This is a genomic window from Pseudoalteromonas sp. OF7H-1, assembly GCF_022347825.1.
GTDB classification, from domain to species: Bacteria; Pseudomonadota; Gammaproteobacteria; order Enterobacterales; family Alteromonadaceae; genus Pseudoalteromonas; species Pseudoalteromonas maricaloris.
Genome location: NZ_JAKRFX010000013.1, coordinates 1 through 172,634 on the forward strand (window position 1 = coordinate 1; position 172,634 = coordinate 172,634).

Annotated in this window: 133 protein-coding genes and 2 pseudogenes; 52 read left to right on the forward strand and 83 right to left on the reverse strand. The window is 44.3% G+C overall.

The features are described from left to right. Window positions 1–326: 326 nt before the first annotated feature. Window positions 327–1,166 carry a polysaccharide deacetylase family protein gene (locus MHN30_RS15815; protein ID WP_239360318.1) on the reverse strand — a complete coding sequence of 280 codons (840 nt, stop codon included), beginning with the start codon at window positions 1,164–1,166 and terminating at the stop codon, window positions 327–329. A gap of 167 nt (window positions 1,167–1,333) precedes the next feature. On the opposite strand from MHN30_RS15815, the gene MHN30_RS15820 reads away from it, so the two are divergent. Beyond that, complete coding sequence (locus tag MHN30_RS15820; RefSeq protein ID WP_130165081.1) at window positions 1,334–3,886, forward strand: serine/threonine-protein kinase; 2,553 nt, start codon at window positions 1,334–1,336, stop codon at window positions 3,884–3,886. Here MHN30_RS15820 and MHN30_RS15825 read toward each other — a convergent pair. After that, window positions 3,883–4,347, reverse strand: a complete 465-nt coding sequence (locus tag MHN30_RS15825; RefSeq protein ID WP_130165082.1) for a hypothetical protein — start codon at window positions 4,345–4,347, stop codon at window positions 3,883–3,885. The two genes, MHN30_RS15820 and MHN30_RS15825, sit on opposite strands and share 4 nt — an antisense overlap. A gap of 239 nt (window positions 4,348–4,586) precedes the next feature. Next, window positions 4,587–6,530 (reverse strand): AsmA family protein, encoded by a 1,944-nt coding sequence (locus tag MHN30_RS15830; protein ID WP_239360320.1) that lies wholly within the window; start codon window positions 6,528–6,530, stop codon window positions 4,587–4,589. Between the two features lie 199 nt (window positions 6,531–6,729). On the opposite strand from MHN30_RS15830, the gene MHN30_RS15835 reads away from it, so the two are divergent. Both MHN30_RS15835 and MHN30_RS15840 read left to right on the forward strand, forming a co-directional pair. After that, window positions 6,730–7,896 carry a hypothetical protein gene (locus tag MHN30_RS15835; protein WP_165384119.1) on the forward strand — a complete coding sequence of 389 codons (1,167 nt, stop codon included), beginning with the start codon at window positions 6,730–6,732 and terminating at the stop codon, window positions 7,894–7,896. A 269-nt stretch (window positions 7,897–8,165) separates the two neighbouring features. Further along, a complete protein-coding gene (locus MHN30_RS15840; RefSeq protein WP_130165084.1) occupies window positions 8,166–8,837 on the forward strand; it encodes a TorF family putative porin in 672 nt (223 codons plus the stop codon). 142 nt (window positions 8,838–8,979) lie between these two features. On the opposite strand, the gene MHN30_RS15845 is transcribed toward MHN30_RS15840, so the two are convergent. Further along, on the reverse strand, window positions 8,980–9,873 hold the full coding sequence (locus MHN30_RS15845; RefSeq protein ID WP_239360322.1) for an aldo/keto reductase: 894 nt from the start codon (window positions 9,871–9,873) through the stop codon (window positions 8,980–8,982). Continuing rightward, entirely contained in the window at window positions 9,870–11,057 is a 1,188-nt protein-coding gene (gene purT, locus MHN30_RS15850; protein WP_130165086.1) for a formate-dependent phosphoribosylglycinamide formyltransferase, read from the reverse strand. The genes MHN30_RS15845 and purT overlap by 4 nt, the downstream gene beginning before the upstream one ends. A 162-nt stretch (window positions 11,058–11,219) precedes the next feature. Here purT and MHN30_RS15855 point away from each other — a divergent pair, with 162 nt between their 5' ends. From MHN30_RS15855 to MHN30_RS15870, 4 genes are read left to right on the forward strand one after another with little or no spacing between them, the layout of a single operon-like run. After that, on the forward strand, window positions 11,220–16,202 hold the full coding sequence (locus MHN30_RS15855) for a non-ribosomal peptide synthetase (RefSeq protein WP_239360324.1): 4,983 nt from the start codon (window positions 11,220–11,222) through the stop codon (window positions 16,200–16,202). 2 nt (window positions 16,203–16,204) lie between these two features. Next, window positions 16,205–22,516, forward strand: coding sequence for a non-ribosomal peptide synthetase (locus MHN30_RS15860; RefSeq protein WP_239360326.1), 6,312 nt, complete (start codon window positions 16,205–16,207; stop codon window positions 22,514–22,516). Between the two features lie 3 nt (window positions 22,517–22,519). Beyond that, entirely contained in the window at window positions 22,520–26,632 is a 4,113-nt protein-coding gene (locus tag MHN30_RS15865) for a non-ribosomal peptide synthetase (protein ID WP_130165089.1), read from the forward strand. Beyond that, window positions 26,629–27,882, forward strand: coding sequence for an MFS transporter (locus MHN30_RS15870; RefSeq protein WP_130165090.1), 1,254 nt, complete (start codon window positions 26,629–26,631; stop codon window positions 27,880–27,882). Before MHN30_RS15865 ends, MHN30_RS15870 begins: the two co-directional genes overlap by 4 nt. 34 nt (window positions 27,883–27,916) lie before the next feature. Here the strand turns inward: MHN30_RS15870 and MHN30_RS15875 are convergent, their stop codons facing one another. The 5 genes from MHN30_RS15875 to MHN30_RS15895 form a co-directional block, all read right to left on the reverse strand. Then, window positions 27,917–28,579: a fumarylacetoacetate hydrolase family protein gene (locus MHN30_RS15875; protein ID WP_130165091.1), complete on the reverse strand. Its 663-nt coding sequence runs from the start codon at window positions 28,577–28,579 to the stop codon at window positions 27,917–27,919. Window positions 28,580–28,666: 87 nt separating this feature from the next. Continuing rightward, window positions 28,667–29,863, reverse strand: coding sequence for an ABC transporter permease (locus MHN30_RS15880; protein WP_130165092.1), 1,197 nt, complete (start codon window positions 29,861–29,863; stop codon window positions 28,667–28,669). After that, the gene (locus MHN30_RS15885; protein ID WP_130165093.1) at window positions 29,853–30,809 is read right to left on the reverse strand and encodes an ATP-binding cassette domain-containing protein; all 957 of its coding nucleotides are present in this window, start codon (window positions 30,807–30,809) and stop codon (window positions 29,853–29,855) included. The genes MHN30_RS15880 and MHN30_RS15885 overlap by 11 nt, the downstream gene beginning before the upstream one ends. 59 nt (window positions 30,810–30,868) lie before the next feature. After that, window positions 30,869–34,438 carry a M1 family aminopeptidase gene (locus MHN30_RS15890; RefSeq protein ID WP_130165094.1) on the reverse strand — a complete coding sequence of 1,190 codons (3,570 nt, stop codon included), beginning with the start codon at window positions 34,436–34,438 and terminating at the stop codon, window positions 30,869–30,871. A gap of 11 nt (window positions 34,439–34,449) precedes the next feature. Next, window positions 34,450–35,331, reverse strand: coding sequence for an ABC transporter ATP-binding protein (locus MHN30_RS15895; protein ID WP_010378221.1), 882 nt, complete (start codon window positions 35,329–35,331; stop codon window positions 34,450–34,452). Window positions 35,332–35,482: 151 nt separating this feature from the next. On the opposite strand from MHN30_RS15895, the gene MHN30_RS15900 reads away from it, so the two are divergent. Further along, window positions 35,483–36,160 (forward strand): nitroreductase family protein, encoded by a 678-nt coding sequence (locus MHN30_RS15900; protein ID WP_017218372.1) that lies wholly within the window; start codon window positions 35,483–35,485, stop codon window positions 36,158–36,160. Window positions 36,161–36,177: 17 nt separating this feature from the next. Here MHN30_RS15900 and MHN30_RS15905 read toward each other — a convergent pair whose 3' ends face one another. From MHN30_RS15905 to MHN30_RS15915, 3 genes are read right to left on the reverse strand one after another with little or no spacing between them, the layout of a single operon-like run. Further along, the gene (locus tag MHN30_RS15905; RefSeq protein ID WP_130165095.1) at window positions 36,178–37,224 is read right to left on the reverse strand and encodes an efflux RND transporter periplasmic adaptor subunit; all 1,047 of its coding nucleotides are present in this window, start codon (window positions 37,222–37,224) and stop codon (window positions 36,178–36,180) included. Beyond that, window positions 37,214–40,519: an efflux RND transporter permease subunit gene (locus MHN30_RS15910; protein WP_130165096.1), complete on the reverse strand. Its 3,306-nt coding sequence runs from the start codon at window positions 40,517–40,519 to the stop codon at window positions 37,214–37,216. The genes MHN30_RS15905 and MHN30_RS15910 overlap by 11 nt, the downstream gene beginning before the upstream one ends. 15 nt (window positions 40,520–40,534) lie before the next feature. Next, on the reverse strand, window positions 40,535–40,840 hold the full coding sequence (locus MHN30_RS15915) for a metalloregulator ArsR/SmtB family transcription factor (protein WP_130165097.1): 306 nt from the start codon (window positions 40,838–40,840) through the stop codon (window positions 40,535–40,537). 330 nt (window positions 40,841–41,170) lie between these two features. On the opposite strand from MHN30_RS15915, the gene MHN30_RS15920 reads away from it, so the two are divergent. Next, window positions 41,171–41,323, forward strand: coding sequence for a DUF2892 domain-containing protein (locus tag MHN30_RS15920; RefSeq protein WP_083229929.1), 153 nt, complete (start codon window positions 41,171–41,173; stop codon window positions 41,321–41,323). Window positions 41,324–41,360: 37 nt separating this feature from the next. Further along, the gene (locus MHN30_RS15925) at window positions 41,361–41,705 is read left to right on the forward strand and encodes a rhodanese-like domain-containing protein (protein ID WP_010378206.1); all 345 of its coding nucleotides are present in this window, start codon (window positions 41,361–41,363) and stop codon (window positions 41,703–41,705) included. A gap of 35 nt (window positions 41,706–41,740) precedes the next feature. On the opposite strand, the gene MHN30_RS15930 is transcribed toward MHN30_RS15925, so the two are convergent. Together MHN30_RS15930 and MHN30_RS15935 are read right to left on the reverse strand one after the other, a co-directional pair. After that, entirely contained in the window at window positions 41,741–42,367 is a 627-nt protein-coding gene (locus MHN30_RS15930) for an OmpA family protein (RefSeq protein ID WP_039493461.1), read from the reverse strand. Window positions 42,368–42,450: 83 nt separating this feature from the next. Continuing rightward, complete coding sequence (locus MHN30_RS15935; RefSeq protein ID WP_239360328.1) at window positions 42,451–43,287, reverse strand: transporter substrate-binding domain-containing protein; 837 nt, start codon at window positions 43,285–43,287, stop codon at window positions 42,451–42,453. A 56-nt stretch (window positions 43,288–43,343) separates the two neighbouring features. Here MHN30_RS15935 and chrA point away from each other — a divergent pair, with 56 nt between their 5' ends. Then, complete coding sequence (chrA, locus tag MHN30_RS15940) at window positions 43,344–44,474, forward strand: chromate efflux transporter (protein WP_130165098.1); 1,131 nt, start codon at window positions 43,344–43,346, stop codon at window positions 44,472–44,474. Between the two features lie 24 nt (window positions 44,475–44,498). Here the strand turns inward: chrA and MHN30_RS15945 are convergent, their stop codons facing one another. From MHN30_RS15945 to speA, 4 genes are all read right to left on the reverse strand, one after another. Continuing rightward, the gene (locus MHN30_RS15945) at window positions 44,499–45,728 is read right to left on the reverse strand and encodes a mechanosensitive ion channel domain-containing protein (RefSeq protein WP_239360330.1); all 1,230 of its coding nucleotides are present in this window, start codon (window positions 45,726–45,728) and stop codon (window positions 44,499–44,501) included. After that, complete coding sequence (locus MHN30_RS15950) at window positions 45,725–46,645, reverse strand: acetyltransferase (protein WP_239360332.1); 921 nt, start codon at window positions 46,643–46,645, stop codon at window positions 45,725–45,727. The genes MHN30_RS15945 and MHN30_RS15950 overlap by 4 nt, the downstream gene beginning before the upstream one ends. A gap of 15 nt (window positions 46,646–46,660) precedes the next feature. Then, a complete protein-coding gene (locus MHN30_RS15955; RefSeq protein WP_239360334.1) occupies window positions 46,661–47,536 on the reverse strand; it encodes an acyltransferase in 876 nt (291 codons plus the stop codon). Window positions 47,537–47,646: 110 nt separating this feature from the next. After that, window positions 47,647–49,527, reverse strand: coding sequence for a biosynthetic arginine decarboxylase (speA, locus tag MHN30_RS15960; protein WP_239360336.1), 1,881 nt, complete (start codon window positions 49,525–49,527; stop codon window positions 47,647–47,649). Between the two features lie 220 nt (window positions 49,528–49,747). On the opposite strand from speA, the gene speE reads away from it, so the two are divergent. Next, window positions 49,748–50,608 (forward strand): polyamine aminopropyltransferase, encoded by an 861-nt coding sequence (speE, locus tag MHN30_RS15965; RefSeq protein WP_010378188.1) that lies wholly within the window; start codon window positions 49,748–49,750, stop codon window positions 50,606–50,608. A gap of 291 nt (window positions 50,609–50,899) precedes the next feature. On the opposite strand, the gene MHN30_RS15970 is transcribed toward speE, so the two are convergent. The 3 genes from MHN30_RS15970 to MHN30_RS15980 all read right to left on the reverse strand — a co-directional run bounded on the left by MHN30_RS15970 (window position 50,900) and on the right by MHN30_RS15980 (window position 52,695). After that, the gene (locus MHN30_RS15970) at window positions 50,900–51,598 is read right to left on the reverse strand and encodes a hypothetical protein (RefSeq protein ID WP_130165101.1); all 699 of its coding nucleotides are present in this window, start codon (window positions 51,596–51,598) and stop codon (window positions 50,900–50,902) included. Window positions 51,599–51,729: 131 nt separating this feature from the next. Then, window positions 51,730–52,116, reverse strand: coding sequence for a hypothetical protein (locus tag MHN30_RS15975; RefSeq protein ID WP_130165102.1), 387 nt, complete (start codon window positions 52,114–52,116; stop codon window positions 51,730–51,732). A gap of 132 nt (window positions 52,117–52,248) precedes the next feature. Continuing rightward, complete coding sequence (locus MHN30_RS15980; protein ID WP_130165103.1) at window positions 52,249–52,695, reverse strand: hypothetical protein; 447 nt, start codon at window positions 52,693–52,695, stop codon at window positions 52,249–52,251. 129 nt (window positions 52,696–52,824) lie between these two features. Here MHN30_RS15980 and MHN30_RS15985 point away from each other — a divergent pair. Further along, window positions 52,825–53,487 (forward strand): annotated as a pseudogene (locus tag MHN30_RS15985) (IS4 family transposase); the annotation flags it as partial. A gap of 100 nt (window positions 53,488–53,587) precedes the next feature. Next, window positions 53,588–54,559 carry a transposase gene (locus tag MHN30_RS15990; RefSeq protein ID WP_130165105.1) on the forward strand — a complete coding sequence of 324 codons (972 nt, stop codon included), beginning with the start codon at window positions 53,588–53,590 and terminating at the stop codon, window positions 54,557–54,559. A gap of 331 nt (window positions 54,560–54,890) precedes the next feature. Here the strand turns inward: MHN30_RS15990 and MHN30_RS15995 are convergent, their stop codons facing one another. From MHN30_RS15995 to MHN30_RS16035, 9 genes are all read right to left on the reverse strand, one after another. Then, window positions 54,891–55,271: a hypothetical protein gene (locus tag MHN30_RS15995; protein ID WP_130165106.1), complete on the reverse strand. Its 381-nt coding sequence runs from the start codon at window positions 55,269–55,271 to the stop codon at window positions 54,891–54,893. A gap of 126 nt (window positions 55,272–55,397) precedes the next feature. Next, a complete protein-coding gene (locus tag MHN30_RS16000; RefSeq protein ID WP_130165107.1) occupies window positions 55,398–55,970 on the reverse strand; it encodes a hypothetical protein in 573 nt (190 codons plus the stop codon). Between the two features lie 82 nt (window positions 55,971–56,052). Continuing rightward, the gene (locus MHN30_RS16005) at window positions 56,053–56,586 is read right to left on the reverse strand and encodes a hypothetical protein (RefSeq protein WP_130165108.1); all 534 of its coding nucleotides are present in this window, start codon (window positions 56,584–56,586) and stop codon (window positions 56,053–56,055) included. A gap of 112 nt (window positions 56,587–56,698) precedes the next feature. After that, a complete protein-coding gene (locus MHN30_RS16010) occupies window positions 56,699–57,397 on the reverse strand; it encodes a hypothetical protein (RefSeq protein ID WP_130165109.1) in 699 nt (232 codons plus the stop codon). Window positions 57,398–57,521: 124 nt separating this feature from the next. Further along, complete coding sequence (locus MHN30_RS16015) at window positions 57,522–57,917, reverse strand: hypothetical protein (RefSeq protein WP_130165110.1); 396 nt, start codon at window positions 57,915–57,917, stop codon at window positions 57,522–57,524. Between the two features lie 80 nt (window positions 57,918–57,997). Continuing rightward, window positions 57,998–58,474 (reverse strand): hypothetical protein, encoded by a 477-nt coding sequence (locus MHN30_RS16020; RefSeq protein WP_130165111.1) that lies wholly within the window; start codon window positions 58,472–58,474, stop codon window positions 57,998–58,000. A gap of 122 nt (window positions 58,475–58,596) precedes the next feature. Then, on the reverse strand, window positions 58,597–59,073 hold the full coding sequence (locus MHN30_RS16025; protein WP_130165112.1) for a YfbM family protein: 477 nt from the start codon (window positions 59,071–59,073) through the stop codon (window positions 58,597–58,599). A gap of 120 nt (window positions 59,074–59,193) precedes the next feature. After that, window positions 59,194–59,580 (reverse strand): energy transducer TonB, encoded by a 387-nt coding sequence (locus tag MHN30_RS16030; protein WP_130165113.1) that lies wholly within the window; start codon window positions 59,578–59,580, stop codon window positions 59,194–59,196. Window positions 59,581–59,693: 113 nt separating this feature from the next. After that, a complete protein-coding gene (locus MHN30_RS16035) occupies window positions 59,694–59,978 on the reverse strand; it encodes a hypothetical protein (protein ID WP_130165114.1) in 285 nt (94 codons plus the stop codon). Window positions 59,979–60,196: 218 nt separating this feature from the next. Between MHN30_RS16035 and MHN30_RS16040 the strand changes: the two are divergent. Then, a pseudogene (locus tag MHN30_RS16040) lies at window positions 60,197–60,687 on the forward strand (tyrosine-type recombinase/integrase). 114 nt (window positions 60,688–60,801) lie between these two features. On the opposite strand, the gene MHN30_RS16045 reads toward MHN30_RS16040, so the two are convergent. Then, the gene (locus tag MHN30_RS16045; protein WP_130165115.1) at window positions 60,802–61,410 is read right to left on the reverse strand and encodes a DUF2057 domain-containing protein; all 609 of its coding nucleotides are present in this window, start codon (window positions 61,408–61,410) and stop codon (window positions 60,802–60,804) included. A 172-nt stretch (window positions 61,411–61,582) separates the two neighbouring features. Here MHN30_RS16045 and MHN30_RS16050 point away from each other — a divergent pair, with 172 nt between their 5' ends. The 5 genes from MHN30_RS16050 to MHN30_RS16070 all read left to right on the forward strand — a co-directional run bounded on the left by MHN30_RS16050 (window position 61,583) and on the right by MHN30_RS16070 (window position 72,067). Beyond that, on the forward strand, window positions 61,583–61,954 hold the full coding sequence (locus MHN30_RS16050) for a histidine triad nucleotide-binding protein (RefSeq protein ID WP_010376435.1): 372 nt from the start codon (window positions 61,583–61,585) through the stop codon (window positions 61,952–61,954). Window positions 61,955–62,182: 228 nt separating this feature from the next. Further along, window positions 62,183–62,839 (forward strand): response regulator transcription factor, encoded by a 657-nt coding sequence (locus tag MHN30_RS16055; protein WP_010376437.1) that lies wholly within the window; start codon window positions 62,183–62,185, stop codon window positions 62,837–62,839. A 152-nt stretch (window positions 62,840–62,991) separates the two neighbouring features. Next, entirely contained in the window at window positions 62,992–65,151 is a 2,160-nt protein-coding gene (locus MHN30_RS16060; protein WP_239360382.1) for an ATP-binding protein, read from the forward strand. A gap of 132 nt (window positions 65,152–65,283) precedes the next feature. Further along, on the forward strand, window positions 65,284–68,622 hold the full coding sequence (locus tag MHN30_RS16065; protein ID WP_239360337.1) for an amidohydrolase family protein: 3,339 nt from the start codon (window positions 65,284–65,286) through the stop codon (window positions 68,620–68,622). Between the two features lie 142 nt (window positions 68,623–68,764). After that, entirely contained in the window at window positions 68,765–72,067 is a 3,303-nt protein-coding gene (locus MHN30_RS16070) for a methyl-accepting chemotaxis protein (protein ID WP_130165117.1), read from the forward strand. A gap of 76 nt (window positions 72,068–72,143) precedes the next feature. Here the strand turns inward: MHN30_RS16070 and MHN30_RS16075 are convergent, their stop codons facing one another. Further along, window positions 72,144–72,914, reverse strand: a complete 771-nt coding sequence (locus tag MHN30_RS16075; RefSeq protein WP_130165118.1) for an amidohydrolase — start codon at window positions 72,912–72,914, stop codon at window positions 72,144–72,146. Then, entirely contained in the window at window positions 72,902–74,041 is a 1,140-nt protein-coding gene (locus MHN30_RS16080; protein ID WP_130165119.1) for a methionine aminotransferase, read from the reverse strand. The genes MHN30_RS16075 and MHN30_RS16080 overlap by 13 nt, the downstream gene beginning before the upstream one ends. A 102-nt stretch (window positions 74,042–74,143) precedes the next feature. On the opposite strand from MHN30_RS16080, the gene MHN30_RS16085 reads away from it, so the two are divergent. Genes MHN30_RS16085 through MHN30_RS16095 form a run of 3 tightly spaced genes read left to right on the forward strand, consistent with a single transcriptional unit; the run spans window position 74,144 to window position 75,980 of the window. Then, complete coding sequence (locus MHN30_RS16085) at window positions 74,144–74,758, forward strand: methylthioribulose 1-phosphate dehydratase (RefSeq protein WP_130165120.1); 615 nt, start codon at window positions 74,144–74,146, stop codon at window positions 74,756–74,758. Continuing rightward, window positions 74,755–75,441 carry an acireductone synthase gene (mtnC, locus tag MHN30_RS16090; protein ID WP_130165121.1) on the forward strand — a complete coding sequence of 229 codons (687 nt, stop codon included), beginning with the start codon at window positions 74,755–74,757 and terminating at the stop codon, window positions 75,439–75,441. The genes MHN30_RS16085 and mtnC overlap by 4 nt, the downstream gene beginning before the upstream one ends. Continuing rightward, on the forward strand, window positions 75,438–75,980 hold the full coding sequence (locus tag MHN30_RS16095; RefSeq protein ID WP_130165122.1) for a cupin domain-containing protein: 543 nt from the start codon (window positions 75,438–75,440) through the stop codon (window positions 75,978–75,980). Before mtnC ends, MHN30_RS16095 begins: the two co-directional genes overlap by 4 nt. Window positions 75,981–76,003: 23 nt before the next feature. On the opposite strand, the gene MHN30_RS16100 is transcribed toward MHN30_RS16095, so the two are convergent. The 3 genes from MHN30_RS16100 to mtnA all read right to left on the reverse strand — a co-directional run bounded on the left by MHN30_RS16100 (window position 76,004) and on the right by mtnA (window position 79,758). Continuing rightward, window positions 76,004–76,399, reverse strand: coding sequence for a hypothetical protein (locus tag MHN30_RS16100; protein WP_239360338.1), 396 nt, complete (start codon window positions 76,397–76,399; stop codon window positions 76,004–76,006). A 299-nt stretch (window positions 76,400–76,698) separates the two neighbouring features. Beyond that, window positions 76,699–78,642: a S9 family peptidase gene (locus tag MHN30_RS16105; RefSeq protein ID WP_039493413.1), complete on the reverse strand. Its 1,944-nt coding sequence runs from the start codon at window positions 78,640–78,642 to the stop codon at window positions 76,699–76,701. Between the two features lie 93 nt (window positions 78,643–78,735). Continuing rightward, window positions 78,736–79,758, reverse strand: a complete 1,023-nt coding sequence (mtnA, locus tag MHN30_RS16110; RefSeq protein ID WP_239360339.1) for an S-methyl-5-thioribose-1-phosphate isomerase — start codon at window positions 79,756–79,758, stop codon at window positions 78,736–78,738. Window positions 79,759–79,878: 120 nt separating this feature from the next. Between mtnA and mtnK the strand changes: the two genes are divergently transcribed. Then, on the forward strand, window positions 79,879–81,081 hold the full coding sequence (gene mtnK, locus MHN30_RS16115; RefSeq protein WP_239360340.1) for an S-methyl-5-thioribose kinase: 1,203 nt from the start codon (window positions 79,879–79,881) through the stop codon (window positions 81,079–81,081). 74 nt (window positions 81,082–81,155) lie between these two features. On the opposite strand, the gene MHN30_RS16120 is transcribed toward mtnK, so the two are convergent. Continuing rightward, window positions 81,156–82,937 carry a DUF885 domain-containing protein gene (locus MHN30_RS16120; RefSeq protein WP_239360341.1) on the reverse strand — a complete coding sequence of 594 codons (1,782 nt, stop codon included), beginning with the start codon at window positions 82,935–82,937 and terminating at the stop codon, window positions 81,156–81,158. A gap of 384 nt (window positions 82,938–83,321) precedes the next feature. Between MHN30_RS16120 and MHN30_RS16125 the strand changes: the two genes are divergently transcribed. The 11 genes from MHN30_RS16125 (at window position 83,322) to hemB (ending at window position 93,030) form a co-directional block, all read left to right on the forward strand. Further along, window positions 83,322–84,323: a GGDEF domain-containing protein gene (locus MHN30_RS16125; protein WP_039493405.1), complete on the forward strand. Its 1,002-nt coding sequence runs from the start codon at window positions 83,322–83,324 to the stop codon at window positions 84,321–84,323. A gap of 118 nt (window positions 84,324–84,441) precedes the next feature. Next, entirely contained in the window at window positions 84,442–85,197 is a 756-nt protein-coding gene (gene ubiE / locus MHN30_RS16130; protein ID WP_010376465.1) for a bifunctional demethylmenaquinone methyltransferase/2-methoxy-6-polyprenyl-1,4-benzoquinol methylase UbiE, read from the forward strand. A gap of 8 nt (window positions 85,198–85,205) precedes the next feature. Further along, window positions 85,206–85,820 carry an SCP2 sterol-binding domain-containing protein gene (locus MHN30_RS16135; RefSeq protein ID WP_239360342.1) on the forward strand — a complete coding sequence of 205 codons (615 nt, stop codon included), beginning with the start codon at window positions 85,206–85,208 and terminating at the stop codon, window positions 85,818–85,820. A 1-nt stretch (window position 85,821) separates the two neighbouring features. Further along, complete coding sequence (ubiB, locus tag MHN30_RS16140) at window positions 85,822–87,426, forward strand: ubiquinone biosynthesis regulatory protein kinase UbiB (protein WP_130165128.1); 1,605 nt, start codon at window positions 85,822–85,824, stop codon at window positions 87,424–87,426. 60 nt (window positions 87,427–87,486) lie between these two features. Then, on the forward strand, window positions 87,487–87,723 hold the full coding sequence (gene tatA / locus MHN30_RS16145; protein WP_017218334.1) for a Sec-independent protein translocase subunit TatA: 237 nt from the start codon (window positions 87,487–87,489) through the stop codon (window positions 87,721–87,723). A 6-nt stretch (window positions 87,724–87,729) separates the two neighbouring features. Beyond that, a complete protein-coding gene (gene tatB, locus MHN30_RS16150) occupies window positions 87,730–88,041 on the forward strand; it encodes a Sec-independent protein translocase protein TatB (protein WP_010376473.1) in 312 nt (103 codons plus the stop codon). A gap of 113 nt (window positions 88,042–88,154) precedes the next feature. After that, window positions 88,155–88,895, forward strand: a complete 741-nt coding sequence (gene tatC / locus MHN30_RS16155; RefSeq protein ID WP_130165129.1) for a twin-arginine translocase subunit TatC — start codon at window positions 88,155–88,157, stop codon at window positions 88,893–88,895. Continuing rightward, window positions 88,895–89,395, forward strand: coding sequence for a hypothetical protein (locus MHN30_RS16160; protein WP_239360343.1), 501 nt, complete (start codon window positions 88,895–88,897; stop codon window positions 89,393–89,395). The genes tatC and MHN30_RS16160 overlap by 1 nt, the downstream gene beginning before the upstream one ends. Then, window positions 89,395–90,171, forward strand: a complete 777-nt coding sequence (locus MHN30_RS16165; protein ID WP_130165131.1) for a TatD family hydrolase — start codon at window positions 89,395–89,397, stop codon at window positions 90,169–90,171. Before MHN30_RS16160 ends, MHN30_RS16165 begins: the two co-directional genes overlap by 1 nt. A gap of 8 nt (window positions 90,172–90,179) precedes the next feature. Beyond that, window positions 90,180–92,018, forward strand: a complete 1,839-nt coding sequence (locus MHN30_RS16170; RefSeq protein WP_130165132.1) for a diguanylate cyclase — start codon at window positions 90,180–90,182, stop codon at window positions 92,016–92,018. Between the two features lies 1 nt (window position 92,019). Next, entirely contained in the window at window positions 92,020–93,030 is a 1,011-nt protein-coding gene (gene hemB / locus MHN30_RS16175; protein ID WP_026001016.1) for a porphobilinogen synthase, read from the forward strand. 82 nt (window positions 93,031–93,112) lie between these two features. On the opposite strand, the gene MHN30_RS16180 is transcribed toward hemB, so the two are convergent. From MHN30_RS16180 to agaR, 7 genes are all read right to left on the reverse strand, one after another. Continuing rightward, the gene (locus tag MHN30_RS16180; protein ID WP_222241779.1) at window positions 93,113–93,502 is read right to left on the reverse strand and encodes a hypothetical protein; all 390 of its coding nucleotides are present in this window, start codon (window positions 93,500–93,502) and stop codon (window positions 93,113–93,115) included. 244 nt (window positions 93,503–93,746) lie between these two features. Then, complete coding sequence (gene fusA, locus MHN30_RS16185; RefSeq protein ID WP_039493397.1) at window positions 93,747–95,834, reverse strand: elongation factor G; 2,088 nt, start codon at window positions 95,832–95,834, stop codon at window positions 93,747–93,749. A 224-nt stretch (window positions 95,835–96,058) separates the two neighbouring features. Further along, the gene (gene nagA, locus MHN30_RS16190) at window positions 96,059–97,210 is read right to left on the reverse strand and encodes an N-acetylglucosamine-6-phosphate deacetylase (protein WP_119232126.1); all 1,152 of its coding nucleotides are present in this window, start codon (window positions 97,208–97,210) and stop codon (window positions 96,059–96,061) included. Then, window positions 97,203–98,111, reverse strand: a complete 909-nt coding sequence (locus tag MHN30_RS16195; RefSeq protein ID WP_039493393.1) for an ROK family protein — start codon at window positions 98,109–98,111, stop codon at window positions 97,203–97,205. Before MHN30_RS16195 ends, nagA begins: the two co-directional genes overlap by 8 nt. Then, window positions 98,108–99,226: an SIS domain-containing protein gene (locus MHN30_RS16200; protein WP_239360344.1), complete on the reverse strand. Its 1,119-nt coding sequence runs from the start codon at window positions 99,224–99,226 to the stop codon at window positions 98,108–98,110. The genes MHN30_RS16195 and MHN30_RS16200 overlap by 4 nt, the downstream gene beginning before the upstream one ends. Next, a complete protein-coding gene (locus MHN30_RS16205) occupies window positions 99,223–100,512 on the reverse strand; it encodes a D-tagatose-bisphosphate aldolase, class II, non-catalytic subunit (protein WP_239360345.1) in 1,290 nt (429 codons plus the stop codon). Before MHN30_RS16205 ends, MHN30_RS16200 begins: the two co-directional genes overlap by 4 nt. Before the next feature lie 11 nt (window positions 100,513–100,523). Continuing rightward, complete coding sequence (gene agaR, locus MHN30_RS16210; protein ID WP_039493387.1) at window positions 100,524–101,294, reverse strand: transcriptional repressor AgaR; 771 nt, start codon at window positions 101,292–101,294, stop codon at window positions 100,524–100,526. A gap of 255 nt (window positions 101,295–101,549) precedes the next feature. Between agaR and MHN30_RS16215 the strand changes: the two genes are divergently transcribed. The 3 genes from MHN30_RS16215 to MHN30_RS16225 all read left to right on the forward strand — a co-directional run bounded on the left by MHN30_RS16215 (window position 101,550) and on the right by MHN30_RS16225 (window position 107,201). After that, a complete protein-coding gene (locus tag MHN30_RS16215; protein ID WP_239360346.1) occupies window positions 101,550–102,920 on the forward strand; it encodes a Gfo/Idh/MocA family oxidoreductase in 1,371 nt (456 codons plus the stop codon). Window positions 102,921–103,023: 103 nt separating this feature from the next. After that, window positions 103,024–105,873, forward strand: a complete 2,850-nt coding sequence (locus MHN30_RS16220) for a TonB-dependent receptor (protein WP_239360348.1) — start codon at window positions 103,024–103,026, stop codon at window positions 105,871–105,873. Window positions 105,874–105,911: 38 nt separating this feature from the next. After that, entirely contained in the window at window positions 105,912–107,201 is a 1,290-nt protein-coding gene (locus MHN30_RS16225; RefSeq protein ID WP_239360349.1) for a DUF3472 domain-containing protein, read from the forward strand. Here MHN30_RS16225 and MHN30_RS16230 read toward each other — a convergent pair. The 6 genes from MHN30_RS16230 to MHN30_RS16255 are packed head-to-tail and all read right to left on the reverse strand — an operon-like array spanning window position 107,198 to window position 113,808. After that, entirely contained in the window at window positions 107,198–107,902 is a 705-nt protein-coding gene (locus MHN30_RS16230) for a response regulator (protein ID WP_239360350.1), read from the reverse strand. The genes MHN30_RS16225 and MHN30_RS16230 overlap by 4 nt on opposite strands. A gap of 2 nt (window positions 107,903–107,904) precedes the next feature. Continuing rightward, window positions 107,905–109,533, reverse strand: coding sequence for a sensor histidine kinase (locus tag MHN30_RS16235; protein WP_069021685.1), 1,629 nt, complete (start codon window positions 109,531–109,533; stop codon window positions 107,905–107,907). Window positions 109,534–109,554: 21 nt separating this feature from the next. Continuing rightward, window positions 109,555–111,063, reverse strand: coding sequence for a tripartite tricarboxylate transporter permease (locus tag MHN30_RS16240; protein WP_010606897.1), 1,509 nt, complete (start codon window positions 111,061–111,063; stop codon window positions 109,555–109,557). Window positions 111,064–111,066: 3 nt separating this feature from the next. Beyond that, window positions 111,067–111,543 (reverse strand): tripartite tricarboxylate transporter TctB family protein, encoded by a 477-nt coding sequence (locus MHN30_RS16245; protein ID WP_130165139.1) that lies wholly within the window; start codon window positions 111,541–111,543, stop codon window positions 111,067–111,069. A gap of 60 nt (window positions 111,544–111,603) precedes the next feature. Then, on the reverse strand, window positions 111,604–112,566 hold the full coding sequence (locus MHN30_RS16250; protein ID WP_010606899.1) for a tripartite tricarboxylate transporter substrate-binding protein: 963 nt from the start codon (window positions 112,564–112,566) through the stop codon (window positions 111,604–111,606). Window positions 112,567–112,578: 12 nt separating this feature from the next. After that, the gene (locus MHN30_RS16255; RefSeq protein ID WP_130165264.1) at window positions 112,579–113,808 is read right to left on the reverse strand and encodes a porin; all 1,230 of its coding nucleotides are present in this window, start codon (window positions 113,806–113,808) and stop codon (window positions 112,579–112,581) included. Between the two features lie 1,489 nt (window positions 113,809–115,297). Between MHN30_RS16255 and MHN30_RS16260 the strand changes: the two genes are divergently transcribed. Beyond that, window positions 115,298–116,707 (forward strand): sensor domain-containing diguanylate cyclase, encoded by a 1,410-nt coding sequence (locus MHN30_RS16260; protein WP_130165140.1) that lies wholly within the window; start codon window positions 115,298–115,300, stop codon window positions 116,705–116,707. Here MHN30_RS16260 and ylqF read toward each other — a convergent pair. Next, a complete protein-coding gene (gene ylqF / locus MHN30_RS16265; RefSeq protein ID WP_039493363.1) occupies window positions 116,704–117,648 on the reverse strand; it encodes a ribosome biogenesis GTPase YlqF in 945 nt (314 codons plus the stop codon). The genes MHN30_RS16260 and ylqF overlap by 4 nt on opposite strands. A gap of 873 nt (window positions 117,649–118,521) precedes the next feature. Next, window positions 118,522–120,405, reverse strand: coding sequence for a methyl-accepting chemotaxis protein (locus tag MHN30_RS16270; protein WP_130127160.1), 1,884 nt, complete (start codon window positions 120,403–120,405; stop codon window positions 118,522–118,524). An 84-nt stretch (window positions 120,406–120,489) separates the two neighbouring features. Here MHN30_RS16270 and MHN30_RS16275 point away from each other — a divergent pair, with 84 nt between their 5' ends. Together MHN30_RS16275 and MHN30_RS16280 are read left to right on the forward strand one after the other, a co-directional pair. Further along, a complete protein-coding gene (locus MHN30_RS16275; protein ID WP_045987857.1) occupies window positions 120,490–121,650 on the forward strand; it encodes a porin in 1,161 nt (386 codons plus the stop codon). A gap of 120 nt (window positions 121,651–121,770) precedes the next feature. After that, window positions 121,771–122,412, forward strand: coding sequence for an alpha/beta fold hydrolase (locus MHN30_RS16280; protein WP_130165141.1), 642 nt, complete (start codon window positions 121,771–121,773; stop codon window positions 122,410–122,412). Here MHN30_RS16280 and MHN30_RS16285 read toward each other — a convergent pair. Next, entirely contained in the window at window positions 122,409–122,618 is a 210-nt protein-coding gene (locus tag MHN30_RS16285; protein ID WP_128727307.1) for a hypothetical protein, read from the reverse strand. The two genes, MHN30_RS16280 and MHN30_RS16285, sit on opposite strands and share 4 nt — an antisense overlap. 403 nt (window positions 122,619–123,021) lie before the next feature. Here MHN30_RS16285 and MHN30_RS16290 point away from each other — a divergent pair, with 403 nt between their 5' ends. After that, entirely contained in the window at window positions 123,022–123,495 is a 474-nt protein-coding gene (locus MHN30_RS16290) for a Dps family protein (protein WP_010376518.1), read from the forward strand. A 618-nt stretch (window positions 123,496–124,113) separates the two neighbouring features. Here the strand turns inward: MHN30_RS16290 and MHN30_RS16295 are convergent. From MHN30_RS16295 to MHN30_RS16335, 9 genes are all read right to left on the reverse strand, one after another. Beyond that, the gene (locus MHN30_RS16295; protein WP_130165142.1) at window positions 124,114–126,171 is read right to left on the reverse strand and encodes a S9 family peptidase; all 2,058 of its coding nucleotides are present in this window, start codon (window positions 126,169–126,171) and stop codon (window positions 124,114–124,116) included. A 60-nt stretch (window positions 126,172–126,231) separates the two neighbouring features. Then, window positions 126,232–126,606, reverse strand: coding sequence for a hypothetical protein (locus MHN30_RS16300; RefSeq protein ID WP_239360351.1), 375 nt, complete (start codon window positions 126,604–126,606; stop codon window positions 126,232–126,234). Between the two features lie 460 nt (window positions 126,607–127,066). Next, a complete protein-coding gene (locus MHN30_RS16305; RefSeq protein WP_239360352.1) occupies window positions 127,067–128,311 on the reverse strand; it encodes a hypothetical protein in 1,245 nt (414 codons plus the stop codon). Window positions 128,312–128,481: 170 nt separating this feature from the next. After that, the gene (locus MHN30_RS16310) at window positions 128,482–131,634 is read right to left on the reverse strand and encodes an efflux RND transporter permease subunit (protein ID WP_239360353.1); all 3,153 of its coding nucleotides are present in this window, start codon (window positions 131,632–131,634) and stop codon (window positions 128,482–128,484) included. Between the two features lie 15 nt (window positions 131,635–131,649). Continuing rightward, on the reverse strand, window positions 131,650–132,816 hold the full coding sequence (locus MHN30_RS16315; protein ID WP_045987861.1) for an efflux RND transporter periplasmic adaptor subunit: 1,167 nt from the start codon (window positions 132,814–132,816) through the stop codon (window positions 131,650–131,652). 243 nt (window positions 132,817–133,059) lie between these two features. Then, the gene (locus tag MHN30_RS16320; protein WP_130165146.1) at window positions 133,060–133,401 is read right to left on the reverse strand and encodes a hypothetical protein; all 342 of its coding nucleotides are present in this window, start codon (window positions 133,399–133,401) and stop codon (window positions 133,060–133,062) included. A 2-nt stretch (window positions 133,402–133,403) separates the two neighbouring features. Beyond that, the gene (locus MHN30_RS16325; protein ID WP_239360354.1) at window positions 133,404–135,788 is read right to left on the reverse strand and encodes an ABC transporter permease; all 2,385 of its coding nucleotides are present in this window, start codon (window positions 135,786–135,788) and stop codon (window positions 133,404–133,406) included. A 10-nt stretch (window positions 135,789–135,798) separates the two neighbouring features. Continuing rightward, the gene (locus MHN30_RS16330; RefSeq protein WP_239360355.1) at window positions 135,799–136,503 is read right to left on the reverse strand and encodes an ABC transporter ATP-binding protein; all 705 of its coding nucleotides are present in this window, start codon (window positions 136,501–136,503) and stop codon (window positions 135,799–135,801) included. A gap of 10 nt (window positions 136,504–136,513) precedes the next feature. Continuing rightward, a complete protein-coding gene (locus tag MHN30_RS16335; protein ID WP_239360356.1) occupies window positions 136,514–137,755 on the reverse strand; it encodes an HlyD family efflux transporter periplasmic adaptor subunit in 1,242 nt (413 codons plus the stop codon). A gap of 261 nt (window positions 137,756–138,016) precedes the next feature. Here MHN30_RS16335 and MHN30_RS16340 point away from each other — a divergent pair, with 261 nt between their 5' ends. Beyond that, window positions 138,017–140,521, forward strand: a complete 2,505-nt coding sequence (locus tag MHN30_RS16340) for a zinc-dependent metalloprotease (protein WP_130165150.1) — start codon at window positions 138,017–138,019, stop codon at window positions 140,519–140,521. 88 nt (window positions 140,522–140,609) lie between these two features. On the opposite strand, the gene MHN30_RS16345 is transcribed toward MHN30_RS16340, so the two are convergent. Continuing rightward, entirely contained in the window at window positions 140,610–141,224 is a 615-nt protein-coding gene (locus MHN30_RS16345; protein ID WP_045987867.1) for a PQ-loop repeat-containing protein, read from the reverse strand. A 212-nt stretch (window positions 141,225–141,436) separates the two neighbouring features. Between MHN30_RS16345 and MHN30_RS16350 the strand changes: the two genes are divergently transcribed. Beyond that, window positions 141,437–142,615: a hypothetical protein gene (locus MHN30_RS16350; protein ID WP_130165151.1), complete on the forward strand. Its 1,179-nt coding sequence runs from the start codon at window positions 141,437–141,439 to the stop codon at window positions 142,613–142,615. A 207-nt stretch (window positions 142,616–142,822) separates the two neighbouring features. Then, window positions 142,823–144,625, forward strand: a complete 1,803-nt coding sequence (locus MHN30_RS16355; protein WP_130165152.1) for a PKD domain-containing protein — start codon at window positions 142,823–142,825, stop codon at window positions 144,623–144,625. A gap of 78 nt (window positions 144,626–144,703) precedes the next feature. On the opposite strand, the gene MHN30_RS16360 is transcribed toward MHN30_RS16355, so the two are convergent. The 6 genes from MHN30_RS16360 to MHN30_RS16385 all read right to left on the reverse strand — a co-directional run bounded on the left by MHN30_RS16360 (window position 144,704) and on the right by MHN30_RS16385 (window position 153,596). Next, a complete protein-coding gene (locus MHN30_RS16360; RefSeq protein ID WP_239360357.1) occupies window positions 144,704–147,517 on the reverse strand; it encodes a hypothetical protein in 2,814 nt (937 codons plus the stop codon). Window positions 147,518–147,669: 152 nt separating this feature from the next. Further along, window positions 147,670–147,906: a hypothetical protein gene (locus MHN30_RS16365; RefSeq protein ID WP_039493327.1), complete on the reverse strand. Its 237-nt coding sequence runs from the start codon at window positions 147,904–147,906 to the stop codon at window positions 147,670–147,672. A 58-nt stretch (window positions 147,907–147,964) separates the two neighbouring features. Further along, window positions 147,965–149,236: an ATP-binding protein gene (locus tag MHN30_RS16370; protein WP_130165154.1), complete on the reverse strand. Its 1,272-nt coding sequence runs from the start codon at window positions 149,234–149,236 to the stop codon at window positions 147,965–147,967. Beyond that, window positions 149,214–150,563: a sigma-54 dependent transcriptional regulator gene (locus tag MHN30_RS16375; RefSeq protein WP_130165155.1), complete on the reverse strand. Its 1,350-nt coding sequence runs from the start codon at window positions 150,561–150,563 to the stop codon at window positions 149,214–149,216. Before MHN30_RS16375 ends, MHN30_RS16370 begins: the two co-directional genes overlap by 23 nt. A gap of 61 nt (window positions 150,564–150,624) precedes the next feature. Next, a complete protein-coding gene (locus MHN30_RS16380; protein ID WP_130165156.1) occupies window positions 150,625–151,476 on the reverse strand; it encodes a D-hexose-6-phosphate mutarotase in 852 nt (283 codons plus the stop codon). Window positions 151,477–151,637: 161 nt separating this feature from the next. Next, the gene (locus MHN30_RS16385; protein ID WP_039493319.1) at window positions 151,638–153,596 is read right to left on the reverse strand and encodes a methyl-accepting chemotaxis protein; all 1,959 of its coding nucleotides are present in this window, start codon (window positions 153,594–153,596) and stop codon (window positions 151,638–151,640) included. Between the two features lie 267 nt (window positions 153,597–153,863). Here MHN30_RS16385 and MHN30_RS16390 point away from each other — a divergent pair, with 267 nt between their 5' ends. Then, a complete protein-coding gene (locus MHN30_RS16390; protein ID WP_069021179.1) occupies window positions 153,864–155,159 on the forward strand; it encodes a porin in 1,296 nt (431 codons plus the stop codon). 101 nt (window positions 155,160–155,260) lie between these two features. Here MHN30_RS16390 and asnB read toward each other — a convergent pair whose 3' ends face one another. From asnB to MHN30_RS16415, 5 genes are all read right to left on the reverse strand, one after another. Beyond that, the gene (gene asnB, locus MHN30_RS16395; RefSeq protein WP_239360358.1) at window positions 155,261–157,276 is read right to left on the reverse strand and encodes an asparagine synthase (glutamine-hydrolyzing); all 2,016 of its coding nucleotides are present in this window, start codon (window positions 157,274–157,276) and stop codon (window positions 155,261–155,263) included. A 9-nt stretch (window positions 157,277–157,285) separates the two neighbouring features. Then, window positions 157,286–158,356: an aspartate carbamoyltransferase gene (locus tag MHN30_RS16400; protein WP_239360360.1), complete on the reverse strand. Its 1,071-nt coding sequence runs from the start codon at window positions 158,354–158,356 to the stop codon at window positions 157,286–157,288. A 109-nt stretch (window positions 158,357–158,465) separates the two neighbouring features. Next, on the reverse strand, window positions 158,466–159,887 hold the full coding sequence (locus tag MHN30_RS16405) for a sodium:solute symporter family protein (protein WP_069021176.1): 1,422 nt from the start codon (window positions 159,885–159,887) through the stop codon (window positions 158,466–158,468). Further along, window positions 159,884–160,315 (reverse strand): hypothetical protein, encoded by a 432-nt coding sequence (locus MHN30_RS16410; RefSeq protein WP_239360362.1) that lies wholly within the window; start codon window positions 160,313–160,315, stop codon window positions 159,884–159,886. Before MHN30_RS16410 ends, MHN30_RS16405 begins: the two co-directional genes overlap by 4 nt. 142 nt (window positions 160,316–160,457) lie before the next feature. Beyond that, complete coding sequence (locus MHN30_RS16415; protein ID WP_239360364.1) at window positions 160,458–161,705, reverse strand: Zn-dependent hydrolase; 1,248 nt, start codon at window positions 161,703–161,705, stop codon at window positions 160,458–160,460. Window positions 161,706–161,938: 233 nt separating this feature from the next. Between MHN30_RS16415 and MHN30_RS16420 the strand changes: the two genes are divergently transcribed. Continuing rightward, the gene (locus MHN30_RS16420) at window positions 161,939–162,349 is read left to right on the forward strand and encodes a YbaN family protein (protein WP_130165161.1); all 411 of its coding nucleotides are present in this window, start codon (window positions 161,939–161,941) and stop codon (window positions 162,347–162,349) included. Between the two features lie 23 nt (window positions 162,350–162,372). Here MHN30_RS16420 and MHN30_RS16425 read toward each other — a convergent pair whose 3' ends face one another. The 6 genes from MHN30_RS16425 to prs form a co-directional block, all read right to left on the reverse strand. Continuing rightward, a complete protein-coding gene (locus MHN30_RS16425; protein ID WP_239360366.1) occupies window positions 162,373–162,912 on the reverse strand; it encodes a carboxymuconolactone decarboxylase family protein in 540 nt (179 codons plus the stop codon). A 202-nt stretch (window positions 162,913–163,114) separates the two neighbouring features. Continuing rightward, entirely contained in the window at window positions 163,115–163,990 is an 876-nt protein-coding gene (locus tag MHN30_RS16430; protein ID WP_239360368.1) for a retropepsin-like aspartic protease, read from the reverse strand. Between the two features lie 66 nt (window positions 163,991–164,056). Further along, complete coding sequence (locus MHN30_RS16435) at window positions 164,057–165,436, reverse strand: HAMP domain-containing sensor histidine kinase (protein ID WP_239360370.1); 1,380 nt, start codon at window positions 165,434–165,436, stop codon at window positions 164,057–164,059. Further along, on the reverse strand, window positions 165,433–166,128 hold the full coding sequence (locus MHN30_RS16440; protein ID WP_239360372.1) for a response regulator transcription factor: 696 nt from the start codon (window positions 166,126–166,128) through the stop codon (window positions 165,433–165,435). Before MHN30_RS16440 ends, MHN30_RS16435 begins: the two co-directional genes overlap by 4 nt. A 114-nt stretch (window positions 166,129–166,242) precedes the next feature. After that, window positions 166,243–167,838 carry a nicotinate phosphoribosyltransferase gene (locus MHN30_RS16445; RefSeq protein ID WP_239360374.1) on the reverse strand — a complete coding sequence of 532 codons (1,596 nt, stop codon included), beginning with the start codon at window positions 167,836–167,838 and terminating at the stop codon, window positions 166,243–166,245. Window positions 167,839–167,849: 11 nt separating this feature from the next. Continuing rightward, window positions 167,850–168,704, reverse strand: coding sequence for a ribose-phosphate diphosphokinase (prs, locus tag MHN30_RS16450; RefSeq protein ID WP_130165167.1), 855 nt, complete (start codon window positions 168,702–168,704; stop codon window positions 167,850–167,852). 178 nt (window positions 168,705–168,882) lie between these two features. On the opposite strand from prs, the gene MHN30_RS16455 reads away from it, so the two are divergent. Further along, window positions 168,883–169,584 carry an NUDIX domain-containing protein gene (locus MHN30_RS16455; RefSeq protein WP_010376576.1) on the forward strand — a complete coding sequence of 234 codons (702 nt, stop codon included), beginning with the start codon at window positions 168,883–168,885 and terminating at the stop codon, window positions 169,582–169,584. A gap of 21 nt (window positions 169,585–169,605) precedes the next feature. On the opposite strand, the gene MHN30_RS16460 is transcribed toward MHN30_RS16455, so the two are convergent. After that, window positions 169,606–170,463, reverse strand: a complete 858-nt coding sequence (locus tag MHN30_RS16460; RefSeq protein WP_239360376.1) for a LysR family transcriptional regulator — start codon at window positions 170,461–170,463, stop codon at window positions 169,606–169,608. Between the two features lie 89 nt (window positions 170,464–170,552). Here MHN30_RS16460 and MHN30_RS16465 point away from each other — a divergent pair, with 89 nt between their 5' ends. The 4 genes from MHN30_RS16465 (at window position 170,553) to MHN30_RS16480 (ending at window position 172,044) form a co-directional block, all read left to right on the forward strand. Continuing rightward, complete coding sequence (locus MHN30_RS16465; protein ID WP_010606951.1) at window positions 170,553–170,783, forward strand: DUF2798 domain-containing protein; 231 nt, start codon at window positions 170,553–170,555, stop codon at window positions 170,781–170,783. Beyond that, a complete protein-coding gene (locus tag MHN30_RS16470) occupies window positions 170,764–171,063 on the forward strand; it encodes an antibiotic biosynthesis monooxygenase (protein ID WP_239360378.1) in 300 nt (99 codons plus the stop codon). Before MHN30_RS16465 ends, MHN30_RS16470 begins: the two co-directional genes overlap by 20 nt. A gap of 180 nt (window positions 171,064–171,243) precedes the next feature. Further along, window positions 171,244–171,639: a hypothetical protein gene (locus tag MHN30_RS16475; RefSeq protein WP_130165171.1), complete on the forward strand. Its 396-nt coding sequence runs from the start codon at window positions 171,244–171,246 to the stop codon at window positions 171,637–171,639. Between the two features lie 156 nt (window positions 171,640–171,795). Next, on the forward strand, window positions 171,796–172,044 hold the full coding sequence (locus tag MHN30_RS16480; RefSeq protein WP_130165172.1) for a hypothetical protein: 249 nt from the start codon (window positions 171,796–171,798) through the stop codon (window positions 172,042–172,044). A 29-nt stretch (window positions 172,045–172,073) separates the two neighbouring features. On the opposite strand, the gene MHN30_RS16485 is transcribed toward MHN30_RS16480, so the two are convergent. Beyond that, on the reverse strand, window positions 172,074–172,634 hold a 561-nt coding region (locus MHN30_RS16485; protein ID WP_239360380.1), incomplete at its 5' end, for an AAA family ATPase.

The following is a 172,634-nucleotide window of genomic DNA, read 5'->3' on the forward strand; positions in this document are numbered from 1 at the left end:
AAGTCGAGATAAATCTCGACCTACGACTCTCTTTAACTTTTGATGTAATCACCCACACTGCTTACGGTGTCTAACCAATAACCGTTTTTAGGGTCCTGTGAGAAGTCGAGATAAATCTCGACCTACGACTCTCTTTAACTTTTGATGTAATCACCCACACTGCTTACGGTGTCTAACCAATAACCGTTTTTAGGGTCCTGTGAGAAGTCGAGATAAATCTCGACCTACGACTCTCTTTAACTTTTGATGTAATCACCCACACTGCTTACGGTGTCTAACCAATAACCGTTTTTAGGGTCCTGTGAGAAGTCGAGATAAATCTCGACCTACGGCTCTCTTTTACTTTTGATGTAATTACCCACATTGCTTACGGTGTCTAACCAATAACCATTTTTTGGGTCCTGTAAGTAAGGAATAAGCTGGTCTAACATTTTGGTGTCGACGGTGTACATGCCTTTTTCGCCCACCTCATGTCCAGCAAGAATTATCCAACTGTTATTCGCCCTAAGGTGCTCTAGTAACCCTTTTAGCTCTTCAAAACTAACACCGTCCATTCTCACTCCTGTGAGCTGCGCAAAGTCAGTATAAGTTGGGTGATTAGCGGTTTCATCTAACCACGTGCGGCCACTGTCAAAATGCTTCGCAATCACCGGCACATAACTTTTTACTTCAGCGCCGCGACCAACAAAGGTATTACCACAAGGGTATGCAAAGCTTCTAGGTGTTACGCCCAAATGCTTTTCAATATATTTTGTGGTGCTTACTACATCGCGTTCTATGTAGGCCAAATCAACCTGTTCGAGTCCTTTATCCTTTTCCCTTAGCCAAGCAAAGTTACCCGTACATAAGTGTTCACTGGTGTGATTGCCTATTTCATGCCCCTGCTTCACAGCGGCTTGCCACAATGCGAGCTTTTCCTTCACCTGTGATGGCATAACATAAAATGTGCCTTTCACCTTGTGGCGATTGAGTAGCGGCACTCCCACATCAACTTGGCTTGGCCTTGCATCATCAAACGTAAGGCTTATTGCGTTACGAGCATTATTGGGGTAACTAAAGGTTTGTTTGTTATCTGCCGCTATACTAGACGTATTCACGAACAGAGCGCTTGCCATCATGGCGGCCAAACTGAAGTGAGAAACTAAATTAGAAGATAACTTTGCCATTTGCTTTTCCTTATTGTTGTTTATCCTTATAACCTACATGCGGCTGTGAGTATGACAAAGTGTTAAATTTTCAACTTGTTATTTGCGACTAAGCCCAACGCAAATGGTACTAATTTAGTATTTTTAGCGATACACTAACCCCAATAATAAAAGAGAAAGACAGCGCTGTGTTGAAGTTAGAAGAATACTATCAGGACGTGATCTTGCTCGCCGAAGGCGGAATGAGCAAAGTGTACCTTGCTACCGACAAAAAATTAGGCCGCCGAGTGGCGGTAAAGGTGATGTCACTAACTCAGCACACGCAATCAGATGCACTCAACGAAGCCCGCCTGTTAGCGCGTTTTAACCATCCAAACATAGTACAAATTTATGATGTCTTTGAAAGCGATGGGCAAATGGCTTTGGAAATGGAATATGTGCAAGGTGCAACTTTACAGCACTACACAAAAACACACGTATTAACTACCGAGCAAAAAGTCGAGCTACTAAGCCATATTGCCGATGGCCTGGCCTCAGCTCATGGCCAGAACATTCTTCATTTAGACTTAAAACCTGGCAATATACTGGTTAATGAACAGAGCATAGCCAAAATTGCCGACTTTGGTATTTCACAATTAGAAGACAACCAAGCCTCTCGTCCACATACCAGTTACGGTAGTCTCACAGCAATGTCACCAGAGCAACTTCGTGATGAAACGCTAGACAGTCGCAGTGACTTATTCTCATTTGGGCTAATAGCTTATCAACTGTTAGCAGGACATCATCCTTATTTCGAACAAGCTGACGATGGCAGTGACAAATCTATTGCTGAACAGATCAAGTTCCAACCGTTAAAAGCAAGTGCTAAACGTATTTTAGATATTCCCCCTGCACTGGCACAGCTTATTGATCGCTTATTGCAATACGACAAAAACGCTCGCCCAAGTAGCGCGAATGAAGTCAGTCAGCAGCTAAAGCAAATTTTACACGCCTTTAGCTATGATAACAGCGAAACGACAGTATCACTTGAACAAATCGAACTACGAGATAGAGCCAGAGAGAAAGCCAAAGCACGTAAAAAGCAACTAGGTATTGCAGCACTTTTCACCTTTTTAGTGTGCCTAGCCGTTGGTGGGTACTGGTACTGGCAGGAAACCAAGCCTAAGATCTATATTGCAGCGCTACCGATAAAATTCACTAACTCTTTTCAACTACTTGAAGCGCATCAACAAAACATCGAGTTAGCAATTAACGACGCACTTAAACAACATTTTTTAAGTAACAGTGATTACGTCTTCATTTCAGACAGTGAAGTAGATCAAACACAAAAATTTATTGGTGTTGACGCACCATTAAAGGCATTGGGGCGAGCGTTAAATAGTAATGAGCTTATTACGATAAAACTAGACTGTAATATTCAAAGCTGTGACATCGTTATCGACTTAGTTGATGCGTCTAATGGAGCCTTAATTAATAGTGCGCGAACGATGACGTCGAGTGAAAACTACAGCCATGTTTTTGCTATTACAGCCTCGGCCCTCACTTCATTAACCGGGCGCTCAACTGATTTAGCCACTAGTAATAAAACATTACTGAATAACTACGCCACACTGCATGATGCTAGCTTAGAAAAAAGGGCTGACCGCGCTGCGATATTAAAAGAGTTAACAACGCTGATTGATACTGCACCGGACTTCCTGCCGCTGTATTCACTTTACTCTGAACTCGCGCCGCAGTTATATAGAGATAGTTCGAATGACCAAGTACTTCAAAACTGGGAACAAGTATTACAGCAAGCCCCCAAGAGATTAAAAGGAAGTACAATTATTCAAGGGTCCTATCTCAAGTTTTATGCTCTTGTAAAAGACAAGAGCCATGCCAAAGAAACCTTTTTAGCAATTCAGAATTCAGCCAAGGACGAGTATCAAAAACATGCTTTGATCAGCATCTACTATAATTTAATAGACGATTACGCTTCGGCACTTCATTACACTGAGCTTGCCTATGAACTTAGGCCAACCTTAAAAGTCATCCGCAATGCAGCCTTGTTCAATATGAAGCTTGGCCAATATGAAGAAGCCTTGCCGTACTTACGAGCAGCCAGTCACTACGGCCCTGATAACCTGAAAACACTAAAGGCCATTGCCGATATCTCTCTTCTACTTGGCAAGCTACATGACGCAAACAAATCTTATCAAGCTCTAGTTAAGCGCTCATATACAAGTACGGCTACCTTTAATAATTATGCCATTGTATTGATGTTATTAGGTGATTTAGAGCGTGCACTCGAGTTTGCTGAACGAGCAACTCAGTTGGCGCCCAGTAATGTAGAAATCTTGCTTAACTACGCAGACATATACTCACTAATGGGCGAGAAGGCGAAAGCCAGTGAAGTGTATCTGCAAATTTTAGCCAGTGATCCAGCAAGCCAAGTTGAAGTCGTGCGCATCCAAGCTCTAGCACACCTAGGTAGGCATCAAGAGGCATTAATAGCAATTGATGAATATTTGGCTGAGTATCCCGGTTCAGCTGAGGCTTTTTACGTAAAATCGCTAATTCAAACGCTGATAGAAGAAAAGTATTCCGCGATGGCTTCACTGAAAAAAAGCATTGATTTAGGCTGGAGCCCGTCTTTTTATCGCCTGTCATGGTTCAAGACACTATGTCACTCACCATCACTTGAATTAAGAATTGGCACAGAACACTTTACCTATCTGTGCCAAGTGCAAATTACGAATTAACCTGGAATATCTGGGTCGTCAATAATCACCCTTGGATCTTGAGAAAAATAACGCACGACACCATTTGCAGAGTTATTTTGAGCAACAAGTCTGAACTCAATATTCGAGTTGTTATTCTCTACGAGTGTAACAACCCTCGCATCAGGATTAGCTGAAAGCGCTTTGATATCATCTTCACTTAGCGTATTCGCAACATTCAATGCTTCAATCTTCACCTCAACCGTAAACTCATCTTTTAATGTGCTTATAAGGTTATAATTGAAATTGTCTTGCGCTTCGGTAAAAAAAGTACCGTTTTCAGCAAAGCTCCAGCCGGCTTCATCAGTAACGAGCTTATAAGTTAGAACAGCGGTTTCACCCTGAGCTAATTTAAGTTCAACTGGTTTATCGTCATTTGAAAATATCCAGTTACCCTCAGCTTTTGGCGTCACCGTGTATTCGAGTAAAGTAGGTGTACTCATTCTTTTATCCTTCGTTTGTTTATAGAGCTATTCGCATCTATCTAAGCACATGAATAGCAGTAATTCTATTACAGTTGGTTACAACTTATAGGCATAAGTCATCATAAGCTCACTATAACTGCATATAGATAATTAACTCGCGATAAATATAGAACAAGGGCTACCATCGGCAAGCCCTTGTTAAGCTGAAATTGATTTAAAACAAACAGATGAGCTGTTTATTGAAGCGTCATAGAGATCTATCCACCAAACAAACCTTTAAGTTTGTCTTTTACCTTATCCTTAACCTTGTCTTTGGCTTTGTCTTTTGCCGCTTCTTTTAGGTCTAGGTTAGTTTCAACTTTGTGGAATGGACCTTTGATCCGCACTGGAATTTTAAAACCGGTACTGTCATCGCTGCTGGCTTGCCCTTCAATGGTATCAACAATTCCAGTCACCACACGGTAATCAACTAAAGTTTGTGGTAAATCAACGGTGCCCTTACCTGTCACTCGTAGTAACGGGCTTGCCAACGAGAAGTCATCATTTTGACCTACGCCTTTGGTAAAGATAAAGGTGCCAGTCATGGCTGAGAAGTCGGTTTTTTGATCTGGGTCGAAATTGGCATTGAGTCCTTGCGATACCGAAGAGAAATCGCCTTTGAGCATCTCTTTGCCTTTACGGATCATCTCAGCAAGGTTTGCGCCTTTTACGCCACCATCTTTGAACTCAAAACCTAATTTACCACCTAGAGCATTCACAAATTGCTTTTGACTAACGCCTTGTGTGTTTAACGTCCAATTAAGACTACCTTTACCCAATACTTTGTCAAAGCCAATGGCATCAGTCAGTAGTGGCTCGGCATTAATTGCCGTTAACGCAAAGTCAGTACTGATGGCATAAGGTTTTGCTGCTGCATTTACAACGACCTTACCTTTACCCTGACCTTCATAGGCTTGGAATTTATCTAGGCTCAGTGTTGCCTTACCTGAGTTAAGTACTAGACTGATTTGGTTTTCGCCAAGCTTAATTTCTCTCGCACGTAGCCCTGTAGAGGTGATCTTCACATTCGCATTGAGGCTATTAAGTGCTGACAAATCAATTGCAGTGTCATCCCACACGATAGGCTGTGCTGGTGCGCCTTCTGACTCAGGTTGCGTTTGTGGTTTTTCCACAGGTTCTGGCAAATAAGGGTTAAGATCTAACATGCCAAGGTCAACACTCGCGGTAATATCAGGCTTACCTGAGAGGGTGACTTTACTTTGACCTTTTATTACCAATTCGTCCAAGGTTGCCTCTAAGGCATTGAGAGTAAAGACTTGCCCTTGCATCGTCATTTTGGCGTTTAGGCCAAAGTCATTGAACGCATTTTCTTTGGCTTTTAGGTCAACGCCCTGCCACTTAGCTAGCGCTTTTACCGAGTCGCCAGTCAAGGCTAATTGACCGCGAATGGTTTTACCTTGCTCTGCAATTTCACCTTTATAGTCAAGGTTGAACAGCGCTGATTTTACTTGTTGTTCAACATTAAAGGTTTCACCTTCTACCGCCTTTGCTGGATTATCGAGTGTAGTAACTAGGTTAAAAGTTTGACCTTGAAAAGTCAGCTTGCCGTCGACTTCTAATGGTTGGTACAGTGACGATAACATCACGCTAATGTCTAAATCAGTTACCTGATATTCAGCGCCTGTCACACCATCAAGGTAAGTCACCGAACCACCATAAATCGCCACTTCGCCAAGGCTAACATCTAAGCCTTCCGGTAACTGCATATTACCTTGTGAACTGGTTTGCGCCGTTGGCGCGCTTTCTGCACTGGTGGGTAGCAACTGCCAGTTAGCATTACCTTGTTTGTCGGTTTCTAGAATAATTTTAGGATTATTGATCACAAAGCGCTCAAGCTTAGCTTCACCAGACAGCGCACTTAACCACGGAATATGCACGGCAAGTTGCTCCATGGCAAACATATCTGGGCGACTGCCCGTTGCCATGTTGGCAAATCGCACTTGGTTTAGCTCAATGTGCAGCGTTGGGAAAATACCGATGTCAGAGTCGCCATCGATCGACAGTTTTCTACCTGTCACTGACTCAACCTGTGACGTGACTTGGTCAATAATTGCCTGTTTGGGGATTAAAAACGGGGCTGCGATAACAAGAATAATAATAAGCGCGACAATGGCGCCTACGATTTTAACTAGCCGGTTCATTGCTTTTCCTTCGTAAGGCTTGGTTCTCTTTATGATAACGGCTGTAGTCGAATATACCATGAATAAAGGCAAATAATTTGTACTGAGCGATTGCAACCTTTTGACTAATCGGTATGATCCTCGCCCTTGCCAGTTTTTAGCGTCATTAGCTATATTTTACTGGTTGGTTTATTAATCAAACTTGGAGTATCTAACCCGCATGAAGAAACTGCTCATATCACCGTCAAACATGGCCTTGGGCGAACAAGAAAGTCAGATTTATCAAAATATCCTCAAACAGGCCACGGAGATCAGCCTTAATCTGATGGCGGTTAAGGTGGAAAATCACCCTGAAGATTTTCTTGGTTGGTGTTATGAACTGCTTGATGTGGCGAAAAATCGTATCAATTTTGATTTACTGGATGACCATCAATTACCCACAGTGAAAAAGCTACAAGATCTGCTCATCGCAGCGATTAGCTTTTTACAACTCAAAACGTTACGCATTGCGCCTTGGCCTATGGTGGCTGCATTTATTGCTAGTCACAAAGAAGTGATTGCACTAGATGAGCAATTAAAACTGATTGAATACCTTAAACCAATGCGCAGCACTCCACTTAAAGACATGATCAAAGAAGATCGGCTCGCCTTTAGCGGTAAGCATGCTGCAAATTTAGATACCAGCGTGTATCAGTTTGACGTAGAGTGGTTTGCCTCCACCAAAAGTGCAAAAGGCTTTCACCAGTTATTAGACGACCTTCCGGGTGCTTTTGATGAAGCGCTAGCCGCAATCCCGGCAGAAGGTGACGTGACGCTCGAGCATTACCAATCATTTATGGTCGGGTATTTAAGTGCCTTTGCTGGCAGCGAGGAAAAGCCAACGCTTGCACCAGCTACTCGCCTATTAGCAATGCGTCGCCCTGATGTGTTCACTCCAATAACCTCGAGCAAGCTTGACGCTTTGTGCCAAGCATTTGGTGTTGCTAAACTTAACAATCGCGATTTTGAGCGTTACTGGACCGATGTCGTCAGCACCATTAAAGCAATGCCATGGTATACGATGGCCGCTCCCGTGGATGAGTTTGAAACGCAACTTACTGAAATTAAAGCGCTGCTACCATGCCTGTTTTATTACGCGGATAAAGACACCGCCACTAACTCCAATTACTTTAAGCTACTGCATAAACCTCAGCGCAGCGGCACCAGTGGTGGCAAAAAAACAGTACGCCGCGGTAAAGAGTCAGCAGAAGTGTTAGTCGACCGCGCACTCGCGGATGAGTCTATTCCAGAGCATATTCGCACCAAACGTGACTCGATAGTCGCTGAAGTGGAAAAAGGCCGCAGTGTTGATGAAACCATCAGCTTAATGCGCACCATCTTTGGATAACTAACCTAAACTTCAATAACGGCTAGCGCAATCCACAGCTTGCATTAATATCGTGCAAGCTGTGGTACTTTGCACCAGCCATGTGCAACATTTATGCAAATCACTCTGCCCTACTTTCGAAACTCAGAAATTAAATTCCAATATTTTTAATAACATAGAATAAATTCTCCGCCATTTCCTGACATTGGCCTCCCCCTTGCACTTACTCTTTGCAGAAAATGCAATGACAACAACCGAATAATAACTCTGCGTTCAATGGGGAAAACAGAATGAAAAACAAACCTTTGCTTATGCTACTAGGCGGCCTGACTGCGTGCTTTTGTGTCTCTGCTCATGCGGAAGTAACAGCAAATATTGCGGCAAGCTCAAATTACTACTGGCGTGGTATCACCCAGACTGATGACGGCGCAGCGGTGTCTGGCGGCTTGGATTATAGCAATGAGTCTGGGTTTTATGCGGGCACTTGGGTCTCTAACATCGACTTTGGCGACTCCGCCAGTTACGAAATGGATCTGTACGCGGGTTACGCTGGCGAAATCAAGGGCATGAGTTTTGATTTCGGTTATATCCACTACGCCTATCCCGATGCCAGTGGAGATATTGATTTTGGCGAGATTTACGCCGCGCTTGGCTGGCAATACTTTACTTTTAAACTCAGCCACCTAGCCACAGCGCAAAGCGACTCAACCACGGAAGAAGACATGCTATATGCCGAAGTGTCGGCCAGCTTCCCCATTTTTAAAGACAGTGAATTAACTCTACATATTGGTCGCTCCAGCGGAGACACAGTGCTTGAGTGGACAGGTGAAGACGACGCTTATATGGATTACGGGGTGAGTTTATCTACGCAAGGCTTTACCTTTGGATTAGTAAAAACCGACTTAGACAGTAGCGATGATATAAAAGCATACGTAAGTTATGGATTAGATTTTAATCTGTGATGACCAAAGGTGAGCGGTCCTGTGACAGCCGCATCACCTTATTTTTTACTTGCTGCAACACGTAGGGCCGAAAGGCCCTTTTTTTGTGGCTGAATTTATAAGGCTGTCGCGTAAATTGGCTTCAATCCACGTATGTAACGTTTTATGGTACGCTATGCCCAGTAGACGCTGTCCAAATGCGATACCACTGCTCGCGACTCATGCTAAGTGACTGTGAAGCAAACGCGCTGGCAACTCGAGTGATATTTCCCGTTCCAAGCACAGTGGCGGGTTTCGATGGATGCATGGCAAGCCATGCGTAGATCACTTGATCAATTTCAGTGCAACCAATCTCTTCACCCACTTGCTGTAGCACCGCACGCAGGCGTTTGGCTTTTTCATCTTCACTGGAGAATATTCTGCCCCCTGCCAGCGGCGACCACAGCATAGGGTTTATACCTAGTTGTTGGCACTGATCAAGCGTGCCATCGTCAAGCGCTTTCATCTCATAAGGTGAAAACTCAACTTGGTTGGTCACTAAAGCGAAATCGAGTCTCGATTGCAATAAGGCAAGCTGGCTGGGTGTAAAGTTCGAGACCCCAAAATGCAGCACATCGCCGTTTTGTTTGAGGGTATGAAACGCATCGGCAACTTCATCAGCATCCATCAGATAATCCGGGCGATGGATCAATAGCACATCCAGCCTATCCGTGCCGAAATGCTTTAGTGACTGCTGCGCTTGGGCAACGATATGCGCCTTACTCGAATCATAGTGGTTCGCCTTTCCCGCTAATCCCAAGCTCGGGAATGCGGGCTTAATACCACATTTAGTGATGATCCGAATGTGCTCTCGAATGCTAGGCTCAAGCGCTAAGGCTTTGCCAAACTCCGCCTCACACTGATACTCACCGTAAATATCAGCATGATCAGTATCGCGTATTCCAAGCTCAATCGCTTGCTTTAAAAAGCGTAAATTTTCTTGCGGCGTAATTTGCCAATCTAATAGCCGCCAAAACCCCAATACTAACGGGTCAAGTACGCGGGTGTTTGAGTTCATAACGTAATTCCTACTGTTGCAGCCACTTGCTTGGCTTTCTCGACAGCACTTTCAGCCGAGTCTGAACGCGCTAACGCTACACCCATTCTGCGCTTGCCACTCACCTCTGGTTTACCAAACAAACGAATATCCGTTAGTGGCTCTGCAAGCGCTTGTGCAAGATTGTTGAACTGTAATTGTGTTGACTCCCCTTCGACAAGGATCACGCTAGATGCTGATGGCCCATTGAAGTGAATGGTGGGGATAGGCAAACCTAAAATTGCCCGAGCATGCAGCGCAAACTCACTTAAGTCTTGCGAGATAAGCGTGACCATGCCGGTATCATGTGGCCTTGGTGAGACTTCGCTGAAGTAAACTTCATCACCCTTAATAAACAGCTCAACGCCAAACAGACCCCGACCGCCCAGCGCTGCCGTGACTTTTTCAGCCATCGCTTTGCTGCGCTCTAGCGCGAGTGCTGACATCTGCTGCGGCTGCCAGCTTTGCTGATAATCACCGTCTTGTTGCACATGTCCAATTGGCTCACAAAAACTCGTACCATCGATATGGCGTACGGTTAGCAGCGTAATTTCGTAGTCAAAATCAACAAAACCTTCCACAATCACTCTGCCCTGACCTGCACGCCCACCTTCTTGAGCATAGTGCCAAGCCGCTTCGATATCCGCGGCACTTTTAATCACACTTTGCCCTTTACCTGACGAGCTCATGATAGGCTTAACCACACATGGCATGCCGATACGCGCGACAGTAGCATTAAAGTCTGCCAAGGTATCAACAAATTGGTAGGGTGAAGTAGCAAGTCCAAGCGTCTCAGCGGCAAGACGGCGGATCCCTTCACGGTTCATGGTCAGTTGAGTCGCTTTGGCGGTTGGCACCACCGTGTAACCTTTAGCCTCTAATTCCACCAACTTATCCGTCGCAATGGCTTCGATTTCCGGCACGATATAATCAGGTTGCTCTTGTTCAATAATCGCTTTGAGTTTTTCACCATCCAACATAGACAAGGTATAGCTGCGATCTGCCACTTGCATCGCTGGCGCATTGTCGTAGCGATCTAAGACAATCACTTCTGCACCTAAGCGCTTAAATTCGATAACGACTTCCTTTCCTAACTCGCCACCACCGCAGAGTAATACTTTGCAAGCAGTTGCCGAAAAGGGCGTGCCCAGAGGTTTGATTTTCATGATGATTCCTTGGTTGGTTTGATGCCCCATGGTAGCGACTTTTTGTCATATGCAAAAGCTGAGAAGACGGCAATTCAACTCGAAATCACAAAATACACATTTCAAACACATTCTTTACATATTGTACACAAAGAGCATTTTTATATTTAAAGGATTACTTCAATGACCGCCCAGTCTCCTATTGATTACAGCACTCAGCCGCAGATCTTATTAACGCAAGCATTCAGCCAATACGCCAATAAAGTTGCACTGATATTTAACGGTACGCAAGTCACCTATAAAGCACTTGAAGAGCAGGTAACACGAGTCGCCGCGAATATTCAGCAACAAGCGAATCTGAGCCAATCTCAATCGCCTTATGTGGCACTATATCTCGAGCGTGGCATTGATATGGTCGTGGGGATCTTAGCGGCAATCAAATCAGGACTGGGTTATATCCCTATTTCCACTGAGGCACCCAAAGCTCGCTGCGAGTTTATTCTTGAAGATAGCCAACCGGCGCTTATCGTCACCCATGGGCATTATCAAGCGCTGCCACAATTTGGCCATACACCTCAAGTGTTGATCGAATCTCCTGCAACGCAAGCCTTTGTTACTCCTGATTATAAAATGAGTGATATTGCCTATGTGATCTACACCTCGGGCACCACTGGCACGCCAAAAGGCGTAGAAGTACCTTACCAAAATTTACTTTATTTAGCCGAGTCACAAATTGGCCGCTTTGAACTAGACCAACTTGACCGCGTTATGATGTTTGCCTCTTATATTTTCGATGCCAGTGTATTTGAGCTGCTCGTGCATATCATGTTGGGCCAAACTGTATTTGTAACGACAGAAACCGAGCGACGTGATGCCAAAGCGCTAAGCCAATTGATCTCAAAAAATGCGATTCAATTTGGCGCTATCCCTCCTGCATTGCTGGCTTTGATGGACCCCCGTGATTTGCGCTCTATGCGCAAATTAATCGTCGCAGGAGAAACCCCAAATCTAGAAATGCTTTCTCGACTTTCAGAAGTCACGCGAGTGTTTAACGGTTATGGTCCTACCGAATATACCGTGTGCACCTGCGCCAATGAATATACCAATGCCGACTCCGAATTTAATATTGGTCAACCTTTTGTGAATACCAGACTTTATGTGCTAGATGAGCAATTGCAACAAGTAGCCAATGGCGCTATCGGTGAGCTCTATATTAGTGGTGCAGGTTTAGCAAAAGGATACTTAAACCGTCCTGAACTCACAAAATCTCGATTTATCGCCAACCCATATTATCAAGCAGAAGTCGATCCTGTGCACTTCGCTAGACTTTACAAAACTGGCGACTTAGTAAGTTTTGACGGTGATAATTATCATTTTGTTGGTCGTAATGACAACCAAATTAAGCTACGTGGATTTCGTATTGAGTTAGGTGAAATAGAAAAAGTTGTTGCCCAACATGAGGCTGTAAAACTTGCAAGCTGCCAAGTAGTACAACGAGGTAATGCTAAGTTCTTGGTAGCCTTTATCGTTCCTCATAGTGAACCTACAGCAGACCTTGGACAACACATCAGCCAGTTAGCAGAAAAGCTACTGCCAGACTATATGCTGCCTGATCACTATCAATGTTTAGACGCATTACCCATGACCGAAAACGGGAAGGTAGATAGCCGCGCACTCGCTAATTACGAATTAAGTAGCCAACAAGACCAACCGCAAGATCAGCTTAGCCAAGAACAACAAGCTTTTTTAGCGCAGTTTCAAGGTTTCTGTTTGCCAGGTCTTGGCTGGCAACAAGATTTTTTCCAACAAGGTGGAGACTCTATCTCCGCAATCAACCTTAGCAACCAGTTATTTCAGCAGCTCGGCTTAAGCGTGCCAACACATCTAATCTATCGCTATCGTAGTGCTGGACAAGTATGGCAGGCAATGCAAACTCAACACTTTGAAACCATTGCGATTCCAAAGCGCGGTGCTGATTTTGAGGAAGTCGCCCCGCTATCACTGCAACAACGCGCGATTTGGTTTTTAGCCAAAGCCGATCCAAGCGATAAAGCCTATCATGCAAAGTGTACAATCACCTTCAGTGGCGATTTAAATGTACCTGCACTACAAGGTGCATTACAAGATATCGTTGATAACCATGCGATTTTCCGTACTAGCTACGACTTACATGAGCCGCTGCAGTATATTGCAAAGCACTACCAGCAAGATGTGCCTTACTTTGACTTTAGTGAGTATCAAGAAGCACAAGCATTAGCTGAGGTCGATAAACTCGTTAATGGTCATATGAATGATATTTTTGCGATTGACCAATTACCGCTGGCACGTTGGGCAATTGTAAAAATTAGCGAATATAAACATGTACTTATTCATATTGAACATCACTTAGTACATGATGGTTGGTCTTCTAACATCTTCCTTGTTCACCTATTTAGTTGTTATAAACAGCGCTTGAATGGCGCAAGCCAAGGTACTTTGCCTGAGATCACACAATACGCCGATTACGCAGCCTATCAGCATCAATGGTTGGGAACAGAGCAAGCCGAGTTGCAACGTCAATTTTGGAAGGCACAACTTCAAGACGCACCGAGCCGTATTAACTTACCTGTTTCTCGTCTCGGCGAAACCGCAACCGAACGTGGTCGCGCACACCGAGTTAAACTGCCTCGTTCGCTATGGAACAATTTAAAAGCCTACAGCCAAGCGCATCAGATCACGCCATTCGCCGTTGCCCTTGCGGCATTAAATATTGTCCTTTCGCGCTTTAGTGGCGATCAGGATATTTGTATTGGTTCTGGCGTTGCAAACCGAGGCTACACCAATGTGGATGATACCATTGGTATGCTCGTCAGCACCGTAGTGGCGCGAGTACAGCAAACACCAGAAATGTCTGTTGAACAACTGGTACAGCATTGTTTTGAAGTCAGTAACGATATGCTGGCCAATCAAACCCTACCATTTACTGAAGTCGTCGCGGACGTAAACCCTGAGCGCATCAAAGGCGTCAACCCGTTATTCCAGATCTGTTTTAGCTTCCATGATTCACCACTCCCAGAGCTCACGCTTCCAGGGTTAGATGATATTGAGTATTTCGAGGCGATCAGCAGTCAAGCGGCTAAGTTTGAGATTAATATCGTGGTGCTCACCCGAATGGGGCAAGATCAGGATGATTCGGTCACTATGTTATGGGAATTTGACTTAAACCGCTATGACCCTTGGTTTATCGATGCCTTAAGTGACAACTTTAGTCATATTCTCGCGCAACTTATCAGCGTTGATGGGCAATTACCACTTGAGCAGTTGAGTTTACAAAGCCATGTTGAGCGCGATGTTCAAATAGCGCAGCACCAAAGCCAAGATTTACTGTCACTATTTACGTATCACGCGCAGTCTCGCAACCAGCAAACTGCACTTATCACCAGTCAAACGGAGTTAAGCTATCAGGCGTTAAGTACTCGGTCAGACAGCCTTGCTGCACATATTCTTAAGCAGTATGGTACGCTTGAGTATATCGGCCTATACCTGCAGCCCGGCATTGACACAGTGGTTGCAATGCTCGCCATCATGAAAGCTGGTGCCGCTTATGTGCCGCTATCGCCAAGAGCGCCAGCTGCCCGCAATGCTTTTATTATTGACGATGCTCAGCTCAAGTTAGTATTAACCAACACCATAAGTCAGCAAAGCTTGAGCGAAAATGAGCAATCAAATTGGCCACTGTTAAACTTGGATAATACATTCGCGCCTTGCGATATTGCACTTTGCCAACCGTCGCCTGATTCTGCAGCCTATATAATTTACACCTCAGGTACGACGGGACAACCTAAAGGCGTTATTCAAAGCCATAAAAATGTTGCGCGCTTGCTATCTGCCAGTCAACCGCTTTACCACTTTAATAGCGAAGATACTTGGGTGCTTTATCACGATACGATTTTTGACTTTAGTGTTTGGGAAATATGGGGAGCACTGTGTCATGGCGGTCGGTTGTTTATTCCAAGCTACGAAGAAGCAAGAGACAGTTTTGGTTTTGTAAAGCAGTGTGAGCAATTTGCTGTCACCGTGCTTAACCAAACTCCCAGTGCATTCTATAATTTTAGTGATGTTGCCATTTCTGCGGCGGCGTCGCTCGATAGCCTTAGCACTGTGATCTTTGGTGGTGAGCAGCTCAACTACGATAAACTGAGTCCTTGGTGGCAACGCTTTGGTCAGCGTATTCAATTGGTCAATATGTACGGTATTACTGAAACCACAGTACATGTCACCTATCAACCTTTACATCCTAACATGAATACCCAGATTGCTGACATTGGCGTGCCGCTCAATGATATGCAGGCTTGGGTGCTGGATAGTCAGTTACGTCCCGTACCTGTAGGTTGTCCTGGAGAGCTGTTTATCTCTGGTGCAGGTTTGGCGATTGGGTATTTGAACCAACCAGAGCTGAGCGCCACTCGCTTTTTCGAGCTAACGCTCAATGGCAAACTCACTCGCGTTTACAAAACCGGTGATAACGCCAGATTATTACCAAGCGGTCATTTAGAATACCTAGGTCGTTTGGATAACCAAGTGAAGATCAGGGGTCATCGTATCGAGCTTGGTGAAGTCGAATCCCAATTGCTCAGCTGTAGCGGTGTTAAAGAAGCAGCAGTGATCACCTATACACGCCAAAATCAAACGGCGCTAAGTGGCTATGCTGTGATGGAAAACCATGCTTATTTTGACGCCGAGCTGTTACTTAACCATCTACGAACGCAGCTGCCAGCATATATGGTACCGGATAGCATCACCCAACTCACGGCGATGCCACTCACCGTAAACGGAAAGCTAGATAGCAAAGCACTACCGCTACCGCAGATGTCATCATCAAACCAATACGCCGCGCCGCGCACAGCGCTTGAACAGACGCTGTGCCAAATTTGGCAAACCACATTAGAACTGGAACAAGTCGGTATCCATGATAATTTCTATCGTCTAGGTGGTAACTCCATCTTAGCAGTGCAGCTCGTGCGCAATGCCCATAAATGGCACCAGATTGCGATCCCGTTATCAGCGATCATTGCCAACCCATCGGTTGCGGCTCTGGCGCAATATCTAGACACCATAGAGCTGGGTGATATCACCCAATCTCAAGACGCACCTGCCACCACCTCTTCGCAGGTGATGGAGCTATAGTCATGGAGTTAACATCTTTACTGAACGACCTTCACGCGCAGCAGTTGCGCGTGTGGGTGTCTGAGCAAAATACCTTGGCACTGGGATATGAGGGTAACGTAGCGCCAACTTTGCTCACGGCACTCAAAGCGCATAAAGCTGAACTATTGGCGCTACTAAGCGCCCACCAGATCTGCTCCGAAGCCGCCTTTTTAAGTTGGCCATTATTAAAACCAGTGCCGCTTTCCAATGCCCAAGCAAGGTTGCTGTATGTAGACAAACGTGCACCAAAGTCCTGTGCTTATCATATTCCAATGCTGGTTGAGCTGAATGATCCAGCGCAGCAACAAGACATAATCTCGGCACTAGCACAGCTGCTTGTCCATCACCCTATCCTAACGAGTGTGATTGAAACCGATGCTGAGCATTTTAACTGCCGAGCAACCTTACAACCTCTTGCGGTCGAGTATCACCGAGCAACCACTTTGGCTCATGTACAAACACTGGTAAGAGAGCACATCCACACGCCGTTTGATCTCCATACTCAAGCTCCCTTTAGAGTCTGTATTATTGAGCTTGAGCAAAGGCGTTTTATGCTTTTCCTTTGGCATCATATCGTCTTTGATGCTTGGTCAATGCGAGTCATGTTGCGCGATCTGGTTAGCTTGCTACGAGGAGAAAGCATTAAGCCATTAAGCTATTTTGACTTTGCCAAGTGGCAACAAAGGCAAGAACAAAGCGCTGCACACAGTTATTGGCAAACGCAACTTGCAGGCGCTCATGCCACACAAATTGCACCGCTGTTTGCTACACAAGCACAAGAAACCGAATCGCTCACGCACTATTTTGCACTTTCACCACAGCAAAGTCAGGCATTGCGTGCCCTAGCAAAATCATTAAATACCACAGTGTACAGCGTGTTGCTTGCCCATTACTGTTATATTTTGGCACTTCATAGCGGTGAAACAGACATCGTGATTGGTGCGCCATCGGATAATCGAGATCACCCGCAAACGCAAGAAATGATTGGCTTTTTTGTCAACACCTTAGTGCTTAGAGTGAAGCTAGATTATCGCCAAAGTTTCGCCAGCCTCGTGCAGCAAGTTCATGAGACCGTGCGCGCCGCAAAACAATACCAAAGTTATCCTTATGATCAACAAGTTGCCTGTTTGAGTGAGGGCAAACACTCACCTCAGCCAAGCCTGATGTTTAGTGTACAGAGATTTGCCAGCGAGCTTATGGACGAGTTTGCGTTACCTTTTTCAGCGGTTGATGTTTTTACTAACGAGTCTTTATATAACCCGATTAAATGTGATTTCCGTCTGGCATTTGATGATAGCAATACAAATTTGCAAGGACAGATAAGTCTTGATCCCAATAAGTTTGATGATGCGTTTGCACAGCAATTTGCCCACACCTATCAGCAAATATTGGTACAGCAGGTAGAGCACAGCGACGTCGCCCTTAAGCAATTATCAACGTCTCACCCAAGTACAAAGCCACCAGCGACCACCGTTAAGCAAACTTCAACCCTATCACTATATCAACAATTTTTGGCCTGCGCCTCAGCAACTCCAGATGCACCAGCATTACAAATCAACGATGAGGTCATTACTTACCAAACACTCGCTGCGCGTGTTCAGCACCTGGTTTTGCAACTCCAAGCACAGTTGATCCACGAGCAAAATCCTGTTGTCGCGCTGATGTTTGAGCGCAGTCCAGAGATGATAGTCGCCATATTAGCAACGCTTGGAGCGGGTGCTGGATATCTACCGCTAAACCCAGAGCAAGGCCAAGCACGTAGTGAGTTTATGTTGCAAGACAGTGGCGCTAACCTGCTACTTTGTCATCAAGCAACCTTGAATACGGCCATGTGTTTTAGCGCAATCACAGAGGTGCAAAACATTGACGAGTTAGCACAACAACCAGCTCCTGTTTTCAATTCAGATCAAGCACACTCACCGTGTCATTCATCACTTGCATATATTATTTATACTTCTGGAAGTACCGGCAAACCAAAAGGCGTTATGGTAGAGCAGCGGCAAGTTCAGGCTTTGGTTCAAAGCGCAACTGCGGCTTACAATTTTAACTCAAGTGAAAAAACACTGAGTCTGGCTCCGTACTTTTTCGACGCGTCCGTAGAGCCACTCTTTTTAACACTGCTCAATGGTGCTTGCTGGGTGATCATGAATGAGGCAAGTGCAAAGTCGCCAGCCGTGATACGTGACGCGCTCGTTAGCCAAAAGATCAGTCACTTAGTCTCAGTTCCGGCATTTTTAAGTGCCATCGGTACGCCGCCCGACCACCATGCCCTACGGCGTGTTATCACGGGTGGCGAGCCTTGTGACCGCAATCTCATGGAGGCATGGACGCCTCTTCTTCATATTGAATATGGCCCAACCGAAACCACGGTAACGGCAACAGCAAACCATCAGCCGCTACATTCACGCTATTTCAATAATATTGGCGCACCGCTGGCTCATGTTGATATTCAAATCGTTGATGCCAACCTCAAGGCGCTGCCACCCTTTTGTCAAGGAGAGATCCTGATTGGTGGCGCAAGTGTCGCACGAGGCTATGTTAACCTTGCAGAGCAGACGGCGTCGCGCTTTATTAACTGGCACGGAACACGTATGTATCGCACGGGCGATCAGGCGCGGTATCTGGCAAACGGCGAGATCCAATTTTTAGGACGTGCCGATGAGCAGGTAAAAATTCGTGGCTATCGCATCGAGCTACAAGAAATAGAACACTTACTTAACCTGCACCCGCAAATCAACCAAGCTTGCGTCAAAGTACAGCAAAACAACCATCTCATTGCTTATTTTACTGGCGACCAAACCCTCTCTCACACCGAGATTGTGAAGTGGCTACAACCACAATTGCCAGATTATATGCTGCCAAGTGCCACGTGTTGGCTCGAACAATTGCCTGTGCTCGCCTCTGGTAAAGTGGACAGCCGCAGCTTACCAAGCGTCGCACTAGTATCACAGACACCATATCGAGCACCACGCACGCCATTAGAGCAGCAGCTTTGTGATCTATGGCAGACGCAACTTGAGGTTGAGCTAGTAGGCATTGATGATGACTTTTTTGCCTTGGGCGGCCACTCTTTAAGTGCAATGACATTGGTCGCTAAAATGCACTCTAGCTGTAACGTTGACATCAGTTTGAGTCAATTTTTGCAAAGCAAAACGATAGCGCAACTGGTATCACAACAAGCTAGCAACACCAACGAGCCTTTACCGGTCGCATCAACATCACAATCACTTGATGAAATCATCGTGCCCGCGCAGCAGCAAGCGATGCTCACCAGCGAGCAATTAGCAACACAATCTGGCGCTTTTCATATCCCCCTACAGCTAAAATGCCAAAGTGGGCTACAACAGCAAGCGTTACAACACGCAATCTATCAGCTGGTTGAGCGTCATGCTATTTTGCGCACCCGCTATACTCAACAGCAACAAGGTCGCTGGGCATATAAAGATGAGCAAGGCATGCCAACATGCGAAACTCTAATAAACACGCCGCATAGTGAATTTATCGCTCAGACATTTGACCTTGAAAATGATGCGCCGCTGCGGCTCGGACTGTATCACCAAGATGATGAATTTGGCGTGTTACTGGTATTTCATCACATAGCCTTCGACGGCTGGTCTACACAAGTATTGTTGGATGAGCTGAACACGCTGCTATCGGGACACACGCTTGCCCCAACCTCACTGCAATTTCGCGACTATGCATATTGGCAATCAACACAACAATACGATGAAGCCGCAGCATTTTGGCAGCAACACTTGATTGATATTGATGTCACCCCATGGCCAACCGATAAGCCAAGACAGGCTTTGTTTGATCATCAAGGTGAAGCATTCCCCTTGACCCTCTCAGCAACACTAACAGCTGAGTTAAGGGAGCTAGCAAAATCACATCAGGTATCTATGTACAACTTACTACTGTGTGCTTTTCAGCTCGCATTATGTGCATGGGATAGTCGTGAAAGTATTGTCGTTGGCTCCCCCACCGATAACCGCGATTCGGCATTTAAAGATACGCTAGGTTACTTTGTTAATACCTTACCGATGCCGCTGCATGTCGACTTAAATAAGAGTTTTTCTGACTATCTAAGACAAAGCCAAACGCTGTTACTTGCGGCAAAATCTCACCAACAATTGCCACTAGAGTCAATTGCCGCGCAACTTGGGTTGATCCGAGAAGTGGGTGTATCGCCACTGTTCCAAGTGTTTTTTACCTTTGATCAGTTCTCACTACCAACAGCGCAATATCAACATTTTGAAGTCGCCAGCGACACCGCCCAGCAAAACCAATATCACCCGGCCAAGTTTGACTGGAATTTGGTGATTAAAGATATGCCAGACCAACTGATTGGTCAGCTTATTGTTGCTCGCAGTCGTTATCAGTCTTCCCGCTGCCAACAATTTGTGCACTTTTTCTGCCGTTATCTTGAAAATCTCTGTCAGTACAACGAGAAGCCTTTACTACAATGCCCTTTAGTTAGCACTGAGTATCTACAGCAAGTCATCTCAGAAACTCGATTATCACAACCAAATGACGCTTTTTTAGTGCAATTTGCGAAGACAGTAGCAGCGTATCCAGAACGCACTGCATTAAGCTTCGCCGAGCAAACCGTGAGTTACCGCGAGCTAGACTTGTTTTCTGATCATTTAGCAGCGCAATTGATTGCAACCAATGACGAAGGCTCGCCAGTCGCACTTTATTTTGATAAAGGTATAGAAGCCCCCATTGCAATGCTAGCGGCGCTAAAAGCGGGCATGCCCTTTGTCTCACTCTCAGCCAACCAACCCGTTGCTCGTCGCCAAGAGATTATGGCAAAAGCGCAGGCAAAACTGCTCCTTAGTCGCACACCACTCAGCTGGAATGCATTACCAACACTGACCCTTGATGTACAGACACTACAGCAAAGTGCTCAACTACGGCCATTCTCAGCCAACAATCATGCAACAGACAAACTGGCTTACCTCATTTTTACTTCGGGGACGACGGGAGAGCCAAAAGGGGCGATGCTGTCTTACCAGGGTCTTGCTAACCTCTGCACCGAGAAGCGCAACACCCATAAATTAGAGGGAAATACTCAGGTAGTCACTAGTCAATATGCTGAATATGTTTTTGATGCCTGTATTTGCGAGATATTCCCAGCCCTAGCTGCCGGCGCCAAACTGGAAATCATTCCAGAGCCAATACGCAAAGATCCACAACAGCTGTGTCGCTATCTCAAAGCTAAGCAGGTCAACGTCGCGTTTATTCCTACGGTATTTATCAATCAGTTTCCAAAGTGGATAGCGGATATTAACTTAACCGTATTGTATTCCGGTGGTTCTCGTTTAGACCCAGTCAGCCACAAGTTGGCAGAGCATCATTTCAATGAATATGGGTTAAGTGAAACAAGTGTTACCGCAACACTTAGTGAAGTGTACCCCAATACACCTATCACTATTGGTAAACCTATTCGTAACACTCGCTGCTATGTGTTGGACTCTTTTATGCGGATTTTACCGGACGGTGCGTTGGGTGAGCTATACATCGCCGGTGATTGCGTCGGTTTGGGCTATTGGCAATCACCAAAGCAAACGGCAAAACACTATATTGACTATCGCCTTCGCGGTGACAACAACCACTTTTCTGACGAAAAGCTCTACCGCAGCGGAGACTTAGTGCGTAAAAATCAGCAAGGTGAATTCGAGTTTGTTGCCAGAGCTGACAAACAGTGGGATTTACATGGTCACCGCGTCGAGCCAGGCGAAATCGAGTATAAACTCAAAGCGCATCCAGATGTTGAGCATGCCGTTGCACACTTACATTTAAGTGAAACAGGCAAAGTGCTGTTGGGTTATGTCGTACTTAACGCCAACACTAAGTGTGATGTAAACGACCTTCGCCAATGGTTGAATCAACAACTCCCAGGCTATATGCAGCTTGCTGCGATATCACAGATTGACGCACTTCCAATGACAGTAAATGGCAAACTTGATACCACACAGCTCATCATTCCAATGCTGCAAGATAGTATTACCTATATCGCGCCAGAGACGGAACTACAACAACAACTTGCCAATGCTTGGCAGCAAGTACTTAAAATCTCAGAGATTGGCCTACAACACGACTTTTTTGCTTTGGGTGGCTCATCCATACAGGCAGCACAAGTTACCGCCCTGTGTAGTCAAGCGCTCGGCAACGAAATTGCCGTTGCAACCTTACTGACTTACCCACAACTTGACGCATTTGCCACGCAAGTAGAACAACAGCTAAACGCGCTCGCCAGTAGCGAAGACTGCGAATTTGAAATGGAGTTATAACGCATGATCGAATCATTTATTTATGAACTAAAACAAAGTGGGATAAGCGTTTGGCAGCAAGAGGATAAATTAAAAATTGCTAGCAACGTGAATTTACAAGGCCAAGCAATTGTTGAGCAGTTAAAACAGAATAAGCCACAGTTGTTACGCTACCTCACAAGGCAAGGCATAGATAGCAAAGCTCGTTTTGATGAACTATCTATCTTGCCGTTGGAAACGCGATGCGCTCCGCTTACGCTTGGGCAGCAACAACTACTGTTTACGCAAGAAGTGAGCAACGCGGCAAGTACTTATCATATTCCATGCCTACTCAAAATCGCCAAGCACTGCGATATTGAAAAACTCACAGCAGCAATAGAACAACTGGTGATCCGCCACAGTGCGCTAGATATGGTTGTGGCCTATGATCACCAAGGAAAGACGATACAGCAGCCTGCCAATGAGGCGTTTGTCGTGACGCATCATGAGCTTGGTAATCTAAACTTGCATGAGCAGTGCGAGCATTTCTTTAACGAGCCGTTTAGCTTACAGCATTCTCGACCATTTCGTGCCTATGTCATCACCTCAAAGGAACAGCAACATGTGTTTTTTGTCTGGCATCATATCGCCTTTGACGGATGGTCTTTGGGGCTGTTTTTACAAGAATTAACGTCACTCTATGAGGGAGAGAATCGACCTCTGAGTCTACAATTTAGTGATTATGCTTATTACATGGCAACACCCGGCCAACGTGAACGACAAGCAACAAGTCAACGTTATTGGCAAACTCAATTGGCTGATTACGAACCATTAAAACTTGCGCAAACTCAATCACGCCCAGCCACCTTTGATCATCGCGGCGCGATACAGAGCATTGTACTAGATGAAAGTACGACGCTAAAGTTACAACAAACAGCGAAAACGCACCGCATTAGTATTAATACACTTGGGCTTGCGGCTTGGTATCACACCCTTGCGCTACTCAGTCATCAACGTCAATTTGTTGTTGGTATTCCGAGTGAGAACCGTCCAACAGCACTGCAGCAAAACATACTTGGATATTTTGTTAACTCATTGCCGGTTAAAGCGGATATCGATATGACGATGTTACTTGAGCGCTGGTTCACTCAAGTTAATCAAGTCGTTAATCAAGCCAAGCAACATCAAGCCTTACCGTTTGAGGCCATTAAGAATAGCTTAGACGTGCCGCTCGACACTAGCATGCACCCGATATTTCAAACGTTGTTTAGCAGTAGTCAGTTTGCCCCTGAGCAACATCATACCTTATGGCAAAGCGTTGACCTTGATCTTAGCCAGCAGTGCCAAGCGAAGTTTGATTTAACATTACACTTGAGTGCAGGGAAGACCACAGAGTTAGGGTTAACTTATGCCACGGCACTTTTTTCCAGCTCATACGCGCAGCAGATCCTCGAGTTATATCAAACGGTTTTACAGGCATATCTAACAGCTGAAAACGCCCAACAGCCTCTCTATAGCCTACCTTTATTGAGTAACACGGCGCAGCAAAAACAATATCAATTAAGTGGAATGCAACACGCCTATCCGAGCGTGGCAAGTATCACCGACCAGTTTGCTGAAATAGTAGCGCGCCATCCAGATAAAGCCGCGATCAGTAATCGCCATCAAACCATGAGCTACCAAGTGCTTGATAACCAAGCCAAGCAACTTGCTAATGCAATCTTGACAGTCTGCCCTGAACCCAAAGTCGTTGCACTCTACATGCGAAACGACATTGAATTTGTGATTGCCATGTTGGCGGTACTAAAAACCGGCGCGGCATACACAACGCTATCGCTCAAAGACCCAGTAGCGCGTCATCAATATCAACTGAGTGATAGTAATGCCGACGTAATAGTCACCTTGCGAGAACATAGCCAAACATTGGCAACACTCAACCACAACAATATCGCTGAAGTTTTCTGTGATACAAGTCTGACAGATACTGATATCACGGTGGATTTTGAGCCTATGTGCATCGCACCTAGCGAAGTCGCGACGATTATTTATACCTCAGGTACGACAGGAAACCCTAAAGGCACATTACTCTCTCACGCCGCAATTAGCTCTTTGGCACTCGATAATCATAGTTACCAGCATCAGCCCCAAGATAGCTTTATTCAACTCGCAAACCCAGCTTTTGATGCCACTCTATTTGAGATATGGAGTGCATTACTCAACGGTGCCGAGGTGCACTTGGGCTATCAGGACAGCCTTAATTCTGCAGCGCAGCTCAGTGCAACATTGCAGACGCTGAATATCACTTCGATGTTTCTAACCCGCTCACTGTTCGACACTTTGTTGCTGCAAGACGAGCATATTTTCGCTTCTCTGACTCATTTACTCGTGGGTGGTGAAGCATTAACAGAGTCGATGGTAAATAAATTGCTGGCGTCCACATCTTGTCCAAAACACTTTATCAATGTTTATGGTCCGACTGAGTGCACCACATTTACCACAGTGCAAACAATGTCTAAACAGCAGTCTGAGATAGCAATCGGCAAGCCAATCCCCGGGCGAGCGGTAGCGGTGGTCGGTCGTAATAACGAATTACTGCCACTTGGTTGCCCTGGCGAGTTAGTGGTTTGTGGGCATGGCGTGGCTGCACGTTACCTCAACAACCCAACACTCAACAGCGAAAAGTTTGTATCCCTAAATCTGTTTGGCTCTATGCAAAAGTACTATCGCACGGGCGACTTAGTGTATTGGAATGCACAACAGCAACTGTGTTATATCAACCGTGGCGATCAACAAGTCAAAGTGCGAGGCTTTAGAATTGAGTTGGCAGAGATTGAGCATCACCTTAATCAGCTGGCGGATGTAGATAGCTGTGCGGTTATTGCTAAAAAGCAGCAGACTCAAACCTTGCTACATGCTTATTTGGTCATCAAACCCGCGGCCAATCAAGCTGCGGTACTCAGCCACTGTAAAACTCAGCTTACCAAGTTACTTCCAAGTTATATGATGCCACATAGCTTCACTGTACTTTCGGCGTTACCGTTAACGCTCAACGGCAAACTCGACAAAACTAAGCTGCCAGAACCGGAGCTAAAGCAGCATCAACTCGTTGTGCCACAAACCAACACAGAGAAGGAAGTGCAAGCCATTTGGCTGGATGTTTTAGGCCAGAGTCCACTTTGTTGTGCGACGGCAGTGACTGAGCAAGGTGCCGACTCCATTAGTTTATTAAGCTTTTGTGGTGCTGCAAGCAAGCGTAATTGGCAGCTAACTCCACAACTTATCCTTGAACACCTATCAGTGCAGCAACTGGCAAGATTTATTGATAATCAGACCCGACTTGATTTTGCCACCATGAGTGAAGATCAAGCAATTGACGCTGCGCTTGCCCATGAGCATTTCGCTCCTTCACGTTTTTTCAATGCACCACAGAGTGAGTTTCTGCTTCACCTCATGCCCGCAGCAGCAACCGCTGATAGCTTTGCACCTCTGTGTGAAAAACTTGCGCCCGACCTGCGCATTCACGCATTAGAAAATATCAAACTGTTCACAGGCAAACATATCAGCTTGCATACTATGGTACGTTATTATGCTCAGCGTATTACAGAGGTATCGCCAACTGGCCCACTTTACTTGGGCGGCTTTTGTGAAGGTGCGGCATTGTCACTGGAAGTGGCGCGTTACTTGGCCGAAATGGGTAGAGAAATTGTCCATTGCTTTTTGATTGACCCCGTCTTACCAAGACTTACTTCAGCAGCGCGTCAGGCCGCCGAAGAAGAGTATATCCGTTCGCAAGACGATGACGCTAAACCTATCGCCCGAGCATTTTTAGACTTTACTCAATACTTTCAAACCGCGACGGCGTTTACCTTCCCTGTGAGCTTCTTTATCGCCGATCATGTCAGTGATGAGGCCATTCCACTTCCAGCACTGAGGTTGATCCATCAAGTGGAAGACATACCTGCGCTGTATAAGCGTACGTTTGCAAGTGACAGAAATGGTTTTGAAAATTTACTTGCCAATGCAGACTATATTACGCTTGAAAGTGCACACGATGAAATCATGACCGACGCTAAAGACTTATCCATCATCGCGTCACATATTAATGCGTTAATGCAGCAAACGAATAGCGCCGCAACCACTGTGGAGCAACGCGCATGACTCGTTCACAATTTGCTACACGATACGGCATCCACCTTGGATTAACTATGTTTGCCAGTATGCTGGTGCTCCCTATTTTTACGCCCTACATGCTGAACTTAGGCCTAGCATTGCAAGATGTGGCCTTGGCTATGGTGGTCATGGCTATCACTATCGTGGTGTTTGAAGTACCAAGTGGTATTGCGGCAGATTCCATTGGTCGCCGCAAAGTATTTTTAGCTTCTTTGGTGTTTGCCGCTGTATGCAACTTACTTTTATTGTTGAGTGAAGACTTTTGGCACGTCAGCTTAGCCATGGCATGTTGGGGATTAAGTCAGGCATCGTTAACTGGCACGCTCAACGCATGGTTTGTTGAAACTTATCAAAAGCTTGAAGGAGACGAACCACTGAATAAAGGGTTCGGTAAAGTGTATGGTATTGGCTATCTTATCGGCGCCAGCGCCGCTTTATTTGCCGCCCTCTTTTTGGCGTTTGCGACTAGCCCGACACAACAGCTCAACCACTTGTATCAAGCCTTAATCTTGGTTTCGATAGTGGTATTGTGTGTGGTATTTGCATGTACTTTTGTCGTGGTGAAAGAGTCAACGAGACCTCAGCAAGAGGTGGTTGAGAAAGGCCTGATTAGCCAAGCTAAGACCATGCTGGCGACTTGTAAGCAAAGTGGTATGCAAAGGCTGCTGTTAGTGATTGTTTTTGCAATTCCTGTTGCCAGCAGCATAGAGAAGTTTTGGCCTGCCCTAGCAGAGCGCTATAGTAGTGCACCAGTTGACTCTATTGCGTGGATATTCCCAGCAATGATGGCAGCTGGATTTGTATTAAATGGCGTCGCTGCTGCGATCAGCGCTCCGATCTGTTCTCTATTTGGTCAACGCTTAGGATATGTCATGGCGTTCGCTCATTTCGCCAAATTAGCCTTTGTACTGTTACTTGCTTGGGTTACGTCACTACCATTACTGATTGTAGCCCTGCTGTGCTTTTATCTTTGTATGGGACTAGCGCAACCGGCACAACTGCAACTACAACATCAACTGAGTAGCGATAACGTGCGAGCCAGTGTGGAGTCAATAATGTCACTGACCACTCGCTTTGGTGGCTTGCTCGGCTCTGCATTAACTGCTTTACTGTTGGGCTACGTCAGCCTCACTATCAGCTGGATAATATTAGGCGCAATTTCTCTCGTTGCTATCATGCTGTGCTGCTCAAGCACAATCAATCAACCGGAAGCTGAGCTCGTTGCTGCGCAGTCGTAACAGACTGCGCAGCGATGTACATAAAAGCGAGAATCTAATCTATCGCAACTTTGCCATGCCAAGGAGTATGGCTTTTCAGCTGTAGCGTAAGTTCATCGCCATGCGCTAGGCTCCCCACCCCTTTTGGTGTTCCTGTTAAGACAATATCTCCTGGCTGAAGCGTAAAGTAGCGAGCAATGTCCTTTAGCAACTCAGTGATTGGAAAAATCATTAAGCTAGAATCGCCATGCTGTTTAAGCTCTCCATTTTGCCAAAAACGATATTCAATACACTCAGCAAAGGTGTTTTCATCACATGGTACAAAAGGCGTCATTGGGCAACTATTATCATAGGCCTTTGCCCGCTCCCATGGGTGCCCTTGTGCTTTTAGCTCACTTTGCAAGTCTCGTAATGTCAAATCGAGTGCCAGCCCAATTCCAGCGATATGCTTGAGAGGCGCAGGGGTTTTTGCATCAATTTTGGTGCCTACTAATAGTGCAAGCTCGGCCTCATAATGATGTTCGCCAAGTGCGGCGTCCAACATCATTTTATTATTAAATGGTGCTAAGCTCGTTGCTGGTTTGATAAACAACAGCAGACTGCTTGGAATGGGATTATCTAGCTCTTTGGCATGCGCTACGTAGTTTCTACCAACACAAACGATTTTTCCCGCTGGTAGACTTATTTTATTGTTTTCATTATCAATATGTTGATACATTTCACCCTCTCTGTACTGCCATAAGCTCCGGTTATGGAGCGTACCATAACCGAAGCGTTGTGCTAGCAAGTTATCATATAAACGGTATTATTCCGGTTTACAGACCCAGCGCACCATATCCTTAATTGAGGGTTCCTTGCCATACATCACCATACCCGCTTTAAACAATCGTCCCGCAGCAACACGGATAAGGTAGCAACCAAGTAATGCGCTGACCAACGCACATAACACTTGCCAAATGGGTACTTCAATTAACGCCATTTTTACTGGCATCACCACAAATGCGGTAAGCGGGAAAAGACTCAAAATATCCACGGCAAGGCTGCTTGGACTATCAACAATCATAAACGCGATAACAATTGGCAATATAGGGATCATCATAAACCCTGTCTTGCCACTATGGTTAGGATCGTCAATAGCTGCGGCTATTGCTGCCATAAAGGCTGTTGCCATATAAAGACCTACTATCGCAAACAGGGTAAACCAAGGCAACATTGCAAAGTCTATCATCGTAAAGTCCAAGGCTTCGTTTTTTACAACGACTTGTATAAAAGCCATCGCCAACAAAAATGAAAATAACGTACTTAACATAGCCTTTAGACAATGGAGCATTTGACCAAATATTTTGCCGTCAATCCAAGTTTGCGCACTCATACAAGAATATAATTGCTCGGTAACACGCTGCTGCTTTTCTCCGGTGATAGACACGAAGATCTGTCCAAATGACGTAAAAATACCGATGAGCATCAATAGCATCACGCCAAATGCGGTCATCGAAGACTGGTTGTGCGTCTCCTTAACCGCATCCTTTGTGTATTGATTGGAAACGCTCACAGGTTGCTGTAACAAGGCAAGCTGAGCCGCAGATAAATTAAAGCTCTGTGCGAGTTCGTTGCTGTAAAACTGCGTAAGCGCTACCTCAACTTCATTCTGCCAAGACATTTTACCTGTGGTAATCAGTTCAAACTGTAACGCCTCACCCGCTTGGGCTTGAAGTATCAAAATACCGTCAATTTCCTCTTGTTCTAACTGAATCAGAAGTTCAGCTTTTGAAGCATCAACTCGCTTTAGAAGCAAAGGCTCAGGTAACTGAGTTAAGTTCATGGCGGATGGTGTTGCGATAACATATTGCTCAGGTTCAAAAAACGAAGTGCTTTGCCAAAAATAGATAAGCAAACCTATCGCCAGCATAATTGCTTTACCGATCAGCTCCTGCTTGAGTTTAAAAAAGTACATAAACTCCCATTTGGTCACTTGCAGTATCTGTTGCAGCTTATGAGACATGGGCATGCTCCTGAGATTGCACTTTGCCTTGATGAGACTCGATTGCTTTAAGATAGAGTTGATGCAAGTCCATCGTTTTGGTTTCTATTCCTTGCAAAGTCGTTGATTTAGACAAATCGGCGAGCAGTAAATTAAGCTCTGAGGAGTCACTCAACTCAAACTTAATTTTACTCTGACTTAATTGAGTACATGCGACCTTGTAGTTACCTAAATTGAGCGCTGCGTAGTTCGTTGCCTCACTGAAACTCACTGTGATATCGATGCCAACACCAACGTCCTGTTTTATTTCGACTAATGTGCCATAAAGCACAGCTTGTCCGTGATTCATTAACAGCATTCTATCGGCCAGCTTTTCTACCATCGCCATTTGATGTGCGCTTAAAATAACGGTCATGCCTTGTGCTTTTAACGCTTCTAAAAACACCACCACCTTTTCTTGGTTGATGGGGTCAAGACCAGAGAAAGGCTCATCAAGCAGTACAACCTTGGGTTTGTGCAATACTGCCGATATTAACTGTACTTTTTGCTGATTGCCTTTTGACAACGATTTCAACCGCTCATGCGCTCTATCGCTTAAATCAAACTGTGTTAGCCAAGACTCAATCTGTGCTAGCGCTGCGTTTTTCTCAACACCGCGTAGCTTGGCAAAATAGAGCAAATTCTGCTGCACGGTTTTTTCAGCGTACAGCCCTCTATCTTCAGGTAGATAACCTAAACTTTGATGAGGGATTGATTGATATGCTTGCCCATCAATATTCACAGCGATTGTTCCGCTATCTGGATAGGTAAATCCAACCAACATTCTCACAAGGGATGATTTACCCGCACCATTGGGGCCCAGTAATGCAAAGACCTCACCTTGTTTAACGCTAAAACTTAAATTGTCTACTGCTTTTACCGAAACATATTGCTTCGACACCCCTGTTACTTGCAATAAATCTGGCATAACTTTCCTTTAAAAACAAATGAGGGCTTTCGAAAAAGCCCTCTCCTACCATGTATCGATTAGAGCGCCTTGATGTTATCGGCGGTTTTCTTATCAATCAGTTTTACAAACGGATCAACTCCCGCAAATTTCGGTAACTCTATTACTTTCAACTCAATCTTATTTTCACCCGATGTGATCGCGTGCTTTTGTAGATATAACAGCGTTTCGTCACTTTGAATGTTGTTAGGATCAGCAGAGAATAAGGCTATATCAATCTCTTGATTAAGCGGGATTTCTTCTTCGTTACCTTCACCATCTGCATGCTTTTTCGCCGCCTCAACCGTTAAGGTCACCGTATGTAGCTCTCCCGCTTGCGTCGCTTCTTGCACTTCAACACCCGCAAGCTTAAGCTCATACAACGTAATCGCATTGAACTGATCTTCGATAAATACTTGTTCTTGCTCTGAAGCACCCGCTTTTAGGTAAGTCAAAAAGTCGAGTGTCGTTGGGTAGATATCTGTTCTAAAACGATAGTCATTTAAGAAGCTTCTTAATGCGCTATTGAGTCGCGTTTCTCCAAGTAAATCGTGCAGCGCTAACATCACGACAGAGCCTTTATTGTAGTGAATATATTGCTGACCAATTGTTCTAGATAACGCCCGCTCTTCATACGGATCAGAACCTCGCCCACTTAAATAGGTGTCGAGTTCATACTTCAAGAATTTACGGAGATTATGCTCGCCGTACTTTTCTTTCATCACCATAATGGCAGAATATTGCGACAACATTTCCGACAGGATATTTGACCCCTCCACATTAGCACCAATCACCTGATGCGCCCACCACTGGTGTGCCAGCTCATGTGACGTCACATAGTAAGGTACATTGATATTGTCAGGGTTACGGGTGTCCGTCAAAAAGCCAATATTTTCCGAGTACGGCACTGTATTGGCAAAGCTTTGCGCAAAGTCTCGGTAACGAGGAAACTCAATAATACGCATTTGCTTATGTTGGTAAGGCCCAAACTCTCGAGTGAAATAATCAATAGAGTCTTTAGTCGACTGCAACATAGTGTCTACGTTCCAAGCATGGTCTTTATGGTAGTACACCTCGAGCGCAATGCCTTTGTACTCTTCTCGTTTCACCTCAAGATCCATCGACAAGATGTTATAGAAGTGCAGCATTGGAGCATCCATTTCATAGACATAGGTCGTGCGGCCATCTTTGCTGTGTTTTGATTGCAAATAGCCTGGCACCATCGCAACTTGCGATTCATCCGTCGTCACCGTTGCGGCAAATGTGACAAAATTTTCCGCAAACAATGGCTCATGATGATAGTGTGTTTCTTCAATCTTATTACCACGTTTTAGTGGTTCAAGGCCGCGCTGACGACGCTCACTTTTGTCTTGAATTTGCTTATAGATGCTATAACCAAATGTCGGGAACAACGTCGCGTTATCGATGAAAGTACCATTATTCACCAAGGTTTCATCATTGCCTCTATCTACAAAACCAAGTGTTTGCCGTACAACTGACATCGTAATTTCACGCTGCTCACCCGGTGTCATTGGTTGTGAAAGCTCAAGCCAAGCATGCTTAAAGGTTTTATCCTCTTCACCAAGCGTAGCGCCAGCCATTTCAACTTGCCACTCTACTGTGTGGTTAGGTTTATTCACCAAGAAGCGAGTAATCTCTTTATCTGAGCGGTTTTCAACCAACAGCTTTACCTGCGCTTCAATACGACGTGTCTTTGGAAATATCTCAGCATTGAGCTGTACATCTAACGTGACTGGTACAGGGTCATCTCGATACTGGGCAAATTGTTGCTCATATTGCTCTGCGATATCTTCAGCTTCATCTTGCGTAATAAACTCATTGACCACTTGCGTGTTGTAGTAAATGTAGCTGCCACTACCCACGAATATTAAAGCACCACAAGCCAATAATGCTTTACCTGCATTACCTAACTGATAGCCCATCAGTGCAATGCGTGCTTTCAGCGTTTGCCCCGCACCACGAGGCCAAAGTGCATAGCTTAGTGTCGCTAACATCATGCTAAAACCAAACCAGTACAAATTGTACCAATGTGCCGCACTGAGGAAATGACCATAACCATTAATATCTGAGTACGGCACTGAGGAAGTTTCACCTAAGTGGTACATATTGTGCTCAAAGCCAAAGTTGCTCAGGACTATCGAAATAATGAAGTAAACGACATATATTCCCATACCCATATATTTGCTTGGACTCATCACCTGTATCAAAAATGCTAAGGTGGTTTGGAAGGCAAAACCTAACACATATAAATATCCCAAGCGCACAACATACTGGGCGAGATCTATCTGTGTCACACCCGACAATAGTTGATAGCTAATGGTGATCAAGCTACCAAATACACATAGCAGCGTCATCACCGCAACTAAGGCTATGTATTTAGAGCCCCAAAATACCCAGTTTGCAACAGGATAAGAGTCAACAATATCTCCCATTCGCGAATCACGGTCATGCCATACCAGCTCAGCGCTGTAATACACCAACACAATGACCAACAATTGCCAGAAGCTGCCGTGGATAAGCTCCACCATTCTAAAGGTCACTGGCCATACTTCTGTGCCATACCAATTAAATGAGCCAACCAATGCAGGTATTAAGGTTGCCACCGCCAAAATTAATAACACTAAGAATGGATAGCTTTTAAGCACTTGCTTTACTTCAAAAGTGGTTCTGGTGCAAAAGTGCACCCAACTACTACCTACGCTCGCTTTAAAATCAAAACGATTCAGCAATGCCGACGCCTGGCTACCATCTTCTTTGGCTTTACTCTTGGTTTTTTGTTTTTGCGGTAAATAATGAGAAGTATTTAAGGCTAAAGCACCTAAACTGAGCAATGCAACTGACATCCAAATTAAGCGGTTATAGAGCAGTTCATCAACCAGGCTTATGACTGACGTATTGCGATCTGCAATGGTCCAATATTCTGATTGCGCCGAAATAGCTGATAGGCCAAACATGTCTACATACGCAGCAATAGTACGGTATTCAATATCTGAAAAAATACTATTTGCCACAAGATAAGTCACAAACAAACCTACAGCAACCAAGTACATTGCTATCATGGTTCTGAATTTTTGCGCCACTAGTGCAAATAGGCTCGCCATAAAAAACAGTGACGGGGCAGCAATGAAAAATAGTGGCGTTAGGTAATAGCTGAGTTTATTAGGCCCGATCAGTTCGGTATCCAGCCAACCGACTAACCCGCCGATACCAGAACCTACCCAGATCCCCACTAAACACATTGAAAATACTAACAAGGTGACAAGATATGCGCCGAAAAATCGACCCAATCGATATTGCGCTAAGTGCAAAGGCTTACTCAAAATAAGCTCACTAAACTTACTTTGATCGTCTCTTATCACCGCACTACCAACAAAGTTAACCACCAAAAAGATGGAAAAAATGGTCATGATGGCAACGGTTTGTAAGATGGCAAAGGGCGAGTTTACATTGACGTTACTGCCACCACCAATCTGTACCGAGTCCGAAACTGAGGCAAAAAAGGTGAGCAAAAATAGAATCAGAGAAGTCACATAAAAGGAAGGCTGACGGACAAAATACCGCAGCTCAAAACGCATCATTTTAAATAGCATCTGCCCACTCCTTACGCTGCTTGATTATTTCGATGAGTATGCAGAGTAGAAAAATAGACGTCCTCTAAATCGGCAGGTACCGCTTCAAAGCCTTCAGGTGCTTGATCTGCAAATACGTTAAGTAAGGTCTGTCCCGCAAATAAACGCTTAGAAATAACCGGTAAGTTTTGCTCTACTTCTTTCGCTTCTGCAAGTGTGACCGACTTACGCCAGATTTTCCCCTGTAGCTGCTCGGTGAGCGCAATTGGATTACCTTCAAGTAAAATTTGTCCGCTCGCCAGTACGGCCATATTCGGACATAGCTCAGATACATCCTCCACGATATGCGTCGATAAGATAACTACTTTACTCTCACCTAAGCCAACGAGTAGGTTGTGGAAACGATTACGTTCTTCTGGATCTAATCCCGCTGTCGGTTCATCCACAATGAGTAAATCAGGATCACCAAGTAATGCCTGGGCAATACCAAAGCGTTGACGCATACCTCCGGAAAATCCGCTTACCGCATTTTTACGGTGATCATATAAGTTAGTTTGTGCGAGCAATCCGTCTACGGCTTCTTTACGCTCTTTTTTATTATTTAACCCTTTTAGGATTGCCATATGATCCAATAAATCATACGCACTAACGCGTTGGTAAACACCAAAATCTTGCGGCAGATAGCCTAGACGTGCGCGGAGTGCCTTGGGCTCTTTTAAGACATTCACACCGTCGAACTGTATGGTGCCAGCATCCGCCGACTGTAATGTAGCAATCGTGCGCATCAACGATGATTTTCCAGCGCCATTGGGTCCGAGTAACCCAAACATTCCCTTTGGAATAGTCAGGTTTACACCTCTCAAAGCATGAACACCATTATCATAGGTTTTTGAAAGTCCTGATATTTCTAGCATTTTTATTTCCTTTCCGGATTTTTATTATTGTCCTTTTTATAACATTTACCTAGGTTAGTGACAATTAACATAAACATATCAATTGCAAATAAAAGTAAACACTGGAACACTAAGAAACGTTCTTAGTTTACAAAACCCAAGGAAAACTAACATGCAAGATCACGCCAACCACCCACTGACGGATTTTATTGAATACCCTCACGAAGAAATGCTAAGTCGTGCGGAAGCATTCTTGGAAAACAGTAAGAGACGTCATAGTATCCGTGCTTTTAGCGACCGTCCAGTACCGCAAGAAATCATTGAAACCTGTATCAAAGCAGCGGGCACAGCCCCCAGTGGTGCAAATCATCAACCATGGCATTTCGTGGCGATTGGCAGCGCAGAAAAGAAAAAACAGATCCGAGCTGCAGCCGAGGATCTCGAGCGCTCGTTTTACCAAGGCCGTGCCGGAGATGAGTGGTTGGACGCGTTAAAACCTTTGGGCACAGATGCACAAAAACCCTACTTAGAACATGCACCTTGGCTTATCGCTATTTTTAGTCAGAAAAAAGGTGGGATCCATGCGGAAGACAAAAATACCAACTACTATGTCCATGAATCGGTTGGGATAGCTACTGGGTTTCTTATCCAAGCCCTGCATAATGCAGGACTTGCCACACTGACCCATACTCCTAAACCTATGAGCTTTTTAAGCGAGTTGTGCGGTAGAGATAAAGATAACGAACGTCCTTATATGTTATTGATTGCGGGTTATCCAAGTGAAGATGCAACTATTCCAGAGCACGCAACAGTGAAAAAATCACTCGCCGAAATCGCTTCGTTTATTTAAAAGTTTGGATCAGCTAACTATCGCTGCACAGCTAGCTGATCGCCTTCGTTTAGGCCACTGATAACAATCGTTTTATTACCAGTCTCTTCGCCCAACCTGAGGTAGCGTTTGTGAAGCTGGCCACTTTCTATTACTTCAACCATCGCCAATTGACCATACTTGCTGATCATATTCGTTGGAATTTGGATAACCGCCTGCTCGCCAAGCACAAGCTCAACCAGCGCGTACATGCCAGGCACCACATTTTGCAGCAAAGGCATATCCAATTTAATAATAAAGCTGCGCGCTTGGCTGTCGGCAATTGGCACCATTTCCGACACACGCGCGGTTTGGCTTATGTCTAGCGCAGGTATGCGCACCTTAATCTCGCTTCCTAACTGAATATGCTTAACTTGGCTCTCGCGAATTGGCGCTTCAATCTGCAATTGTAATGGATTGAATAGCGATATAATGGCGCCACCGGGGCTAACCATGCTGCCTGGCTCTTGTAAGCGCGCTACCACTTTACCCGAAATAGGGGCTGTGATTTGCGTGTAACCCAGCGCGACTTCAGCGCTACGATACGCTTCTTGTAATGCCTTATCTTGCGCTTGTAACTCGTTCACTGTGGCTTGCCACTCATCCACTTGGTTAATCGCGATAAGCCCTTTTTCATTAAGAGATTTATTGCGTACTAATTGCTTAGTCGCTTGCTCTAGCTTGGCTGAATTCGCCGCTTGCTGCGCCGCCACTCTTTGCAGCTCAGCTTTAAGCTCGGCATCATCGAGTGTTGCTATCAGCTGTCCCGCAGTGACTTTATCACCGGCTCTGACGTTAAGCGTTTTAAGCTCCGCCAATAACCGACTGGACACTAACGTATTTTCTTTTGCGACTACGCTCGCAGGCACTTGTTCAATCATCGCAATCAACGACTTTTGCACGGTATAACGTGCGCCTTGATAGGCTGGAAGTTCAGACTTATTGCCCGCAGCTAGCTTATTTTGGAATCCACCTGCAAGCCACACGACCATTAATAATAGGCAAAAAATAGCAAGAACAGGAATAGCGATTTTATTACGAGACATGAGAAGACTCCTGAACTGATGAGGCATTAAGAGATTGATTAGGTGTCGATGAGTCTTTGAATACTAAGTAGTAAACGATAGGCACGACCAACAGTGAAAATAACGTTGAAGCAATGATCCCGAAGATAATAGCGAGGGCGAGGCCACTAAAAACGGGATCTAAGATAATCACCAAGTTGCCTAATAACGTCGTGCCTGCTGTAAGTAATACCGGTCGCATTCTTACACTTCCCGCCGCGATCAATGCGTCGATAAGTGCCATACCAGCCGCACGAGACTGATTAATAAACTCCACCAAAATCAGGGAATTTCTCACCACGATTCCGGCCAGCGCTATCATCCCTATCATCGCGGTCGCTGTAAATAACACAGGCTCTGGCGCACCTGCAACCACACGCTCACCAAATTGATTGAGTAACCAAAAGCCCGGCATAATCCCTATCATAGTGAGGGGAATTGCCGACATAATGATAAGTGATAAGCTACTAGATGCCGTTTGTATCCGCAGGATGATAAATATCGCCACCAGTGCAAATGCAAATGCGATCCCCATATCTCTAAACACATCAATGGTAATACGCCACTCACCTTCACCTTTAAAGGTATAATGAGTTCCCTCTAACATTGACCAAGTGACTCCTCCGCCACTGTGTAAAAAGGTGCGAGATGCCCAATTGCTTGGTGTTATCTGTTGGTTTTCATCCGCAACCACATCGGCAATCACCTCAGCTGGGGTACGGCCATTTAGCTCCGCAAACACATAAATCACTTCTTGTAGGTCTTTTCGAAGGATCACGGGAGCCGTAGGGATAGCTGTTAATTCGCCAAGTTCACCAATCGCTACAAGGGGCCTCGCGGCCTGCTCTAAGCCATATTCTTGAGTGGTTTTAGCCAACTCCTGACGACCACGAACTTGCATCGCCAATACGTTTTGCCATTGATTACGCTGCGCGTAACTCACACCTAACTCGATGGGCACCGTTGCGACTTCACCTTGAGTATATAAAAAGCCTGCTGACATGCCGCGGCTTGCAACCACTAAAGATTGATTAATATCCTCTGTGGCCATACCTGATAACGCAGCCTTTTGTTTATCAACCACAAACCGCTTTAACCATGTTGGCGAAGCCATTGAGGTGTCAACCTCAACCACATGTGGCTCCTGCCTTAAACGATGCGCTAACCTCTGGGCTGCTTGCTCTTGCGTTTCACGAGCAACAAACGGATCTGCATAAACCTCAGCAACGAGTGTACTTAATACCGGAGGTCCCGGTGGCACTTCCACCACTTTTACTTGCGTCAAAGTTTGGTTAAAAGGCTGAAGCTTTTCACGCAGTCGCATGACGATGGCGTGAGATTGATGTTCGCGTTCACGCTTATCCACCAGTAACACCCTAAGTTCGGCAAGATGCGTACCACTACGACGATAATAGCCTCGCACCATACCATTAAAATCCATACTGGAAGGCTTACCGACAAAAGCGGCGATGTCGGTCACTTCAGCTTCTGACCAAACGATTTGCTGTACTTGCCTCGTCATTGCGGCCGTTTGCTCAAGGCTGGTTCCCTCGGGCATATCTATCAGTACTTGGATTTCACTTTTATTGTCAAACGGCAGCAATTTCAGTGGTACGGCCCTAAAAATAGGGAGGCTCACACTTGCAACAAATAACCCTAACACACCCCATAATAACCACTTGGCTTTGCGTGGGTTTTGTAAAATTGGCAGCATGATTTTGCTGTAGTAGGAGTCTTGAGGCGCGACTTCACTTGTTTTTGTATCCGCTTTGAGTAACTTTTTAGACAGCCAAGGCGTCACTAAAAAAGCCACTAACGTCGAGGCAATGACACTAATGGGGACGTTAAATGCCATGGGTGCCATATATGGGCCCATCATGCCAGTAATAAACGCCAATGGAATAAACGCCATAATGATAGTTAACGTTGACATCAAAAGCGCAGATTTGATCTCGACCATAGCAGCGACAATGTTGTGATCTGTGTCAGCTGCCGCGCCGCGATGAATAAAGCGGCTAATATTATCAATCCCAGTGATTGGGTCATCGACCAACAATCCCAGCGACAAAATAAGCGCAAACAAGGTGACCCGATTAATGGTGTAACCAAACGCAAAGTCCAACCCAAGTGTAATGCCATAGCAAATTGGCACTGCAAGACCAACAACGATGGCAGGCCGCCAACCTAAAAATACACCGACAAATATCACAACGGTAAATACCGCAAAGGCCAAGCTAGAGGTAAGATTATTGACTTTGTCATTGGCCGTCTCACCATAGTTTCTTAATACTTTTACCGATACCTCAGCGGGAAGGATCTCCTGTTGTAGCTGGGTTACAAGCGCTAAACTTTGCTCTGCAACCGTTACCGCATTACTTCCCTTTTGCTTCGCCACGCCAATCGTCACTAATGGTGCATCAGCCTGACTGTCGCTGCTTGCTAACCACTGATAGCTATCGGGTTCACTAGGACCATCAATAACCTGAGCAACTTCTTTTAAAACAATGGCACGGCCATTGATTACGTTCACCGTGAGACCTTCAAGTGCCGACTTATTACGAAGAACATCACCAGATTCAAAGGCAATCGTATTACTGCCTGCCGTCACTTGCCCGACACGTGTCACTAGATTACTACTTTGGATAGCACCTAAAACATCCATTGGTGTTGTTTGATGTGCAGCAAGCGCAGCTAAGTTCAACTCAACCCTAAGTGCTCTCGTGCGCCCGGTAATAACTGAAACCTCGCTGGTGTCTGCGATGCTCTGTAACTGGATAGCTAGCTCTTGTGCAAAGCGCGTTAGCGCGTAGTCATCATATAGTTGCGGCTTGGAACTTGTCAGTCCAAGCATAAGAATCGGAACGTCATCGACTTCTATTGGACGGATCTGCCACTGAGTGACAATTCCCGGCATAGTATGCTGATTGGCATACAGCTTAGTGTAGGTGTTGAGAATGGCTTTCTCCCTGTCTTCACCCACATGAAATCTTAAAGTAACAACCGTGCCGCCGGTTTGGGTCGTAGAATAGACGTGTTCAACGCCTGGAATTTGCAGCAGTAACTTTTCAAGTGGAGTGGTGACCAATCGTGCCACTTCTGGTGAGGCAGTATTTGGTACCGACACATGAATATCCAGCATAGGCACCACTATTTGTGGCTCTTCCTCTCGTGGTGTCATTTGCAATGCAAATAATCCAAGTACCACAGCGCACAAGAAGATAATCGTTGGCAAGCTGCCTTGTAGAGCATACCGAATGACACCATCTAACTTTTGCATCTCAGTCGTTCCTAGTTACTCTGCACTTGAGGCGCAGAACAGCTGATATAAACTCTCGAGTAGTACAGCGACTCGGCTATCTTTAACCTGATAATAAATCGTCGCCCCCTCACGCCTAGTTGCTACGATTTCTGCCTTTCTCATGCTGGCTAAATGTTGTGATAAGGCAGACTGCGCCAACGGCACCATTTCATTAAGCTGGCTAACACTGAGCTCTTGCTTTTGCAATGCACACAAAATCATCAAGCGATTTTTATTCGCCATAAGCTTTAACAAGGCTTCTGCCTGTTCGGCATTTTGCGCCATTTGCTGCAGTTCCATGTTGACTCCCAAAAAAATAAATGTGCTTAAAGTATAGACACAAACATTAGCAATGTCTAATATTAGAAATTTCTAATATTAAATGTGACACTCATTATGACCTTACATCCTCGTTAACCTGAGGTTTGGATAAGAAATGGCTAATTCATTATTTTTAGTCAAAAAGGCTTTTCTTCTTGTCTAGCCAGCAAGATTTAGGGAAAACAAGGCGTATTTACGCACCAATAGCGAGCTATTGGAAGTGAATTCAACGCAGTTAGCGCTAAAACTGGCTGCTAGAAAGGCATTAATTATCCGCAGCTCAGGTTATTTAGATTAATCGCTGGTGTTATGTTTGCCATTTCTTTACTGCTCACACATTTTGTCAACCCACATTGGGTTTGGTTTAGTGTGTTTATTTGTGTCAATTTAGTGCAGTCTGCTTTTACTAACTGGTGCCCTATGATCGTTATATTGAAGAAACTTGGCATTCAGGAAAGGTGAGTCATAATGAAACCGATAACCCAATAAGGAGCTATATATGCTGATATCTGCCCAAGATGTATTAAAGACAGTAAAGCCTAATCAACGCTGCATTGACGCGGTACAAGCAAAATCAGAGATTGCACAAAACAATGGTCTGGTTATCGACGTGAGAGAGCCGGCTGAACATAGTCAAAAGGCAGCCAACGGCGCGGTAAATATCCCAAGAGGATTGCTAGAGTTTAAGCTTCCAGAGCTGGAAAAAGACGCAGACAGGCCAATTTATTTACACTGTGCTGCTGGTGGCCGTGCTATTTTTGCCGCAGAGCAACTAACACGTATCGGTTACACCAATGTCAGCGTAATTACCTGCAAAGCTGAAGTGGTGTGTGACACTTTATAAAAAAGGAGTGCTGTGCAGCACTCCTTGCACTTTTCTTATGCGCGGTTTGGAATAATTTTTATTTCTACTCGGCGGTTTTGTGCCTTACCTTGCTCAGTATCGTTGCTCGCGATTGGCTGAGACTCACCCATGCCCTCTGCGTATAATCGCGCAGGAAGTACCTGCTGTGATAATAAATACTGCTTTACGCTATTCGCGCGCTGTTCAGACAAAGTCTGATTGAAGCTCGCTGAACCAGTAGAGTCTGTATGCCCGACAATCGTTAAGAATGTCTTATCGTACTGCTGCATCACGCGCGCGATGCCTTGAAGTGTATTATAAAAACCAGGGCTGATAGCTGACTTACCTGTCGCGAAGGTAATGTTTGATGGCAACACTAAGCGCATTTGATCGCCTTCACGAACCACCTCAACCCCCGTGCCAGCAAGCTCTTGGTTAAAAGCGGCTTCCTGCTTGTCCATATAGTTACCAATTGCGGCACCTGCAATTGCACCAACCGCAGCACCAATGGCAAGACGCTTATCTTTGTGGTTACCAGTAGCCTTACCTAACACCGCACCAGTTGCAGCGCCAATCGCCGCACCTTTACCTGTGTTATTCATTTCACATCCAGACAAAGCAACCACAACGGCTGCACCAATTAACATATTTCTTGCAATCATCTTCCCACCTGAGTTCGTTTCAACTTGATTGTCTATATTGTTGCAATAAACAATTAACTCTGGCTGAAGCCTTGTTGGTTTTTTTAAGGATGAGCAGGGACTAAGTCGCTTATATGCTCAGAAACTGGTGGCAGTTTATATTTTGCAACCACAGCATCTAGCTGCTTTTTCTCAGCCAATTGCTTCATCGTTAAACGAATGGTTTGCGCAAGCTCGGTGCCGCTGAAGCGTTTGCTCATTGCCATATGGCCATAAATCGGCTGAGCGTGGTGATAGGAGACTTTTTTCAACTTTTCAATGGGCTGACCAAGCACTTCCATCGCCACCTCAGCGGTGTCTTCAACTGCGATCACAAGGTCAACACGTCCTTTAAGCAATAAATCAAATGCCACTTGCTCACTAAACACAGGGACTTTATTGAGTTGACGGTCTTCATCAAAGCGAGGGTAAAAAACGCCGCCACGCATCACCGCAATCCGCTTGGTATAAAGATCCGTATATTGCTCCACCCGAATATCGCTGTCTTGCTTAGCATAGAACACAAACGAAGATGTCAGCGCCATGTAGGCGGGTTCGACAAAGTCGATTAACTTTTCTCGTTGAGGCGTACGGATCAAGCCACCCATGATGTCTACCTCACCTTGCGCTATCATCCGCATACAGCGAGAGAAAGGACAGGGAACGGCATTTATTTGATAATCAACACCAGCCTGAGCCTGCACCGTTGCCAATATATCTAAGATTAAACCTTGCACTTCACCATTGTCTTCAATAGTGCTATACGGTGGCGCGTGATCAACAGCGACATTAATTTGCTGAGCAAAACAAGAGAAGTTCGCCAACAAATAAATAAACACGGCGATAAAAAAGTCATTCGCATAATACTTATCCAACTGAGGCGCACTCGTGCCAAAAGTCATAAATATGTCATATAAAATTGTGAAGATATAAGGTTAACAATATCACAAGGTACACTATGTTTCTGAAAATATTTTACCAGTTTTTGTTATTAGGATGTACGAGCTTTGGAGGACCCGCAGCCCACCTTGGGTTCTTTAAAAAACACTTTGTCGATAACTTAAAATGGCTGAGTAACGAGCGCTATGCCAGTATGATCAGTCTGTCACAAATACTGCCAGGACCGGGGTCTAGTCAAGTTGGATTCGCGATTGGTTTAGAAAAAGCTGGAATACTAGGAGGGATCGCCGCCTTCTTAGGGTTTACGCTACCGTCTTTTTTGCTCATGATCATGCTGGCATTAACCGCTGAGCAGCTTTCGGGCACTGCGTTGAATGTCATCGATGGGTTGAAATTGTTTGCTGTTGTCATCGTTGCCGATGCGGTAATGAGTATGGCGAAAAGCTTTTGTAAAACCACAGCACTCAAATTCGTCGCATTTTTCGCCACATTCACGCTGTTGATGCTGCCGAACTTAAGCGCACAATTGGGTGTGCTTATGGTGCTTGTCGTTGCTGGTTACTTTTACTCATTTAGCAATGCGCCAAGTAAACCGAGTCAATCAAAAAGCCAAATCAACTGGTCTGTATTTGCGCTCTTTATTGGCCTATTTGCGTTAACCTTTGCCGCGCTACCAAATCAACTATTTGCCGAGTTTTATCAGGCAGGCGCTTTAGTTTTTGGCGGCGGTCACGTCGTGCTGCCGCTACTACAAACTAGTGTTGAGGGAGTCGCGCAAGAAACCTTCTTAACAGCTTATGCTGCCGCGCAAGCCATTCCAGGGCCGATGTTTACCATCGCAAGCTTTTTAGGCGCCGTTGTCGACAATATCCATCCCATTTTGGGCGCAGCGATTGCAACGCTCGCTATTTTCTTGCCGGGCCTACTGTTAATGTGGGCGTTTAACCAACAGTGGCAATCACTTATTGCATTGCCAAGGTTTGCAAGCATCAGCGCGGCCTTAAATGCCGGTGTTGTGGGAATTTTAGCCGCTGCGTTTTATCAACCAATTTGGCTTTCTGCGGTGCATAGTTTGCTCGATATCATCGCGGTGATATTAGGTTTTGCAGCACTTAAATGGCTAAAGCCCGCGATATGGCAATTGCTTATTGCCTTTATGGTGTTTGGGGTTATCGCTGGAAGTGTGTAGGCCACCTTTCAGTGGCCTGGCTGATTATTCTGAAGTTGCGTCAGGTTTGCTACCGGCGCGTACTTTCACGCGGTGTGCGCCAAAGTAGTCACTCACACTTTGGTATGGACGTAACCCAAATGCTGGCATTACGCTTAGCATGTAGTCCAAAATATCGGCTTGTAGATGCTCATAAAACACCCAGCGTTTATCGCGACTAAAACAATAAAACTCCAGAGGCAAACCATGCTGCGTGGGGGCAAGCTCCCTGACCATACATAAACAATCTTGATTAATGGCATCATGCTGCTTCAAGTAGGCCTCTGCATAGCGTCTAAATAAGCCTAAATTGGTGATATCGCTTGGTACCTCTTCAAGTTTTTCCAGCAGTGGATATTGCTCGGTTAGCGACGCTCGCTTTTGCTCAGCCAACGGCTCAATGCTAGTAAAATCAATATGAATGGCGCGTTTGATGCGACGTCCTGCTGACTCTTGCATTGCACGCCAGTTTTTAAATGAATCAGAGATCAACATATAAGTTGGTATGGTGGTGACGGTGTTATCCCAGTTACGAACCCTAACGGTATTTAAACCCAGATCTATCACCTCGCCGTCTGCACCAAATGCGTCAACTTGGATCCAGTCGCCAGTGGTTACCAGTCGATTAGCTGCTATTTGAATACTCGCAACCAATCCCAAAATCGTATCTTTAAATACCAAAATGATGACTGCCGCAATCGCACCAAAACCGGAAAGAATATAGGTCGGTGATTTATCCACCAAGATACTGACCACCAATATAGAACAAACTATAAATATCAGTAGCTTAATTACTTGAATAATCCCTTGGATCGGCACTTCTTTGGCGAATGGAAAGAGGTTATAAACGCCATTACCTAAATTGACTAAACTGCTAAATAAAAACCCAGATGCCACCACCAACATAACGTACACCAGTGTTTCCATCACGATAAACACCCAAGCTGGCGCGACAAATAGACGCTCGTGGTAGGCGGAAAAGACCAGTAAACACAATACAAAGGCAAAGCGGCCGCTAAATTTACTTAACTGAGGGGAAAGGTGACCAATTTTACGCGGTGAAATATGGCGCGCGAGGTTTTCTACATTGGGTAGCACTAAACGGCGGATCACCCAATATAAAAGCAATAACCCAACAACCGCAACACCGTTGGTGAATAACGCACTGATCACAGTGCCCTGCGGTAACTCTTTTAACCACGGTTGAACGACATCATGAAGGTGATCAAACTTCATAGCTGTTTTAGCTCCTCATTGAGCGTGTCATTTGGCTCAGTCGAATGCAGCCAATGCGCTTCGAGTTGGCAATCTTTGCGTTGCCAAACTTCATTCATAAAAGATTGAAACTGTACACGATAGGCTTTATCGGCTTGATAGTTACCAAGTGGCACTTTTTCCATCGCGATGTAGTCTATTTTTACATCAATTGCATCCAAGCGTCCAAGCGTAAATGCACGGCAAATATGCTCACCCTCTAACTCATAAGCCAAAGTCGCGTTGAGCATGCCGTCAAGTTGCTCAGATAACACTTCAAGGGCAAACGCTGCACCACCCGCCTTTGGTTTGAGCAGATGCTTAAACGGACTATTTTGATGCGCATGTTTGGCTTTAGTATGACGAGTACCTTCCACAAAATTAATTACCGTTGTGGGATGATCACGAAAATTGCGACAACTGGCTTTGGTACGCTCTACATCCATCCCTTTAAGCTTAGGGTTTTTGGCGATCTGCGCTTTACTCGCACGTTTCATAAATGGCATGCCCATAGCCCATGCACCAGTACCAATGAAAGGCACGTATTTTAATTCATCTTTTAGGAAAAATTTAGGTGCAGGTAGTACCTCCATGGCACTAAGCACAACGATATCAAGCCAGCTAAGATGATTGGAAATTAACAAATACCACCCTTGAGCGTGTAATTCTTTTGGCAAGCTCACTTGGATTTTGTCGCACGCGATGCGCAAACCTAGGTAATTGCCTTTACACCACATACCGTAAAAAAAGTGCAGTGCTGTAGAGATAAACTTAACTGGCACAAGCAATTTTATGATGCCAAACAATAGCACCAATAAACCACACACAAAGGTATTCACCAGCAGCCACACACTGGCCGATAGCCCGAGAAACCACTTAGGTAGTATTTGTTTTAACATCACAACATCCTTCTACTACTTTTTATCGGCAAGCTCCACAAGTTGTGCGTCTTTGGCTTGCCACAAGGCGTTTAATTCGGATTGAAAACGCACTCTAAATTCGGGATCATTCGTGTAGTCGCCGACCAAGTTTGCACTGACCGGCATTACTTCCACCTGAACATCTACTGACTTAACTTTACCAGCGATAAAGTCTGCAAAAGTTGGTACACCACCGGGATAATGGATGGTGACATTCACCACTTTGCTGATTTGCTCACCCATAGCCTGCATCACAAATGCGATGCCTCCCGCTTTTGGTTTAAGCAGGTGTGTGAATGGGCTTTTCTGCTTACTATGCTTGGATTCGGTGTAACGCGTACCCTCAACGAAGTTTACAATACTCACTGGCATTGTTTTAAACTTTTCGCATGCTTTTCGCGTCGTTTCTATGTCTTTACCACGCAGTTTAGGGTTTTTCTTTAATTGCGACTTGCTGGTTCGCGTCATAAAAGGAAAATCGAGCGCCCACCAAGCAAGACCAAGGACAGGTACGTACAGCAATTCTTTTTTCAAAAAGAAATTCAAAAACGGGATTTTGCCATGAAGCACGCGCTGCAACACTAAGATATCCACCCAACTTTGGTGATTGGCGATAACCAAGTACCAGTCTTTGCGTTTTAGCTCATTCAACCCGCTAACATTGAGCGTATACGGCGCAATGAGGTTTTGGCTCACTGAATTACACGCGACCCAGTTACTTGCGCACGCTTTAGCAATATAGCTCATGGCTTTTTGCAATGGTGGGATCGGCAGTAGCTTAATCAAGCCACAAATAAAGATCGGTATAAACCAAAATATAGTGTTAACGGCATACAGCAATATGCTGATCACTTTACGAATAAACGACATTCATTCCCTCATCGTGTTTTACGGCAGAGCTGTATCATACCTTGAAAATCACACACAATTAAGCCGACCAGTTGGTCGGCTATAATTTATTCCATTTCACTATTTGAAAATCAATCTTCGAAGTAAGTATAACCTTCAAGTCCGGCGTTTAACTCTTGTAGATACTGAGCTTTAATTGACTCCGGCAACGACAACGCTGCGATCTGCTGTGCGTAATTCTCAGATAGCACCGCTTTGTCATAATGAACAAAGCGCAGTACATCTTCAACACTGTCGCCCTTGATTGCATTAGTGAGTTTATAACCCTCATCACAAAGCTCAACGTGTACTGAGTCTGTGTCACCAAATAAGTTATGTAAATCACCCAATATTTCTTGATAGGCTCCCACCAAGAACATCGCAACGTGATATTGCTCTCCCGGCACATACTCAGGAATGGGTAAACTTGACTCGATACCCGCGCCCTCAACATAACTGTTGATTTGACCGTCCGAATCACAGGTAATGTCCTGAATAATCGCTCTTTGCGTCAACGGCTGATTGAGCTTGTCGATAGGCATCACCGGAAATAGCTGGTCAATACCCCAAACATCCGGCAGTGATTGGAACAACGAGAAGTTCACAAACAGCTTATCAGCCAGCTTTTCATTGAGGTCGTCTAGTACTTCTCGGTGTGCTCTCGCATTCTCATTTAAGCACTCACGCACTTTATGAAGTGTCGTGAAGTAAAGCTGCTCAAGCTGCGCCCACTCTTGCATGCTGATCAAACCATGCACGTATTGGTCGTGTGCATCGCTGAACAAGTGCATAGCGTCATGATAAGTTTCTAAAGCCATGCGAGGGGTCAGTTGTGACAACGAATGCCATAACTCTTGCAACACCAATGGGCTGGTATCTTGCGGCTGCACCGGTTCGACTTGATTTGGCGCTTTTTCTACGTCGATCACATCCGTGATAAGCATCGCGTGATGGGCAGTTAATGCTCGGCCAGATTCAGTAATAATATCCGGATGCGGAATGTTATTGAGCTCCGCAATATCATGAAAAGCATGCACCACATTTTTCGCGTATTCCGCCACCGTATAATTCATTGAACATGAACTACGAGAACCTGAGCCTTCGTAGTCCACTCCGAGGCCACCGCCAACATCAACGATACGCAGCGGAACACCTAGTTGGTATAGCTCAGCATAGTGACGCGCACACTCTTTAAGCGCACGTTGAATATCGCGAATATTGGCAACTTGCGAGCCGATATGGAAGTGTACCAACTGCATTAAGTGCAAACGATTATGCGACTTAAGTAGCTCAACCGCTTGCAGCACTTGGCTAGCAGTAAGACCAAACTTGCCTTTTTCACCACCAGTATTTTGCCACTTGCCTTTACCAACTGAATTAAGGCGAATACGAATACCAATCGACGGTTCAATGCCTAAATCGTCGATTTCCTGTAATAAGGTATCTAGTTCAGAGAGCTTTTCAACGACTATGTTTACTTGATGACCCATCGCTTGACCAATGCAAGCTAAGCGCAAAAACTCACTGTCTTTGTAGCCGTTACAGACAATGGTAATAGGTTGGTGTGCCACACCCAAAATTGCCATCAGCTCAGGCTTAGAACCGGCTTCAAGGCCAACAAGACCGCTTGGATGAGCCAATAACTTGCTGACAACCGAGCGCTGCTGATTCACTTTTATTGGGTAAACACAAGTGTACTGGCCTTGGTAATCACGTTGAGCTCGTGCAGCAGTAAATGCTTGAGTCAAGGTATCGACACGATGTTTTAAAATGTCGGTAAAACGCACCAAAACCGGCAAAGTTAGCCCCTGCGCTTTAAATTGCTCAGTTAACTCTGGAAGAAGAATTGGTGGCTTAGTGCGATCACCATCAGGAAACGCCACTAACTGGCCCTGTTCATTGATATCAAAATAGCCGTCACTCCAGTGAGTAACGTTATAGATAGAACGTGCTGTTTGCAGACCCCAAGTCATTGCTGCTCTCAATTAATTCTTTATAAAGCTTCATTCTAATACGCGAGGCTAGTCAATGCGACCTAAAGTTGCGTTTTCATTAGCTTACAAACCTGAAAAATAGCCCATGCTTGATTAGGACTAATATGAGGCAAAGTACAAAATGTTGACTAAAATTGATTGAGCAAAGGCGCAAGCACTGGCAAAATTGCCTTAATTTTTATCAAGTGTGAACACAATCATGGCAAACTTAGAAGCAAACCGTTGGTTTACAGAAATTAGCGACCGCGATGGCAGCGCTTTTTCACTTAGAGTCAACAAAAAATTAGACGAAATCCAATCACCATTTCAAAAAGTAGAAATGTTTGAAACGACGGATTTTGGTAACCTGATGATCATTGACGGTTGCACTATGGTGAGCACGCGTGAAAACTTTTTCTATCACGAAATGATGAGTCACCCGGCGCTATTCTCGCACCCTGCACCTAAAAATGTTGTGATCATTGGCGGCGGCGACTGTGGCACATTGCGTGAAGTATTAAAGCACCCTGGCGTTGAAAAAGTAACTCAGATTGATATCGACGAAGTTGTGACGCAAATGTCTTTGAAATACTTCCCTGAGCTTTGTGAGTCTAATAACGATCCTCGCGCAACTGTGATGTTTGATGATGGCATCAAATATATGCGTGAAGCCGAAGCAGAGTCTATCGACGTTATCATCGTTGATGGCACCGATCCTGTTGGCCCTGGTGAAGGTTTATTCAACCACGCATTCTACAAGAGCTGCTTAGCAGCGCTTCGCACTGGTGGTATCATGATCCAGCAAAGTGAATCACCTCTGATGCACATGCCGTTGCTACTAGAAATGCGCGATGCAATGTTGGAAGTGGGCTTTGTTGATCTGCAAACCCTGCCTTTCCCACAACCAATCTACCCAAGCGGCCTGTGGTCAGCAACAATGGCGCGTAAAGATCAAAAGTTTGCCGGATTCCGCGAACAAGACGTTGATAACGCAACATTTGATACTGAGTACTACAACACAGGTATTCATAAAGGTGCATTAGCAACACCTAACTTTATGAAGCGTGCTTTCGAAAAGTAGGCCCAGTCAAAATATAAACTCAATTGTTAAAGTGTAGTGGCCTCATATCTGACTCTACAGCCTTGATGATTAGGTTAATATTTCACCTACCCTGAAGTTATGAGCGAACAGCAGACGTTCGCTCTAGCTCATTTTTGGACAAAAAAGTTTTAGGTCGTCGGCTGTATTAGATGACTTTCGGATAAAAATTTCTATGGGCTAACGCTTAGCTAACAGGAAAAATTAAATAAGCTAAGATCGAGCGAAGCGATGAGCTTATTTATTTTGTCCTTTTTGAGTGCATTGTTAGCTTTAATTATTACTTGATACTTTGTTTTTAGATTTAGAAAGCAACCTGAAATTATAGTCTAAAGTCTTGTTGTAATGAACTTTAACGGCTTTAAGTAATTCATCTTTGCTAAGATTATTTATATCTTCAGGCATTTTTAAAGAATAACTTTCACCAAATTTAGGGCCCGCCATACCTAGGTATTTGGCATTTTTAATATCAAACAGATTGAATGAAGACAAACTATATAGGTTAACTTGACCATAATCGGAATACTGATTAGATAACCTGATATCACACTCTATTGGTTCATTTATAAAGCGAACAAAAATATACTCAACTCCATAGGTTTCACCTAACTTCTCAAGGTAGCTTGCACCAAAAACATTTAGAGTTGGTTCACCACTCCAGGAATTAAAAGTCATTAGTTCTGAGTGTGAAACAGCCTTTTCAACAGGAATTATTATTGGAGTATTGTCAGATTCGGTAATTGCTTGACTTATAGCATTGATAGTTATGCTCTCTAAGTTAGAATCAATAGTATAACGACTACTTTCATTGTTAAAAACTGTCGCACCGTAATACTCTTGACATAGAGTATAGGGAGCGTTGTATTTAATGTGGATACCTATTTTTTTGCTAGAAATCGGTTTTTTTAATGATGTAGTACTACATCCGCTTAACAAAACAGAGATAAGTAATATAAAAGCCTTTAATTTCATTTTTATTTCCAAAATTTCCGTAAAGCTGACGCCTAAATAAGCGACGTAGAAAGGTTAGCAAAGAATGAGCGCAAACCTGCTATTTTGCGTCCTTTATTAAAGTGTTTGTTAGATGACCTTATTAGTATTGATTAGAATTCAACTCTAATTCCATACTTCTCTTCACAAGACTCAATGATTTCAACCAGGCCTCGCATGCCAGATATAACTGTTTCTGAAGACCTAGGGGGGCCATTTTTTAGCATTTCTTCCATGTTTTCCATTGCTGAATTTACTAGTTTGGCGTATCCACTTAGTGCATTACTAAATTCTGAATACTTCGCAGGCATCCATTTCTCTTGAGCTATTTTTGCGGTGCATTTACATAACTTTTCTAGCTTTCCATATTCATCTACATTGGTAGGTGCAATTAAGAACTGCAGGTTCTGTGAAACATTTTCTAACTCAGTCAAGTTAACTTCCTTAGCTTTCAAAGTTGGGGACAACAGCATAATAATTATTAACGTAATCGTTTTCATTGATATCTCATGTTCACCTAATGCTTGCCGTAAACGTCACAAAATAGCAGGCTAAAACTTGCGACGAAGGAGCACAGCCTGCGGTTTTGTACCCTTAGTTTAACGGCCTTGTTAGCAGCATATTTACTGCTACTAAAATTTATTATTTTTTAATTCTTTTAACTTCATTGAACCGGAATTTAACCCAATTAAATTACCCGCCTCTTTTTCTTTCATCCCCTGTAACCAAGTTCCGATAAGCTTCCTTGTCACTTTTGGGTCATCATGTCCTATGCCAAGTGCAAAAGAAAATACCCATTCAATATACCCAGCGCCAGAAGTAAACTTTTGTTTAGCAGTAAAATGATAAACCCCTTTAGTGTGGGTTATTTTTTCACAAGGAAATTGAAGCACTTCAGACTTATCAAGTCGCTGCATTGTAACTGAGCAAGATTTTGAGGCTACCTCAATTGTCATTTTACCCTGATGAATATGGGAACCAGAATAAAACCCCTCCCAAGAACCAGATAAGTCAAAGCTACTATTAGCCAAGCTGTCAAAAGAAGTTAGAAAAAATATTACAATTAAAAAAGTCTTCATAACCCAAGTGTTGCTAACGCTGTTGTCTGAGGAATCCCCAGATAATCATATTTAAAGTCAATGTGATGGACACGCACGGCATCGTTTTTTCTAATTTATTTCGCCAAAAACCAAATAGATAACAACACCATGCGTGATATCACTATCCTACACGATATGCTCAGAAAAAACTTCCCCCAAATTCATGCGCGGCGCCTTGATTCATTAATGCTAGCAACTGAGACTTTGCTCGATAGCAATCAACTCTCACTTACAGAGCTGGGTCGGAATATGAAGGGCCCTGTCGCTGCAAAACACAACATTAAACGTATGGACCGACTGCTTGGCAACACTGCCATGCATAACGACCGACTTGCTATTTACCGCTTTCATGCTCGCCTGACGTGTGGCGCTAATCCTATGCCTATCTTGCTGGTCGACTGGGCCGATGTGCGCGAGCAACTGCGGTTGATGACTTTACGTGCTTCCGTCAGCATTCAGGGACGCTCAATGATAGTGTATGAGCGCACCTTCACATTTGCTCAATACAACTCACCTAAGTCCCATCAGCTGTTCCTGGATGAACTTGCCAGCATCCTGCCTGATAAATGTATTCCACTCATCGTGACAGATGCTGGCTATCGAAATACCTGGTTTCGACAGGTCGATAAAAAAGGCTGGTTCTGGCTCGGGCGGGTGCGTGGTAAAGTCACTTATCAGCATAAGAACAGCGAAGATTGGCATGTAAATCAGGCCCTTTGCCCATCAGCAACTCCCCGTGGACGTTATATTGGAGAAGTAAAACATAAATCGCTGAGAAACATAAATCGCTGACACCCACCACTATTTTGCACCTTCCTAAGATACCGCCTAAGCTATAATTCTGCACTCAAAGGATTGAGGAAACCAAGCTATGGCTACTGCCCGTAAAAAGCAAATCAGTTTAACCGACACCAAATACTATCACTGCATCTCCCGTTGCGTAAGACGTGCCTTTCTATGCGGTGAAGATAAATTTACTGGCAAATCATACGAACACCGCCGGAATTGGGTTGAAGAAAAGCTCCTGATGTTGGGGGATGTGTTTTGTATTGATGTCTGTGCTTATGCCGTGATGAGTAATCATACTCACATTGTTTTATATATTGATGATAAAAAGTCTAAGCGTCTGTCGGATAAAGCGACTGTGATACGATGGCACAAGTTGTTTAAAGGCAATTGGATAAGCCAAAAGTTTATTGAAGATGAGCCACTGAGTGAGTCGGAGCAATTGATACTCGATGAGCTGGTTGATAAGTACAGAGAAAGACTCGCAGATATTAGCTGGTTTATGCGAGTGCTTAATGAAGACATCGCCCGCCGAGCAAATAAAGAAGATAATTGTACAGGTCGGTTTTGGGAAGGACGATTTAAGTCCCAAGCATTACTGGATGAGGCTGCACTGGCTGCTTGTCTCGCTTACGTAGACCTAAACCCAATTAGAGCCAGCATCGCCGCAACGCCTGAAACCTCAGACTACACCAGCATCAAAAAACGAATCGACCATGCGAAATTAGGTAAACAACCAAAAAGTCTATTACGCTTCGCTGGCAGCCCACGAAAACATATGCCAAAAGGCCTGCCTTTTGAGCTCAAATCCTATATTGAATTAGTTGAGCTCACGGGCCAATATATTCGAGTCGATAAACGCGGGTATATCAATGAAGCACAACCGATTCTTACTCGACTCAATATAGAGCCTGAAAACTGGATAAAACTCACTACGCAGTTTTCTCGGGTATTTCACGGTGCCGTTGGTCGAGAACGAACAATAACCGCTTACTGCGAAACACTGCAAAAACGACGACGGACAAACCTAACAAACTGCGAGCGCTTGTTGGCTTAGCAAAACTCAAATTCTCAACGCTAGAATTTCTTACTGTTGTATTTGCAGCGCGTTGTTGTGCGCGATAACCCAGCTTTAGTGTAGAGATACGCTTGAGTGCTAAAAATCAACTTATCTAGGAACGTTTTTGTTCCCTGTTCTTTAAGTATTTCCGTACTTTTAAATCTTACTTGCCAGCATAGATACAAATAATGGTGGGTGTCATTGATTCCTTCTAATGGTGGGTGTCATTGATTCCTTCAGCATAGATACAAATAATGGTGGGTGTCATTGATTCCTTCTAATGGTGGGTGTCATTGATTCCTTCTTGACCAGATAACGTTCATATGTGTTATAACCCCCATACCTGAGATGCTGAAAGAGCAATAGACAAAACCATAACGACAAAGGACAAGGAATTATAAAGTTTCCAGTGACCCTTTTGTTTTTTTGAAACTTTATAAAAAGTGAAAATCAAGCTTACAATAGAACCAAGCACCAAAAATGCTAATTTTTGCATCATGGGTGACCATGTAACATTTCCAGCACTTATATGATGATTGAAGAAAGCAGTAAACCACAGTAATAAGAGTGCATTGAATAGAATATAGAATTCTTTAAAACCAAACTTACTTTGAGAAGCGCCGCAGAATGGGCAAAAATAGGCTGTTGATTTACCAGCACTCACCATTTTAGGTAAAATTTTGCTTTTACACTTTTTACAAGTAGTCATAGAACACTCTAACGTCTTCGGGGTTACAACCCCCGTATAATGGGCGGATTAAGCTTGGCTAAAATTAGCGAAGAATGAGCGCAGCCAAGCTTTAGACGTCCATTCATTAATGCGTCTGTTATATGGCTATTTGCTATCTAGCCAACATTTAGAAAATATTATGTCATTAGAGTTGGAAACAATAAGCTTGTGAACATAACCCAAACCATGAACAGGGGCAAGGCCTTTACCAATCATATACACAGTATTAGATGAGGCAATTAGTTTTTCATTAATACTTACCGATGCTTCATTGTTTAACAATAAGCCTTCGAATAACCCGTGGTAACCCGCCATAACATGAATTGCTTTATTTAACTCTTGCCCTTGCAATCTTTTTGTCGTGATCCAAAGGTTTGAATGATCCACAAGTTTGTTTTTCGGTAATTCAGACAAGCTATTAATTATGTATTCTTTGGCGCTTTTCAAATAAGGTTTATGAGTTTCCATATTACCTTCAGCAAAATTTATCGCTTTTGAAACAGAGACAATAACTTTTGAGTTGTTAGTTTTATAGAAAATTGCAGGTAGCTCATAAGATACGGGATGGCTTAAATCGGATTTCCATTTGACAGGGTACTGATTTAACTCGCAAGGGTCAGAGTCGGCATAAACTAAGCTAGAAGCTAAAAATACCATCAAAACTAAAAATTTACGCATACTTTCCTTAGCCATATAACGCTTTAAACAGTGGAAAATGCGAGCGCAGCGAGCGATTTTCCGATGATTTAATTTGTTAGGTTTATCTAGCAACAATATCAACTTGATATACCCTGTTAAACTCATTTATAGCGCCACTACCAATATTACTTTCACTGTCTGAGCAAAAGTTACTATTGGTGCATTCTATTCTTGTAACGGGGCCTATATCTTGCCCCCCTCTAAATGAAAAGATACTTGTACAAGATGTTGGTTCTTTGCCAGCTGAATTTACACACAAAAAAGCCATTACTGGTTTCCAATTACAAGGTGTGTTCGGTTCTAATTCTTGTAAAGGCAATCTAACCGAATATGCAGATCCTTTTATGTCAGGGTAGTAGTCAAATTCGAACTGCTGAGCAATACGTTTTCCTAATGCCAGATGGTACGTTGTACACTGATTTAGCTCAGTGGTTGTTCGATATTCCACCTTAAATTTGTATGAAAAGCTTCTGTCGATACCACCTGTTATATCAATAAAATTTTCGTCCGGAGCACTCGATTCAACAAAACCGCCTAGTGACGAGCAACCTACCAAAAGAAGTGTAATTATCGCTAATTTTAGAATGTGGCGCATAGTAAACCTAACGCCGCAAATAAACGGCGAAAAATAGCAGGCTAAACTAAGCGAAGATTGAGCGCAAGCCTGCTGTTTTGCGTCCACTGTTTAATTAATTTGTTATACCCCGTTACGGTAAATCATTTCTTTTTGAATAGCAGCAATCACCATCTAGAAGCCTAAAAACATCATCTTCAAGCTCAACATAGAGCTTCTCAGATAGTCTAGCCTTGTCAGTAATAGTGGGAGCAGCCTTATCTTTTGGTAAGTAGATTGGTCTCATTGAATTTACAGAGCTTACTTGTCTAGACTGTATATGCTGTAAAGTTTGAGCATTGAGAAGATGAAGTTGAACGTTAGAGTCAAGTGCATATTCTAAATCAGAGTAACCAACTTCAACGCTTACCATACAACGTTCTAAATCATATAACCAAGGTAAGAGAATATAATCAACTTGATTTGATTCAAGCAAGCTCTCAATATACTTGCGACCATCCTTAGTAAGAGTAATTGAATGATCCCATTCTTTACGTTCAAAATAACTTGAGATCTTATGGGCAGGTAATTTGCCTAGGGATACTGGTATATTCCCCGACTTTGTGATGCCCTTACCCACAGATGCGTTAAAACTGTTAGAAAAGTTAGGGCTAAGTTCCTCACGTGCTGACTCATTATTGAAAACTGTCACGCCTTTGTAGAGGTAGCAGAATTGATTATTGTGTGACTCAGGTGTTAACACACCAATTCTTTTAGAAGTTAATTTTTCATTTTGTGTACTTGCACATCCCGATAAAATAACAATTAGAGAAATTAATATGGTGCGTAACATCTAAACTCCTTTAGGGGTATAACGCCGCAAATAAACGTCAAAAAATAGCAGGCTAAACTAAGCGAAGAATGAGCGCAAGTCTGCTATTTTACGTCCATTGTTTAATTAATTTGTTATATGCCTATTACTCAAAGACTACAGAGTTCATCTCTGGTTGTGCCTCAAACTTTGATTTAAAAAATAACACACAGTCGTCAGCGGTTGATATCTTTTCTCTACCAAGGAGTTTTTCTTTAAGGGAACGAGGTTTATCTATTTGGAACACCCATTCTAATTCTGATTTGGGATCATCACCCTCTTCGAAGTAAGTGGATGCGCCAAGCATATATTGACGGTTATTCCATGTAATGTAGCTATACCAGCCCCAATCCTCTGCATCAGGCTCTGTAAATTCAAACTCGGAATCCAATTCTTGTTTTAACCATTTTAAGAGTGATTCGCCATAAATTGGGTTAACAGGATTCTTATTTTCCTTTGAGACATCAAACATAGATGTTTTAAAACTAATGGCAATATGCATGATTCCCTCCAAGGCACATAACGCCACCTTAAACGGTGAGTAATTGTTGGCTAAAATGTGAAGCGGAGCCGAGCCAACTGTTACGAATCCGCCTTTAAGGTTTTGTTATATGAATATTTATTCAAATGCCCCCCTATGAATACACAAGGAATGAGCAATACAAGAGCTAAATAAGAGGATACGCCCTCATTAAAATTAAACACAGTAAATAGAACTTGCGGTAACAGACCGATACCAGCAACCATTTTGACATTCATACTCTTGGTGTCCTCATAGGTTCTAGCTGCGATATAGCCCGCGAGAAGAGTATAAATAATGCCAATTGGTACGTATAGCATTGCGACATATTCCGCACTAGATTGCTGAAAAGTCTCAGTACCCAAACGGCTTACTAAGTAATTCATAAGACCTAAAGTGACAAACTGCCCAAAAGCTAAAATACCTAAACCTCGACCAACAGCTGCTGGAGCTGAAGGCTGTTTACCTTTTAGGCATTCATTCAATGCCTTGTAAAGTAAGTAGATTGCAACTAAGGCAACATAATCAGAAAGATGCACAACGCTTCACCTTATTCATATAACGCTTGCCGTGAACGGCACAAAATAGCAGGCTAAAATTGGCGACAAAGGAGCACAAGCCTGCTGTTTTGCGTCCTTTGGTTTAGGCACTTGTTGTCTAATTAGCACATATAGCTAATTAGACAACTATCAGCTTTTGCAAGCTCAGCTAAAAACTCTTTTAAATGAATAAAGTTCTGGGTGATATACTTTCTATCTTCCTCTATGTCTTCAAAGCTTGGGTAAATTTCAGATTCATCAACCAGATTAAGAAAATTCTCTAACAATTGATTTTCAGATATTTTCGATAATTCGGACGAAATTTCTTTAGTTTGTTCAGTCGAGAAATATCTAGCTGGGCCATAACCAACATCTTCATCAGAAATAGGTATTCCCCCTAAAAATACAGAACCGCCCAGAGAAGTAGCTTCCCAAACACTTTTATTTAGTAAGAAATGAATTGCATGCCACGCTTTATCGACGTCACACGCTTTGCCACTGTCGTCTTCATATAAATACGATACTAGCTTAGACGGCTCTGCCAATATCTCATTTAGCCGTTCTTCACTCACGCTTTTTAATGACGCTATCATTGACATATTGTGAACTCCTTGATTAAGAAAACATAACGCCTTAATAAAAGGCGTAAAATAGCAGGCTGAAATTAGCGAAGAATGAGCGCAAGCCTGCTGTTTTGCGTCCATTGTTTAATTAATTTGTTATGTTCTCTTTTTAAACTGTATGTATTTAACGTGTACTTTATTACCGACAGTACCAAATGCTTTGGGTAAGGCTTTTGCCTTTCTAAGCCCTCTCAATATTGCACGTGAGTGTATTCTAATTGGATTGAGGCTCAATATTTTAAGGTTTATTACTTTACCTTCATTTGTTACATCGAATTCTACGGTACCTTCTGTATTTGTTAAGGCACAGGCAGAAGGCAACGAAGAATTAAACCGTATTGTACTGGGTTCAAAAATACTGAACTTACCTTCAATTGATGTGGCGATACTAATGGGTTCATCTAGAAACTCAATGTCAGGGTCATTGCATGCTTTAGTGACACCAAACTGAACGCCAGCTAAAAGTAATAATGTACTAATCACGATGCCTCCTGAGTACATAACGCCGCAAATTAACGGCTAAAAATAGTTGGCTAAAATTTGTGAGGCACGAACAAAGCCAACTGTTTTTTGTCCGCACTTTTTGATTTACCTTGTTATGTTGCGACTTTATATTGCTCGTATTTTTTAGCATGCTCAGGACGACTCATTAGAGTGGCAGCTTTTATTAAATGCTCCCAAAATAAATGACCTGGGCTTTCATTGCCCTCTATAACACCATCCAATTCTTCCATAGCTAGACGAAGTTCATTCACAGATAAGTACTCAAGAAAGTCTTCTTCACAGTAGCCAAAGTCAGATTCTTTGATTTCAGTCGGAAGCAATTTATATGCTGCGAGTAACTCTGCTGATATTAGCTCCCACTTGTCACTGATACTCATAATTTTCCCTAGCAACATAACATTTTAGTATCGACCCAATGGGTCATTATTCTCATTGTACCAGCTTTATCAGAATAACTAACTTGTTGCTACAGATATATTTTTAATCATTATAGAAACTTTAAAAAGGATAAAAACGACCCAGTGAGTCGTTTTCTTGACGATAGAAGAAACACAATAACACTGTATATAAATACAGCTAAATTGGGACTAGCTCAATGAGAACTCGTTCATCATTTCTAAACCACATTGCAGAGTTTATGCTGACTAAGCAATATTCGCTCAGAACCGTTGATACATATCTTAAGTGGATTTCTTCCCAAATTCATTTTCATGATAAGCGTAACCCAGCTTCAATGGGCGATAACGAGGTTGTCGAATATCTCAACTACCTTGTACTTCAACGTAATGTGTCGCCTAAAAAACAAGCGCCAGCGTTAAATGCATTATCTTTTCTGTATAAGCAAATAATTAAACAGGAGTACGTAAAGCGGTTAAAGAGGCAGCCAAAAAAGCACAAATAACAAAACCTATAACGCCCCACACTTTTAGACATTCATTTGCTACTCATTTACTACAAAGTGGTGCAGATATTAGAACCGTGCAAGCTCAACTTGGTCATTCCGATGTGAAGACAACGCAAATATATACTCATGTTTTACAGCAAGGCGCAAACGGTGTTGTTAGCCCTTTGAGCAAAGTTTTCTAGCTTGTTATAGGTCACCTGCGGGTTCGTTTCTGACTCATACACAACGGCCCTATTTGATTGAATCTCGTTAATAAAGACTAATAGATAAAATTAAGACTTATTCAGATAAAGGGCTTAATTGCCCTTTATTTTTTCCAAAAACAACCGTTTTTGTTCTGGGGTTGCCTGTTGCCACCAATAGTCCAACATGCCAACCACATCTGGATGTGCTGATTTAGGCGCCGCTGGCGTAATTGCTCGTGTGGCAGTGCTTGGCGTTGAATAACGAGGAGCAGTGGATGTTGAAGGCTCACTTACCATCGTCGCCGTTAATTTAGGTCTTTCTTGCGTCACCACCAATGTTGTCGCTAACGATTCATTGGGTGCTTGCAACATAATCAACGGCTGATCTGCAAATGCCTTTGCCGCAACCACATTGTCAGGTCGGTTAAATTCAACCTGATACTCGCCGTCTTGATCGATACTTACTTTTGCCCAAAATGGCTTCGACTCTATGGTTTCGTGGTCGTCATAGCCCACTTCATACAAGTCGGTGTAACGCATTTTGACCGCATACTCACCTTTTGCTAAGTCTAGCTCTCGCACTTTGGAGAAGAATGAGTGTTCAATGGTTTTATCATCAACTTGCAAGGGAATAATTTCTTCAGGAAAACTTAGCAACGCAGCCTGTGAAAGCGGTGACAACAGTAAAACAGCGGTCGCAAGCGTATATTTTAAGCGCATCTATTCACTCCTTCGTGAGTACCAAATCATTATACCTTGATGAGATTACTGCATACCTGCTTATATCTCTACCCTTTTAATTGATGCGCAGCGGGATAACGCATCAAATCTATTGAGTCTCCTTGAGAGTTAGCTATGCTAGAGCAATTCAATATGCAGATAAGGAAGGACCATGAGTTCAGAAACTATTTTTACCAAAATTATTAATCGAGAGATCCCAGCAGACATCGTTTACGAAGATGAACAAGCACTCGCGTTTAGAGACATTAATCCACAAGCGCCATTTCACGTCTTAGTTATTCCTAAAACAGCAATTGCGACCATCAACGACGTGACGGAAGAAAATGCTCATCTTGTTGGTCATTTGTATGTTGTTGCAGCCAAATTAGCGAAAGAGCACGGCTTTGCAGAAGATGGTTATCGTGTAGTGATGAACTGTAATGATCACGGTGGTCAAACCGTATATCACCTTCATCTACATGTATTAGCTGGAAAAGAAATGGGCTGGCCGCCTTATCAAAATACGAAAAAAGTACCAGTTTAGATTATTCTCTGTTAAGCAATGTAAATAAGTAAGTTATTAACAGAAAATGCTAAAAGCTTACTTATTTCAACAAATTACATTTCAATACATATTCTGTACATAATTTCGATTTATTATTTCACTTTGTTATATAGCGGATTTCTCTATCTTGTACTAAAAATTCTAATACAAAAGGTCTGAATCCCATGTTAGCATTGAGAAATCGGAAAAATTAGAGTGTGTCCTAAAATGAGCAGTAGTGCTTTTTTGTTATTAGATAAAGAACCGGTTAACACCATTGGTATCAATGTGTTACAACCTTTGTTAAAAACCCAAGGGTTGGATGTTACGACTGGAACTGATATCTCAGATGTGCCTGAAGGCACTCGATTACTTTTCATCGAAACCGCAGTGAACGATTCTTGGGGTAAATTAAAAGAACAACTAGTCAACCTCAAAGTCAAATGCGATATCGTACTATTCAACTTAGATGAAAACCCAGAGCTGGCCAATCGTGCGCTGCTAAGCGGGATTCGTGGTGTCTTCTACACGACAGATAATGCCGACGTGCTAATGAAAGGGATCCGTTTGTTGCTTGAAGATCAACTGTGGTATCGCCGTGACGTGATGTGTAATGTGTTAAATCGCATGCTGCAATTTAATAAAGATGCATTACATAAACTAACCGAAGGTGATATCGAACCTGTTAAGCTCACTAAGCGAGAAAAAGCAATTATCGCGCTAATGAGTAAGGGTGCGAAAAACAAAGAGATCGCTGAAGAGCTAAATATCAGTCCACATACGGTGAAAACGCATTTGTACAGTGCATTTCGTAAAACCAAATGTCGTAACCGTATCGAACTCCTTTCGTGGGCTCAGCAGAATATTCCTGACGAGATCCGCTAAGCTTCATCTGTCTTTAACCTGCTGACGCAAGTTGGCGGGTGAAAGACAGCGCTGACATCGCGATATCGGGGCTTCAGCTTCATACAGGCTTTACTGCCTTGGCGAATACCTCTATGCTAAGTTTTTTCGCAACTGAAAGCAGCCTTAGGTACATGCTCGACCCAAAAACCCTCTACCTAACTAGTCTCGTCATGACAGCAATGATGGCGCTCCTTACCTTTTTAACGTGGCGAGCAAATAAAAGCACACCCGGAACGCTGCTCTATATTTTTTACCCTCTGGTTTTGCTCTGTGCGATTTCTTCCTTTGCATTACACGGCTATTTTGACAACTGGGAAACTATACCCATTGCTAATACCTTGCTGTTTGCGGCTTCCATTATCCACTGCATGGCGATAAGGCAATTTTTAGGGGTTAAAGGCCCATCCTTTAAAGTGTTTCTCAGCGTTACTGCTGGGCTCTTCATTTTGTTGATGTACAGCAGTATTTTCTCTCCAAACTTGAGAGATAGGATCCTTATCTCGGACTTACAACACTTAGCTGAAGCGACACTCCTGCTCTATTTCTTTAGCCGCTTTGCACGAAATAAATACCCTAACGGCAGCATAGTCTATATCACCATTTTACTTATTATATTGGTGATATTTACCGGCAGAACCCTCTTAATGGGAGAAGTAACGCATTTCACGCTTTTCAAAGAGAACTGGTTTACCATCACTATTTTCTTCAATGGCGTTCTTGCACCTATTTTTTATGCAACAGGTATGGCGCTGTTATGTAACGAGCAAAGAGAACAAAACCTTAATAAACTTGCATTAAAGGCACAACAAGACCTTGAGCTGCGCGGTATGTTTTTATCAACGATCAGTCATGAGATACGGACTCCGCTTAACGGCATCTTAGGCAGCGCCCAACTCGTACTAGGACGCACCAGAGATAGTCGCAACAAGGCCTACTGTGAGGCCATCGTAAACTCTGCTGAATCGCTAAACTTACTGATTGATAAAGTACTAGACTACGCCAGTTTGGAGCAAAGTGATGAAGCCTTGTACGAAGAGGACGTTGAGCTTAGAAGTTGGCTACAAAACCTTTGCTTATTGTTAAGTCCGCTCGCAGAGCAAAAGAAACTGCACTTTGAACTGGTGTACGAGCTGCCCGATCAGGTGTGCTATTACTTTGACCAACAAAAGCTGAGACAAATTCTTATCAACCTCGTTGGTAATGCCATTAAGTTCACTGATAAAGGGGAAGTAAAACTCAAAGTTGAGATTTTAAAAGACCAACAAATTGAGCATAAAGTGCGCTTTAGTATCACGGACTCAGGGCCAGGTATTGATAGTGAAGATATTAATAAACTGACTGAGCCATACGTACAAAGTAGTGCAGGTAAAGTTAAGGGTGGCACAGGCTTGGGGCTTGCCATCACCAGTCGCCTACTCAACCGTCTGAATTCACAGCTAGATATTCAAAGTGAGCTTAACAAAGGCAGTACATTCAGCTTTGATTTACTGCTAAACATTGGTGAACTGAGCTTAGTGGAGCAGCGCCCGCAGCACGATAATTGTATCACTGGTCTGAAAGTACTGTTGGTCGAAGACCTAGATCTCAACCAAAAAATCGCTATTGAGTTTATGGCAGAAGATGAGCATAAGGTTAAATTGGCAACCAATGGTAAAAGCGCCATCGAGATGCTAATACAGCACCATTTCGATGTGGTGTTGTTAGACATGAACTTACCCGATCTTTCCGGGCAAGAAGTATTAAAGCAGCTACAAAATTGTGAGCATAAAAACAAACGAACCCCTTTTCTAGCCTTTACTGCTAGCCTCAGTCCAGATGAGGTAAAAGAATACTTGGCACTCGGCATTCGAGATATTGTTGGCAAACCGATAAAACAAGAAAAATTACGCCAAGCGCTTAGTGAGTCGCAGTCTCCTAAAAAAGCCAATGTCAGCGTGGAATTGCCCGATATCCTGTACGATGAAACGGCGGTAAACGCCCTAAAATCTGGATTTAGTGAAGATGAAGTCTCATCGATATACAACGAGTTTGTGTTGTCGGCTCGTAATAAACTCATCCATATTCAGCAGCTATTAGAGCAGGACGAAGATCAATGTATCAGACAGCTTCATCGTCAAGCCAGCACCGCCTTACAACTCGGATTTAATCGCTATGGCTCAAACTTGAAAAAAGCAGAGCGCCGTTTATTGGATGGTAAATCTTGCCATGATGAGCTCACAGAAGCCATGACGCTATGGCAAGACAGTCTCGCAGCATATCTCCACTTCGTTCGTAAAGAGGCAATGGGTTAGGCGTCATTAAACGCATGTTGTTCGACATCATAATAAAACTTGTTCATGCTTAGTAAGCATTTACATTAAGGCTAATTTAACCGAGGCAAACCGCTCGCCTTGGGCAATAACTATAAAATTAAGGGAACATCTATGTCATTTTTTAAATCACCATTAGCCATTGCTATTGGTGCTGCAGTGATTGGTTTGGCTCAGCCAGCCAGCGCCGATGATGCCGTTGCAGCCACGCAAACAGAAGAGAAGTCAACAAAAGGCTGGGATGTGCTCAACCCTCCAGGTGAAAAGCAAACCATCACCATCGATACCAACGAAACCACATGGAGTAACTTAGATGTTAGCCCTGATGGTAAAAGCATCGTCTTTGATATGCTTGGCGACCTTTACATCATGCCAATTGACGGTGGTAAAGCAACAGCCTTAACATCCGACATGGGCTGGAACATTCAACCTAAGTTTTCGCCTGATGGTAAACACATCGCATTTATCTCCGATCGCGCAGGTGGCGATAACCTGTGGGTGATGGACGCAGATGGCCAAAACCTGCGTCAGGTGTCAAAAGAAGTGAATAATATTGTTCACAACCCCGCATGGTCGCCTGATAGTCAATACATTGCAGTTAAGCAAGGTCAAGTAACGGGGCGTACCATCCCAGGTGGCTCTATTCGTATGTATCACATCAGCGGTGGTAAAGGCGTGTTGGTCCGTGAGCGTCTACATGGTGCAAAATCGCAAAAGAACGTTGCAGAACCCGCTTTTTCTCACGATGGCAAGAAAATCTATTACTCAGTTGATGCGACCTCTGGCGTGCGCTGGGAATATAACAAAAACTCGCTCGATGCTGTTTTCGAAATTCGTAGTTGGGACTTAGCAACCGGTGAAGAAGAGACCGTGATCCGTGGTGCTGGCGGTGCTATTCGTCCAACCGTCAGTCCTGATGGCAAATCTATTGCGTTTGTTAAACGCGAAGATAACGGCAACGAAATGGTCGGTTCCTTATATATTAAAGATCTACACTCAGGCGTCGAAACTCGTGTTTATGCCGGCCTTGATCGCGATTTACAAGAAGCCAATGGCGCACATGGCAACACACCTTCTTTTGCTTACACGCCGGATGGTAAATCCCTCGTTTTTTGGGCGAAAGGGGTATTCAACCGCGTCAATATTGCATCGCACGAGGTCAACGTCATCCCTACTCGCGTTGTCGCTGAAAAACAAATCACACCGGCACTACGCTTTGCGGTAGATGTCGCGCCTGACACCTTTAAAGTCAAACTTGCACGCTGGTCTCAAATTTCTCCTGATGGTGAAACTGCACTATTCCAAGCGCTTGGCTACCTTTACGTAAAAGACATTGCGTCAGGCAAAGTAAAACGCCTCACTAAGCAAACTGACCACTTTGAGTTCTACCCAAGCTATTCTCGCGATGGCAAGTCTATTGTTTACACAACTTGGAATGATAAAGACTTAGGCGCAATACGTGTTGTATCTGCAAACGGTGGTAAAGGTAAAGTGATCACCCAAGAACCTGGTCACTATATCTCACCGAGCTTTTCACCAAATGGCAAAAACGTGCTATTTAAAAAGGTAACCGGCGGCTACTTGCTAAGCGGTGACTGGTCAATGCACCCTGGTATTTATCTAGTTAATGCTAACGGCGGTGAAGCAAAACGCATTATTAAAAGCGGTGACAATCCGCACTTTGGAGCAGACTCTGAGCGCATTTACTTCTCCACCATGAGTGATGAAACACATCGCGAACTAAAAAGTGTTAACCTCAATGGTCAAGAAGAACGTAGCCACTTCAAAGGTGATTATGTCTTTGACTTTAAAGTCTCTCCAAATGGCCAATACGTTGCATTTATCGAGCATTTCAATACATTTGTTGCACCTTTTACCAGTACAGGTAAAACCTTATCCATTAACAAGGGTGAGAAAGCTTTCCCAGTTAAGCAAGTGTCAAAGTACTCTGGTGATTTCCTAAATTGGAAAGCAGACAGCAGCGCGCTAACCTGGGCATTTGGTCCCACACTTTATCAGCGCAAACTGACTGACACTTTCGCTTTCGTCGATGGTGCATCTGACAACACCGACGAGCTAACCGCTGACGGCATCGACTTGAGTTTTGAGCAAGAAGCAGATAAGCCTGAAGGTATGATTGCGCTAGTTGGCGGTAAAGTAGTGACCATGCGCAACGCTGAGAACGAACAAGAAATCATCGACAATGGTGTGATCCTAATCAAAGAGAATCGCATCGTTGCAGTCGGTAAGCAAGGTGAACTAGACGTTCCTAGCACAGCTAAAGTAATGGATATTAGCGGTAAAACCGTGATCCCAGGCCTTATCGATGCCCACGCACATGGTAGTTACGGTAGCTATAACCTACAGCCACAGCAAAACTGGAATCAGTATTCTAATCTTAGCTTTGGTGTGACGACTATCCATGATCCATCAAATAACTCTGCCGAGGTATTTTCTATGGCAGAACTACAAAGAACGGGTTTAACAGTCGCGCCACGTACCTATTCTGTTGGACGTATTCTATATGCTGGCCACGCGCCAGGTTATAAAACACCAATCAGTAACCTTGAAGACGCAGAGTTCCACGTTAAACGCCTAAAAGACGCTGGTGCTATTTCAGTGAAGAGTTACAACCACCCTCGCCGTGAGACACGTCAGCAAGTATTGGAAGCGGCGAAGAACATGGAAATCATGGTTGTGCCTGAAGGTGGTTCAAAATTCCAACACAACATGAACATGATAGTCGATGGTCATACCGGTGTTGAACATGCCCTGCCGATCCCGAATATTTACTCTGATATCGAACAAATGTGGGGACAAACAAACGTTGGTTTTACGCCAACTTTTGTTGTCGCCTATGGCGGTATCTCTGGCGAAGAATACTGGTATCAACACACTAATGTGTGGGAAAACGAGCGCTTAATGAGCTTCGTTCCTGAGTATGTGGTAAAGCCAAGATCAATTCGTCCAAGCAAAGCACCTGAACGTCACTATAACCATATCAATGTCGCCAAAACCGCAAAACAGCTTCGCGATAAGGGTGTGACTGTACACATTGGTGCTCACGGCCAGCGTGAAGGTCTAGCTGCACATTGGGAATTATGGTCTATGGCACAAGGCGGGTTTACACCTTGGCAGGCGCTTCGCAGCGGTACAATCGACGGTGCAAGATATCTAGGTATGGACCGTGACCTTGGTACGATTGAACAAGGAAAACTTGCCGATCTTGCCATCATAGATGGTGATGTGCTGTCTAACATCCGTGATTCAGAGAAAGTTGCCTACACCGTGATCAATGGCCGTGTCTACGATGCGGCAACCATGAATGAAATCGGCAACTATGACAATAAACGTCAGCCTTTCTTCTTCGAAAATGGCGCGCAAACCCAAATGCATCCAGCAACTGCTGAGTATATGGAAGAAAAGGCCCATACCTATCATTGGAAACACTAATACGTAGCACGATTGAAGAGTGAAACGTTAAGTTTACAAGCCCGGCTATCTAGATAGCCGGGTTTTTTATTTTTTGTCTAGATCTTAATCAATACTGTTCTATGCTGTTATAGGTACTTCCATAGCAACAGGGAATTAGGTTATGTCTGGGTTTTCGCAATTTTTTAACTCTCTTAATTTAACTAAAAAGCTGATTTTTGCATTTCTAATCGTCGCGCTCGTGCCGTTGATAGTAATTATTTCCATCGCACTTAATACCGCATCGAATGCCATGACAGCGCAAGTATATTCACAACTTGGTGCCGTTAGTGAGATCAAAAAAAGCGCGGTTAATCGCTACTTTAAGACCGTTGAGGATAAACTCGATGCCTTTACAGCAAACCCATTGCTTCCTGTGATTGCACAAGAGTTTATTACCAGCTTTCCTAGCGCTCAGGCCGATATTAACTATGCCAAATTATCTCGATTTTATGATGAAGTGTTCGTACCTAAATTCAATCAAGAAAACCCCGAAGATACGAGCACAGCAAGGCTCATTGGTAACATTTCAGAGTCTGGGCTTGCGCTGCAAGCACGTTACTTAGCAAGCAACCCCTACCCAGTTGGTGAAAAGTACAAATTTATTGAAACCGGTCACTTAGATAGTTATGACCTTGCTCACCGCAGTTACCATCCATATATGCTTAATATCGCCGACATTTATGAGTTTTACGATATCTTTATCATTGACCCAAGTAATGGAAATATTGTCTATTCTGTATTTAAAGAGGTTGATTTTGCTACGTCACTAGAATCGGGTCCTTATGCCAATAGTAATCTAGCTTCTCTTTATCGAGAACTGAAGGACTCAGCGGATCCAACAATCAGCGCTTTCGCAGACTACAAACAATACCTCCCCTCCTATAATGCCCCCGCTAGTTTTATTGCCAAACCTATCGTGGTGAATGGCCAAACCATTGCAATTGTAGCTGCACAGCTATCTATTGATGCCATCAATGCCATTATGACCGAGCGAGAAGGCTTAGGAGAAAGTGGTGAAACCTACCTAGTCGGCCCTGAGGGTCTGATGCGTTCAGACTCATTCTTAGATCCACAACATCATTCCGTGGTGAATTCATTTCGATACCCTGAACGCGGCAAGGTAGCCACGCTTGCAGTCTCTCAAGCATTAAATAATCAATCTGGACAACAGGTTATTGAAGACTACAACGGCGAAGCCGTGTTGTCTGCCTATACACCGGTCGAAGTCTTTAATACCCGTTGGGCACTGCTTGCCGAAATTGACGAAGCGGAAGCATTTGCTTCTATCACCTCGCTCTCTCAATACCTGATGATTATTTTAGCGGTCACTATAGTGTTAGTACTGATAGTCGCCTACTGGTTCTCAAAAACGCTTACCAAACCTGTTCACGAGTTGGTAGAAACCATGAAATCAGTTGAGCAGGAAGGCAACTTTTCATTGCGAGCGCCCATTCGTAGCCACGATGAAATAGGCAACAGTGCACAGGCATTTAATTCACTACTGGATGCCTTACAGCTTTCTATCACTGAGGCTAATCGCGTCATGAATCAAATGGCCTCGGGCAAGTTTGACGACCGCATAAAAGTACCGTGTCGGGGCGAGCTAGAAACCCTAAAAGAAGCCACTAACCACTGTGCCAATACGTTAAGCCGAGCTATTTCTGAACTGAATGAAATTTCCATCGATATGGCAAATGGTCGCTTCGATACCAAACTTAATGCTCCCATGTCTGGCGATTTAGACAAGCTCAAAAATAATATTAACGATTCTTTGGCATCGATTAATTCGACTATGAACGGTATTGTTCATGTCATGACTAATATTGAACAGGGTAACTTTAAGGAGCAAGTAACCGTACCCGCTAAAGGAAAACTAGCGCAGCTCAAAGATTCGGTAAATAATTCCGTACGCAGCCTTAGCAGTGCGATTGACGGTATCAGCACGATTATGTCTGCACTACGCCAAGGCGACTTTTCTGCGCAACTCGAGGCCCCTCTCGCAGGCCAATTAGATACCTTAAAACAAGATATCAACTCCAGCATGGCAAACCTAGACAGAGTAATGAAAGAAATCGGCACTGTGATGGCTGGCGTCAGCAACGGCGACTTTAAACAACAAGTGGACGTAGCAGCAACGGGTCAGCTCGCGCAACTTAAAGATAATATCAATGCTTCTGTGACCGCCGTTGATGTTGCTATCTCGGAAATCTCTACGGTGATGATGGCTATTAGCCATGGTCGATTTGACCGCACCATTCAATCTGCGATGTCTGGCCAGCTCGATAATCTCAAAGGTGATATTAACCGTTCGGTCGAGAACCTCAATCAAGTCATTGAAGAACTCGGCAGCGTAATGGGCGCAATGTCCGAAGGAGACTTTAGTCAAAAAATAGAGTTGCCACTACAAGGTCAACTGCAACAACTTAAAGAGAATGTAAATGACTCGACTTTACAGGTCTCTGGGGCTATCTCCGAAGTCAGCAGTGTATTGGCTAACGTTGCTCAAGGTGACTTAAGTAATCAAGTAAAGGGTGAATATTTTGGCGTGTTTAAGTCTCTTCAGAATGACACCAATACCACAATTAAAAAACTCACCAGTGTAATCGAAGGGATCCAAGCCGCAGCAAATTATGTTGCTCAAAGTGCCGGTGAAATAGCGGCGAGTAACACCGAAATCAGCCAACGCACAGAAGAGCAAGCAGCAAACTTAGAAGAAGCCAGTGCCAGCACCGGCAATATGTTAGATGAACTCACTAAAGTTTCAAACCAATCTGGTGATGCCGTAGGACTAGCAACAAACGCAGAAAACATAGCCAAAGAAGGAGGCAGTTTATCTGCCCAAACCGTAGCTGCAATAATTGAAGTGAACAAAGCCAGTAAAGACATTAATGAGATTGTATCGGTGATTGATGGACTTGCGTTTCAAACCAACCTGCTGGCACTAAATGCTGCCGTTGAAGCGGCACGAGCAGGGGAAAATGGCCGTGGCTTTGCTGTCGTTGCAAACGAAGTACGAGAGCTGGCAGGGCGTAGCGCCGCTTCTGCAAAGCAAATCAAAGAAATTATCTCAAACAGTAATCAAAAGGTAGAGCAAGGGACTGAACTTGCCAATAGTTCCGGTGAAAAGCTGCAACAAATCGTTGGTGCCGTGAGTGATGTAAATAACAACATCATTAAAATCAATGAGTCGACTTCAATGCAGCAACAAGCCATTAAAGAAGTGGATTTGGTGGTGCAAAGGCTAACGGATCTTATTCAAGAAAACTCTGCAATTACCGAAGAAACGATGGCAGCGGCGAGGCAAATGGCTGAGCAAGCCCATGAAATGCGCACCCAGTTGAGCTATTTCCGTTTATCAAAGAATGATTATAGCGCCACTGGCAGAGAAGGTGAATTGCTTGTGCATCAATATAATGCATCTTAGGGCCTGTTGAGTTTCGAGTTAGAGCATGCCCAACTAAGCTTTTTAGTTGGGCATGTTATGCATGTACCAATGTGTATTATGCCAGCGTAAATTTATCCGCATCGAGATGGGCTGGAAATTTAGCTTTATATTGCTGCAAGTCGCTCAGCTCTAACTTTACGGTAATAACTTCTGCTTGGTCATCTGCTGCCGAAACAAGACTCTTACCATTGAAGTCAATCGCTTTAGTACCGCCATTATGCGCAGTGCCATACCCATCTTCACCTACGCGATTTACCGCAAGCACAAAGCACTGATTCTCGATTGCACGAGCAGCCAGTAGAGTATCCCAATGATTTCGGCGTGCCGCTGGCCAGTTTGCAATATTAATCATAACCTCATAATCGTTCTGATTACGCTGAAATACTGGAAAACGTAAGTCATAGCAGATCTGCGGTAAGAATTTAATGCCTTTTAATTCGAACACTTCACGGTGCTCACCAGCAACCACAAAATCCCCCTCATTACCCAAACAGAATAAGTGTCTTTTGTCATAATGAAGTATCTTTCCATCCGGCTGGCACCACACCATACGGTTGGCCTTTTTATCTCCTTGCGGAACCAGTACGCTGCCTGCTACAACAGCTCCAAAGCGCTGAACACATTGCTGTAAAAACTCGATGGCTGCATCAGCATAGCGCTCAACATCCGGCTCTTTTACGGCGAAGCCGGTAGCAAATGTTTCTGGTAGCAAAATTAAATCGCTTGGCTCGACATTTTCTAACAAACGTTCAATATGGGTAAAGTTGGCCTCAGGTGAAAGCCACTGGATATCTGTTTGAACAAGGGTAACGGTTAAAGTTGACATAAGCGTTTTGCAGCCTCTTCTAATGTCTGGTTTTCCTTAGCAAAGCACAATCGTATGACCTTGTCTTCAGGTGCTTGTTGGTAAAAAACGCTGAGTGGCACTGCCGCAACCCCAACCTCTTCCACCAGATAGCGACAAAAGGCAACATCATCAAGATCAGAAATTTTACTGTAATCCAAAAGCAAAAAATAAGTCCCTTCACTTGGTAATAGCGTAAATCGGCTTGACGCTAACGCCTTAATCAGAACATCGCGTTTTTGTTGATAAAATCCACTCAGCTCATCAACGTGCTCAGGGTGTTCAGCAAGCATATCAGCCAATGCAAGTTGTGCCGGAGTGAAACTTGAGAACGTTACATACTGATGGATTTTTCTAAATTCAACAGTCATTTGCTTTGGCGCCACACAGTAACCCATTTTCCAGCCTGTACTATGAAAGGTTTTACCAAAGCTAGAGATCACAAACGCACGCTCAAACAATGCAGGATCAGTTAATGCGCTCAGATGGGGCAAACCATCAAAGGTAATATGCTCGTATACTTCATCACTGATCAATAACAGATCATGCTGATTTAGCAGCTGTTTTAGTTGCTCTAAATCTGACGGCTTCAGCGTTTTAGCCGACGGGTTATGCGGTGTATTGATGATAATAGCACGGGTATTTGGGTTGATACTCGCTGCGACTTGTTGCCAATCAATTTGGTAGTGCGGCGCAGTCAATGCAATATGCACGGCTTTCCCGCCAGCAAGTTCAATTGCAGGCTCATAAGAGTCGTAAGCCGGATCGAATACAATAACTTCGTCCCCTTCAGATACTATTGCCTGAATTGCCACGAAGAGTGCTTCCGTTGCACCCGAGGTCACCGTGATCTGTTCTTGTCCTGAAACCCTCACCTGATAGCGACGTTCAATTAATGCCGCAACTTGTGCTTGCAAGCTCGGTACGCCGGCAGAAGGCGAATACTGGTTTTGACCTTCGCCAACATAGTGGCTCAGTTGCGATTTTAGGTAATCATGCGCATCAAACTCCGGAAAGCCTTGCGATAAGTTGATCGCACCATGCTCGTTCGCTAATGCCGTCATTTGGCTAAATATACTAATTCCAACCTGAGGTAACTTACTTTTCACTGCAACACTCTCTTTCTTATGGTGCTAATCGTGAGTGGATGCTATCATTGCTCAAAATAGATGTATAGCCGTCCAAACGCATTTAATTTATAGGTGTTAACTATGCACACACAAGCCGCAAAACTCGCGCTTATCGACGCAGGAGCTTGGGTTGCTCAGCAAGGCTGGGTTCCCGCGACTGGTGGTAATTTCTCTATCAAAACAGACTCTGGCTTTGTTGTCACGGCCAGCGGCTTTGATAAAGGTAAATTAACACCAGAACAATTTCTGGAATTAGACACCACAGGCACCATCATTGCAGGTAATGGCAAGCCTTCAGCTGAAACCGCATTGCACCTAAAATTATATGAATTATGCGCGAGTGCACAGTGTATATTACACACGCATTCCGTTGCTGCGACTGTGTTATCGCGATTTATTCAAGGCGAGCAATTTCAGATCAGTGGTTATGAAATGCAAAAGTCACTGTCTGGCATTCAATCGCATGAAGAAACCTTATCCATTGCTATTTTCGATAACGATCAGGATATAGAGCGACTAGCACAGCGCGTGGCGCAATCTCATCAAACTACACCGGTTATACACGGTGTATTGATCCGAGGTCACGGGTTATACGCAGTGGGCCGTACAGTACAAGAAACTCGTCGTCATATTGAGGGCTTAGAGTTTTTATTTGCCTGCGAATTAGAACGCATTAAATTGGAGGGGCGCCAATGATCAAAGCCATTTTAACAGATATTGAAGGGACAATTACCCGTATCTCATTTGTTAAAGAGATACTATTCCCGTATGCCGCTGCGCATTTACCGCAATTTATTCGCGACCATCAGCATGACACCGCCGTTGCCGAGCAAATTAGTGCCGTCAGAGCAGAATTGGATAATGCCAACGCTGATATTGATACCGTGATTGCCGCACTACTTGAGTGGATCGCCGCAGATAAAAAAATCACGCCATTAAAACAGCTACAGGGTCTCGTTTGGCAGTTTGGCTATACAAACGGCGATTTTACCGGACATTTGTACGAAGATGCCTACCAGTTTTTAACACAACAAAAAGCGAATGGTCGCAACCTCTACGTGTATTCCTCGGGTTCAGTGAAAGCGCAGCAGCTACTTTTTGCGCACTCAGACTATGGTGACATTCGCCCGCTATTTAGTGACTACTTTGATACTAAAGTGGGTGCTAAGCAGGAAGTCTCGGCGTATCAGAACATTATTGCAGCCTTACCGTATGAAGCAGAGCAAATCCTCTTTTTAAGCGATATCGTAGCCGAGCTAGACGCAGCAAAGGCCGCTGGTATGCACACATTACAACTGTTTAGAGATGCACAAACAACATCACCTGAACATCCAGTTATATCAAGCTTTGACCATTTTGATGAAGGGGCATTTTCATGAGTCAACTGACTATCTACCAGGTACAGAATCCAAGCCAAGCTTTACAACAAGAGCAAGACGCAAACATCATCGCATCTTTGCTCGCAGAGCAAGGCGTACGCTTTGAACAATGGCAGGCTAACACCGATATCACAGCTGAAATGTCACAAGACGACATTATTAGTGCCTACCAGCGCGATATTGAAAGATTAAAAGCGCAAGGCGGTTATCAAACTGTCGACGTGATTTCACTCGCAAAGGGCAACCCTAGTGCCTCGGAGTTGCGACAAAAATTTCTTTTTGAACATACTCATAGCGAAGATGAAGTGCGTTTTTTTGTTAAAGGACAAGGGCTATTCTGCTTACACTTAAACGATAAGGTTTACCAAGTTTTATGTCAGCAAGGTGACCTAATCTCAGTGCCAGAAAATACGCCTCATTGGTTCGATATGGGTAGCGATCCAGAATTTACCGCCATTCGCCTATTCAATAATCAAGAGGGTTGGGTTGCAAAAAGCACGGACTCTGAAATTGCAAAGCAGTTTCCATTACTTGATTAATACAAGTCTAAATACTCACAGTGCTAACGAAGCGCTGTGAGTGCTTGCTTACTCATGTTAGGCTCGCAACCTTCAACAAAATACACACCGATATGGTTATCACGATAAGCGTGATTATATTTACCGAAAAAATCTGCTTGAAACTTAAATCCAGCGTCGTCCAACTCAACCAAAAGCTTATCCACCACATCCCACGACATTGTCAGTGGTGAAAAAAGCAAACTATTTGTGTGCATGCCGGTTGGAATTTCGGCCTCAGAGGGCAATATAACTAAGCTATCTGTCGTATCGATAAACAATTGTTCAAACACCTGAGGGGAGCAACTTGCAACTATATGGATGTAGGTTTTTTGCGGCTGAATAGAGTGGCAACTGCATAAGGCCAGTACAACCACACCAATAATGAACCATCCCTTCATTAGCGACTTTCCTTACTTCAAAGTCCCCATAGTAGAACAGCTTGTCTCCAAAAATAAAATGAAGATTTTGTGACTACTTCACGAAAAAAGCGGTAAGCAAAACGCATTTGCGTGCCAATAGCAGGCTATTAGCACGCAAATTCAACGTGATCAGCACCAAGTCAGTACCATAGAGGCGTTACATACTTAAATACTACAGAGTAATCAACAGCATGCTGCGATGTTCAGAAACAAAACTGTAGCTAATATAGCTTTAAATTACAAAGTTCTAAGTAGCTCTTCCTTCACTTCCATAAAAACTATAACTGCAGAGGTTTTTCTAGGAATGCGAGCACTTTCTTAAAGTATTTCAGACGATGTTCCGGTTTATAGAAACCATGCCCTTCATCTTCAAGTAAGTAATACTGATAAGACTTATCAGCCTTTTTCAGTGCATCAATTAAAGATTCCGCTTGTTCAATTGGCGCTCTTTGGTCCTCACCACCATGTACGATAAGGACAGGAACCTTAAGCTTATCGACATTATAGCTTGGAGAAAATGCCTTTAACTGTTTCTCATCGGTACCAAGTACACGTTCTAAATATGCGACCCCTGAGCTACGCTGAGCAACATCACCTTCTTCAAACATCAGTGGTAAATCGTATACACCAACAACACCGACTGCACATTGGAATAAGTCGGGTTCTAATATTGCGCTTTGCAATGCAGAATAACCGCCAAAACTTGCCCCCATAATACAAATCCGCTTTTTATCGACGATACCCTTGGAGATTAAGTCACGGGTTCCATCAATGATGTCATATTGAATTTCCTTGCCCCACTTTTGGTAGCCAAGCACTTCAAATGCATCTCCATAACCACCAGAACCTCGAAAGTTAACTTGTAATACAGCCATTCCTCTGCTCGCTAGCATTTGTACCTCAGGGTCAAACTGCCAATAATCTCTTGGCCCATGAGGTCCACCATGAGGCATAACAATCAGAGGAAGGTTTTTCTTTTCTGCGTTTATTGGTGTTGTGAGATATCCATGAATAGTAAGTCCATCACGGCTTGTGAATTTAACAGGCTCGACTGTAGACATTTGATTTGGTTTAATCCAGCCTCTTGCAGACGCCAGATATTTCATCTTGTTAGCTTTACTATCATAAAGGTAATAATCCCCAGGATTGGTATCGCTGCTTGCGAATACAACCACTTGTCCACCATCTCTCGTGCTACTTACAATACGTATTTGATTTCCAGGGATCGAAGCTATCAGCGACTTTAAGCGTTGACTCCAATCAGCACTTTCATCAATAAATGCATAGGTAGGATATCCGGGGTCTAGTTCAATAGCGAAAGGGGATTTATCAATCGGATCTATCCATACTTTTGTTGGATCAACCACTTTATCTTGAAAAACATGAGTAAGTTTTTTGCTTTCTAAGCCTAATTTATAGAAGGCCATGGGCTCACCAGCCGTAGATGCTGAAAGATAAACTGACGTTCCAGATTTATCGAATCCATGCATCCAGAAATCATCTAAGTTGTTTTCTAATGTGAGCTCAGCCCATTTTGAGCCTGCTTCTTCACGGATGAACACTAATGAATTGCCATCATCATCCTCAGACACAACGGCGCGAACCTCTCCTTGGTGATCGGTCAAAAAGCGCCCCATTTTTTTTGGAGAATTTGTCACTTTGCGCCTGACACCAGTATGAACGTTAACCTCGTAAACTCGTGTAGTAGGCTCTTTCGAGCCAGTCCAAGGATAGGTCACAATCAACATCTTGTTTTCGTCATTGACCAAAGGATCAAGAATATAAGATGTACCATACAGCGGGGTAGCTTTGCGCAAACGAGACCCCGTTTGTCCCTCACCTTGGTAACCCACCAAATACTTACCACGGCTTCCATCTACATTTACGCCGAATAACTCACCATGAAACTCAGGGTGATCTTTCCAGCCTCTAATATATTCCTTTTCTAATACTACACGGTCATCATTCACCCATTCATAGCGGCCAATTTGAGCATTGTCATTGAATCGCACGGCGTGAATGAGTTTGAATTTATCAAGTTGTAAAAAACCTAATGTGTTTTTACCTTCCCTTTTTGTGATAAAGCTAAGATATTCTCCGTTAGGTGATATCTTTACATCGGAAAACTCACTACCTTTACTAAACGACTCTAGTGGTATTTCCTGTTTAGCGAATGCCTTAGCAGCTAAGGGCAACAACATCAAAGCAATAAACTTCTTCATCCTGTTTTACTTTCTCCATTTATATCGAAGCACAAAATGGGGACATTTTAACAAGATTTTGGATTTACGAGTAGTTAAAGTAATTACAAATGTTTAACTTTGTGAAAATACACCTAGGGCAACCTCATCACCCGTAAACAACCCCGTATCCAGCACCCATCCGGTGATCAAACTCGCTGGTGTAACATCGAATGCTGGGTTGTATACCTCAGCATTGTTGGGTGCCCATTGGCAATCACCAAAACTACCACTGACACCTGTTACTTCGCTTTTGGCGCGTTGTTCGATTGGAATGGCTGCGCCATTTGGACAACTGCGATCTAATGTTGTGATCGGGGCAACCACATAAAAAGGAATATTATGGAAATGGGCTAACACCGCGAGATTATAAGTGCCGACTTTATTCGCAAAATCACCGTTTGCCGCAATCCTATCTGCCCCCACAAAGACTTTATCGACTTTACCCGCCGCCATTAAACTCGCAGCCATATTGTCACAAATTAGCGTGTATGGGATTTGCCATGCATCTAGCTCGAACGCAGTAAGCCGACCACCTTGTAACAGTGGCCTAGTCTCATCAACCCAAACATGAATGTCACCATGTTGTTTTGCAGCATGATGGATTACGCCCAGAGCGGTGCCTACACCGGCCGTTGCCAGCGCGCCAGTATTACAGTGAGTAAGAATATTGTCTCCCGCATTCACAAGCTCGGCACCAATGTTTGCCATACGGTCGCATAACGCAGTGTCTTCTTCAAATAACTGTTCAGCGGTTGTGATCACTTGTTGTTGCCAATCAATCGCTTGCAACGCTTCACGCAATTTCGCCATGCAGTGCATTAAATTCACCGCAGTAGGGCGCGTGGCCTCAAGTTCATCTATCGAACGGGCAATTGCGTCTTTATCTTCTCCTTGTTCGACGAGATAACCAATTAACAAACTTGCCGCTAAACCGATAAGCGGAGCGCCGCGAACCTTAAGTGTCAGAATGAGCTCGCTCATCGTCGCAACGTCGCGGCATTCATGCCACATCTGTTGATGTGGCAGTAAGTATTGATCCAATACCTGTACCACGCCCGATTCGAATTTAAGACTACGTGCAATTAAGGTTTTCATGACATCCCGCTCTTTCAAAGTGTACTAATGATATTTTACATCAAGATCTAAAGAAGTATAGACATCTAAACATTTAAAAATATAGAATGCTAATAGCAAAAATCCACAAGGTGCAGAAACATGTCGAGCTACATTGAATTTGATGCAAAAAAAGTTATTGATTACATTACTAATTTAGGAAGCTTCTTTGATAAAGATGCAAGCTTATCTTGTTATGAGTTTGGTGATGGCAATCTGAATTTGGTTTTCCGCGTACAAGATACGCAAGAAAATAGCATCATCGTCAAGCAAGCTTTGCCTTATGCTCGATGTGTGGGTGAGAGCTGGCCTCTTACATTAGACAGAGCCAGAATTGAAGCTAGTGTGTTACAACGCCATGGTGAGATCTGCCCAGATACCACAGCAAAAGTGTTGCACCATAATACGGAGTTAGCACTAACCGTGCTGGAAGATCTTGGCCATCTACGCATTTTACGCGGTGAATTAAACCAAGCGAACACCTTTACAAGGCTCAGCAAAGACGTCGCAAATTATCTAGCAAAAACCAGCTTTTACCACTCAAGCTTTTACTTAACACCGAGTGAAAAGAAAGCCCTAGTCACCGAGTTTACTAATCCCGAACTGTGCGCTATCACAGAAGATTTATTCTTTGACGACCCATACCGCGATGCTGAAAGAAACAACTTTCCAGAGGCGTTGCAATCGTCTGTGGAAATGCTGAGAAAAAATAAGACGTTATTAGTTGAAGTGGCAAAACTCAAAGCCCAATTTCTCAATGCACCAGAAACTTTACTTCACGGTGATGTCCATACTGGCAGTATTTTCGTCGACGCCGAGCACACTAAGCTAATCGATCCAGAGTTTGGCTTTTTTGGCCCCATAGGCTTTGATTTAGGCTCATTTATCGGCAATTTACTGCTTAACTACTGTGCCCAACATGCTCGTATTAACGCTCTGCCAAAACGTCGAAATATGCAGGTGTATTTACTCGATAATATCGCCACCACCCTATCTAACTTCTATGCCACTTGGCTTGAACTGGCGAAAACACAAACACGCGATCTCTCATTGCAAGCAGATGGCTATGCGGAATACTTCCTCACCAAGGTACTGCAAGACGCGGTTGGTTATTGTGGGTGTGAATTGATCCGCCGCACCATTGGTCTCGCACATGTTGCAGACATTGATGCGATTGAAGATGAAGACGCGCGCTTAGCGGTACAACAGCGAGCACTACACTTAGGTGAACATCTCATCATTAATGCCAATAAATGCCGAACGACCGATGATGTGTACCAGCTAATAATTAGTTTTGTAAACTAAACAAGTTTAGAATCACAAAATAAAAAAGCCCAAGGTTACTACTTTGGGCTTTTTTATTAGAGGGATAATCTCGATTACTTACGCGCTTGATTCATCGTGGTTTCAATATATTTGTCGATTTGCTCTTCAAGCACATATAATGGCACAGAGCCATGACGTAAGATTTGGTGGTGAAATTCACGGATATCAAATTGATCACCCAGTGTTTTTTCCGCTTTGCGACGTAGCCGCTTAATGGTTAGTTCACCAATTTTGTATGACAGTGCTTGAGCTGGCCACGAGATATAACGATCAGTCTCCGTTTTAACATTATGTAAGGACAAGGCAGTGTTGTCTTTCATAAAGTTCATCGCTCGTTCGCGGCTCCAACCAAACATATGCATGCCGGTGTCTACAACCAAACGAGCCGCTCGCCACATCTCGTAGGTTAGACGACCAAAGTCACTGTAAGGGTCTTGATAAAACCCCGCTTCAATACCCAAAAACTCAGAGTATAAGCCCCACCCTTCACCAAAAGCTGAAATATATTCGTTACGACGATATTCTGGTAGGTAATCAAGCTCAGCATTCAAGGAGATCTGCAAATGGTGACCAGGCACGGCCTCATGTAGAGTCAATGCTTCTAATACGTATAACGGGCGCTTATCCAGTGCGTAGGTATTTACCCAATAGTAGCCTGCATCAGTATCACTGCGTGCCCCCGAATAACGCCCAGTCGTATATTTAGGCGCAATGCTCGCAGGTACTGGGGCGACACCGTATGGCTTTCTTGGTAATGTATGGAATAGCTTAGGTAGCTGAGCATCCATCTTCTTTGCTATATATGCGGCTTCTTTAAGTAACGCTTCGGGGGTTTTAGCATAAAACTGTGGATCGGTTCTTAAGAACTGCACAAAGTCAGCAAAAGATCCCTTAAAGCCTACTTTTTTAATAATTTTTTCCATCTCCGCACGGATCCGAGCCACCTCTTTGAGACCAAGTTCGTGGATCTCTTTAGGCGTCATATTCGTGGTGGTATAGTATTTCGCTCGATTCGCATAAAACGCCTCACCATTTGGTGTCGAAGAAATTCCAATTTCGGTCCTAGCCGCAGGACGATACTCATTGACAAAGAAATTAAGGTAATCTTCATACGCTGCGATCACATCGCCTTTAATAATCTTTTTGGCACGCTGTTGCAGTGCTTTAAATTCGGCATCAGGTAAACCCGCTTGGTTTTGTGTAAACGGGCCATAAAACTCGGATTTTGTCACATCATCAACGATATAAGCTTCGATAGAACTTTCATAACCTTCAAGCACAGCTTTCGGCTGAGTCAGGCCAACCGCTATACCTTCTTTCATCCAGTCGATATTTTGCTCAAAATAGCGTGGAACCTGCTGCAAACGTGCCAAATATAGCTCGTAACCTGCACGCTTCTTAAAGTCATGACTCGAGATCATAAAAGACAGACCGGAATGAAAACCGTACTCCGAGGTGAGCGGCATATAATGGCTATGAAACCGATATTCATCGACGTTATTCTGCACTTGTGCACGCAATATCGTGAGATTGATTTGGTTTTCCTCACTTAGCGCTGAAGTGTCGATATTATCGAGCTGAGCCAAAAACTGTAGACGCTGCTGATTTGTGGTCGCCAACTTTTCTGCACTGAGGTTTGGTAGCAGAAACTCTGCTTTTGTATCACTGCGACCATAGGCATTGTTATCACTTCTAAATTTCATAACGCTGCCAGCTATTTGAGTAAACTCAGCGTTATTGTCAGTTCCGGTGATAGCACAACCAGATAAGGCGACAGTTAAATAAACGGCGACGCTTGAACGTTTAGTCCACAGCTTTAATTTTGGTGATAACACGCTGACTTCCTCAATACTTTGTTGTTACTCAGTTCGCGGTAAAGTAGCCAAAAAATAATGATTATCCATCGCTCTGAGCTTTGTTATGGTGAAATGAACTTTCTGCTAGTCAAAGTAGGAGAGTCCCGTAACAGATGCAACTTAATTCGATAGAATCACGAATATCTCAGATCGAATACAATTTACCCAACCTAGTAAAAATTGATGAGAAAATCAGCAATTCAACAAAAAAATGTAAATTTTCTATTTCAAAGACAAATTTTTTACTTTTAAATTCGGACGATACAGATTAATGTAGGTCTAGTGCAATTAGGACAAGAGTTACACCGAAGGAGCTGGTGGTAGTTCATTAACGTTTGATAATTAATTGTTGTGGTAAATGAAATGATGTTCCATGATCCCATGGCTGTTGCCCAAGAAAAAATGACACAGGTGTGCCTGTTTTTAGAGCAACATCATTTGCCGCCTACGCCTTTAAATTATCAGGTTGCTTATACCCATATTAGCGCCACGAACAAAGATCTCGACTGTGCCATCAACAAAGCCATCAAAGCGCACACAAAAATAGACTGCGTATTCATTGAGCAACTCTACTATCAGTTTCTAGATCAAGGACAAAGAACACAATCAGAACTACTTGAAGGCGTTGATTCTTTGGTGACTGAATTACACGAAAATGCAGAAACCTCACAAAAGCAGGTTATTCGCTTTGCCCAACAAGTCAGTCAATGTGTGCATAATTTAGATGAACACAACATTCAAAAGAGTAAGCGCGCACTATCAACACTCACCAAACAAACTGAGCTATTGCTAAAACAGCACAAACAATTTAAACAAGCGTTAATAAAATCGCGTTTAGATTATGAACGTAATCAAAAGTTACTACTCGACTTGCGTAAACAACACTTATTAGACCCACAAACGGGTCTTTATAAGCGTCACTATCTTCATCAAAAAGTGTCCCTATGGCAATCGCAGCAAAAATCCGTCTGTGCGCTTTCTATACAAGTTGATAACCTTGACGAGTTTTCAACGCGGTTTGGTGATGTTGTGGGTGAAGTTGTGCTTAATCGTATCGCCAATAATATCAAACGTTATGTCGTTGAAAGCGGCTTACCTGGTCGCACAGGAAAAAAAGAATTCACGGTTATCCTTGCCGATGTAGATTTAGATACCGCGAGTGTTATCGCGGAAAAAGTGCGTAAAGGTGTTGAGCGATTAAAGTTTGTCAGCGCGAAAGGGAAAATTCCATTACCTAATGTGTCTCTGGCCCTTGGGATAGCCCAACTTGCACCAGAGCAAGACTTTAATATGTTGGCAAAACGCGCAGGTTACGCTGCACAGAAAGCACATTCTCTCGGCCAACACTGTTATATTAGTCACTGATCCGCAATATCCTCTTTTGTTTGCATTTTCAACAATACAACACGGATAAGAAATTGCACCTACGGCTACCAATCAAGTACACTAGCAACCATAGTTGCAGAGTAATGATGGAACCCACATGAAAGAGTCACAAGACAATACTACCCACTTTGGATACAAAACAGTCGAGACCGACAAAAAAGCCTCTATGGTTGCAGACGTATTTCATTCTGTAGCTGCAAAATACGACATCATGAATGATCTGATGTCATTTGGTATCCATCGTTTGTGGAAGCGTCAAACTATTGCCTGCTCAGGTGTACGCGCTGGTCACAAAGTACTTGATCTTGCTGGCGGTACGGGTGATTTAACCGCAAGATTTAGCGAATTAGTTGGTGATAAAGGACAAGTTGTTTTAGGTGATATTAACGACTCAATGCTTAAAGTAGGCCGCGAAAAATTACGCGATTCGGGACTTGTTGGCAATATTGAATACGTTCAAATGAACGCAGAAATGCTGCCATTTGACGATAATACTTTTGATGTCATCACTATTGCCTTTGGTTTACGTAACGTAACTGATAAAGATAAAGCTTTGCGCTCAATGTACAGAGTACTAAAGCCAGGTGGACGCTTACTGGTACTTGAATTTTCAAAGACCGATAACGAGGCGCTGGCAAAGCTGTATGATATGTATTCATTTACACTATTACCTGCAATGGGCAAATTAGTTGCAAATGACAGTGAGTCTTATCGCTACCTTGCAGAATCTATTCGCATGCACCCAGATCAAGAAACGCTAAAATCCATGATGGATGAAGCCGGTTTTGAACAAACTGACTACCAAAATATGACCGGAGGCATCGTCGCCCTTCATCGCGGCTTTAAATTCTAGGAGTTGCTGTGTTAGCTTCATTACTTGGCGCCGTACTTGAGACGGCTTTAAACAAAGGCCTTAAACTCTCGCCTGAGCTAAAGCATGTGCTAAGTAAAGGCCAACACAAAGTGCTCAGTGTTGATATTCGAGATCAAAATACTTGTTTAGCTGTGACTTACACAGGCATTAACATTCACGTTTTATGTCCTTTTGATGGCGAAGCCGATTGTTCAATTAGTGCCGATTTACCAACTTTGCTTGAGCTCAAAGATCCAAGCCAACTCACTGCGCTTATCCGTCAAGATAAGCTCGATCTTGAAGGGGATTTGGCGCTCGCACAACTATATAGTAATGCATTAGCAACACTTGATATTGATTGGGCGGAACACCTCGCCAAATATGTCGGTGATGGGCCCGCACAAGTTGCCGTAGATACCTTTCATAAGTTAGCGAATCGCGCAAAGCAAGATGGACAGGTAGCCAAGGCAACCCTAACTGGGTTATTTCAAGATGAGTTGAAGGTTGCGCCTCACCCGCTCGAGTTTCAACAGTTTAAGCAGCAAGTGAGAACATTAAACAATCAAGTCGAAAGCTTAAATCAACGCCTCAGCGCATTACTTCAGCAGAACAAAGGAAATTAGGTTGTCTTTACTTCGCTTGCATCAGATCACCAAAACATTTTTAACCTATGGTTTAGACGAAATCGTCCCTGCGCATAAGCAGCCTTGGTACGGTAAACTCGCTCGAGCGAGTTTGTTTTGGCTGCGCAACAAACATAAAGACAAACCAGTAGGCACACGCCTACGTCTGGCACTACAAACTTTGGGGCCGGTGTGGATCAAGTTCGGCCAGATGCTTTCGACCCGTCGAGATTTACTACCACCAGATATTGCTGAAGAACTTGCATTTTTGCAGGATCAAGTTCAACCATTTGACCCCGCGATGGCACAAAAGCTCATTGAGCAAGCGCTAGAAATCGACAATATTCATGAATACTTTGCTGAATTTGAATCAAAACCGCTGGCTTCAGCCTCGATAGCGCAAGTACATGCTGCCAAGCTACAACACAAAGATGAGTTAAAAGATGTCGTGATCAAAGTTATTCGTCCCGATATCGAGAAACAAATCCATGCAGATCTCTCTTTAATGGAGCGTTTCGCTAAAATCGTTGTCAATTTACTCAGCGAAGGAAAACGCCTGCGCCCAGTGGAAGTTGTTAGGGAATACAAAAAAACCTTACTCGACGAGCTAGACTTGATGCGAGAAGGCGCGAACGCAATTCAACTCAGACGCAACTTTGAAGACTCAGATTCACTGTATATCCCTGAGGTATATAGTGATTATTCACGTAAAAACGTGCTGGTGATGGAACGCATCTACGGTATTCCGGTTTCAGACACCGAAGCCTTGTTAGCGCAAGGCACCAATATGAAATTGCTAGCCGAGCGCGGTGTGGAAGTCTTTTTCACACAGGTATTCCGTGACAGTTTTTTCCATGCGGATATGCATCCTGGCAATATTTTTGTCTCTCGTGAAAATCCTCATAACCCTAAGTATATTGGCATAGATTGCGGCATAGTTGGCACCTTAAACCGTGAAGATAAACGCTATTTGGCCGAAAACTTTATCGCCTTTTTTAATCGTGATTACCGCCAAGTAGCGCAACTTCATGTGGATTCTGGTTGGGTTCCTGCAGATACCTGCGTAGAAGAGTTTGAGTTTGCCATTCGCACTGTATGCGAACCCATTTTTAACAAACCGCTTGCAGAAATCTCTTTTGGTCATGTGCTAGTAAATTTGTTTAATACGGCAAGACGGTTCAATATGGAAGTGCAACCACAGCTAGTATTATTGCAAAAAACCCTGCTGTATGTAGAAGGCCTAGGGCGCCAACTTTATCCGCAGTTAGACCTGTGGAAAACGGCCAAACCTTTTTTAGAGCATTGGGTGCAAGAACAAGTTGGCCCTCTCGCGGTGGCGAAAAAGCTATATGCGAACTTACCATTTTGGGCTGAAAAAATGCCTGAACTGCCAGACTTGATTTACCAAAATCTCAAGCGCCGCCCTCCTCCAACTGTCACACAAAAAGCAGATACTGCGACTAAGCCTCTATTATTGGGCTTAGCAGCGAGCAGTTTTGCAATTATATCGGGATTGAGCTTTATTTTTGACAAGCCTGTCGCAAGTAGCCTACTTGCGATTATTGCCATGCTAGTATTTATTGGCGCATGGCGTAAAACAGGGTGATTTTTTGCTCGCTAGGCGTATAATCATTATTCATAAGCAGTAAGTATCAATGGAGTTATTATGGGATTCGGTGGGATCAGTATTTGGCAATTACTTATTATTTTAGCCATCATTGTTTTGTTATTTGGAACTAAAAAACTACGCGGTATTGGTAGTGATTTGGGTGGTGCAGTTAAAGGCTTTAAAAAGGCGGTATCGGATGAGCAAACTGCGACCGACGCTGAGCCTGAAAAGTTAAAAAATACAACAACTGAGCAAGCACAACCGGTATCAGAGAAAGAAAAAGATAAGGTGTAATTCAGCATGGGTATGTGGGAGTTAGTGGTCGTTCTTATCGTTGGCCTAATTGTACTTGGCCCTGAACGTCTTCCCGTTGCAATCCGCACCGTAGCAAGATGGATAAAAACGGTAAAATCTGTCGCCAATTCAGTCAAGGCTGAAGTGAGTGAAGAATTACGTGTTCACGAGCTACATAATAATTTGAAAAAAGCGGAACAACAGGGAATGCAAGATTTGGCCCCCGAACTCAAGCAATCCGTTCAAGAGTTACAAGATGCGGCTGAATCAGTCAGACATTCTTATAAATCAACCGAAAATAATAAAAACAAAGACTAATCAATCTAGCAGTTAGATAGTTCAGTCAAAGGCTAGTTTTGGGTAATTTAGACGCCCAAACAGCTCCTTTTTGTTATATCTAACTGGAATTATATTCGTACGAGTCAAGTTACATGACAGAATCAGCCCAAAGTGGATTTATAGCTCACCTTGTTGAGTTAAGAAACCGCTTAATGAGAGCGTTATTGAGCGTTTTCGTTATCTTTGTTGCTTTGGTGTACTTCGCCAATGATATCTATGCCTTCGTTGCAGCACCGCTTGTAAATAGCTTGCCTAGCAACACAACCATGATCGCTACAGATGTTACAGCGCCGTTTTTTGCTCCCTTTAAATTAACGCTTTTTGTGTCACTATTTGCCTCTGTGCCTTTTATTTTGCATCAGGTGTGGGGCTTTATCGCACCCGGTTTATATAAACACGAAAAACGTATGCTTATCCCCATATTACTCTCAAGTGTATTGTTATTTTATGGCGGCATAGCATTTTGCTATTTTGTTGTAATGCCGATCATTTTGGGATTTTTTACCAGTGTGGGGCCCGAAATGATGACGCTATCGCCAGATATCAGCAGCTATCTTGGCTTTATCCTGAAACTATTTTTTGCTTTTGGCATCGCCTTTGAAATTCCCGTTGCCATTATGCTTATATGCTGGAGTGGCATGACAACCCCCGCGAGCTTAAAAGAAAAACGCCCTTATGTCGTTGTTGGCGCTTTTGTTATCGCGATGTTTTTAACACCACCAGATGTTCTATCTCAAACTCTATTGGCGCTCCCTATGCTACTCTTGTTTGAACTAGGACTCATTCTAGCCAAATTTTATAGCGCTAAACCACAACAACAGGAGTCAGAATAATGAAAAAAACCATGATACTGTTCGCACTAGGATTTTCTTCTTTATGCGCCGCAGAGCAGATAAATACGCAAGCATTACAAGCCTGTACGCTGATTGAAAATGATTTTAAGCGGCTTATGTGCTACGACAATGTGATTGCTAATAAACCAATCACGGAAACACATTCAAGCAAAGTGCCCGTAAACAAAGATAAAATAAACACAGCGCGCAATGAAGAAAAAGCAGAATTAAAAGAAGATGGCTTTGGTTTAGAGCATAAAGTTAAAGCGGCAAGCGAAGAAATCGAAGAAATTACAGCTAAACTCGTAAAAACAACCACTCAAGGCCGCGATAAAATGGTATTCACCTTGGACAATGGTCAAGTATGGAGGCAAGTTTCTTCAGAAACTTTTTTCGCCAATGAAGGAGACACATTAATTATTGAACGCGCGTCTTTTGGCTCTTTTTTAATGAAGAAAACGGGCTCAAACCGTACAACGCGAGTTAAACGAGTTAACTGATGAACACGATGTTCGATGCTGGTGTAAACCTCACCAGCTCGCAATTTTCATCCGATTTGGCCGAGGTAATTGCTAGAGCCAAAAACGCTGGCATAGAATCTATGCTCGCCATTGGCTGCGATTTAACAAGCAGCGAACAAAGTATTTTACTCGCTGAGCAATACCAGCTTTATTGTACAGCAGGTGTCCACCCTCACGACGCAAAAGATGCACCTGACACGCTCTACGATGATCTCCTCACTCTTTTAAAAAGTAGCAACAGGGCTATTGCTGTTGGTGAATGTGGCTTGGACTTTAATCGCGACTTTTCACCAAGGCCGATACAACAAAGCGTGTGCTTAACGCAACTGCAGTTAGCAGAAGCTATTGATTATCCTGTGTATCTGCATGAAAGAGACGCGCACGATGCGCTATTTTCGTTACTGCAAGAAGTTAACGTTCATGGAGTACTACACTGTTTTACTGGTGACCATAACGCACTACGACATTACTTGGACTATGGGTTAATGATAGGCATCACAGGCTGGGTTTGCGATGAACGTAGAGGCCAAGCACTACAAGATCTAATCCAATACATCCCCCTAGACCGTTTGCTGTTGGAAACTGATGCGCCCTACCTACTACCTAGAACAATTAGCCCAAAGCCCAAGTCTCGCCGCAATGAACCTATGTATTTATCTTATGTGGCTGAGCAAATTGCACACCTAAAACAATGTCCTGTCACGGAAGTGATGAGCACGACTTCGGCTAATTTTAAACAGCTGTTTGTGAGGTAAAGCCAGTAATGCGCATTGTGTTGTCTTTACTTATATTGATATACAGCTCTGCTGTATTTTCTGCCGTCACTATTTCAGAGTCATTCAAGGTAGAACACCAAGTAAAGCTAAGTTACACACTGAGTAAATATGCATCGTTAAACGAACTGCTTGCGGCTCCTGTCGAATGGCATAGCAGCACCCAAATCCCCACAGGCCTTCGACCTGTAGCAAAGTACTTATGGCTAAAAATAGCGCTGCACAATACTAATAACTCGCTCACACCAGTATTGGTAAGTATAAACAATAATCTCATCGATGCGGTAACTGCCTATCATGTCAGGCCGAACCATCCAATATTCAGCTTAGATATGGGCGATGCCTTGCCACTGATTAAGCGACCACTAAAGTATGAATCTCTAGTTGTTCCGCTTGAGCTGCAGCCACAAACGCAAAGCCATTTATACTTACAGATCAGTGATGAGGGGGTTATCACGGCTCCTCTTGCAATTTGGGAGCCGAATGAATACCTCCAATTTAAGAGTAAATTTAATCTTATTTTTGGAATTTTAGCAGGCTTTGTACTAGCACTCGCCCTAACCAATGCCACGCTCTATTGTGTTACAAAAAAAGGTTACTTTTTATGTGCCACTTTGTTTATCGCTACAGTATGGCTTTTCAATGCACATATCTATGGCTTTGGTTATCGCTATTTTTACTCTTCATGGCAGTGGTTTCAACAGTATGGTCAAGGCATGATGATGTTATTGCTCAGCGCACTGCTGTTGCCCGCTTTGAGTTATTGCTCTGGAAAGTCACTGCTTGCGCACCCAAAGCTGACGAAAAGAAAGGCCATTCTAGCGACAATGTGCTTGTTTCTGCTCATTGCTTTTTTACCTGTTTCTCAGTCTCTCCTGCTAGCGCTTAGCATCAGCTTTATTGTCTCTGTATTGATTATCTATACGCTCGCTCGTGTTAACCACAAGAGTCGAAATATCTTAATTGCAATCGCACTCTGCCACTTTATCGTAATTAGCTACCCGTTTACGGTTGAGCTGGGGGTTCAGTCCGGCAGCTTTTTGAACCATTTGGGCTACTTTGGTATTTTTGTCGTTGAAGCCACTTTGCTGAGTTACCTGCTCATACGTCTATATATATTTCAAAGAGATGAAAAGCTGGCCAAGCAACAGCAACGGCTAGCTCATACTCAAGCTGAAGATGCCCTATTAAAAGAAAAGCTTAAACTACAAGAACAGGCCCAGTACGACTTAGAGTCCAACATTGAGGAACGCACTTTTGAGCTTCAAGTCACATTAAGGGAACTTGAGGATAAAAACCGAGAGCTCGAGCGCATGAACATGGAAGATCCACTCACAAAAGTGAAGAACCGGCGCTATTTCGACAAGCGTTTACAGATGGAAGTACGTCGTTCAAGACGAGAGCAGACAGTATTGAGCCTTGTTATTTTTGATATCGATCACTTCAAAAAAATTAACGACAAATATGGTCACTTGGCTGGTGATCAAGCAATTTGCGAATTTGCCAACTTAATAAAATCACACTTGCGGCGACCACATGATGAAGTGTTCCGCTATGGTGGTGAAGAGTTTATTTTGCTACTACCAAACACCCCGGAAGAAGGTGCTGTCGGAGTGGCTGAACGCCTGAGAGTAGCTACAGCAGATCTCAATATCAAATTTGGTGAAGATACGCTTAAGTTGACCACCAGTGCAGGCGTTTATAGTGCAGTGGTTAGCGATCCACATAACCCACAGCTTTACACTGACAATGCGGACAAAGCCTTGTATCAAGCAAAACAGCAAGGTCGTAATCGTGTTGTTACTTTCAAACCCAATCAGGAGAACTAACGTGGCTCAATCAGGACTCGATCTTTTCCCCCTAACTCGCATGCGCAGAATGCGTCGCGATGACTTTTCAAGACGTCTAATGAGCGAAAGCACGCTAACGGTTAATGACTTAATCTATCCAGTATTTGTATTGGATGGTGAATCTAAGCGTGAAGCTATCCCATCAATGCCAGGTATTGAGCGTTTATCTATTGATCTATTAGTTGAGGAAGCCAAGCAACTAGTAGAGCTAGGGGTTCCTGCCATCGCCTTATTCCCAGTAACTCCGGCGGAACAAAAATCGTTACTAGCTGAGGAAGCATACAACCCTGAAGGGATTGCACAAAGAGCGGTACGTGCTATTAAAGCAGCATGTCCTGAGCTTGGTGTGATCACCGATGTTGCATTAGACCCATTCACAGTCCACGGTCAAGACGGTATCTTAGATGAAGATGGTTATGTCATGAACGAAGAAACCGTGGAAGTATTAGTCAAACAAGCGCTTTCGCATGCAGAGGCAGGTGCCGATATCGTCGCCCCTTCCGATATGATGGATGGCCGAATTGGCGCTGTTCGTGAAGCACTTGAAGAGTGCGGTTTTATCCATACTCGTATAATGGCGTACTCTGCCAAGTATGCATCGAGTTATTATGGCCCTTTCCGCGACGCGATTGGCTCTGCAGGCAACCTAAAAGGTGCAGACAAGAAAACCTATCAAATGGATCCTGCTAATTCTGACGAAGCATTACGTGAAGTGGCTTTGGACTTACAAGAAGGTGCTGATATGGTGATGGTAAAACCAGGTATGCCATACCTTGATGTTGTCAGACGCGTTAAAGATGAGTTTGGAGTACCAACATTTGCTTACCAAGTCAGCGGTGAATACGCCATGCATAAGGCTGCGATTGATAACGGCTGGTTGGCTGAGAAGCCTGTTGTACTGGAGTCTCTACTAGCATTTAAGCGTGCTGGTGCGGATGGCATTTTGACTTACTTTGCAAAACAAGCCGCAATTTGGCTGAATGAAAAGTAATACCAATTGCATTAATGCAATTGGTGTGAAACCTTTAAATTTGAGCAGGTGAAACCCTCACCTGCACTTCCTTTATTACACCTTATCTGACCAAACTTTCTGCTTTTAAAAGCTCATCGCGATTCATTTTCCAGCTAAAGAAGCGAATAATACGACCATCATCGAGATATACCTCGGGAAGACTTACAATGCCCAAAGAGCGTAACCTAATCGCCTGAATATGTTCCGTATGGATATAATGGGTTTTACCAAAAAAGTTATAGCTAACTCCCGCTTTATCTATATGAAGAAAACGCTTTCCGGTTAATGACAGTACCAATAATGATAGAGTAAAAAATAGTAAGGTAAGTGTAACTATTTGCAATAATGATGAGGGAATATCTAAGATAGAAAACAGCGCATTACCCAGCCAGATAAGGGACAGTGCCAGTACATAGAAAAGCCAGTTTATTTCCAGCTCTAAAGTTCTCATTGAGTATCTCCTTTATTTACCCAACCACAATCAAATTTGAGCCTACGACGCAATAACGTGACCCAATTTATTGAAGAAAAGCTAATGATAAAGTGCCAATGTTCCTAAAGCAAGAACTTTAAAATTAATAAAACATGAAATAATCGTGACGACTTTTAGACAGGGCATTAAACCTGTAAATAATTGAATTTAAAAACAAAAAAGGCCGCCAAAGGCGACCTTTTTATGCAAAATAAGTAATTAATTACTTAGCTGCTTTTTTCTCTTTCTCAGCTGCGATTACCGCGTCAGCAACGTTTGCTGGACATGGTGCATAGTGTGAGAATTCCATTGAGAACTGACCACGACCAGACGTGATAGTACGTAGGTGACCAATGTATCCGAACATTTCAGATAGTGGTACTTCACCCTTGATACGAACGCCCATTGCGCCAGCTTCTTGGTCTTTGATCATACCGCGACGACGGTTAAGGTCACCAATTACGTCACCTACGTTGTCTTCTGGCGTGAACACGTCAACTTTCATGATTGGCTCAAGAAGTTGTGCACCCGCTTTAGGGATAGACTGACGGAATGCGCCTTTAGCAGCGATTTCGAACGCGATTGCTGATGAGTCAACTGCGTGGAAACCACCGTCGAATAGCTCAACTTCAACGTCTAGTACTGGGAAGCCCGCTAGTACACCTTCGTCCATCATTGACTTGAAGCCTTTCTCAACTGCTGGCCAGAATTCCTTAGGAACGTTACCACCAACAACTGAAGACTTGAACGTAAAGCCAGAACCAACTTCGCCAGGCTTGATACGGTAGTCAATCTTACCGAACTGACCAGAACCACCAGACTGTTTCTTGTGCGTGTAGCTATCTTCAACTTCTTTAGTGATAGTTTCACGGTAAGCAACCTGAGGCTGACCAACGATTAGGTCTACACCGTATGTACGCTTAAGGATGTCTACCTTAATGTCTAGGTGAAGCTCACCCATACCTTTAAGGATAGTTTCACCTGAATCTTCATCAGTCTCAACTTGGAATGAAGGATCTTCTGCAACCATCTTACCGATCGCGATACCCATCTTCTCGTTACCACCTTTATCTTTAGGTGCAACAGCGATTGAGATTACTGGATCAGGGAAGATCATCGCTTCAAGTGTACACTCGTGCTTAGGATCACATAGCGTGTGACCTGTTTGAACGTTCTTCATACCAACAACAGCGATGATGTCACCCGCTTGTGCTTCAGTAAGTTCAGTACGCTCGTCCGCTTGCATCTCAACCATACGGCCGATACGCTCTGTTTTACCAGTTGCAGAGTTAAGGATAGTGTCACCTTTCTTCATGCGACCTGCGTAGATACGGATGAACGTAAGTGCACCGAAACGGTCGTCCATGATTTTGAACGCAAGCGCTTTAAGTGGTGCATCAGCGTCAACAGTTGCTACTTCACCAGTAGGCTCACCTGTTTCTGGATCTGTTAGCGGCTGAGGATCAACTTCTGTAGGAGACGGTAGGTAGTCAACAACTGCGTCTAGTACTAGCTGCATACCTTTGTTCTTGAATGCAGAACCACAGAAAGTTGGGAAGAACGCAAGGTCACGAGTACCTTTACGGATACACGCTTTGATTTGCTCTAGTGAAGGAACTTCACCTTCCATGTACGCTTCCATTAGGTCGTCGTCTTGCTCAACAGCAGACTCAACTAGCATCTCATGGTATTCTTCAACTTTGTCTACCATGTCAGCTGGAACGTCAGTAATTTCGTAGTTTTCAGGAAGACCTGTGTCATCCCAAACGTATGCTTTCTTCTCAAGTACGTCTACAACACCACAGAACTGGTCTTCGATACCGATTGGAAGCGTCATCACTAGTGGGTTAGCACCAAGTACTTTCTCAACCTGACCAACTACGCGGTAGAAGTCTGCACCCATACGGTCTAGTTTGTTTACGAAGATTACACGTGCAACTTCTGATTCGTTCGCATAACGCCAGTTAGTTTCTGATTGTGGCTCAACACCACCAGAACCACAGAATACACCGATACCACCGTCAAGTACTTTAAGTGAACGGTATACTTCTACTGTGAAGTCAACGTGTCCAGGAGTATCGATAACGTTTAAACGGTGGCCTTTCCACTCACAAGTTACCGCCGCTGATTGGATTGTAATACCACGCTCAGCTTCCTGCTCCATGAAGTCAGTAGTAGACTCACCGTCGTGTACTTCACCAGTTTTGTGGATTTTACCAGTAAGCTTTAGAATACGCTCAGTGGTGGTAGTTTTACCCGCATCAACGTGCGCGAAAATACCAATGTTTCTGTATTTCGATAAATCTGCCATTGTTTTACTCTATTTAAAGTAGAAAAATTATTCGGCGGGAGTATATCACCTCTTGTAGCGAACATCATCCTTGAAGTCGTCTAAAATGCAATCAATTCGCGAAAAAGTTTCTAATGCGAAACTTTGTGACCCATTTTTACCGTATCGCTTACTGCTAGGCCGCTGTATTTAAGAAAATTCCGTTGTATTTTGTCAATTTCAGGGCGGTGAGCTTGGGTTTTTGTTTAAAATATCTGCTTTCCAAACAAGTTGGCATGCTGGACTTGGAAGGCATCATCTAGCAAAGAAAAGTGCGCTATTTTACCCACTTCAATGCTACCAAGTTCATTGTCCATATTTAAATAAGTTGCGGGTACTAAGCTTGCCATATTGATGGCTTCTAGAAGTGGAATATTGGCTAATTCTGCTAAATTCTTCACTGCTTTTTCAAGTGTTAGTGTACTGCCGGCCAAACTGCCGCTGTGAGTTTTCGCCACGCCATCCTTAACCACAACTGGCATTTCACCCAATTGATATTCACCATCTTTAAGGCCACCAGCATTAATACAATCACTGATCAAGGCCACCTTATGCTGACCTTTGAGGCGGTAGATCAACTGTAAAATCGCAGGGTGTAAATGAATACCATCGGCAATCACTTCCACCAAGGCTTGGCTATCAAGTAACAACGCACCAGCACAGCCCGGCTCACGGTGATGAATGCCGCGCATGCCGTTAAACACGTGGACCCCGCCGCAGGCACCATGTGCTAGAGCGGCATTGGTTTGCGCAAAATCCGCATCACAATGACCTAACATCACCCGCACCCCATGTTTACTTAGGTACTGTGTCATCTTAACGCCATTAGCCTTTTCGGGCGCGAGTGCCACCGCTTTAAGCGCACCATCAGCCGCGCTAATCATTTCATCAATTAAGGCTTCGTCTAACGGCTTAAAGAAAGCTTCGTTATGGGCACCTTTGTGTTTTTCACTAAAAAACAAACCCTCACTGTATCCGCCCAGCACCTGAGCACCCGGCATCTTTTGCTGATAGGCAGCTCCAATAACTTTCATCGCGGCAATAGTTTGTGGCCATGTAGTCGTCACCGTGGTAGCCAAAAAGCCAGTGACGCCATGTTTGAGCAACGAGGTGCTAATGGTTTTTATACTGGAGAGTTTGCCATCAATAACATCACAGCCCTCGCGGCCATGAATATGCAAATCAATTAACCCAGGCCACATGTCGAGTTTGGGATAAGACTCGGTATTATCAGGCGCTTCCGTCGCTGGAATAATCGCGTGAAAACGCTCACCCTTTATTACCGCTACGTGCGCTTCAAGGACACTGGTAGGGGTATAGATACGACGGGGCTGAATATAACGAAGCTGCTCAAGCATGTACTTTGCTCCCAAGTAATGCCGCACCCAATGCACCACTTGCATCACCATGCTTGGCTCTAACAATATCTGGCACTGACACTGCGGAAAATACGTGAGGTTCAATGGCTTTTGGGAGCGCTTCTACAAGCTCATCGATAAGCGACATACCACCGCCAAGCACGATAACTTCTGGGTCATACGCTTTGATTAAATTTGCAAACGCCGAGCCCAACAGATCCATATAACAATTAAAAGCATGGCGTGCTTCACTTTCTCCAGCCCGCATCGCTGTGATAACTTGTTCTGAGGTAAGTGTTCGCGTAGTGAAATGTTGATACAAACCGGCAAGCCCTGGCCCTGCGACATAGCGCTCTAAACATCCTTGCAGTCCACAGCCACACGCTAAAATAGGCAGGTGATATTTTTGCTGTAACACTGCAGAAAGCGGATGGTGGCCATATTCTCCGGCGATCCCTTGGGCACTTTTATACAACGCGCCATCAATACAAAATCCGCCTCCAGCACCGGTGCCTATAATTGCCCCAAAGACCTTTTGATATTGCTTACCGGCTCCAAGACTGGCCTCTGATAACGCAAAGCAACGGCAGTCATTTTCCACCGCAATGGGCCGTTCAAGTTGTGCAACAAGATCAGCTTTAACTTCTTTGCCATTGGCGCAAGGGACATTTGCTGATAGCACGCGCTGCTGCGCATTTACTATCCCCGGCATACCAATACCAACCTGTCCTTTACAACCATATTTGTCATCGGCTTGCTGCACCAAAGTGACGATTTGCGCCAAAAACGCCTCATAACTGTGCTTTGGTGTCGCCACACGCCAAGACTCTATACGTTGCAGTTTTTCATCGAACACCGCAATTTCAATTTTGCTCCCGCCAACATCCACTCCATAAATCATACTTCACTCCCAAACGGATGAATGACTACGCCCTGCACAACTCTATTCACTTCCCCCGACGGGCAAGGGTTGTCCGGTGAAATACCGAGATTCAGCGCTTTATAGAAACTTAACTGCTGTGCAAACAACATATACAGTAACCCTTGCCACACATCTTCTAGTGGTGGCACTTTAGGACAAAGTGAATGCACCGTCATGGCTGTACCGTCACGCTGCAACTCAGCAACTAAATCCTGATCGTACAAGCTGGTATAACCATCACTTGAGATAAAACATACCACGACAGTTTTGCTATTGATAAGTGATTTTGGACCATGACGGAAGCCAAGCGGTGACTCGCTCACGCTCATTACTTGGCCTGCCGATAACTCAAGCATTTTTAGCGCAGCTTCCTTTGCAAATCCCAGTAAGCAACCTGAGCCTAGATACACCAAACGATCAAATGGTTGTTGTGCAAATGCACGGATATTTTGCTGCTCTGTCGCAGCTAACATGCTTTGCGCTGCATTGATCAACTTATCCACGGAGCCGTCATCCGCCGCAAAAAATTGTAGCGCTGCAACCATCATTGACGAATAGCTACTCGTCATTGCAAAACTTTGGTCAAGCGTAGGATCTGGTAGCAATATACTTGTTGCATTGCTTGCCTGCTGCGCTGCTTGATGCAATTTTCCATCACGGTTGCAGGTGATAAAAAGGTGCTGACTGTTGCTAATCAACTGTGTTACCAACTCTACGGCCGCCACACTTTCTGGACTATTACCAGAGCGAGCAAAGGATACCAATAAACACGGTTTATCCGTCGCTAGGTATTGCCTTGGTGCAGCAACTAGGTCAGTTGTGCTCACTGCCCGCACACTTTGGCGCATGTGTGTATTAAGATGAGTGGCGATAGCGTCACCGATATAAGCGGATGTACCCGCCCCCGTCAAAATAACCTGAGTATCAGGGTCATCTAGAAAAGGAGCTAACTCCACCAAAAGCCTAGACTTTATGCTCGCGACTAATTGGGCGGTCTCTTGCCACATCTGTGGCTGCTGGGTGATCTCTTTTGCTGTCCAATAGGCATTTCGTGTTTTTAATTGCGCAATTTCGTGTCCTAGCAAAGTGTTCATGACGCTTTCTCCATGGCAAAACACGCATTTGAATAGCGAGCCACAACACGTTGAATTTTGGCAATCACCAACGCTTTGGCGTCCCTTTCTATTTCACCACGGCGTACTTGTTGATATAGCTCTGGAAAATATTGGCTGATAAGCGGCAGTGATAAAGTCTGCTGCGCTAGGTTGTCGAGCATAGTTGCTAACGCCTTTTGCACCGCGTCTTGATGCCAGTAATAGCGAATACGGTCGCTAAAGCTAAATTGGCGCAAGAACCGGAGTTGCTGTGACTCGCCGTGATAAAAACGCTGCCAACTTGTTGGCTCTGCCAGCATGACCTCATCCACCACCTCAATAAACTGACTATGAACATAGGGTAGTAATTGCTTTTCAATATGGTGAAGCGCGAATAATCCTTCGCGCAGCGCAAAGGTCAATTCAGGCCCGACTTTCAAAATGGCAAAGTGGTCAGCAACCAACGACTGATAAGCGCCTGCAGTTTGATAATCTGTCGAATGTGCTTCGAAAGCGATTCGGTCAACGGTACGAATAAAGTCTTTTAATGCACTCGCTTCATTCGGTTTGTAGTCAAAAACTTGGGTGTTATCAAACTCAACCCCCGGCTGCACCACCATTGCAACCACGCGTTGCCAAGCATCCACTAATCCCTTATTTGCAAAAAGTTCACGATGGCAAGCTAGGGTTTCTTGTGCAGCAACTTGGCTGGTCGGTTGTAGACTGTCAATCTGTTCATCAGCGCCACCTGGAGGGGGAACTTCAGTACCAATCACATAAACAATATCACTACGACCAAACGTCGCAATCGCGGCTGCTTCCGCTGTTTGACACAATAAGGCAGCGCGATTAGCTACAATATCATCGCTTAACGCGTCAGGATCGTCAGCACAGGGCATGCTGGCATCTAAGTGGATCTTCTTAAAACCAGCCTTCACGTATTCAGCGACTAAGTCACAGGCTTTGGCCATCGCGGCTTGGCTATTTTCACTAGTCCAACAGACAGGTCCTAAGTGATCACCACCAAAAATCAGTAACTGCTTATCAAAACCAAGCTCTTCAGCCATTTCTTCGACTTTGGCAATAAAATCCGCAGGACGCATCCCAGTATAACCGCCAAATTGGTTAACCTGATTGGCCGTGGCCTCAATTAATAGCAGCGTATTCTCCTGCTTGGCATATCTTATCGACGCTTCTAGCACCCAAGGGTGAGCTGAGCAAATGGCATAAATGCCTGAGTTTTTCCCTGATTTATTGGCTTCGATTAGGGCTTGAAAACGCCGCATATGATCACCTCTTAAGACGTTATTAAATGTACCTCAATTCCGGCGGCAACCAATTGCTGATGAATATCAGCTGGAATACCACTGTCCGTTACCAAAACGTCAATTTCTTCGCAGGCGATAATACGGTGTACACCTTTACGATCGAACTTGCTGGAGTCCGTCACCACTATGACTTGCTTTGCAGCTTTACACATCTCGCGGTTAAGCGCGGCTTCTGGTTCAAAGTGTGTTGTTACACCAACATCAACAGAAAACCCGTCGACACCAAGCACCAAGCGGTCAAAGTGATATTGCTTTAGCTGATCTTCTGCGTGGCTGCCATAAAACGACAGCGACTTTTTACGCAGTGAGCCTCCAGTCATCAACACTTCAACGCCATCGGCTGCAACGAGCGCTTGCGCCACGTTAAGACCATTGGTCATCACCACTAGCTGTTGATGTTCAGTAAGCTGCTTCGCAACCTCTTCAGTGGTGGTTCCAGAGTCCAGAATAATAGACTCATTATTGCCTATAAGGCTCGCCACCAACTTTGCAAGCTCGACTTTCACTTGGTGATGATGATCGTGCTTTTCCGTTATGGTGAGCTCTTTGGTTAACCTAGAACTCGCAACGGCACCACCATGAGAGCGAACCAACAACCCTTTATCATGTAAGGCATTGAGATCATTTCTGATCGTCACGGTTGATACACCAAATTGTTCTGCCAGCTCAGATACTTCTACTCGTTCCGTTTGACCAACGAGTTGAACGATTTCGTGGCGTCTTTCGATGGTGTTCAGCATGACACCTCCTTTCGTTTTGGTTGAATTTAGTCTACACAGCTTTCATTTGCTTTCAATTTATTTTTTTAACTTTAATCGAAAACAAATACAAACACCTGTTTTATAATGATTTAAAGTTAAGCTAGAAACAAATTGAAATACAAACGAAAGAATATGAAAGATATTTTTCTTGCGTTCAAAATAAAACTGCCGTAATAATAACCAAAAAATAACATTTCGTTTTTAACAACAAGAGTGAACAACTAAGAGGTTATTATGGGTGATCTAAACCGCCGGCGATTTCTTCAATCAATGGCTGCTATCGCAGCAACAAGCGCAGTGATTGGCTGCGCAAGTAACAATAATAAGACGCCGCTTACACCAAAGCCACAAGGAAATTCAGTTCAAGGTTTAGTCGTACCGAAACTGGATGTTGTGCGAGTGGGCTTTATTGGTGTGGGTCAACGTGGTGTTGGCGCGGTAAAACACTTTTGCCATCTTGACGGTGTCGAGATCAAGGCCATCTGCGATACGCACCAAGAAGTCGTAGATAGAGCCGTTAAAATTGTTGTCGACAAGGGCTTACCCAAGCCAGCGACTTACGGCAAGAACGATATGGACTATCGCCGCATGTTGGCGCGCGATGACATTGATATTGTCATCATCTCTACGCCTTGGAAATGGCATACGCCTATGGCGGTAGACACAATGGAAAGTGGCAAACACGCTTTGGTCGAAGTGCCAGCAGCAGTAACCATAGAAGAAGCGTGGCAATTGGTAAATACCGCAGAGCGCACGCAAAAGAACTGCATGATGTTGGAAAACGTTTGCTATGGCCGTGACGAGCTGATGGTATTAAACATGGTTCGCCAAGGGCTATTCGGTGAGTTACTGCACGGTGAAGCAGCTTATATCCATGAACTTCGTTGGCAAATGAAAGAAATTGAGCATAAAACTGGCTCATGGCGCACACATTGGCATACCAAACGTAACGGTAACCTCTACCCAACCCATGGTTTAGGCCCGGTTTCTCAATATATGAATATTAACCGTGGCGATCGTTTCGACTATATCTCGTCTATGAGTTCACCAGCACTTGGTCGTGCAGCCTATGCCAAACGTGAATTTCCAGCAAATCATGAGCGTAACCAACTGAACTATATTGCTGGAGATATGAACACTAGCATCATTAAAACCATCAAAGGTCGTTCGATTATGGTACAGCACGATACCACTACCCCACGCCCTTACTCCCGCCACAATTTAATTCAAGGTACTAACGGCGTATTTGCAGGATTCCCCAACCGCATCGCGCTTGAAAACGGCGGGAGTAAGAGCTTTCACGAGTGGGATTACGATATGAATGATTGGTACGGCAAATACGACCATCCACTTTGGCAAAAAATGGGGGCTGAAGCAGAGCGCAACGGCGGCCATGGTGGCATGGATTTCTTAATGTTCTGGCGCATTATTTACTGCCTTCGTAATGGCGAACCGCTAGATCAGGATGTTTACGACGCAGCTGCTTGGTCAGCGGTCTTCCCTCTTTCAATGGACTCAGTTGCAGACAGAAGTAATAGCAAGGACTTCCCGGATTTCACCAGGGGCACATGGCGCACTGCAGCACCACTAGGCATTGTTACATAACTAACCAAAGGTTAAATACGTTATCTATAGCAAATGCTATCAATGCCTGAATAAGCGCCCGTAAAGCGGGCGCAATAATAACAACACTCAACAGGACAACAAGATGAAACACACTCTAAAATTGTGTGCTGTGGGATTGGCCGTGAGCTGTGCCCTGTCCCAATATGCGCACGCACAGGAAACAGAACAGAACAGCGGATCCGACGAGCAAGATAAAGCCAAGCAACAAGTCGAGAAAATTGAAGTACGTGGTGTACGTTCTAGTATCAAAGAGTCACTCTTTCTCAAGAAAAACGCCGTCGGCGTAATGGATGCCATCGTTGCCGAAGACATTGGTAAGTTTCCAGATCAAAACCTTGCTGAAGCGCTACAACGAATGACGGGTATCGCCATTACCCGTAACGCAGGTGAAGGACAAAACGTCACTGTGCGGGGCCTTGGCGGGGACTTTAACGTTACCACCATCAATGGTCGTAGAATGGCATCAGAGCACACTAGCCGTGACTTTAACTTCGATTTAATTGCGCCTGAGATGGTTCAAGCATTAGAAGTGTACAAGTCACCACAAGCACAAACGCAAGAGGGGGGGATTGGTTCAGTCATCAATATAAAAACCCGCCGACCGTTAGATATGGATGGCTTTACCCTCGCCGGAAGTGCCAAAGCCATTTACGAAGAACGTACCGGCGATACCAACCCTCAAGCCTCCTTCCTAATTAGTGATACCTTTTTTGACAATACCTTTGGCGCGCTATTCACCGCCGTTTATTCAGAGCGAACACAACGCGAAGACTCCTACGAGGGACAAGGGTTTTACGATCCTGAAGAAAATACCGACGTGCGAGTCCCGGTTGATAGTAACCGAAATGGTGAGCTAGATGAGGGCGAGAAAGTACACCCATCAATGATCCCAGGATATGTACGCTACTCGAACTGGCAAGACGAACGTGAGCGCATTGGTGCAAGCCTCGCCTTACAATGGCGTCCAACGAATGATATTGATGTCACCTTTGATAGCTTATACTCAAGTTACAAAACCGACGGTGAAAAATATCAAATCTCATTCGTCACCTATGATGAACCTTGGACGCCCGGGATCCCTGCAGTAGGTGAGTTAAAATTTAATGAAGATGGCAACGTCAACTACATTGAGTTAGTCGATGGTGCAATGGCTGAGCTACTGAACGTCTCTGAGCCTCGCAATACCGACACTTGGCAGGCCGGTCTTAACTTCAAGTGGTATGCCACCAGCAATCTAACGCTTGAATTTGATGTGTCTAAGTCCCGTGCCGAGCGGATCAATGATGGCGACAACCGCTACATCGTGGCGCGTGGCTTTGTTGATACCATCACCATAGATCAAACCGGCGACAACCTCCTGCCAGATGTGACTATGTCGCCAGCACTTAATGCCGATCAACCCTTTGGTGCTCACTACAGCTACAACTATGGCACTGAAGTGATAAGTGATGTTGAAGAGCTAAGGCTCGAAGGGACATTTATTCCAGAATGGGAATTTGTCAAAGATATCAAGTTTGGCTTTCATTACGGTAAGCAATCTAAAGCCAGAGATGTGAGCAAATCAAATAACCCATCGATGTTCAGTAATGGTGGGGCTTATTTTAAAAACTCAGATTACGACAGCTTTGATAACTCAAGCGTAGAAAAGCTCGGTGGCCTTAACTTATTTAGACTACCCGCAGATGTACTTGTACCCGCCAACTTTGATAACTTCCTAGATGGTGAGCCGGGCATGCACCCTGCACCGTGGGCCAGCTTCGACTACGACAAACTCTATGCTTTTTATCAATCCATTAATGCCCAAGCCGCAGATGAAAAAATTAGAGCTTCCAAGAGTCCCAAAGATTCCTACGAGCTTTCTGAGTCAACGTTTGCACTTTATTTAGAGACCAATCTAGTCGGCGAGCTGTCGGAAATGCCTTACAACTTAAACCTAGGCGTAAGAGCAATCAAAACCGAGATCACCTCTGATGGCTACGTTTTTGATTACCCAAGTCTGGTATACAACGTAGAAGAAGACGAAGATGGCGACATTATCTATCGCATAGAAGGGGATATTGCCGATTATTACTCCGATTCTTACGTAGAAGATGACTACACTGATGTACTGCCTAGCATGAACTTTAAGTTAGAAATAACAGACTCACTGTTATTTAGAACCAGCGCGGCTAAAGTTATCACCAGACCTAGCATCGATTTTCTAACCCCATATAGCTCAATTAATTTCAGTAAGTTTGAGCTTAATCTTGCCAATCCTGGGATCAAGCCACTTAGAGCAGACCAACTTGATTTGGGACTAGAGTGGTACTTCTCTGATTATGGTGCACTCACCTTTGCAACCTATTACAAAGACATTAAATCGGTTATCGCTCAGGGGCGTGTCGGTACGATAAAAGTGGGTAAATTCATAAAAGACGGCGTTGAAGTTGACGGTCCGGAATTTACTCAAGTATCGCCACGTTCTGAAGCGGGAGCAGAGATCAAAGGGTTCGAAATTGCTTATCAACAGTCATTTGAGGAATTGCTACCGGCACCTTTTGATGGCCTAGGTATGCAAATCAACTATACATTTACGGATAGTAAATACGACGACCCCGAAAAAGACGAGCTACCATTCGCTGGAATGTCTGAGCATTCTTACAATGCGGTTATCTATTATGAAAAGGATGACTACCAAGCGCGTATCGCTTACAACTGGCGAGATGATTACCTGAAGTATCCAGATGCGTGGGGCGGCCCAGAATGGGCAGCGGATTATGGTCAGTTTGATTTCAGTGCCAGCTATAATCTTACGGCAAAGACACGGATTGACCTAAACGTGACCAACCTCACCAATGAGCGTCAATGGTCATACATTAAAACCCAAGAGCAAGTGAGCCACTTGAGCCGTTACGGCCGCAGTATCAGTTTAGGCATTAACACTTCTTTCTAATCAACATGGGGCAACGCGCCCCATTCAAGGAACTTAAGATGAAGAATACAATAATGACACCGATACTGCTGTGCGCCTCGCTATTTGTCTCAGCACAAGAGGCTTATATCAGCAGTTACGGCAACGCTTGGGTCAACAACGATATTGACGCCAGCAGGCAATATATAACTCAAGCCGGAATTGCCCCATGGCAAGATAAGCAGCTTAGGTTTAATCACTATTTTTATGCCAATAACGTTGGCACCTATACCCTCTATTTACACCTTGAGAAACCAAGTGCACCAAGCACATTACTGGTAACACATAACAACAAACAAGTGACGCTTAATCTCGATAGACAAAGCCCCACTAAGATTAAAGTCGGTGACTTTGCCGTGACGCAAGTTGGCTATCAAACCGTCCAAATAACCGGTGATACATTAGCCAATGGGCGAAACAGTACCTTCCCCGCCATTACCGGATTTAGTCTCGATGGCGAGGCCATGACCCCCGCACCTAACTATGTCAAAGAAGACTTTTACTGGGGTCGTCGCGGCCCTTCGGTACACCTTTCCTATACCGTACCTGACAAAAAGGACTATAACTGGTTTTACAACGAAGTAACGGTGCCATCTGGCTATGATCCACAAGGTTCGTATTTTATGGCGAATGGTTTTGGCGAAGGGTACTTTGGTATTCAGGTAAACTCACCCACCGAGCGCCGCGTGCTATTTTCGGTTTGGAGCCCATATCAAACGGATGATCCGAGCACAATTCCCGACAACCTTAAAATCAAATTACTCGCTAAAGGCGAAGGCGTTTACGTCGGTGAATTTGGCAATGAAGGTTCTGGAGGACAAAGCTATTTACGTTATAACTGGCAGCCAGATACGACATATCGCTTTTTAGTCAATATCGAGCCCAGTACAACTTATGAAGGCCATACTGAGTATCGCGGCTATTTTTATGCGCCGGAAACCGGCCAATGGAAGCTGATCGCAGCCTTTAGCCGCCCTGAAACCAATACCTATGTTGCAAGACCGCATAGCTTTTTGGAAAACTTCTTACCCGAAGCTGGACAGTTTGAGCGTAAGGCATTTTATAATCGCCAGTTTTTGCGTGACACCCAAGGTAACTGGGTTGAGTTAAATCAGGCTAAATTCACTTATGACGCCACCGCCAGAAAAGGATCGCGTTTGGATTATCAAGGTGGTGAGGAGCAAAACCGTTTTTACTTACGTAACACCGGTTTCTTCACGGGACCCACACCTTATCTCAGCGAATTCACTCGCCCTAGCAGCAATGATGCGCCGGTGATCCCATGGCAGTCACTACAGGCACACCCTTAATTTAAATGATAGCTTCTCTCTGGTCGGCCAATGCTACCGTAGCTTTGGTCGGCTTTTACTTCTTCTATACTAACCAAAAACTCTAAATAGCGCCGAGCGGTTGAGCGGCTCACCCCCACCAATTCTCCCATTTGGGTTGCTGTAAACACCTGCTTGGGCTGGCTTTGAAATGCCGTACGAATTTTTTCCAAAGTAAGTGGGTCAACGCCTTTAGGTAGTCTAGCCATACTTTGTACGTTCGCCTGTTCACTACCAAATAAGGTGTCGACCATAGATTGCGTCACTTCATTGGCACCATCTAAACACTGCTGACGTGCTTCAAAGCGGGCGAGTGCGAGGTCGAGCCGTTCCAAGATCAGCGGTTTAACTAAAAAATCGCAGACTCCCAGACGGATCGCTTTTTCTAGCGTCGCCACTTCTTTTGCTGCGGTGATCAGCATCACTTCGCTTTTACAGCCTTGCTCGCGTAGCATCTTTAAAAACTCAAGACCGTTACCATCGGGTAGATAAATATCCAATAAAATTAAGTCGGCTTGTATCGCACTCAACAGTACCGTCGCGGTAGAAACATTGTCGCTACTGGCCACCACTCGATATTGCCCTTGCCTTGCGCTACTTGGTGTTGCCGGTGTCACTAGGTATTGCGCTAATAATTGTGCCACAGCTACTTCATCTTCGATGATCACCACAGAATAAGTCATTGTTATTGCTCTTTTACTTGCTTGGGAATAAAGACCGTGATCCTTGCACCAAGTAATTCAGACTCCCCAACCTCTAAGGTTCCGTGGCAGGAATCAAGATTTGTTTTTACGAGATATAAGCCAACACCATGTTGGTCGCCGGACTTAGTACTAAACTGCGGCGTAAACGCCTCTTCGACGTTACCAATCAGTCCAGTGCCGCTATCTTCAACATCAAAGATAATATCCTGAACCGTTTCATCCACTGTTACGACCACTTTGGCAGGCCGTAACTGTGCCGTCGTTCTCGCCGCTTCGATGGCATTATCGATGAGATTACCTAATATTGAAACTATTCGTTCCAACATCTCTTTTTGATGGATAGCACACAGCGCGCTGTCGGAACTCACCTCGAGTGCCACATTATGCTCTCGTGCTTTATGGTATTTACCGAGTAATAAGCCCGCGATCACTGGCTCTTGTATATAGGTAAGGAGGTTTTCAATTTGCGCTTGTGAGCCTTGGCTTTCTTGGCCTATCAGCTCAATCGCTTTGTCATATTGCGCCATTTGGATAAGCGCGCCAATGGTATTTAACTTGTTTGAATAGTCATGTGTTTGCACTCTCAATAGCTCTGCAAAAGCCTGTACTTTAGTGAGCTGCTTAGACACGTACTCTAGTTCATCGGAGGGCCGCATACTCAATAAAATACCTTCGTGTTGACCTTGCACTTGCAGCGCAAACCGCGACAACACCAAACGCTTGTCAGCAACAAATAGCTCAAAACCAACCAAAGGGCGATTGGGGTTATGCAACAAGAAATCGCTATGTTCTGGTAACAGATCGCTCAGGTGCAAACCTTGCTTACTCAAGCCGCGAGGCTTTTCGAGAATTTCGCACGCTCGTTGATTCAAACGGCGCACGCTGCCATCGGGGTCGAGCGCGATAATCCCCGTACGTACGGTATTCAGTATGGCCTCTTGCTCAGCAAATAAGCGCCCGATTTCATCTGGTTGCAGGCCAAAAATGGCTTGGCGGACACGTCGACCAATCCAAATCGCGGCAATGACACTGAGCAGTAACACCGCTGCAGCTCCAACAAAAACGGCAATGCTGCGCTGCAGCACCAACGACTCAACGGATTGCACTAAAAAGCCTACCGAGACTAAACCAATCACCTCACCAGCGGGAGAGTACACCGGCACTTTGCCGCGAATAGACTCACCTAAACTGCCCTGTGCCGTTGAGATATAACTCTCTCCAGACAATGCGGCTTGGCTATCCCCTCCGACCATGGTGCGACCAATTTTTTGCTCATCGGGGTGGGCAATACGTCGCGTTTCGGTGTCACCAATGACGATAAAATCTGCGCCAGTTGCCTGGCGCAGCAACTCAACATTAGTATTGAGGCGTTGGATCTGTGAGCTATCCCTATCTGTTATGAGTGCCGTCATAACATCTTCACGAACCGCCACCGCCTTAGCCAAAGCCAAGGCTTTTTCTCCCACTTCCTGGTGTAAGCTTTGCGTAATAACCTGATACACCAACGCGGTAAATAAGCATGCTTGGATCACACACAAGCCCACAACCCAAGTGATCAGTCGCGTTTCTAAGCGTTTTGGTCTGCGTGCTAATTTTTGTGATTGCGACACACGTATTTCCTCACTGCTGGGTTACTGCGCAACTTTTCGTTGCTGGAAGTACTCTTTTAATGGGATCAACAACACTAACATGGCAAGCGCAAATATGCCTAAAGTTAGTGGCCGCTCCCAAATAAAGCTAATAGAGCCATCCGAAATCATCATGGCGCGGCGGTAATTGCGTTCGATCATATCGCCAAGAATAAACCCAAGGAGCAAAGGTGCCATCGGGAAACTCAATAATCTCAGCACCACCGCCACCAAGGCAAAACCCACCATCATAAACAAATCAAAGGTATTAAATGACACCAGATACACGCCAATCAAGCTAAAGAATAAAATCATCACCGTGAGAACTGAGCGTGGCAAAGTCAAAGCCTTTGCAAAATAAGGGATCAGTGGCAAATTTAAAATCAGCAGCACAATGTTGCCAAAATACATGCTTACAATTACCGACCAAAATACCGTAGGATTGTCCTGCATTAACGTAGGGCCCGGCTGAATACCATAAGCAATCAGCGCCCCTAACATAATCGCAGTGGTGCCAGACCCCGGGATCCCAAGCGTTAACAATGGCACAAACGACCCAGTACAAGCGGCATTGTTTGCCGACTCAGGTGCCGCTAAGCCACGGATTTCACCACGCCCAAAACGCTCACGAATGGCTTTGGGTGCCAAATTTCGCTCTGTCGCATAAGCCATAAAACTTGCTATCGTTGCGCCAGCCCCCGGCAATACGCCAATGATAAATCCTAAAATTGAAGAGCGCCCCACAACTGGCGCCATTTCTTTCACTTCAGCGCCAGATAGTTTTGTTGAGCCAATAACAGGGGTGTCATCATCATTCGAACCTTGATTAGCTTTTTCTGGACGGATCACGTTGATCAGCGCCTCAGACAATGCAAAGGTTGCCATTGCGACCAACAAAAAGCTTACGCCGTCTAGCAAGTCCGCCTGACCAAAGGTAAAACGCTCAGTACCAGATGAAGGGTCTATTCCCACCGTCGACAGCATCAAGCCAAATACAGTCATCATCATGGCTTTTAAAAATTGCCCTTTTGCAGAAAAAGCAGCAATCGCAGTCAAGCCCAAAAACATCAACATCACATAGTCTGGAGACTGAAAGCTTAAGCTCACTTTTGCAAGTAGTGGTGCGGCTATCATAAGCATCAACGCACCAATCGTTCCGCCAGTAAATGAAGCATAAGCGGCAATAGCCAAAGCCTTGCCTGCATGTCCTTGTTTTGCCATTGGATAGCCGTCAAATGACGATGCCACAGTACCAGCTACACCGGGAGCGTTAATCAAAATAGAGGAAGTCGAGCCACCAAAAATTGCGCCGTAATATACGCCCGCCATTAAGATCATACCGGAGTCGGCACCGATGTTGTAAGTGATAGGGATCATCAACGCAATCGCCGTGATTGGCCCTAAGCCGGGCAACATACCGATAAAAGTACCGACAAAGCAGCCAACTATTACGTACAGTAAATTTTGCCACATAAAGGCCGTGGACAGGCCAACTAAAATACCGTCTAACATGGCTTAACTCCAAAAATCCCCAGGAACCAGATAGATCCCAAGTAGCTGCGTCATAATGGCCCAAAATACGATAACCACAGGTACCGACGCCAATAACAAAATTTGCTTACGTCGCTCACCCATAATTAAAAAGCCACAGCCTAAAAACAAAATGGTCGAGACAATAAACCCGAGTTCGTCAAGCACACTGCTGTAGATAAGCATCAATACAATCAGTGCTGCACATTGGGCGATGGTTGCCTTGGAGATAGTCTCCGTTCCTTCACGTTTATCAAGCGCAGGGACGCCTCTAAACAGTGTTGCGGCAATCGACAAAAGACAAACAATAATGCCAATCAGCGCGTATACCTTAGGCAAAGTTGCTGAGTTTACCGCCTCGTATTCTTCAAAAGGCATAATCGGGATTTGCCAAGCAGATACCGCATAGAGTGAAAACAGAATTAAAAACAGCACTGGGCCTAACAATTCTCGGTTTAACATAGTGAATTACCCACTTTTAGGTGGTGCAGTAACCTCACTGCAGCCACCTATTTAATTTAATCAGCGTCTAACGAAACCCAATTCTTCCATCACCACTTTCAGCTGCGCTTCTTGTGCCTCTAGCGCCTCAATAAACTCGTGCTGTGGCTTAAATAGATTCAACCAACCGTTGCGAGCACGCACCGCTTCCCACTCTTTGCTTTGCACCAGCTTTTGTAATCTCACGGTATATTCGTCGAGTTTTGCTTGAGGGAGATCCGGAGCCGCAAAAAAACCACGCCAGTTAACAAATTCCATGTCATAGCCTAGAGACTTCAGGGTTGGGATCTCTGGATAGTCCGCGATAGGCTCTGGCGCGGTAACAGCAAGAATGCGCGCCTGACCACTTTTTGCCATGTCGAGCGCTTCACTTAATCCGGTCGAGAGCATCTTCACCTCGCCAGATAATAAACCCGCCTTGGCTTTGCCACCGGCATCGTAAGGAATGTAACGCAGCTTACGACCGTCAACGCCTGCCGCTTTTACTGCTTGTGCTGCAACGAGATGATCCATACTGCCGCGAGCAGAACCTCCCGCGACGGTCACAGAGCCCGGGTTTACTTCTAGACGAGCAATCACCTCCTTCCAGCTCTTAAAAGGCGAATCATCACGCACCACGAATGCACCATAATCGGCAATTACGCTGGCAACAGGCGTTAAATCACGATAACTATAGGGGATCTTACCCGACAACGCGCGCAGCACGATTGGCGTTGAATTAACCATCAACATATCGCCTTTTTTATTGCCCGATTCAATCAAGTAAGCAATAGCACGGCCGCCACCACCGCCTGACATATTCTGAAACGACGCATTGGACTCAAGCCCTGATTTCACTAACGCCTCGCCCACAGCTCGAGCCGTGGTATCCCAGCCACCACCTGGACCACCGGGAATTAAAAAGTGGGTATCCGCTAATACCTGAGTAGACATCATTGCCACGCCAGCTATTGCTAATTTGAGATGCTTTAATGCAAACTTCATAACCTGCTCCCGTTAAAATAGATACTGCAAGCGTGCAGCAAAACCAAATCCTGAATCTTCGTCACCAACCAACGCGGTACTTCCTGCTCCTGAAACATCCGCATAGACAAGGTTAGCCATGAACTTTAAGCTGCTGGAATGGTAATAGGTACCGCCCAGTGTGTAGGCGTCGACTTGCGTGCCTTGGTTGGCGTTTTCAGCATCCATACTGGAAATACGCGCAACCAACTCCCACGCATTTTTTACCCCTTTAGGCTGCTTAAATACCGCAGAGCCAGCGGAATATTGTTTGTGTTCACCGGTCAAGAAATAGCTCAAGGACAAGTGATAACCCGAAATATCTCCCCCATCTAAAGCAGAAGTAGGGTCGAGGGTATCTAAGTTGCGTGTGGCATATTCGGCCTCAAGCATAAAGGCGTTGTGTTGATAAGCGAGCTCTAACCCGGCTTGTGACATGCTATCAAGGGCCACTACATCACCGCCTGCAGCATAATCCACGAGGCGCACTTTGGCTTCACGTACTTCACCGCGAGCAAGGCGATTACCCAGCGTTGCACCGCCCATATCACGGTACGAACCCCAACCACCTAAATGCAGAGTTTTACCAGGAGTGTGTTGCGACCAAGTCAAACGCCCCGAATAGGCAAGTGCCAGACGGTCATCTTGGTCACGCCCAGATGCACCAAAAGCGTCGTTTTTATATACCCCTAACGCATAGCGAAAACCGGAATCTTTAAAATATTGATAAGCTGATGCGCCCCAACGAAAGTAAGGAGAAAACGTATCAGCGATAGAGCTGCGCTCTATGGTATTGATGTGTTTGCTGCTGGTGAGCGCATTTAGGGTGATATCTTCTCTTAATTTACCAAACTGAAAGCGCGGGCCGTTGTTCCAGCCGGTATAACGCACTCTTACAGTGACTATCTCGGCATCGCCTTCAGCAAAATCGAGTAGCAACTTATGCTCCCAATCGCCTTGCTCACTCTCTACATAGGTGCGGATCCGACGCGGGAAAAAGTCGCTGGCGGCATTACCCTCATTATCGGCGCTGTATGCACCACTAAAATGGTTAAAATCGAGTTGTACACGCCCGCCAAACTCAAGGTTCAGTGATTTATTGGACTGTAATTCCTTTAATTGCGCTTCTAGCTTTGCAACCTTGCTGGCTAGTGCTTCATCTTGTTGTGCCAAAACGGGGCAAGCAGTTACTGCAATTAATGACATTGCTGCAACTGGCTTCATTATTGTTATTCTCATTGCTCTGTACTCATTTGTCTTAAACGTATTGTGACTAGCGACTACAACCTGCTATCAAGTACGAGCTTATTGTTAACCCTCAATTAACCATAGATTACGGAAATAAGTTGATTAAGTTGAGTAAAACGCGTTTTGTGCATAAAAATCATGAGCAATATGCACAAAACCAAAAGTGGTGAGGAAATAAATAACGAGTGAAGCGAAAGTATGACCGCTGCGTTAATCAAAATATCTAAGATGTGGATGATGAATTAACCTAGCTTTTCTCTGAGGCTCTGGAAACGGTGAGCCTACAAAGCTCAATATAGAATAATACTTTGCCCCCTAGAATAAGCAGAAATAAGACACACAACACACCAAAAACCATCACATTAATAAAACAATACACTCAATAAATTTAAATTTGGTGTAATTCCAACCACTTAGATCTAAATAAGAATTATTTTCAAAAAGAACATTGACAGCCCCTCAAATCTAATTGATAATCACTATCAACAAGACGAGAGTGACGGCTCAACTTGTTATCACAATAGTTTCTTGACCCGAAACAAGGCTGGTATCCACAACTACCAAGGACGTTAGCAGGCACTTGCATTGCTCCTCGTATTTAGACGCTAACTCCACTTTTTACTTGCTACATTGCTCATATCGGTGACGGTAGATATGAAATCAAAAAGCCCTGCTCAGGGCTTTTTTTATGCCCAAAATTTATTTTTACTTCGGTATTTCCTAGAAAAACAGCCGCATTAATATTAATGAGAATTATTTTCAAAAAAGTATTGACTCATTGTTAGATCTAACTGATAATCAATATCAACAAGACGGCAACGTGTTGTTTCGCCAACTCAGTTAGTAAGGTTGATAGTTGTAAAGCCCTGTCTACCTGATGTACTCGCTATCTTGAGATTGGCATTAGTACTCTAGTTTGTTTCTCGACCCTGAAACACGGCTGGCCAACGTTAATGGCTTGAATGAGCTTAATTCAGTCGCCCCTAAACCTGACTAAGTTTATTCTCACAATTTACTTGCTACATTGCTCATATCGGTGACGGTAGATATGAACGTAAAAAGCCCTGCTCAGGGCTTTTTTTATGCCCAAAATTTATATCTATTTTCAGCACTTACCGAAAAACAGTCGCACAAATATTAATGAGAATTATTTCCAAAAAGGTATTGACCTAACGGCTAATCTAATTGATAATCAATATCAACAAGAGGACATACTCTTGCTGATTCGACCCTGAATCGTGTTGTCGGTGATGTGCTACAACGCCCCTTGATGTGTATCACTGGCAACCACTTTTTACTTGCTACATTGCTCATATCGGTGACGGTAGATATGAATCAAAAAGCCCTGCTCAGGGCTTTTTTTATGCCTACATTTTCTATCAGCGTTTGTTCAGCTGTAATGTCGTGTAATCGTTTTCTTTTACTAGAATCCGTATCATTCTATTTTTCCAAAAATAACAATAATATGAACGCTCGACGCTACCGTTATAACATGTTGTTAAGCCTGCTGCTGCTGGTAGGGTTTATTTTCACCAGCTGGATAAGTATCGAGCATGCTAAACAGTCGTTGTATAAAGGGGTAAGCGATGATGCTCTGCCACTCACCAGCCATCTGATTGATTTAGACATACAAAAGCGGCTTCAAGCTCCAATCATTGTTTCTCAGCAAATGGCAAATAACGTCTTTATTAAACGTTGGCTAACGTCTTCACAGCAAGACCCTGCGCTTATTTTCACCTACTTAGAAGATACTCGAGCATTACATCACGCAAAAACGAGCTTTTTAGTGGACGACAAGAGCCTCACTTATTACCACTTTGATGGTAACACCCAGCAGTTAGACATTCGCGCCAAACAAAACGATTGGTACCGTGAAAGCCTGCATAGCGATGCTGACTATGCGCTCAATGTTGATATAGACCCAAGAGATAACAACGAAGCTATTGTTTACGTCAATCATAAAATAAAACAAAACAACGATGTGATTGGCGTTGTTGGGGTTGGTATCTTATTGGCTGATTTACACCATTTAATCGAACAATACGAAGCCAGCTATGCACGCAAACTGTACTTTATTGACCACAAAGGCAGGCTATTATTTTTTAACGATCAGACCCTATCTGGCACCAGTATTCATGATCGTTTTCCAACCCAAGCAACGGCGCTGCTCAATCAATCCGAATATCAATTTCGGTTGGAAACCGACGACCATGCCGAGTTTGTCCATTCGCGCTATTTGGACTCTATAGGCTGGTATTTAATTGTTGAGCAAACAATAGATAAATCCAGTGGAATAAACGACATACTCACAACCAATTTATGGGTAGGGAGCCTAGTCACCTTATTAATATTGGCCGTGGCGCAGTTGACGTTTAATCACTATCAAAAACGCTTAGAAAAAATGGCGAAGTACGACAAACTCACCGATACCTTTAATCGCCAAGCCTTTGAGCCACAGCTTCAGCACCATTTAGCGAAAGCGCGTACCCAATCAACCCCAGTAGTGATGTTGATGATGGACATTGACCACTTTAAACAAGTGAACGATCAACATGGCCATGTGGTAGGCGACAGAGTGCTGCAATGCTTCTCCAACGTATGTAAACGCCAGATAGAAAACAACGGTTTGCTGTGCCGCTGGGGGGGTGAAGAATTTATGGTATTGCTACCCAAAGCGACGTTAGAGCAAGGAATTGCGATTGCTGAGAAGATCCATGTTGCACTAGAGCAAGCGGAATGTGAGGTCAAAGTGACAGTCAGTATTGGCGTTGCACAATACCATATTGATGAATCAGAAGATGGTTTTATAAAGCGCGCCGATGCCGCGCTCTATCGTGCCAAACAAGGCCGGAATCAAACCAAATTCGCCGCTTAGCGGCGATTCTTACGCGCTCTTGCGCGGCGCTGACGTTTTTCGTCTTCACGCGCGGCCTTTTTAGCCTCAGCTTGTGCTCGTAACTCAGCAACCATTTCTTCTTCCGACTCTCGCATTTCCGGCGTTTCCATCGTGATCTGCCCGATAACAGCATCGCGCAGTTCGTTGATTAAAATCTCCGACATCTTATGCGTATCAACCTGATTGCCACCCTTTACACAACCACGCTTGCGGCCAGCCATCTCGATAAATGTCCAATCACAGTCCGGTAATTCGTCGAGCTTGTAACGTGCTTTTAAAAGCTCTGGATATGCACCTAGCAGATATTCAGCGGTGTAGCTCGCCACTTCTTCATAATTGATAGCCGTATCGCGAATAGCACCCGTTGCCGCCAAACGATAGCCCGAGTTTTCATTCTCAACCTTTGGCCACAACATACCCGGCGTATCGTAAAGCATAATGCCGTCTTCAAGCTTAATACGCTGTTGCGCTTTAGTTACCGCTGGTTCATTACCTGTTTTTGCAACAATTCTGCCGGCAAGTGTATTGATAAGCGTCGATTTACCCACATTTGGAATACCCATGATCATGGCTTTTAGCTGCTTATCTTGACCCACTTTATGAGGTGCAAGCTTTTTGCAAAGCGCATTAATACGCTGTACTTCATTCGCCTTATCATGACCAAACGCCAGCGCTTTTACACCGCTCTCACGTTCAAAATACTCCATCCACTGCTTGGTCAGTTCAGGATCGGCAAGGTCCGCTTTATTCATGATTTTGATAACAGGCTTGTCACCACGTAACTGCCCTACCATCGGGTTTTCGCTACTGTATGGAATACGAGCATCCAGCACTTCAATAATGACATCCATCTGCGGCATGATCTCTTTGATCTCATTGCGCGCTTTATTCATATGCCCTGGGAACCACTGTATTGCCATTATAACCACCTGTATTAATTAACTTTAAAAGCTCATATGTTGAATACCTTGCCAAACTCACACACGCCATAACGTCGTTCGTACGAAGCAAGAGATAGGTTAAGGATACAACATAGGGTACTAAACGCTTTTAATACAGCAGCAGTACCTCATCACTAAGTTGGCTATTCTACTATAAATTGACAGGATTGGGTTAATGGCTATGAATTCTATTTAATTCACGTATCACTCTCAAAATACTTGCCTATGTATCGCTGCTATGAGTAAAGTCAGCCCGTCCTCCTGACAGGTTTTGGCGCCCATCAATCACACCCAGAAAGCATAACTTCTCGGCGGGTGAACCGGCTCCCACAAAACCTTTTGCACTGCGAATTAGGAGGCTATGCTGATAGTTTTTGTAACCCTTGCAAACAGCTTCATTGCTGATGGCTTTGTGAACAGCTAACAGGCGACTTATTCCCCCTCCATCACACCCAAAAAGCATAACTTCTCGGCGGGTGAGCCGCTTCCCACGAAACTATTTGCACTGCGAATTGGGAGGCTATACTGATAGTTTTTGTAACCCTTGCAAACAGCTTATTCCATCTTCCATCACACTTTTCATGGGTGGCAACTGTCTACCCGAGAATATTGAAAAAGTGAACTTCATCAAACATCTACACTTACTTGCAGATATGGGAGATATGGAAATCACTGATATGACCAGCTTGGTTTCTAAAGCAATAAAATAACAATTAAATTGAACTCGGAACATAGAGTTAGCTTACAGACAGATTCACGAGGCATTTTGTTAGACGTTAGCAGCGCAGTGGAGAATATACTCGCCTTGAATAATCCACTCAAAAAGGGAGTGGATTATTCAAACTCAAAAACTCACAAAGTAAACTTAGACAGCAGTGCCTCTTGTTCATGGGCATTTTTCGCGAGTTCTTCGCTGGCATTATATTGTTTGTCTGAAAAGCTGCCGACCTCCACGCTAATATCGTTGATATGTATTGTATTTTTATTGATTTCTTCAATCACCACACTTTGCTCTTCTATGGCGGTTGCGATTTGAATATTGCGATCCATAAGCTCTTTTACTGCTTCTGAGATTTCTTCTAGCATATGTGTCGCTTGCTCGGTTTGTGACACACATTGCTGGGTTTTATCTCGGCTACTTCCCATAGATTGCTGAACTTGAATGGATGAGGCTTGGATCTGGTCGATCATGGATTTAATTTCAGTGGTGGATTCCTGTGTTTTTGATGCTAGAGAGCGCACTTCATCGGCCACAACCGCAAAACCTCGGCCCTGCTCTCCGGCACGTGCGGCTTCAATTGCAGCATTAAGTGCCAGTAGATTGGTTTGTTCTGCAATACCATTAATGACTGAAAGAATATTCTCGATATTTTGGCTATATTCTGCAAGTTGCGTACTCAGCTCGTACGATGCAGTAATATCGTCAGCCAAAGCATTAATTTGGCTTCGCGCTTTAAAGAATATCTCTTGCCCTTCAGAGGTCTTTTCATTCACCGAGGTGATAGAGCTTGCGGCTTGCTGCGCGTTACCCGCGATTTCGGTCGAGGTAGTGCTCATTTCATTCATCGCGGTAGCGAGGTTTTCAATTAGGCTAACTTGTTGATCAAGTTTCTGTGAGGAATGTGTCGACAGCTCTTTGGCGGCATCACTGCTTATCACCACATCGTCTGCACGTTCTTTTACGTTACTTACTAACCCATGCAAAAAGCCCAAGAACAAATTAAATTGTCGCGCTACCGTACCGCACTCATCTTCGTTCACGATTTTTAAGCGCTGAGTTAAGTCACCGCCTCCACTTGCCATGCCGGTGATTGCAGATTCCAAATCCCGTAATGGTTGGAGTAAGTGAATTGCTAACGTCCGTACGCAGAATACTCCAATAGCCACAGCTAAAATAGCAATGATCAGGGAGTTTATTGTAATTTCAGTCAGTGTTTTGTAGGCTTTTGATTTATCGATTAATACCGCCAAGTACCAGTCCGTACCAAAGGTGTTATCAAGCGAATGTAAGTAAAACAACCTTTTGCCTTCTTTGGTATCCACTTCTTGCAACTTATCTACGCTATCTAAGCGTAAAGCTGGATATACCTGTTGCAGTTTTTTGCCGTTAAATTCGGCCTGTTGATGAGAAATGACATTACCAGACTTGTCGACCAAAAAGGCATAACCGGTATTATCAAAATTGACCTGATTGACACTATTGGCGATGGTTTTTAGGCTTAAATCTCCCCCAATTACCCCTTTAAAATTACCATTCACTACAATGGGAGATACCACCGACAGCAATAACTCACCTGTCGCCGCGTCAGTATATGGACTGGTATAAACGGTTTTATTTTGGTTTTTACCAAGCTTATACCAAGCTCGCTCTCTAAAATCTACGCCCGGAGGATTTTTGCGAGTGGGGTTGTTCGACCTGAGCCCTTCCTCATTAGCCAAAGTACCAAAAGCCAGCAGAAACTCCTTTTTAAACACTGGTGTATTCAGTGCTTGTTGAAAGTTATCATCGCTAAAGTTTTGCTCTAACTGACTTTTTATCACATTAATTTGCGTTGCTTTACCGGCCAGCCAATTCTCTATGCTCACGGCAAGCAATTGCGTGCTATCCGTTACATAGGCATGGGTTTTGGTTTTTACCGAATCGCTAACAAACCAGTAAGTAGAAAGCGTCGTTGTGGTGATGATCAATAAGATCACTATGGCAGAAGTCACAGAGAACTTAGTGCGGATCTTCATATTCAACAGCCTGAATAAAAAGTGCTCGAATATCAAAAGTGTTGTCTATAATTCGATTATTGGCAACTGAGCGATGTAAAAACCATGAATTTTACTTTGAGCAACTCAACCGCACTGATTGGCCTAGCCTGTTTACTGACTTCTTCAGTAGCTTTAGCAGCCGATCGACCTGTTACCATGGCCGACATTGAAAATCTTGAGCGGCAATTAGCTGAGCTTAAAGCTCGGTTTATGACGCAAAATAGCGAACCAAAGGCCGCAGCTCCTGTGGCAAAATCAACACCACAAAGTGACCCCGTCAAACCACTTACCGAGCCCTCAACCACGCTCCAAACCTATGCCACAATACGCCCGACATTTGGCGTAATCAATCAAGATGACGCAAGTAACTGGGATGTTCGTGACGCCTTATCCCACGCAGGGATTAAAGTGACTCATGAATTTATGCCGGGCTGGCAGGCCGAACTTCATGGTGAATGGGGCATCGACCTCGCCAATGAAGGAAATTTTGGCAAGTCACGCCGTGCTTATACTGCACTAGGTACACCGTATGGTCGGTTTGGCATTGGCAAACAAAGGCCTGCACAGTATCTGTTTATTGCCGAATACGTTGATATTTTTAATCACGCCAGCAGCCCATTTGCTTACGATCCAGAGAGCATTTTTTTCGTTGATAATTTAGTTACTTACCGCTACGAATTGGGGCCGATGACGTTTATCGCCGCAGGCCAATTTAATGGTGACAAAGGCGATAACCAAACGGATTTATTCAACACTGGGTTAAGTTACGATAACGCAGGTTTACACGCAGCGATTACTTATCAACAAAACGATGTATACGATAACGAGCAGCATATTGGCGAAAACCAACTTTGGTCTGGTGCGCTGGCTTATCAATTTACCTCCCGCTTTTACGCTGCCATGGCGTATCAAGACAAAGACTATCAACGCGTGGGCGCTCTTGATTCTCGACAAGGCCACACCTTTGATCTTTCGTTGGCCTATCAACTCGCAAAACACTATAAACTCAAAACCGGATATTTTGATTTTGATGACGGTTACGGCAGTCATGATCCGCTTAATCAAAGCTTCGATGGCTACAATGTGACACTTGAGTGGCTACCAACACCGCCGCTCAGAGTGCACTTGGAGTATTTGAACAAGTCCTTTGATAATCAAGTCGATATGGACTCCATCTCCATTGGCTTTAGGTACGATTACAAGCAAGAGTGGCAATTTGATTAGCCAAGATCACAGGCTCTAAGATAATAACTTTTCAATTTGACTTGATTCATACATCAAGTATTCAAGTGAGGGTGGTACACTCGCACAAGGCTTAGAAGTATTCAAGTTTAAAGAGGCGGCATGAACCACTCTCCTATTCCACTCAATATTACCGCGAGCGCCAAAATCGAAAGCATTGTGGTACTGCATGGCTTGTACATGTCTGGGTTTGTGATGCGGCCGCTTAGCGCTCGCTTAGGTAAATCTGGCTACCGTATTCTCAATTTAAGCTATAACACATTAACGCCAGATGTTGATGAGATCTGCGCTGCTATTGATACTTTCGTTGGCGACCGCCCCGCCGCACTCGTTTGCCACTCCATGGGAGGCTTAGTTGCAAGGGCGTATTTAGAACGAGGTTCTGCAACGAGCAAGCAAGTAAAAAAAGTGGTGACCTTGGGGACACCACATAAAGGCAGTGCCATTGCCAAGCATATGCACGACAAAGGACTGGAGCTACTGTTAAAAAACAGTGTGGAGTTTTTATTATCTAACAATCAAGATTGGCCTTTCGACGCCAAGCTTTACAGTATTGCTGGTGACTTACCCATCGGACTAATGCCACTACTACAAAAAGGTAGCCAGTCGGATGGTACTGTGTTGTTAGAAGAAACCAAGCTCAGTGGCATGGCCGAGCACAAAGTATTTCATCTCAGCCATACGAGCTTAATATATTCCCGTGCGGTAATGGACTATATCTGCGAGCTGTTAGAGAGGCCTTAGTGCTCTGCGCTTGCAGCCACTTTGTAAGCAATCACAGCGATCAAACCAACTACTAGCGGCACTGGTGCAGCGATATAACCAAAGGTGTCTGAGTTTGCGATACTTGCGCCAGCTAAATGACCTACTAGCCCAACAACAAATGCTACTAAAGCGATAACAACGACGACGAGTTCCATTTTATGTTCTGATTGTGTTTTGCCTTTCATACTCATTTCCTCAAGTAGTAGACACTGGTTTTTTGTGTCTTGATGAGATGATTATGCGCTTACAGTGCGGTGATATTTTGACCTAAATCAAGGTTTCAAACCGCCAAAATACGAACGTGATTAAACACTTGTCTTAGATCAAAAACTACGCGCTCTGGTAAGGTTTTAGGAAAAGTTGGCAAGCTTTATTCCTGCCAAGTATTCATGTCACCTTGTTATTTTTGAGCGCTTTTTGGGGTTTCATCTTGTTTTTTACCACGCTCATCCCAACGTCATCTTGTATTAATATTTGATATGTTTTGATTTTATTAATTGATTTTTCCGATTAAACACTTTGATTTTAATCATTGGGCAATCACCTAAGGTTGCGCCATACTGACTGTGAATCAACAAGGAGCATCGCATGACAAACATTAATTCTATCGGTTTAGACAAAGCTAAGAGCCAAGCACTAGTAACGTCACTTAATACGCTACTAAGTAGCTACCAAATTCAATATATGAATGCCCGTGGTTTTCACTGGAACATCAAAGGTCGTGAGTTTTTTGAACTACACCTAAAATTTGAAGAAATTTATACGCTATTACTTGAGAAAGTCGATGAAATCGCAGAGCGTATTTTGACGATTGAAGGCAATCCATTGCATGCGTTTTCTGATTATTTAGAAACCAGTAAAATTCAAGAAGCAAAAGGGATCAGCAATGGCACACAAGCACTAGAAACCTTGCTTGATGGCTATACAACGCTTATTTCTATGCAGCGTGAAATTTTAGCGCAAGCGGGCGAAGCCGAAGATGAAGGGACAGCAGCGCTAATGAGCGACTACATCAAAGAGCAAGAAAAGCTGGTGTGGATGCTTAAAGCGTATTTAAACTAAGATAGACGGATAGGTCGGGCTAAGGCTGCGATGTACAAGTCGAGCTAAAGCTACGACCTACAAGCTGGGCCAACTCCTACCTAGGTTTCCTCTGGTAGGAGCGAGTTCACCTCGCGAGCTTTTATCGCTTTTTGTCGAGCTAACATCAGGATGTACAAGTCGAGCTAAAGCTACGACCTACAAGCGAGCCAGCTCCTACCTAGATTCTTCTTTGGTAGGAACGAGTTTACCTCGCGAGCTTTTAGCGCTTTTTGTCGAGCTAACGTCAGGATGTACAAGTCGAGCTAAAGCTACGACCTACAAGCTGGGCCAGCTCCTACCTAGATTCTTCTTTGGTAGGAACGAGTTTACCTCGCGAGCTTTTAGCGCTTTTTGTCGAGCTAACGTCAGGATGTACAAGTCGAGCTAAAGCTACGACCTACAAGCTGGGCCAACTCCTACCTAGGATTCCTCTGGTAGGAGCGAGTTCACCTCGCGAGCTTTTATCGCTTTTTTGTCGAGCTAACGTCAGGATGTACGAGTCGAGCTAAAGCTACGACCTACAAGCAGAGCCAGCTCCTACCTAGGTTTTCCTCTTGTAGGAGCGAGTTCACCTCGCGATCTTTTGTCGAGTTAGAGCTACGACCTACCATTCAATAAGCTGATAAAGAATGCCATTTCTAGCGCTCTTTCATGTAAGCTTTTAAATCGGCCTGAGGCACCACCGTGACCCGCTTCCAAGTCGGTTTTAAAGACCAGTACGTTATCATCCGTTTTATATTCTCTAAGCTTAGCAACCCACTTCATTGGCTCCCAATACTGCACTTGCGAGTCGTGCAGACCTGTGGTGACTAGAATATTTGGGTAGGCTTTGGCTTCAATATTGTCATACGGTGAATACGCTAAAATATTCTGGTAGTCCGCTTCATTATTCGGATTACCCCATTCATCATACTCATTGGTGGTCAATGGGATTGACTCATCCAACATGGTAGTTAACACATCCAAGAAAGGCACATGGCAGCCTAACCCTAAATACAGCTCTGGAGCTTGGTTTGCAATTGCACCCATTAACAGGCCGCCTGCACTTCCGCCTGATGCAAACACTTTGTCTTTATGGCCGTAGCCCTGCTCAACCAAGGCCTTGGTAACATCAATAAAATCGTTGAAGGTATTTTGCTTATGCGCTTTTTTGCCTTGCTCATACCATTCACGACCAAGCATCTCAGAACCTCGAATATGCGCAATCGCGTATACAAACCCTCTATCTAACAGGCTTAGAATTTGACTAGAGAAGTTAGGGTCGATAGTAATACCATAAGAACCATAGCCATACTGCAATAGTGGATTGCTACCGTCTTGATTAAACTTATCTTTGCGATAGACCAAAGATACAGGGACTTTAACGCCATCTCTGGCGGTTATGTGCAAACGTTCAGAGTGATAATATTCTGGTTTAAAATCACCTAACACTTGCTGCTGCTTTTTAAGCGTTTTCTTACCTGTGGTTAAGTCACAATCGTATACTGAGCTTGGAGTTGTCATGCTCGAATAGTGGATACGAATATTACTTGAACTTGGCTCAGGGTTATTTCCAACCGTGGCAAAATAACAAGCATCATCAAATCCAAGGTGATAGCTCTGCCCTTGATAATCGTGGACAACAAAACGGATCTGCCCTTGTTCACGCTCAGTCAGCACAAAGTGACTATTGAACAGCTCCAAGCCTTCTAATAGTATATGGTCGCGATGGGCAACCAACTCTTCCCATTGCTCGACATCACCAACGGTTGCTGCTGTTGCACGCATTAAACGGAAGTTTTTAGCATTCTTATTACTCAGGATGTAAAAGAACTCTCCCATTTTTTCAAGACCATATTCATGGCCAATTTCTCTTGGAATAAGGGTACTAAACTCACCGCAAGGATCGTTTGCATCCAGTATTAACTGATCGCTCGTTTCCGTCGCTGCGAGATAGATATAAATAGCGCTTTCGTCACGACTTTTACCCAATCCCATATAAAATTGGCGATCTTGCTCTTCAAACACCAAAATATCATCACTTTGTGGCGTTCCCAACACATGGCGATACACTTGGAAGCCGAGCAACGTTTGCTCGTCTTTTTTGACATAAAATACGGTTTTATTGTCGTTCGCCCAAATTACCTGACCTTCCGTGTTATACAGCACGTCTTGTAGTAATGTATTGGTGTTTAAATCAAGAAACTTGATGGTGTAAATTCGACGCCCATCGGTATCTTCACTATAGGCAAGCAGTTGCTCATCTGGGCTTACAGTAATATCACCGATGTCATAAAACTCGTTGCCAGCGGCTAACTGATTAATGTCTAACAGCAGTTTTTTATCCGACAAATCTTCTTGTGATGCACGATAATACTTAGCATATTCCTCATCACCACTCACTTCACTCACATACCAATAGTTGCCATCTTTGGCGGGCACTGAGCTATCGTCTTTTACGATACGACCTTTCATTTCTTCAAACAGCTGGGTTTGCAGCGCTTGATGAGGCGTCATTTGCGCTTCACAGTAATCATTCTCTGCTTTGAGGTGTGCCAACACATCAGCATTTTTACGCTCGTCATCACGCATCCAGTAGTAGTTGTCGATACGTTCATGATTATGGTGCAGCAAGGATTTCGGCTGCTTTTTGGCTAGCGGTTGAGTTTTTTCCATCACCAAGTTGTCATCCTAAATTCGTTATTTTTCGCCAGTGTATCACAGCAAATTTAGGAATTAACAACCATCTAAAAAGCTTTCTGGTGTTTCCTCTACAGCAACACCCTGAGACTTTGCAACCTGCCACAATTGCTCTCCTTGTGATTTAGGCACAAGCCAATTACAGGCAAAACTCGAATATAGATAAACTTCTTCATCTTCTACAGAAAGTAGCTCAACCCCAAATTGATCCTGCTTATTTGGATGGCGATAAACACAAAGCTTATTGTTGCTCGTCATTCTATACACTTTCGGCAGTGGTGAGCGCCAGTTATAAATGTGAATTTCACGATTCTCAAAGTTGAGGATTAATGTGTGTTCCAGATTAATGATTGCATAAACAATGACACCTGCAGTGAGCAGTAGCATCACTATTATTGCTGGTCTTGCCAAACTAGCATCCACAGTCAATGAATTGCCAGAAACGACATCCTCAACCGTTATCGCATAATAAGTACCCAATGCAAAAAATATAGTGCATGCCAAAATTTGCAAAGGTAGAAGCCTAAAGCTTTTTTTTAATGTAACGCACTGAATCATAATATCCTTTATTTTCTAATCACTGATAATCAACTCTATTGGTATAGCGCATATTAAGACGTTAAATTAGCAGCTAAAATAGCTTAGATGTAGGCCCAACAGCCCTCATTTTTCTTTTGCCATATGCCAAAGCAGCAAAGAAAGAAGTGGCGATACGGACTCATATTGGCAGATAGCCGGAGCGTTTTGTAAACGTAATTTTTGTCTGCATAGGATAAAACTCAGAAAATTTATTACTTAACAAATGATAAGAAATATTATCAGCTCACAATACTCACTTTTAGTAAGTATTGTGAGCGAACAGAACTACTAACTACTCATGCTTAAAGCCAATACGTATCACAGAAATAGCATATTCAATCCCCTCAACATCCATGCGTCCTTGCTGATTTCTATTCCCTGTACTCATTTCATCAAGGTAAATCGTTAAAGACTTGTCTGCTGCTGCAATGAGTTCACCATCATCAATCACCCCGTTGTAATTAACATCTTGCCAAACCTTAAGGTAATGATAATTATTATCAAATTTATCGAGTATTGCATCTTGGTTTGAATCTAATAGAGAAATAGTGTCTTGAGTCTCAGTAAATGGCTTGAATAATATCTCACTCGCACTATCTAACTGATTGTTTTGATTTGCATCAACGATCAATAATGCATCATCACTTCCCACTGTAATGGAGTTGGTGTTTGGATTAAGTGACCATTCTACTCCATCCAGTGCCAGATCAAGTGCGATAAAATGCCCTGACGTAGCTAAAGTATCTAGGCTTCTATAGCCTCGGCAAGGTGGCTCATCAGGTCTATGTACTACACTCATCATACCGCAAACTATATCTGTAACGGTTTCCGGTCTTCCATCATTCGGATTTGACCAACTAGTTGGAATATTAAACTCTTGCTGTATAGCTTGATCCATAAATGACTCAAACTTACTACCAACGAAAAAGCTAGAAGCTGTACCAGCAAATGCAGAAAGCAACATACCTTGTGGACTGGTCCCCGCTAATATTGACACAGCTTTGGCTACTCCCATGCCTGTACTGATCCCTACAACAAATGTCATCGCCTCTGAAATAGCAAGCCGATTCTCGCCGTTAGCTAGATGGATAAAAGTCTGCAATGTTCCATTTGTAGCGACTATCAACATGTTAATTTTCGCTATTTTTTCACTTACTTTCTGATGTAGCCTTCTATTCGTTCTCACCTTCTTTCGATATTCTTCTAGAGCATTTAGTATTTCCTTTGCTGCCACCGCAAGATCATTTGCGGTTTCATTAAATTTGGCTTCTTGCTCTGCTGTAGTGTCTGAATTACCATTACTCCCGCTACCCGAAGATGCTCCACTGCTACTTGAACTGCCACCGCCAGAATCTCCCCAGCCCCCCGAGAAACATCGTGCCTGCCTCATACTACGTACATTAATTACGCATTCTCTCTCGTGCTTCCAGCCATTAACTTCAATACGTTCAACGTCATCACTTGCTTGTACTTTAGCTGATGCACTGATGACCCCCAGAGCAAATGTAATAGCGCCTGAAATAAGTGATACTTTCAAAACAACCCCTCAATTAAACAATTTTTTGCAATTATATTAAAATTACCCAAAACAGGTATGGCAAGAAATTATTAATTTCCCTTTTTCGGAAACGAATTAGGTTTTTAATACACAAAAAAGGCCGGGCATCACTGCGCGGCCTTTATATTATTGAGGGTAAACGAGAGTTTCTAAGCTTCTGCTTTCTCTAGTTGGTTATCGCCAGATTTAGGCTTGCGTCTGATCTTCGCTTTTAAGCGTGAACCCGCACCCTGCATATCCGTTAAGATGATGTATAGGGCCGGCACTAACACCAGCGTGATAAGCGTTGCGAATAGCACTGCAAACCCAAGTGATACCGCCATCGGAATAACAAATCTTGCTTGTAGACTCGTTTCAAAGATGATTGGCATTACACCAGCAAACGTCGTGATAGAGGTTAGCGTGATTGCTCTAAAGCGTGCACACCCCGCTTCAATAACCGCCTCTTTAAGCTTAACGCCCTCAGCACGTGCTTGGTTGATATAGTCCGTCATTACCAAGGAGTCGTTGATCACAACCCCTGCAGCGGCTACTAGTCCAAACATAGACATAGTACTCATATCTAAGCCAAACACTAAGTGACCCCATAGCGCGCCCACTAAGCTAAACGGAATTACCGACATCACGATAAGCGGTTGTGCGTAACTCTTCAGCGGTACAGCCAATAGGATATAAACCATCAACATACCAGCGGCAAAGAATAAGATCTGCTCACTGGTTTGCGCTTGACGCTCTTCCACACTACCACCTAGCTTAGTTTTGACGCCTGGGAACTGTTTTAGTAGCTCTGGTAAGATATTTTCTTCGATATTCTTAACCACGGCATCTGGCTCAATCAGCTCTTCATCGATGCTACCGTATACATATACCGTTCTAAAGCCATCTTCACGACGAATATAATTGATACCCGGCTTCTCGGTAAACTCTACGACATCGCCTAGCATCACTTCTTTGCCTTTTGGCGTTGTGATGATAGTACGCTTAAGTGAAGCCAAAGCTTTACGATCTAGTTCAGGATAACGCACCATCACTTTGATCTCTTCGCCATCACGAATAACACGCTGTGCTTCGCCACCGTAGAAACTATTACCAACCTGAATCGCAACATCAGCAAGTTGCAAGCCAAGCTCATAAGCCACTGGCTTAAGCGCGATCTGCATTTCTTTACTCGCAGGGTCAATACTCGAGCTGATATCAAATAACCCGGGTTGCTGCTGCAACATAGAAATAAGCTGTCTGCCCGCCGCATTGAGGGTCTCGATATCAGAACCTAGCAAGCGATAACCAAATTCACCCTCACCACCACTTTGATCGCCAACACTGTCATACACAATGATTGATTTCACAGCGGTGATCTCTGGCATTGCCTCGCGCCAACGACGTGCAAGTTCAAAAGCCGTAAATGGTCTTTGCTCTTCGTCAACTAACGTCGATAACACTGAGCCCTTAGTGCGGCTTTGGTTCCAAGAATATACATCCTTAATCATGCCTTGACCGAACTCTTGAGCAATCTCTTTATCGACATTGCGTACCATTAACTCAATAGACTGCATCGCTGTAATGGTCTGCTCGTCTGATACGTTGTCGTTCATGGTAATTTCGATCTTTGGATAGTCTTCTGGCACTTTCGGGAATGGAATAAAGCGCACTAAATTCGAAGTCACTAAGCTAAAGCTAAATACCAGCATCGCCACAAAAGTTAATAATACGGTCCAGCGCCAGTCAACACAGCGCTGAATAAAGCGTCTGTATGGTCCGTTTACAAATGCGAAGAACTTCTTGTTAAATGCAGCACGACGACTGTTTGGACGTAGTGGTTTAATCTTAGTGTGAGCAATGTGCGCTGGCAAAATCCATTTGGATTCAATCAAGCTGAATACCAAGCACAGAATAATAACGCCCGAGATTGACTTAAAGAATGCACTTTCAGGACCAGATGAGAACAACATAGGTGCAAACACAGCAATGGTTGTTAATACACCGAAGGTTGCTGGCGTTGCAACACGCTTAGCGCCAATTACCACATTCTTAACGCTGTGGCCTTTGCGTTCAATTTCGGAGTAGGCGGACTCCCCTATGACAATGGCGTCATCCACCACGATCCCAAGTACCATGATAAAGGCGAACAGCGATACAATATTAATACTGATCCCAAGTGCTGGCATAAATAGGAACGCACCGAGGAAGCACACCGGCAAACCAATCATTACCCATAGCGCTAATTTGAAGCGTAGGAAAATAGTCAGCATGATTGCGACGAGTAACGCCCCTTGGATCATATTGCTCTTCATCATCTCGAGTCGAGCGTTCAGGTAGTACGTCATATCAACAATTGGTTCTAATCTTAAGCCTGCAGGTAATTTAGCGTTTTTCTCTTCGATATATTTATGTACCGCTTTCGCGATTGGGATCATATTTTGGTCTTTGGTCGCTTTAACCGACAGGAATACCGCATTTTCACCATTCAAACGGAAGTAATATTCACCTTCAGTTAGGCCGTCTTTAATTTCTGCGATATCTTGAAGATAAATTTTGGCGCCGTTATCACCGACTTTAACAGGTATGTTTCTAAACTCATTACCGCGGTACATTTGGTTTTCAACACGCACTGCAATAATGCCAGATTCGGTTCTGATTTGACCTGCTGAAATGTTGGTCGAATAACGTCTAATTGCGCTACTTACATCACTAATCGTTAGGTTGTAACGACGCAGAGCATCTGGATCAACTTCAATGCCAATCTCGTAATCAGGGGTTGAACGGTCAACCAGTGAAATCGTTGGAATTTCGAGTAATTCATCCTCGATTTCTTTGGCAATTGGCTTGAGGGCATTCAACGGGAGATTACCAGCCAGCGCGATGTTTACCACGTCTTGACGAAATTCTATAAGCTGAACCTGCACAGGCTCCATGGATGCTGGGAAGGTCGCGATACTATTCACACGCGAGCGAATTTTATCTTCCACTTCCGTTAGGTCTTCATCTTTATAGATTTCAAGTTGCGCACTACCGCTGCCTCTAGCGGCACGGTAAACCCCTTTTTTGATTTCTGTAACGTCTTTTAATGCTTCTTCAATTTTGATCAAGATCCCCTCTTCAATTTCTTGAGGAGACGCGCCAGGATACACGGCTGACACCGTCACATAATTGATCTCAAAGTTTGGAAACATTTGCCTTTGGATAGTCATATAACTGATAAAACCCATTATCAGTATGAAGACCATCAACAAGTTTGCCGCTACCGTATTATTCGCAAAATAAGCGATAATACCGCGCTGCGATGCTTTTTCTATATCACTCATGGTCGCTCCTTGCTGTTACAGCTTTTCCGGCTGACTACTTGGCTTTGATGAGGAGTCCGTGCCAGCAACTTTAACTTCCATGCCTTTTTGTGGATATTCAGGTGGTGTCATGACCACTTTATCGCGACTTGTGATGCCATCGCCGATTAAGAAGAACTCACCCTCTTCGCGGATAACTTGCACTTTACGTGGCTCAAGCTGGTTATCTTGATTAAGTAACCAAACCGACTGATTATTCACGATATCTTGAGGTAGACGGTAGATTTGTTTTAACGTTTTACCCGCAAAGCTAACTTGTACATACGTACCGTATTTTATCGCTGGCTGGCGCGTTGTAAGACCGTACGGGTCGTTAATACGCACCACCAAGTTGTTCATACGCGTTTGTTGGTCAACAGTACCTAAATCTCTATCAATTACCGCTTCACGAGTGAAGGCATTCACACCACGTTGATAAACCGTAGCAGCAAGGCCTGACACTCGCTCAGGTAAAAACACAGAATCAAAACCCGCGATAGGAATAATGACTTCGGCAGTTTCGATGTTATTGACCGTACCAACTGAGCTACCCATAGACACGAACTGGCCAAGACCAACGTCTTTTTTCACCACTAGTGCGTTATAAGGCGCGATAACTTCACAGTTTTCTAGGTCTCGCTTTGCACGCTGCAGTGCAGCTTTTGCCGATTTTACTGAGGCTTTAGCACTCATGACCTGCGGTTTACGTAAAAATAGGTCGGTATGCTTTTTATTTGGAAATCTTCTTGCTTCATCAGCAGCTACATCAGCTTGTGCTTGCTCTTCGATAAGCTGTGCCTCGGCTCTGGCAAGTTCTGCTTCTGCTTGTAGCAACGCAGCTTCGTAGTTATCTTGCTCAATGCGCAGTAACACTTCGCCTTTTTGTACCACACCGCCTTCAACAAAGTTAGGGTGCCAGTATTCAACTTCGCCCGATACTTGAATAGAAAGTTGTGTACTTTCTAGCGGTTTTACTTCGCCATAGCTTTGGATCACAACTTGGTGATCTTGCGCAGCGAGAGTTTCAACTTCAACAACAGGACGAGAATCGACTTCTTGCTTCTCAGGTTCACTCTTAGCAACGGCATTGACGAACATAAATCCGACAACACCGACTATAAGCACGGTAAAGGGTAGAATCCATTTTAAAGTTTTAGCTTGCATGACAGTACCTATTGATAATTTCCTGACCGTATAGTACCAAGTTTAGCGCGTTCTCGGATGTGACATTTGTAAGAATCTGTTACACCTTTAGAACAACTTTTTATAACTATCGAAAAACAGCGGAAATTATAAAGTAATTTCAAACAATTAAGCACCAAAACCTTTGATTTACAAAGGTCTTTCTAAGTGCGATTTTTGTGAGTTATATAACAATTCTTTCGGCTTTTTGTCACATTTATCACCCTAGATCTGCTTAGTGACATGATGAAGCTCAAGCACTAGAGCGATACAGCCTACCAATACGATAGCGAACAACAGATAGATCCCAAGCAGCGGACTCAAGATGCCAAACATACTCGCCACAACTAAAGACAAGAAAACAGCAATAACCACCGCGACTAACACGAGAGAAGGCCGGCTCCAACACTGCTCAATAAGAACATCGCGTACCTTAGCACCGACTAAACGCTTAATATTAAAGACTGGCGCATTTAATATGGCGGCGAAAGCGCCGCTCAATAACACAACTAGCATTAGATTTAGCCTATACCTCACTCGCCTCAATAGCTTATGCCATAATGTCATGCTTATCCCTTCACTAATTCAGATGGGTTGATTAATGCGTTGAGTGGCCTGCGCAGTATTTGCTGTAGTGAAAAGTACAAACACGAACTCGACACCAACACTATCCCCACAGCCGCAATCGAAAACTCTGCCACGTTAAATGTTTGCTGAAAGTATGGCGACAATAATAAACACCCTGTCAGGGAGATCATTAACGCAATACCTATGTGCTTAAAGTGGGTAGTAAGATCCTCTCGAGTGAGATCGCTGTGTTTGGCACCCAGCACCATTTTCGTGCCGTAATAAGAAACCTTAAGTGATTGGCTATAACGAAAGACACCAAACAGGCCAATAATCACGAGCAATAACGCCAACGCAAAGATAAATAGTGCTCCATAGGTAACCAAGGTATCGGTCAACAGGTATTGCTCACGCTGCGCAGTAAGTGATTTAAAACTAAAGATTTTCAATGCTGGATGAACTTGTGTAAGCAGCGCTGAAAAATGGGGTTTAGTAACTGGCTGCTGAGTCTTAATTAACGCCGTATTACTTCCTTGTACAGCTCGATAAACATGGGGCAGTGCGGGTTCGCCTGGCACGGCTAAATCAGCAACGACACCAATAATTTCAAACGCTGCATCTTCATCTGTAATGTTAAAACTCAAGCGCTTGCCTAGCGCCTTTTCCTCTCCACCTAGCTGCTCAGCAAAGGTTTTATTGATAATTAACTGCTGCTCACCGCGGCGCACCGCTTCACTATCGAAAAACTGACCTTGCAGTAACGGCAAAGAAAAAAACTCAAGATAACCACTATCCACAACTCGGCCAACCGGATGCACGCGTTCAAGCGTCTCGACTTCTTGCAATGACCAAGTGCCAACACCTTGCCCGATGGGTGAACGGCTTCGACTCACCGCGATTACTTCTACGGTATTCCCTAGGGCTTCACTGGCTTGACGCATTACCTCTGTGTATTCGTCTCTCGGCATGGTGTCAGGAGCATAAAACGTGACTTCGTATTTATTCTTGAGATCTACCGCATAAGCATTTTTGAGATGAGATATGGCAGCAGCACCGACATTAAAGCAGAAGAAGGTCAAGATAATAGAAATACTTAACTGACTCACCGCCATGATCTGTTGTACTCGCGCACTCACAACAACGGCATTCCCCTTACCGCTTTGTTTTAGCATGTGTGTTAAGTGACGAAAGCGTATTGCTGACATTCCAGCTAACAACAATAACCAGCTCGTCAATAAAGCGACCAATCCCAGTGCAAGCACACTTTGCCAGGTTAACGAAATCAGCTGCGCTTGCGGCAACAGCCCTACTAGTTCTTGCTGTAACCACTGGCAGATAACATAAGACGCGCCAATTGCAACCACGAGTGATACTAAGCAAAGTGCTAGCAGCGGTAACCACTGCATCAGCGCAATATCTCTTATTTTTGCTCCCACCACCGCTTGAATTGCCAGCCGGCGCTGGATCTGACTGAGTCTTGCAAGGTATAAGTTACTGATATTTAAGAGCGCGATACCAAGTAAACCAAGCGATACCACAAACATTCCAAATAACAATAAGGGAGACTTACCGAGCATAATTGATTTCAACGGCATCGCGCGAATGCCAATATGCCACTTCGCAAAATACTCACTGTCGCTCACTTTGCTGCGCCAAAGTGTGTTCATTTCGTTGGAAAGCGAGAGGCTGACTTGTTCATGCTCCACCCCTGTAGCCAGTTTACCCACCATCAAGTTAAGCGCATAACGGTTCCACCAGTAAGGTTTAGCTTCCTCTGAAGTTAGGTTGTATTGCCAAGGTAGCCATACCGCAGTGTTGTGCGTGAGCTTTTTTAAGTTAGGTTCATAAAACCGCTCTGCCGCCACCCCGACAATCGTAAACTCTCGCTCATCCAGACGCAGCGTTTTATTTAAGATATTAGGATCGCCATTGAAGTGGTTTTGCCAAGCTTGAAAGCTCAGCACAGCCACAGGGCTGCTCTCATCGACAGGTTCGGTAATAACCCGCCCCATCGCAAGCGGCATATCAAAAATACTAAACCACTCGGGCGAGACATAAGCCGATTCAACTTGAGGCGCACCAGCATCTGAGTTAAGCAATTGCTCCGCATAATGCACCATCGCCAGTTGCTCCATTGCGGCAGGTTTATGCTCGTATAAATGCATCAATGATGGGTAGTTAAAGGCTTCGCTGCTCTCGTTGCCATTTTCATCAAACATCGGGTATTCAAGTTTAACAATACGTTCTGAACCCGGGTATGGTAGAGGTGAGAAATACAGGCTATGTAACATTCCCATTGCGACCAGCATCACAACGAATACGCAGCTCAGCGTAGTCACCACACTAACATGGTAAATATTTGCACGGCCTAAGTTGAACACTTGCATGGTGCCCTCTCTATGCTCGTTGACTAACAGGTTGAGCAGAAGCGACAGTGCCTAACAGCTCACCATCAAACAATTTCACCTGCCTTGGAGCCATATCGGCATAACGTGGATCGTGCGTCACCATACAAACTGTAGTGCCTTGCTGATGCAATTCAGCGATTAATTGCATCACCTGATCGCCACTTTTCGAATCTAAGTTACCTGTCGGTTCATCCACCAGTAGCATGCTTGGCTCGGTCACCAAAGCACGAGCAATCGCGACACGCTGCTGCTGCCCGCCTGATAACTGATTTGGCTTGTGTTGAACGCGATGCGACAATCCAACCTTTTGTAAACAATACTCGACTCGTAGCTTTACTTCAGCCTTACTCAACTTCTCAGGACGATACTTTAGGGGTAAAGCGACGTTATCGAATACCGAAATTTCATCAATGAGATTAAAAGCCTGAAAGACAAACCCAATATGCTCATTGCGAAGCTCAGCGGCCTGATCAAGCGTCAGGGTTGTTACATCATGAGCGCCAATCGTATAACTGCCACTTGTTGCTTGGTCAATTAAACCAATGATGGATAACAAAGTAGATTTACCACAACCAGAGGGGCCAGAGATCGAAATAAAATCGCCTTTTGCTATTTCCAGTGAAATATTTCTCAGTGCGTGTGTTTGCAGCTCTTCGGTTTCGAACACTTTATTGATATTTTTAAGCACTATCATTTTGATATTCCTACTTTAATAAGATTGTCTCATCTAGACTGGCAAGATAGGCTAGATCAGAAATGATTAATCGTCTCCCGGCTTCAACGCCAGAATCTATAACAATATATTTCCCAGTTGAAGCACCAAAAGTGATTTCTATCGGCTTTGCGGTGTCATCATTATTCAGGGCAAATAAGGTCTTCGTTTGATTATCTTTGGCATTGGCAGGGCGCTGAACATAGGTGGCATTGGCAAGATGCTTAATGGCGATGCTGGCAGAGATACTCAGCTGCGAGCGTGCCTGCTTTGGTAATGTATTTGGTAAACTCACCTCTACTTCCACGCTATTGTTTGTCACCACTGGGTCAACTCGGATCACTTCGCCTTTTACTTTGTTGGCTTGCATGTTCACCATAACGTCTTGCCCAGTTTCAACCCAGCGCACTTGGGATTGTGGCACAGACAATACCGCCACCAACGACTGGTTAGAGCCAATCAATGCTAGCTCGTCACCAACATTGACTCGTTGTCCAAGCGCCAGAGGCATGCGCTCAATGATCCCTGAAGTGCTGGCTTTAATCTCCAGTTGTTGTTGTTTTTCCAGCAAGTTATTGAGTTCTTGCTCACGAATGTTAATTTCTTCGTTGGCAAGTGTAAGCGCCGAACCATGCAGTGCTTGAAGCTGTTTAGCTTGCTGTTCTAGCATGGTAATTTCATGTTGTAAGGTACTCAAACTGGTTTCAGTTTGGGCAAAGTTCAGCGCGGAAATAATACCTTGTTGTGCAAGGCCTTGCTCCGCGCGGTGACGCAATACTAAGGTTTTTAGCGCGCCTTGTTTTTGCATCAGCTGTGTTTGTTCGTTTAACAGCTCCCGTTGTTGAGTCAGTAACAGCTGCTCTTTTATTGTCCACGACTGACGCAAAGCTTGTGTGGCTTGTTGAACCTGCAACACGAGATCAGGGCTCACAAGCTCGGCTATCACTTCACCTTTGTGCACAATTGCGCCCGCTTTATGGTGGATAGTTTTAACGATAGCCGCGCTTTGCGCGTTTAATAAAAACTGCTCAGCACTACGTAATTCCCCAAAGCTATCTACTGATAAGGTAAACGGACCTTGTTTCACTTCCGCCACCAGTATTTCAGCGCGCATCACACTAGAATGAGGCGCCCATTGTTGCCACAGCAAATAAACAACTATCGCCGCCATTAAACAGGCAACAACGATATAGTGTGTGGTCTTTTTTGGCTTCGCTGGCTTGACTAGATCCATTTCCCCTCCTAACTGACTAAGCGCTAAGAGCGAGATTTATGCCAAAATTTAATAACTTTAAATTTCAATAATTTAAAATCACTATAACTGCGAAAGTCAGCGGATATTCCGAAATCGAAAGTTGTACTCCGGAATCGAAAATACATTTTATGTAATTAAAATTTTGTCGTTTATCTTTTGTTACATTCATTTTACCTTGAGTTTCTGACAGGCTCTGATGTTTTGGGTACACTCGAGTTTTTACTATTTCGAGTCAAAATAATGAAGAAAACGGCATTAAGCATTGCCCTCGCGCTCACCTTCGCAAGCGCCCCAAGCTTTGCTAAGAAAGACAAAACAGAAGAAGAAAAAACCATCGCTTCACTTATCGAAAATAAAACCAGTATCGATGGCCTGTTCCCGCTTTATCAAGATAAAGAAAGTGGTGAGTATTTAATGCAACTCAATGAGTCGCAACTCGACACGCCATTTTTATATTTCGCACATACAGTTGATGGCGTTACCGATGCCGGCCATTTTCGAGGTAACTACCGCGAAACTAAACTAATTGAGTTTAGAAAGCACTTTGATCGCATTGATATTATCAGCAAAACACCGCGTTTTATTTTTGATGAAAACTCAGCCATCGCCAACGCGAGCGATGCCAACATAAGTGAAGCCGTACTCGCCAGTATCGAAATTGAAAAAGCCGAAGACGGTAAAATTTTATTCAAAGCGGATAAGCTCTTTTTAAGTGAGTCACTGCATAAAGTGTCTCCTTGGAAACGTGCGGATGACAAAAAGGCAAGCAAACGTTTTGCCCTTGGTAAGCTGGATGACAAAAAATCTCGCATCGTTAAGCACCGCCCATACAGCAACAACTTAGATATCGTTGTTGATTATGTCTTTAGTAACCCAGACCCGAAAGTTGCCGGCTCTAATGCAGTGACTGACTCACGTTTTGTTTCGCTAAAAGTACAACACAGCTTTGTCGCTCTGCCAGACAATAGCTACCAACCTCGCTACGATGACGCACGTATCGGTTATTTCACTAATCAGTTCGACGTGCAAACTTCACCAGATTGGACGCCATATAAAGACGTTATCAAGCGTTGGAACTTAGTGAAAAAGGACCCGAGTGCAGCGCTTTCTGAACCCGTTGAACCAATCGTGTGGTGGATTGAAAATACCACGCCAGTCGAATGGCGTGACACGGTGCGTGACGGTGTACTAGGTTGGAATAGTGCGTTTGAGAAAATCGGCTTTAAAAATGCTATTGTGGTGAAAGTACAGCCTGACGACGCCACTTGGGATGCGGGCGATATCAACTACAATGTCCTACGCTGGACTTCATCACCTCGCCCACCGTTTGGCGGCTATGGCCCAGCAACTGCCAACCCGCTTACTGGCCAAATTCTTGGTTCCGACATCATGCTAGAGTATGTATTTATGCGTAACCGCTGGATATATGACTCACTCTATTCTCAAGGGCAGATGAACCATGGTGCTGAGGCATCAAGCGATACACTACACTGTTCGCTTGGACATGAAATGCAAGGTCAATTGATGACGGCAAGCCTTGCAACAGGTGCTGACATCGAACGCAAAGAAATGCTACGACAGGGCTTAGTACAGTTGGTTCTTCACGAAGTAGGACACACCTTAGGCCTCAACCACAACATGAAGTCTTCGATTTTGTGGGGGCCTAAAGAAGTACACGACAAGTCAAAAACACAAGGTATCGTAACCGGCTCTGTGATGGACTACGCAGCAGCTAACATCGCCCCTCCAGGCGTTAAACAAGGTGATATCTTCCAAACCAAACCAGGTCCATACGATGACTGGGCGATAGAATTTGGCTACAGCACGGCACTTAACGATGACACCCAAGAGCAACAGCGCCTTGAAAAGATCTTATCTCGTTCTGGTGAACATGGCTTAGCGTTTGGCAACGATGCCGACGACATGCGTGCGCCGGGCCGTCATATTGATCCTCGCGTGATGATTGGCGACTTATCGTCAGATCCAGTGACATACGGCGTTGACCGCATGACTCTGGTCAACCATTTATTCACCGAACTAAAAGACAAAGCGCGTGTTGAAGGTCAGTCTAACCAACAGTTATTAACCTCTGCGAATATGCTGTTTGGTCAATACCGTGCTCAAGCAACTGTGATTTCACGCCAAATTGGCGGTGTATACGTTGAGCGCAGCGTAGTAGGCACAGAAGGTGAAACGAAACCATTTACACCAGTACCACTTGCGCGCCAAAAAGCGGCAATGACCGCGCTTAAGGAAATGGTTTTCGCACCGACCGTGCTTGAAAATATGCAGCCTCTTTATAACTACATGCAAGCACAGCGCCGTGGCTTTAACCACTATGGAAAGAACGAAGACCCTAAAGTCCATAAGATGGTACTTGGTATGCAAAAGTCGGTACTAGACCAAGTACTACACGCGAATGTATTACAGCGTATCAGCGACTCTGCGTACTATGGTAACGAATACAGCCTAAACGAGGTTATGAACGACCTGACTGCCGCTATTTTCGTTGCTGATAAGAATGCAACGACACTAAGCCAAAACCTGCAAATAGAGTACGTTTCTCGCTTGATTAATGTCGCAGGCTTGAGTAAAGCGAGCAAATACGACAATTTGGCAAAAGCCGCTGCACTATTCCAGCTGCAGAGTATTTTGGATAAGAGCACAGCTTGGGGTGCCGATCAGGCAACTAAGGCACATAAAGCGTATATCGACCGTATGATCACAAAAGCGCTAGAAGCGTAACTCAAAAGCTTTTGTATTACGCGAGTGAAATGAGCGAAAACGTTAAGGGCTAGCAATTTGCTAGCCCTTGTTTTGTCTGGTTATGTCACTAAGCTAAAGCAGGTTTAGAGCGATAGTACTGAATACAACCTAATTGTGCGGCATTAGTCAGTAAAATCATCACAAACATCAACACGTGAGCGACACTCACATGACCAAGACTTAGCTCTGCAGCCAATCCAATTCCTCCCGCTAAAAACTGCAGTGAGAAATACCTAGCGCTTAAGTTAGAGACATCACCGCTTTTAATCGTTTTATAGGTTTGTGGCATAACGCGAATTGAACTCATCACTAGCCCTAAGTAAGTTAACGCATTTAGCAACGCAGCAGCTTCGATGTCCTTTGCCAATAAAAGCCCAAATGGCAAGGTCGACAAAGCAAGCAAGAGTGCTAATTGATTACGCTGTTTCGAGCTTGCGTTGTACCGAATAAAATAATATAAAATAAGTGCACTTAAAGAACCTGTAACAACAAAAGGCAGCACCATAAAAAAACGTTCAAAGAAAACGTTGTAGGCAATAAAGTAAGAGCTTTGTGCAACACCAAAACTCATCATTAACAGTGATACACCTGACACACTGCGATTTTTACGGATCTTCCTAATCAAAGGAACAAAGCTTAAAACCAAAACGAAGGAAGAAACGATCGGTAAATATTCGCTCAATGCCAACTCCAAATGTCTAAATTGTTGCAAAGTTAAAGTGCTGTAAAACCTTTAAAAACACATTGTAAATTTATGATTTTTAAGGTTTTATTTTTTGAAGGCGCGCATTTTAAGAGCTAACTTTTAAAATACAACTGGACACCTAACATCCAACTTTGAATAGGTGGCAAGGCTGGAATACAGGTGTATATAAATAAATACAAGGAATTACGATGAAGTGGCTATTCATTATACTTACTAGCATTGGCTTGAGCGGATGCAATTCCACTCACACCACTACAACTGACATGAAACAGAAGGTAGACGTAACTTCTCTATTCAACCACTCTCTTTTTACGCTGAAACCAGTGCAAACTGAAGCTGAAATTTTCGCTTTACCTGAATCCGAACAGCAAGCTGCAATCTCCTTTTTTGGCAAATATGCAGATGCCAACATGAGAGATGACCAAGTATTAGGAAGATTCCTAGACGCAAAATTGGATAACTTTTCTTACGATGGAGAAACGCTTACCGCGACTGAAGCAACGCTCAACAGAGCTGGCAATTGCATTTCTCTTGCCGTATTAACACAAGCGTACGCCAATGTATTAGGGATCAAAACAAGTTATGCTAAAGTTGACAGCTATCCAATGTTTCGGAAGCACCAAAAGTTTATCATCACCTCAAGCCATTTTAAAACCAAGTTATTCGCAAATAGGGCGACAGAAGGTGGTGAGAATGAACAACAGACTTTGATTAAAGGTACTGTCGTTGACTACTTCCCAGATCAAGATAGTGTATTTTCTGGAAACGCACATTATGAAGATTTAGTCGCAAAGTTTTATACTAACTTAGCCGTTTCTGCTCTGCTGGAAGCTGATTATGACCTAAGTTACTCTTTATTGTCTGCCGCGCTCAAATACGCTCCAAGAGATGCTGAAGCTATCAATACTGCCGCGCTGTTACACAAGCATGTTGGTGATATAAATAGTGCGAAGCAAATCTATGATTATGCCTTCAACAATCATCTCACCAGCACCAACTTGTTATTGAATTACCTTAACTATATTCCCAAAGATCAAACCGTGCTCAAGAATATGATTCAGACGGAGCTTGAAAAAAGCCCTACCTCCCCTTTCGATACCCTCTCGTTAGCTTCGAGCTACATTGAACAACAACGCTATAAAAAAGCCAAAAAACTTATCGAGCCTTTATTGTTGAATTATCATTACTTGCCGGAAGTTTATGTCGAGCTCGGGAAAATTGCTTATTTAGAGCAAAGATACCAAGCCGCATCTGAATACTTTGAGCAAGCAGTCAATAAGTCCAGAGAGCAGTATAAAAAAGACCTATACACCGCCAAGCAAAATATGTTGAACCATTTATTGGTTCGTAATGAGGATATAAAATAAAGAATGACATAAGTTAAGTAAAACTTATGTTAAAATAATATAAATAAAACTTTACAAAGCACATTATTGTTTCTATTTTGGTGTGTGGATGTTCAAAAAACATACCACTAATTGGTCGTGCTCTACAGTGCACCCAAGGCTTGGTATTGAACGACGCCCAACTTTTTAATTTCAAGTTGGATAACCACACACTCAAAAGGAATAACAATGAAACGACACATTCTTGTCACAGCATTAGGTTTAGCATCTGGTATCGCGATGGCACAAGCGCCATTAACTGAAGCTCAGATGATGGAATATACCAGCAAAGCTAGCAAAGCAATGATTGGTAAAAAGTACGATCTCAACCTTCCACTTATTACTCAAAGCAGTGCTACAAGCACTTCAACGTCTACACAAACTATTGTGCAAACAGTTTCACACCCAGATGCAAGCTACATCAAACTACACTTTAAAAACCTCACTCTTGCAAACGGCGGTAAACTCGTTGTTCGCTCGGAGGATAGTGGCGAGCGCTATGAATACACCCAAGCAAACCTCCGCGCAGCAACTGTTGATCCAAGCCTGGGCGATGACGGCGTTAAACAGTTTTCTGCTATGTCAGTCTCTGCTGATAAAGTCATCATTGAATATACTCCAGGCCAAGGTAATGCAGGCAAAACACCCGAAGTCGATTTTTACTATCATGGTACTGAAGGACAAGCAACTGTTGAGGGCTTGACCGATGTGACGCCTATGTCAACTTGTGGCTCAATGGAACGTAAAGACGTGCAGTGCTGGGCGCAATCGCATCCGGTAGAATTCGAGCGCTCGCGTCCAGTCGCCAGACTGCTTATGAACGGTAGTGGTTTATGTACGGGTTGGCGTGTTGGTGCAGATAACCGCATGTTTACCAATAATCACTGTGTGGGATCAGCATCGGAGCTGGCGAATACTGAGGTATGGTTTAACTATCAAAGCACGAGCTGTAACGGCAGTCAGCGCGAGACTGTGGTTAAAGTCACAGGTAAAGACTTCCTTAAAACAGATTACACGCTAGATTATACGCTGTTTACCATCAATGATTTCGCGAAGGCCCAGCCGTTTGGTTACTTTGGCTTAGATGTGCGAAATCCATCGCAGGGCGAGCGTATTTACATACCTCAACATGGTTCAGGTAACCCTAAAGAGCTGTCGATTGAGTCTGATCAAGACACCAATGGACTATGCTCTGTTAACCAAGCAACGGCGAATGGCCGAGGTACTGGTACAGATATAGGTTATTACTGCGACACTATTGGTGGCTCATCAGGTTCACCAGTACTTGCAGCCTCGACCAATAATGTTGTTGCGCTACACCACTTAGGTGGCTGTACCAATAAAGGTGCTAAAATTAGCTTAATTTGGCCTCAGGTTTCTACTCACTTTGGTGGCCAAATCCCTGTTGGTGATAACGGCACTACCGATCCATTGCCTGTTGCGTTATTTACTTACAGCTGTAATGACCTAAGCTGCAGCTTCGATGGCTCAGGCTCTAGTTCACCAAATGGTTCTATTACACAGCATAGTTGGCAGTTTGGTGACGGCGCATCCGCTTCAGGCGCACAAACTTCACATAGCTTCACAAACTCTGGCAGCTATACCGTAGAGCTCACCGTGACAGATAGTAATGGCGACACCGCGTCAACAACACAGCAAGTTGCCGTGACACTGCCAGGTGAAGAGCAAAAGCTTATCAAGGGAGTTGCAAAAACGGGGCTTTCTGGAGCGAGAAGCAGTGAGATATTCTTCTATTATGATGCACCTGCAGGCGCGAATACAGTGACATTTAACACTAGCGGTGGCACTGGTGATGCTGACATGTACGTACTAAAAGGAGCAGAGCCCACCACCAGTAATTGGACTTGTCGTCCTTATCGCTCCGGTAATACTGAGTCTTGCAGCCTAAATGAAGGGGCTGGGCGTTATTGGGTGATGATCCGCGGATATAATGCTTACTCAGGTTTGCAAATCGTAGCAGATCACAACTAGCCTAAACTTCGAATAAACAAACTGAATGATTTGCGGGGGCTCGCCCCCGCTTATTTGATAGCAATCTTCAGCGATTATCTACAACTCATACCAAACACTAAACCAAACGCGGTTTTCATTGGTCATATTATGCCCCTCAATGCGACCCACTCCGGCACTAAACTGTAGATCGGTTAATCCTGCAGGAGCAAAATCAGCGGCTTTATCTAATATCACTCGAGACAAAGGTAAGCGCATCTTAATACCGTAATTTTGCCCAATCACTTCTCCATCTAACTGATGCTGCTTATAAAATAACTTAGGTTTGCCCTGCTGCCATGACGTTGCAAATTCATAGCCTAAATAGCGGCTTCCCGTTGCAAATAGATGCGGCAACATAGGTTCGCTGACAGCGTGTAAACTGTTACTAATACTAGTGCTGGTAAGTGATCCACCACCCAAAGATAAAGGCAATTCGCTGCTGTAGCGGCTATCGACCGATGCATAGAATGGAATTTGCCATGCTTTAGCGAACAAACTCAGCTGATAATCAAAACCATCTAATTCACCTAGCCACTGAGCTGCAGAGACTTGCAGTGCTACACCATGCTGCTGTGTATCCCACATTGCACGACCGTTAAAGCCGTAGCGCCCGCCGCTCCATGCTTTTTCACCATGTTGCACACGAATAACCCCCAATTCAGGAGCGAGGTAATTCAATGCTTCACCAAAACGATAGCTAGATGACAAGGCAAATTGCTTAAAGCTGCTTTCATTCGAGGTATTTGCTTGTAGCGAGCGAGACTGCTTATCCGCTTCCAGCTCTTGATATCCAGCATCAAACGTCGTTTTCCAGTTTTTATGACGATATTCAAGTTGGGCAAATGCCCCCATCAACGCGCCATTATTGATGCTTTTCTCAGCTCCAAGCTGCCAAGCAAGTTGGCGCAGCACATCCTGCCCTTTTAATGCCACGCCCAAACTATCAAAAGAGGCACTATTTAATGCGCCTGATAAGGCGACAGAATAAGACTGTTCGAACACCGAATAATCAGAACTGGGCAGCGCGGTTTGATCTATCTTAGCCGCAGGTAATTGATGGGGATGCAGCTCTTTTAGCTCAGCCTCATCCACTTGCTCCAACACGCTCACGGTGCGCCAAGCCGGAGCAACTATTTTGTTAACCTTGACCCCTTCAGGGGTCGCATAGCTCACCAGTAACTGCTGTGAATGGGTAATAATTTGCTCAAGTGGTTTAGCACTTGCAGGTAAGGTCTCAAGTATTTTACTCGCCACGTCATAACGCATCACCGCTAAATGGCCTGCGACTCCAGAAATAAAGTACAGCTTGTCATCATCATGAGACCAAGTTAACCCCGAAAGGTATTGATGTGACTTGGGTAAGTAGACGATTTCGGTTGTATCATGGCTAAGATCTTTAACAACAAGTTGCCAGCGTTTGTTAGGAGTAACATGCACATAGGCTAATGTCGTCTTTTTATTAGAGAGCACAGGAAAGTCATGGACATCCCCAAGCTTGCTTGTGGTGATCGGCGCTTGCTTGCCTGAGTCCAACTCTATGGTCACTAGCTGTGAGTAACCCAAACGAGACACCTCTGCAATAATGGTATTAGCATCAACAATACTAAAGCGACGAATACCCGCGCCTTCGGTTAGTTGCTTCGGCTTTCCAGTACCAACTTTCCAGACAAACAAATCATTGATAAAGGTATCGTCTGCAGCTGGCGTTTTTGCAACGAAGTAAATATGGCTGTCATTCAGCCATTGGGGGTAATAGATACCAGCAAAATTGTGAGCATCAAGCTGCGCAAGTCGCTTTTTTGGAAAGACTTCGGGTGCGATATCCACAATATCTTTAGGATCGGCATTTAGTATTGCTTCATTGCGCTTATTAAATTGCTCAATGGCTTCTACATTTTCTTTGTTTTCGTAGATATTGAGTGTGACTTGGCGTTTACGATTTTGCTCTACCACCAAAAACTGACTGCCATCTGGAGAGAATGCAATATCTCGAGCAGCATATGCGAACCGCTGCCAAAGCTCACTCTGTGTCGGAACCAAGGCCAGCTCCTGCTGCATGGCCTGATAGCTATATTCAACAATAAAGCGACGATATAACTGGCTGGCTGGCGCTCCAAAAGCACCACTAAATGCGGTTTCAAAACTGCGAGATTCCACCGCCTGCACTCTTGTCCACACGGCATCTAACGTCTGTGCGCCATAATTATCCTCAAGCCATGCTAGAAAACGTACGCCTACTAAGTATGCCATGGAGTTGGAAAGGTAAGACTTGTCGCCATTATCTAAAGCGCTATAGGTCGGTAATGCGCCTTGCTGCGCGTAATAGCGCACAATGCTCTCACTGTAATTATCGTATAAACGTCCTCGTCCCGTTAATCTAGACTCCAGCAAGGTCGCATAGCCTTCGCTGACCCAACGCGGTAATACCGCATCGAGCAAGTCGGTAATATCGTGCCAATCTCTGAGATGTTGTCGCCATTGATTACGGCTAGGCTGTGATAGGTGAACGAGATGAATATATTCGTGCAAAATGAGCAACTGCTGCCAACTGGTGTTATTTGCGATGACGGAATCAGCTTGAGGCGGCGTTGCTTGCAGTGCCATCATTGGTTTATCTGTGCTGGGTAATGCAAAGCCATTGGCCGTATTTTCTGGATCGTAAATAATCACATCAGCACGTTCACTCAAGGCTCTACCTTGTTGTGCCAGCACTTTATCTCGCACTACCTCCAGCTCATTTGCTGCAGAATACGCCCATTGCTGAAGCGCCTGAGGATAATGCACATTAAAGTTTTCGGTTTTGATGGTTTGCCACTTAGCCTGTAAACCAAAGCTCGTAAAAGCAACAAAAATTATCAGTAGCGCCCGCATTACCTTTCCTAAATAAATCCAGTTGCGCTAGCTTAACAAGAGATGTAAAGAAAAAGTGTGCTTTTTAGTAACAATTTCTTGCGCACGTTACACCTTAAAACGTCTATTTTGAGGCAAGCAACATGTTAGCTGCTCTAAATGCGCGTAATTTTTCAGTGTTTTTGTGGCTGTGCAAGGGTGATAAACAAGCTAAGTACCGCAAGAGACACTGCAAACACAAAAAATACCACGGTTGAACTCAACCCCGCCTGCCACTTTGCCGCGGCGATTAAACCCGCGCTCAATAACACCGCCAGTTTTGCCTTGGTATGTGCATGTGGTTTGAATGATTTGGAGTAGCTATACGCCATAAAGATAAAGCCGCTGGCCAACAGATAAGTGACTAACATGGTAGCTCCTTGCCAAGGTTTTGAAGGAACTTTAATTATATGCTAATGATAATTATTATCAACAAGGTAAAGTGATTTTTATCAATCCTCCCGGTTCTGTGTTGTGACAACTCAGTTGTCCATCGTGTAACTCTATAATGGTGCGGCTAAAGGCTAAACCTATTCCCTGCCCACCTTCTTTGGTGGAATAGAAAGGAATAAGCATGTTATCTAGGTTGGCAAAGCCTGGGCCATTGTCTTGCACATCAATCACCGCTTGTTGCTGCTGATAATAAGCATGTAGCGTCAACTTGGCATTTTCACCACTGGCCTCAATGGCATTTTTAACTAAGTTAATCAGCACTTGCTCAATTAAGGCTTTATCAAGATTGAGCGTATTCACAGTGCAATTTACTTGGATGTCGGTATCCTCAAATAACGCAGCAACAGAAGACAGTAACAGCATGATAGAGACTGACTCCCGATCTAGCCTTGGAGTTTGCGTAACTTTGGCGTATTGGCTCACAAATTGTTGTAAATGCTGGCAACGCTGACCAATAACACTTAGCGCATGTTGCTCTTTTTCGTCCTTTGCTCTTGCTAATAAGGTTTGCGCTAGGGAGCTTACGGGCGTCAAACTGTTGTGGATCTCATGACTTATTACTCGGATTAAGTGTTGCCAAGCAGCCAGCTCCTTTTTACGTAATGCCTTAGTAATATCGAGTGCGACAAGTAAAGAAAACTGCTTACCCTCTTGAAAGAATTCACTACTTTGTAGTTGCCACCGAGATTGCTGCGCTGTATCTGCAAAATGCCAGTGATTATCTTGTTGCACCAGCCCAAACTGAGCCGCGCTTATTCCCTTACACTCTAACCAAGGGCGATGATAAAGCGACTCAAATGCACCATTGGCATAGGCAAGTTTGAGTTTTTCGTCAAACATCATAATTGGCGTATTAAGGCTGTCTATTAGCTGATAAATGATAAACTGCTGACTATGATAGCGGCGCTTTTGACTGTGCAGCTGTGCACTTAAGGCCAGCAAGCGCTGTTCAAATTCGGCTACCACGCCCGCTGTGTAATGTGGCTTAATGGTTTGCGTAAAATCACTTTGTGCAATCGCTTCTAGCTGCCAATTAGCACGCATGGCAATACGCTTAAGGTGAGACAGCAGTATTTTTTGTAACCCACCCAATAACCCCAATACACTCACCGATACGGCAGCCACCCACATTACCCCAAGCTGTAATTGCAGAAGCAGTAAAGTCAGTAAAACCGTACAGCTAATGGTTAACAGCGTACAGTAAGCCCCAAACCGCCACTCGGCACTAGCCAGATGTTTTAAGGCCATATTTTTCCAAACGCCGATAAAGAGAAGAAGCCGTGAGTCCAAGTATTTTAGCGGCTTCTGCGACATTGCCTTGAGCGCGTTGCATCGCTTGCTCCACCATTTCTTGCTCCACTTGTTGCAAAGTCTTGCTTGGCATATCACTGATCACTTTAGGTGCGGCGGTAAAGCGTAGTTGGCAATCACTGAGCTCAATCTGCAAGCCCTCCGCCATTAACACGGCACGCTCCATGACGTGACTTAACTCACGCACATTGCCGGGCCAAGCGTGTTCAATCAACGCAGCTTTAACCGCAGGGCTAAGTTCACGAATTGGCTCACCATACTGCGCACAGAATTTAGCGACAAAATACTCAGCCAACGGCACGATATCGCCAAACCGCTCGGCGAGCCTCGGCACTTCAATCACAATCGTGTTGATGCGATATAACAAGTCTTCTCGGAACTCACCGGCTTTCACTAAGTCGTCAAGATTGGTATTGGTTGCGCAAATAAGTCGACAATCCGCTTGTTGCGTCTGACTGCTACCCACAACTTCATAACTGCCATTTTCCAGCACCCGCAGTAGTTTTGCTTGTAGAGGAAGTGGAATAGTCGCAACTTCATCCAAAAATAATGTGCCCTGCTTTGCCATTGCAAAACGACCAACACGATGCTGCTTTGCATCTGTAAACGCCCCTTTGCTGTGACCAAACATCTCACTTTCGAACAAGGACTCTGGCACCGCGCCCATATTCACTTCAACCCAAGGTCCTGCTGAACGATTAGATTGTTGGTGTAACCACTGAGCTAAATGACTTTTCCCCGCGCCACTTGGCCCAGTAAGCAGCACCCGAGCGTCGGTTTTTGCTACTTTAGCAAGCTGTTTATATAAAGATTGCATCGCCTGAGAGCGCCATTGAAACGCGCCGCGCTCGCTGTGTTTTGCTACGATATTCGCTTGCTTTAATGATATTTTGAGTTGTTGCTGCACGGCTTGCAGTAGCTGCTGATTGTCCCACGGCTTTTCGATAAAGTCGCTCGCACCAAGCTGCATTGCAGACACCGCTAACGCGACATTTCCCCAACCGGTAATACAGATCACAGGCACATTAAGATTGGAGTCACGTAGCCAGCGCAAAAAGTCCAGCCCTTCATTGCCTGAAGTGGTATCTCGGGAGAAGTTCATATCGAGCAAGGCTAATGACACTTGCTTAGCGGTGAGCAGTGGCTTGGCAAGCTCTAAGGTTGCCGCCTCAATTACATTGAAACCTTGATCTTCTAAAAAGAATACGGCACTGAGGCGTACTTCAGCGTTATCATCGATAACCAGTATTGTGGGCTTTTCCATAGGGAGAATTTTTATTGTTATCGGGTTTCAGCGGAGCATAGTGTGCTCCGCGAATATAAAATTATAACCAACGGATGATTGTACTTAACGTGTGACTTTCACCCGGTGCAAGTTGCACGGCATCATCCATTACGTTACAAGCTTCTAAGCACAACATCTTGTGGTATTCATCATCATTAAAGTTGCTTAAACGCTGTGACTTTTCAATCCATGGGTTCCAAAGCACACAAGAAGTTGAGTTTTCACGTTTTACTTCAATAATGCCCGCAGGCGTGTTGATAGTTTGCACTGGGCTTGCTTGGGTGTATACCATATCGGTTTCGCGGGCAAAGCCAACCACTTCGGTTTGCTCAAATGGACCTTCACCAAATTCGATATATTTCGCGCCTTGTAGCCCGTCTACCGTGGTATTACTGACTTCTGGCGTTGGGAAGTACGTATGTAAGGCTTGCGTTAACGTAAATGGCGCATCACCAGTATTGATATTGGTCAGTCGCACCTCAAGCTTGTCTGATAACACAAACTCGACCTCTAATTGTGATGTGTGTGGCCAGTATTGCGCTTCAACTAAGGTCATCGGTAGTGTGAGTTTAACGGTAATTTCATCGCTTTTTTCTTCAACGCTGTGTGCGCGCCAAAGTAGCTTGCGAGCAACCCCATGAATTGGCCAATCCGCTTTGCTATGTACGCCAAACCAAGGCCAACAGATTGGAATACCACCGCGTACTGGTTTGCCTTCAAGGTAATCTTCCGCCTCAGAAACCCAAATTAAATTGCCTTTTCCTGCTGGTGTAAACTCGGTAAGTTGCGCGCCCTGTAAAAAGATCTTCGCTTGGCAAAATGCACTGTCGACCCAAATATACTCAAGTCCGGACTCGGTGCGCTCGATTGAAACTGAAGGTGATAATTCCATGGTGATTCCTACGTCAACTCAATGATATGCCTACCTTACCACTTAAATACTACGAGTAAACTGTTATCCATCCAATTTGAAAGTTATTCAATTATACCAATGCGGTAGCACCGTGAGAGTCTTGCTCTCACGGTTTATGGAACTTGAGGATTGAGTTAAAGCTATACTTTAAATTTGCCCACCAGCTCTGTGAGCGTGCTCGACAATGAATGTAATCTCACGCCATTTTGATTGGTATTCACAGCGATATCACTCACGCTATCCGCAGCATTTTTAATTTCCACCACGTTGCGATTAATGTCTTCAGCAACATGTTGCTGCTCTTCAGCTGCGGTGGCGATTTGCGTGTTAAGGTCGCTAATATTGACAATCGCTTGGGTTATTTCACTAAATTGTTGTTGCGCTGAGTTTGTCAGTTCAACCGTTTGCTCCGTACGCGTTAGGCTGCGCTTCATTTCTCCCGACACCATTTCTGTCATTTTTCTAAGCTTATCAAGCTGAGAGGCAATTTCTTCCGTCGATTCAGAGGTACGCTGTGACAACGCGCGTACTTCATCAGCCACAACAGCAAAACCACGGCCATGTTCACCTGCGCGTGCCGCCTCTATTGCCGCATTTAACGCTAAAAGATTGGTTTGTTCTGCTATGCCTCGGATCACGCTGAGTATCGACATAATATTTTCGCTTTCGGTGTCGAGCTGCATGATATCTGCGGTTGCCTTATTGATCACTTCGGATAATGTTGTGACGCTCTCGACAGACTCTGTGATCACCCTTTGGCCCAACTCAGATGCTTGCTGAGTTTGTCCGGCTAGCTCAGCCGCATTGGCGCAGCTTGCCGCCACTTCGTTTGCGGTTGCCGCCATCTCATTAATTGCGGTGGCAGCCATTTCAAGCGCTTGCTGTTGTTGACTGGTAGCGCCGGTGAGCTGATCAGACTGCGAAGCGGTTTGTCGTGAGGTTTCATTAACTTGCTGCGCACACTCGTTGATTTGCGTCACCAACTCAGCAATGAGATTTAAAAACAAATTAAAGCTCGTCGCCAGTTTGCCTGTTTCATCCTGAGCTTTAATGTCTAAACGCTGCGTTAAATCACCACCGCCTTGTGAAATTTCAGTTAAGCCATCACTCACTTCTACAATGGGCGCTGAAATTAACTTAGAAATATAACTTGCCAGTAACAGGAACACGGTGATCAGGACGGCACTTAAAATCAATATCGTCAGCGTCATCGCATTGGCTGCAGCCATTACCTCACCTTTTTCAACTAAACCAATAAACTTCCAGCCTAATTTGGGTGCTGTATAGATGTTGGCAAAGTAGTCTTGCCCGTTAATTTCGAGCTCAAATAGCCCATCTTTATTTTGAGCCAATTCGCGATAGCGGCCGTTCGCAATGTCTGCCAACTTTTTAAATCTATGTTCGGAGAACTTGGCATCGACCAGCACATTTCCGGTGTCTTCCACTAGCATTAAATAGCCGGTCTCGCCCAATTTGATATTACGGATGATTTTGGTCAACCCTTGTAGTGACACATCCATACCTTGGACACCCACGGTTTGACCATTGGCAGTTATCGCTTTTACCGTCGACACAATCACCATATCATCCGGCGCCCAATAATAGGCGCTGGTGCGGATCGTCTCGCCATTTCCTGATTGTCCCGTTTGATACCAAGGACGCTGCCTAGGGTCGTAGTTTGCATTCACTTCACCTAGAGGCCATTGAATATAACCACCTTGCTGATTTCCCATGTAGATATAGGCAATGCCGGGGTGCGTGTTACCAAAGTGCTCAAATAACGAATATGCTGCTTGCTCTGTTTTACTTCCTGCTTTCGAATTAAGTCGAGTGGTGCTGGTTGAATCCATATAAGTTTTCACGTCTTGCTGCGCACTCAAGACTTGTGCATGGGTTGCTAAATAGTCTACGTTTTTTGCAATTTCATCAAAAAACATCTGAATACCATTCTCAACCTGTAGCGCCTCTCGATCACTGAGCTCCGAGAAGGTCTCTATTCCCTGCTGCCGAGTTTGACTGATAATAAGCCCCGCGATGATTAACAAAGGAAGCGCGATTGCCGTTGCGAAAGACAGCTTTAATTTTTGCGATATATTCATGAATAAACACCATTTCACAGATAGTAAAAATATAGTGAGGGATAGGCTATTGGGCAAGAATGACATACAAATGTGATCACTTGTTCGCCTTATATTCATCTTAGATATGGTTAAATGTTGGGTAACTTTGAGGTCGGATAGGCCACAGTGTTACTATGGATAATTCAATCAAGGGCCATAAAATTTATCTGCTTTCTGCAATGATAGCTTTGGTGGTCTACAATTTGTAAGAGGTTTTGCGCTCAACCATTTAACAACGGGACAACTATGTTAAAACTTTCAACCATCTCACTCGGATTAGGTCTAGCACTTTGCTCTAATTCAGTGCTTGCCGAAAACTCAGAAATTGATGCGTTAAAGCGCCAATTGGCTGAACTTCAGAAGAAACTCACGCAGCTAGAACAAAAAGAGCAGGCGCGAGCACAACAGGAAAAAATCGCAAAGGCTGAAAAAGCCGAAGCAAAAGCTGAAACTAAAACTCAAGTTGCAGCAGCTGAAACAAAACCGGCCATCAAAGTCGGCGGCGCGATCAGAACAAACTACAGCCATACGTCTTATGACGATGACAACAAGAACCGTGGCGGCGATTTTGACTTCGATATTTTCAGATTGAACTTCTCTGGCAATGTCGGAGGCTTTGGCTTAAATGCTGAAATCCGCTTTTTCGACTATATGACTGCGGTAAAATACGCTTACCTAGACTATGACTTTGCCGATCATTGGCAAGCTCAGGTTGGTATGACTAAAGTACCTTTTGGTAACTCACCTTACAATTCGCACAACTGGTTCTTTAACACTACCTATTATATTGGTCTTGAAGACGACCACGACATGGGGGTGGTATTTAAACGTAAAGTGGCGGACAACTGGCAGCTTGATCTTGGCTTTTTCAAAAATGATGAGCTAGGTGGTGTCGATGGTTACGTGGATGACCGCAGCGATCGCTACTCTTATGACGTGGTAGGTTTCCGTAAAGCGGGCGATGGCGTTTATGACGACCCTACGCAACCAATCGGCGAATACAACACCTTTGTTGGTCGTTACGCGTATCATATTGAACACAACGGTGGCACAACTGAAATTGGCGTCTCTGGTCTTGCCGGTGGCCTTCACGATGGTAATGACCGAGCAGGTGATTACAACGCGTGGGCACTGCATTTAAATAGTAACATTGGCCCTTGGAACTTACAGCTACAACACGGTGAGTACCAGTACGATATTGATGACGTAAACCGTATGGCGGTAGGTGCTTATGCGTTTTATGATTCCATCGCAGCAGAAGCCACCATGTCGAACTTTAATGTAGCGTACAACCTGCCAGTTGAGTTCGGTCCAATTACCGATCTGCAATTTTATAACGACTTCGGTATTATTTACGACAAATCCGATAACACCGAAGACACTTGGATGAATGTCACTGGTGTGTCACTCGCTGCGGGTGCATTCTTCACCTATGTTGATTTAGTTCACGCGAAAAATCAGCCATTTATTGGTGGTTCAATCGCCGGCGATAGTGACGAAAGCGAGCGTCGCTTCAATATTAACTTCGGTTATTACTTTTAATCTAAGGGATTAATCTTAGGTATTAAATGAAAAAGGCGATGCACAAGTTGATGCATCGCCTTTTTATTTCCTTGTTTTCTGTAATACCAATAAGACCTACGTTAGTTTGTGGCTGCCCTCCAACCAAGGCGCTCCGCTTCAGCGGCAGCAAATTGAGGTAAGTCTGCGGCAATAAATTGTTTGTGCAGTATTTGCACACCAAGTAAATGATTGATCACGGCATCTAGTTGCACTTTGAGTGAATCATCGGCGTCTGGCGATTCATGTAACTCAAATAGCGCATTTACCGCTTCAAAGTCTAATAAACCTGCGGCTTCTACCGCTTGTCTAGACAAGTATTTATCAGCCAGCACCCGCATTGCCGCCCATTTTTTCTTATCCGAGTGCGCCGGTGGTGCCATAAAAGCAAACTTTTCTCGTTCATACAGTACTTCTGGCAGCAGCCCTTTCATCGCTTCACGTAACACATACTTTTCTTTACGATCCTTAATGCGATATTGCGGGGGAATGGTAAAGGCAAACTCTGCGAGGTGATGATCCAAAAAGGCAGGCCTTGCCTCCATCGAATTGGCCATGTCGACCCTATCACCGCCCCAAGTTAATATTTGTCCCTCAAGCATGGTTTTAATCCATACATACTGGGCTTTATCGAGTGGATGGCGGGACTCTAACATGGCATTATCTAAAGTCTCAGCGATTGCTTTGCCTGCGTCATAACCCGTGAGTAGCTCTCTGTGTTCGGCGGCAACGAGTTGATGGGCAAAGTGACTGCACGACAGCCAAGGCTGTAAACAGCTCGGCGTAAAGCCTACAACTTCGTCTAATGCCGCACTGTCGTATTGCTCACGCGACAACATCGCCCCCTTAAATAATTTATTGCTGTCTTCCAGCATGGTTTGCCACTGGGCTTTTTCGGTGTCATCAAGTTCATCTAAGCCATATAAAAACAGGTCTTTTCTAAATGCAGGATAACCCGCAAAAAGCTCATCGGAGCCCTCCCCAGTCATCACAACTTTATAATTAGACTCGTTAACTTGCTGACTCATCAAATACTTAGCAACACCAAGCGTGTTATAAATAGTTCGCTCGGTATGCCATAAGGTTCGCTCAAAATGGCCATATAGCTCGTCACCGCTTAACGACATAATATGATGATCGGCCTTGGTGGCTTGTGCCATCTGTTTTGCAATCGGCGTTTCATCGTACTCTGCACTATCAAAGCCTATGGTAAAGGCCTTAATTGGTGCTTGTGCTGCGGCCGAAGACAGACCCAAAATAGCACATGAGTCTATGCCACCACTTAAGTAACAACCTACCGGGACGTCTGCGGTGAGTCTCAACTGCACCGCTTCTAGCAGCTGTTTGCGCACGCCATCAATGTAATATTCTTCATCTTTGCTGTTCAAATACGATTGCGCCGTTGGAAAGTTAACATCCCAATAAGGCCTATCTTCAATGCTAAAACCTTGTTCGCTTCTGGTGATGCTAACAACATGCCCAGGTTTGATTTGATGTACATTCGCAAACGCCGTGCTGCCGGGTACCATGACTTGGATCAGTTGATGAAATAGACCTTCACTTGAGAATCGGCGCTTAACGTTAGGATTGGCAAACAGCACCTTCAGTTCTGAGCCAAACACAATTTCGTCTTCTGTTTGGGTGTAGTACAAAGGTTTAATACCAAAGCGGTCTCTCACCAAGTGCAACGTATCGGTTTGTTGGTCATACAACGCAAACGCAAACTCACCGCGCAAATGTGTCAGCATCTCATCGAGGCCAAGCTGCTGATATAAGTGCATAGCAATTTCTGAGTCGCTCTTACTTTGGAACCTTGCCCCTTTTGCTACTAGCTCAGCTCGGATCCGCGCGTAATCGTAAAACTCGCCATTGTGCGCCAACATTAGGCGCTTATCAGAACTAATAAAGGGCTGTCGCCCTCGTTGCTCGTCGAGGTCGATTATCGACAGTCTGGCGTGACTAAATCCCACGCCAGCCATTTGTTTATAGCCAAAACCATCAGGACCACGATGATGTTGAATGGCTGCCATGTTTACCAATAATTGATTATCTATTTGTGTTTGCGCTTGCGTTGAAAAAATACCAGCAATTCCGCACATAATATCTCCCTAAATCACATCCATCACAGTACTGGCGCGCTGCACCATACAGGTCAATAAGGCTTGGCGTAAAAAGACGGCACCACGTGCCTGACTAAAATACCAATTGTGTGGCGTGGCATCTAAACTGGTGCACAGCTCTTCACCTCGAGCCAAAGGATGAAGCACTATCGCATCAGGCTTAAAGGGGGAATCTGCGCTCAATTTAAACGACTTTCCATAGGTTTCGAAGCTTTCACCAACCCATGCAATGGAGTTGATATACACCACATCAAGCTCAGGTAAAACGGCGTTCAAGTCATGGCCGATAGACACCTTAACCCCCGCCTCCTCTAGCTGGGCTAATTGCTCGCTTGACACTGCGTCCTCGACACTCTCGTCGTAGAGCAGGTATATTTCGTCCACAATGCGCGGAAAATGCGTAAACATTTTCAACAGGCTACGCACCGTACGCATTTGGCTCGGCACGCCAATCACGCCAATTTTTATAGGGCTAAAGGCTTCGCTGTCAGGGAGTAATAACGACGGCCGCCATTTGAAGATAGTGTAGAGATCAGACATTGCTTGTGTTGGGTGCTCATCAATGCCATTACCAGCATTGATAATTGGAATGCGTAGACTGTGGATCATCTCTTCAATAGACTCCACTGAGGTGTCACGTAAGACGACACAATCGCCATAATTATTGAACATCTCGGCGACATCCTGCAGCGACTCCCCTTTCGCAATGCCCGTAGAGGAGCGATCAGTGATCGACATAATATCGCCCCCTAAGCGGTGCCATGCACTTTCAAACGACAGACGGGTGCGGGTGCTGGGTTCATAAAACGCACTGATCAAAATTTTGCCACTAAGCGGCGAGCTGAACCTTGCAGGGTTACTTTCATATTTCGCGGCGAGGCGAAACAACTGGATCAGCACGTCTCGGTCAAGGTGGTCGACACTGATAATGTGCTTATTCTCCAAACAATGCAGCCTGTCACCGTCTTCTTGTATCGCTCTGAGTAATGCTTTGGGATGTGCATCCCCGTAAACATCCGGCTGCGCTCGATTAAACTCTACTTGCTGCGCACTTACCATAACTGCCTCTTTTTAAAATCAATAAGGAACATAACGACAAGGACAACAGGACATAAACAACTGAGCACTATGGCCAGCCAAATTAAACTAGAAAATGCGCCCAATGAGATCATACATCCTCCACTTTGCTTTGCGTGCCCAACGCTTGCCAATGGAATGATTGCTGACTAAAACGCCAAGCAATCACACAAATTAATAACGACACCGCACAAGAAACTAATGCGGCGACATAAAAACCAATATAAAAATACCCAATCAAACCTGATAGCGTGCCAAGCAACATAGCCCAGCCAGCGCTATTTCCCGTCATTCGCGCAAAGTACAAACCAAATACGATAGGCCAAATAGTGCTGGCGACGAAGGCGCCAGCGAAGTTCAACAAGGCGCCCAGTGTGGCGATTTTTGGTAAACACAAGAGCCAAGTCACCACACCGAGTATGACAATAATCCACTTAGCACTTTTTAAGCGTTCGCTATCGCTTGCCTTTGGTTTGATGTATTGCAGGTAAATATCTTGATTGATGAGATCTGACGTTGCGGCAAGCAAGGAGTCCAAACTCGATGCCAGCGCGGAGAACACCACAATGAACAGAATGATCGAGCCGGTATAGCCGAGCACTTGGCTTGCAACCAAGGGTCCCACCATATCGGCGCTAGCGGGATACAAACCTAAACTCGGCGCTGCCAGCGCAATAAATCCAGTCACGATGGGGATCGGTAGCCACAGTAGACCTGCGATAAAATACGCCTTTTTGCCCACTCCACCTTTAAATGCAAACGCCCTTGACCACCATACGTTGCTGTGAAAAATCTCTCCTAAACCAAAAAAGATATTGTTGAACAAAAACATCACAGCAGCAGGAAAAAGCAGGTCGAGTAGTTTAGGATGGTCACTACTGAGTTTTTGATGAATTGGTTCAAGCCCAACATTCATCGCCACGACAATGGCAATTCCGACGACACCTACCAAAATAATAATGGCCTGTAGAAAGTCCGTGGCGATCACCGCTTTTAGACCGCCAAACAGAGTGTAGACCACACACATCAGCAGAATAATTGACATACCAAGGTGATAATCTAAGCCACTTAGGGTGTGTAGCAAAATGCCACCGGCCATGCCTAAGCTAACGAGCCAACTCATGGCATACACGAAAGAGATCAGCAAAAAGACCCACCAAGAGAAACGCCCAAACCGCAACCGCATAAAGTCGCCACTGGTGTAGCCGTGGGGCAGTAAAGTTTTGATGCGTTGGCTAAGCGGCGCAAATAGCAGCAATCCGAATGCGGCACAGGCGTAGCCAATCATGCCCCAAATACCAAACTGATAAGTGAGCTGTGGCGCAACTAAAGTGGTGTTACTGGTGACCCAAGTTGCCATCGCAGTGGCGCAAGCAAAGGCCAACCCAACATTTCTACCGGCCAGCGCAAATTCATTATGCGACTGTACGCGCCTGCCAATCCACCAGCCAAAAAATACCCATAGCAAAGCAAACGCCAGGGCGAGACCGAGCGCCAATGAAGCATTTATCATACGCTTTCCTTATCGTGCGTTTGCTTATTACCCACCACAATCATCCCTACAAGCAGCACAAATAAGCACAAGCCCAATACAAACAGTGCAAGCGCCAGCGTTAACTGATGATGTTTGACTGTAAATGAGACCGACGTTTGTACCGAGTTAGCAGAAGGGCTATCTAAGGTTGCGAGATAATCACCATCGGCCAAGCCACTAATGGTTACCGCTTGTTGAGTCGGCTGAAGCGAAAGGGAGAGGGAGTAAGGTTCTGAAAGATGTTGAATGGATAGCTGTGTTGATTGCTGTAGAGGCGGACCTGTACGCTCAATATGTAGCGTAATAAACCCAGCAGTCACGACCTCATCGCTCACCCTCAGCGAGGCGGCAAGCCCATTAAAGCTCGCAGCAAGTAAGACCAAGGTTACTACTCGGGCGATCCACATCCTCATAATCCCTAACTGCGGTTATCCAAGCCTGAATTCGCCGCAAGTTTTGCTATCCACATTATTCTAGTAGTAACAAAGACTAGCCCAAGGATCAAATTTGTCTAGTAAACCGTCACCCAATTTTATTTTCACTTTACATTTATTCTTTTGTTTTTATTGATCTTTTTTGAACACATTGCAGCAGTAAATTACTCCCAGCTTCAACATCATGCCAATGACTCCATTCGTCTGGCGCATGGCTAACGCCGTTGAGTGATGGAATAAATATCAGCCCCGTGGGACACACTTCTGAAAAAAACTGGCTATCGTGACCAGCACCACTTGGCATGATTTGATAATTCAATGACAAGGCCTCTGCCTGTTGACTAATAAATTCCACCATCTCAGGTGTGCATTTCATTGGAGACAACCAACTCACCTGCTCGTATTCAAACATTAAATGGTGTTTTCGAGCGATAGCTGAAAGCGCTTTACGACAGGCAATTTCAAGATTCTCCATCACCGTTTCATCCATATCACGCGCGACGATGGTGAAATCCACCTCTCCAGCAATCGTATGTGCAAAACCCGGCTTTAATTCTGCCTTACCGACGGTGATCCTCGTGGTATCTGTGCCGTCCTCTGCAATAATGCGATCTAACTGGTAGGCAAAGTCAGCCAGCCCCATAAAGGCGTCGCTGCGCATCTCCATGGGGGCTGTGCCTGCGTGGTCAGCCTTCCCAATTAATTTAACCATCCATTTAAATACCCCTGAAATTCCTTCCACCACACCAATTTGAATGCCTTTTTGATCAAGCACAGGTCCTTGCTCTATATGTAATTCAAAAAAACTATTTATTTGCTCAGGCTCTAGCCTTGCATTCAGTGCATCCATGGGATCTAACCCTTGCGCACGCATGGCATCGCTAAGCATACAGCCATCCGCATCATGACTTGTGAGTAATTGGTGAGGCGTTAACTTTCCTGTGAGCGCTTGTGCCCCGATCATGCCACCAAAACGCCCTTCTTCTTCACTGGTACCGATGACCCAAATCGGCCTATCCAATTGCACATTGTGCTCTTTTAAAATACGAATACACTCAAACCCCGCAATGACGCCTAGGGTGCCATCAAACATGCCACCTGCTGGTACACTATCGAGATGAGAGCCAATGATCACCGCGGGTTTTGCTGCAATATCCGGGCTGGTCATTTCAATAATCACATTGCCAGCGCCATCCATACGACTCACAAACCCTTCGCTTTGTGCGCATTCCATCAGCCATTTACGCGCTGCAAAATCCTCATTGCTAAAACCTTGACGATAAATTCCCTTATCCTCATGGTTATAGCCGAACTCCGCGAGCGCAAATAAGGTAGACTTAAGACGTTCTAAATTTACTTGCATACTTTGCCCCTCAACGTTTCAGTCGCACCACTTCCCTGTATTTAACCTGAGATCAGATTCGCTATTTTAAACACTGACGTCCGACTGATAATCTCTTTGCTTTAGCTTAGTTGAAAATTCGCGAATTTCAGCCGCTGTGATATGCTTTTAATAATTGGCTTCTGGTTAACAATGTTGGCTCAGGTCATCGTGATGCGCTGTCAGTTCAGCACTCCCGAAATATGAGGATGCCTATGCGTAAAAAAATCCCCTTATTCAATCGTTGTTTTTGGCTTCATGTTGCTGGCATCGTCTTTGTTGGTCTCGGCTTTATCGGCATGGCACTGCCTGTTATGCCTACCACCATCTTTTTTATTCTCGCTCTCGCTTGCTTTACCCGCTCTTCTCCCAAGCTAGAAAATTGGCTGCTCACCCACCCCAAATTTGGCCCGAGTCTGGTTGCATGGCGGCAACATCAGGTGATCCCCATAAAAGGCAAGATTGGCGCTGCGGTTGGCATGAGTGTTGGTTTCCTGGCTTTGAGTTTCAGTAGCGCGCCTATTTGGGTAGTGTGGTCTGTCGCGATAACTGAGGCTGCCGTACTCAGCTATATTTTTACACGTCCATCAGTCATCCCCGTGGATGTAAAACAGCCTCACTTATAACAAAATAAATACCTCTCTACTAATTAGCTAAACGCTTTAAAAGCATCATCCAGCGGAGTATGCGCGATATGATTCACGTAGTTACTCATCACTTTTTGACTTAGCGCTAAGATAATTTCCAGCAGATTTTGTTTAGTATAACCTGCGGCAAAAAACGCTTTCGTTTGTGCATCGCTCAACTTGCCACGCTCGCGCAGCATTTCAAGTGTTGTGGCACGCAGCACTTCTAGTTTCTCATCGCCAAGTGGTGCTTGCTCACGCAGTGCTTTGACCAATTCATCACTTACTTTCATTGATTTTGCGATGGCAGAGTGAGCTGGCACACAGTAGTGACATTCATGTTCTACATTAATCGCTTGCCACACCACGGTTTTTTCATCGTTATTAAACGAGCTATTTAAAAAAGCCTCATGTAACACTTGATAGCCATGCAGATGCTCTGGTGATTCCGCCATCACACCATGAAGATTCGGAATACGTCCAAACGCTTGCAGGGATTTCTCAAGTAATGGTTTACCTTTTTGTGGTGCAGTTTCTACAGTATGGATTGTAAAGTCAGTCATCAGTTGCTCCTCTTGGTGCATTTTGTATTGGTATAACCTGAGCTCTAACTAACCTCAGGGTAACTACTCATTGGCTGCTAGATTAACCTTACTTGAATGATCGTTCAAATAACTATTCGCTATAGTAAACACAATAACTATCTAAATTAATATGAAATTTATTTAGCTGCTGACTGGTCGGGTCAAGCCAGCAGCGTTGGGATCAAAAGTAAATTTTGTTCTCAGCGTAATCGATAATTAGCTTATCGTCGTTGAAATTACTTAAACCCAGCAGGATAAACGGCTCATCTTTATATCCAAGCACCTCAAACACTGGCATATCCGATAAGTGACTTTCGGTATTGATGATTTCCTTGCCTCCCAATCTAAAACGCAGTGATTCTATGGCCACCTTTTTAGTCGCTTGGTCGTTTAACCCGCGGCTGATGTCTTCTTCTCCCAGCGTTAATGCCAGTTTATTGGCCAAGTGTGAGTTGATGTAGTTGGTTGGGGCGCCAGTATCAAGCACGGCGTCTACCTCTTCGCCATTAAAACTTGCTGTTAGCTTGATGAAATTGTTATCTATTTTAAAACTTTCACTCTCTAAGCCTTGTGTCACACTACTTGGGCAAGCCCCTTGATACAAACTCAGCTCATTATTTTTAAAATCAAACACATTACAATATTGCGACATATATCCATGCCCCAAAATTCCTGGCAAGACACCTTCCACATCTAAGCGGGTCATATCTTTAAATACATATGGAAGCGACTCTGCTGCTAAGTGACCGACGCTGGTGTGGTCTATCGTTGCCAATACTAGCTCTGAGCTGCCACTTGCGCCTTGCACGTCCATTTTGCTTAGCTTGTCTTCAGGCAAGGCTAGTGCTGCTTTCAGATTAACCGGTAAAATACCAACATTCGCAGCACTATCTAGAATCATAGGATGGGTAACCGTATGGTTAAGCGTTGCCATCACATAGGCATGACCTTTCTCGGTATATTTCATTGGTAAGGTTAGCGATTGTGGCGCGGTAGACGCGGTGCTCCCACAGCCAACGGTGGTAAATGCCAATGCTGATAAAATAATTGCTCTCATAATCTTGCTCTCAAACTGTTGATGTCGTTGTTGAGCTAACTATGCCGAGCAATTGTCAAGCAATTATCAAGTTAGTCGAGAAAACCGAAGTGAAAAGCTAGCGCCTTGATTTTCAGTACTGGTCGCGGTCAATGTCGCGCCCATCAGTTCAGCAAGTTGACGGCAAATTGGTAAGCCGAGCCCCAAACTGGATGTATCATGGCGTGATGCCTGCACTCGGTAAAAACGTTCAAATACTTGTGTTAATTGAGTAGGAGACATACCCTGCCCGCGGTCAGTGACCGTGATAACCAGTTCATTGTCCTGATAATGTAGATGTAGCATCACAATGCCGCCATCAGCGCCGTATTTAAACGCATTATCGAGTAGATTCACCACTATCTGTCTGACTCTTCCAGCATCGAGTGTCACCGTTACGCCCGCTTGAATATCCGCTGTCAACGCCACACCTTGCTCCTCTGCTTGCGCTTGATAACGCACCAAAAGCGAAGTCATCAACTCAGAGACATTCACCTGTGCAGGTGACAAAGTCAGCTGCTTTGACTCGGTTAATGATAATAAACACAAGTCGTCGATAATACGGTTAACGTTGTGAACGTCTTGGGTTATCACCGCTAACTGAGCCTTATCCATCGGGACTATACCGTCTTCCATCGCCTCCAAGCGCGAACGAATGCCGTTAAGTGGTGTTCTAAGCTCATGAGATAAGTCGGAATTCATTTGTTTATACTGCTGATGCAAACCTTGTAGCCAAGCAGCAAGATTATTGAAGCTACTAATGATTTCACCCACTTCATCATGGCGTTTTAGCGCTAAGCGGGTGTCTAACTCGCCCGATTCTATCGCCTTAAAGCTACGTTTGAGCTGTTTAAGTGGCGACAAAAAGTACCATGAACCCAACCAAGCCAGTAATGCTGCAATAATCGATAAGATGACCAAAGTAAGCATAAAATCGTCCAGCATAGCTTGCTGCAGCGCTTCCTTTTCAAACGACCTATCTAGCAATACCTCAGGTAACCAAAACAACTCACCATGTGGTGATAACGCATATTGCGCCTCATTAAATTGCACCACAAACGCCGCGACACCGGGATGATGGATAGCAAATTGATGACCGGATTTGACATGTTCGTAGTCTATGGTGAGCTCGGGGCTGAGGATTTTTACATCCGCTGTTGAGTTAGCATCTCGCCAAATAAATAACTGCTCAGGAAAGGTTGATGCTAAAAACGTTAACGTCGCTTCTGGGCTCGCAAAGGTTTTGCCAGTCAATGCTTCTTCCACTAAGTCATCATCAAGCAATGAATCACCAAACGTCACCGCACTTTGCTTATTAAATGCTAAAAAAGTGCGCTCGGCTGAGTTTTTAGATAGCTGATAGAAGCTCCCGAGTAGCGCAAAGGTACAAAGCGCCACGAGTAAGGTAAATTTGGTTTTTAGCTTCATGAAGACACCTTACGCGCGATAAATTGATAGCCTTGCCCGTAACGAGTGGCGATAAACTTGGGCTCAGCCTTACGGTCACCTAGTTTTTTACGCAAGTTAGCCAAGTGAGTATCGACTGCCCGATCCGTAATAGGCGCATCACTTCCCCATACTTGTTCGATTAATTGCGCGCGGCTAAATACTTGTTGCGGCTGCTTGGCCATAGTCAGTAATAACTCGAACTCCACAGCCGTTAACACTGGTGTTTGCTGTGTTACCGTCACCGATTTGCTCTCAAGATTGATACTTAAGCCATCAAACAACAAAGCGGCACTCTGCTGACCGCGATAGCTACGTTTACATAGTGCTTTTGCTCGTGAGATCACTTCTCGTGGGCTGTAAGGCTTACATACATAATCGTCCGCACCAAGCTCAAACCCTTCAAGACGATCGGTTTCAGATACTTTGGCGGTCACCATAATGGTAGGAATGTTGCGCGCAACGGCGTTTTTTAGTAGCTCACGACCATCACCGCCGGGTAGCATGACATCTAAAATAGCGAGTTGAAATGTTAGGTTTTGCAGTGCCCTATGGGCATCTGGGGCGTTATCGAAATGGACAACCTGCATATCCGCTTGTGCCAGATATAAACGTAAGATCTCGGCACTGCTTGGGTCATCTTCTACATATAAAACTCTATATTGGTCAGACATAGGGAGGCGCTTTTTGTACTGATTGTAATTATTAGCTGTACAATTGTGAAGCACAAAAGTCGCGATGGCTGGAACCTATCGCGACCAAAAAATAATTGAGAACAACAATGGAATCTAACTAATTTGCGCGCTGATCAAAGCTCTGATCTCACTCAAAGTGGTTTCCTTTAGTAATTTTCCATCTTCAAACACCACTTCTAACAAGCCTTGCTTTTCTTCTTCCTCGGTCACATTGTCCTTGCAGATCAACTCACCGTTTACGCGTTCTACTTTGAGCAGTCCCTTTGCTGAGCGCTTTTTGCTGTCGGTTTTTGGCTCTTTAAAAATTGCCACACGCTGGTTGTTTTTAACCACACTAGTTGCTTTTACCGCAGAGCCATGGGTATCGCGAGTGACATATTGGTAGCTGTATGAGCCAATGCCTAGCACCACTTTGGACGCAAATCCTTTGTCCATCAGTCGCTGTAGAATTTGATGCTGACGCTCAAGGGTAATTGCATCGCCATATATTGCGCCGATATGCTCATCTAGCAATTTAAAGCCTTTATCAGTCACAGTGCCACCAAAGGTATCCCAAAGACATTCAATCAGTCCTTTTACTTCACACTCCTGCAGCTGCGTTGAGTGTGGTTCAACTGAATAGTAATTTCCCTGCCAACGATACGCTTCAAAGCCATCTGTCATCGCCATTTCTTGCGCTTGCTGCTGAGAGTCAACCAACTCGCTATACTCTGATACTGGTGAGACACAATACCCAGTCAGGATTTTCACCGGATCTCCGGAGTCTGGACGGATCACCACAGTGCCATCACGCGCCATGATCTCTGCTTTTAATTCTGGTAAATACTCGGTGACTAGCTTCCAAAAATCCCAAGTATCAGAGACCACACTGAGGATCCCGGTCGGTGACTGCTCACGCATCAAATATTGGAAAAACTCGATTTCACCTTCTTGGATCCAAGAACAGGTTACAGAGTGCTCGGTTGCATCTACTGAGCAACCGACCAGCTCTTTGTCGACATCTGCGCCATAGTACTTTTCAGCAAATAGTACCGCAGGGATAGTATCCGTCCCTACAAGACCTGACGCGAGGTGACCAAAACCACTCATAGCCGCAGCGTGCTTACCAAACATACCGCGAAAGCTAAAATCATGACCCTGAAACGGCACGAACTCCTGAGGTAAACCAGTTTTTTGAGCAAATTCTCGGAACACTTTTAAATATGCAACCGAGGTGGTAGCGCTCGTTTGGATTGGCCAGTTTTCGCAGCTTAATACCGTCTCAATCATATTGGTTAGCCATTCAAATCCAGGCTTGGTATTGACCACAGTGATGGGCGGCACCTGATACGGCACTAAAGTCCCCTCTGGCAGCGCTTTAATCCTCAGCGGTAAATAGCCTAAGTCGTGTAGCGCCTCGAGGTAACCTACATCCACCGGATAGCCCAACATTGCTGTCATGATCCGTCTATGATTTGCCACTGCGGTGTGCTTGTCTGCTGCGAAAAAGTCTTGCCACTCTTTTTGTAAGTAACTTTTGATAAAATACTGCAGCCCCACAAAAGCCACTTTATCGTTATTTGCAACATTGCTTAGTTTGCCGCTGCGCGAGGTAAAGTTTGCATAAACCTCTGTCACTTCAGGGTGATATGCGCGGCTGTGAAATTCTTTGTATACGTCTTTTTGCATACTTGCTGCGGTAATTGTCATGGCTATATTCCTTATAATTCAATCATGTTGAGTTGCACATCGTGGTGTTCGACCAAGTCGCCTTGATCACGGCACGAATTAGTCGTGTAAACGGTATCTATCAGTCCACTAAAAACGCCTAATCCTTGAGAGAAAATACCGTGTGTTACGTAAAGCGCAATTGAGTTAGCGCCTTGTGCTTTTAGTACCTTAGCAAGCTCAGTGAAGGTTCTACCACCATCGCAAATATCATCAACGATCAGTAAATCTTTACCTTTTACCTCACCAAGTACCTGCGTTTGTACAATTTCACCCGTTTTAAGATTACGTACTTTTTGTGCTTGAATAACCTCAACCTCACCACCAAAATGCTGCGCAATTTTCAGTGTTTTTTTACTCGCTCCAGCGTCTGGTGAAACTAAACTGAGTGCACCGCACTGCAACTGTTGCTGTAAAGCCGGACACTGCGATATCAATGTCGTTTGCTCAACATTCTCCACTCGCTCAAGGAGTGCAGGTACAACGTCGCTATGTGCATCCCACACGGTGACTTTGTCTAGCGCCAGTTGATTGATAAGTGACGCCATCACTTTTGCACCTAGCGCCTCACCCGTTACGCATACTCTGTCTTGGCGCGCGTAGGGGAAATAGGGTAACACTAATTCTATCGGCGTCCGCGCCAAACAAAGTCGCTTCAATGCATCCACCGCCATCAGTAAACGCATGATATGAGAAGAATTGGTTACTCTGGCTGTGATTTGAACTTTTTCGCAATCACGGAAATCAAATGCCTTGAAACGAATATGCTCTTCCCCACCAGAGAAGGTAAATGCTTCATATTGAACATCTTTTTTGTTTCCAGAGAATTCATAACTCGTGACTTTCATAACCTTTCCTTAATAATGTCCCTAAGACACAAATAAGGTATCAAACATTTTTTGATCAATCAACAACTTTATGTCTAAAAGACATTTAATGTTTATTTTTAACATAGGGATATTCAGTATATTTGCCATACTGGCTACAATTGTTTATTGTGTCTAAAAGACACAAATTAAAAATCTCATGAGCCCTGATTACGATTTAACCCAATACCAAAACCCACTGTTCACGGTAGACAGCGTGTTATTTACAATTTTGCAGGACAGCTTAAAAGTGCTGCTGGTGAAACGCGCTAACGCTCCCTTTAAAGGCCGCTGGGGATTACCTGGAGGGTTTGTTGATGTTGAGCTGGATGACAACACGGATATGAGCGCGCTGCGTAAGATCAAAGAGAAAACCAGTGTTGCCCCACAATATCTAGAGCAACTTCAGGCTTTTTCTGGGATCAACCGTGATCCGCGAGGCTTTAGTGTCACCTTGGTTTATTACGCCTTGATTTCACCTCAGCAAGTGGCAACGCAAATTGACTCGGTAGATGATGTGAGATGGGTAGATCTTAGCGAGATCCCAGATCTCGCCGTGGCTTTTGATCATAAACACATTATTGAAAAGGCCAAGGCACGGCTGCAGCAAAAGGCGTTATATTCCATGATCCCGGTTTATTGTTTGCCAGATCAATTTACCATTGGACAACTCAAAACCGCCATCGAAGCCATTATCGCCAAACCCATTCAGCGCAAGAGCTTAGTAAGACGTATCGAAGCCTCAAACATGTTTGAAGCACTGGATGAAAAGGTCAAGTCAGGGGGACGTTTAGCACAGCTCTATAAGCTAAAGCCTGATGTCGATATCGTGCATTTTGAGCGAAATCTGAGCTTAGGATAAAATGCGATTTTGCGGTGTTCATTACAGAGTTATCACTGCCCCTTGCAGATAATCAAGCTCCTGACACCGCTTTTGCAGTAACTCAATAAAATCTCTGGTGTAAGTCGGTGGAGTTCGTTGATTTGGCCAAAGCGCGTAGATGTTGCGAGTAAATTGGCAGTCACCGATATAGCTAAATGCGGTTTGAGATTGCGCTGCCAACACTGCAATTTCTGTCATCGGCAATACGCCAGCACCGTTAGCCGAGCCTACCAATTTACGCACTAAGGTAATATCACCCACATAAGAGACGTGGCTAAACTGCACCAGCAGTGCTCGCCACGCTTCGGTTGCGGGCAGTTGCGATGCTTTAAAGGGCAAAAACAGGGTTTGTGTAGTCGCAATTTCCGTGGCGACCACCGCTCTTACCGCGATTTCCCCCAGCCGTTTTTGATAGACGCTTGAATCATCCAACTCCCCAACTCGCACGGTTAAATCAAATCGCTTTTGGCTGAGTAAGGCCACACTATTGGCAGGCTCCACATGCAATTGGATCTCAGGATGCTGGGCCTGAAACGATTGCAGCGCATTATACAAAGGACCAATCATTAAGTTTTGCGGACATAACAGATGGAAAGTGGACGCTTCTAGTGTTGATAGCGCCTCACTTTGCGCTTGCAAGGCGAGCAAAGACTCCGCCATTTTATCCACCACCGCCTGACCATGATTCGTTAATGTAAGTCCTCTGGCGCTACGCAGTAAGAGCGGATAACCGAGTTTTTCTTCCAGCGCTAACATCCGCTTAGATAAGGTCGGCGCGCCTATGCCAAGGTCTTCTGCCGCCTTGGCAAAACTTCCTCGGCGGCTTACCTCAACAAAGAGTCTTAAGTCATCTAGCATGGTTATCTCCGCAATCTTAGCTTTCCATTTTTGCCATTCTGATCGGCTGGCAATTCCCTACAATCATACCAACAGCCAGAGGAGGAAACATGCAAAAACTCATTTTTACATTACTGCTGTCATTGTGCCTGTCGTTTATGGTGTCTGGATGGGTTACGTACATCAATTTGGGATTAGTGGCGGACTTTACCACGCGATGGGCACATGCCTTTGCCAATGCTTGGCCGGCCTCTTTCATCGCCGCCTATGTTTTATCAGCCCCAGTTACCGCCGTTACTAAACGCATTATGGAGAAATATCATGGCCAACAGCCACAATAACGTCAACTTTATCGCCCATATCACGCCTAAAACCGAGCACTATCAAGATTGTATTAACGCAATCCAAGAGATCTTGCCAGCCACTCGAGCAGAAGCAGGATGTTTGCGCTTTGAACTTTATGAAAGTGAAAGCCGCACCCAGCTTACCTTAGTTGAGCGCTTCGTCGATCAAGCCGCGTTCGATTTTCATCATCAGCAAGCTTACACCAAACAGGTATTTACACTGTATCAAGGATGGTTGGCAAAAGCGGTGGATATTATTGCCATCAAACCGCTTTAATTTGCACTTTTAACAAGTTAAGCGCTTCTTCACAAGCAATGATAGAAGCGTTTTAAAGCGCTACGTTAGCGAGGCACTTTGCAGCACAGTGGAGTTATTGAAAAAGCCGTTGCGTTATCGAACAAGTTCGGATGTAATTGCTGAACAAATATACACCACCACAGTCACTAAGGAACGTAAATGGCTACTGGAAGTCAGGGAATAAAATCACACTTTTTGCACACATCTACTATTTCCTTGTTAGCCGTGACCCTGTGGCTTTGTAACACACTCAGCACCAACCTAAACTACGGCTACCTGATGATATTTTTTGCAACTTTCCCTATTGCCTACTTCCTAAAATTAGACCATTTTCTAGCCACCTTTTTATCATGGTTATTGATTCTCTTAGCGGATAAATTCCTCAGTATCCATATGCTGCTGCCGCAAAAAGCTTATGATGGATTAATATTTATAGTCTTAAACGCATTAATATTGAGCGCACCTGTGCTCATTCTAAAAGTATCTATGTGTGTATTTCCGCGCCTCCGCCCTATATTCCACAAACAAAATCCTAAAAACCACCACACAAAATAATTGTATTTGGCGTATCGAGAATGAAGTATAGCTATGTCTGACAGTGGGTCTACCGTCATTTCTTTAAGGTATATAAGTTTTATATAAAAGCGCTTAAAATTTATACATATAACCTTAATACTCTCATTGATATTGGTAAAAGTGGTATGAGGGAGTATGACCAACAACACTAGTGCAGTTGCTCCTTGGCTAGGCTATACAACACAAGAATATAAACTGGTGCAACGATTGTTAAATGCAAAGAAAGGGAACGTTTTAGGCTTCGAAATTTTGGATGATGTTCAGGAGCAGTCCGACAAAAGAACTGTTCTTGAGCAAGATAAAATTAGCATAGCTCGTAGGATAGCGCTCTGCCACTATTCACACTTCTATATTGGCTACTTGTCAGCTATCAAAATTAGCTGACAAGTAAAGCTAATCTCACTGAACGGTGGCTAAAACGCCCCCTTTTGCCAAAGCACTTGCCCTTGTTCGCCAATCACCTGTATCCGATGCGCTTCTGTCACCGATGGCCACTCCAACCTTTTCAGCTGCTGGGCTATCACTTCATCTGGGACGACTCGTGCTCTTGCTCGGTTATTTTGCCGAAGTTGTACTTCACCTTGTTGAAATACAACTAACGTCACGAGCGCACCGTAGTCACACCCTAAATCGCAAAGTATCTTACGAAAATCTTTTCGCAGGTTTGTCGCATCCCACACAACATTTTCCTTTGCTGCTAATGCTTTTTTCAGCTTTTGCTTGGCGGCTTGTAGAACCTGACCACGGTTTTTTTGACTCGTGGAACGACCATTAATCTCGCCTCTTAGTTCATCCAAAGAGACCAGTGTAAATCCTTGAAGATGCTTTGCTATCCAACTGGATTTACCGCTTATATGGACTCCTCCAATTGTACAAGCCATTTTTAGCATTATTGGTGTGATTGCGTGCTTATATCCGGGCTCTTGATGAGGTGCTACCTCGGCCTCTTTGATGTATTCGCGCCCTTGTGCCTT

What these genes read in the sequence shown, in the direction of transcription:
- MHN30_RS15815 (WP_239360318.1), bottom strand. Translation starts at nt 1,166, where the DNA reads ATGGCAAAGTTATCTTCTAATTTAGTTTCTCACTTCAGTTTGGCCGCC.
- MHN30_RS15825 (WP_130165082.1), bottom strand. Translation starts at nt 4,347, where the DNA reads ATGAGTACACCTACTTTACTCGAATACACGGTGACGCCAAAAGCTGAG.
- MHN30_RS15830 (WP_239360320.1), bottom strand. Translation starts at nt 6,530, where the DNA reads ATGAACCGGCTAGTTAAAATCGTAGGCGCCATTGTCGCGCTTATTATT.
- MHN30_RS15835 (WP_165384119.1), top strand. Translation starts at nt 6,730, where the DNA reads ATGAAGAAACTGCTCATATCACCGTCAAACATGGCCTTGGGCGAACAA.
- MHN30_RS15840 (WP_130165084.1), top strand. Translation starts at nt 8,166, where the DNA reads ATGAAAAACAAACCTTTGCTTATGCTACTAGGCGGCCTGACTGCGTGC.
- MHN30_RS15845 (WP_239360322.1), bottom strand. Translation starts at nt 9,873, where the DNA reads ATGAACTCAAACACCCGCGTACTTGACCCGTTAGTATTGGGGTTTTGG.
- purT (WP_130165086.1), bottom strand. Translation starts at nt 11,057, where the DNA reads ATGAAAATCAAACCTCTGGGCACGCCCTTTTCGGCAACTGCTTGCAAA.
- MHN30_RS15855 (WP_239360324.1), top strand. Translation starts at nt 11,220, where the DNA reads ATGACCGCCCAGTCTCCTATTGATTACAGCACTCAGCCGCAGATCTTA.
- MHN30_RS15860 (WP_239360326.1), top strand. Translation starts at nt 16,205, where the DNA reads ATGGAGTTAACATCTTTACTGAACGACCTTCACGCGCAGCAGTTGCGC.
- MHN30_RS15865 (WP_130165089.1), top strand. Translation starts at nt 22,520, where the DNA reads ATGATCGAATCATTTATTTATGAACTAAAACAAAGTGGGATAAGCGTT.
- MHN30_RS15870 (WP_130165090.1), top strand. Translation starts at nt 26,629, where the DNA reads ATGACTCGTTCACAATTTGCTACACGATACGGCATCCACCTTGGATTA.
- MHN30_RS15875 (WP_130165091.1), bottom strand. Translation starts at nt 28,579, where the DNA reads ATGTATCAACATATTGATAATGAAAACAATAAAATAAGTCTACCAGCG.
- MHN30_RS15880 (WP_130165092.1), bottom strand. Translation starts at nt 29,863, where the DNA reads ATGTCTCATAAGCTGCAACAGATACTGCAAGTGACCAAATGGGAGTTT.
- MHN30_RS15885 (WP_130165093.1), bottom strand. Translation starts at nt 30,809, where the DNA reads ATGCCAGATTTATTGCAAGTAACAGGGGTGTCGAAGCAATATGTTTCG.
- MHN30_RS15890 (WP_130165094.1), bottom strand. Translation starts at nt 34,438, where the DNA reads ATGCTATTTAAAATGATGCGTTTTGAGCTGCGGTATTTTGTCCGTCAG.
- MHN30_RS15895 (WP_010378221.1), bottom strand. Translation starts at nt 35,331, where the DNA reads ATGCTAGAAATATCAGGACTTTCAAAAACCTATGATAATGGTGTTCAT.
- MHN30_RS15900 (WP_017218372.1), top strand. Translation starts at nt 35,483, where the DNA reads ATGCAAGATCACGCCAACCACCCACTGACGGATTTTATTGAATACCCT.
- MHN30_RS15905 (WP_130165095.1), bottom strand. Translation starts at nt 37,224, where the DNA reads ATGTCTCGTAATAAAATCGCTATTCCTGTTCTTGCTATTTTTTGCCTA.
- MHN30_RS15910 (WP_130165096.1), bottom strand. Translation starts at nt 40,519, where the DNA reads ATGCAAAAGTTAGATGGTGTCATTCGGTATGCTCTACAAGGCAGCTTG.
- MHN30_RS15915 (WP_130165097.1), bottom strand. Translation starts at nt 40,840, where the DNA reads ATGGAACTGCAGCAAATGGCGCAAAATGCCGAACAGGCAGAAGCCTTG.
- MHN30_RS15920 (WP_083229929.1), top strand. Translation starts at nt 41,171, where the DNA reads ATGTTTGCCATTTCTTTACTGCTCACACATTTTGTCAACCCACATTGG.
- MHN30_RS15925 (WP_010378206.1), top strand. Translation starts at nt 41,361, where the DNA reads ATGCTGATATCTGCCCAAGATGTATTAAAGACAGTAAAGCCTAATCAA.
- MHN30_RS15930 (WP_039493461.1), bottom strand. Translation starts at nt 42,367, where the DNA reads ATGATTGCAAGAAATATGTTAATTGGTGCAGCCGTTGTGGTTGCTTTG.
- MHN30_RS15935 (WP_239360328.1), bottom strand. Translation starts at nt 43,287, where the DNA reads ATGACTTTTGGCACGAGTGCGCCTCAGTTGGATAAGTATTATGCGAAT.
- chrA (WP_130165098.1), top strand. Translation starts at nt 43,344, where the DNA reads ATGTTTCTGAAAATATTTTACCAGTTTTTGTTATTAGGATGTACGAGC.
- MHN30_RS15945 (WP_239360330.1), bottom strand. Translation starts at nt 45,728, where the DNA reads ATGAAGTTTGATCACCTTCATGATGTCGTTCAACCGTGGTTAAAAGAG.
- MHN30_RS15950 (WP_239360332.1), bottom strand. Translation starts at nt 46,645, where the DNA reads ATGTTAAAACAAATACTACCTAAGTGGTTTCTCGGGCTATCGGCCAGT.
- MHN30_RS15955 (WP_239360334.1), bottom strand. Translation starts at nt 47,536, where the DNA reads ATGTCGTTTATTCGTAAAGTGATCAGCATATTGCTGTATGCCGTTAAC.
- speA (WP_239360336.1), bottom strand. Translation starts at nt 49,527, where the DNA reads ATGACTTGGGGTCTGCAAACAGCACGTTCTATCTATAACGTTACTCAC.
- speE (WP_010378188.1), top strand. Translation starts at nt 49,748, where the DNA reads ATGGCAAACTTAGAAGCAAACCGTTGGTTTACAGAAATTAGCGACCGC.
- MHN30_RS15970 (WP_130165101.1), bottom strand. Translation starts at nt 51,598, where the DNA reads ATGAAATTAAAGGCTTTTATATTACTTATCTCTGTTTTGTTAAGCGGA.
- MHN30_RS15975 (WP_130165102.1), bottom strand. Translation starts at nt 52,116, where the DNA reads ATGAAAACGATTACGTTAATAATTATTATGCTGTTGTCCCCAACTTTG.
- MHN30_RS15980 (WP_130165103.1), bottom strand. Translation starts at nt 52,695, where the DNA reads ATGAAGACTTTTTTAATTGTAATATTTTTTCTAACTTCTTTTGACAGC.
- MHN30_RS15990 (WP_130165105.1), top strand. Translation starts at nt 53,588, where the DNA reads ATGGCTACTGCCCGTAAAAAGCAAATCAGTTTAACCGACACCAAATAC.
- MHN30_RS15995 (WP_130165106.1), bottom strand. Translation starts at nt 55,271, where the DNA reads ATGACTACTTGTAAAAAGTGTAAAAGCAAAATTTTACCTAAAATGGTG.
- MHN30_RS16000 (WP_130165107.1), bottom strand. Translation starts at nt 55,970, where the DNA reads ATGCGTAAATTTTTAGTTTTGATGGTATTTTTAGCTTCTAGCTTAGTT.
- MHN30_RS16005 (WP_130165108.1), bottom strand. Translation starts at nt 56,586, where the DNA reads ATGCGCCACATTCTAAAATTAGCGATAATTACACTTCTTTTGGTAGGT.
- MHN30_RS16010 (WP_130165109.1), bottom strand. Translation starts at nt 57,397, where the DNA reads ATGTTACGCACCATATTAATTTCTCTAATTGTTATTTTATCGGGATGT.
- MHN30_RS16015 (WP_130165110.1), bottom strand. Translation starts at nt 57,917, where the DNA reads ATGCATATTGCCATTAGTTTTAAAACATCTATGTTTGATGTCTCAAAG.
- MHN30_RS16025 (WP_130165112.1), bottom strand. Translation starts at nt 59,073, where the DNA reads ATGTCAATGATAGCGTCATTAAAAAGCGTGAGTGAAGAACGGCTAAAT.
- MHN30_RS16035 (WP_130165114.1), bottom strand. Translation starts at nt 59,978, where the DNA reads ATGAGTATCAGTGACAAGTGGGAGCTAATATCAGCAGAGTTACTCGCA.
- MHN30_RS16045 (WP_130165115.1), bottom strand. Translation starts at nt 61,410, where the DNA reads ATGCGCTTAAAATATACGCTTGCGACCGCTGTTTTACTGTTGTCACCG.
- MHN30_RS16050 (WP_010376435.1), top strand. Translation starts at nt 61,583, where the DNA reads ATGAGTTCAGAAACTATTTTTACCAAAATTATTAATCGAGAGATCCCA.
- MHN30_RS16055 (WP_010376437.1), top strand. Translation starts at nt 62,183, where the DNA reads ATGAGCAGTAGTGCTTTTTTGTTATTAGATAAAGAACCGGTTAACACC.
- MHN30_RS16060 (WP_239360382.1), top strand. Translation starts at nt 62,992, where the DNA reads ATGCTCGACCCAAAAACCCTCTACCTAACTAGTCTCGTCATGACAGCA.
- MHN30_RS16065 (WP_239360337.1), top strand. Translation starts at nt 65,284, where the DNA reads ATGTCATTTTTTAAATCACCATTAGCCATTGCTATTGGTGCTGCAGTG.
- MHN30_RS16070 (WP_130165117.1), top strand. Translation starts at nt 68,765, where the DNA reads ATGTCTGGGTTTTCGCAATTTTTTAACTCTCTTAATTTAACTAAAAAG.
- MHN30_RS16075 (WP_130165118.1), bottom strand. Translation starts at nt 72,914, where the DNA reads ATGTCAACTTTAACCGTTACCCTTGTTCAAACAGATATCCAGTGGCTT.
- MHN30_RS16085 (WP_130165120.1), top strand. Translation starts at nt 74,144, where the DNA reads ATGCACACACAAGCCGCAAAACTCGCGCTTATCGACGCAGGAGCTTGG.
- mtnC (WP_130165121.1), top strand. Translation starts at nt 74,755, where the DNA reads ATGATCAAAGCCATTTTAACAGATATTGAAGGGACAATTACCCGTATC.
- MHN30_RS16095 (WP_130165122.1), top strand. Translation starts at nt 75,438, where the DNA reads ATGAGTCAACTGACTATCTACCAGGTACAGAATCCAAGCCAAGCTTTA.
- MHN30_RS16100 (WP_239360338.1), bottom strand. Translation starts at nt 76,399, where the DNA reads ATGAAGGGATGGTTCATTATTGGTGTGGTTGTACTGGCCTTATGCAGT.
- MHN30_RS16105 (WP_039493413.1), bottom strand. Translation starts at nt 78,642, where the DNA reads ATGAAGAAGTTTATTGCTTTGATGTTGTTGCCCTTAGCTGCTAAGGCA.
- mtnA (WP_239360339.1), bottom strand. Translation starts at nt 79,758, where the DNA reads ATGAAAACCTTAATTGCACGTAGTCTTAAATTCGAATCGGGCGTGGTA.
- mtnK (WP_239360340.1), top strand. Translation starts at nt 79,879, where the DNA reads ATGTCGAGCTACATTGAATTTGATGCAAAAAAAGTTATTGATTACATT.
- MHN30_RS16125 (WP_039493405.1), top strand. Translation starts at nt 83,322, where the DNA reads ATGATGTTCCATGATCCCATGGCTGTTGCCCAAGAAAAAATGACACAG.
- ubiE (WP_010376465.1), top strand. Translation starts at nt 84,442, where the DNA reads ATGAAAGAGTCACAAGACAATACTACCCACTTTGGATACAAAACAGTC.
- tatA (WP_017218334.1), top strand. Translation starts at nt 87,487, where the DNA reads ATGGGATTCGGTGGGATCAGTATTTGGCAATTACTTATTATTTTAGCC.
- tatB (WP_010376473.1), top strand. Translation starts at nt 87,730, where the DNA reads ATGGGTATGTGGGAGTTAGTGGTCGTTCTTATCGTTGGCCTAATTGTA.
- tatC (WP_130165129.1), top strand. Translation starts at nt 88,155, where the DNA reads ATGACAGAATCAGCCCAAAGTGGATTTATAGCTCACCTTGTTGAGTTA.
- MHN30_RS16160 (WP_239360343.1), top strand. Translation starts at nt 88,895, where the DNA reads ATGAAAAAAACCATGATACTGTTCGCACTAGGATTTTCTTCTTTATGC.
- MHN30_RS16165 (WP_130165131.1), top strand. Translation starts at nt 89,395, where the DNA reads ATGAACACGATGTTCGATGCTGGTGTAAACCTCACCAGCTCGCAATTT.
- MHN30_RS16170 (WP_130165132.1), top strand. Translation starts at nt 90,180, where the DNA reads ATGCGCATTGTGTTGTCTTTACTTATATTGATATACAGCTCTGCTGTA.
- MHN30_RS16180 (WP_222241779.1), bottom strand. Translation starts at nt 93,502, where the DNA reads ATGAGAACTTTAGAGCTGGAAATAAACTGGCTTTTCTATGTACTGGCA.
- fusA (WP_039493397.1), bottom strand. Translation starts at nt 95,834, where the DNA reads ATGGCAGATTTATCGAAATACAGAAACATTGGTATTTTCGCGCACGTT.
- nagA (WP_119232126.1), bottom strand. Translation starts at nt 97,210, where the DNA reads ATGCTTGAGCAGCTTCGTTATATTCAGCCCCGTCGTATCTATACCCCT.
- MHN30_RS16195 (WP_039493393.1), bottom strand. Translation starts at nt 98,111, where the DNA reads ATGATTTATGGAGTGGATGTTGGCGGGAGCAAAATTGAAATTGCGGTG.
- MHN30_RS16200 (WP_239360344.1), bottom strand. Translation starts at nt 99,226, where the DNA reads ATGAACACTTTGCTAGGACACGAAATTGCGCAATTAAAAACACGAAAT.
- MHN30_RS16205 (WP_239360345.1), bottom strand. Translation starts at nt 100,512, where the DNA reads ATGCGGCGTTTTCAAGCCCTAATCGAAGCCAATAAATCAGGGAAAAAC.
- agaR (WP_039493387.1), bottom strand. Translation starts at nt 101,294, where the DNA reads ATGCTGAACACCATCGAAAGACGCCACGAAATCGTTCAACTCGTTGGT.
- MHN30_RS16215 (WP_239360346.1), top strand. Translation starts at nt 101,550, where the DNA reads ATGGGTGATCTAAACCGCCGGCGATTTCTTCAATCAATGGCTGCTATC.
- MHN30_RS16220 (WP_239360348.1), top strand. Translation starts at nt 103,024, where the DNA reads ATGAAACACACTCTAAAATTGTGTGCTGTGGGATTGGCCGTGAGCTGT.
- MHN30_RS16225 (WP_239360349.1), top strand. Translation starts at nt 105,912, where the DNA reads ATGAAGAATACAATAATGACACCGATACTGCTGTGCGCCTCGCTATTT.
- MHN30_RS16230 (WP_239360350.1), bottom strand. Translation starts at nt 107,902, where the DNA reads ATGACTTATTCTGTGGTGATCATCGAAGATGAAGTAGCTGTGGCACAA.
- MHN30_RS16240 (WP_010606897.1), bottom strand. Translation starts at nt 111,063, where the DNA reads ATGTTAGACGGTATTTTAGTTGGCCTGTCCACGGCCTTTATGTGGCAA.
- MHN30_RS16245 (WP_130165139.1), bottom strand. Translation starts at nt 111,543, where the DNA reads ATGTTAAACCGAGAATTGTTAGGCCCAGTGCTGTTTTTAATTCTGTTT.
- MHN30_RS16250 (WP_010606899.1), bottom strand. Translation starts at nt 112,566, where the DNA reads ATGAAGTTTGCATTAAAGCATCTCAAATTAGCAATAGCTGGCGTGGCA.
- MHN30_RS16255 (WP_130165264.1), bottom strand. Translation starts at nt 113,808, where the DNA reads ATGAAGCCAGTTGCAGCAATGTCATTAATTGCAGTAACTGCTTGCCCC.
- MHN30_RS16260 (WP_130165140.1), top strand. Translation starts at nt 115,298, where the DNA reads ATGAACGCTCGACGCTACCGTTATAACATGTTGTTAAGCCTGCTGCTG.
- ylqF (WP_039493363.1), bottom strand. Translation starts at nt 117,648, where the DNA reads ATGGCAATACAGTGGTTCCCAGGGCATATGAATAAAGCGCGCAATGAG.
- MHN30_RS16270 (WP_130127160.1), bottom strand. Translation starts at nt 120,405, where the DNA reads ATGAAGATCCGCACTAAGTTCTCTGTGACTTCTGCCATAGTGATCTTA.
- MHN30_RS16275 (WP_045987857.1), top strand. Translation starts at nt 120,490, where the DNA reads ATGAATTTTACTTTGAGCAACTCAACCGCACTGATTGGCCTAGCCTGT.
- MHN30_RS16280 (WP_130165141.1), top strand. Translation starts at nt 121,771, where the DNA reads ATGAACCACTCTCCTATTCCACTCAATATTACCGCGAGCGCCAAAATC.
- MHN30_RS16285 (WP_128727307.1), bottom strand. Translation starts at nt 122,618, where the DNA reads ATGAAAGGCAAAACACAATCAGAACATAAAATGGAACTCGTCGTCGTT.
- MHN30_RS16290 (WP_010376518.1), top strand. Translation starts at nt 123,022, where the DNA reads ATGACAAACATTAATTCTATCGGTTTAGACAAAGCTAAGAGCCAAGCA.
- MHN30_RS16295 (WP_130165142.1), bottom strand. Translation starts at nt 126,171, where the DNA reads ATGGAAAAAACTCAACCGCTAGCCAAAAAGCAGCCGAAATCCTTGCTG.
- MHN30_RS16310 (WP_239360353.1), bottom strand. Translation starts at nt 131,634, where the DNA reads ATGAGTGATATAGAAAAAGCATCGCAGCGCGGTATTATCGCTTATTTT.
- MHN30_RS16315 (WP_045987861.1), bottom strand. Translation starts at nt 132,816, where the DNA reads ATGCAAGCTAAAACTTTAAAATGGATTCTACCCTTTACCGTGCTTATA.
- MHN30_RS16320 (WP_130165146.1), bottom strand. Translation starts at nt 133,401, where the DNA reads ATGACATTATGGCATAAGCTATTGAGGCGAGTGAGGTATAGGCTAAAT.
- MHN30_RS16325 (WP_239360354.1), bottom strand. Translation starts at nt 135,788, where the DNA reads ATGCAAGTGTTCAACTTAGGCCGTGCAAATATTTACCATGTTAGTGTG.
- MHN30_RS16330 (WP_239360355.1), bottom strand. Translation starts at nt 136,503, where the DNA reads ATGATAGTGCTTAAAAATATCAATAAAGTGTTCGAAACCGAAGAGCTG.
- MHN30_RS16335 (WP_239360356.1), bottom strand. Translation starts at nt 137,755, where the DNA reads ATGGATCTAGTCAAGCCAGCGAAGCCAAAAAAGACCACACACTATATC.
- MHN30_RS16340 (WP_130165150.1), top strand. Translation starts at nt 138,017, where the DNA reads ATGAAGAAAACGGCATTAAGCATTGCCCTCGCGCTCACCTTCGCAAGC.
- MHN30_RS16350 (WP_130165151.1), top strand. Translation starts at nt 141,437, where the DNA reads ATGAAGTGGCTATTCATTATACTTACTAGCATTGGCTTGAGCGGATGC.
- MHN30_RS16355 (WP_130165152.1), top strand. Translation starts at nt 142,823, where the DNA reads ATGAAACGACACATTCTTGTCACAGCATTAGGTTTAGCATCTGGTATC.
- MHN30_RS16360 (WP_239360357.1), bottom strand. Translation starts at nt 147,517, where the DNA reads ATGCGGGCGCTACTGATAATTTTTGTTGCTTTTACGAGCTTTGGTTTA.
- MHN30_RS16365 (WP_039493327.1), bottom strand. Translation starts at nt 147,906, where the DNA reads ATGTTAGTCACTTATCTGTTGGCCAGCGGCTTTATCTTTATGGCGTAT.
- MHN30_RS16370 (WP_130165154.1), bottom strand. Translation starts at nt 149,236, where the DNA reads ATGGCCTTAAAACATCTGGCTAGTGCCGAGTGGCGGTTTGGGGCTTAC.
- MHN30_RS16375 (WP_130165155.1), bottom strand. Translation starts at nt 150,563, where the DNA reads ATGGAAAAGCCCACAATACTGGTTATCGATGATAACGCTGAAGTACGC.
- MHN30_RS16380 (WP_130165156.1), bottom strand. Translation starts at nt 151,476, where the DNA reads ATGGAATTATCACCTTCAGTTTCAATCGAGCGCACCGAGTCCGGACTT.
- MHN30_RS16385 (WP_039493319.1), bottom strand. Translation starts at nt 153,596, where the DNA reads ATGAATATATCGCAAAAATTAAAGCTGTCTTTCGCAACGGCAATCGCG.
- MHN30_RS16390 (WP_069021179.1), top strand. Translation starts at nt 153,864, where the DNA reads ATGTTAAAACTTTCAACCATCTCACTCGGATTAGGTCTAGCACTTTGC.
- asnB (WP_239360358.1), bottom strand. Translation starts at nt 157,276, where the DNA reads ATGTGCGGAATTGCTGGTATTTTTTCAACGCAAGCGCAAACACAAATA.
- MHN30_RS16400 (WP_239360360.1), bottom strand. Translation starts at nt 158,356, where the DNA reads ATGGTAAGTGCGCAGCAAGTAGAGTTTAATCGAGCGCAGCCGGATGTT.
- MHN30_RS16405 (WP_069021176.1), bottom strand. Translation starts at nt 159,887, where the DNA reads ATGATAAATGCTTCATTGGCGCTCGGTCTCGCCCTGGCGTTTGCTTTG.
- MHN30_RS16410 (WP_239360362.1), bottom strand. Translation starts at nt 160,315, where the DNA reads ATGTGGATCGCCCGAGTAGTAACCTTGGTCTTACTTGCTGCGAGCTTT.
- MHN30_RS16415 (WP_239360364.1), bottom strand. Translation starts at nt 161,705, where the DNA reads ATGCAAGTAAATTTAGAACGTCTTAAGTCTACCTTATTTGCGCTCGCG.
- MHN30_RS16420 (WP_130165161.1), top strand. Translation starts at nt 161,939, where the DNA reads ATGCGTAAAAAAATCCCCTTATTCAATCGTTGTTTTTGGCTTCATGTT.
- MHN30_RS16425 (WP_239360366.1), bottom strand. Translation starts at nt 162,912, where the DNA reads ATGACTGACTTTACAATCCATACTGTAGAAACTGCACCACAAAAAGGT.
- MHN30_RS16430 (WP_239360368.1), bottom strand. Translation starts at nt 163,990, where the DNA reads ATGAGAGCAATTATTTTATCAGCATTGGCATTTACCACCGTTGGCTGT.
- MHN30_RS16435 (WP_239360370.1), bottom strand. Translation starts at nt 165,436, where the DNA reads ATGAAGCTAAAAACCAAATTTACCTTACTCGTGGCGCTTTGTACCTTT.
- MHN30_RS16440 (WP_239360372.1), bottom strand. Translation starts at nt 166,128, where the DNA reads ATGTCTGACCAATATAGAGTTTTATATGTAGAAGATGACCCAAGCAGT.
- MHN30_RS16445 (WP_239360374.1), bottom strand. Translation starts at nt 167,838, where the DNA reads ATGACAATTACCGCAGCAAGTATGCAAAAAGACGTATACAAAGAATTT.
- prs (WP_130165167.1), bottom strand. Translation starts at nt 168,704, where the DNA reads ATGAAAGTCACGAGTTATGAATTCTCTGGAAACAAAAAAGATGTTCAA.
- MHN30_RS16455 (WP_010376576.1), top strand. Translation starts at nt 168,883, where the DNA reads ATGAGCCCTGATTACGATTTAACCCAATACCAAAACCCACTGTTCACG.
- MHN30_RS16460 (WP_239360376.1), bottom strand. Translation starts at nt 170,463, where the DNA reads ATGCTAGATGACTTAAGACTCTTTGTTGAGGTAAGCCGCCGAGGAAGT.
- MHN30_RS16465 (WP_010606951.1), top strand. Translation starts at nt 170,553, where the DNA reads ATGCAAAAACTCATTTTTACATTACTGCTGTCATTGTGCCTGTCGTTT.
- MHN30_RS16470 (WP_239360378.1), top strand. Translation starts at nt 170,764, where the DNA reads ATGGCCAACAGCCACAATAACGTCAACTTTATCGCCCATATCACGCCT.
- MHN30_RS16475 (WP_130165171.1), top strand. Translation starts at nt 171,244, where the DNA reads ATGGCTACTGGAAGTCAGGGAATAAAATCACACTTTTTGCACACATCT.
- MHN30_RS16480 (WP_130165172.1), top strand. Translation starts at nt 171,796, where the DNA reads ATGACCAACAACACTAGTGCAGTTGCTCCTTGGCTAGGCTATACAACA.